This window comes from Geobacillus uzenensis (genome assembly GCF_002217665.1).
Lineage (GTDB): Bacteria > Bacillota > Bacilli > Bacillales > Anoxybacillaceae > Geobacillus > Geobacillus subterraneus.
On the sequence record NZ_NEWL01000002.1, the window covers coordinates 400715 to 624488 of the forward strand.

Consider the following 223774-nt stretch of genomic DNA (forward strand, 5'->3'; position numbering starts at 1 on the left):
ACGATATGAAGCAGGCGATGAAAAACAAGGAGAAAGAAAAGCTGTCCGTTCTCCGCATGCTGAAGGCGGCGCTGCAAAACGAAGCGATCAAGCTCGGCAAAAGCCCGCTGTCAGAAGACGAAGAGCTGACGGTTCTTTCTCGCGAACTGAAGCAGCGTAAAGACTCCCTCCAAGAATTTGAAAACGCTGGCCGTTCAGATCTTGTCGAAAAAACGAAAACCGAAATTAACATCGTTCAGTCGTATATGCCTCAACCGCTGACGGAGGACGAGCTGCGCGAACTGATCCAACAGACGATCAAGGAAGTCGGCGCTTCTTCGAAGGCGGATATGGGAAAAGTGATGGGTGCAATCATGCCGAAAGTGAAAGGAAAAGCGGACGGTTCGCTCGTCAATAAACTTGTCCAACAGCAGCTTTCATAAAACGCAATGGGCCTTGCCGGCAGGCGGGCCCGTTGTTTTTGAAAAGCGGTGCTAGAACCCCCTTTTGTCTCATACATATGAGATGAAAGGGGGTTCTTTTTAATGGTGAAAAAGTGGCGCCAGCAGATGAAGCGGTGGATGGCGGAAAAACTCGAGCTTCCCGCCGACATCATGATGGACCTTCCCCGCATTACGATGGTCGGACAAATACATATTTACATCGAAAACCACCGCGGGCTGCTCACGTTCAGCGATAAAGAGCTCCGCCTTTTGCTGCGGAACGGGCAGCTGCTCGTCCGCGGTGAACAGTTTATCATTAAAACGATTTTGCCGGAAGAAATTTTACTCGAAGGGAAAATTAGCCAAGTTGTTTATATAGAGGAGGAAAAAAAATGAAAAACGAATGGGTCGACACGCTCGCCGGCAGCGTGCGGGTCAAGGCGGAAGGAAAAGGGACGGAACGGCTGATCAACGCCTGTGTGCGCAACGGCATCGCCGTGTGGAACGTGAAAAAACATAGCCGGGATACCGCGACGTTTTTCATTAAGCTCAGCGATGTGAAACGGCTGCGCCATATCGCCCGGCAAAGCGAATGCAAGCTTTCGTTTGTCGGGAGGACCGGTCTGCCATTTTTTTGGCGCCGCGCGTGGCGAAACAGCGGATTTTGGCTCGGCCTGCTCGTTTTTATAGCCATTGTGTTTTTGCTGTCCAACATCGTTTGGAACATTGACATTGAAGGTGCGACCCCGGAGACAGAGCATCAAATGGCTCGCGAACTGAAACGAATGGGAGTCGAGCGCGGCGCATTCCAGTTCTTGCTTGATGACCCGGAAACGCTGCAAAAAAAGCTGACCGAACGCATTGATGACATTACGTGGGTCGGCGTCCAATGGGAAGGGACGTCGCTTCACTTCCGCGTCGTCGAAAAAGAGATTCCGGAGCCGAAACAGCCGGTGCCCCCGCGCCATTTAGTCGCCAAAAAAGAGGCGGTGGTGGCTGACTTATTCGTTGAAGAAGGACAACCGCTCGTTTCTGTCAACGATTACGTGCAAAAAGGCCAGCTGCTCGTTTCGGGCATTATCGGCGCCGAAGGGCGGACGAAATTTGTGCCGGCCACCGGGAAGGTGTTTGGCGAAACATGGTACAAGTCTACGGTTGTCCTGCCGCTTGAGACAACGTTTCACGTGTTGACCGGAAAATCCATTGAGCGCCATTCCATCGGGATCGGCCGCTTTTCCCTTCCGGTTTGGGGATGGAAGAAGCCGCCGTTTGCCCATACGGTCATTGAGAGAGAAAAACGGCCGTTCCGTTTTTGGAAATGGGACTTGCCGTTGTATTATGAGCGCGTCATCGTCCGCGAGGCGGAAGCCGTGAAGCGGAGCTATACGTGGGAAGAAGCGTTCGCGGAAGCGAAAAAGATCGCCCGCCGCGAACTGCGGGCTAAGCTGCCGGAGGAGGCGGCCATTCGCGGCGAAAAAGTTTTGCATCAGAGGAAAGAGAGTGGTAAAGTAAGGGTAGAATTGCATTACGAAGTCATCGAAAATATTGCCGTACCACAACCAATCGTTCAAGGAGATTGAGAATGTCAGAGCAGTTTGTTACGATCAGCCAACACGTGCGCAACCAGCAGGAAGCGGCGGCGCTCTTTGGCGTCCACGATGCCCATTTAAAGCGGATTGAAGAGGAGCTCGGCGTGTCGATTGTGACGCGCGGGGAGACGGTCAACGTCTCCGGCACGCCGCAGCAAGTCCAGCTTGTTGACGAGCTGTTGCGCCATTTGCTGATCGTCATCCGCAAAGGGGTGGCAATCAGTGAGCGCGACATCATCTATGCCGTCCAGCTGGCGAAAAAAGGGGCGCTTGACGGCCTCATCCAGCTGTACGAAGAAGAGATTACGAAAAATGCCAAAGGGAAGCCGATTCGCGTCAAAACGTTAGGCCAGCGCTATTATGTCGCGGCGATTGAGCAGCACGATTTGACGTTCGGCATCGGGCCGGCCGGAACCGGGAAAACGTACTTAGCCGTCGTCATGGCGGTCAAGGCGCTGAAAAGCGGCAACGTCAAGCGCATTATTCTCAGCCGTCCGGCTGTCGAAGCGGGGGAGAGCCTCGGATTTTTGCCCGGCGACTTGAAAGAGAAGGTCGACCCGTATTTGCGCCCGCTCTATGACGCGCTTCATGATGTATTGGGAGCGGAGTATACGCAGCGGTTGATCGAGCGCGGCACGATTGAAATCGCCCCGCTCGCCTACATGCGCGGCCGGACGCTCGAGGACGCGTTCGTCATTCTTGACGAAGCGCAAAATACGACTCCAGCGCAAATGAAGATGTTTTTAACCCGGCTCGGCTTTGGATCAAAAATGGTCATTACCGGTGACATCTCGCAAGTCGATTTGCCGAAAGGGGTCGAATCGGGGCTTTCAGCCGCCAAACGCATTTTGGCGCCCGTTAGCGGCATCGCCTTTGTGTTTTTGGAGCAGTCCGATGTTGTCCGCCATCCGCTCGTTGCGAAAATTATTGACGCCTATGATGAGGCTGGCTTATAGAAAAACTGAAGGCGCATCGTCTTTTCTTGAAAAGCGAGGGGAAAACCGGTGGGAAGGCTTCGTTTTTTTCTTGAGCGGACAAAAGATGTCCGCTTCGTCCGCTTTTGGCTGTTTTTGTTTCTGGCAGCGCTGTTGTTTACCGTCCTGTACTGGCAAGTGAAGCCGCGCCAATACGAACTGCGCCTGTTTGACGTCGCAAAGGAAACGATCCGTTCACCGGTGACGGTGGAGGATAAGGAGGCGACGGCGAGGCTGAAGGAGGAAGCAGCCGCCAAAGTGGCGGACGTTTACACGCTGAAAAAAGAATACGCCGAAAACCGAGTCGATCTTCTTTCCTCGCTGTTTGCCGCCATCGAGAGCGTGCAGAACGAGGCAGAGCCGGACCGCTCGCCGAGCAGAATGGCGGCTAAGCTCGAGGAGCGGCTGCCGCCGGAGTGGCTCGCCTATTTGTCTGCCGAAGAATGGCAGCGGTTGCTGAGCGCTGCTCCCGATGAGCTCAAGACGGCCAAAGAAGCTGCGCTGACGGCCGTGCACGCGGCCATGAACGAGCGCATTTCCCAAGCGGAGCTTGAACAGGCGCGCGCGAAGGCAGCCAAAGAACTCGAATACGCGGCGCTGTCGCCGCCGCTTCGTGAAGCGGTTGCCAAGCTTTGCCGCCGGGCGGTCATTCCGAACGTCGTTTATGACCGGACGGCGACCGAGGAAAAGCGGCGGCAGGCGATGGATGAAGTGAAACCGGTGAAAATTTTGCAAGGACAAGTGATCGTCGAAGAGGGGCAGTTCATCACGAGCGATATTTATCATCAGCTTGAGCTTGTCGGCCTGCTCGACGGCGGCCGCACGCCTTGGCCGGCGGCCGGGCTGTTTTTGTTCGTGCTGCTCTTGCTGTCGCCGCTCGTTTACTATTTCCGCGCCGAAACGACGAATGAAAAGCTGTCGCTTTACGCCGCCATTTTTACGTTCATGCTGGCGGTGATGGTGCTCATCCGTCTTCTGTCGTCCGGCGGCGCCGTCTCGACCGGCTACCTCGTTCCGGCGGCGTTCGGGCCGATGCTCGTCCGCGTGCTGCTCGGCGAGCGGCTGGCGATGATGACGGCGATCATCGGAGCCGTATGCGGCAGCCTGCTGTTCAATGAGGAAATCGGGGCGACCGGCGCGGTGTCAGTGTCGTTAGCCGTCTATCTGCTCGCGGGCGGACTGGCTGGGACGTTTTGCCTGCCTAAGGAGCTGGCGAAGGCAAAAATTTGGCGGGCCGGTGTGCTCGTCTCGGCCGTCAATATCGTTTCGCTCCTTTCGCTGCTGTTGTTGAAAAACGGCCGCTATTCGTTGCTTGAAATCAGTCTCTTTGTCGTCATGGCCATTGCTTCGGGCATTTTTTCCGCCATTTTGACGATCGGGCTGCTGCCGCTGTTTGAAACGACGTTCGGCATTTTGTCGCCGCTCCGGCTCATAGAATTGTCGAATCCGAACCATCCGCTGCTGCGGAAGCTGTTAACTGAAGCGCCGGGAACGTATCATCATAGCATCATGGTCGCCAATTTGGCCGAAGCGGCGTGCGAGGCGATCGGCGCGGACGGCTTGCTGGCGCGCGTCGCCTGTTATTACCATGATATCGGCAAGACGAAGCGGCCGCGTTATTTCATTGAAAACCAAATAGGCGGCAATCCGCATGATCATTTGTCGCCGCAATTGAGCAAAAATATCATTATCGCCCATGTCGCTGACGGCGTCGCCCTGCTTCGCAAGCACCGGCTGCCAAAGGAGATTGTCGACATCGCCGAACAGCACCACGGCACCACGCTGCTCAAGTATTTTTACCATAAGGCGCGCGAGCAAACGGAATTGGTTTCCGAAGCGGAGTTTCGTTACCCGGGCCCGAAGCCGCAGACGAAAGAAGCGGCGGTCATCAATATTGCTGACAGCGTCGAGGCGGCCGTTCGCTCGTTAGCCAACCCATCGCAGGAAAAAATTGAAAAGATCGTCCGGGCGATTATCGCTGACCGTCTGCAAGACAACCAGCTAAACGAGTGCGACATTACATTGAAAGAGCTGGAAGTGGTCGCCCGTTCGCTTTGCGAGACGTTAAACGGCGTCTTCCATTCGCGCATCGAATATCCGGAAGTACGAAAGGAAAAGGTGAAGCATGCATGACGATTCAAATCGACTTTATCGATGAGACGAACGAAATGACGGCCGAACAAATCGAGACGCTCGAGCGGTTGATTCGCGAAGCGGCGGCCATCGAGAACGTGCCCGAAGGGGCGGAAGTGAGCGTTTCGTTCGTTGACAACGAGCGCATCCGCGCGATGAACCGCGATTACCGAGGCAAAGACGCCCCAACGGACGTGCTGTCGTTCGCCCTTGAAGAGGAGGGGGAAGGCGAAATCGATATCATCGGCGTCGATGTGCCGCCGGTGCTCGGCGATATTGTCATCTCCGTCCCGAAGGCGAAGGAGCAAGCCGCAGAATACGGGCACTCGTTCATGCGCGAGCTCGGATTTTTGGCCGTGCACGGTTTTTTGCACTTGCTTGGCTATGACCACGAGACGGAAGAGGAGGAGCGTGTCATGTTCGCCAAGCAGGAGGAAATATTGGCGCGGCTCGGGTTGACGAGATAACTATGCGGGGCGTGCGGGAACGGGATCGTTTCGCTTGGGCTTGGTCGGGGATGAAGGCGGCGGTGAAGGAGGAAGCGCATTTACGTTTCCACCTGGCGGCCGCCGTTGTTGCCTTTACGGCCGGCGGCATCGTTGGGCTGTCGCGATGGGAATGGGCCGTGCTCTTGTTAACCGTCGGCGCGGTTATTACGCTCGAGCTTGTCAATACAGCCATTGAGCGCGCCGTTGACTTAGTGACAGACGAGTTTCATCCGCTGGCCAAGGCGGCGAAAGATATTGCCGCTGCCGCTGTGCTCGTGGCCGCCGGGCTTGCTGTCATCATCGGGGTGCTGCTGTTTTGGCCGCACCTTCGCTAAACGAACGAGAAAGAAAATTCTAATTTTTCTGTTACATTTTCGTTTCAGATGATGAAATTTGTGATGATTTTTTGTAAAATAAAAGAAAGCAGCGTTTGCTTTCAGGAAAGGAAGAGTCATTCGTGGAGATCGAGCAGCTTATTGCCGAAGCGAAAAAAGCGCGCGAACTCGCCTACGTGCCGTACTCAAAATTTAAAGTCGGCGCCGCGTTGTTGACGAAAAACGGCAGCGTGTACCGCGGCTGCAACATTGAGAACGCTGCCTACAGCATGTGCAATTGTGCGGAACGGACTGCGCTGTTTAAGGCGTATTCGGAAGGGGAGACGGAGTTTGCCGCCCTCGCGGTCATTGCTGACACCCCCCGTCCGGTGCCGCCGTGCGGCGCATGCCGCCAAGTGATCGCCGAACTTTGCCCCGGCGATATGAACGTCATTTTGGCCAACTTAAACGGCGATGTAAAAATCGTCACCGTTGGCGAATTACTGCCAGAAGCTTTTGCAGCGGAGGATATGCATGAATAAAGAAGGATACAAATCAGGATTTGTTGCCATTATCGGAAGACCGAACGTAGGAAAATCGACGTTTTTAAACCGCGTCATCGGGCAAAAAATCGCCATTATGAGCGACAAGCCGCAAACGACGCGCAATAAAATTCAAGGCGTTTATACGGACGATGACGCGCAAATCATTTTCATCGACACCCCCGGGGTGCATAAACCGAAGCATAAGCTCGGCGACTTTATGATGAAAGTGGCGCTCAATGCGCTTCGCGAAGTCGATTTGATTTTGTTTATGGTCAACGCTGAAGAAGGGTTTGGGCGCGGCGAAGCGTTTATTATCGAGCGGTTGAACGAGGTCAATACCCCGGTGTTTTTAGTGATCAATAAAATTGACCGCGTCCATCCGGATGAACTGCTGCCGCTCATTGACCGGTATAAGGACTTGTACCCGTTTGCGGAAATCGTGCCGATTTCAGCGCTTGAAGGGAACAATGTCGAGCGTCTGTTGGAGCAAATTAAACAGCGGTTGCCGGAAGGACCGCAATATTATCCGCCGGACCAGATTACCGACCATCCGGAGCAGTTTATTATTGCCGAGCTCATTCGCGAGAAAGCGCTTCACTTAACGCGCGAGGAAGTTCCACATTCGATCGCCGTCGCCGTGGAACGCATCGAGCGGCGCGAGGAGACGGGCACGGTATACGTTGGCGCTGTCATCGTCGTCGAGCGCGATTCCCAAAAAGGGATCATCATCGGCAAACAGGGCCGGATGTTGAAGGAAATCGGGCAGCGGGCGCGCGCTGACATTGAGGCGCTGCTTGGGTCAAGAGTGTTTTTGGAGCTGTGGGTGAAAGTGCAAAAAGATTGGCGCAACCGTCTCGCGCAGCTGCGCGACTTTGGTTTTCGCGAAGACGAGTATTGACGGCTAGAAAATTTTACGCGACATAAACCATTTTTGCCCGAGCCAACCTATAAGTAGACCACCAATACGCAATGCCTGCAGGCGGAAAGAGGTGTCACTCCATGCTTGAGTTTACGTGGAAGTTGTTTAGCCAAACAGGCAATATTGATACGTACCTTCTGTTTAAAGAGCTGGAGCGGGAACAACGGTTTGGCGGTGAAGAACAAAACGCCGAACAGGAAGAAATCGACCAGCCGATCTCGTAGTATCGTCGTTGGCTGAAGCGGTGGTGATTCGATGTTTGAGAAGTGCGAAGCGATCGTCATGCGGACGGTCGATTATGGCGAGACAAATAAGATTGTCACATTGTTTACACGAGAGTGGGGAAAGGTGGCTGCGATGGCACGAGGAGCGAAAAAGCCAAGCAGCCGCCTTTCTGCTGTTACGCAGCCGCTCGCCTACGGCCATTATTTGGTCCGCCGCAGCCGCGGCGTCGGCCTTCTTCACCAAGGGGAGCTGATTGACTCGATGCGGGCGCTGCGTGAAGATTTGTTTGCCGCCGCTTATGCGGCGTATATTGTTGAGCTCACCGATAAAAGCACGGAGGAGCAAAAGCGCAATCCGTACTTGTTCGAGCTGCTGCTGCAAACATTACAATATATGAGCGAAGGCCGCGATTTAGAGATTATGACGTTTATTTATGAAATGAAAATGCTTTCGGTGCTCGGCATTCCGCCTGTGCTCGACCGCTGTGCCCGCTGCGGGGCGACGGAAGGGCGCTTCTCATTTTCAGTCAAGGAAGCAGGCTTCCTTTGCCATCGCTGCGAGGCGGCTGATCCGCACCGGTTTTCGCTTTCGCCGGCCTCAGCTCGGCTGTTGCGCCTGTTTTACCATCTTGATCTCGCCCGGCTCGGAGCCATTTCGGTAAAAGAAGGGACAAAAGCGGAATTGAGGGCTGTATTGTCCAGCTACTATGATGAATATGCCGGTCTGTCGCTAAAGGCGAAGCGCTTTTTGGAGCAAATCGCCGAGCTGAAAGACAAGCTTGACCCGGGCGGCGAGCGTGAGACGTAATTTTCCTTGTAAACGCGGTATGTAGTATAATATGAACGAGAGTAATAGCGTATGGGACCTTTTTGGCAAGGTGGTGAGCGACGATCGAACTGAATAAACGCCAGGAGCAAATTTTGCAAATTGTGAAAGATTATGGACCGATCACTGGGGAGAGCATCGCTGAAAAGCTGAATTTGACGCGGGCGACGCTTCGGCCTGATCTAGCCATTTTGACGATGGCCGGCTACTTGGAAGCACGGCCGCGCGTCGGTTATTTTTATACGGGAAAAACGGGCACGCAGCTGTTTGCTGATAAAATTAAAAAAATGAAAGTCGAAGATTATCAATCGATCCCGGTCGTCGTCAACGAAAACGTCAGCGTCTACGATGCGATCGTTACGATGTTCTTGGAAGATGTGGGCACGCTGTTTGTCGTCGATGATGAGTCGCTTCTTGTGGGCGTTTTGTCGCGCAAAGATTTGTTGCGCGCGAGCATCGGCAAGCAAGAACTGACGGCGATTCCGGTCAATATTATTATGACAAGAATGCCGAACATCGCCGTTTGTTATAAAGACGATCCGCTCATTGACGTGGCTGAGCGGCTGATCGAAAAGCAAATCGACGCCATGCCGGTCGTGCGCAAAACGGAAAAAGGATATGAAGTGATCGGCCGCATTACGAAAACGAATATGACGAAAGCATTTGTTTCATTAGCGAAAGATGATGTATAAGCCAAAAAGGAGGAGACACATGAATCAGCGCCTCGTTTACGTCGTATCCGATTCGGGCGGGGAGACGGCCGAGCTCGTCGTTAAAGCGGCGGCCAGCCAGTTTTACGCCTCACCGGTTCAAGTGAAACGCGTCCCGTATGTAGAGGATAAAACAACGCTAGCCGAAGTCGTCGCATTGGCGAAAATGAACCAAGCCATTATCGCCTTTACGCTCGTCGTCCCGGAAATGCGGGAATTTTTGCTCGCTGAGGCGGCGCGCGAAGGGGTTGTCGCTTACGATATCATCGGTCCGCTCATTGAAAAGATGAGCGATTTGTTTCAGCTGAAGCCAAGGTATGAGCCGGGCCAAGTGCGTGTGCTTGACGAAGATTATTTCAAAAAAATCGAAGCGATTGAGTTTGCCGTGAAATACGATGATGGCCGCGACCCGCGCGGCATTTTGCGCGCCGACATTGTATTGATCGGCGTGTCGCGCACATCGAAAACGCCGCTGTCGCAATATTTGGCCCATAAGCGGCTGAAGGTGGCGAACGTGCCGATCGTTCCGGAAGTCGAGCCGCCCGAGCAGCTGTTCCAGGTCGGCCCAAGCAAATGTTTCGGATTGAAAATCAGTCCGGACAAGCTGCTGTCGATCCGCCGCGAGCGTCTGAAATCGCTCGGCTTGAATGATCAAGCCATCTATGCGAACATGGACCGCATTAAAGAGGAACTGGCGTATTTTGACGGAGTGGTGAAAAAGATCGGCTGCGACGTCATCGATGTAACGAATAAAGCTGTTGAAGAAACAGCAAGCATAATTATGAAAAAGTTAAAGCGGTAATGGTGTGTTGTCGTTTCCCTTTATCCGCACGGTTTCCTGATGGGAATCGTGCATTTTTTATGGCATATTGCTGCGGCTTATATTATAATAAAAAATTGCGAGAAAAATGCCCTATATAGGTTTAGAGCGGCCATAGGACGAGTAAACTATTTATAGCTGCTTGTCAAGGACAGTAAAAAAAAGTTTTTCGACAAAAAATGTCGAACGTCCGGAAGAAAAGAAGGATTTTTTGGAACGGTGTAGAATAATAGGGGGTGTAAAGACGTCCCTTCCTACAGGAACAGGTTTGCCCGCTGCAACAAAGCGCCGAGAAAAAAGTGAAATTTTCTTCTCGGTGCTGAAATATAATATATCGAGTGCGTCTTCGGACGGTGCCGCTGTCATTGGCTGCTGCATAGGCAGCGGGACGAGAGCGGACCGCGGGTGATTCGGCCGCCCCGCTTTTGATTTTGAAGGTAAGGGGGAAGGCGAAACGGAGAGGCTTGAAAAAATGAAAAAATTTGTCGAAATCAAAAGGAAAATGGGCTTGCTGCCGAGAATAAATAGGTGAAGAGAACACGCATTATGAAAGCCCACGGCCTCAGCCGCTGGGACGAAAGTATGGGGATGAAACAACCAAAAGCGTCCTTAAACCGGGCGCATAGGGCGTTAAGCACCGGACGGGTATTTGGTTATGGAAGTCTTGTGGAATAAGAGTCACTGTCCATATGAAGACATGCAAGAAGCTCTGTAGTACACAAGAACCCCATGGCTTTAGCCATCAGGAGGTTCAGGGGGTTGTTCATATGGGACATCGCATTCCCGAAGAAACGATTGAAGCGATTCGCCGCAGCATCGACATCGTTGGTGTGATCGGCGAATATGTTCAACTGAAAAAACAAGGCCGCAACTATTTTGGCTTATGCCCGTTTCACGGGGAAAAGACGCCATCGTTTTCCGTTTCCCCAGAAAAGCAAATTTTCCACTGCTTCGGCTGCGGGGCAGGGGGGAATGCCTTTACGTTTTTGATGGATATCGAGGGCATTCCGTTTGTGGAAGCGGCGAAACGTCTTGCGGCCAAAGCAGGCATCGACCTGTCCGCCTATCAGCTGAACATTCACGGGCATGACGACGGCAAAACCGGCGAGGCCAAAGCGATGACGGAAGCGCACGCCTTGCTGAAACGATTTTACCATTATTTGCTTGTTTATACAAAAGAAGGACAAGCGGCGCTTGATTTCTTGCAGGCGCGCGGATGGACAAAGGAAACGATCGACCGGTTTGAAATCGGTTATGCGCCGGATGCGCCCGATGCGGCGGCCAAGCTGCTCGAAAGCCATTCCTTTTCGCTTCCGATGATGGAAAAGGCGGGCTTAGTAACGAAAAAAGAAGACGGACGGTACGTCGACCGCTTCCGCAATCGCATCATGTTTCCGATTCATGATCACCGCGGTGAGACGGTCGGGTTTTCCGGCCGCCTGCTCGGCGACGGGCAGCCGAAATACGTTAACAGCCCGGAGACGCCGATTTTTCGGAAAGGAATGCTTTTATATCACTTTCATGAGGCACGGGTGCCGATCCGCAAGCGGCAAGAGGCGCTGCTCGTTGAAGGGTTTGCCGATGTGATTTCCGCCGTGCAGGCCGGCATTGATTACGCGGTGGCAACGATGGGCACGTCGCTGACTGAGGAGCAGGCGCGCATTTTGCGCCGCCATGCGGAAACGGTCACGATTTGTTATGACGGCGACAGCGCCGGAACGGAAGCCGCTTGGCGCGCTGCGGAACAACTGAGCGCGCTCGGATGCCGCGTCAAGGTGGCATCCATTCCGAACGGCCTTGACCCGGATGAATATATACGCGTTCACGGCAAGGAGCGGTTTGCCGGGGAAATCGCTGCCGCCCAGCCGCTCATGGCGTTTAAAATGACCCATTTGCGACGGGGGAAAAATTTGCAGCACGAAGGCGACCAGCTTCGTTATATCGAGGAAGTGCTCCGCGAAATCGGCAAACTGCCGAGTCCGGTCGAAAAAGATTATTACGTCCGCCAGCTCGCGGAGGAGTTTTCGTTGTCGCTCTCCGCGCTCAATGAGCAGCTGTCCCGCTGCGAGCGGGAAACGTCGATGCCGCGGAAAACGGCGGCCGGCGGAAAGGTTTCGCGGCCGACGCTGGCGAAAAAGCTGCTGCCGGCTTTCCACAATGCGGAGCGGCTGCTGCTTGCCCATATGATGCGGAGCCGCGATGTGGCGCTCATCGTTCAAGAGCGGGTCGGCGGACGATTTAACATCGAGGAGCATCGGGCGTTAGCCGCCTATATTTATGCCTTTTATGAAGAAGGGCATGAAGCCGACCTTGGCGCGCTCATGTTTCGGCTTCCCGGCGAACTGCAGCCGCTGGCGAGCGAACTGTCGTTGTTGCTGGTGGCCGATGAGGTTTCTGAACAAGAGCTCGGCGATTATATGAAGCATGTGTTGAATCACCCGAAATGGTTAATGCTAAAGGAAAAAGAGCAGGAAAAAACAGAAGCGGAGCGAAGAAAGGACTTTTTGACGGCCGCCCGCATCGCCAAAGAAATGATTGAGATGAAAAAAATGTTATCTTCTTCATAACATGGTGGTATGAGTTTTTAAAGGAGGTAATGAAATGGCTGAAAAACCAGCCCAATCAAAGCAAGCGGAAGCTGCTGGCGATACGCTTGAGCAAGTGAAAGAGCAGCTCGCCGAGCTCGGCAAAAAACGCGGCATCCTTACGTACGAGGAAATCGCCGAGCGGCTTTCCGGCTTTGATTTGGACTCCGACCAGATGGATGAATATTACGAATACCTCGCTGACCAAGGCATTGAAGTGATCAGCGAATCCGACATCGAGACCGACCCGGATATCGACGAGCTGGTGAAGGAGGAAGAGTTCGACCTAAACGACTTGTCCGTTCCTCCCGGCGTGAAAATCAATGACCCGGTGCGCATGTACTTAAAAGAAATCGGCCGCGTTCCGCTTTTGTCAGCGGAAGAGGAAATCGAGCTGGCCAAACGGATCGAACAAGGCGACGAAGAAGCGAAGCGCCGGTTGACAGAAGCGAACCTCCGTCTTGTTGTCAGCATCGCCAAACGGTATGTCGGCCGCGGCATGCTCTTCCTTGATTTGATCCAAGAAGGAAACATGGGCTTGATCAAAGCGGTTGAAAAATTTGACTACCGCAAAGGCTACAAATTCAGCACGTATGCGACATGGTGGATTCGCCAAGCCATCACAAGGGCGATCGCCGATCAGGCGCGGACGATCCGCATTCCGGTTCATATGGTCGAGACGATCAACAAACTGATCCGCGTCCAACGGCAGTTGCTCCAAGACCTCGGCCGCGAACCAACGCCGGAAGAAATCGCCGAGGAAATGGACTTAACGCCGGAGAAAGTGCGAGAAATTTTGAAAATCGCTCAAGAGCCGGTGTCGCTCGAGACGCCGATCGGCGAGGAGGACGACTCGCATCTTGGCGATTTCATCGAAGACCAAGAAGCGACATCGCCGTCGGAACACGCCGCTTACGAGCTGTTGAAAGAGCAGCTCGAAGATGTGCTTGATACGCTGACGGACCGCGAAGAAAACGTGCTCCGCCTTCGCTTTGGACTCGACGACGGCCGGACACGGACGCTAGAAGAGGTTGGGAAAGTGTTCGGCGTAACACGCGAACGCATTCGCCAAATCGAAGCCAAGGCGTTGCGCAAATTGCGCCATCCGAGCCGCAGCAAACGGCTGAAAGACTTTTTGGAATGACCGCTTTTTTCGTAGTTTACTTCCTCGGAAGTAAACTATTTTTTTCTCTTTTCTTTGACTGATGAAAGGTGATTGACGAATGAATCGGCGACGACGGGAAACGATTATCCGGGAAATTGAATATTGGAAGCGTTCGCGCCTTTTGCCGGAGCAATATTGCGATTTTTTGCTTGCCCTCTATACGGAGGGGGATGGCCGCCCGCGCAGCCGCCCGCATCCCGGTTTACTTGCTGCCGGTCTTTGTTTATTGTTGCCAGCCACCGCTCTTGCCATTTATTTTACTGAATTGTCATTCGTTTTGCAAACGCTCCTTTTGTCCCTTTTTTTGGCCGCGTGCCTCTTGCTCGTTTGGCGATGGCGGAAAGAGCGGCAGCTCCTTCATTTTCCGCTGATCGGCAGCGCGTGGCTGTTGCTTGTGGAGACGGTTGCTGTCAGCAGCCATTACTTCCCCGGCCAAACCGGTGCGCTCACAATGACCGTGCTGGCGAACTGTGCCATTTGGCTTGCCATTGGCCGCCTGTTTCGCCTCCGTTACTTTTTTCTTTCTGCCGTTGTCGGTGGGGCGCTTATGGCGGCGGTTGTTTGGTGGCGATGAAGCCGGTTGTTTTTGTTTTGGAAACTTAGGGCTTTTCCTTGTCCGCTATTTACAGTAAAATAAAATTGTTTGCATCGTTCTTTATCATACATAAGGGAGGTAAAAGAGATGAACCGCAATCCGCTCATCCCGTTTTTCATCATTATGGCATTCGGGATTGTGCTGACGTTCGTCTTGTCGTTTAAAGGGCTAGGCGATGCGAAAGAGATGGCCGAAGAAAAAAAAGGCGGCGAAAAAACGGAGCAGGCTGCTGAATTTAATCCGGAGCAGTTTTACCAACAAACGTGCATCAGCTGTCACGGACAAAATTATGAAGGCGGCATGGGTCCGGCATTAAAAGGAGTTGGCGAACGGTTATCGGCGGACCAAATCAAAGATGTCCTGCAAAACGGACGCGGCGGCATGCCGGGCGGGCTTGTACCAGCCGAAAACCTCGACGCGATGACGAAATGGCTGGCCGGCTTAAAATAATAACGATGATTGACGTCCCTTTGCCTTTGGCGAAGGGATGTTTTATCATCTCGAACTAGGAGAGAGCGTTCCATTTATGCCATCAAAGTGCACAAAATTGGAAAAAGAAAGGAGGGAAATGCGGGCCGCCTTCGCACAGCAGCTTGGAGAAGGTTGGCTGCGCCGTTGTCGGATTATGAACGAATTTCACCTATCAAAGCGGCTCGAAACGGTCGCTTCCTTCATCCCGAAAGGGGCGGTGCTCGCTGATATCGGTTCCGATCACGCCTATTTGCCTTGCTATGCCTGCCTGCGCGGCTATGCGGCCAAAGCCATCGCCGGTGAAGTGGCGGACGGGCCGCTCCGCTCAGCACGGCAGCAAGTGGAAAAGGCCGGACTTTCCCACCTCATTTCCGTGCGCAAAGGAGATGGGCTGGCTGTCATCGCTCCGGGGGAAGCGGATTGCATCACGATCGCCGGCATGGGCGGCTCCTTGATTGCCCGCATTTTAGGCGATGGAGAAGACAAGCTGGCGGGGGTAAGACGGCTCATTTTGCAGCCGAACATTGGCGCCGAGCTTGTCCGCCGCTGGCTCCTTGACCACGGATGGGAGCTGGTGGCCGAACGCATTTTGAAAGAGGATGGGCAAATTTACGAAGTGCTTGTCGCCGAGCGCGGCGACGCGCGGCGGCCGTATCGCCATTTGGAGGCAGAACTGCTTTTGGGGCCGTTTTTACGTCAAGAAAACAGTGAGGTGTTTCGCGAAAAATGGCAGCGTGAACTCCGGCATTGGAAGCGGATTATCGCCGATTTGGCAGAAAAGGGAGAAAGTGAAGCGGCGCAGGAGAAAAAGCGCGAACTGGAGAAAAAAGTTCAATTGGTAGAGGAGGCGTTGCCATGAGCCGCATTCCGTACGGCTATGAGGTCATTCAGCTTGTCGAGCAGCTCGCCCCGAAACCGTTGGCTATGGACGGGGACCCGATCGGCCTGCAAATCGGAACGTTGAACAAGCCGGTCAAAAAAGTGATGGTCGCCCTCGACGTGCTTGAAGACGTCGTCGCCGAAGCCATCGATCAACAAGCCGATTTAATTATCGCTCACCATCCGCCGCTGTACCGTCCGCTAAAGCGGTTGTCGACCGATGACGGGCACGGGCGGATGATTGCGGCATGCGTCAAGCACGACATTGCCGTCTACGCCGCTCATACGAACTTAGATGTCGCTTTTGGCGGCTTGAATGACTGGCTCGCCGAAGCGCTCGGCTTGAACGAAACGGCCGTGCTTGTGCCGACATACACGGAAGCGCTAAAAAAGCTTGTCGTCTATGTGCCAATAAGCCACGCGGAGGCGGTGCGGGCGGCTGTAGGGGATGCTGGCGCCGGTCATATCGGCCGTTACAGCCATTGCACATTCAACAGCCGCGGCATCGGAACGTTTTTGCCGGAAGAAGGGGCCCAGCCGTTTATCGGTGAGCAAGGGCGGCTTGAAGAAGTGGAGGAAGTGCGCATCGAAACGATCGTCCCGGCCTCGCTTGAGCGGCAAGTGGTCGAAGCGATGCTCGCGGCCCATCCATACGAGGAAGTGGCGTACGACATCTATCCGCTTGACAATGAAGGGCGACGCTTTGGACTCGGACGCATCGGCCGGCTGCCGCAGCCGGTGACGCTGCGCGCCTTCGCCGAACAAGTGAAAACAGCATTTTCTGTCCCAGCCGTGCGCGTCGTCGGCCGGCTCGAAGACCTTGTGCAAACCGTCGCTGTGCTTGGCGGAGACGGAAATAAGTTTGTCGCCGCCGCCGCATTGGCCGGAGCCGACGTGTATGTGACCGGGGATGTGTATTACCATACCGCCCATGACGCTCAAGCGCTCGGCCTTCATCTCATCGATCCCGGCCATAACGTCGAAAAAGTGATGAAACAAGGCGTCGCCCGCTATTTAACCGCCGAGCTCGCGAAGCGGCAGTGGGAGGCTGAGGTGGTCGCTTCAACCATCGATACCGATCCGTTTCAATTCGTATGAACAGCAAACGAAAAAGGCTGTCCTGCAAGCGGTTCAACCGCTTGTTCAGGATAGCCTTTGTTCATGGATGAACGGTTGTTATTCTTCTTTCTTCGTTTTCACCTTCGGCAAGATTTTTTGCAGCGGCACTTTCCGCTCCCGCTCCCACGTAGCCGGATCGTTCGGATCAAACTGCTCTAAAAAGTCGATCACTTCTTTCGTAATCGGCGTCGGAGTGGACGCGCCGGCCGTGACAGCCACCTTTTTGGCATTTTTAATCCAGTTGATATCAATTTCCGTTACATCGGCGATGCGGTATGCCTTCGTGCCGGCAATTTCTTCCGATACTTGGGCAAGGCGGTTCGAGTTGTTGCTGCGCGGATCGCCGACAACGATTGTCACGTCCGCTTCCTTCGCTTGCTCGGCCACCGCTTCCTGGCGAAGCTGGGTCGCGAGGCAAATTTCTTTATGCATTTCGACATGCGGGTATTTTTCTTTTACTTTCGCCATAATATCAGCCACATCCCATTGGCTCATCGTCGTTTGGTTTGTGACCATGAGGCGTTCGTTGGTGAGTGAAAGCCGCTCCACATCGTCTGGCGTTTCGACGAGATGGATGCGCTCCGGATGGATGCCGACCGCTCCTTCCGGTTCCGGATGCCCTTTTTTGCCGATATAGATAATATCGTAGCCATCAGCGAGTTTTTGCTCGATGAGACGGTGCGTTTTCGTCACGTCCGGACAGGTTGCATCGATCGTCACCAGCCCTTTTTCAAGCGCGCGTTTTTTCACTTCCGGCGACACGCCGTGGGCGGTGAAAATCACTGTGCCCCGATCAATTTTTTCCAAAATCTCAAGCCGATTTTCCCCATCGAGCGTAATAATGCCTTCTTCGGCAAACGCGTCCGTGACGTGTTTATTATGGACGATCATGCCGAGGATGTAAATCGGTCGCGGTAGCGTTGGGTCTAACGCTGCGTTGCGGGCGATGACCATCGCATCGACCACCCCGTAGCAATACCCTCGCGGGGTAATTTTAATCACTTCCATCGTTTTCCCTCCCTGCCGCCGACCGCGCGGCGGTTTTCACTTTCCATTATATCGGAGAGAAGGGGAGAAGACAAAGAATAACCGCCCTAAACGGCAGGCATTGCCGGGGCGGGAGAGAGGCTATATATACAGTTTCGGCGTTGATGGCCTCGGCGCGACCGGCGTCTGTTTTTCTTGCGGTGTTTCACGCTTCGCCTGTGGAACGGAGCGTTTTTTGGCCGCCTGCGCAGCCGGCTTTTGCTTCGTTTCTTTTGCCGGTGCGCTTTCTGTCGGTTTCGTTTCCCCCTCTTCTTCATCGGCCGGTTTCAGCTCGCGAAAAATGCGGATCATGGCCGGCAGGTTGCGAATGAGCGGGCCATATTGCTGCACCATAGGCATGACGTTTTGCGCGATGCCGAGCATTTTTTGCACGTTATTTAACATGCCGATGAATCCGCCGCTTGTGTTCGCTGTCGTGGCGGTGTTGGCTGCGGCGTTTTGCAGCAGCGGCAATCCCCACGAGGTCGGAGCGGCGGCCGGCGGCTGTCCGCGCGAAAATAAGCGGGCGAGCAGACCGCCGGCGCCGCCGGGGCGGGGAGCGCCAGCCGGCATGCGGGTGAACGGAGCGGGCGGCATCCCGGCAAACGGGGAAGGCATCATCGGGGGACGGCTGTATCTCATGGCAGTCGCCTCCTTTCTGTCGTACGGATGAACAATCGTCCTCCTTCATAAAATATGCGGGCAGGACGGGAAAGGTTTTTCCATCGCCATCGTCTTTAGTTGCGACGGGCCGCGAACATTCGCTATAATGATGAAGCGAACAAAGGGCGCAGATAGAAGGGAGTGGTGGTTGATGGCGAAGACGCAGTTTACCCGTTTTCCATTTCAGCCGTTTTTGATCGAGGCGATTCAAGCGCTTCGTTTTTATAAACCGACGGAAATTCAAGAGCGCATCATTCCGAGGGCGCTGCGCGGGGAGAGCATGGTCGGCCAGTCGCAGACCGGGACGGGAAAAACGCACGCCTATTTATTGCCGATCATCGAAAAGATCGACCCGGAGCGCGCGGAGGTGCAGGCGGTCATCACAGCGCCGACGCGTGAGTTGGCGACGCAAATTTACCATGAAACGTTAAAGATCACGAAATTTTGCCCGAAAGACCGGATGATCGTCGCCCGTTGTTTCATCGGCGGGACGGATAAGCAAAAGGCGCTCGAAAAGCTCCATGTGCAGCCGCATCTTGTCATCGGCACGCCCGGACGCATTAATGATTTTATCCGCGAGCAGGCGCTTACTGTGCACACGGCGCGCATCCTTGTCGTCGATGAAGCCGATTTGATGCTTGATATGGGCTTTATCACTGACGTCGACCAAATCGCGGCCCGGATGCCGAAAGAGCTGCAAATGCTCGTCTTTTCGGCGACGATTCCGGAAAAGCTGAAGCCGTTTTTGAAAAAATATATGGAAAATCCGACATTCGTCCAAGTCGAGCCGAAACAGGCGGCGAATGAAAACATTGAGCATGTGCTTATTCCACTGCGCGGGCGCGAAAAGGTCAAACTGCTTTACGATGTGCTTGTCAGCTACAATCCGTATTTAGCCATTGTGTTCGTGAATACGAGAAAAAGGGCTGATGAAGTCGCTGATCTGCTTGCTGAACAAGGATTGAAAGTCGGCGTGTTGCACGGCGATTTGACGCCGCGCGAGCGCAAAAAGATGATGAGCCAAATCCTTGATTTGGCGTTTCAATACGTCGTCGCCACCGACTTGGCCGCGCGTGGCATTGATATCGAAGGTGTCAGCCATGTCATCAACTACGAGCTGCCTGATGATTTGCAGTTTTACATTCACCGCGCCGGGCGGACAGCACGCGCCGGCTATAGCGGCATTGCGGCGACCATTTACGAGCCGGCCGACCAAGATGCGATTGCCCGATTGGAAAAAATGGGGGTTTCATTTGTTCATCGCGATCTCGTGCGCGGCGAATGGAAGGAGCTGCCGCCTTGGAACCGGCGGGGCAAGCGGGCCGGTGAGAAGGAAGATGAACTCGCGCCGCTTGTCGCCAAGCTGAAACAAGCGAAACAAGTCAAGCCGGGCTATAAGAAAAAGCTGCGCGCCGAGCTCGAGAGGAAGAAAAAGCGGCTGAGCCGCTTCAAAAAATCGTAGCTTTCGCTGCGAATGGAAGGAAAAGGGAGAGGAGAACATGTTAAAAATTGGTTCACACGTCTCGATGAGCGGCAAAAAAATGCTGCTTGCCGCCAGCGAGGAGGCGGCATCGTACGGGGCGAACACGTTTATGATTTACACCGGTGCGCCGCAAAACACAAGGCGCAAAGCCATCGAGGAGCTGAATATTGAAGCCGGGCGCGAGCATATGAAGGCGCACGGCATTGCGGACATCGTCGTTCACGCTCCGTACATTATCAATATCGGCAACACGACAAATCCCGATACGTTCGCGCTTGGTGTTGATTTTTTGCGCGCCGAAATTGAACGGACGGAAGCGATCGGGGCGAAGCAGCTTGTGCTGCACCCGGGCGCCCATGTCGGCGCCGGAGCGGAAGCCGGGCTTCGGCAAATCATCCGCGGACTGAACGAAGTATTGACGCGCGAACAGACGGTCGAAATCGCTCTTGAAACGATGGCCGGAAAAGGATCGGAATGCGGGCGCACGTTTGAAGAACTGGCGTATATTATCGATGGCGTCGCCTATAATGACAAGCTGTCCGTCTGCTTTGACACATGCCATACGCATGACGCCGGCTATGATATTGTCAACGATTTTGACGGCGTCCTTGCCGAATTTGACCGGATCATCGGTCTAGAACGGCTGAAAGTGCTGCATATCAACGACAGCAAAAATCCGCGCGGCAGCCGAAAAGACCGCCACGAAAACATCGGTTTCGGCCATATCGGATTTCATGCGCTGAACTACATCGTCCATCACCCGCAGCTGACAGACGTTCCAAAAATTTTAGAAACGCCGTATGTCGGGGAGGACAAAAATGATAAAAAACCGCCGTACAAGCATGAAATTGCTATGCTGCGGGCGCAGACATTCGATGATCAGCTGCTTGAAAAAATTGTTGCTGACGCGCAATGAAAAAGGGCGAAACGCCCTTTTTTACTTTTTTTTGTACAAATTTTAAAAACAGTTCGTTCGCCTTTTTGGCAATCTCCGGCGAAGTGATTTTAGCCAGCTCGCGCACCCATTTTTTCCGCTCTTTGGGGTCGAAGATGTTAATGTCATTCGTCCGGGCAAGATGAAGAATTTTTTTCGCCTGGCTGACCGTAATCGGCAAATCGTAATCTTGGCTGTATGCAACGAGTTGTTCCGGGGTGATCGTTTTTAACTTTTGTTTGACAATCTGTTGGTAAAAGTTCATGGCAGCCCCCTCCTTGTTTCTGTTCCATCATATGATGTGAACGGAAAAGGGGTGTATGGTATAATGGAAATGAAAGTAAAGAAGGAAAGGGTGGGATTTTGACGCCAAAGCAGCATAAAAAAGAACCGTTGAAGCGCGTGTTGTACCGGGTGTTGATGATCGCTATGGGGGCTTCCTTGGCGGCGTTTGCCATCGAGCGGCTGCTCGTTCCGAATAAAATGATCGATGGCGGCATTATCGGTGTATCCCTTATTTTGGATTATTTAATTCCAGACGAATGGCGGCTGCTCAACTTTGCCACGCTCGTCATCCTCTTAAACGCCCCGTTTATGTATTTTGGCTATAAGCACATCGGCAAAACGTTTATGCTGTCAACGATTTTAGGCGTTGTTATTCTCGGTGTCACCGAACGGATGTTTCACCATTTTTCCCCGCTGACGACCGAGCCGGTTTTGGCGACTGTCTTTGGCGGCTTGGCGCTCGGGCTTGGTGTCGGTCTTGTTATTCGCCATGGCGGGTCGCTGGATGGGACAGAAATTTTAGGCCTCTTACTGACAAAGAAAATTCCGTTTTCCGTCGGCGAGTTCGTCATGTTTGTCAACGTGTTTATTTTCGGCTGGGCAGCGTTTGTGCTTGGGGTCGAGCCGGCGATGTATTCGGTGATGACGTACTACATCGCCTCCAAGACGATCGATGCGGTGATTGAAGGGCTCGATGAGACGCGGGCGGCCTTTATTGTCACTGATTTTTATGAAGAAGTTTCTGATGCCATTTTGCACCGCCTCGGCCGCGGGACGACGAAGCTGCTTGGCAAAGGCGGCTATACGGACGAGCAAAAAGAAATCATTTATGCTGTCGTTACGCGTCTGGAAGTGACCAAGCTGAAATCGATCGTTAATGAAATCGACCCGAATGCGTTCATTACCATTATGGCGACGCATGAAGTGCGCGGGGCCCGTTTCAAATCGGCGATTCATTGAGGTTTACAAAATGGAAGGGATCGGCTATACTTGCATATGGGTATAAATCGTAACGATTCTGAATTAACAAGGGAGAACGGCCATGGAAAACAGGCTTGTCGTGCAAGTCGAGGATGTATCATTTCGCTATGAAAAAGAAGAAGTGCTCGAGCATGTCAATTTGGCGGTGCCAAAAGGAGCGTTTTTAGGGCTGGTTGGCCCGAATGGTTCCGGAAAGTCAACGCTCTTAAAATGCGTGCTCGGTTTGTTAAAACCGGACCGCGGCCGCATCTCGCTGTTTGGCGAGCCGATCGAGTCGTTCCGTGAATGGCATCGGATCGGCTTTGTGTCGCAAAAAGCGAACAGCTTTAACCGCGGGTTCCCGGCGACCGTCGAGGAAGTGGTGATGAGCGGATTGACGGCCAAACGCGGTTTGTTTCGCCTACTGACGAAAGAAGACCGCCGCGCGGTTGAGGCGGCGTTGGAGGCGGTCGGTTTGTGCGGCTTGGCGAAGCGCAATATCGGCGAGTTGTCCGGCGGCCAGCAGCAGCGGGTGTTTATCGCCCGCGCTTTGGCGAGCAAACCGGATCTGCTGATTTTAGACGAGCCGACCGTCGGCGTTGACGCCCGCCATGTGCATGAGTTTTATGAGCTGCTCGGTGATTTGAACCGCCGCGGCTTGACGCTTGTGCTCGTGACGCACGACATTGGGACGATCACGGATCGGGTAACCCATATCGCCTGCTTAAACAAGCGCCTCTATTTCCACGGAAACGTGAAAGAGTTCGAACGGCTTGGCGACGAGGAGATTTCACGGTTTTACGGCCATTCGCTTCACGTTCTCTCCCACCAACATTAACGGGCGGAACGTAAACGGTTGATTGTGGAGGAATGACATGTGTGGGAAGCCATTTGGCAATATGAATTTTTGCGCAATGCGTTTTTGGCCGGCATTTTGACCGGATTTGCCGCGCCGCTGCTTGGAGTGTTTATTGTTGTTCGGCGCCTGTCGCTCATCGCTGATGCGCTGAGCCATGTGACGCTTGCTGGCATTGCTGCCGGGCTGCTGCTCGGTTCAGCGGTGCCGGCCGCCGGATGGAATCCGCTTTACATCGGGATGGGCTTTTCCGTTGCCGGTTCGCTGCTCATTGAGAAGTTGCGCGCGGTTTACCGCCACTATGAAGAGCTCGCGATTCCGATTATTTTATCGGCCGGCATTGGTTTAAGTGTTATTTTGATTTCCATCGCTAATGGGTTTAACACCGATTTGTTTTCGTATTTGTTCGGCAGCGTCAGCGCCGTAAGCGGCGCCGACGTTTGGGCGGCGTTCGCCGTCGCTGTAATTGCTGCCGCCATCATTTTCGCATTTTACAAGGAGCTGTTTCTCCTTTCATTTGATGAGGAGTACGCCCGCGTCTCCGGCGTTCGCGCCAAGTTCATTCACTTTTTGTTTATTGTGCTCGTCGCCCTTGTCATCGCGGCATCCATGCGCATCGTCGGCGTGTTGCTCGTTTCTTCGCTAATGACGTTGCCGGTGGCGGCAAGCATTCGCATCGCCAAAAGTTTTAAACAGGCGATCGCATTTTCCATTTTCTTCGGGGAGCTGTCGGTCATCGCCGGGCTTTTGGCGGCGTATGAGCTCGATTGGGCGCCGGGCGGGACGATCGTCGTGCTGGCGGTCGCCATTTTGCTTCTCGTATTAGGATGGAAAAAATGGAAAAGGGGACGGTAATGATGAATATCGGCGAAGCGTTGCAGCTGATGAAAGAAAAGGGATTTAAATATACTGAAAAACGGAGACAAATGCTCGAGCTGTTTGCCGATCGCGATAAATATTTGACGGCGAAGGAAGTGCTCGAAGCGCTTCGCTCCGCGTATCCAGGCTTAAGCTTTGACACCGTATACCGCAATTTATCGCTCTTCGCTGCACTCGGCATTTTAGAGATGACCGAGCTGTCCGGGGAAAAGCATTTCCGCTTTGCCTGTGATGCCCGCCGCCATCACCACCATTTTATTTGCGTCCAGTGCGGGAAAACAAAGGAAATTGATGCTTGCCCGATGGACAGGCTCGGCCCAGAGCTCGACGGTTATGAAATTGCTGACCATAAATTTGAAATTTACGGCACATGTCTGCAATGTCAAAAACATCTCCCGGTATAAAGCGGGAGATGTTTTTATGACTGTAGACGCCGCTCCACTTCCCGTTTTGCTTCCAGCCAGCTTTTGACGCGAATGACGTTCTCGGGCAACGGTCCTTGGTTGTACGGCGTGTCGAATAAAATAACCGGGATATCGCATTCTTCGCCGATGGCGCAGGCGTTGTCGTATTTATCCTCAAAAAAAGCAGCAAGCTGGTAGCGGCGGACGGCGGCGATTTTATCATGTGATCCAGTCAGTTCGATATGATGGTAGTGAATGCCATGGCGCCGAAACCAGCGCTCGGTGAGCTCGTACAAATGGCGGCCGCGAGCGCTAATGTAAAACAACTCGTATTTGTCTTTCCAGCTGTCGATCACCTCAAGCGCATAGCGGGCAAGCGGAGCGCGCTCATAAATGGCGGCTTCGTTTTCTTCGAGCCAACGGTCCATTTCTTCTTCCGTTACCCCGTACAGCGGTGCCAAATTGTACTGTGTAATGTCGCCTAATGTGAGCGGTTTGCCAAATGCCTCGTTTAAGTATGGAATGAATGTGCTTGGACATGTGACGGTGCCGTCGATGTCAATACCGAGACGTTGCCGCTTCATCGCCGGATCCCCCCTTTTAGAAAATATTCACAATGATAAAATGGCGTCGGTTTCCCATACTAATAATGCTCCTTACTTTAGGAAAGCGAGGGAAGCATATGGCAGACAACCGCGAGCGCACGTATAACGAGAGTTACGTGCAATCGATCGGAAAAGAGGAACCAGAACGCAATTTCATGGAAGAAACAGCCGCGGAGGTCGCTGAGCCGATCCGCCGCCGCGAAGAGCGGGACGAAGAACGCGCAGGCGGCGCCGGGCTTGGTTGGCTCGCTTTGGCGTTGTCCATCATCGCCCTGTTTATTTGGCCGATTTTGTTAGGGGCAGCCGGCATTATTGTCGGTTTTATCGCGCGCCGGCGCGGAGCGGAAACGCTCGGGGCGTGGGCCATCGGGATCGGCGTCATCGCGATTCTCGTTCGCTTGTTTATTATGCCGTTTTACACGTAGAAAAAGCGAGGGTGTCCCCAAGCAGGGGACGCCCTTTTTCGTGCTGGTCTGTCGGCCGCGCTTCGATTACTCTAGACCGCCGCCTTTCAGAGCAGCTTCTTTTTCCTTTTGTTTTGCAAAATATTCTTCGGCCAGCTTGTCGACTTCTTTCTTCAGTTCTTCGACCATCTGCTCTTCCGGCACTTTGCGGACAATTTTGCCGTGGCGGAACAACAGACCCTCGCCGCGGGCGCCGGCGATGCCGATATCGGCTTCGCGCGCTTCGCCCGGTCCGTTGACGGCGCAGCCGAGCACGGCGACTTTGATCGGTGCCTTAATTTTGGCGATATAGTCCTCGATTTCATTGGCGATGCTGATCAAGTCGATCTCAATCCGTCCGCACGTCGGGCAGGAAATGAGCGTCGCTGCATTGGAGGCGAGCCCGAACGTTTTTAAAATTTCGCGCGCCACTTTCACCTCTTCAACCGGATCGGCGCTTAAGGAAACGCGGATCGTATTGCCGATGCCTTTGCTTAAAATGGCCCCGAGTCCGACCGCGCTTTTAATCGTGCCGGAAAAGAGCGTCCCGGCTTCGGTAATGCCGACGTGAAGCGGGTAGTCAAACGTGCGCGCCGCTTTTTCATACGCTTCAATGGCGAGACGGACATCGGACGCTTTTAACGAAACGATAATATCGTGAAAATCGAGCTCCTCCAAAATGCGGATATGGTACAAGGCGCTCTCGACCATGCCGTCGGCGGTCGGATATCCGTATTTCTCTAAAATGCGTTTCTCAAGCGACCCGGCGTTGACGCCGATGCGGATCGGCACGCCGCGTTCTTTCGCGGCTTTGACGACCGCTTCCACCTTCTCGCGGCGCCCGATATTGCCCGGGTTGATGCGGATTTTATCGACGCCGCCTTCAATCGCTTTTAACGCCAATTTATAGTCAAAGTGGATGTCGGCGACAAGCGGGATGTTGATTCGCTTCTTAATTTCCGATATGGCCTCAGCGGCCCGTTCGTCCGGACAGGCGACGCGGACGACTTGGCAGCCCGCCTCTTCAAGCCGGTGAATTTGGGCCACCGTCGCATCGACATCGTGCGTTTTTGTCGTTGTCATGCTTTGGATGACGACTTCGTTGCTGCCGCCGATCGTCAGCGGCCCGACGCGGACTGGCCGTGTTTTTGAACGATGGATGATTTCACTCACGGAAATTCGCTCCTTTAAAAACGAGTGCTTTTCTGCACTAAGTTTATCAATAGTGATGGGCATTGACAAGAAATTCGCCGCGCCTATTTTTCGTACACCGGAATTTTGTATGTTTTTCCAATTTGAAGGGCATCCGCTTTTGCTTCTGGATTTAGTTTTTCAAAGTCGCGAATCAATGTCTCAATGGAAACGGGAAGCGGCCCTTGCTGTTCGCGTTCGGCAATGGATAACAGTGTGTCGCCGGCTTTAATTTTGATGACCTTATAGGAGGGCATGCCTGTGTTCTCTCGAACAACCGGTGCCTTTGATGATCCCGGAAGCGTTCCGACGGTTACATCTTCGTACGCGATATAGCCGACAAGGAAGGCGACGAGCAACAAAAACCACTTTTTCATTGTACCCCTCATTGCGTTTTTTATGAAATGTATGCTTGTCCGCCCAAAATATGCGAACAATTCCATAAAACATAACAAACTATTTATATGTTCTTAATATTGGATTGACATAATGGGGATGGAGAGGGGGACAACCATGAGAAAGACATTTGGAAAGATCAGTCTGCAAAATCAGCTAATGATTCTGTTTATCGCTATTTTGATTGCCACAGTCGGAATAGTCGGCGTAATATCGTATATCAAAGCTAAACATGAAACGATGCTGGCAATTGAACACCGCCTTCAACGAGAAACCGATATGATGTATGAATTGGCTCAGCAGTTTTTGTTTATGTACGTAGGAGATCAGAACCGCTTTATGGAACGGGTGAATACAAGCGTCCGCAAGCAACAGGCAGAACTGATGCAGGACGGAATACCAGCCGAATTTTTTCTCGTTACTGAAACGGCCCATCCGTTCCACATCAATCGGCGTTCGCGTCTTATGTTTTCAGAAACGCTCATCGAACATATCAAAAAAGAAAAGAACGGCATTTCCTATACAGTTATAAATGGGAATGATTATACGCTTGTTTATCGAAGCATACAGGAGTTAAAAGGAGTTTACGTCATTGTGGTGCCTACCAGTTCATACATGAACGCCATCCACCAAATGGCTGTTTTCATTTTCACGGCAACGCTCATCGGTGCATGCGTTGCTTCGCTCCTGATTGTCGCGTTTGTACGCACGTTGACAGCACCGATCATCCGGCTTCAGGGAGCGATGAAAAAGGTAGCTAGTGGCGACTTGAGCCCTAGCCCGCTCATTGTTTCCCAAACGCGGGAAATCCAATCATTGGTTGGTAGTTTTCAACAGATGGTTCAAAACATGAGGGAGATGATGTATCACATATGCGTTACAACGGAACAGTTGGCGGATAAAGGGGAACAATTAAAAACAGTGTCTAAAAAAACGATGCAAAGCAACGAGAAATTGATGGAATCGATTGGAATTGTCAAGCGGGGAGCTGAAGAAACCGCTTCTTCCTCCGATTTAACGATTGCTTTTTTTCAACAAATGAAAGAAGACATTATGCAGGTCACGAAACAGATGGAAATGATCGAGGAAAGCTCGCACTATATGAATACAGCTGCCCTTGAGGGAGGGAGACAAACGAAACAAATGACTCAGTTGGTTCAGGAGCTTGAACAGGAATTTGCCAAAATGGCGGAAGCGGTAAGAGAGGTCGAGAATTACTCATCATCGGTCGTCACGGTCGTGCAAGTCATTCGTGAGATCGCTGAGCAAACGAAATGTCTTTCTTTGAACGCGACGATTGAGGCGGCAAGAGCGGGAGAGGCTGGAAAAGGGTTTGCTGTGGTGGCCAAGGAAGTGAGATCATTAGCAGAACAGTCCGGGAAAGCAGCTGAATCGGTTGCCAAAACAATGACGGAGATGGTGGAAGTGATTATAAAAGCTTCTAAGCAATGCACTGACGTTTCAGGGCGTTTTTCTGCCTACATACAGACATCGTATCGATCCAAAACCGCTCTTGATGAACTGCTAAACGAGATTGCTGTTGTTACAGAGAATATTGAAAAAATGAAGCGAAGCATGGCTGAGCTGGCCCAATCGATTCCGGCCATGGAGCAGGCGACGGTTTCGTTCGTATCAACGGCCCAACAAACGTTGGCAAGCGCCGAACAAATGCTGTATTCTTCTCGTACGCAAACAATGGAAATGAACACGATGCATGCGATCGGGTTCGAAATCATTGAGCTCGGCCAAACGCTGAGGAAACGTGTTGAACGGTTTGAAATGAGCGGATAAAAAAGCCACCAAGGCTTCTTGGCGGCTAGTCATTGCGTTGGACGGCTGCAGGGACTTCTTTGGCTGCTAAGAAAAGGACGGCGAGCGAAACGAACCAATGGATAAAGGTGCTATACGGCACGATCGTTTGGACTGTTTCCATTAAAGCAAAAAAGACCGTCGACAGCGTAATCGCATAAGCCGACATGATCCATGTATGACGGTAGCGAAGCTTTTTGTCTAACATGCCGGCAAACATGAGGCCAAAGAAAGCGAGTAAGCAAACGCTGACGAATTTCCCCGCGCAAGCGAGCACATATAAAACAAGCCCGAAAAGCGGAATAAGAACCGGGAGAAGCGACTGCAAGCTGGCAATAAACACGCGCACGTCCTCATCAGTGATGGTTACGTCTGGAAACGTGGCATAGCTGTAGTGCTGCGCCTGATAGCCGGCGACGAGCACAGCCTCATGTTTCAACAAGGCGATGGCATTCGGCAACCGTTCTACTTCCCGTCTCGTCACCTTACCCGTGCTGTCAAAAACGATCGTAAATCCACCTTGGTCAATATGAATCGGTTCAGCCGCTTCTGAGCGAAGCTCGCCGTTTTCAATCGAAAAGGGCGGGAGGTCGTTACGCAACAAAGCGCTTGTCGTGCGAATGCTCTCAGCTAGCGACGTTGAAGCATAGTAAAAAGTTGGGAGAACGGATAAAAGCGTCAGCAAAAACAAATAGCCAATTGTTTTTCCAATTCCTTGAAATCGAAAACGGGCGATGTCTTTGGGGGAATATAGGCTTTTCCATAGTTGGACGAATACATTCATCATGGCCACACCTTTCTTTTTCTCCATTTCCATTGTATATGCCGGAACAGGCGAATTCAACTGTGATCGTTTCCTGTTCATTGGTGGACAGGCAAATTCATTGAAACATTGTGGAAATTTTGGTAAGCTAATTTTACACGGACAGCTTTGCGTCCGCATTACATATTACGAACAAAAGGAGGAGATTTGTATGCCATTTGAACTGCCGGCATTGCCGTATGCGTACGATGCGCTCGAGCCGCATATCGACAAAGAAACGATGAACATCCACCACACGAAGCACCATAACACATACGTGACGAACTTAAATGCGGCGCTTGAAGGGCATGCTGATTTGCAAAACAAGTCGTTGGAAGAGTTGCTCAGCAATTTGGAAGTCCTTCCGGAAAGCATTCGCACCGCAGTGCGCAACAACGGCGGCGGCCATGCGAACCATTCGCTCTTCTGGACGATTTTATCGCCAAACGGCGGCGGCGAACCGACAGGTGAGCTGGCTGAAGCGATCAACCAAAAATTCGGCAGCTTTGCGGCGTTTAAAGACGAGTTTTCGAAAGCAGCCGCTGGCCGTTTCGGCTCCGGCTGGGCGTGGCTTGTCGTCAACAACGGCGAGCTGGAAATTACGAGCACGCCGAACCAAGACTCGCCAATCATGGAAGGCAAAACGCCGATCCTTGGCTTGGACGTTTGGGAGCATGCGTACTACTTGAAATACCAAAACCGCCGTCCGGAATACATTGCGGCGTTCTGGAACGTCGTCAACTGGGATGAAGTCGCGAAACGATACAGTGAAGCAAAAGCAAAATAAGTAAATCTATAACGAAAAAACGGGGCAAGTGATCCGCCCCGTTTTTTTTCATTGGCCGAAAGGTGCATAGCGGCAGCGGAAATGGCTACACTACCGGATAGATGAAAAGGGGAGTTTACGATGTCATTATTCGAAAAATTGACTGGCCAAGAACGGGTGGATCGCGATTTGCTGCTGCTTCTTTGCATCGGCGGGTTTTATGCGCTTGCTGTCTCGCTGTCCAATACGTTTGTCAACATTTATTTATGGAAACAGACCGGTGACTTTCGCGACTTGGCGCTGTATAATTTGGCGGTCGTCACCATGCAGCCGCTGACGTTTCTATTCGCCGGCCGGCTGGCGAAACAGATTGACCGCATTCTCATCCTGCGGCTCGGGGTGTCGTGTTTAGCCGTTTTTTTTGTCGCTGTTTTGTTCGTCGGTCCGCGAGCCCATCAATATTTGCTCGTTCTCGGCGCGCTGCTCGGCGTCGGCTACGGTTTTTACTGGCTCGCTTTTAACGTGCTGACATTTGAAATTACCGAACCGGAGACGCGCGACTTTTTTAACGGTTTTTTCGGAGTGCTCACATCGTCAGCCGGCATGATCGGACCGATTGTCGCCGGCTATATGATTTCGTCGCTCGCCGGCCTAAAAGGGTATACGCTCGTTTTCTCGCTGTCGCTTGGCTTGTTTCTTGTCGCCGTGCTGCTCAGCTTCTTTCTCAAGCGCCGTACAGCGGCGGGAAAATACTTATTTCTTCGCATTTTAAAGGAACGGAACCAAAATGAGAATTGGCGGTTGATTACGAACGCTCATTTTTTTCAAGGACTGCGTGAAGGGTCGTTTGTGTTTGTCATTTCGGTGTTGGTGTATGTCACCTCAAACAGTGAATGGGCGCTCGGCAAGTACGGGCTCGTCAATTCCTTTACATCGTTTGTCGCCTACTATGCCGTTTCCCGTCTGATGAGGCAGGAGTATCGGATGAAAGCCATTTTATTGGGCGGACTGTTGCTCTATGCGGCCATTTTTCTCATCGTCTTTCAGCCGTCTTACCCCCGTTTGATTGTTTATGCCGTCACGATCGCCGTCGCTTACCCGATTTTGCTCGTTCCGTACTCCTCATTAACGTTTGATGTAATCGGGAGAAGCTGGAAATCGGCAGAGGCGCGCGTGGAGTATATTGTCGTCCGCGAGCTGTTTTTAAACGCCGGGCGGATGGCATCGATTTTAGCCTTTTTGGCGGCGGTGACACTGTTTGGGGAAAAGATGGGCATTCGTATGCTCATGTTTGTATGCGGGGCTGGACATCTAGTGATTTACTGGTTCGTCCGCCGCATTCGTTTCACGGATGGACGCCCGGAGCGGGACCGGCCGGAGACGCTCTTGTTTCGGACGAAGCTGGCCGGTGAACGGGGCGGCCCATCGGTGTAAAAAGTTGTCCATGTTTTTCCCTAGCCTTGCCTGCTTTTTTCTTTTACAATAGGGGGAGGGAAAGGAGGAACGGGGGATGAAACGGAAGAAGCGGGCGCAAGTGCCGATCCGGTTAAACATTTTGTTTTTCTTTGTCTTTTTGTTGTTTTCAGTGCTTATTTTGCGCTTGGGCGTCGTGCAAATTGTGTACGGGGAGGACTATCGCCGCGAAGTGGAACGGACGCAGGATGAAGTGGTCAGCACGCCGGTGCCGCGCGGCAAAATTTTCGACCGGTTTGGCCAAGTGGTCGTCGACAATACACCACAAAAGGCGATTACGTATACGCGCTCAAAAACGACTCAACCAGAAGAAATATTGGAAGTGGCAAGGAAGCTCGCTCAATATATTGATATTCCGGATGCTGAAAAAAAAGTGACCGAGCGCGATATGAAAGACTATTGGATTTTGACGCGCCCGGACGAGGCGAAAAGGAAAGTGAGCGAACGAGAACGGAAAACGCTCGCTGATCAAGGCTTGACGCAAAAAGAAATTGACAAAAAAGTATATGAGTGGACGCTCGACCGCATTACAGAGAAGGACTTGGCGCAAATTTCGCCGGCAGAGCTTGAAGTGATTGCCATTAAGCGTGAGATGGAAAGCGGCTATGCGCTGACGCCGCAGACGGTGAAAAGCAAAGGGGTGACTGACCGCGAATATGCGGTCGTCAGCGAACACTTAAGCGAGTTGCCCGGTGTCAACACGACCGTTGATTGGGACCGGAAATACGTCTATGACAACACGTTCCGCTCTGTGCTCGGGAGCGTGACGGAAGAAGATGAGGGCGTCCCGCGCGAGCGGCTCGACCACTTTTTAGCCCGCGACTACAGCCGCAACGACCGCGTCGGCAAAAGTTATTTGGAGATGCAGTATGAAGAAGTGCTCCACGGCAAAAAGGCGAAAGTAAAAAACATCGTGGACAAATCAGGCAACGTCGTCTCGGTTGAGCAAGTGTATCCGGGCGAGCGCGGCAAAGACCTCGTGTTGACGATCGATGCCGAGCTGCAGCAACAAGTCGAGCAAATTATTGAGCAGGAGATTTTGGCCACGAAGCGCAAAGGCCGCTCCCCGCTCTTGGATCGGGCGTTCGTCGTCATGATGAATCCCAAAACGGGCGAAGTGTTGGCGATGGCCGGCAAACTTCTTCAAGACGGCAAATTTGTCGATTTTGCTATCGGCAACATCACATCAGCTTACGCGATGGGGTCGGCGGTAAAAGGCGCGACCGTTCTCACCGGCTTTCAAACGGGCGTGCTCTATCCGAATACGTATATTAAGGATGAGCCGCTTTATATCTACCGAACTCCTGAAAAAAAATCATGGAAAACGATGGGGACCATTAACGAGCTGACCGCTCTGAAACAATCGTCGAACGTCTATATGTTTAAAACGGCGATCGCCATCGGCGGCGGCGTGTATCGCCCGCATCAGCCGCTTGACATCAATCCGGCCGCGTTTACGACAATGCGCCATTATTTCAGCCAATTCGGATTGGGTGTGAAAACCGGCATCGACTTGCCGAACGAATTGGGCGGTTTTCAAGGGCAAAGCAAGCTGCCAGGATTTCTGCTTGACTTGGCGATCGGCCAGTACGATATGTATACGCCGATGCAGCTGGCGCAATACGTTTCGACGATCGCTAACGGTGGCTACCGGATGAAGCCGCTTTTGGTCAAAGAAATCCGCGAGCCGTCCGTTGACGGAAAAGAGCCTGGCCGGATCATTCGGCGGTTTGAGCCGGTTGTTTTAAACCGCGTCGATATGAAAACTGAGTATATTCAACGGGTGCAGGAAGGATTCCGCCGCGTCATGCAAGAGCCGGGGGGGACGGCGTATTCGTATTTCGCCAATGCCCCGTACAAGCCGGCCGGCAAAACAGGGACGGCCGAAGCGTTTTATGACGGACCGATCCAAAGCCGGCGCAACGATCCGACGTACAATTTGACGCTCGTCGGCTATGCGCCGTATAACGATCCGCAAGTATCGTTTGCGGTCGTCGTCCCGTGGGCGACGCAAGGGGAAAGTGATGGCATTAACAACCGCATCGGCCGCCGCATTTTAGATGCGTATTTTGAATTGAAAGTAAAGAGGGCCAATGGAGAGAAGGCGGCTTCAGAAACAAATGAGCAACAATAAACTGGGCTGATTCGACAGGCGGTTTCCCTGTTGAATCAGCCTTTTTATTGAATAAAACAAAGGTGAATAAGCGAATAATAAATACATCCAATTCGCTATTTAACTTGTGCGTGCGGTCAATTTCATTCCTATTTTTCATACAAAAGATAAAGATTTAATTAGGTACCATTTGTCCGAGCCGGACAGTAACGCGGTCGGAATGTTTACACAATCTTAACATTCCGTTTAAACCTCGTTAATAGCCGCCATTTATGATAGGACATGTAAGGAGAAAACGAAATGGGCAGGGGGAAAAACGATGAACAAGTGGAAACGGCTCATGTTATCCGGGGTGCTCAGCGGGGTGATGGTAATCGCTGCTGCCTGTGGCGGAGGCAACGGAGCAGAGGAAAATGACGCCAACGGTGAGTCCGCAGCGAACGAACTGTCGGGCGAAGTGATCATGGATGGCTCCTCGACCGTCTATCCGATTGCGGAGGCAGCCGCTGAAGAATACATGGCTGAACAGCCGAACGTGAAAGTGTCCGTCGGTATGTCGGGAACGGGCGGTGGATTTGAAAAGTTCACGAAAGGGGAAACGGATTTTTCGAACGCTTCCCGTCCGATCAAAGAGGAAGAGAAACAAGCGGCCGCTGCCAACGGCATTGAATTCCAAGAATTTCAACTCGCTTATGATGGCCTTTCTGTCGTTGTCAACAAAGAAAACGACTGGGTTGACTACTTGACGGTCGATGAGCTGAAAAAAATGTGGACGGAAGATGGCACGGTGAAAAAATGGTCGGACATCCGCCCAGGATGGCCGGATGAGGAAATTAAGTTTTTCTCGCCGGGTCATGATTCCGGGACGTATGACTACTTTGATGAAGTGATTTTGGAAGGAAAAGAACTGGTCAAAACGGCTCAACTTGCGGAAGACGACAATATTCTCGTTCGTGGGGTTGAAGGAGATCAATACGCGATCGGCTACTTCGGCTATGCGTATTACTTGGAAAATAAAGATAAGCTGAAAGTGGTTCCGATCGATGGTGGCAACGGTCCGGTCGAGCCGACGAACGAGACGATTGAAACAGGAAAATACACTCCGCTTTCGCGTCCGCTGTTTACGTATGTGAACGTCAAATCGCTGAAAGAAAAACCGCAAGTGTATGACTACATGGAATTCTTGATGGAAACAGCCGGGGACTTGGCGGAAGAAGTTGGTTACGTCCGCCTGCCGGAGGAAAAGTATAAAGAACAGCTTGAAACGTTGAAAGGATTGAAATAGGTTTCGTCAGGCCGGCGACAAGGGATGTCCGTCGGCCTAGACTTGTGACTGCGGCTGGAATATGTCGGAAAGGAGTTTTCGTTTTATGGGGATTCCAACGAAGAAAGAACAGCAGTTATCGGTGCGGGAGATGATTGCCGAAAACCAAACGCGGCAACATTGGCCGAAAAGGATGGAAAAGCTCGCGCCGAAGTTTCTCTTTACATTGGCGGCGCTCTCCGTGCTCGTAACGCTCGGCATTTTGTTTACTCTTCTTTTTGAGACGATCGAATTTTTCCGCCGTGTATCGATTGTTGAGTTTGTCACGAGCAAAGAGTGGCTTCCGTGGAATGAGGAGCATGGATCGTTCGGCGTCGCTCCGCTTGTGACCGGCACGCTGCTGACGACCGGTATCGCTATGCTTTTGGCTGTTCCGGTTGGACTCGCTTCGGCTATTTATTTGAGCGAGTATGCGTCGGAGCGGACGCGCCGAATCATCAAGCCGGCGCTCGAAGTGCTTGCCGGCATTCCGACGATCGTTTACGGATTTTTTGCGTTGACGATCGTGACGCCGTTATTGCAAAAGGTTATTCCGGATTTAGAGATTTTTAATGCGCTCAGCCCGGGGCTCGTGATGGGGATTATGATCATTCCGATGATCGCCTCGCTGTCAGAAGACGCGATGAGCGCGGTGCCGAACTCGATTCGCGAAGGCGCTCTTGCCCTTGGCGCCACAAAGCTTGAAGTGGCGCTTAAGGTCGTGCTTCCCGCCGCTGCTTCTGGAGTGATCGCTTCATTTATTTTAGGCATTTCCCGGGCGGTTGGTGAAACGATGATCGTCGCGGTGGCTGGCGGATCATCGCCGGAATTTACATTTGATGTGACGAAATCGATTCAAACATTAACTGCCTATATCGTCCAAGTGACAACGGGCGACGCCGGTTACGGGACGACGATTTACTACAGCATTTATGCTGTCGGGATGACGCTGTTTGTTTTTACATTGCTTATGAATATATTGGCGCAATACATTTCCCGCCGGTTTAGGGAGGAGTATTGAAAACGATGGAAAACAAAATGGACAAACCGCTCGTTTGGAAGCGAATGAAAGGAAGGCTGGCGCAAAACACCATCCTGCAAGCCATCTTCTTTTTTGCGACCGTTTTTGGACTGATTGCTCTTATGCTGTTATTATCCCGTGTTATTATGCAGGCGATCGGCTGGCTGGATGGCGACTTTTTAAACAGCTTTCCTTCGCGCCGGCCGGAAGAGGCTGGGATCAAATCCGGATTGGTCGGCTCCCTCTGGCTGATGGCAATCGTCGCACCGGTTTCGTTTGTTTTGGGGGTCGGGACGGCCATTTATTTGGAAGAATACGCGCGCAAAAACCGTTTCACCGCTTTTATTCAAACGAATATTTCCAATCTGGCCGGTGTACCGTCGATCGTGTTTGGCTTGCTCGGGTTGACGATTTTCGTCCGTGAGCTCGGGCTCGGGCGCAGCGTGCTTGCAGCTGGATTGACCATGAGCTTGCTCGTTCTTCCGGTGATCGTCGTCGCGGCCCAAGAAGCGATTCGTGCCGTTCCTCAGCAGTTGCGAGAAGCGTCGTATGCCATGGGGGCGACGAAATGGCAAACGGTTTGCCGGGTTGTGCTGCCGGCGGCGCTGCCGGGGATGTTAACGGGGGCGATCTTGGCGCTCTCCCGCGCCGTCGGGGAGACCGCTCCGCTCGTGGTGCTCGGCATTCCAACGTTTATCGCCTACTTGCCGAGCGGCGTGTTCGATACGTTTACCGTTATGCCGCTGCAAATTTATAACTGGACAGGACGGCCGCAGGAGGAGTTCCAACATGTGGCGGCCGCAGGAATTGTCGTTCTGCTCGTCTTTTTAATCGTGATGAATTCGGTCGCGGTGTTGATTCGTAATAAGTTTCAAAAGCGATTTTAACTTCATGACCGGACAATGAGCGAAAGGAGACCGATAAAATGATGGCAACCAAAACAAAAGAGGCAACGTCGACACTGGCTGTTAAGTCGTCGGCGGCGTCGGCAGCTGAGGACGGTGCAGCGAAAGGCGTCGTGTATGAGACAAACGATTTAAACTTATGGTACGGGGAGCACCATGCGTTAAAACATATTCATTTAACGATTTACGAAAATGAAGTGACAGCGATTATCGGACCGTCGGGATGCGGAAAATCGACTTATATTAAGACGTTGAACCGAATGGTCGAACTCGTGCCGAATGTCCGCATTGCCGGCCAGCTGGCCTACCGCGGGCGCAACATTTTTGATCCGTCCTATCCGGTTGAACAGCTGCGCACACAAGTCGGGATGGTATTCCAAAAGCCGAACCCGTTTCCGAAATCGATTTACGACAATATTGCTTACGGTCCCCGCATTCATGGCATCCGCAACAAAAAAGTGCTCGACGAAATTGTCGAAAAAAGTTTGCGCGGGGCGGCGCTTTGGGATGAGGTGAAAGACCGGCTTCGCGATCATGCTTACGGCTTATCCGGAGGGCAGCAGCAGCGCTTGTGCATTGCCCGCTGTTTAGCCATCGAGCCGGATGTCATCTTAATGGATGAGCCGACCTCGGCGCTCGACCCGATTTCGACGCTGAAAATTGAAGAGCTCATCCAAGAATTGAAAAAACAATACAGCATCATTATTGTGACCCATAACATGCAGCAGGCGGCGCGCATTTCGGACAAAACAGCGTTTTTCTTGAACGGGGAAGTGATTGAATACGCAGAGACGAACAAACTGTTTTCAAATCCTGCCGATCGGCGTACAGAAGATTACATTACGGGCCGTTTCGGATAAAAAACAAAGGAGGCGAGCAGGGGGATGCGTGAAACGTTTGCCGATGATTTGCGCTCGTTGCATAACAAGCTGATCGAAATGGGGCGATTAACAGAAGTTGCGCTCCAACAGGCGATTGAAGCATTTCAAACGCAAAACAAACATTTGGCGATGGCCGTCATTGACGGAGACGGCTCGATTGACAAGCTCGAAGAAGAAGTGAACGACTTTGCGTTGTGGCTCATTGCGAAACAGCAGCCGGTCGCGACCGACTTGCGCCGCATCATCGCCGCGATCAAAATCGCGGGCGATATCGAGCGGATCGCCGATTTTGCCGTTAATGTCGCCAAGGCGTGCATCCGCATCGGCGGCGAGCCGTTTGTTTTAGATATCCGACCGCTCGTGTTGATGCATCGTCTGGCCACGGATATGGTCTCAACGGCGATTGCCGCCTACGATCGGGAAGATGCGTCGTTGGCTGCACAAATTGCTGACATGGACCATCGAGTCGATGAGCAGTACGGGGAAATGATGAAATCGTTGCTTGAGGTCGAGAAAACGGACAAAGAGACGTTGGCGCAAATGAATGTGCTTGCCCTCGTCGCCCGATATATTGAGCGGACGGCGGATCATGCGACCAATATTGCCGAGCATCTCGTTTACCTTGTCAAAGGGAAGCATTACGACTTCAATGACTGACAGTATAAAACGAAGGAGGCGTCCTAGCGGGCCGCCTCCTTTTTGGCTGATTATGGGCTGGCAATGAGGCGGCTGATCGCCGCATAATCCATATCGCTGCGCACGTTGTAAGCGCCAGGACGGATCGAGCGCGTCAGCCCATGCTTTTGCAAATAGTCATTGAACGAGCGGGCGCTGTCGATGATGCGGGCGGCCTCAAGCTCTTTGGCGAACGCTTCCGGCGTGTCCCCTTTTTCAATCACAAGGCGGTACACATAAACGGTCTGCACGGATTGTTTAGGCGGCTGATCGGCCGGCGCTTTCGGTTGATTGCTTACGAGCTTGTCGTATTCGTCCTTCGCGACAGCGATGAGCCCGTGTTGTTTGAGAAACGCCTCGACGTCCGCCTCGGTCGGTGCAGCTGGAGGGGACGTGTAATATGCGGCGCCGATGAGCGATGTCGAAACAAGCAGGCCAAAGGCGAAAGAACGCATCGTCCGCTTCCTCATCGCTGCAATCTCCTTATGGCCCGCTCGACCTCGGGAACAGTCAAGCCGGTCTCTTGCGCGATTTCATCGAGCGGAAACCCTTGCTTATGTAAAAACAAGACGCGCCGATCCGTCGGCGACAATGCTCCGCCGCGGCGAGGGGAGGCCGGGCGCCGGCGCTCGGGGATGAGCAGCTCTTCCTCGATGACTTGCAGCCGCTTTTTCATTTGGTACGTTTCTTGAGCGAGTGAAACAGTCAACTGGTCAATTTGTTCTTCGAGCGGTTTTAATTCGTCTTTGGCAAAAAATGAGACGATCAGCAAAAGAATTGATAAGGCCGCCAAGGCGATCATTGCGTATTCTACCATCGTATCTCCCTCCTCTTTTCACTATATCATATCACTCCTTGTTTGTGGCCGGTGTTGTTGAAAAAGATGAAATTTAGAGGTGGAAATCACCACGAAAAAATGCTATCATAGAAAGGTCTGATTATATAAAGCACGTTTGGAGGGAAAAAAGATGCGCGTGAACATTACATTGGCATGCACAGAATGCGGCGAACGCAATTACATTTCGTCCAAAAATAAACGCAACAATCCAGAGCGTCTGGAACTGAAAAAATATTGCCCGCGGGATCGCAAAGTGACGTTGCACCGCGAAACGAAGTAAGCAGTAGGAAGATCATTCCTGCTGCTTTTATCTTTATACAGAAAAGGGGGAGAACGATGGATTGCAAACGGGAACTGCGCCGCCGGATGCTTGATCGTCTCCGGCAGCTCTCGGCGGCTGAGAAGCAGGCATACGACCGGCAAATTGCCGCTTATTTATACCGGTGGCCGCCATGGCAAGAGGCGCAAGTGATCGCCATTACGGTGGCCAGAGAGACAGAAGTGGATACGGTGCCGATCATTGAACAAGCTTGGCGGGAAGGAAAAACGGTCGGTGTGCCAAAATGCGACCCGCTGACGAAAACGATGACGTTCCGGCGCATTGCGTCGTTTGCTCAGCTCGAGAAGGCGTATGCTGGATTGCTCGAGCCGATCGAGGAACAAACCACGGCGATCGACCGTGATGAGCTTGACCTCATCCTCGTTCCGGGTGTATGTTTCACGAAAGCCGGCTACCGGATCGGTTATGGGGGTGGGTATTACGACCGGTATTTGCCGGGGGTGGCGGCGGTGACCGCGGCGCTCGCCTATTCGTTTCAAGTTGTTGAAGACATTCCGGTCGAGGGTCATGATGTCCCGGTGGAGTTTATAATTACTGACCAAGGGGTTATGCATTGTGGGCGATGAATGGTGGTATGCCGCTGCTTCCGCCCTTGCGGCCGGCGGCGGGTGGCTGTTGCGGTTGCTGACCGTCTCGGGGGCGGCGGCGGCCGTTGGCGTTGGCACGCTGGTCGGGTGCGGCTTTTCTTGGGGCGGATTATGGTTGCTTGGTCTCTTTTTTGCCAGCTCCAGCTTCTTTAGCCACGCCGGGAAGCGGAAAAAGGCGAAGATGGCTGGGAAATTGGCCAAAGGCGGGCGGCGCGATGCTGTCCAAGTGTTCGCCAACGGCGGGGTGCCGGCTGTTTTGGCGCTGTTGGCGCTGTTGCGTCCTGACCCGGTTTGGAATGAGCTGTTCGTTGTCGCTGTCGCAGCGGCGAACGCCGACACGTGGGCGTCGGAAATCGGCGCTTTGAGCCGGCGCCCGCCGCGGGCATGGCCGAGTTTTCGTCCGGTGGAAGCCGGCACGTCAGGAGCGGTGACGCCCCTTGGCACGGCTGCTTCCCTCGCTGGGGCGCTGTTCATCGCCGCTGCCGGCGCGCATTTCCTCCACGCTGCACCCTTTTTCACCATTGCGCTGTTTGGCTGGCTCGGCAGTTGGCTGGACACGTGGCTTGGCGCCGCTTGGCAGTCCGTTTATCGCTGTCCGGTATGTGGGGCAGCCACGGAACGGAAACGGCATTGCGGGCGGAAGACGATTCATGTGAAAGGATGGCGCTGGCTTGACAACGATGCGGTCAATGCCCTGTCGGTCGCCGGCGCGGTGCTCGCCGCCACGTTTGTGCTCGTACGCTGATGAGTGCGTTTCATAATTAGAGAGAAAAAGGGAAAAAGAATAACGAACAGCTCATATGATGAAGGGGGAACAACAATGAACAAATGGTCGTACTCGCTGTTGGCCGTTGCCGTCGGTTGGCTTGCTTACCGTTACCGTTATCGGGTGGCCGATTGGGCGTTGCGCGTTCCGCCGCTGCGAAGACAGCTGATCCGGTTTGCGCTCAACATTCCTGCGGTACGCGGCACGCTTGTTTCGCAAATGTTGCGTCCGTGAGGCAACGATGGAACGGTGGGAGGCCGTTTGGTTTGATTTGGACGAGACGCTCATTGACTATGAGCGGACGTTTTGCGCCGCCATCCGCCATTGTTTTCACCATTTTTTTTCGGCCGCTCCTGTTTCGTTTTCCGTTTGGTTTCCGATTTTTAAAGAGGCATGCGACCGGCATTGGGACGACTACGAAGCCGGAACGCTGACGCGGCGCGCTTATCGCCGGGTTCGCTTTCTCGATGCGGCGCGCGCCTGTCAAATCGAAGCGGACGAAGAGATGGCCGACCGGTTTCACGCCTATTTTGACGAGGCAGTGAGCCGATTTGCGGTTGCCTTGCCGGGCATGACCGATTTGCTTGGCCAGTTGCGTGCAGCCAATGTGCCGCTCGGCGTAATTACGAACGGCAGCGGCGCCATTCAGCGTGGCAAACTGGCCGCCTGCGGCCTGCATCGCTTTTTCCGCAGCGATGCCGTGGTCATTTCCGAAGAAGTTGGGTATAAAAAACCGGCGGCGGCGATTTTTCATTATGCTAGAAATAAGCGGCCATCCGAGCAGCTGGTATATGTCGGCGACTCGTGGAAGCTGGATGTAGAGGGCGCGCTTGGCGCCGGCTGGGAGGCCGTGTATTTTCGGCCGCGGCAACCGGCCCCCGTCGGCTCGTCTGTCCCGGTTTGCCGGACGGTCGGCGAGCTGGCCGTCCTGCTGCTCAATGGGCTTGGCCTCGTCGGAGAAAGGGAGAGGGGAACGTGATCGGAACGATGGATGTATTGTTTTGGCAGCTTGTTCATCTTTTGATTCGTGACGGCTACCGCATCGCGCGGATGTCCGAGCGCGGCGATGAAATATGGCTCGAATCGGGCCATTGGCGGAGCCCGACGCTTGTCCGCCTCGTACGTGCCGATTTTGACTGGAGCCGGTCGCTGCGGCTCGATATCGAGTATACATGGCAATTCATCCGGCAAATGAACGGGCGGAAAATCGGCAAAGGGGGTCGCGTCGTCAATGTATATGTGATGGCGTACCCGCCGGTCGACGATTGGGAATTTCTTATCGCCGAGCCGCTTCCGCTTTCCGGGGCGGCGGGTGGCGCGTTTCATACGCTCTTGATTCATAGCGGCAACACGGGCGAGATGCTGCCGCGGCTTGAGGAAATGACCGGCTCCCCGCTCCGCCCGGCGCCGCTCGTGGGGGAAGCCGATCCGTTTGCCGTCGCTGAACGTCTGAAACATGAGGTGCTGACAGAATGGCGCCGCCAGCGGGAGGAAGAGCGGCGCATTTTTGAGTATGGCAAGCCGGTGTTCACCCGGCTGTTGATCATCGTGCAAGTAGCCATGTTTCTCATTCTCGAATGGAGCGGCGGCAGCACGGACCCGAGCGTCTTAATCCGTTATGGCGCCAAGTTTAACCCGCTCATTGAAATGGGGGAATGGTGGCGCTTTTTGACACCGATGTTTTTGCATATCGGATTTTTGCATTTGCTGACTAACACGTTCGCTTTGTATTATTTAGGGTGGACGGTCGAGCGGCTGTACGGTTCGCTTCGATTTTTGCTCATTTACACAACAGCGGGCTTTTTTGGGACGTTGGCGAGTTTTTTGTTTACCCCGTCAATCTCTGCCGGGGCGTCTGGCGCCATTTTCGGATTGTTTGGGGCGCTCCTTTATTTCGGGACGGTATACCGGCACTTGTTTTTTCGCACGATGGGCATGAACGTGATCAGCTTAATTGTTGTCAACTTGCTGTTTGGCCTGCTTGTCCCCGGCATCGACAACGCCGGCCATATCGGCGGACTCATTGGCGGCTTTTTGGCGGCGGGCGCTGTCCATTTGCCGAAGCGCGCCGCTTGGCGGCGGCAGATGAAGGCGTTGGCCGCTGCGGCGCTGTTGGCCGCCGCCGGTTTATGGGCTGGCTTTCGCTAAGGAACTTGGATGAGCATCATTTTTTCGCCGTTTTTCGCCTCAAGCAAGATGAGGATTCGACGGTAATCTTTTTGAATCAAAATGAGCGGCATCGTGCTGCCGATCGGCGAGAGGATGGAACCATCCTCTTTTTTTATGCCGAGAACATACGATTTATAAAGCCCTTCCCATAGGCGGCCGATCATCGTTTGCGTTTTGGCCGTCGATAGGCCGGGCAGCGGCTGTTCTGTATAGGCGACCAATTCCGGCAAATAAAGGGCATAATAGTCGTTCTTAGACAAGGAAAAATATGCGAGCAACTCGTCCGCTTTATGACGCAAAAACTCGTTGGCCGCTTTGTTTAAGACGCGCTGCCATTCACGCTCGGCGTCCGTTTGCGGACGGCGGAACGACGTGAGTGGATAGTATGGCGAATGGATGACATACAAGTACGCGCTTGACATCGTCTGGCTGCTCGTAATGACTTCCCCTTTATGGAGTTCGCCATGATGGAACGTAATCGCCTGGAAAAACCGGCTGTCATGCATCATCACTGTCCTCTCCATCCGAATCTGATCGACATTCGTTTCCCATTTGGATAACACATCGATTAACCGGCCGTCGGCAAACAACAGCGAGACGTCCTGCCGCAAGTAAGCGCGACGGTTTAAAGTGGAGGCGGCTGACCAGCGCAGCGCATAGCGTTTGCGCTCTTTTTTGTCGACGAGCATAAGCGTCGTTTTCGCTTCAGTGAATGCCGCTTCGCGGTCGAGCGGAAAAAATTTGATCGTTTCCACGGTGCGATGGCGCTCCCACCACGAGAAGAGCGGAGCCGCGACGGCTATGGTGATGGCAAGCAGCGCGGCAACGATCATCCATCTTTTCATGACATCCTCCTGGATTGGACAAGGTTGTCACCAATATATGCATGGCAAGGAACATTTATGTATGAATTTCCTTTTGGTTGTCTATGATGGGGAGTATAAAGTGAACGACCTGCAGGGGGATGATGATGGACAAACGCGTGCCAAAACAGCCGGCCTCCCGCCGCCTTCATGACAATGCCAGTTACTTAGCTAGGCGGCTTGGGGTCGGCAAAAGCTTTGATGTCATTCGCCTTGACCTTGAGTATGGCGGCCGGGCCATGGCACTGTTTATGATCGATGGATTTGTCAAAGACGATATTTTGCATCATTTAATGAAATATTTATCCCGTCTTGAAGCGCATGAGCTCCAAGCTCACCCGCTCGAGAAGCTGTTAAAGACGCACCTTCCTTACGTGGAGATTGGGCAAACGGACGATCTCGAAGAAGCGGTCGCCGCTGTGCTTGCCGGGCCGACGGCGCTTGTCGTTGACGGGGTGGAACAGATCATTTTGATCGACGCCCGCACGTATCCAGTGCGCGGGCCGCAAGAACCGGATACCGAACGGGTCGTGCGCGGGGCGCGCGATGGCTTTGTCGAGACGTTCGTCTTTAATACCGCGCTCATCCGCCGCCGCGTTCGCGACCCGTCGCTGCGCATGGAGTATGTGCAGGTAGCGCGGCGTTCAAAAACGGACATTTGTATTTGCTACATCGAGGAAATTGCTGATCCGGAGCTCGTCCGCCGCGTCCGTCAGTCGATTGCCGCCATTGATACGGACGGACTCGTGATGGCGGAAAAAACGGTCGAGGAGTTTATTTCCGGTCGGCATTGGAACCCGTATCCGGTCGTCCGCTATACCGAACGTCCTGACACGGCGGCTGCTCATTTGTATGAGGGACATGTGCTTGTCATTGTTGACGGATCGCCAAGCGTCATTATTACTCCGGCGACGTTTTGGCATCACTTGCAGCATGCCGAAGAATACCGGAACAAGCCGATCGTCGGAGCGTATTTGCGGCTTGTCCGTTTTTTAGCTGTCTGGGCGTCGGTGTTTTTGCTGCCGCTTTGGTACTTGTTCATGACGGAGCCGGAGCTGTTGCCGGGACCACTCCAATTTTTAGGAAAGGCGAAATTAGGCGATATTCCGCTTTTTGCCCAGCTTCTTATGATTGAGGTTGGGATGGATATGCTGCGGATGGCCGCCATTCATACCCCATCTTCGCTGGCCACTGCGCTTGGCCTCGTCGCTGCGCTCATGATCGGCGGCATCGCTGTGGAAGTCGGTCTCTTTTCCAATGAGGTCATTTTGTATTTTTCTGTCGCGGCGATCGGCACGTTTGCCACGCCGAGCTATGAAATGAGTTTGGCGAATCGGCTCGTCCGCGTCGCCTTGCTCATTTTGTCGGGCTTGTTCGGCCTGTTCGGCTATGTGATCGGCATTGCCGTTTGGATCATTGGTTTGGCCCGGATGTCGTCGTTTGGCATTCCGTACTTATGGCCATTCATCCCGTTTTCCTACCGAGGGATGCGCGATGTGCTCATCCGTTCGCCGATGCCGCTGAAAAACCGGCGGCCGGCCATTCTCCATCCGCGCGATCCCGATCGCTAACGCAGGCGCTGCCTCCATCGGCGCCTGCGTTTTTTTGCCTTGACGGCCACCGCGGTTTGCCGCTACATTAGAAGAGGGAAAAGGAGCTTAGAGGACGATGAAGACAGTATATGATGTGCAACAGCTGCTCAAACGGTTTGGCACGATCATTTATGTCGGCGACCGGCTCGCTGATTTGGAGCTGATGGAAGAGGAAGTGAAAGAGCTGTACGAGTCTCAGCTGATCGATGTCAAACAGCTGCAAGCCGCGTTGTTCATTTTGCGGCATGAAGCGCAAATCGAGCGGGAAAAACGAATGGCAAAAGGATGAGGACGAAATGCAACAATGGTTGGCAGGCATTGATCTTGGCGGTACAACGATCAAAATGGCGTTTGTTACAACGAGCGGTGATATCGTGCACAAATGGGAAATTCCAACAAACATTTCGAATCACGGAGAGCATATCGTCGCTGATATCGCCCGGTCGCTCGATGAGACGCTCGCCGCGCTCGGCGAGACGAAAGAGCGGTTGCTCGCGATCGGCATCGGCGCCCCTGGACCGGTCGAAGAGGAAACTGGCATGCTGTATGAAGCCGTCAATTTAGGGTGGACGAATTATCCTTTGAAACAGCAATTGGAAGCAGCGACCGCGCTGCCGGTGGCCGTGGATAACGACGCCAATATCGCCGCGCTCGGTGAGATGTGGAAAGGAGCCGGGGGCGGTGCGCGCCATTTGCTGTTTGTGACGCTCGGCACCGGCGTCGGCGGCGGTGTGATCGCCAACGGCGCCATCGTGCGCGGGACGAACGGCGCCGGCGGGGAGATCGGTCATATGGCGATGATCGCCGATGGCGGCGCGCCGTGCAATTGCGGCAAAACCGGCTGCCTGGAAACGATCGCGTCGGCGACCGGCATCGTGCGGATCGCCAACGAAAAACTGATGGCTGATGAGCGGCCAAGCGCGCTGCGCGGTGGAGAAGTCACCGCCAAGGCTGTGTTTGACGCCGCCAAAGCGGGCGATGCGCTCGCGTTGGAAGTCGTTGATGAGGTGACGCGCTGCCTCGGTTTGGCGTTGGCGAACGCCGCCAATGTGACCAATCCGGAGAAAATCGTCATCGGCGGCGGCGTCTCGAAAGCAGGCGACATACTCGTTAAGCATGTCGCTGTCCATTTCCGCCGTTTCGCTTTTCCGCGCGTCGCCGCTGGGGCGGAGATCGCCTTGGCGACGCTCGGCAACGATGCGGGCGTCATCGGCGGCGCCTGGCTGGCCAAAGCGCTGGCCGGCGCCTAAACAACAACGGGGCTGACCCAAAAGTCCGCCAAAAAGCGGACTTTTGGAGTCAGCCCTCTCTGGTTTTTGTATATTTTACCAAACGGAACAAAATTCCGACTCTGTTCTCCCCCTCATTTACGCCACCAAGGACAATCGCCCTTCTTTCGGTGGTAGTGGTTTTGGTGACTCTATTCTACCAGAAAAAAGGGCGATTCTTCTATATTTGAGGCAAAAAAGTGGGGGCTGATCCCAAAACGCATTCGCGTTTTGGGTCAGCCCCGTTGTTTTCATTTTTTGGCGTCTGCTGACATATGTTGAAGATAGAAGGATGGGAAGGAGAGACGGCGCATGCGCATTCAAGCATGGCCAGGCGATACGCTGGAAAAGTATGGGCGGTGGTTTTGCGTACCGCCCGAGTTAATCGCAGACGCCAATCCGCACGTCGAAAAAGGGGGGCTGCGTCCGGGACAGACGGTCGCTATTCCGGGATACGAGATGATGGATACATGGGAAGCGCTCGCTCACTGTCTGTCGCTGCCGGTCGAGGCGCTGCGGCGGCTGCCGGGGGCGATGGCGGTCATCAACGGAACGGCGCCGCTGCCGAAGCGGATCACTTCCCCAGTTGTTCGCCGCGCTGAGCCATATGATTTTGCTGCTCTTGAAGAAGATATCGAAGCGCTCGTCTGTCGCTATCCGTTTGTGCGCCGACGGACGATCGGCCATAGCGTGCTCGGATTGCCGCTTGTTGAGCTGCAAATCGGCCGCGGACCCGTGCGCGTCCATATGAATGGATCGTTCCATGCCAACGAGTGGATCACAACCGCGGTGGTCATGGCGCTCATTGATGATTATTTGCGGGCGCTTGTCGATGATGCCGCGCTTGCCGGCCATCGGGTGCTTGAGTATTACCATAAAGTCACCCTTTCGATCGTGCCGATGGTCAATCCGGATGGCGTCAACCTTGTGCTGAACGGCCCGCCCGAAGAGGAGCCGCACCGGAGCGAAGCCGTCCGCATCAACGGCGGTTCGCTCGATTTTTCGCAATGGAAAGCAAACATCCGCGGCGTTGATTTAAACAATCAATTTCCGGCCCGCTGGGAAATTGAACAGGCACGCAAGCCGCCAAAAGCGCCGGCGCCGCGCGATTTCCCCGGCTTTGCTCCGCTTACTGAGCCGGAGGCGAAGGCGATGGCAGCGTTGGCGGAAGCAAGCGATTTTGCGATGGTTGTCGCATTTCATACGCAAGGAAAAGAAATCTACTGGGGATATGAAGGATTGGAGCCCCTAGAGGCGGAAGCAGCCGTCAGGGCGATGGCGGAAGCAAGCGGATACAAGGCTGTCCGCTACATTGACAGCCATGCCGGCTATCGAGATTGGTTCATTCAGACGTGGAAGCGGCGCGGCTATACGGTCGAGCTCGGCGAGGGCGTCAATCCGCTGCCGCTCTCGCAATTTGCGCAAATTTACCAAGAAGCCCTTGGCCTGTTTCTGGCCACGCTCAAAATGGCGTAAAAAAACGCAAGAGGCTCGGTTTGCCTCCTGCGTTTTTAATATGTACCGGTCGGAATCCCATGATGCAAAATCGTCATGATCGTAAACCAGCCGAATACGGCTGCAGTTCCAAGTCCGAACAAAAACCCGAGCACATTTTTCTCGCGCAACGTCCGAAGCATTCCATAAAGGGCAAGCAACGTCACGAGCGCAAAAATAATGACTGTACCCATCGTTTTCCCCCCTTATGAAACAGTATGTACAAACGAGTCCATTCTTTTTCATTGTAATCTTTTTTCTTCCGTTTGTCGAGGTCCATTCCCGTTTTATTTTTCCCTTTCATCGTGCGGGAAAAAACAGTAAAATAAAACTAAACATGCATTGGCCATGCTAAATAAAGGAGGAAACGGCTATGGAGTGGACACGCATTCCCGTCGGCCCGATTCAGGCGAACGCTTACCTTTTGTCGGCCGCAGACGGCGCATGCGTCATCGTTGACCCCGGAGCGGAAGGGGCAGCGCTCGTTCGTCGAATCGAAGAAAAACAGCTGACTCCGCTGGCGATTTTATTGACGCACGCCCATTTTGACCATATCGGCGGCATTCCGGATGTGCTCGCCCGCTGGAACATTCCGGTGTATTTGCATGAAAACGAAAAACAGTGGCTGCAAGATCCGGCGTTAAACGGCTCGCTTTATTTTGGCGGCCCCGTCGTTGTCCGCTGCGAACCGACATGCATCACAGGACGAACGACGCTGACGATCGGCCCGTTTATGTTTGACGTCCGGGAAACGCCAGGCCACTCGCCGGGCAGCGTCTCGTATTATTGCGAAGCGGCGCAAATGGTGTTTTCCGGTGATGCGCTGTTTGCCGGCAGCATCGGGCGCACCGATTTGCCAGGCGGCAATCACCAGCAGCTGCTAAATAGCATCCATGATGAGCTGCTCACGCTGCCCGAGGAGACGGTTGTCCTTTCTGGCCACGGGCCGGAGACGACGATCGGCACAGAAATGGATACAAACCCGTTTTTGCACGGGTTTTCATAAGAAAAGCGGCGCCTGGAGCCGACCGTTGTTCAAATCGTGAAAAAACAGGCAGACGCCCGTCTGCCTGTCAAACAGAAAACACCCTTCTTAGCCGCGCCAAGAAGGGTCTTTGGGGGATGTTCTATCCACAATCATGGGAGGGGATATAGTTAAGCTACTACTATAACGATATACGATTATTTTCACTATGTCAATAGTAAAAAACAAAAAACGGAGAAGGAATGAAAGATGGACCGACTGTACAAGGAGGTTGCCGCGGCGCCGGGCGGACGGGTGTCATATGCCGACTACATGCAAATGGCTCTTTATGATGAACGCTTCGGCTATTACATGCGTGAGCGGGAGAAAATAGGAAAGGAAGGCGATTTTTTCACGAACAGCTCTTTGGCAGCGGCGTTCGGAAAAGCGCTCGCCTCGTTTTGGATTCGGCTCGTGGAACGGGGAGGGCTGCCGCCGGCCGTTTGCGAATGGGGAGGCGGGGACGGGCGTCTAGCGCTGGCCGTATTGGAAGAATGGAAGAAAAAAAGCCCGCATACGTATCAAAAGTTGTCGTACATGATCATCGACCAAAGCCCGTTTCACCGCCGACGACAGCAAGAAACGCTGCGTCCGGTCGCGGAAAAAGTGAGGCAATATGACGGCATCCCCCGTTGGCTCGATGAGTGCGGGCCGTTTTCCGGCATCGTGTTTAGCAACGAGTTTTTTGACGCCTTTCCGGTTCACGTCATCACAAAAGAACATGGCGTTTTATACGAATGTTTCGTCGCCGCTCGCGGCGGCCGGCTCGTCGAAGAAAAAGCGCCGCTTCGAAATTCGGACATCATTCGTTATTTGGACGAGCGTAGGTTGGCTCTCACTGAAGGCCAGCGTCTCGAAGTGCCGCTGGCGATGAAACGGTTTTGGCTTGAGATCGGGCCGCTGTTCCGCCAGGCGGTGATGGTGACCATCGATTACGGCTGCACGGATGAACAGCTGGCTGCACCAGCGCGTCGGCACGGAAGTTTGCGCGGCTATTTCCGCCATCAGCTCATTGCTGACCCGCTCCTCCATCCGGGGGAGATGGACTTGACGTCTCATGTGCAATGGGATGCATTTCGTTTATACGCCCGGCAGGCCGGGTGGGAGGAAGTGGCATTCGTCCGCCAAGATCGGTTTTTGTTAGCGGCTGGCCTTTTACACGAATGGGCCGTTTCCGAGAGTGCGGAGTTGTTTTCGGCGGCGAGCCGGCAAAACCGGATGATCCGCGCGCTCATTGCTGATGACGGCATCAGTCGCTTTTTTGATGTGTCCATTCACCAAAAAGGAGCAAAGCTTTCTGCTGCCGACATGTGGGCGGCGCCGGAGTTTTTGCCGTAAAGAAAAACAGGCAGAGGAATCTGCCTGTTTTTATTCGCCCATGCCGGGCACCATCATAAACGTCGTCCAATACGTGAACGCGGCAAAGAAAATCGTTAAATACGCCCCGAAAATATAAATGTACATTCTCTCGGTCAGTTTTAAAAAGCCGAGGAACAGGAAAAACACCGTTTGGCCAAAGAAGATAAGCGATGTCGTATGCATATGGCCGAGGTAAAACATGACAGCGAAAATGCCGGTCCAAAAAGCGAGCACGCGGAACATGCGGTCCATTATGTATCCCTCCTTCTATGCAATCCATTTATCCTTACTTATTATAATGTACAATAGTTGGGAATGTAAATAACGCTTTCGGACAGGCTGTGAGAAAAAGATTGAGCGCCTGCCGCCAAAACGCCGCTCACGCATGAAAAAAGGAGGGAGAAGGGCCGCTGCTACGGGCGGATGGCGATGCGGTAGGCGCAACGGCGGCTGCCATCCATCATATTTTCTGTTTCAGCCATGTTCGCATCGGCAAACAGCGCTTCCACCATTCCTTCTAAAAAAGCATGGTGCATGCCGCAAACGGTGTCAGGCTGCTGTACGGCGATCTCCTTGAACGGACAGTTGAAAATGTCAAGGTAAAGCATTCCTTCGTCTTCTTCATAGTGAAATTGGGGAAGAAACCCGGCCGCCTCTGCCGCTTCCTCCATGATGCGGATTTTTTCCTCCAAGGTAAGCGCGCCCGTTGAACCGTTATGCGGCAAGCGGCTGGCAACGAGTTCATAGCCGAACTGTTTCCCTGTTTCACGCAGCGCTTCAAGCCCGGCCGGACCGAGTTTGGCCATCGTTTGAATGGCGATTTGAGCCAAAAGTTTGTAATCGCGGAACGGAAAGTACAGACCGACGACTTCGTCCGACAACCGGTACAACCGGCTCGGCCGTCCGCCTTTTCCGGTCTTTTGCGTATCCGATACGACCATGCGGACATCTTCCAGCTTTGTCAAGTGAAGACGGGCGACGTTCGGATGGATGTGAAACTTTTCAGCGATCTCTTGAACGGAAACTTCGCGGTGTATTTTAGCCATGTATTCGTAAATATGAAACCTTGTTGGGTCAGACAGCACGTTTGTAATTTTTAACGTTTGTTCCATTACGTTTCCCTCCTAAATAAATCATTGATAACGTTATTATAATGAAATGGGTTGGGGCGAAGAATGATTTTTGTCACTATTGGCAGCAAGTCGTTTAAAGTTCAAAAAATGTTCACGAAAAAAATTTTTTCGGCGGCGGCAGGAAAACGAGCAATGTCCGTCGAAATATAAAGCAACTTGTCGAAAGGAGGAATTTTGCGCTGGATGATATCGAACAAGTAGCGAACCGTCTCCTCGCTGAAGCGGTGCAGCGCCGCGCCTCTGATCTTCACCTCGTCCCGCGCCGCCATGATGCGGCCATTCGCCTCCGTCTTGACGGCACGCTCACCGATGTCGGCGCGCTCCCGAAAGAAACCGCTGAACGCGTCATCGTCCATTTCAAGTTTCTAGCCGGCATGGATATCGGCGAACGCCGCCGACCGCAAAGCGGCGCGATGGAAGTGAATGAGTCCGGGGAAACGGTGTATTTGCGCTTATCGACGCTGCCGACGCTTTACGATGAAAGCCTCGTCATCCGCCTTCTGCCGCAGCGCTTTTCGCTGCCGCTTCGCGAACTATCCTTATTTCCTCAATCCACCGCACGGTTGTTTTCCTTTATGCAGCAGCCGCAAGGGCTCGTACTGTTGACCGGACCGACCGGGTCGGGAAAGACGACGACATTGTATACGCTTCTTGACGTTTGCCAAGCGGAAAGACAACGCAACATCATCACGCTGGAAGATCCGATCGAAAAACGGAATGACCGGTTTTTGCAAGTGCAGATCAATGAAAAAGCGGGCATCACGTATGCGGCGAGCTTGAAAGCTGCTTTGCGCCATGACCCGGACGTGTTAATGGTCGGCGAGATCCGCGACCATGATACGGCGGCGATCGCCGTGCGATCGGCGTTAACAGGACATTTAGTCGTGTCGACCATGCATGCTGCCGATGCGGTCGGCGCGGTGTACCGGCTGCATGAGTTCGGGGTGCCGCCCGGCGATTTAGCGGAGACGTTGCTCGCCGTTTCGGCGCAGCGTCTCGTTGAACTGTGCTGTCCGCTATGCGGCGACGACTGCCATCCGGCGTGTCGCCAGCTTCGACGCAGACGGCGCGCTGCCGTCCATGAACTGCTTTACGGCCCGGCGCTTCTTGATGCCATCCGTTCACTGTCGGACGGAGACGGGCGACGGCTCCGCCGCCATATGACATTAGCCCGCCTCATCCGCAAAGGAATCGCGCTCGGTTATTTGCCGGTTCGCGCGCTGAGACTTGTCGGAGGGGAAGGACGATGAAGGGGAAAATGTGGCCGCTTGCTGAACAGGCGTTGTTTTTTGTCCGGCTTGGCCGGCTGCTCGAGCGCGGCTATCCGCTCGGACAAGCGCTCGAATTTTTAGCCATCCAAGCCCCAATGAAGCGCCGGCTGGAGCTTGAGCGCTGCCTGCGCCAGCTGCGGGCCGGTTTGCCGGTGTTTGCCGCCATCGAGGCGCTGCCGGTTGACCGTCTTGCTGTCAGCCTCCTCTTTTTTGCCGAACGGCATGGCGATTTGCCGCGCGGCATGGCGGAGGCGGGAGCGGCGCTCGCGCAAAAAGCGCACTTCGGTGAACAGCTGCGCCGCTTCGGCCGCTACCCGCTTTTTCTCTTTGTTTTGCTCATCGTCATGCTTCTGTTGATGGAACGGTGGCTGCTGCCGCAATTTGAGCGGACCGCCGCGGCGCTTTCGCCCGGGAATGAACAGACTTCCTTACTTATTGCGTTCATCGCTGATGCTCCGATGGCGTTGGCGGCCATCGCCGCCCTCGCCATCTTCTCCTGGTTGTTTTACGCCGTTTTCTTCCGCCGCTGGCCGGTTGACCGCCAGCTTCAGCTCGCCTTATCCATTCCATGGTGCGCTTCGTTTGTGAGGCTGCTCGTCACATATATCATGGCCCGCCAGCTCGGCCGCCTGCTGCAAGCGGGTTTGTCCGTCTATGAAGCGCTCGGTGTTTTCAGTGAGCCTTTCTCTTGGCCGTTTCTGCAAATGGAAGGCAAGCGAATTCGCGAGGGGTTGGTCAAAGGGATGGCGCTTGATCATCTCGTCAGCGCCGTCCGCTATTACGAGCCGGAGTTGCCGCTTGTCATCCGCCATGGCCAGTCGAACGGCGAACTGGGCAAAGAGCTCGAACATTACGGCGAGTTTTTGCTGCAAGTGATCGAAAAGCGGCTCGAAACGGCGCTGAAGCTTGTGCAGCCACTCTTGTTGTCGGCAGTCGGAGCGCTCATCGTCGGCATGTATTTAGCTATTTTGCTGCCGATGTTTTCGATGTTGAACGGGCTGTAGGCTGCCTAAGGGATAGGCGGCTAAGCTGAAGCCTAATACTGACTATACACTATAAAGGAGGAGTTCTCGTGAACGAAAAAGGGTTTACCCTCATTGAAATGCTCATTGTGCTAATGGTCATTTCCGTGCTGCTGTTAGTGGCGATTCCGAACATCACGAAGCATAACGGCATGATTAACACCAAAGGATGCGAGGCATTTTTGAACACAGTGCAGGCGCAAGTGAAGGCATATGAGATGGAGCATAACAAAATTCCAACCGTGCAGGAATTGCTTGATGGCCGCTATATTAAATCGGACAAATGTCCGAACGGTCACGCGATCGAAATCAATGAGAACGGCGATGTGAGTGAAGTTGGCTCGTAACGGCGGGTTTACGCTGCTTGAAATGCTTGTCGTTTTGTCAATCGCGCTTCTGTTGACAACGTTGGCTGTCCCGGCGCTCGGCGGGGTCGTGCACGAGCGTGAGGAGACGTATATGTTGGCGCTGCTGCGCGCCGATTTGTATGGCGCCCAGCAGCATGCCATTGCCAAGCGGAGGAAAGTGTCCGTGTTTTTCACCGAAGGGCGCGGCGAGTATCAGGCAGTTGACACACATAGCGGCCAACGGATCGTCGCCCGCACGCTCCCGGCGCCATGGCGGTTTCAGCTCGGCACGCTGCGCAACCCGCTCATCTTTACTGATAACGGCAATATCAAGCAAGGCGGGACCGTTTGGGTGAAAAGCAGCAAAGGCAGTTATAAAGTGACGTTTTTGCTTGGGAAAGGGCGGTTTTATGTGCAAAAAATGTAGCGGCGGATTTTTGCTCGTCGAGGCGCTGTTCGCCTTGGTATTGCTATGGACGGCGGCTGCTGTCCTCCTGCCCTTATATATGCAAATCGCCATGGAACGGAACAACCTTGCGCTCGAGGAAAAAGCGCGCCGGCTGTTAACCATCGCTTTATATGAAGAGCCGCTTGTCGGCGATACGGCGGTGGCGGATGGGCGAACGGTGTTTCATGTGCAGGCGCGCGATGAAGGGGGGCGGATGTGGAAAGTATGCGTGCGCTGGAACGACTACGTCGGCCGCGAGGTGGAACGGTGCGGGTACGGCAAGCGGTAGCAGGGAGAGAGTCGGGATTTACGCTTTTGGAAGCGCTGTTGGCGCTGGCGGCCGCGTTGACCGTTGCTGCGGTCATCCCGGCGCTGCTATCCGTCCGCCCGCTTGGTGCTGATGTGTCAGTTGATGGGTTTACGCACCTTGAGTGGCGCTTGTTTTTGCAGCAACTGCAAATCGAATTGCATGAAACGGAACGATGGTCGACGGACGGGGCGACGCTTTATTTGCAAAAATGGAATGGCGACAAGGTGAGCTTTTCGTTAGTAAAATCCAACATCATCCGCCAAGTGGACGGCACTGGCAACGAAACAGCACTTCGTCATGTGCGTGCTGTTTCATACAGTACGGGCATCCGTGGTCTGTTTGTGCAAGTGACAGCTACCGATGGAATAGTTTATGAAGCGTTTGTGGCGCGGGCGTTTTAGTGGGAGGATTTTTTACTGAATGGCTAGCGGCTCTTAGCAGCCGTTATACCTCCTTTCGCTCGCTTGGGCGACGAGCTGCATTGACTTTTGAGAGGAAAGGACGGAGGAACAAAGAAAGGAGTAGAAGGGGAGAGATGGGACGTCAGGACGGCGTCGTTTTTCCGCTTGTAGCGGTTGTTGCTTTGCTGCTCGCTTTTTCCGTCACGCACATCGTGCTTTTGTATGAAGTGGAACAACAGGCGGCGCATGCCGCTCGGCAGGCGGCCGAAGCCGATGAGCTCGTGCAGATGGCCGTGTTTGACGTGAAAGAACAAATCGCGTCGTCGGACCCGTCGACAGTGGTGCACGAAGGGGGATGGACGTACCCGCGCGGAACGGCCGCCTACCGTTGGGAAAAAGTAGGGGAAACGAGTGTCCGGGTCTCCCTATCTGTTCGCTCTTCGTCCGGGCTTAGAAGGAGCGCTGCGTTTACAGTGATGATTCCGTCACTCCATATCACCGAGTGGAGCGAACAAAACGATTAAAAAAGGAAAGGGACGGAAAAACTAAAAGAAAAAGGGGGGACTCTAATGGCGGTCAATGATTATGTCAAATTTGTCACCCAGCAGTTTGTCGCTTACACGGATATGCCGAAAGAGGAGCGGACGCGGCGGCGAAGTGAGCGGAAACAAGAGCAGCCCCCGCTCTCTTACCGCCTGTTCGGGCTGATGCCGCTTTCGCTCCGCCTGTTGTTGCGGCGTCGCCCGTGACGAACGCCCGCTGGCCTTGTCGGCCGGCGGGCGTTTTTGGCTTAAATGGAGCCGGTTTGCCCGCTTATGGAGCCGCTATGAGGAGCGCGGCATTAAATAGAACAGGCCGCCGTTAACGACGGAAACGGTGATGCGCGGCTTGTATTGCTTTTCAAGCGCTTCTTTCTCGCGATAATAGCACTCCGGCTTTTCTTCGGCGTCTTTATAAAATTCATCAAGCAGCGCCAAATCATCGGCCCAGCGCTGGTGCGCTTCGGCAGCCCATGTGTGGTCGTCGGCGGCGATGCGGTCGCGAATATATTGTTCAAGGCGGCTGATGCCGCTTCGCGGCTTAATGAGCGGGGAGATCGTGAAGCAGTAGTCCGGGATTTTCGGCGTCAGCCGCCGCTCGCGCAGCCGTTCATGAAACGATTCGATCATTGTTCCGCTGATGAGATGAATACCAAGTGAAACGATCTCATCTTTTTTTCGGTCGCATTCATACGAAATCACCACGTTCATGCCAAGCCATGGGTGAAGGGCGGCGTTTCCGCTCAAGGGGGCGTCTGGCTCCTCATACAGACGGATAAAGCTCCCTCGTTTTTGCGCCGAGCGGAACAGCTGGTGCAGCCGCGGCGCTCCGAAATGAAGCCGCTCGCCTTTTAGCTTGTCCGTCTGCTCGCTCGGGCGGGTGATCAGCGTCAGCTGCATTGGCTGCGGAACGCCGCCCGTCCGTTCGATGTAATGCCAATAAAACGGCCGATTCATCAGCTCTTTATCCATTTCTGCCGTCAGCTGGATCGTCATATAGTCGTCGTTTGCTTCCAAAAAGGTGCAGCCGTTCGCTGCAAAGTAACGCTCGACAAAACGGCGGATTTCATGTTGCTGCATGCCGTTCGCCTCCTTCTTTTCCGAGCTGTTCGGCCAGCTCGATCATCGCCATGATGTTTTCCATTTTAATTTTCATTTCCCCTTCGCTCCGCGAATGGACGAGGGCGTCTTCAAAGTAATGTTCAAGGTTGGCGAGGTTCATTTTCGCCAAGATGTCGTCCAATTCGCCGACGACCCGTTCAAATAAGCGGATTTTTTCGTACAGAAGCGTTAAAATATGTTCTTCAACCGTCTGCTTGACGGCGAAGTTGTAAATGTGGACGTCATCGGTCTGGCCGAGCCGGTGGACGCGGCCGATCCGCTGTTCGAGGCGCATCGGGTTCCACGGCAAGTCGTAGTTGATGACGTGGCGGCAAAACTGCAAGTTGATCCCTTCGCCGCCCGCTTCGGTGGCGATAAACACTTGCGCATGATGTTTAAACAGCTCTTGCATCCAGTCTTTCTTGCCGCGCCGGAAGCCGCCGCGAAACGGGACGGACGAAATGCCGTGCTGCTTTAAAAACCATTGCAAATACAGCTGCGTCGCCCGGTATTCGGTGAAAATAATCACTTTGTCATTGATCGAGCGGATGAGTTCGAGCGCTTTTTCCGCCTTTGAGTTCGTCGTGACGGCGTTGATTTTTTCAAGCACATGTTCAAGCGCTTCCGGAACCGCCCCTTCACATTTGTCAATCATATTTTTGACGGTCAAAAACAACGCTTCGCGGCTGCTGCATGCCTCACGAAGCAGCGTAATGAGGGAAAACGAACCGGCGAACGATTCATGGCGGAGCGCCTTTACCGCCTCGTACAGTTCGCGTTCCTCAGCGGTAAACTCGATCAGCACCGGCTCGACGTGGCGTTTTGACCATTCGATCGGCGTGTCAGCGCGGCGGTTGCGAATCATCACCTTGTTGACGAGCGCTTTTAAATGGTCGTTTGTTTGTACGGCCCGCGTTTTGCCGTACGTTTTCGCAAACTGTTCGGCGTTGCCTAAATGGCCGGGCTTCAGAAGCGAGATGAGATTGAAAATTTCTTCGATCCGGTTTTGGATCGGCGTCGCCGTCAGCAGCAAACAAAACTTCTTTTTTAAATGTTGCACAAACTCGTAGTTTTTCGTTTTGTTGTTTTTCAGCTTGTGCGCCTCATCGATGATGATCATATCATACGGCTGCTCGTAAATGATGTCGCGGTGCGGCGGTTTTTTCGCCGTATCGATCGATGAGACGACAATGTCGCATTGCTCCCAGACATAGCTCTTTTTTTGCTGAACGGCCGGGATGAAAAACTTTTCGTTCAGCTCTTTCACCCATTGCGAAACAAGGGAGGCGGGAACGAGAATAAGCGCTTTTTTGACGAGGCCGCGAATCATATATTCTTTAAGGACGAGCCCTGCTTCAATCGTTTTGCCAAGCCCGACTTCATCGGCCAAAATCGCCTTGCCGTTCATCTCCTCGACGACGCGGCGCGCCACTTCAAGCTGATGCGGCAGAATGGTTACATGCGGCAAATGTTTCGGCGCCTGCAAGCCGTGAAATTCCGGCACGCTTACATGCCGGGCGGCCTCTAACGCCAGTTCGTACATTTCCCAGCTTGCCCACGGGCCGTCTTTTTCGACGCGCTCAAGAAATTCCTCCTTCCACGTTTCATCCATTTTCATCTCGATGTCCATGGCCATCCCCTTCCCTTGTTGCGAATATTTATATTGATCGCAGATGATACGTTAAGCAGAAAAAGAACATTTTTGTAGTTAATTTCTATAAAAGTTCGTTCATTTCCTATTGCCCTTTTTGCGTAGTTAATGGTAGTATAAATTTAGAACATTCGCATGAATGGTGGATAAGGGCGTTTTTTAGTATGCCCGCTTTGGAAAAATTTATTGACCGGCGGATGACGGCAAGGGGAGAGACTACGGAATGTAGCGCCGAAGGAGCAAGCGGAAACGCGAATCTCTCAGGCAAAAAGACTCTTGCTTGACGCAGCTCTGGAGAGCGTCTGCCCATAGGCGGACCACCCAAGAGGAAACCGATCGGCCCGCGCGAACCGCTCACGGCTGCGCCGGCCTAAGGCCGACGGGAAACTTTCAGGTGCCAGGACAGAGCCCCACCTTTTATATAAAGGGTGGAGTCTGTCCTTTTTTGCGTCACAGATCAAAAGGAGGGAATCGGATGCTGAAGCGCACGCCGCTCTTTCCGGTATACGCCCGTCACGGCGCCAAGATGGTTGAATTTGGCGGCTGGGAAATGCCGGTGCAATTTTCGAGCATCAAAGAAGAGCACGAAGCTGTAAGGACGCGTGCCGGACTGTTTGATGTCTCCCATATGGGGGAAATCACCGTCCGCGGCCGCGGCAGTCTTGCGTTTTTGCAAAAGCTGATGACGAACGATGTTGCCAAGCTGCGGCCGGGACGGGCGCAATATACACTCATGTGCGATGAAAACGGCGGCACGGTTGATGACTTGTTGATTTACCAAAAAGGGGAAGACGACTATTTGCTTGTCGTCAACGCCGCAAATACAGAAAAAGATTTTGCGTGGCTAAGCGAGCACGCAGATGACGGCGTCAGGCTCGAGGATGTGTCGGCTGAAACGGCTCAACTTGCTTTGCAAGGACCGGCGGCCGAACGCGTGCTACAAAAATTGACCAATGTTGATTTGTCGGCGCTGCGTCCGTTTTCGTTCCAAGACGATGTGGAAGCGGCCGGCGTAAAGGCGCTCGTCTCGCGCACCGGCTATACCGGTGAGGACGGGTTTGAACTGTACTGCCAGGCGGAAGACGCCATCACCCTATGGGAGGCCATCTTGACAGCCGGGGCTGAGAACGGCGTTCTCCCGTGCGGGTTAGGGGCGCGCGACACGCTTCGGTTTGAAGCATGTTTGCCGCTTTACGGCCAAGAGCTGTCGGCAACGATCTCGCCGCTTGAAGCCGGGCTCGGCTTTGCCGTTAAAACGGAAAAAGAAACGCCGTTTATCGGCCAAGCCGTGCTGAAACGGCAAAAAGAAGCCGGCCCGCCGCGTCGGCTTGTCGGGATCGAGATGATCGATAAAGGCATTCCGCGCCACGGCTACCGCGTGTTTGCCGCCGGTGAAGAAGCCGGATTCGTCACGACCGGCACGCAGTCGCCGACGTTGAAAAAAAACATCGGGTTAGCTCTTGTCAAAGCGGAAGTGGCCGCGATCGGCCAAGAAGTAGAAGTGGATATCCGCGGCAAACGATTGAAAGCCACTATTGTACCGACCCCGTTTTACAAGCGGGCCAAGTCATAAGTAAGGGGGAAGGAAAACTGTGCTCCACCGTTATTTGCCGATGACGGAAGAAGACAAGCAAGAAATGTTGAAGACGATCGGTGTTGCCTCGATCGATGAGCTGTTCGCCGACATTCCGGAACAAGTCCGCTTCCGCGGCGAGCTGAATGTGAAACCGGCGAAATCGGAGCCGGAGCTGTGGAAAGAGTTAAGTGCGCTGGCGGACAAAAATGCCAATGCGAAACAACACGTTTCCTTTTTAGGCGCCGGAGTATACGACCATTATATTCCAGCCGTCGTCGACCACGTCTTGATGCGTTCCGAATTTTACACGGCGTATACGCCGTACCAGCCGGAAATTTCGCAAGGCGAGCTGCAGGCGATTTTCGAGTTCCAAACGATGGTGTGTGAGCTGACCGGCATGGACGTCGCCAACTCATCGATGTATGACGGCGGCACGTCGCTCGCAGAAGCAGTGTTGCTGAGCGCCGCCCATACGAAACGGAACAAAGTGCTCCTCTCTAGCGCCGTCCATCCGCAATATCGCGAAGTCGTGCGCACGTATGCAAAAGGACAGCAGCTTGAGGTGAAAGAAATTCCGTATAACGGCGGTGTTACTGATCTTGAGGCGCTCGCAGCCGAAATGGGAGACGATGTGGCGTGCGTCGTAATCCAATATCCGAACTTTTTCGGCCAAATCGAGCCGTTAAAAGCGATCGAGCCGCTCGTTCATGAAAAGAAAAGTTTATTCGTTGTCGCCAGCAACCCGCTCGCCCTCGGTGTGTTGACTCCGCCTGGGGCGTTTGGCGCCGACATCGTCGTCGGCGATATGCAGCCGTTTGGCATTCCGATGCAGTTTGGCGGCCCACATTGCGGCTATTTCGCCGTCAAAGCGCCGCTCATGCGAAAAATTCCGGGCCGTCTTGTCGGACAGACGACCGACGAGGACGGGCGCCGCGGATTTGTCTTGACGCTGCAGGCGCGCGAACAGCACATCCGCCGCGATAAAGCGACATCGAACATTTGCTCAAACCAAGCGTTAAACGCCTTGGCTGCTTCAGTGGCGCTCTCGGCGCTCGGCAAGCGGGGCGTGAAAGAGATGGCGGCGATGAACATGCAAAAGGCGCATTATGCGAAAAGCGAGCTCGAAAAACGCGGCTTGCTGTCGCCGTTTGCCGGTCCATTTTTCAACGAATTTGTCATCCGGCTCGGCCAGCCGGTCGATGATGTCAATGCCCGCTTGCTGAAAAAAGGGATCATCGGCGGCTACGACCTTGGCTTTGATTATCCGGAGCTCGTCAACCATATGCTTATTGCTGTCACGGAACTGCGGACGAAGGAAGAAATCGATCGGTTCGTAAACGAATTGGGGGATTGCCATGCATAACGATCAACCGCTTATTTTCGAACGGAGCAAGCCAGGACGAATTGCCTACAGCCTGCCGGCGCTTGATGTTCCGGCTGTTGATGTGAGCGAGCTTGTGCCGGCGGATTATTTCCGCACCGAGGAGCCGGAGCTGCCAGAAGTGTCGGAACTCGACTTAATGCGCCATTATACGGCGCTCTCGAAGAGAAACCACGGCGTCGATTCCGGGTTTTACCCGCTCGGGTCGTGCACGATGAAATACAATCCGAAAATCAATGAAAATGTCGCCCGTCTCGCCGGATTTGCCCACATCCATCCGCTGCAGCCGGAGGAAACGGTGCAAGGAGCGCTTGAGCTCATGTACGACTTGCAAGAGCACTTAAAAGAAATTACCGGGATGGATGCGGTTACGTTGCAACCGGCCGCCGGCGCTCACGGCGAGTGGACCGGGCTGATGATGATCCGCGCCTATCACGAAGCGAACGGCGACTTCGGACGGACGAAAGTGATCGTTCCCGACTCGGCGCACGGCACGAATCCAGCGTCGGCAACCGTTGCCGGTTTTGAAACAGTGACGGTCCGCTCGACCGCTGACGGACTTGTTGATTTAGAGGATTTAAAACGCGTCGTCGGCCCGGATACAGCGGCGCTCATGCTCACAAACCCGAACACGCTCGGGCTGTTTGAAGAGCAAATCGTCGAGATGGCACAAATCATCCATGAGGCGGGCGGCAAGCTGTACTATGACGGCGCGAACTTAAACGCCATTCTCGGCAAGGCGCGCCCGGGCGACATGGGCTTTGACGTCGTCCATTTGAACTTGCATAAAACGTTCACCGGCCCGCACGGCGGCGGAGGTCCAGGTTCCGGGCCGGTCGGGGTGAAAGCCGATCTCATCCCATTTTTGCCGAAGCCGGTCATTGCCAAAGGGGAAAACGGCTATTATCTCGATGATAACCGCCCGCAGTCGATCGGCCGCGTCAAGCCGTTTTACGGCAACTTCGGCATTAACGTCCGGGCGTACACGTACATCCGCTCGATGGGGCCGGACGGCTTAAAAGCGGTGAGCGAGTATGCCGTCTTAAACGCCAACTATATGATGCGCCGGCTTGCCGACTATTACGATTTGCCGTATGACCGCCATTGCAAGCACGAGTTTGTCCTCTCCGGCAGACGACAAAAGAAGCTCGGAGTCAGAACGCTCGATATCGCCAAGCGGCTGCTTGATTTCGGCTTCCATCCGCCGACGATTTACTTCCCGCTCATCATCGAAGAGTGCATGATGATCGAGCCGACCGAGACGGAATCGAAAGAAACGCTCGATGCGTTCATCGATGCGATGATTCAAATTGCCAAGGAAGCGGAAGAAAACCCGGAGATCGTCCAAGAAGCGCCGCATACGACCGTTGTCAAGCGGCTCGATGAAACGACCGCGGCGCGCAAGCCGATTTTGCGCTATCAAAAACCGAGAAACTGATCACTGATACCGACAAACGGCTCGTCCAACAATGGGCGGGCCGTTTCGTTTAGGCCGGCTGCGCCGCTATTGCAGCGTTGACAGAAAAGTTTAGTTAGTTTATCATATAAACTAATGGCAATGATCCATCAATAAGGGGGAGTGAGACATGCAATACCGGCAGTTAGGAAATACCGACCTTCGAGTGAGCGAACTCAGCTTCGGTACGTGGGCGATCGGCGGCTCGTGGGGGAAAGTCGACGATCAAGAATCGTTGCGCGCCCTCGCCTACGCCATCGAGCAGGGGGTTAACTTTTTTGATACGGCTGATGTGTACGGCAACGGCCATAGCGAAGAGCTGTTGGCGAAGGCGACAAAAGGGAAGGAAGACCGCATCTACATAGCGACGAAGTTTTGCCGCGCCGGCGATATCCATGACCCGGACAACTATTCCGAAGCGTCCGTGCGCGCATATTGTGAGGCAAGCTTGAAACGGCTCGGCCGCGAGGCGATCGATTTGTATCAAATTCATTGCCCGCCGTTTGCCATTTTAAAGCAAGGCGCCGTGTTTGAAGTGTTAGAGAAGTTAAAGCAGGAAGGAAAAATCCGCTATTACGGCGTCAGCGTCGAAACGATGGAAGAAGGGCTGTACGTCATCGAGCATTCGCAGGCAAGCGCGCTGCAAGTCATCTTCAACATTTTGCGGCAAAAGCCGCTCGAGCGCCTGCTTCCGGAGGCGAAACGGCGCGGCGTCGGCATTTTGGTCCGCCTCCCGCTCGCCAGCGGGCTGCTGACCGGCAAGTTCACGAAGCAAACGACGTTTGCTGAGGATGACCACCGCCGTTTCAACCGCAACGGTGAACAGTTTAATGTTGGGGAAACGTTCGGCGGTTTGGAGTTTGAAAAAGGGGTGGAGCTCGCCGACAAGCTGCGTTGGATTGCCGATGGGCGCGGCAGCATGGCGAAAGCGGCGCTCCGATGGGTCATTGATCATGAAGAAGTGACGTGCGCCATTCCGGGCTTTAAAACGGTGAAACAAGTCGAAGAAAACTTGGCGGCGCTGGCGGTGCCATCGTTCAGCGAAGAAGAAATGGCGCGGCTTCGCCAGTTTTATGAAACCGAAGTGCATCCGCACATTCGCGGGGCATACTAAACAAATAAGATAAAAAGGATGACTAGTCACGTGCGGACAGGAAACATTACTCTTGTCAAAAAAATGAATAAACAGCTTGTGTTGAAACTCATTCGCGACCAGCACCCGATTTCGCGCGCCGACATTGCGAAAACGACTGGCTTGAACAAAGCGACCGTTTCCGCCCTCGTCGACGAGCTGATCGCTGAACACTTCGTTCATGAAAGCGGCATCGGTGTTTCGACCGGCGGACGCCGGCCGCTCATGCTCCGCTTTAACGCCGATGCCGGCTCGCTCGTCGGCGTTGAGCTTGGCGTCAACTATTTATACGCCGTCTTGACGAACTTAAACGCCGAAATCATTTGGGAGCAGCGGCGTTCGTTCCGCCCGGAGGAGGGACAGGAGGCAATTGTCAGTGAAATGATCGAGTTGATTGAGGCGGCCATCCGCCGGGCGCCGGCGACGCCGTACGGCGTGATGGGAATCGGGATCGGCGTCCCCGGCGTCGTGCACACAGAAAGCGGGACAGTCATTTTCGCCCCGAACTTGCGCTGGGATGATGTCGCCCTCGCTTCGGCTTTGCAAAAACGGTGGCCGCAATATCCGGTCATCGTCGAAAACGAGGCGAAGCTGGCGGCACTTGGGGAAAAATGGTTCGGCGCCGGCAAGGAATTTGCCCATTTTGTTTATATTAGCGCCGGCATCGGCATCGGCGCCGGCGTCGTCTTGCATCATCAGCTGTATCGCGGGGTGAACGGGCTGGCGGGGGAAATCGGCCATCATACGATCGACTTAAACGGCGCTCGCTGCAACTGCGGCAACATCGGCTGCTGGGAAATGTACGCGTCGGAAAAATATATCAAGCGCCGTTTGGCGGAAGAGGGGCGTACAGAATGGCTTGACGACCGCTTTTCCATCGCGGCGATGGCGCTGGCGGCCGAAAACGATGCCCAGCTGGCGCGCATTTTGGAAGAAACGGGCCGCTATCTCGGCATCGGGCTGCTGCAGGTGATTTATGCGTACAACCCGGAGGCGGTCATTATCGGCGGCCCGCTTGCTCAGGCCGGTGATTTCGTGCTTGATGCAGCGCGCAAAGAGGTGAGGGAGCGCATTCTCGTCAAAAAAGAAAGCGAGCCGTATATGATTGCCTCGGAGCTGAAAGAAAAAAGCTGCGCCATCGGCGCGGCTGCGTCGGTGTTAGAAGCGGTCGTTCTGCCGCCGGAATTTGAGCCGGCGCTCTAGCCGATGCCAATGAAAAGAGGCGCCTGCTGTTTCTAGCAGAGCGCCCTTTTTTAATATCTAGGCATTTTTCTTTATTTTTCCTGTCCATTTTTTGAATCCGCCTTTTAAATGATACAAGTTGCGGTATCCTTTCCGGTAGAGCATTTGCGCGGCCCGCCCGCTGCGCAGCCCATTTTGGCAATATAAATAAATCGGCTGATCTTTGCGCAGTTCTTTCATGCGCATGCGCAGCTGGGTAAGCGGAATGTTGCGCGCCCCTAAAATATGTCCAGCCGCAAACTCGTCCGGTTCGCGGACATCGACTAATTGCGCTTTTCGGTAGCCGGCGCGGAACTCTTCTTCCGTCAATGCTTTGACAATTCGGCGTTGCCATAAATAGGTGATGACGGAATACACGATGATTGCGCCAAGAATGATGAGCAATGCTTCCACCCGTTAGGCCTCCTTTCCCTTCGTCCACTATTCCTATTATATAAAGTTGCCGCTTAGAAGCAAAGTATTTTCCTAATGGCATTTTTCTTCCCTTGGCAGGCGTTGTTTGCTAAACTAGTAAAGGCGGCAGAGAAGGCGGTTTAGCGTGACTTATGGACAAGCCGCCGCAACGCCCGATATGGCATGTTTGAAATCGTAGAGAAGGTGAAACGATGGCAAAAGAAGTATGGCGCTTTATCGATTCTGGCGACCGTTCACCGTCGTTTAATATGGCGCTTGATGAGGCGCTTTTGGATTGGCATAGCGCGGGGAAAATTCCGCCCACCGTCCGTTTTTACGGTTGGAATCCGCCCACATTGTCAATCGGCTATTTTCAAAAAGTGGAGAAAGAAATCGACTTAGAAGCCGTCAAGCGCCACGGCCTCGGCTTCGTCCGCCGTCCGACCGGAGGGCGCGGCGTCTTGCATGACAAAGAATTGACGTACAGCGTAATCGTTTCAGAATCGCATCCGGATATGCCGCAGACGGTCACAGAAGCGTACCGTGTCATTTCCCAAGGCATTTTAGAAGGTTTCCGTTTTCTTGGGCTTGACGCGTATTTTGCCGTGCCGAAAACGGAAGAAGAAAAAGCGGATTTGCGCAGCCCGCGTTCCGCCGTTTGCTTTGACGCGCCGTCGTGGTATGAGCTCGTTGTCGAAGGGCGGAAAGTGGCCGGCAGCGCGCAAACGCGGCAAAAGGGCGTCATTTTGCAGCACGGCTCGATTTTGCTTGACTTGGACGAAGAGCTGTTGTTCAGCTTGTTTAAATACCCGAACGAACGGGTAAAAGAGCGGCTTCAGCGCAATTTTAAAAACAAGGCGGTCGCGATCAACGAGCTGACGGAGCGGACGGTAACGATCGAGGAAGCGAAAGAGGCGTTTTACAAAGGGTTTGAAAAGGGCTTGGACATCGTGCTGGAGCCATATATACTGACGGCTGAAGAGTTGGCGTATGTCGAGGAATTGGCGCGGACAAAGTACGAAAGCGACGAATGGAACTTTAAGCGCTAGGCAGCAACATGGAAAATCGTTCATTTTTCGGCAAAAACGGCACCATTCATCCGGTTTTCTCCGCTTTTCGCCGTTTTTTGCCTTTTTTTCTGCTTGACAAAAACGAAATCATTTGTTCTCAATCACAATATATAGTATGATTTTCGCAAAAAATCATACTATATATTGTTTTTTTCTGATTGATATGGTAAGGTAGAGAAGACAGGACAACTTTGCCAAAACGTGAGAGATTATATAAAAGAGGAGAGATAGGAGAATGACGGTGGCGTCGTCTGAAAAAATGAAAATCAATATGGAAAAGCTAAACGAGGATATTCGCTTGTTTCCGCAAGTGCATCCGATTACGCCGGATATGCACATCACCCATAAAGGCGTGTCCCGTTTAGTGATGCTTGACCGGTATTCGTTTAAGGATACGGAAAAGCTGACGCTCACACCGGGCGATTTTGTCGTGTTGACGATCAAGGAGGACCCGAAATTTCCGGCCCGCGGGCTCGGCTTTATCGTCGACATCGACTGGGAGGCGAAAAAGGCCCATGTGTTGATCGAGGACGAGTACCGGCATGTGCTCGAAGGCGAAGAGGCAGAAACCGGCATTGTCTTCCGCTCGCTCGACATTATCGACAAGCCGCTGGAAATTTTTTATGAACAAATTGCGAAACGGAACGCGACTGGGCTTGCTGCTGTAGAGGAAACGGCGGAAAAGCGCAGCGAGTGGTTCCACAAGTTTTATGAGGAGCTCTCGAGCATGAATTTTGTCCCGGCCGGCCGCGTGTTGTACGGGGCGGGTTCGGGCAAGGAAGTGACGTATTTCAACTGCTATGTGATGCCGTTTGTGAAAGATTCGCGGGAAGGCATTTCCGAACACCGAAAGCAGGTAATGGAAATTATGAGCCGCGGCGGCGGGGTTGGCACGAACGGTTCGACATTGCGGCCGCGCCATACGCTCGCGCGCGGGGTAAACGGCAAATCGTCCGGGTCGGTTTCGTGGTTGGATGACATTGCCAAGCTGACCCACCTTGTCGAGCAAGGTGGCTCCCGCCGCGGCGCCCAAATGATCATGCTTGCCGACTGGCACCCGGACATTATCGAATTTATCGTCTCGAAAATGCAAAACCCGCGCATCTTGCGCTACCTGCTCGAGAATATGGAAGATGAGGGCATCAAAAAAGCAGCGCGCGACAAACTGAAATTCACGCCGCTCACCGACCGGGAACGGGCGATGTACGAAGCGATCGTCCGCTACAAAAACGAACCCGGCTACGGCGGCTTTACCGAAGAAATCATTAAAGACGCCGAAGAAAAACTGCGCACCGGCGGTACATATACCGTCCATAATCCTGACTTTTTAACCGGTGCGAACATTTCGGTCTGCCTGACAAAAGAGTTCATGGAGGCGGTCGAAAACGACGATGAGTATGCACTCCGCTTCCCGGATGTAGAAACCTATTCCGAAGAAGAAATGCGCATTTACAACGAAAAATGGCATGAAGTTGGCGATGTGCGCGAATGGGAAAAAATGGGCTACCGCGTCCGCGTCTACCGAAAAATCCGCGCTCGCGAGCTCTGGAAGCTGATTAACATTTGCGCGACGTACTCAGCCGAGCCGGGCATTTTCTTCATCGACAATGCGAACGAAATGACGAACGCCCGCGCGTACGGACAAAAAGTCGTTGCGACTAACCCATGCGGGGAACAACCTTTAGCGCCATATTCTGTCTGCAACCTCGCCGCCATTAACTTGGCAAACATGGTCGATAAAGAACGGAAAGTCGTCGACTATGAAAAACTGAAACGCACGGTTGAGATCGGTGTGCGGATGCAAGACAACGTCATTGATGCTACGCCGTATTTCCTTGAGGAAAACAAAAAGCAAGCGCTCGGTGAGCGCCGCATCGGCCTTGGCGTCATGGGGCTCGCGGACTTGCTTATTTATTGCGAAAAAGAGTATGGCTCTGAAGAAGGAAACGAACTCGTGGATGAACTGTTCCGCACGATCGCCACGACCGCCTACCGGGCATCGATTGAGCTGGCAAAAGAAAAAGGCAGCTTCCCGTTCCTTGTCGGTGAGACGGACGAAGAAACGCGCCGGCTGCGCGAAGCGTTCATCAATACCGGCTATATGAAACGGATGCCGGAAGACATTCGCCAAGCTATTTTACAATACGGCATTCGCAACTCCCACTTGCTGACGGTGGCGCCAACGGGATCGACCGGAACGATGGTCGGCGTCTCGACCGGGCTTGAGCCGTACTTCTCATTCGCATACTACCGGAGCGGCCGCCTCGGCAAGTTCATCGAAGTGAAGGCCGATATCGTCCAAGAATATTTAGACAAGCATCCGGAAGCCGATCCGAACCACTTGCCGCATTGGTTTGTGACAGCGATGGACTTGCCGCCGGAAGCGCATGCTGATGTGCAATGCATCATCCAGCGCTGGGTCGACTCGAGCTTGTCGAAAACGGTCAATGCGCCAAAAGGCTACACGGTCGAACAAGTGCAAAAAGTATATGAGCGGCTGTGGCGCTGCGGCGCGAAAGGCGGCACCGTCTATGTCGACGGCAGCCGCGATGCGCAAGTGTTGACGCTGAAAGCGGAAGAAAACACGGTTGAAGAGCAGCTGGAACTCATTCCGGAAGAAACGGAAGAACAGGCGAAGAAACGCACCGTCGTTCTTGTCGATACGATTCAAGATGTGCGCGCCACCGATGTGACGATCGGCTCGGAAATCGGCAACATTTGCCCGATCTGTCGGGAAGGGACGGTCGAAGAAATCGGCGGCTGCAATACGTGCACGAGCTGCGGTGCTCAGCTGAAATGCGGGCTGTAACCGGTTAGGGCCGGAAAACGCTGGTTTCCATTGGGAAACCGGCGTTTTTTTACATAAAACGGGGGAGGAAAAATATAGTGATAAAAGGGAGGAGAAACGAAAGGGGGAGTCGTGATGATTATTCATGTCGTCCAGCGCGGGGAAGCGCTTTGGCAGCTGGCCCGCCGCTACGGCGTCCCGCTCGAGCGGCTGATTGCCGCCAATGAGCTAGACGACCCAAACCGGCTCGCCATCGGGCAGGCGGTGGTCATTCCGGTGCCGTATCGCTATCATACCGTCCGTGCAGGGGAAACGTTATGGCAGATCGCCCGCGCGTATGGAGTGACGGTCGAAGCCATCGTGCAGGCGAACCGGATCGCCAACCCGGCGCTCATTTATCCCGGCGCGCTGTTGTTGATTCCGGCTCGCATTCATACGGTGCGCACCGGGGAAACGTTAGGGCAAATTGCTGCCGCTTATCAAGTCAGCGTCCAGCAAATCATCGAGTTCAATCCCATCGCTGATCCGAATGTCATCACTCCCGGACAGCGGCTCGTCATTCCGCCGGCCAAACCGCTCATCGAGGTGAACGCCTTCACGATCGACCAAGGGGAGAAAGGGGCGGAGCAAGTGCGCGAAGTCGGCCGCCATTTGACGTACGCCGCCCCGTTCGCCTATACGATCCGCGCTGATGGCGGACTGAATCCCATCAATGATGTGGCGATCATTCAGGCCGCTTTTGCCGCCCGTGTCGTGCCGATGATGACGATCACCAACTTTACGTATCAGGATCCGGGTTCAAGATTGGCGCAGACGATCTTGGCTGATGCCACGCTGCAAACACGATTGCTTGAGAACATCATTCAAGTGATGCGGGCGAAAGGATACCGGGCGCTGAATGTCGATTTTGAAAATGTCTACCCGTCCGACCGCGAGCGGTACAATGCGTTTTTGCGGCGGGCGGCGGCTCGGCTTCACGCGGAAGGATATTGGTTATCGACATCGCTCGCTCCCAAAATCAGCGCGGAACAAAAAGGATTGCTGTATGAAGCGCACGACTATCCAGCCCATGGGCGCATCGCCGATTTCGTCGTGCTTATGACGTACGAGTGGGGCTATCGGTTTGGGCCGCCGCAAGCCATTTCGCCGGTGAACCAAATTCGGCGCGTGCTTGATTATGCCGTGACCGTGATTCCGCGGGAGAAAATCATGATGGGATTTCAAATTTATGCCCGCGACTGGGTGCTGCCGCACGTGCCAGGGCAAGAGGCGGAAACGTTCAGCCCGAAAGAAGCCGTGGCGCGCGCCATTCGTTACGGAGCGTCGATCCAATACGATGCGGCGGCCGCCTCGCCGTTTTACCGCTACACGGACGAACAAGGCCGCCAACACGAAGTATGGTTTGAAGACGCCCGCAGCGCGTTGGCGAAATTTGACTTAGTGAAAGAATACGGATTGCGCGGGATCAGCTACTGGGTGCTCGGGTATCCGTATCCGGAAAACTGGGTGCTGTTGGAAGACAATTTCCGCACTCGGAAACGGGGATAAGCTGGACGGCTAGAGCGTATGCGCCGGTTATTGGGCATGCGCTTTTCTTTTGTATTTTGAAGTTTGAGCGGTTTTTCAGTGGGGAAATGGCGAGTCTTATTCGCATATATTTTTACCTGCTATATTTTTACCTGCGTATTCGATGACTACGTTTGCATCGTGTAAAACATGCGGTGATCGCTGGCTAGTGAAATAACGTCGCGGCTCTTCCCTATGGGCTTCACAGTGCAAACGAGGGAAGAAAAAAGCGTCCTAATTAGGACGCTTTTGTACCCACTCCTGCGTACTTCTTCTCTGTTTCGGCAACGATTACGGCGCAAGCGGCGTCACCGGTAATATTGACAGCAGTGCGAGCCATATCCAAAAGCCGGTCGATGCCGATGATCAATGCGATTCCTTCGACAGGAAGGTTGACGGAATTCAACACCATCGCCAACATCACTAATCCGACACCAGGTACACCGGCCGTTCCAATGCTCGCCAATACAGCCGTTAATACAACTGTTGCCAATTGCGAGATCGTGAGGTCGATACCGTAAGCTTGAGCGATAAATATAGTGGCGACCCCTTGCATAATGGCCGTGCCATCCATATTGATGGTTGCTCCTAATGGCTGCACGAAACTGCTAATATGTTTTGGCACCCCAAGTTTCGTTTGAGCGACATTCATCGAAATCGGCAGCGTTGCGTTGCTGCTTGATGTACTGAACGCCACGCCCATCGCTGGAGCGAACTGTTTAAAAAAGGAGAATGGATTGCGTTTAGCAAACAGGTAGAGCGATGAGCCGTATGTGAACAGCATGTGGATGATCAAACTGAAAAGAACGACGGACATGTACATTCCCATCGAGCGGATGGCGTCCGTTCCTTGGCTGCCGACGGCGGAGGCGATTAAGCCGAATGCACCGTACGGGGCAAACCGCATAATGACAGTGACCAAATACATCATCACTTCATTGCCTTGCTCGATGAGTTTGAACAAGCCAGCTGTTTTTTCTCGCAACATGGAAAGCGCAAACCCAACAAATATGGAAAAAGTGATAATTTGCAGCATGTTTCCTTCTGCAAATGCCTGAACGGGGTTTTTTGGAATAATGTTTAATAAAGTTTCTGACACAGGTGGTGCCTCTTTTGGTTCAAATTGAGCCTGACTGGTGTTAAAGTCGCCGACGCTCCCAGGTTTGGTTACTAACGCCAATGAAATGCCAATGGCAATGGCGATGGCTGTAGTGATGAGGAAATACGAAATGGTTTTTATTCCAATTCGCCCGAGTTTTTTTGGGTCTCCTAATCCGGCTGTCCCTAATACGATGGAAAAAAAGACAATGGGCACGACGATCATATTAATTAAATTTAAAAAGAGTTTCCCAAGCGGTGTAAAAACATAGGCGTTTACTGTATCGAATGGTTGAGGGAAGAAAAGGTTGAATATTAGTCCAACGATGGATCCAAGTATCAGTGCAATAATGATTTTTAACGATAGCTTCATACAATCCCTCCAATGTTTTTAACAAAATGTAATGTTATTGTATCTTACATTTCGTACCTTAACAAGGTAGAATTTTTTATTTAGATTAGAATCATGTTTAGCAAGCAGTTGATCCAGGTGCAACCGAAAAATGATGTCAACTGAAAGAAGCGTGCGATTTTCCTCCATCTTTGAACCATACTAACATCAAAATATGGACAGCTTGGAGGGAAACGAGTGAAACCGTTTGTGCCCAAACTTGTGTATTTCGAGCCGGAGGCGCTGTCGTACCCGCTCAAGTACAGTATTTTACGTAAAGTCCTCTTCATGGTATAATGGGATTGATTGCTATTTTTTGACCTGCCGGGAACGCTAGCGGTGTGTATGGGCTGGGGAAGGATGGCAGGCGAATGTGGCAGGAGGGGACATGCGTTGCCGACACCAAGCATGGAAGACTATATCGAACAAATTTATTTATTGATCGAAGAGAAGGGCTATGCCCGCGTCTCTGACATCGCTGAGGCGCTATCCGTTCATCCCTCCTCAGTGACGAAAATGGTGCAAAAGCTCGATAAGGATGAATATTTAGTGTATGAAAAATACCGCGGCCTCGTCCTGACGCCGAAAGGGAAGAAAATCGGCCAGCGGCTCGTTTACCGTCATGAGCTGCTTGAGCAGTTTCTCCGCTTGATCGGCGTCCACGAAGAAAACATTTACCGCGACGTGGAAGGGATTGAACATCATTTGAGCTGGAACGCCATTGACCGGATCGGCGATTTAGTGCAATATTTTCAAGAGGACGAACGCCGGGTGGAAGCGCTCCGCAATGTCCAAAAGCGCAATGAGCAAGGAGAGTAAGCCGCTGCTTGCTCTTTTTTGTTTTCCGTACTAAACGCCTCTCGTTCTTCTTACATATGTATAAACGGCGAGAAAGGAGAGGCAGCGGTGGACATTGACATCGTCTTTTCCGGCGGTGGGGTGAAAGGATTTGCCTTGCTTGGCGCGTACGAAGCCATTGAGGAAAAAGGGCTGCGCTGGAAGCGGCTTGCTGGGACGAGTGCGGGGTCGCTGCTGGCGGCGCTGCTCGCGGCAGGCTACAGCGCCCGCGAGGTTATGCACTTGCTTGAGGAGTTGGAATTTGAGCGGTTGTTGGATGAACGGGCGTCATGGATTCCTTTCCCGGTCTGGAAGTGGGTGCGCCTCTACTGGCACCTTGGCCTCTATCAAGGAAAAGCGCTTGAACGGTGGCTTGAGTCGGTGCTTGCTGCCCGCGGGGTGCGGACGTTTCAAGATGTGCCGGCCGGCAGTTTGTATATCGTCGCTTCCGACGTCACAAACGGGCGCATCGTCGTGCTGCCGGACGATTTGAACGCGTACGGCATTGACCCGAGCTCATTTTCGGTCGCCAAGGCGGTGCGGATGAGCGTTAGCATCCCGTACTTTTTCGAACCGGTTCGCCTCCGCGGGCAAAACGGCACGTCTCTCATCGTCGACGGGGGGGTGCTCAGCAACTTTCCGCTTTTTCTCTTTGATGAGGAAAAGAAAACGAAAAAGCGGCCGGTGCTCGGGATCCAGCTGAGCGCCAAGCCGGGCGAGCGGCCGAAACGAAAAATCACCAATGCGTTAGATTTGTATGAGGCGCTGTTTGCGGCGATGAAAGAGGCGCATGATGCCCGCTACATTTCGCGCCGCCATGAAAAAAACATTGTCTTTTTACCGGTGGAAAACGTGATGTCGACCGAGTTTTCCGTCGACCTCGAGGCGCGCCGGCGCCTCATCGATTACGGGCGCGAGCGGACGCGGCAGTTTTTGCGGCAATGGGCGTACTAGGCAGGGAGCGGCGAAGGCTGCAGCACTTGCGGTGCGAAAAAGCGAATAATGCGCGTCAAGGAGCGCCGCCTGCCTCACGCGGACGGCGGCAAACAAAAAAGAATCAAGCTAAAACGAAGCTCGATTCTTTTTTTTGCCTTTTTTTCCGTCAATCACGGTTAAATGCGGGGTCGCGGTCCGCTTTTTCAGCGGCCGTTTCAGTTTTGCCGGCTTTGGCTGCTTGCGCCCGGAGCGGGGATGGAGCTTTTTCGACTGCCGCACCGCTTTTAAGTACGACCACCGTTCTTTATCGGTGCGGCGTTGGTACACGAAACGGTAAAAGAGATAAATCGCGGCTACAAACAGCGCAACAAACAACAGCTGACGGAACAGCACCGTCGGATGGGCGAAAAGAGTATAGACAATGCCGAGCGTTCCAAGCAAGATCATGAGCCCGACGAGCGGGTGAATGGCCCTGCGCCGCAATGAATCCACCCCCTTGAATCAATTACTGCACTGCTTTTTTCGCTTCGGCTTCCGCTTCCAAATGAAGAAGCCGCTGAAATGAGGCGATGGCCACTTCCACTTGATCATCGTCCGGTTCTTTTGTCGTCAGCCGCTGCAGCCATAGCCCGGGGTAGCCGAGCCAGCGCAGCAGCGGAACATCCCTCAATTTATTTGTAAACTGCAATACTTCAAACGAAACGCCAAGCACGACCGGAATTAAAGCGAGCCGGTTAACCATCCGCAGCCAAAGCGGATCGGTCGGCACGAACAAATAAAGGAACAAGCCGACGATGACGGTAAATAAAATAAAGCTGCTGCCGCACCGATAGTGAAGGCGCGAGGCGCGCTGGACGTGCTCGACGGTCAGCGGCCAGCCTGCTTCATAAGCGTTGATCACTTTATGTTCCGCGCCGTGATATTGGAAAACGCGCTTCACAAGCGGCGTTAACGAAATAAAGTAAATATAGCCGAGCAATAGAGCCAGCTTAAAAACCCCTTCAAGCAAAATTTGCCCTATCCTCCCAGGAACGAGCGGTTTGAACGAGGCGGCGGCGAGCGCCGGGACGAGCGTAAAAATCGTTTTGGCGAACAAAAACGACAGCACACCGATGGCTGCGGCGCCGAGAATAAGCGTCAGTTTGGAGCTGCGCTCCTCATCCGCCTGCTCCTCCCCTGGAGCCACCTCATACCGTTCGCTCGCAAACTGTAAATGTTTTGCCCCGTTCGCGCTCGCTTCGATAATGGCGATGATGCCGCGGACAAACGGGATTTTCTTAAAGGCGGCCAGCGTCGGATTGGCGCGGCGCGGCAAGGAAAAGTATTCAATCGTTCCATCATTGCGGCGAACGGCGGTGACAGAGTGCGTTTTGCCGGCAAACATCACTCCTTCAACGACCGCCTGGCCGCCGTATAACGGTTTATCCATTGTTTTCATCAAGCAAACACCAACCTATTTTTATGTTTATTATTTTATTCTACAAGAAACGTTCGGAAACCTCTAGGTTGATGTTACTGTTATGATTTCCAAAAAATCCATTATTTACACGGAAGTAATCATTTTTTTCGCTTGATTCATGGGGTGGCCGGCTGTAGGTCATACTAACGGACAAGGAGGTGCAGCATGATGGCGGAACAAAAAGGAAAGCTCGAGCAGGAGAAAAGAGAGCGGCCCATGACGCTCTTGCAAAAAACGCTCATTATCGGGTTTGTCGGCGGGGTGTTTTGGAGCTTAATCGGCTATTTGGCGTACTTTTTCAACTTTAGCGAAATCAGTCCAAACATGGTTTTGATTCCTTGGGTGGCCGGCGACTGGAAATACGGAAAAACAGGCAACTATGTAGCCATCGCGTTGATCGGTGTCATTTCCATTGCGGCGGCGCTCCTTTACTACGCGTTGCTGCGGAACATTCGCGGCATGTGGGCGGGCATTTTATACGGTGCGGCGCTGTGGGCGGTTGTTTTCTATTTGTTCAATCCGTTGTTTCCGAATGTTCAGCCGGTCGCTGATTTAGAGCCGAATACAGTGATTACGACGCTTTGCCTATACATTTTATACGGCGTGTTCGCCGGCTATTCGATTTCCTTTGAGACGCAGGAAATGAACCGGCCATCCCAAAGCGCCGGGAAAGAGGCGGCGAAGGAAGGAAGCTGACGAAGCGTCCCTATGTTGTTTGAGCAAAGGGCGCGCCTCTCTGTCAAACCGACGTATAGCGAAACTTTCCTCTCTATGGTAAAATAAAGAAGGTTTTCACAAGGTTTGGTATTGCGTGATGGCTGGTGACAAGCGGCCGTATGAAACCGGCGCATCGTGCCGCCTTTGGCGCGGTCGCGGCCGAAAAGCCCCCTTCATGGCCAACCGACAGGCGGGGGCAAATTCCATGGGAAGAGGAGAATGAGGGATGGAAAAGCTGGAAAAACTTCGAACGCTTCTTGAGGAGCGGCATATTGATGGTCTTTTAGTGACAAACAGCTACAACCGCCGCTACATCACGGGGTTTACCGGCACGGCTGGCGTCGCGCTTGTCAGCCGCGAAGGGGCGGTGTTTATTACCGACTTCCGCTATGTCGAGCAAGCATCCAAACAAGTCGAGGGCTTTGAGATTGTGCAACATAGCGGGCCGATCGTTGAAGAAATCGCGAAACAAGTAAAGCGGCTTGGCATCGGCAAACTTGGATTTGAGCAGCAAGACGTCACGTACGCAGCATACAAAGCGTATGAGGAGGCGGTCAGCGCCGAGCTTGTGCCGACGTCGAACGTAGTGGAAACGTTGCGCTTGATTAAGTCGGAAGCAGAGATTAAGATATTAAAGGAAGCAGCAGAAATCGCCGATGCGGCATTTGCCCATATTTTGTCGTTCATCCGTCCGGGCGTCAAAGAAATCGAAGTGGCGAATGAGCTCGAGTTTTTTATGCGCAAGCAAGGAGCGTCTTCTTCTTCCTTTGATACGATCGTCGCGTCCGGCTACCGCTCGGCGCTGCCGCACGGGGTGGCGTCAGAGAAAACGATTGAGCGCGGTGAGCTTGTCACGCTTGATTTCGGGGCTTACTACAAAGGATATTGCTCCGATCTCACAAGGACGGTCGCCGTCGGCGACATCAGCGCCGAACTGAAAACGATGTATGATATCGTCCTTGAGGCGCAGCGGCGCGGCATGAGCGGTCTTAAGGCAGGCATGACCGGCAAAGAGGCGGATGCGTTAACGCGCGATTACATCCGTGAAAAAGGGTATGGCGATTATTTCGGCCATTCGACCGGCCATGGCATCGGCCTTGAGATTCACGAAGGGCCGGCGCTTTCGTTCCGTTCGGATGTCGTGCTTGAGCCAGGCATGGTCGTCACTGTCGAGCCGGGCATTTACATCCCGGGGCTTGGCGGGGTGCGCATTGAAGACGATGCGGTCATCACCGCTGACGGGAACGAGGCGCTCACTCATTCGCCAAAAGAACTAATCATTTTATAATGGATTGCGTGAGGAGGATTTCGGTCAATGATTTCAGTGAACGATTTTCGCACAGGGCTTACGATCGAGGTCGACGGCGAAATTTGGCGCGTCCTTGAGTTCCAGCATGTCAAGCCGGGCAAAGGGGCGGCGTTCGTCCGTTCGAAGCTGCGCAATTTGCGCACCGGCGCCATTCAAGAGCGGACGTTCCGCGCCGGTGAAAAAGTAAACCGGGCGCAAATTGATACGCGCAAAATGCAATATTTGTACGCCAACGGCGACCAGCACGTCTTTATGGATATGGAAACGTACGAACAAATCGAGCTGCCGGCGAAACAAATCGAGCATGAGTTGAAGTTTTTGAAAGAAAACATGGAAGTGTTTATCATGATGTATCAAGGCGAAACGATCGGCGTCGAGCTGCCGAACACCGTCGAATTGAAAGTCGTTGAAACAGAACCGGGCATCAAAGGCGACACAGCTTCCGGCGGTTCGAAACCGGCCAAGCTCGAAACCGGCCTTGTCGTTCAAGTGCCGTTTTTCGTCAATGAAGGCGACACGCTCATCATTAACACAGCTGATGGCACGTACGTTTCGCGGGCGTAAGCGGCTGAGAAGGGACAGCACCTCTCCGGAACTTTCCGGACGGGTGCTGTTTTTTATGCGTGAAATGGCTACCGCTTCGCTGTCCGTCCTCATTTTCACCGCCAAAAACTTCTTCTGAAACGGCTTGTTCCCGCATACGTTTGTACTAATCAATCCCATTTCAAAACAGGAGGGACACATGAAACATTGGCTGCGATCGATCGATCCATCCGTCTTGGCGATGGCCGGCATGCGGATGTTGTCGGCGCTCGTTGAACTCAGTGCGGCGCTGTTGATGCTGGCGTTCAACGACGTCAAAAAAGCGCTCGCCATTAACGCTGCGCTCGCTGTCGTCGGTCCGACCGTCATGATCGTGACGATGGCGATCGGACTGCTTTCGCTCGCGGACGAGCTTTCGTTTTCCCGGCTTGGGCTCGTCGTGCTTGGGGTGGCGATCATTTTGTTTGCCATTTACAAGTAAGGAATAAACGGCATATTCCGCCCATACATATGAACTAGTCCACAGGAAAAGGGGGAGGGCCATGGAAGCGGTATGGGGAATTTTGCCGAAAACGATCGCTGCAGCGGTGCAGCAGCTCCCTTCATGGCGTCACGGCATCGAAGAAATCCGCATCCGCGTTTCCCGTCCGCTTGAGGTGATCGCCAACGGAACGGCCCGCTTATTGCCGTATGAAGTGACGAAAGAAGATGGCGTACAGTTGCTGAATAAATTGAGCCGTTATTCGATTTATGCCGTCGAAGAGGAGCTCAAACGCGGGTTTATGACGATCGAAGGGGGACATCGCGTCGGGCTCGCCGGCAAGGTCGTCACGGAAGGCGGCAAGGTGAAGGCCATTCGCGATGTCGCCTCTTTTAATATCCGCATCGCCAAAGAGCAGGTCGGCATCGCCAATCCATTGATTCCGTACGTATATGAAGGGCGCTGGCGCCACACGATGATCATCGGTTCACCGCAAACCGGAAAAACGACGCTGCTGCGCGATGCAGCGCGCCTCATCAGCAGCGGAACAGAGCGCATCCCGGCGCAAAAGGTGGCGATCGTTGACGAGCGTTCGGAAATCGCCGGCTGTGTGAAAGGAATTCCGCAGTTTTCATTCGGTCCGCGCCTTGATGTGTTGGACGCGTGTCCGAAAGCGGAAGGGATGATGATGATGATCCGCTCGATGAGCCCGGATGTCATCATCGTCGATGAAATCGGGCGCGAAGAAGACAGCGAAGCGGTGCTCGAGGCGGCGAACGCCGGCGTCTCTGTATGGACGACCGTGCACGGCCGCAGCGTCAAAGACGTCTGGCAGCGGCCGACGCTCGGCCCGGTGATGGAACAAAAAGTATTTGAACGGTTTATTGAACTGACGAACATCCCTCGTCCCGGCGCGATCCGGCGCATTCTCGATGCCAGCGGGGCGGTGCTGTATGAACGGGCGGTGGTGAGCCGATGAAATGGCTCGGTGCCTTGTTGATTCTTGCCGCTTCGACATGGACGGGATTTGCCGCCGCCCGCATGTTGTATGAGCGGCCGCGCCAGCTCCGCCAGCTGAAAGCAGCGCTTAGGGCGCTCGAGGCGGAAGTGATGTACGGGCATACGCCGCTCGCTGAAGCGTCGGTGCATATCGCCCGGCAAACGGCTGCTCCGATGTGCGAGCTGTTTTTTCGGTTCGCCGAGGCGCTGCGCACCGAGGAGACGAGCGTGGTGGAGGCATGGGAAAAAAGCTTGCAAGCCCTATGGGGGAAAACGGCGCTAAAACAAGGAGAGTTGGAAGTGATGAAGCAATTTGGCGCCACGCTCGGCCAGTATGACCGGCTCACGCAGCAAAAACAAATCGCCTTGGCGCTCGCCCATCTGGAGCGGGAGGAAGCAGAAGCGCTCGACAACCAGGCGCGCTACGCCAAAATGGCGAAAAGTTTAGGCGTGTTGGCCGGGCTACTGCTCGTCATTTTACTCATGTAGACAGGAGGCAGGACGAATGGGCATCGATGTCGATATCATTTTAAAAATCGCCGGCGTCGGCATCGTCATCGCGTTTTTGCATACGGTGCTCGATCAGATGGGGCGGAAAGAATACGCCCAATGGGTGACACTGCTCGGCTTTATTTACATCTTGTTTATGGTCGCCTCGATTGTGAGCGATTTGTTTCAAAAAATTAAAGACGTCTTTTTGTTCCGCGGGTAGGGGGGATCGGCCATTGACATTTTGCAAATTGTCGGTCTCGGGTTGATTGCGACGTTTTTGGTGGTATTGCTGCAGGAGCAAAAATCGAACCTCGCTTTTTTATTGACCGTTTTTGTCGGTTGCACCATTTTTTTGCTGCTTGTCGACCAGATTAGTGAAATTTTGCTGATGCTGCGGGAAATGGCGGAAGGCGCCCATATCCAAATGGTGTACTTGGAAACGATGTTGAAAATTATCGGCATTGCCTACATTGCCGAGTTTGCCGCACAAATTTCCAAGGACGCCGGCCAAGGAGCGATCGCCGCCAAAATTGAGCTCGGCGGCAAAATCGTCATTTTGGCGCTTGCCGTTCCGATTTTGACCGCCATTATTGAAGCGGTCATTAGCCTGATTCCGGCAGCGCGATAAGGAGGGGACGAATTGAAGCGGACAGCGTTCCTCATTGCCGGGCTGCTGTTTCTCTTTTTTTGCCCGTTGGTCGTACAAGCCGCAAGTTACGAGCCGTCCGTCAGCGAGCAGCTCGCCCGGCTCGACGTGAGCGACATCCGCCGCTATTGGGAAACGATCGTCAACGAATACGGCGGCTTTTTGCCGGAAAGCGAAAAAGGACCGATCACCGATTTTTTAAGCGGCGATAAGCAATGGTCACCGGTCGAATGGCTGAAGGCGCTCGCCCGCTACTTGTTTTACGAACTGCAAGTAAACGGCAAGCTGCTCGGCACGCTCATTTTGCTTGCTGTGTTCAGCACCGTGCTGCAATCGTTGCAAAATGCGTTCGCCCAACAGGAAGTGAGCAAAATCGCCCACGCGGTCGTGTATATGGTGTTGTTGTTGATCGCCTTAAACAGCTTCCGCCTCGCAGCCAGCTATGCGCTTGAAGCGGTGCAGACGATGAGCCATTTCATCATCGCCCTCATCCCGCTGCTGCTCGCGCTGCTTGCTTCCTCCGGCGGGATCGTATCGGCGGCGTTTTTTCACCCGATCATTTTGTTTTTAATGAACACGACCGGCACGGTCATCGAATATGTCACATTGCCTCTTTTGTTGCTGGCGGCGCTGCTTTCCGTTGTCAGTACGCTCAGCGACCGGTACAAGGCGACCCAGCTCGCCGATTTGCTGAACAAAGTCGCGCTTGGTTTGCTCGGCATCATTTTAACGGTTTTTCTTGGCGTCATGTCAGTGCGCGGGACGACGGCGGCGGTGGCGGATGGCGTCGCTTTAAGAGCGGCGAAATTTGTCACCGGCAATTTCATCCCGGTCGTCGGCAAACTGTTTACCGATGCCGCCGATACGGTCGTCGCCGCCTCCATGTTGCTGAAAAACGCCGTTGGGCTAGTCGGGGTAGCGATTTTGTTAATGATTGCCCTCTTTCCAGCGGTGAAAATTTTCGCGATCGTCATCGTCTACAAACTATCGGCCGCCTTATTGCAGCCGCTTGGCGGCGGGCCGGTGCTTTCGTGCCTTAACATCATCAGCAAAAGCATCGCCTATGTGTTGGCGGCGCTGCTCATCGTATCGCTCATGTTTTTCCTCAGCCTAACGGTCATGGTCATGGCCGGGAACATTACGATGATGGTCCGCTAGGGGGAGACGGTATGCAGTTTGTCATTGAATGGGTTACGAACATCATTTTGTTTTTGCTGTTTGCCATTATCATCGACTTTTTGCTGCCGTCCGGGACGATGCAAAAATATGTCAAAATGGCCATCGGACTCATGCTGCTGCTTGTGATGCTCGGGCCGGTGCTCCGGCTCGCCTCGATTGACCCGGAACAGCTCGTCGCTTCGGCACTCGCCCGTTTTTCCGATGGCCAAACCGGCGATGAAGCGATAAAAAATCAAATCGAGCAGCAGAAAAAAGAAATACAAGCTTCGCAACGCGCATATATTTTAGAACAAATGGCTGTCCAGCTGGAAAACGACGCAAACGAGGAGTTGATGGGGAAGTATGGATTGAAGGCTGATGTCAATGTTTACGCCGATAACAAAGAAGGTTGGCGCATGCCGGATGACATCAAGACGATCGAAGTCGTACTTTCTAAACAACAGCCTGCCGGGGCGGTGGAGCCGGTCATCATCGATACGACGAAGCCGCCGGTTCCGCCTGAGGGCGATGCTTCGCTGGCCGAAGAGGTGCGCACCTTTCTCGCCGGCAAATGGGAAGTCGATGAAAATAAAATTGCCGTACAGTTTAAGGGGAGGGAATAGGGGGGATGCTCCAATTTATGAAACGGCTCTTTTCTTCGCCGTCAAAAGAAGGGGACGGGGAAGGAGCCCGAAAAAAAATGCCGTTTTCCTATGTTGTCGCACTGTTGTTGGCCGGCGTTGCGCTGATGGCGGTCAGCCACTTTACAAAAAGCGAGGAAGATGTTCCGGCAGCGCCTTCCGCCGGGCAGTCAGACGCTCCGTCCGAGCCGGCGTTTTTGTCAAGCAAAGAGACGAAAGAAAAAGTGATCGCCGCCTATGAGGAACGATACGAAAAAGAACTGAAAGCTGCGCTCGAAACGATCGAGGGGGTCGATGACGTCACTGTCGTCGTCAATCTCGATTCAACAGAGCTCAAATTGTTCGAGAAAAAGCGCTCCACCCAGCAACAAACAACAGAGGAGAGCGACAAGGAAGGCGGAAAACGGACGATTAAAAACGAGTCAACAAATGAAGAAGTGATCATTATTCGCAACGGCGACGAAGAAACGCCGCTTGTTGTCGCCACGAAAAAGCCGGACATCCGCGGCGTGCTTGTCGTCGCCAAAGGGGCAGACAATTTGCAAATTAAAAAATGGATTGTCGAGGCTGTGACGCGCGTGTTAAACGTCCCAAGCTATCGCGTCGCTGTCTTGCCGAAAAAATGACCGGGTAAGGGGAGGAGATCGGCATGTTGAAAAAACAAACCGTGTGGCTGTTGACGATGTTAAGTTTGGTGGTCGTGCTGTCGGTCTATTACGTGACGGCGCCGAAAGAAATGGGGGACAGCCCGGCGTTTACCACCAATGAGAAAACCGATAAAACAAAAGAACAGCCAAGCGTCGCCGTCGAAGAAGCGGGGGCGAAAGACAAGCCATCCACAGCCGGCGAAACAGGCGATGATTTGTTTATGGCGCTGCGCATGAAAATTGAAGATGAACGAAGCCGGCTGCGCGATGAGCTGAACGCTATTGTCGCCTCGGCGAATGCGACGGCGGAAGAGAAAAATGAGGCGTTGGATAAAATTGAACAGCTGCAAGCGCTGTCTGAAAAAGAAGCGACGTTGGAGACGCTCATTAAATCAAAAGGCGGCTATGAAGATGTGCTCGTGCGGGCCGATGACGACCAAGTGCGCGTGACGATTAGAGCGAAAGAAAGCTCGGCCAAATCGGCAAACGAAGTCATTCATATGGTGAAAAAAGAAATTCCGGACGCCGAATATGTGACCGTTGAGTTTCAGCCGGCCGGATGAACGCGCTGCTCTGTATGGGAGCAGCTTCTTTTTTGTATAAAAATCTTTTGTTTGTTCTGCGGTTGTGTGTATAATCGTTATGAGCACGTTTTATTACCGTCCGCTAAAAACGGGTTGCCTGACAATTGAAGAAAGGTGTGAGATCGATGAAAATTCAAGAAATCCGTGAATTGATTCGGTTGGTTGACCAATCCTCGATCGACGAATTTGTATACGAGCAAGGCGAAACGAAAGTACATATGAAAAAAGCTGCGGCGGCCGCTGTAGCCGCGCCGACGGTAGCCGTACAGGCGGCGCCTGCTGCACCGGCGGCTGCCGAACCGATGCCGGCGGCTCCTCCGGTCCAAACAGCCGCTCCGGAAGCGCCGGCGCCGGAAACGGAAAAACCGGCCGCTCCGGAAGTCAAGCAAGCGTCAGAAGGCAACTTGCACCAAATTACATCGCCGATGGTCGGCACGTTTTACGCCGCTCCGGCCCCGGACAAGCCGCCGTATGTGAAGCCGGGCGATCAAGTGAAAAAAGACACCGTCGTTTGCATTATTGAAGCGATGAAGCTGTTTAACGAAATCGAAGCGGAAGTCGATGGCGAAATTGTCGAGGTGCTCGTGCAAAACGGCCAGCTCGTCGAATACGGCCAGCCGCTATTTTTGGTCAAGCCTGAATAAGGGAGAGAACGGACAATGATCAAAAAAGTGTTAGTGGCAAACCGCGGGGAAATTGCCGTCCGCATTATCCGCGCTTGCCGCGAGCTCGGCATTGAGACGGTCGCCGTTTTTTCGCAAGCCGACCGCGACGCCTTGCACGTGCAGCTCGCGGATGAGGCGTACTGCATCGGGCCGACCGCTTCCAAAGACAGCTATTTAAATTTCACGAACATCATGAGCGTGGCCACGCTGACCGGCTGCGACGCCATCCATCCGGGCTACGGGTTTTTGGCCGAGAATGAGGCGTTTGCTGAGCTGTGCCGTGAATGCAATGTCACGTTTATCGGCCCGAGTCCGGAAGCGATTACAAAAATGGGCATTAAAGACATCGCCCGCGAGACGATGCGCGAAGCCGGCGTGCCGATCGTGCCCGGATCGCGCGGCATTATCGAAAGCCTCGATGAAGCGCGGGCCATCGCTGCAGAGATCGGCTACCCGGTCATCATTAAAGCGACGGCCGGCGGCGGCGGGAAAGGAATTCGCGTCGCCCGCAACGAGGAGGAGCTCGTCAAAGGCATCAACATCACCCAGCAGGAGGCGGCAACGGCGTTCGGCAATCCGGGCGTTTATATTGAAAAGTATATTGAAGATTTTCGCCATGTTGAAATTCAAGTGCTGGCCGATTCGTACGGCAATACGATCCATCTTGGCGAGCGCGACTGCTCGATTCAGCGCCGGCTGCAAAAACTTGTGGAAGAAGCGCCGTCGCCGGCGCTCGATGACGAGATGCGCCAAAAGATGGGCGAAGCAGCGGTCAAGGCGGCGAAAGCGGTCAACTATACCGGCGCTGGTACGGTTGAATTTATTTTCGACCATCGAAACAACGAGTTTTATTTCATGGAGATGAATACGCGCATTCAAGTTGAGCATCCAGTCACCGAGTTGATTACTGGCGTCGATTTAGTGAAAGAGCAAATCCGCATCGCGTCCGGCGAAAAGCTGTCGCTCACCCAAGAGGACGTCGCCTTTAACGGCTGGGCGATCGAATGCCGCATCAACGCAGAAAATCCGGCGAAAAACTTCATGCCATCGCCGGGGAAAATCGCCATGTACTTGCCGCCGGGCGGACCGGGTGTGCGCGTCGATTCGGCTGCCTACCCGGGCTACACGATTCCGCCGTATTACGACTCGATGATCGCCAAATTGATCGTCCACGCGCCGACGCGCGAAGAAGCGATCGCTCGCATGAGACGGGCGCTCGGCGAGTTTGTCATCGAAGGCATTCATACGACGATCCCGTTTCACATAAAATTAATGGAACATGAGAAATTTCAAAGCGGTGAGTTTAATACGAAGTTTTTGGAGTTATATGATATTATGAAGGCGGAATAGGAGGTGCCCTATGTCTGAGCATGTGTTTGACCCCGGCCAAGAGTATGCGGGCCTTGGCAAAGTCGAAATCGCGCCGGAGGTGATTGAAGTGATCGCCGGCATCGCGGCGAGCGAAGTCGACGGCATCGCGCAAATGCGCGGCAATTTCGCCGCCGGTGTCGCGGAACGGTTCGGCAAAAAGCATCATGGCAAAGGCGTCAAAGTCGACTTGCGCGACGACGGTGTCGCGATTGATCTTTACTGTCTCGTCCAATTCGGCGCGTCGATTCCGAACGTGGCGAAAAAAGTGCAAGAAAACGTGCGCCAAGCGCTTTGGAACATGACCGGCTTGGAAACGAGCGAAGTGAACGTCCACATCGTCGGCATCCAGTTTGAGACCGGAAAACCGGAGCAAGATGCGGTGGAGCAACGGTAACGCAACAAAAGGCAGCTGCTTTCGAAGCAGCCGCCTTTTGTTTTTTTCGCCAAAGTTTGTTATTGTAATGAACGAGGCCGTTGGCATGGCTAGCGGCAGCGAACCGGCATCGCTAATGATTTGTGGGAAAGGGCTGGCTTTTTCCGAAAAATATGATATGATTTCAGTATAAATGTTCGTGTTTAGGAAGGGGGAAGGTAATGAAGCGGCATGAAGCGCGAGAAAAGGCGTTGCAGGTGCTATTCCAAATCGATGTAGGTCACATTCCTCCTGATGAGGCGCTCGGCAATGTGGCAGGTAGCGGCGAAGTGGACCCGTTTTTGCGCCAGCTCGTATTCGGCGTCGTCGAGCACCAAGAGGAAATTGACGAGCTGTTGCGCGCAAATTTGGAAAAATGGACGCTCGAACGGGTCGCTAATGTTGACCGGGTCATTTTGCGCATGGCGACGTATGAAATGAAATATATCGATGAGGTGCCAGTGAGCGTCAGTATCGATGAGGCGGTTGAGCTGGCGAAAAAATTCGGCGATTGGAAATCCGGGAGCTTTGTCAACGGTGTGCTTTCAAAAGTGAAAGCGGCGTTGCAAAAATAACGCCGGCAAGCAGTGAAACGAAGCTTACGTTCACCTAGGCCCGGGCGAATTCGTATCGACCGATGAACGAGGAGAGGGGAGCAAGACACAATGACAGCACAAATCATTAGCGGAACGGAATTGGCAAAAACGATCCGCGCTGAATTAGCGAATGAAGCAGCAACGTTAAAGGCAAACGGCATCGAGCCGGGGCTGGCCGTCATCCTTGTCGGCGACGACCCTGCGTCGCACTCATATGTGAAAGGAAAACAAAAAGCGTGCGCCGAAGTCGGCATTCGTTCCCTCCTTTACACGTTTCCGGCTACGGTCAGCGAGGAAGAGCTGCTCGCTAAAATCCGCGAGCTGAACGCCGATCCGACAGTGCACGGCATTTTAGTGCAGCTGCCGCTGCCTAATCATATTCGCGAATGGTCGGTGATTGAAACGATCGCCCCAGAAAAAGATGTCGACGGGTTTCACCCGATCAACGTCGGAAAAATGATGATCGGCCAGCCGGCGTTCCTCCCGTGCACCCCGCACGGCGTGCTGGTGATGGTTAAGTCCGCTGGCATCGACATCGCCGGAAAGCACGTTGTTGTCGTCGGCCGCAGCAACATCGTCGGCAAGCCGGTCGGTCAGCTGTTTTTGCGTGAGCATGCGACCGTCACCTACGCCCACTCGAAAACGCCCGATTTGGCCGCCATCACCCGGCAAGCCGACATTTTAATCGTCGCCGTCGGCAAGGCGCGCCTCATCGGTCCGGAGCACGTCAAGCCGGGAGCGGCCGTCATTGATGTCGGCGTCAACCGGCTTGAGAGCGGCAAATTGTGCGGCGATGTCGATTTTGAGGCCGTAAAAGAAGCGGTCGGCTACATCACGCCGGTGCCGGGAGGGGTCGGGCCGATGACGATTACGATGCTGCTGCACAATACGATGGAAGCGGCTCGGCAGCTCGTCGCGAAGTGAGGGAGGTTTTCGTGGAAGTAAAATATGTGACCGTCGGGGCGCTGACCAAATACATTAAGCGCAAATTTGACGTCGACCCACATTTGCGCGATTTATGGATAAAGGGCGAGATTTCAAACTTCAAGCAGCATTCGCGCGGCCATATGTATTTTACGTTAAAAGACAGCCAGGCGCGCATTCAAGCTGTCATGTTCGCCGGCTACAACCAGCATTTGCCGTTCCGCCCCGAAGACGGGATGAATGTGCTCGTACGCGGGGAAATTTCCGTCTATGAACCGAACGGCAACTATCAACTGTATGTGAAAGAAATGCAGCCGGAAGGCGTCGGCCGCCTATATTTGGCGTACGAACAGCTGAAGCAGCGGCTTGAAGCGGAAGGGCTGTTTTCGCCGGCTTACAAAAAGCCGCTGCCGGCGTTTCCGCGCTGCGTCGGCGTCGTCACGTCGCCGACCGGGGCGGCGGTGCGCGATATTATGACGACGATTCGCCGCCGCTACCCGCTCGCCAAAGTCATTTTATTCCCGGCGCTCGTGCAAGGGGAAGGGGCAGCGCCGTCGATCGTGCGCGCCATTGAGCGGGCGAACGCTTTTACGGAAGTTGATGTGCTCATTGTCGGCCGCGGCGGCGGTTCGATTGAAGAATTGTGGGCGTTTAACGAGGAAATTGTTGCCCGTGCGATTTTTGCCTCCCGCGTGCCGGTCATTTCCGCCGTCGGCCATGAGACCGATTTTACGATCGCCGATTTTGTCGCGGATTTGCGGGCGCCGACGCCGACCGCGGCGGCCGAGCTGGCGGTGCCCCACATCGGGGAGCTGGCTGAGCGGCTTGCCGAGCGGAAATGGCGGCTCATCCGCGCCATGAAGGAGCGGCTTGCCGCCAGCCAAGAGCGGCTCGCCCGGCTGCAGGCGTCGTACGCATTCCGCTATCCGAAGCGGCTGTATGAACAAAAAGAACAGCAGCTCGACGCGCTGCTTGAGCGGCTCGCCCGCCAGCGCGAACGGCTGGTGGATCAAAAGCGCCAGCGGCTGCGCGAGCTGCATCTGAGACTATGGCGCCATCACCCGGAGACGAAGCTCGAGCGGATGAAAGAGCGGCAAAAAGCGGCTGCCGGCGCGCTTGAAAAAGCGATGCGCACCGCCTTAGAGCGCCATGCGTTCCGCTTTCGTTCCCATATCGCGCGGCTTGAGGCGCTCAGTCCGCTCCGTATCATGGAGCGCGGCTACAGCTTGGTGTACAATGAGCGGCAAGAGCTTGTGAAACAAGTCGGCCAGCTCCAGGTTGGCGAGCGCCTGTCCATCCGGGTTCAAGACGGACAAGTCGATTGTCAAGTGACGGGAGTGGAGGAAAAACCGACATGAGTGAAGAAAAAGAAATGACGTTTGAAGAGGCAATGAAACAGTTGGAAGCGATCGTTGAAAAGCTGGAAGAAGGAAACGTACCGCTTGAAGAGGCAATCGCCTTTTTCCAAGAAGGGATGAAACTGTCGAAGCTTTGCCATGATAAACTGCAGCATGTGGAAAAACAGCTCGAGTATATGTTGCGCGAAGACGGCGAACTTGTCCCTTTTTCGCCAGAGGAGGCATGACAGGTGGAGCAGCTTGAGATGGAACGGTTTTTAAACGAGCAAAAACGGGCTGTCGAGGCGGCGTTGTCCCACTACGTGGCGCAGCTTGACGGCCCGGAGACGCTGAAAAAAGCGATGGCCTATTCGCTTGAAGCCGGCGGCAAGCGCATCCGCCCGCTGCTGTTGCTGGCAACGATTCAGTCGCTCGGCCAACCTCCGGCGCTTGGCCTGCCGGTGGCTTGCGCTATTGAAATGATCCATACGTATTCGCTTATCCATGATGATTTGCCGAGCATGGACAATGATGATTTACGGCGCGGCAAGCCGACAAACCATAAAGTGTTCGGCGAGGCGATCGCCATTTTAGCCGGGGATGGGCTGTTGACGTACGCGTTTCAATTGATCGCCGAGATCGATGATGAACGCGTGCCCCTTGTCGTTCGGCTGCAGTTGATTGCAGAGCTGGCGAAAGCGGCCGGCCCAGAAGGCATGGTAGCCGGACAAGTGGCCGATATGGAAGGGGAAGGAAAACCATTGGCGCTCCCCGAACTGGAATACATCCACCGTCACAAAACCGGGAAAATGCTGCAATATAGCGTGCGTGCCGGCGCGCTGCTTGGCGGCGCCGACGCCCGGCAAAGGCGCGAGCTCGACGAATTTGCCGCCCATTTAGGACTCGCCTTTCAAATTCGTGATGATATTCTCGATGTGGAAGGGACGGAAGAAAAAATCGGCAAGCGGGTCGGCAGCGACCGCGAACATCACAAGGCTACTTACCCGGCGCTGTTGTCGCTTGCCGGCGCAAAAGAAAAACTGTCGTTCCATATCGATGCGGCGAAGCGCCATTTGCAGCAAGCCGGCGTTGACGACGCTGTGCTCGCCTATATTTGCGAACTTGTCGCTGCCCGCGACCATTAACCGGAAGGCGGCCGCCTTCGTTCCGTAGTTGTTTCGATTCGGAACTGGGGCGGTTTTTTTGTTTTCCGTTCAACGAGCAAAGACCATCGTCCTTTTCTCGTGTACTTGCCTTTCCTCTTATCTTTGTGATCCTCAACAAAACGGGCGCACACGCTCTCCTTTGCGGGAAAAGTCGATTTTTCGCGATGAATCATGTATAATAATACTTACCTGTACGATAGGAGAACCGGCTCGGAGAACGACCAAATGAAAGCGAGTGATCTTCGTTGGACTTAACGAAAATTGAACATCCGCGCGTGGTAAAAACGATGTCGATTCCCCAGTTGAAACAGTTAAGCGCCGACATTCGGCGATTTTTAATTGAGAAGCTGTCGAAAACGGGCGGACATATCGGCCCGAATTTAGGGGTCGTCGAACTGACGATCGCCCTCCATCGGGAGTTTGATAGCCCGAAAGACAAGCTCATTTGGGACGTCGGACATCAGTCGTACGTGCATAAAATTTTGACCGGGCGCGCCGCCGAGTTTGATACGCTTCGCCAATATAAAGGGCTGTCCGGGTTTCCGAAGCGGAGCGAAAGCGAGCATGACGTCTGGGAAACGGGCCATAGCTCGACATCGCTGTCGGCAGCGATGGGGATGGCGATCGCCCGCGATTTGAAAGGGACGGACGAGTACATTGTGCCGATCATCGGCGATGGGGCGTTAACTGGCGGGATGGCGCTTGAGGCGCTCAACCATATCGGCCATGAAAAAACGGATATGATCGTGATCTTAAACGATAATGAAATGTCGATCGCTCCGAACGTGGGGGCGTTGCACAACATTCTCGGCCGTCTGCGCACCGCCGGCAAATACCAATGGGTGAAAGACGAGCTCGAGCTGCTGCTCAAACGCATTCCGGCGGTCGGCGGCAAGCTGGCGGCAACGGCTGAGCGGCTGAAGGACAGCTTAAAGTATTTGCTCGTTTCCGGGGTGTTTTTTGAAGAGCTCGGGTTTACGTATTTAGGCCCGGTTGACGGCCATGATTTTGATGATTTATTCGAAAACTTGCGCTACGCGAAGAAGATGAAAGGCCCGGTTCTTGTGCACGTGATTACGAAAAAAGGAAAAGGCTACAGCCCGGCGGAGAACGACAAAGTCGGCACGTGGCACGGCACAGGGCCATACAAAATCGAAACCGGAACCTTTGTCAAAACGAAAGAAGCAGGACCGTCATGGAGCGCGTTAGTCAGTGAAACCGTTCGCCGGCTCGCCCGCACCGACCCGCGCATTGTCGCCATTACACCGGCGATGCCCGTCGGCTCGAAGCTGGAAGGGTTTGCAAGCGAATTTCCGGATCGGATGTTTGATGTCGGCATCGCCGAACAGCATGCGACGACGCTCGCGGCCGGGCTGGCAACGCAAGGAATGAAACCGTTTTTGGCCATTTACTCGACGTTTTTGCAGCGCGCCTATGACCAAGTCGTCCATGACGTATGCCGGCAAAACTTAAACGTCTTTTTCGCCATCGACCGCGCCGGACTTGTCGGTGCTGACGGCGAAACGCATCAAGGGGTGTTTGACATCGCCTTTTTGCGTCATGTGCCGAACCTTGTTTTGATGATGCCGAAGGACGAAAACGAAGGCCAGCATATGGTATACACGGCCATCCGCTATGACGGCGGGCCGATCGCCATGCGTTTCCCGCGCGGCAACGGGCTTGGCGTTCCGCTTGACGAGGAGCTAAAAGAAATTTCGATCGGCACATGGGAAGTGCTGCGCGACGGCAGCGATGCAGTGATTTTGACGTTTGGGACGACGATTTCGATGGCGCTTGAGGCGGCTGAACAGCTGGCGAGAGACGGCGTGTCGGTGAAAGTCGTCAACGCCCGTTTTCTGAAGCCGATGGATGAAGCGATGCTTCACGAACTGCTCGCGAGCCGTCTTCCGATCTTAACAATCGAAGAGGCGGTATTGCAAGGCGGTTTCGGCAGCGCCGTGCTTGAATTTGCCCATGACCATGGCTACCACCAGGCGGTCATTGAACGGATGGGCATTCCGGACCGCTTTATCGAGCACGGAAGCGTCAGCGAGCTGCTGCGCGAAATCGGGCTGACGGCCGCCCATGTCGCTGACCGCATTAAAACGATCATGCCAAGAAAACAGAAAAGGGCTTGAGACAGATGAAAGGAAAGAAAGAACGGCTCGATGTGCTGCTTGTCGAACGCGGGTTGGCGGAAACGCGGGAGAAGGCGAAGCGGGCAATCATGGCCGGACTCGTCTATTCCAACGATGTCCGGCTCGAGAAGCCCGGGGAAAAAGTGCCGGCTGATATCCCGCTTCAAGTGAAAGGCAACCCGCTTCCATATGTCAGCCGCGGCGGTTTGAAACTGGAAAAAGCGCTGCGCGAGTTTCACATTAGCGTCAAAGATAAAATTGTGCTTGATATCGGCGCGTCGACTGGCGGATTTACGGACTGCGCGCTGCAGCACGGGGCGAGGCTGTCGTACGCCGTTGACGTCGGCTACAACCAGCTCGCTTGGAAGCTGCGCCAAGACGAGCGTGTTGTGGTGATGGAGCGGACAAACTTCCGTTACGTGACGCCGGATTTGTTCGCGAAGGGGCTGCCGGAAGTGGCGGTCATTGACGTGTCGTTCATTTCGCTTCGGCTCATTTTGCCTGTCGTCAAGACGGTGATCGTGCCGGGCGGCGATGTGATTGCCCTTGTCAAGCCACAGTTTGAAGCCGGCAAGGAAAACGTCGGCAAAAAAGGGATCGTCCGCGATCCGGACGTCCACCGGGAAGTGCTTGAGTCGATCATTCAATTCGCCTGCGCCGAAGGGTTCGATGTCCTCCATTTATCTTATTCGCCGATCACCGGCGGCGACGGCAACATTGAGTTTTTGCTTCATGCCGTCTATCCCGGGGGAGATCGGGAAGGCGAAAACCGTCTTTCAGCGCCGATCGCGCGCATCGTGAACGAGGCGCACGATCGCTTGCGGAATGGGGAACGGGAACCAGATGCTGAATAATATCTTCCGCGGAAACGGACGGAACCCCACAGGCCGGAACGGCCAGAAAACCGGCATCTTTGAAAGCGAGGAGGTGGCCCGATTTGAACAAAGGACAAAGGCATATTAAAATTCGCGAAATCATTATGAACAACGACATCGAAACGCAAGACGAGCTCGTCGACCGGCTGAAAGAAGCCGGCTTTAACGTTACCCAAGCGACCGTCTCACGCGACATTAAAGAGATGCAGCTCGTCAAAGTGCCGATGGCCAACGGCCGCTACAAATACAGCCTTCCGTCCGACCAGCGCTTCAATCCGCTGCAGAAGCTGAAGCGGGCGCTTGTCGACGTGTTCATTAAGTTGGACGGAACCGGCAACTTGCTCGTGCTGCGGACGTTGCCGGGCAACGCCCACGCCATCGGTGTTTTGCTCGACAATTTGGATTGGAACGAAATCGTCGGCACGATTTGCGGCGATGATACGTGCCTGATTATTTGCCGAACGCCGAAAGACGCAAAAAAAGTGTCCAACCAGCTGCTGTCCATGCTCTAACCGAGGACCGGCCCGACGTTCCGCCCGTGCTAGGGAGAGGGAAAACGGGAACGGTCCTTAGTTGTCAATTCGAACGTATGTGCTATAATAAAGATTGCGATGGACAAGGCATGCGCCATTCGAACGTTCAAGGGGTGATGGAATGCTCGCCGAGCTGTCGATTAAAAATTTCGCGATTATTGAATCGTTATCGTTGTCCTTTGACAAAGGGCTGACAGTGTTAACCGGCGAAACAGGGGCGGGCAAATCGATCATCATCGACGCGATTCATCTGTTGATCGGCGGGCGCGGTTCCGCCGAATTTGTCCGTTTCGGCGCGGAAAAGGCGGAAATCGAAGGGCTGTTTTTGCTTGACGATGAGCGTCATCCATGTTGCCAAAAATGCGCCGAGGTCGGCATCGATGCGAGCGAAGGGATGGTCGTTTTGCGCCGCGACATTTTGGCTAACGGCAAAAGCGTCTGCCGCATTAACGGCAAGCTGGTGACGACCGCCGTACTGCGCGAAATTGGAGCGACGCTTGTCGATATTCACGGCCAGCATGAACATCAAGAGCTGATGGATCCGTCCCGCCACTTGCCGCTTCTTGATGAATTCGGCGGCGCGGAGGCGGCTGAAGCGCTCGCACGCTACCGCGCTGTGTATGAACAGCATGAAGCGCTGGCGAAAAAGTTGAAAAAGCTGAGTGAAAATGAGCAGCAAATGGCGCATCGGCTCGATCTATTGACATTTCAGTTGCGCGAAATCGAACAGGCGGCACTCGAGCCGGGAGAAGACGAGCGGCTGATGGAAGAAAAAGTACGCATTGTCAATTTTCAAAAGATATATGAAGCCATCCAGAAAAGCTATGGGGCGCTTGCCGGCGAAGGGCGCGGCCTTGACTCGATTCGAGAGGCGATGAGCCACCTCGATGATGTCGCTGCGATGGATGCTGCGCTGAAGGAAGCGCACGAAACAGTCGCCAACAGCTACTACTTGCTTGAAGAAGTGATGTACAAGCTGCGCGACCAGCTCGAGGAACTTGAATACGACCCGGCGCGGCTTGACGCCATCGAAAGCCGCCTCGCCGAAATTCAGCAGTTAAAACGGAAATACGGTGCAACGATCGCTGATATTTTGCAATATGCTGAGGCGATTGCTGAGGAAATCGAGACGATTGAAAACCGCGAGACGCATGTGCATGAACTTGAGCGGCAGCTTGCGGCGGTGACGGGCGATTTGCTGATTGAGGCGAAACGCGTAACCAACGTCCGGCAGACGTACGCTCGGGAGCTGATCGAGCGCATTCACCAAGAGTTGAAAGATTTGTACATGGAGAAAACGCAGTTCGACATCATTTTTGCGAAGCGTGAAGGACCGCTCGATGCCCCGTTAGTCGACGGCGTGCCAGTCAAGTTTCACGAAGATGGCATCGACGTCGTCGAGTTTTACATTTCGACGAACGTCGGTGAGCCGTTGAAGCCGCTCGCGAAAGTGGCTTCGGGCGGTGAATTGTCACGGATCATGCTGGCGTTGAAAACGATTTTTTCCAAACACCAAGGGGTGACGTCGATTATTTTCGACGAGGTGGATACGGGCGTCAGCGGCCGCGTCGCCCAAGCGATCGCCGAAAAAATTTACCGCATTGCCAGCGGTTCACAAGTGCTTTGCATTTCTCATCTGCCGCAAGTGGCCGCTATGGCGGACACCCATTTATTGATCGCCAAAGAAACGGACGGAACGCGGACGAAGACAGTGGTGAAAAAGTTGGATGAGGAAGAGAAGGTGAAAGAAATCGGACGGATGATTTCCGGCGTCGAAATGACGGAGCTGACAAAACAGCACGCCAAAGAGCTGTTGGAACTGGCGGCCAAAATGAAACAATAACAGTTCGTTCAACGCGATGCCGCTCCACCTGACGATGGGCGTTTCCCCCGCCAGGCCGTCTGATCCGACGGCAGGCGTTTCCTGTGCTGCCCGGATGCAAGGCTATCCATTCCGGGCAGCTTTTTTTATAAGTGCCGCGATTATATTTTCCCCTGTTCAGGCAAAATTAAAACTGTAACCGTTTTTGCATGGTGTAGGCGGGAGCGAGGAGAGTGAACGACATTGAATAAAGAAACGGCGCGAAAAATCGCAGGAGTGCTTCTCCTTGGCATATTGATGGCGATCGGTGTTTCTAAGCCGATGAAGGAATATTGGCAAATTCCAAAGCAGCTTGTATTGTTTGAGGGCGACGCGGTCAAGTTTGAAGCCGCCTCCCTTCCGGTGCAAGCGGCCGCTAATGACCGAAACGCTCCCGAAATGCTCCAAGTTGAGCGAAAAAACGGTTCACTGTCTGTGAAGGCGAAAGAGCATGGACATAAAACAATGGTGCTGCAGGTTGCGGGAATGCCGATTAAGCAAGTGGATGTCAAAGTATTGCCGACGCTGAAAGTCATTCCCGGCGGTCAATCGATCGGCGTGAAGCTCAACACGGTGGGCGTTCTCGTCGTTGGTTACCATCTCGTGGAAACAGACAATGGCAAAAAATCGCCGGGGGAAGCGGCCGGCATCCAAGTCGGCGATATCATTATCGGCATTAACGGCCAAAAAATTGAAAATATGAGCGATCTTTCCCCTTTCATTGAGGAAGCTGGCAAAACAGGAAAACCGCTTCATCTGCAAATTTTGCGCGACCAGCGCTCCATGACGACGAAGCTCATTCCGCTGAAAGACAAGCATGACGATGTGTACCGCATTGGCTTATACATCCGCGATTCCGCCGCTGGCATCGGGACGATGACTTTTTATGACCCGAAGTCGAAAAAATACGGTGCGCTCGGCCACGTCATTTCTGATATGGATACAAAAAAGCCGATTGTCGTCCAAAACGGGCAAATTATGCGTTCGACCGTCACGTCGATTGAAAAGGGGACGAGCGGCAATCCGGGCGAAAAACTGGCCCGCTTTTCCGACGGCGAGGAAGTGATCGGCACCATTACAAATAACAGCCCGTTTGGCATTTTCGGCAAGCTGACAAAACCGCTCCTAGACGGCCCGATTACGAAGCCGATTCCGGTCGCTTTGGCGAGCCAGGTGAAAGAGGGGCCGGCGAAAATGCTGACGGTGGTGGAAAACGACAAAGTCGAGCAATTTGATGTGGAAATTGTCAGCACCATTCCGCAAAAGTTCCCAGCGACAAAAGGGCTCGTCATTCGCGTTACCGACCCGCGCCTGCTGAAGAAAACGGGCGGCATTGTCCAAGGGATGAGCGGCAGCCCAATCGTTCAAGACGGAAAGCTTGTTGGCGCGGTGACGCATGTTTTCGTCAACGATCCGACGTCCGGCTATGGCGTCCATATCGAGTGGATGCTGCAAGAAGCAGGAATCGACTTATATGGCAAACAAAAGAAAGCGAGCTGATTCGGTCAGCTCGCTTTTTGGCTGCCGGCAAATTTTTTTCAAAAAAGGCGGCAAAATTTTTGCCGGTTTGGCATAGATATTTGGTGAAACATCCGTTAAAATGGAACATGTAAAGATTTTTCGACAAACACACATTTTTTGAAAGCGAATATTGTCTAACGAACACGATTTTTGTTATAATTTTTATTTTTCGCTAACTTGTGAAAAATAAAAGGATTTTTTGCCACTGCTGTCGAATGTACGTTAACGGAATGCTACATAGCAAGAAAAAGTGGGGGAGGACGATCATTTTGAGCATTAAAGTGTGCATTGCCGATGATAACCGCGAATTGGTGACATTGCTTGATGAATATATTTCGAGCCAGCCGGACATGGAAGTGATCGGCACGGCATATAACGGGCAAGACTGCTTGCACATGCTTGAAGAGAAGGAGCCGGACATTTTGCTTTTGGATATCATTATGCCGCATTTGGACGGGTTGGCCGTGCTTGAGAAAGTCCGCACCGGCTTTGAGCACCAGCCGAACGTCATTATGCTGACGGCGTTCGGTCAGGAAGATGTGACGAAAAAGGCGGTCGAACTCGGCGCCTCCTATTTCATTTTAAAACCGTTTGACATGGAAAATTTAGTCCATCATATTCGGCAAATTTACGGAAAAACTGCGCCGATCGCCAGAAAAGTCGCTCCGGCGTACCAGACGCGCGACAATAAGCCGAAAAACTTGGATGCAAGCATCACGAGCATTATTCATGAAATCGGCGTCCCGGCGCATATTAAAGGGTATTTGTATTTGCGCGAGGCGATCGCCATGGTATATCACGACATCGAATTGCTCGGTTCGATCACAAAAGTGCTGTATCCTGATATCGCTAAAAAATACAACACGACCGCCAGCCGCGTCGAGCGGGCCATCCGTCATGCGATTGAAGTCGCCTGGAGCCGAGGCAACCTTGAATCGATTTCCTCGCTGTTCGGCTACACGGTCAGCGTCTCGAAAGCGAAGCCGACGAATTCCGAATTTATCGCGATGGTAGCCGACAAGCTAAGATTGGAACATAAGGCGTCGTAACGATGAGAGAAAATCATGGCATGACGTCAGGTGTCCCATGGATGGGACACCTTTTCCTGTTGATGATGCACAATGCGGTTCAAGGCCGGCGATTCGCCTAGTGTGCCAAAGGCGTTTCGTTTTGCCTTCTCTTATTTGTATTTATACCAAGCGATCCAGCCCTTTTCTTGATGTTTGGCTACAAAGATGACTCCTTCCGACAAACTTGCACTAGGCAGCAATTTAGGGAAACGGAGTTTGACGACCCATGAATGTTGGGCGATTGGTTTGCCGCATAACGATTCGGCCATTTGAACATAAGGGGTTTTTGATTCAGCGAGCATCAGCGCTTTTTCCACTTCCCATTCACTGTACTCTTTCCCCGGATAAAGCGAAGGGATTATCGTTTTTAATGCGTGAAGAAGTTCCGGTTTGTCTGCCGAAGAAACGGGCGCGAGTTCCGAAGCATTGGGACACTGTTCGCCTGCATAGGAGTGCGTCGGATAGGCATAGAACAAGATTGAAACAAACGACAATATCAAAAAATAAACCATGAGAAGATGTTTTTTCATCTATCATCACCCCATGGTTTATATTCCCCAAATATGTAAAGAGCTGTAGATGAGCATTTTTCATTACAATAATCTCCATGTCCTTGGGTGAATGGGTTTTGAGCACATCTACTTTACTCAAGGAGTCGGGTTCATGTCTCCTTTTTTGTTTGGTTGTAAATTTATGTTAGCTAATTTGCTCATCTACAGTAAAGAGCATAACTGTTCCATCACGCTGCTCATCGGAAAAGAGTGGAAAAGTTTAAACACAACGGTGATGGCACTCGAGTTTTTCACATTGGGATGCCAAATGGTTAGGATGGGTCATGTTCTTTTTCCTTTTTCTCGAGTTCGAGCAGTTTTTGCATCAAAATGTGCGGGGGCATATGCATCACCCGTTCAATCGGGATTCCGAGCGCTTTAGCTAGTTTTTGCGCCGTTTCCAATGAAATTTTCAGCGGTTGCATCATGTTCACCTCATTTCATCATACATTAGTTTTAGTATAACGAATGATCGTCGGCGTCGGCTAGTCCTGTTGGCCGAACGGTCATTATACACGAAAGGGAGAAGACGAATGACACTGATTTTTGCCCATCGTGGCGCGGCCGGAACTCACCCGGAAAACACGATGGTGGCGTTTCGCGAAGCGGAAAGAGTAGGGGCTGACGGCATTGAATTGGATGTACAGCTCACCAAAGACGGTGAAATCGTCGTTATTCATGACGAGACAGTCGATCGGACGACCGACGGAAGTGGCTGGGTGCATGACATGACGTACCGCGATTTGCGCAAGTTGAACGCAGCGGCGAAATGGGGAGGCCGATACGGACATTGCCCAATTCCTCATTTGGAAGAAGTGCTCGCTTGGCTCGAACCGACAAAGCTTTTCATTAACATTGAGTTGAAAAATAACCGCATTCCCTATGAAATGCTCGAACAAAAAACGATCGCCCTTGTTCGCCGCTATGGGCTTGAGAAACGGACAATTTTTTCGTCGTTCAACCATAACAGCATGCGTTTCTGCCGAACGGTTGCCCCGGAGATCGAAACGGCGCTTCTCTATATGGAGCCGCTCCACGACCCGTGGACGTATGTCAAGGTGATGAAAGCAGACGGGTTGCATCCGTACTATCGGACAGTGACGGCTACATTTGTTGCGAATGCGCAACGTCGCGGGCTGGCTGTTCGGCCGTTTACGATCAATAAGCCGGAAGCGATGAAAACAATGTTTGCCTACGGGGTTGATGCCATTTTTACCGACCATCCTCGCCGGGCAAAGGAATGGAAAGAAAAAACGCCTTAACGAATTGACCGTTAAGGCGTTTTTCGTTTGCGTTGAAAGCGCGCCTGCACTTTGTTTCGTTTCCGGTCGCGGTGCAACAAAAATCCGCCGATAAACGCCAGACCGGCAACAAACAGTGCGAGCCCGCCGAGAAATTGCAGCCATAAGGCGGCAAACGGCGGATCCATCACGCCAAATAGCGCATCGCGCATCCATTTAATGCCGAGCGCTGCCGCCAAGCCGGGAACGACTAAAATGAACAGCGCAATCATTCGTCCCATCGCGATCGCGTTCCTTTCCAAAAAGAAGTGACTTCATCGACTATCATAGCGGTTATCGGCCATTTGTCAAGGAAGGAAAAAACGAGTATGATAAAAATGCCTGCAAAATTTGGCATGAAACAAAGCGTGGTGAACCATAATGAAAAAAGTGATCATAATCGGCGCCGATGCGCGGGGGACGTTGCTGCTCAAACTGCTTCACGAGGCGTCGGGGTTTGCCGTCATGGCAGTCATTGATGTCGATGACGACGCCCCAGGTCTGCAGCTGGCGCGAAAATGGGGCATCGCTGCTGCCAACGACTGGCGCCCATGGATGGACAAACCGCTTGATTTGATTATCGAAACGACCGGCAAGGCGGACGTCCTTAAAGAGATCCGCCAGCTGGCGCCTAAAGGGGCAAACATCGTCCCGAGTGCGGTCGCGAGAATGATGGCTGAGCTTGTAGAAGAGAAAGAAGCGTTGATCGCGGAACTGAAAAGCGAGGCGGCTCGGCGCGCGCTCATTTTTCACTCGTCCCACGATGGCATGATTGTCGTTGATGAATATGCTTACATTACCGATATGAATGAAAGCGCCGCAGAGCTGCTCGAGGTGGACAAGGACAAAGTCATCGGCGAGCATATTTTAGCCGTCTTGCCATCGAGCGGCTTGCCGCGCGTGCTGAAAACGAGGCAGACAGAGTTTCACCAAGAAGTGGAGTTGGCGAATGGGAAAAAGTTGATTACCACCCGCATCCCGATCATCGACGAGAGCGGCCAGTTGTTCGGAGCGCTTGCGGTATTTAAAGATATCACCGAACTTGTCGATTTGGCGGAAGAAATTACGGACTTAAAAGAAGTGCGCATGATGCTTGAAGCAATTATCTACTCATCAGAAGAAGCGATCTCGGTCGTGGATGAAAACGGGAACGGCATTTTGATCAACCCGGCGTATACCCGTCTCACCGGTCTGACGAAAGAGGAGGTGATCGGCAAGCCGGCGACCGCCGACATCGCCGAGGGGGAAAGCATGCATATGCAAGTGTTGAAAACGCGCCGCCCGGTGCGCGGCGCGCGCATGAAAGTCGGCCCGAAAAACCGCGATGTCATCGTCAATGTCGCTCCGATCATTGTGGACGGTGTATTAAAAGGGAGCGTCGGCGTCATTCACGACGTGTCGGAAATCCAACGGCTGACGGCGGAGCTCAACCGGGCGCGGCAAATTATTCGCACGCTCGAGGCGAAATATTCGTTTGCCGATATTATCGGTGAATCGGAAGAGATGAAAGTTGCGATTGAGCAAGCGAAACTAGCGGCGAAAACGCCGGCGACGATTTTGCTGCGCGGCGAATCAGGAACGGGAAAAGAACTGTTTGCCCACGCCATTCATAACGCCAGCGACCGGAAGTATAACAAGTTTATCCGCGTCAACTGTGCGGCCATTCCGGAAACATTATTAGAAAGCGAGCTATTCGGTTATGAAGAAGGGGCGTTTTCCGGCGCACGGCGCGGTGGCAAGCGCGGGTTGTTTGAAGAGGCGAACAACGGAAGCATTTTCCTTGACGAAATTGGCGAACTGTCAGCGAGCACGCAAGCGAAGCTGCTTCGCGTCCTGCAAGAGAGGGAGATCGTCCGCGTCGGCGGAACGAAACCGATCCCGATTAACGTCCGCGTCATTGCTGCAACGAATGTCAATCTGGAAAAAGCGATTGCCGACGGCACGTTTCGTGAAGACTTATATTACCGGCTCAACCGGATGCCCATTTACATCCCGCCGCTGCGCGCCCGCAAAGAAGACATTCCGGCCCTTTGCCGGCATTTGATCCAAAAGCTGAACCAAGATTACGGGCGCAACGTCGAAGGGGTGACAAACGAAGCAATGGCGCGGCTTTTCGCTTATGATTGGCCGGGGAACGTCCGCGAACTTGAAAACGTGCTCGGACGGGCGATGATTTTCATGAAATTTCATGAGGTGATGATCGACGTTACGCATTTGCCGCCGCTCGCCACCCCATCGCCGGCACCGGCACTCCGCATTGAAGCGGAGGAGCCGCTCCGCCCGCTTGATGAGATGGTCGGGGAGTATGAGGCGCGTTTGTTAGAGCGGGCGCTCCGCCGTTATCATGGCAATAAAACAGCGACTGCCCGGGCGCTCGGCATTTCAGTGCGCAACTTGTACTATAAATTGGAGAAATACGGGCTTGACAAAAAAAGCATGCAGTAATTTTCATATAGCGAAAAAGATTGCACAATCTTGCCCGTATCCAACGGCTGTTTTAAAGCGCTTTCATCATTTTATGGTTGGCACAGTTTTTGCGTATAAAAAGTGCCGCACGATTTGCAGAAAAGGTTGGTGCAGACGATGAAGCTAAAATCGCTAATCGAAGAGGCAAGCCAATGCCAGGGCCGGACGGTGGCAGTGGCGGCGGCGGAAGACGAAGAAGTCATCGAGGCAGTGGCGATGGCACTCAAACATCGCCTCGGACGGTTCGTGCTGTACGGGGATCGCGAGCGGGTCGGCCGATTGCTGAAAGAAAAGGGCTGCACGCGCTTTTCCGATGTTGAGATCGTTCATGCGAACTCGGTCGGGCAGGCAGCGGAGCTCGCCGTGCGCGCCGTTCACTTGAACGAGGCTGACGCGCTGATGAAAGGGCATGTGTCGACCGCGACGCTCTTAAAGGCGGTGCTCAATAAAGAGTACGGGCTGCGCGCCGGGAGAGTTCTTTCCCATGTCGCCGTCTTTGACGTGCCGGGGGCGGATCGGCCCATCATCGTGACGGATGCGGCGATGAACATCGCGCCCGATTTGGAACAAAAAGTGCAAATTGTGAATAACGCCGTCAGCGTGGCGCGGTCGATCGGCATTGAGCAGCCGAAAGTGGCGGCCTTGGCGGCAGTGGAAACAGTCAATCCGGCCATGCCGGCAACACTTGATGCCGCCGCGCTCGCCATAATGCAAAAGCGGGGCCAAATCAGCGGCTGCCTGCTTGATGGGCCGCTTGCCTTGGACAACGCCGTGTCCATGACGGCGGCGAAGCATAAGCGGATTGAGAGTGAAGTCGCCGGTTGCGCTGATATTTTGCTCGTTCCCGACATTGAATCCGGCAATATGTTGTACAAATCGCTCGTCTATTTTGCGAACGCTCGCGTTGGCGCGGTCATTGCCGGAGCGAAGGCGCCCATCGTTTTAACATCGCGCGCCGACTCGGCGGAAAGCAAATTGTATTCGCTCGCCCTTGCGATCTGTTCGGCAGCGAAATGAAAAGAAGGAGGCCATCGAAGATGGAACTGTTTAAATATATGGAAACGTATGATTACGAACAAGTGTTGTTTTGTCAAGACAAAGAATCGGGCTTAAAGGCGATCATCGCCATTCATGATACAACGCTCGGCCCGGCGTTGGGCGGCACGCGCATGTGGATGTACAATTCGGAAGAAGAAGCGCTCGAAGACGCGTTGCGCCTCGCCCGCGGCATGACGTATAAAAACGCGGCGGCTGGCCTCAACTTAGGCGGAGGCAAAACGGTCATCATCGGCGACCCGCGCAAAGATAAAAACGAGGCGATGTTCCGCGCCTTCGGCCGCTTCATCCAAGGATTGAACGGCCGCTATATCACGGCCGAGGACGTCGGGACGACGGTTGCTGATATGGATATCATTTACCAAGAGACCGACTATGTGACCGGCATTTCCCCGGAGTTCGGCTCGTCCGGCAACCCGTCGCCGATGACAGCCTACGGTGTCTACCGCGGGATGAAGGCGGCGGCGAAAGAAGCGTTCGGCAGCGACTCGCTCGAAGGAAAAGTCATCGCCGTCCAAGGCGTCGGCAATGTCGCTTACCATTTATGCCGCCATTTGCATGAAGAAGGAGCTAAGCTTGTAGTCACCGACATTAACAAAGAAGCGGTGGCCCGCGCGGTCGAGGAATTTGGCGCGAAAGCGGTCGACCCGAACGACATTTACGGCGTTGAGTGCGACATTTTTGCCCCGTGCGCGCTCGGCGGCATCATCAATGACCAGACGATCCCGCAGCTGAAAGCGAAAGTGATCGCCGGCTCGGCGAACAACCAGCTGCGCGAGGCGCGGCATGGCGATATCATTCACGAAATGGGCATCGTGTATGCCCCGGATTACGTAATCAACGCTGGCGGCGTCATCAATGTCGCTGATGAATTGTACGGCTACAACCGTGAACGGGCGATGAAAAAAGTCGAGCAAATTTACGATAACATTGAAAAAGTGTTTGCGATCGCCAAGCGCGACAACATTCCGACGTACGTTGCGGCCGATCGGATGGCGGAAGAGCGGATCGAAACGATGCGCAAGGCGCGCAGCCAATTTTTGCAAAACGGTCATCATATTTTAAGCCGCCGCCGCGGCCGTTAACGGCGGCCAGGGGCGGTCCTCCGCCCCGCTGGCGGCATACGGAGGGACGACAACGATGCAAGAGCAGAAGTTCCGTATTTTAACGATCAATCCAGGTTCGACCTCGACGAAAATTGGCGTGTTTGAAAATGAACGGCCACTGTTGGAAAAAACGATCCGCCATGATGCGGATGTGCTGCGGCAATACGCGACGATTATCGACCAATATGAATTTCGCAAACAGACGATTTTAGCCGCTTTAGATGAGGAAGGAATCAACTTATCGAAGCTAAGCGCCGTCTGCGGCCGCGGGGGGCTTCTCCGCCCGATCGAAGGCGGAACGTACCGGGTCAATGAGGCGATGCTTGACGATTTGCGCCGCGGCTACTCCGGCCAGCACGCCTCCAACCTCGGCGGCATTTTGGCGCATGAAATCGCTTCAGCGTTAAATATCCCGGCGTTTATTGTCGACCCGGTCGTCGTCGATGAGCTTGAGCCGATCGCTCGGATTAGCGGGTTTCCGCTGATCGAGCGGCGCAGCATTTTCCATGCGTTGAACCAAAAAGCGGTCGCGCGCCGCGTCGCTCGGCAGCTTGGCAAGCGGTATGACGAGTTGAATTTCATCGTCGCCCATATGGGCGGCGGCATTACCGTCGGCGCCCACAAGCGGGGGCGGGTCGTCGATGTCAATAACGGCCTTGACGGCGAAGGCCCGTTCAGCCCGGAGCGCGCCGGAACGGTGCCGGCCGGCGATTTGGTCGCTTTATGTTTTTCAGGTGAATACTACCGTGATGAGATCATGAACATGCTTGTCGGCCGCGGCGGTCTTGTCGGGCATCTTGGCACGAACGATGCGGTAAAAGTGGAAAAAATGATTGAAGCCGGGAACGAACAGGCGAAACTCGTGTATGAGGCGATGGCATACCAAGTGGCGAAAGAAATCGGCGCGGCAAGCGCCGTGCTTTCCGGCAAAGTCGACGCCATCATTTTAACCGGCGGCCTGGCGTACGGCAAATCGTTCGTCGAACAAATCACCCGCCGCGTCCAATGGATTGCCGATGTCATCGTCCACCCGGGCGAAAATGAACTGCAGGCGTTGGCGGAAGGCGCGCTTCGCGTCTTGCGCGGCGAGGAAGAGGAAAAAACATATCTAGGTGAAGCGGCTGCGCCGGTTTCAGTCCGGCGTTGATGCGGCAACGGACAGAAAGGGGAAGGCAAGATGGCAAAGGAATACGATGTCGTCATTCTTGGCGGCGGCACAGGCGGCTATGTGGCAGCCATTCGCGCGTCGCAGCTCGGCTTGAAAACGGCGGTCGTCGAAAAAGGGAAGCTCGGCGGCACGTGCCTGCACGCCGGCTGCATTCCATCGAAAGCGCTGCTCCGGAGCGCCGAAGTGTACGCGCAAACGAAACAAAGTGAGGCGTTTGGCGTCATTGCCGGCGACGTGCGCCTCGATTTCGCCAAAGTGCAGGCGCGCAAGGCGGCGATTGTTGAGCAGCTCCACAAAGGTGTGCAGCATCTGATGAAAAAAGGGAAAATCGATGTATACGCCGGCACCGGCCGCCTGCTCGGCCCATCCATTTTCTCGCCGCTCGCTGGGACGGTGTCGGTGGAAATGAACGACGGCAGCGAAAACGAAATGCTCGTCCCAAAATTTGTCGTCATCGCCACCGGTTCGCGGCCGCGCACATTGCCGGGGCTCGAGCCGGACGGGGAATTCGTGATGACATCAGACGAAGCGCTGCAAATGGAGACACTCCCGTCGTCCATCTTGATCGTCGGCGGCGGGGTGATCGGCATGGAATGGGCGTCGATGCTGAATGATTTTGGTGTTGACGTCACGGTGTTAGAATATGCGGACCGCATTTTGCCGACGGAAGATGAAGATGTGTCAAAAGAAATGGAAAAACTGCTCCGCCGCCGCGGCGTTACGATCATCACCGGGGCAAAAGTGCTGCCGGAAACATTGGAAAAAGGAAACGGAGTGACCATCCAGGCGGAACATAGCGGCGAGCGAAAAACGTTTGCGGCTGACAAGATGCTTGTTTCCGTTGGGCGTCAGGCAAACATTGAAGGAATCGGCCTGGAAAACACCGACATTGTCGTGGAGAAGGGGTATATTCAAACGAACGTGTTCGGCCAAACGAAAGAATCGCACATTTACGCGATCGGCGATGTCATCGGCGGCTTGCAGCTCGCCCATGTCGCCGCCCATGAAGGGATCGTCGCCATTGAACATTTAGCCGGGCACATCCCGGCGCCGATTGACTATACGATGGTGCCGCGCTGCATTTACACCCGTCCGGAAGCGGCGGCGGTCGGCTTAACCGAGCAAGAAGCGAAAGCGAAAGGCTATGACGTCAAAGTCGGCAAGTTTCCGTTTAAAGCGATCGGCAAGGCGCTGGTGTTCGGCGAAGCGGAAGGGTTTGTCAAATTCGTCGCCGACCGGAACACCGACGACTTGCTTGGCGTCCATATGGTCGGACCGCACGTGACCGATTTGATTTCCGAAGCCGGGCTCGCCCGCGTGCTCGACGCCGCCCCGTGGGAAGTGGCCCATGCGATCCATCCGCACCCGACGCTTTCAGAAGCCTTGGCGGAAGCGGCGCTGGCCGTCGATGGCCGGGCGATTCACTTTTAATCTCACCGCGTGAGAGTGAAAGATTGGCAACAAGCAGCTTACATGACAAGCTGCAATGCATTTTTCATTAAAGGAGGTTGTTCCGATGGCGCAAAATCGTCATCAAGCGCTCGGATTAAGCGATGACACTGTGTTGCAAATGTACGAAACGATGCTTCTCGCCCGCAAACTCGATGAGCGGATGTGGCTGTTAAACCGCGCCGGGAAAATTCCGTTCGTCATCTCGTGCCAAGGGCAGGAAGCGGCGCAAGTCGGCGCGGCGTTCGCTCTTGACCGGACGAAAGATTACGTCCTGCCGTACTATCGCGATATGGGCGTCGTGTTGACGTTCGGCATGACGCCGACGGAATTGATGCTGGCCGCGTTTGCCAAAGCGGAAGACCCGAACTCCGGCGGCCGGCAAATGCCAGGCCATTTCGGGCAAAAGAAAAACCGGATCGTCACCGGCTCCTCGCCTGTCACAACGCAAGTGCCGCACGCCGTCGGCTTTGCCTTGGCGGCGAAAATGGAAAAGAAAGATTTTGTCGCCTTCGTCACGTTCGGCGAAGGATCGTCGAACCAAGGCGATTTCCATGAAGGGGCGAACTTTGCCGGCGTTCATAAACTCCCGGTCATCTTTATGTGCGAAAACAACAAGTACGCCATTTCCGTGCCCATTTCCAAACAATTGGCGTGCGAAAACGTATCGGACCGTGCCGTTGGCTACGGCATGCCGGGCTATACGGTTGACGGCACCGATCCGCTCGAAGTGTACCGCGTCGTCAAGGAAGCGGCCGACCGCGCCCGCCGCGGCGAAGGGCCGACGCTCGTCGAAGCGGTGACATACCGCCTGACGTCGCACTCATCGGACGACGACCACCGCGTCTACCGGACGGAAGAAGAGCTTGCCGAAGCGCGCGCCAAAGACCCGATCGTCTCGTTTGCCAACTATTTAAAAGAAACGGGTATCTTAACGGATGCGTTGGAAGAAGACATTCAAGCGCGCGTGATGAAACAAGTAAACGAAGCGACCGACTACGCAGAAAAAGCGCCGTACGCCGAGCCGGAACATGCGCTTCGCTACGTGTATGCCGAGGAGTAAGGGGGAATGGACGATGCCTGTGATTTCGTATATTGATGCCGTGACGATGGCGATTCGTGAAGAAATGGAACGCGACCCGCGCGTGTTTGTATTAGGGGAAGACGTCGGCCGGAAAGGCGGGGTGTTCAAAGCGACGCAAGGATTGTACGAGCAGTTCGGCGAAGAGCGCGTTATCGACACGCCGCTCGCCGAATCGGCGATCGTCGGCGTTGGCATCGGTGCGGCGATGTACGGCCTGCGTCCGATTGCCGAAATTCAGTTTGCCGATTTTATCATGCCGGCGGTCAACCAAATTATTTCTGAAGCGGCGCGCATCCGCTACCGCTCGAACAACGACTGGAACTGCCCGATTGTCATCCGCGCCCCGTACGGCGGCGGGGTGCATGGCGCCCTGTACCACTCGCAGTCGGTGGAAGCGATTTTTGCCAATCAGCCGGGGCTGAAAATCGTCATGCCGTCGACGCCGTACGATGTGAAAGGGCTGCTCAAAGCGGCCATTCGCGACGAAGATCCGGTACTCTTTTTCGAGCATAAACGCGCCTACCGCCTCATTAAAGGGGAAGTGCCGGAGGATGATTATGTGCTGCCGATCGGCAAGGCGGACGTCAAGCGCGAAGGCGAGGACATCACCGTCATCACGTACGGGCTGTGCGTCCATTTCGCCTTGCAGACGGCCGAACGCGTCGCCCAAGACGGCATTTCCGTCCATTTGCTCGATTTGCGCACCGTCTATCCGCTCGATAAAGAAGCGATCATCGAAGCGGCGAGCAAAACCGGAAAAGTGCTGCTCATTACCGAAGACAACAAAGAAGGAAGCGTCATGAGCGAAGTCGCCGCCATTATTGCGGAACATTGCCTGTTTGACCTCGATGCGCCGATTATGCGCCTCGCTGGCCCGGACGTTCCGGCGATGCCGTACGCGCCGACGATGGAAAAGTTCTTTATGGTCAACCCGGAAAAAGTAGAAAAAGCGATGCGTGAACTGGCGGCGTTTTAACAGACGAACAAAAGGCGTCTCCGGCCCTTCGGCAGCGGGAAAGCGCGGGATGTCGGCCAAGGTGCATCCCGCTAAAATGGCCCGAAGCCAACCGTAGGCGGCTGGGGACGTCACGGCAAAGACATTGCAACAGAGATAGGAGGGTATCGATGTGGCCATCGAACAATTGACGATGCCTCAGCTCGGGGAGAGCGTCACCGAAGGCACGATCAGCAAATGGCTCGTTTCCCCGGGCGACAAAGTGAACAAATACGATCCGGTCGCCGAAGTGATCACCGATAAAGTGAGCGCGGAAATTCCGTCGTCGTTTGCCGGCGTCATTCGCGAATTGATCGCCAACGAAGGAGAAACGCTTCCGGTCGGCGCGCCGATTTGCACGATCGAAGTCGAAGGCGAAGTCGCCGCACCAAGCTCGGAAGCGAAGCCGGCGGAGGAAGCGCCGAAAGCGGAAGACAACGCGAAGCCAGCGGCGCCGAAAAAGGCCGGCCGGGCCAACAACGGCCGCTATTCGCCGGCCGTGCTCCGCTTGGCGCAAGAACACGGCATTGATCTCGAACAAGTCGAAGGCACCGGCCTTGGCGGGCGGGTGACGCGCAAAGATTTGCTGAAGCTGATTGAGTCCGGCCAAATTCCGAAAGCGGGAGCGGCACCGGCGGCGGAACAAGCGGCGCCAAAAGCCGAGCCGCGAGCGGAACAGCCGACTCCGGCCGCCGCAACCGTTCAACCGTCTGCCGCGGCCGCACAAACCGCACCAGTGACAGCGCCGCCGAAGCCAGCGCCGCCAACGATCGAAGCGGGAGCGGGCGACATCGAAATTCCGGTCACCCCGGTGCGCAAAGCGATCGCCGCCAACATGCTCCGCAGCAAACACGAAGCGCCGCACGCGTGGACGATGGTCGAAGTCGACGTCACCGACCTTGTCGCCTACCGCGATGCCATCAAAGACGAGTTCAAGCGGCGTGAAGGCTTCAATTTGACGTATTTCGCCTTCTTCGTCAAAGCGGTCGCCCAAGCGCTGAAAGAATTCCCGCAGCTGAACTCTGTTTGGGCCGGCGATAAAATCATTCAGCGCAAAGACATCAACATCTCGATCGCCGTCGCGACCGATGACGCTTTGTTCGTTCCGGTCATCAAGCACGCCGACGAAAAAACGATCAAAGGCATCGCCCGCGAAATCGCCGAACTGGCGGCGAAAACGCGCGCCGGCAAACTTCGTCCGGAAGACATGCAAGGCGGTACGTTCACCGTCAACAACACCGGCGCGTTCGGCTCCGTGCAGTCGATGGGCATTATCAACTACCCGCAAGCGGCCATTTTGCAAGTGGAAACGATCGTCAAACGTCCGGTCGTGAAAAACGGCATGATCGCCATCCGCGACATGGTCAACTTATGCTTGTCGCTTGACCACCGCGTCTTGGACGGCCTCATTTGCGGCCGCTTCCTCGCCCGCGTCAAAGCGATTTTGGAAAACATGAACAAAGACAACACGCCGATTTATTAACGCTTCCCCCATCGCCATCGGTTGGCGGTGGGGGTTTTTGCATGGCGTGATTTCAAACTTCTTTCACAAATGTGAGGTATAATGAGGGCAGAAACGAACGTGCGGAGGAGAAAAACGAGATGAAACGAGCGAGCGTGTGGATGCTGTTAGGTTGCTTCTTTCTGCTAAGCGGCTGTGCCCATCCGTCGTTTCCCCCGGTGGCTGATTCGCTTTCCGTTGTCATCAGCCTCGATGTCAAAGGGGAAACGGTCACCTTTTTGAACGCGAAAAATGGCGGCAAGATCGCCCGTTGGAACATCAACGAACCGTTTCAAGGCGGGGCGTTGAGCGCGGACGGCCGGACGCTGCTTTTGTACGGGCGGGATCTTGACGGCGTTTACCGGTACGACCTCGCGACCGGGAAGCCGCTGGCTGAGTGGAAAACGGGGAGCGGCATTGTGAGTGCTGCTCCATCCCCGGATGGCCGCACGTGGTTTTTTGGCGACAGCGAACATCACGCGGTGCGCGTTGTGAGCCGGGACGGGGAAGAGATCGCCCGCCTTTCGGTCGGACGCTCTCCGATGACACTGCTTGTCAATCGCGCTGGAACGAGGTTGTATGTGATCGATTTTCAAGACGAACGGGCGAGGGTCATCGATGTGGACCGCCGCCGCGTCATCCGTTCGTTTGCCGTGCCGAAGTTTGCCTTAGGCGGAGTGGTGCGCGAGAAGCAAGGGGAGCTGTGGGTCGGCGGGCACGGCAGCGGAAGCCGTGTGGAAACGAATATTCATGTTTACTCGCTGCAAGACGGCCGCTTGCTTCGGACGATCGCCGCGCCGGTCATGCCGGTCGATTTTGTTGAAACAGATCGCGGCGTGTTTGTGCTAAGCCATGGCTCGAATACGGTTTATCGGGTTTTGCCAAGCGGGAAGCGGCTTGACTCTGTCTCTGTCGGCGCCAACCCGTTTGCCATGGAAGCGGCAGGAGGCCGTTTGTATATCGCGAGCTATGACAGCGATGAAATGATCGTGGTCGATGAAGGGACGCTGCGGCCGCTCGCCCGCTGGAAGACGGGCGACGGCCCGCTGCAGCTGCTCATTCGGGAGGGACGAACATGAGCGAACGAACCGTTTTGATCGTCGATGATGAAGAAGAAATGCGTCTGTTGGTCAGCATGTATTTAGAAAACGCCGGCTTTCGCTGCTTGGAAGCGGAAGACGGGGAGGAGGCGCTGGCGCTGCTTTCCCAACATTCGGTCGATGCCGTGCTATTGGACGTCATGATGCCCAAACAGGACGGATTCGCCGTCTGCGCCCGCATCCGCGAGCAGTCGGACGTGCCGGTGTTGTTTTTGACTGCGCTCGGCGAAGAATGGGATAAAGTGAAAGGATTCAAGCTAGGCGGCGACGATTACATCGTCAAACCGTTCAGCCCGGGAGAGCTCATCGCCCGCCTCGAGGCGGTGCTGCGCCGGGTGCAGCGCGGGCGCGAGAACGATGGGCGGTTGCAGTTTGGCGACCTCGTTATCAACGAAAAAGGACGAACCGTGACCGTTGGCGGCGAACCAGTGAAACTGACGTTGAAAGAGTTTGAGCTGTTGCTGTTTTTGGCGAAACACCGCGGGCAAGCGTTCAGCCGCGACGACTTGCTCGTCCATGTGTGGGGGTATGATTACACCGGAAACGCCCGCACCGTTGACACTCATGTGAAAACATTGCGCATGAAGATGAAAGACGCCGGCCGCCACATTCAAACCGTCTGGGGCATCGGCTACAAATTTGAGGGATGAGAAATGAAACGGCTCCGCTTAGGACAAAAAGTATGGCTGGCGATCGGCGCCGCGGTCGTGGTGACGCTGGCGTTTTCCTTTGGCCTTCTCAATTATTTTTACCGAACGGTGTACATGAAAGAAGTCGAGCGGACGTTGATCGCGGAAGGGACGAACCTCGCCCGCGACTATCGGGGCGGGGCGATCGCTCGGGAATTCCGCCAGCAAATCGAATGGTATGACGAAAAATCGACGGCCACCATCCTATTGATCGACAACCCGCGCGAACTGAGCGCCTGCTTTCCGTTTCCGGTCCACTATGACGCGTTAGTCAGCGGCCGCGACCGGGAAACGCTGCTAGCCGGGAAGCCGGTTGTCAAAACCGGCTACGAAAAGCGGTTTGGCCGCCGCGTGATGGCGGTCGCCGTTCCGCTTCTTGATGACAAGCGGCTTATGGGAGCGATTTATTTGTATATGCCGCTCGCCGACGTCCAAGCAGCAACCAAACGGGCAGCCGCCGCGTTTTGGCCGTTGGCCGCCGTATTCGCCGCCGCGCTTTTGGTTGTCGGCCGACGGATGGTGCGGCAACTGGTCGAACCGTTGCAGGCGATGGAACGGGCTGCTGAGCGCATGGCGGAAGGGCGCTACGAAGCGGGCATCCCCGTGCGGAGTGATGATGAAATCGGCCGCCTGGCGAAGGCGTTCAACCAAATGGCCGACGCCATTGCCAAAGAAGACGAGCAAAAGCGCGAGTTTTTAGCGAACGTTTCGCATGAATTGCGCACGCCGCTCAGCTATATGAAAGGGTACAGCGAAGCGCTCCTGGCTGGCCTTGCGAAAACGAAAGAAGAAGAAAAGGCGTACCTTCGCCTCATCCACCGCGAAACGGAACGGATGGAGCGGCTTGTTGGCGACTTGCTCGATTTGGCGCGCCTTGAAGGGCAAAGCGTGCCGCTCGAGCGCGCGCCGGTGGCGTTCGCCCAAGTGATCGAAGATGTCATCGCCATGTACGAACCGATCGCCGCGCAAAAGCGGATCAAACTGTCATGCGATTTGGACTATGACGTCATCGTCAACGGCGACGCCGATCGGCTCGAACAAGTCATGCGCAACTTGCTTGACAACGCCATCCGCTACACTCCGGAAGGCGGCGCGGTGACGGTGCGGCTTTCCCGCCCGTCGGAAGCAGAAGGAGAACTCGTGATCGAAGACACGGGAAAAGGCATCCCGAAAGACCAGCTCCCGCTTCTCGGCCAGCGCTTTTTCCGCGTCGACCGCGCCCGCACTCGCAAAGAAGGCGGCACCGGCTTAGGGCTGGCCATCGTCAAGCAAATCGTCGCCCTTCATGGCGGCGCCATTCAGTTCGACAGCGACCTTGGCCGCGGGACGACGGTATCTGTCCGCCTGCCGCTCGTTAGGGAAGGGGAAGAAACATACGTTCAAGACAAAGGAACGGATGGTGTATCATCAATATAAAAATTCGGAGGCAGGTGGAGGAAATGGGTTCAAGGGAAAAGGAACAGGCCCCGATGACCTACAAAGAGTATGCGACATGGCCGGAAGGAAAACGGTGTGAGGTGTTGGACGGGAATATCATCAGCATGGCGCCGTCGCCAACACCGGAACACCAATCGATTTCGCTCCAGCTTTCGGTCGAATTCGGGATGTATTTCAGAGGAAAGGATTGTCGCGTGTTGGCCGCCCCGATCGACGTGTACCTTTTTGAAGATCATCGCAAGGGATGGATGGATGAAAACGTCCGAAATTGGGTATGTCCCGATCTTGTGGTCATCTGTGACAAAAACAAAATTCAAAAAAACCGCATTGTCGGTGCTCCAGATTTGGTCATCGAGATCTTGTCTCCCGCTACGGCCAAAATCGACCGGATGGACAAACGGATCGCGTACGAGCGGGCTGGGGTGAAGGAATATTGGATCGTTGACCCGGCGAATCAAGTCGTGGAAGTGTATTTGCGTGAGAAAACAGGGAAGTTCGAACTTCGCGGAGTGTACAGCCGCGATGACACCGTTCCCGTTCATGGATGGGAGGATTTGTTCATCGATTTGCGAAACATTTTCCAATGAACAAACGGGTTGACCTTTCCGCTAGGCGGTGATGTTGCCTAGAAGGCTAGTGAAAAACCGCTGTCGCACACCAATCGGCGGCATTTTCATTCAAAAAAGAAAGCTGGTTCTGCAAAGTTTCTCTAATTGAGAAATGGATGGAATCAGTAGCATTTTGCACGAAATCACCAGTCTCCTAGAAGGCCGGTGAAAAACGGCTGAGTTCCTTCATCAATGGGAGAACACGTGAAAGGCAGGACCGATGCACCAAGGTTTTTCTAGTTGAGAAATGACATTGCAAAGCTGGATCCAAGATTAAATCACCAGCCTTCTAGGTTTCACCAGCCGATGTCGCATTCATTGGACGGCTTAACGCAACGAACGCGGAACAAACGCTGCTTGATTTTGATAGCGCTAATCGTCGCATTCATTCGACGGCCTAGCGCAACGAACGCGGCATTGCCGGTTGATGGGGAACGTTCAGGGAACGACTCTTCGGTTGAATCATGTAGTCGGAAACAAAAGCGCACCGTCGCGGTTTGGTGCGCAGCTCTCCTTTGCCAACAGCCAGAAACAAGGTGTTTTGTTCATTGCCCAAACGCGGTCGATGTACTACAATAAACATAGAACCCGTTTTTTCCCACCAAAGCGCGGCTTCATTCGGTTGGCGTGAGGCGCCATCGGGTGCGGCTCGTTTTCAGGCGAAAAAACGAAAGCGGTTTCTTTTTGGCAGAAAGACGCAAAGGGGGATGGGGAATGAGCGATGTCGCGAAGATGAAGGAAGCGGCGTTTCCGGCTCCGCCGATGGAGGAGTGGGAGCAAGAAGCGGAACGGTCGCTGAAAGGCAAGCCGCTCGAGCGGTTGGTGACGATGACGTACGAAAACATAGCGGTGAAACCGCTTTATACGCGCCGCGATGTAGAGGCGCTCGGCCCGCTGGAGCAGTATCCGGGCTTTGGTCATTACGTGCGCGGGGCGCGGCCGGAAGGGTATCGGGGCGAGCCGTGGAAGGTGAGCCAAGAGATTTCGGCGGCAAGCCCGTCCGACTGGAACGAGGCGGTGAAGCATGACTTAGCGCGGGGACAGACGGAAATCCATTTCGCTCTCGGGCGGCTGCCGTTTGCCGTCGAGTCGGTGGAGGATGTGGCCGCGATGTTGGATGGCGTGCCGCTTCACCGCTACTCGCTCCGTGTGGACGCCGGGGCGCGGTCGCTTCCGTTTTTGGCGCTTTTGGCCGCTTATTTCAAGGAACGAGGCGTCTTGCTCTCGAGCGTGCGCGGCGCCATTGGCATGGATCCGCTCGGCGCCTGGGCGGAACAGGGGACGCTCCCGTGTTCGCTTGAGCGGCTGGCTGATGAAATGGCGGAAGTGACGAAGTGGGCGATGGAACAAATGCCGGCCGTTCGCACGATTTTCGTGCGCGGCGAGCCGTACCATAACGGCGGGGCGAACGCCGTGCAGGAGCTCGCGTTTTCGTTGGCGTCGGCCGTCGAGTACATCCGCGCCGGGCTGGATCGGGGCTTGACGATTGATGACATCGCGACAAGGATGCAAGTGTCGCTGGCGGTCGGAGCCGACTTTTTCATGGAAATCGCCAAGCTGCGGGCGGCGCGGCGGTTGTTTGCGCAAGTGATCGAAGCGTTTGGCGGCAGCGAATCATCACGGCGCATCGAACTGCATGTGCGCACGTCGCCCTTTACAAAAACGGTGTACGACCCGTATGTGAACATGCTTCGCGCCGGAGCGGAAGCGTTTGCGGCCGTTGTCGGCGGCGCCGATGGCGTGCACGTGTCGCCGTTTGACGAAGCGATCGGGCTCGCTGATGCGTTTTCGCGGCGCATCGCCCGCAACACGCAGCTCATTTTGCTTGAAGAGGCGCATCTCTCTCAAGTCATCGATCCGGCGGGCGGCTCGTATTATGTGGAGACATTGACGGCGAACCTTGCCGAAGCAGCGTGGAAGCTGTTTCAGCAAGTCGAGGAAAAAGGCGGCATGAAACAAGCGCTTCAGGACGGCTTCGTGCAGTCGGAAGTGGGGGCGGTTGCCAAGCGGCGGCTCGAGCGCGTCAAACAGCGGAAAGAAAAAATCGTCGGCACGAACGTGTACGCCAATTTGGAGGAAACGCCGATCGAAAAGCCGAAGCAAACCGCAGTGAACATGGTGCTGCCGTTGGATGAACAGCGGGCGGCCGACATTCGCCGCACGCTTGTCGGCGGAAAGTGGATGGAAACGATGATTCGTGCGGCCCGCCGTCGAGCAACCGCTCGGGAAATGGCCGCGGCGCTGGTCGATGGGAACGAGGTGGCGGCCATCGCGCCGATTCACACACGGCGTTTGGCTGAGCCGTTTGAACGGCTGCGGAAGGCGGCCGAGGAGCATGCGGAGCGCACGGGAAGCCGGCTTTCCGTTCACTTGATCAATCTCGGGCCGCTTGTCCGCCATCAGGCGCGCGCCGATTTCATCGCCGGGCTGTTTGCGGCCGGCGGGGTGGCGGCTGAGCGAAGCGATGGCTTTGCCTCGGTCGAGGAAGCGATCGAATGGGTGCGGAACACGAATGGGACGCATTATATCGTGTGCGGCGCGGATGACGACTACCCGGGGTTCGTTCCGGCGTTGGCCGAGGCGTTCAAGCAAGCCAAGCCGAACGCGAAGCTGTATGTCGCCGGAAAACCGCCGGAAGAGCTCGAGAACACGTACGCGGATGCGGGCGTGGACGGGGCGATCCATCTCGGTTCGAACGCGTACGATGTGATCGTGGCGTTTTTCACGGAAAGAGGGGTGGCGTTGGATGGCGAAGGACGTTGATTTTACCAAGATGACGCTTTCCGCGGCAGCGGCTGATGTGGAGGAGAAACAGTGGAGAGACGCGGTGGAGCGGCGCGTGCAAGCGTCGATCGGTGAGCTGTTGTTTCAGACGAACGAACACATTGCCGTGAAGCCGCTTTATACAAAAAATGACATCGATGGGCTCGATTTTCTCGATTACTTGCCCGGGCTGCCGCCGTACTTGCGCGGGCCGTACCCGACGATGTATGTCGTGCGGCCGTGGACGATCCGCCAATACGCCGGTTTTTCGACGGCGGAGGAAAGCAACGCGTTTTACCGGCGCAACTTGGCGATGGGGCAAAAAGGGCTGTCGGTCGCCTTTGACTTGGCGACGCACCGCGGCTATGACTCCGACCATCCGCGCGTCGTCGGTGACGTCGGCAAAGCAGGGGTCGCCATCGATTCGGTGCTCGATATGAAAATTTTGTTTGACGGCATTCCGCTCGACCAAATGTCGGTGTCGATGACGATGAACGGGGCGGTGCTCCCGATCATGGCGTTTTACATCGTCACCGCCGAAGAGCAAGGGGTGACGCAAGACAAATTGTCGGGCACGATCCAAAACGATATTTTGAAAGAATATATGGTGCGCAACACGTACATTTACCCGCCGGAGATGTCGATGCGCATCATCGCCGACATTTTCGCTTATACGGCCAAATACATGCCGAAATTCAACAGCATCAGCATTTCCGGCTACCATATGCAAGAAGCCGGGGCGCCGGCTGATTTGGAGCTGGCGTATACGCTCGCGGACGGGCTTGAGTACGTGCGCACCGGCTTGAAAGCGGGCATTGACATCGATTCGTTCGCCCCGAGGCTGTCGTTTTTCTGGGCGATCGGCATGAACTACTTTATGGAAGTGGCGAAAATGCGGGCGGCGCGTCTCATGTGGGCGAAAATGATGAAAACGTTCAACCCGAAAAATCCGAAATCGCTCGCATTACGGACCCATTCGCAAACGTCAGGCTGGAGCTTGACCGAGCAAGATCCGTTCAACAACGTCGTGCGCACGCTCATTGAAGCGCACGCGGCGGCGATGGGGCATACGCAGTCGCTCCATACGAACGCGCTCGATGAGGCGATTGCCTTGCCGACCGATTTTTCGGCGCGCATCGCCCGCAATACGCAGCTGTACTTGCAGGAAGAAACGGGCATTTGCCGCACGATCGATCCGTGGGCCGGTTCGTATTACGTCGAGACGTTGACGAACGAACTGATGAAGCGGGCGTGGGCGCATATTGAAGAAATCGAAAGCTTAGGCGGGATGGCAAAAGCGATCGAAACCGGCATTCCGAAAATGCGCATCGAAGAAGCGGCGGCCCGCCGCCAAGCGCGCATCGATTCAGGGGCGGAAACGATCATCGGCGTGAACAAATACCGTCCGGAAAAAGAAGAGCCGATTGACATTTTGGAAGTGGACAACACCGCTGTGCGAAAGCGGCAAATTGAGCGGCTGAACGAGCTGAAGGCGACCCGCGACAACGAGCAGGTCGAAGCGGCGCTAGAGGCGATTACGAAAGCGGCGGAAACGGGCGAAGGGAACTTGCTTGAGCTCGCCGTCCAGGCCGCGCGCGTCCGGGCCACCCTTGGGGAAATTTCGTACGCCATTGAAAAAGTGGCGAAGCGCCATCGCGCCGCCATCCGCTCGATCAGCGGCGTCTACAGTTCGGAATACAAAAACGAAGCGCAGCTCGAACGGGTGAAGCGACGGGTGGAGCAATTCGCCGAACTCGAAGGGCGCCGTCCGCGCATCTTGATTGCGAAAATGGGGCAGGACGGCCATGACCGCGGGGCGAAAGTGATCGCGACCGCGTTTGCCGATTTAGGGTTTGACGTCGATATCGGCCCGCTCTTCCAGACGCCGGAAGAAACGGCGCGCCAGGCGGTCGAAAACGACGTGCACGCCGTCGGCATCAGCTCGCTCGCCGGCGGCCATAAGACGCTCGTGCCGCAGCTTGTGTCCGAGCTCGAAAAACTCGGCCGCGACGATATTTTAGTCATCGTCGGCGGCGTCATCCCGCCGCAAGATTACGCGTTCCTGTATGAACACGGCGCCGCCGCCGTCTTTGGGCCAGGCACGGTCATCCCGGAAGCGGCGGACAAAGTGCTCGATGAAATTTACGCCCGGCTCGGCTATGAGGACGTGAGCGAATGAACGGCGAAGAGAAACGATGGGAACAGACAAGCGCCCAGAGCGCGGCTTCAGATGGGCCGCCGCGCCGCCCGGAATGGGCGGACGGCGAGAGCGCGTCATCCTACGTGCACGCCGAACGCCCGCCGGCGCCAAAGCGGATCGTGAGGCGGAAAGAGCGGTCGGTGGACGAGTACGTCCAAGGGGTGCTCGCCGGCGACCGCACGATGTTGGCGCAGGCGATTACGTTGGTTGAAAGCAATGCGGCTCGTCATATCGATCTTGCTCAGCACGTGCTTCATGCCCTCCTTCCGCACGTCGGCCGCTCGATCCGCATCGGCATCACCGGGGTGCCGGGGGCGGGGAAAAGCACGTTCATTGAAGCGTTCGGGACGTTTTTGTGCGAACAAGGGCACCGGGTCGCCGTCTTGGCCGTCGACCCGACGAGCTCGTTGACCGGCGGCAGCATCCTCGGCGACAAAACGCGGATGGAGACGCTCGCCCGACATCCGCTTGCGTTCATCCGTCCGTCGCCATCGGGCGGGGCGCTTGGCGGCGTGCACCGGAAAACGCGCGAGACGATGATGCTGTGCGAAGCGGCCGGCTATGACATCATCCTCGTCGAGACGGTCGGCGTCGGGCAAAGCGAGTTTGTCGTCCGCGGGATGGTCGACTTTTTCCTCCTGCTGGCGTTAACCGGCGCCGGCGACGAGCTGCAAGGGATGAAGCGCGGCATCATGGAGCTTGTGGACGCCATCGTCATCAACAAGGCGGACGGTGATAATAAAGAAAAAGCGAAAGCGGCGCAAAAAGAATACAACCAGTTTCTCCATTACCTTCGCCCGGCCACGCCTGGCTGGGAGACGAAAGCGTACACGTGCTCGGCGCTGCTGGGCGAAGGAATCGCCGACATGTGGCGCGTCATCCAAACGTTCGTCGAGACGACGAAGCGATCCGGCGTCTTTTTCGATCGCCGCCGCCAGCAACAAAAAGACTGGATGCACGCCATGATCAAAGAATATATTGAAACGCGCTTTTTCGCCGACCCGGTCGTGAAAGAAAAGCTCCCGATGCTCGAAAACAGCGTCATTTCCGGCGCCAAGCCGGTCACCGCCGCCGTCAAAGAGCTGATCGAGGCGTATGAGCGGAAGCGAGACAGTGAACTATGATATGATAAAGGGAAAGCGAAGGAGGTGTCATGATGTTCCAATTTCAATTTCCACTGTACAATGATTTTGTAGAACAATCCCGCCGTGAAGCAGTCGAAGCCGGATTTGAAGAGCTGCGCACGCCGGAAGACGTCGACGCCGCGTTTCGCCGTCCGGGCACAACGCTTGTTCTCATCAACTCCGTGTGCGGCTGCGCCGGCGGCATCGCTCGCCCGGCAGCGGCCCACGCCGTTCACTACGACAAGCGTCCGGATCATTTAGTGACCGTCTTTGCCGGCCAAGACAAAGAAGCAACGGCCCGCGCGCGCGAATACTTTGTCGGCGAGCCGCCGTCCTCGCCGTCGTTCGCTCTGCTAAAAGACGGGAAATTGTGCGCCATGCTCCACCGCCACGACATCGAAGGGCACGAGCCGGTGGCGGTCGTGCAAAAGCTGCAGGCGCTGTTTGACGAATATTGTGAGGAAGTGTGAATACAAACCCCCGAAGCCAAAAAAGGCGTCGGGGGTTTTTCATCGTCATGATTGTTTGTGATCATGTATATGAAGACTTGGATAAAGGCAAATAGCAATGCATATGGTATAATAACTTTAAAATGGGGTTTTTTTGTGATCAATTTTTTAAAAACTAGAAAAAAGGATCATTATTATGGGATTATGTGATGTTAGCGATTGGACAAAAGATGAAGAGCGGCAAGCCTCTGGTACAAGAGAGAAGTTCTGGTTGATCCATCCAGATAATACCCATCGGTATTTATTTAAAATTCCTAAGGGAAATACCGGAGAAGCGTGGGCGGAGGTTGTCGCATCAAAAATTGGTCAAAGGATAGGGTTAAATATGATGGAGGCCGATTTAGCCGTTTACGATGGAATAGTAGGGGTTTTGTCAAGAAATTTTGTTTTTGATGATGCAGAGTTTTATGAAGGCGGTGATTTATTCTTTACAATTGCGGAAGACTTTGATCGCTACAATCTAAAACATTATCATTTTCTTAATATAATAAAGGTGTTGTCTGAATTTCACCTTGAAAAAGAGTTTGTCCAAATTCCTATATTTGACGCATTAATTGCAAATCAAGATCGTCACTGTGATAACTGGGGGGTTATTGTTCACCACAATGGTTACAAGCTTGCACCTATATATGATAATGGAGCGTCGCTAGGGTATCAATTGAAGGAAGAACGCATTCTAAAAATGTTTCAAGATCAAAGAATGTTTGATGCTTTTACAAATCGGAGCTTCTCTTTAATCGGACTTCCGCACAAAAGGAAGCCTAAATATAAAGAATTACTAAGTTTCATTTATGAATTATATCCAAAGGAAGTGAAGAGGGAAATTGAGCGTATTAGTCAAATAAATATACAAGAAATCATAACTGTTTTCGATGGCATTTCAGACAACATCATGAGTAAAATTTACAAAGAATGGGTATCAAAATTACTACAGCAGCGAAAGGAATGGCTTTTAAATTGGTATATGGAGGTGAGATAAGGTGGTGCGCCCTTTTGTACTATGGTTAATTTGGCAAAATGAATGTACTCGTCAGCGATATCATGTTGGAAATTTAGTGCATGATGGAACAAAGTATGTATTTTATTACGAACACAGCAGGAAAAGAAGAGGATTATTCGAGGCGCTGGAAAACGGTTATAAGCCCCATTTAGCCTTTCGGGATATGGAAAGAAAATATGTTTCAGACAGATTATTTGGACCGTTTGAGCGACGTTTGCCTGACCGACGTCGCCCGGATTTTTTGGAAATTTTGCGCACATATGGTTTGCCACATGATTGTACAGATATGGATTTGTTACGAGCAACGGGTGGTAAACTTGCGACAGATTCTTATGAATTTGTAGCACCAATTTATGTATTGGGAAATCATTTCGATTTTGATTTTTATGTCGCCGGTTGGAGGTATTACGAGGGAGATCAAGTGATTCAAGATCTTAAAGTGGGAGATAAAGTGCATTTTCGGTTAGAGCCGGAGAATAGGCGGGATGCTAAAGCGGTAGAAGTGTTAACAGATAAGGGGTGTAAGCTAGGATATATTCCTGCTTTCTATAGCGAGTTCATGTTTAACCTTATTCAAAACAACGGATGTTATACGGCGAGAATTGAATCAATTCATGTTAAAGCTTTTCCTCAGCGTAAAGTAAATATAAATGTCTACGGCGTACTTCCCATGTCTTGTCAGACGCAAGGTCTTGATATGTTGCATCAAGTAGCGTTACAAGTGACTTAGGTTGTTCTCGCTGTTTTTGAAATGGTTTTTTCAGAATGAATACATCCACAAAATCGAAGCGAGGCTGAAATATATCAAAAAAGAAATAATCGACCGTGACCGATGGAATGAGCCTGACCGTGTTTGAACGGCTGATGGCGTATTTCGCCGGTGAAGAGGACATTCAAAAAGCCGTTTTGTTCGGCTCGCGGGCGCGCGGCACGGCCGCCGCAACTCCGCCATTGATTTGTGCATTGATTATACCGGCAAACAAAAGGGGAAAATCAACGAGGAGATTGACGAGATCGTCGGCGTTTACTCATGCCCCGCACTGTTTTCGCCGCGTTGACGAAGCGATTGGTCGGGCAATCGAGTGCGGGCAGAAGACGATGGATGGAACGGCTGTTCACTGTACTTTTTTTTGTCTAGATCGGTTTGTCCCGCCTGAGCGGACAGCCGTCTTTTTTTGCCCTTCCGCGGCGGTGGGGCAGGGGCTTGGCGATTGAGGGCGCGTGAGCTGAGGTGGCTCGTTTTTCCTTGCATCGAAAGCGCCGTCATCGGTACAATGAAGTCGGCAAACATTGGCAAAGGAGACGGCGCGATGAAAATCGGCTATCGGACGTTGAAAACGGCGGTCGGGGCGGCGCTGGCGATCGCCATCGCTCAGTTGATCGGCCTTCACAACTTCGCTTCTGCCGGCATTATCGTCATTTTGTGCGTTCAAGTGACGAAAAAGCGGTCGCTGGAGACCGCGCGAGCCCGTTTGGCGGCGTGCGTTGTCGCGATCGGGTTTGCGGCGTTGTTTTTTGCCGTCTTCGGCTACCATCCGTGGACGATCGGGCTGCTGCTGTTAGTGTTTATTCCGGTGACGGTTCGGCTGAAAGTCAACGAAGGCATTGCGACCAGTTCGGTGATCATTTTGCATTTGTATGCGGCCAAGGAGATCACATGGGAATGGGTCGTCAATGAGCTGCTGTTGGTCGCTGTCGGCATCGGGGTGGCGCTCATCGTCAACATGTACATGCCGAGCGCCGAGAAGCAGCTTAAAGAGTACCAGCGCATTGTCGAGGATTTGTTTCGCATCATTTTAAAAGAAATCGTGCGCTATTTGCGCACGAATGAGCTCGATTGGGATGGGAAGGAGCTGCCGCTGGCGGCGACGATACTTGAGCAGGCGAAAACGCTCGCGATGCGCCACGCCGACAACCAGCTATGGCGGAACGAAGACGAGTACGTCCGCTACTTCCGGATGCGCGAGCGGCAGCTGGAAATCATCGAGCATATGCTTCCGCTTGTGACGTCGCTGACGTACACGGTTGAGCAGCGGATGATGATCGCTGATTTTATCGACGAACTAAGCGATGCCATTCACCCGGGAAATACAGCCGATCGGTTTTTGCGGCGTCTTTCGGCGATGCGCGAGGAATTTAAGGAAATGCCGCTGCCAACGACGCGCGAACAGTTTGAAGAGCGGGCGGCGCTGTTTCATTTGGTGCGCGAATTGGAGCAATATTTAATCATTAAAAGTGGGTTCCAGCCCGGAAATGAACCAGACAAAAGGCGTCGTTTGTTGCCGCTTGGCTGAACGAAGCGATGTGCATACCCCCGTCTTTGTCGGCGCACACTAAAGCTAAACGTCAGCAAATGGTGGGGGGCTTGATACTTGATATGCGTAAATCGTTAGCACTCTGCCTGCTGCTTAGTGTGCTGTTGGTTGCGCCGTTTCAGACGGCGGCGGAGATAAAGCCGCTTGTGATTGTGAACAAAGCGATCAACAAACTTGCGCTCGTCCGCGACGGTCGCATTGAGGCCGTTTATCCGGTGGCGACGGGGGTGAATGCCGAACTGACGCCGGAAGGGCTGTTTACCGTGACGGTGAAGGCGGAAAATCCGTACTATCGGAAAAAAGACATTCCGGGCGGAGCGCCGAACAATCCGCTTGGCACGAGATGGATCGGTTTTGATGCGCGCGGGACGGACGGGCGCATTTACGGCGTTCATGGGACAAACAACCCAGCGTCGATCGGCGGCTACGTTTCGCAAGGGTGCGTGCGCATGCACAACCGCGATGTCGAGCATTTGTACGAACGGGTACCGATCGGCGCCCGCGTGCTCATTCTCCGCAGCAACGAGTCGTTTTCCGCCATTGCCAAGCGCTACGGCGTCCTCCAATGAAGAAACGCAAGCTTTCTGTTTCGAAGCTTGCGTTTTTTCGCTAAAGAGAGGTTAAAACCACATGCTGATGCCGGCAAGGAGCGTCGTCAGCAGCATGCAAATGAGCATTAAGTAAACGACGAATTTTTGCGTTTTGCGCGACAACGGTTTTTCCTCCTTCCGCCCGCCGTTCTGTTTTTATTGTAACCGTACGCAGCGGAGCGGACAAGAAAAAACAAAAAGAAGGATTTTTTGTCGAAACGGCGAATATACATAACGGTTCCGATTATTTCGCAGCAAAGGGGACGAAACGATGCACGTAAAAAAAGTCGATCATATCGGCATTGCCGTCCGCTCGATCGAGAAAGCGCTTCCGTTTTATACGGATGTGCTCGGGCTGCCGTTTCTCGGCATCGAAGAAGTCGGGTCGGAGCAGGTGAAAGTGGCGTTTTTGCAAGCGGGAGAAGCGAAAATTGAACTGCTTGAGCCGCTGTCGCCGGAGAGCGCGGTCGCGACATTCATCGAAAAGCGCGGCGAAGGGATCCACCATGTAGCACTTGGCGTCGATGACATCACCGAACGCATCCGCGAGTTGAAGGAGCACGGCATCCGTATGATTCAAGAAACGCCAAAACGCGGCGCCGGCGGGGCATGGGTGGCGTTCATGCATCCGAAATCGACCGGCGGCGTGTTGTATGAACTTTGCGAACGGCCGAAAACGGAGGGACATCAATGAGCGACATGTACGATAAAATCAATGAATTATATGACCGCCGACGTGAGATTGAACTGGGCGGCGGCGACGAGAAAATCGAACAGCAGCACGCGAAAGGGAAGCTGACCGCGCGCGAGCGGATTGACTTGCTTTTGGACGAAGGAACGTTTGTCGAACTGAATCCGTTCATCGAGCATCGCTGCACCGACTTTGGTCTCGGCGAAAAAAAAGGGCCGGGCGATGGGGTGGTCACCGGCTACGGGAAAATCAACGGCCGCACGGTGTTTGTGTTTTCGCAAGATTTCACCGTTTTCGGCGGCGCCCTTGGGGAAATGCACGCGAAAAAAATTACGAACATCATGGATTTGGCGGCGAAAACCGGGGCGCCGATCATCGGTTTGAATGATTCGGGCGGCGCCCGCATTCAAGAAGGGGTCTTGTCGCTGGACGGGTACGGGCACATTTTTTACCGCAACGCCATTTACTCCGGCGTCATTCCGCAAATTTCCGTCATCATGGGGCCGTGCGCCGGCGGGGCCGTCTATTCGCCGGCTATCACCGATTTTGTGTTCATGGTCGAAAAAACGAGCCAAATGTTCATCACTGGCCCGAAAGTGATTGAAGCGGTGACCGGGGAGAAAATCAGCGCCGAAGATTTAGGCGGCGCCCGCGTGCACAACACGATCAGCGGCAACGCCCATTTTGCGGCGGCGAATGAGAAGGAGGCGCTCGCCGAGGTGCGGCGGCTGCTTGGCTATTTGCCGTCAAACAATCACGAAAAGCCGCCGTTTGGCCCGATTCCGGACGGGGACGACTACCGGCCCGATTTGGCCGACGTCGTGCCGATTGACGCCGTTCGCCCGTACGATGTGCGCCATGTGATCGCCCACGTCGTCGATGACGGTTCGTTTCTGGAAGTGCAAAAAGATTTTGCGAAAAACATCGTGGTCGGTTTTGCCCGCATCAAAGGTGAAGTGGTGGGGCTTGTGTGCAACCAGCCGAAGTTTATGGCTGGCGGCCTTGACATCGATTCGTCCGACAAAGCGGCGCGGTTCATCCGCTTTTGCGATTCGTTCAACATCCCGATCATTACGTTTGAGGACGTCACCGGCTTTTTCCCGGGCGTCAAGCAGGAGCACGGCGGCATCATCCGCCATGGGGCGAAAATTTTGTACGCCTACTCGGAAGCAACGGTGCCGAAAATTACGGTCATTTTGCGGAAAGCGTACGGCGGCGCGTACGTCGCCTTAAACAGCAAATCGATCGGCGCCGATGTCGTCTATGCGTGGCCGAACGCCGAAGTGGCCGTCATGGGGCCTCAAGGGGCGGCGAACATTATTTTCGCCAGTGAAATCGAAAACAGCCCGAACCCGGAAGCGACGCGGGCGCAAAAGATTGAAGAATACCGGGAAACCTTCGCCAACCCGTACGTCGCCGCCAAATACGGGATGATCGATGACGTCATCGACCCGCGCGACACGAGAATCAAGCTCATCCAGGCGCTCGAGATGCTTCGCCATAAGCATGAAGAGCGGCCGAAGAAAAAGCATGGCAACATTCCGCTGTAAAAACGGGGTCAAGGGGCCCCGTTTTGTTGCTTGGCCTCCATTTTCGCATACGGATTGGCGTCCATCAGGCTCATTCCGCTGCTGCGCCTTCCCATTGCTCACGGATTTTTTTCGTCTGTCGAACCCGGGAGCTCGCGCCCGCGCATTGCGAACGCGGCTGTCAGCGCTGTGCGTGCCGATCGTTCCGGCGTCCGGTTTGGCGTTGAGTGGAAACTTCCGGTATACTTGAAGTGGAATCTATACATAGGAGGAAGAAACGGATGGTGAATGAACAGCGTCTTGTCGACGAATTTTTGGAACTTGTGCAAATCGATTCGGAAACGAAGCATGAAGGTGAGATCGCCAAGGTGCTGAAACAAAAGTTTGAAGCGCTCGGCCTTGAGGTCATCGAAGACGATGCCGCCGCGAAAACAGGGCATGGCGCCGGCAACTTGATTTGCACGCTCGCGGCGACGAAAGACGGGATCGACCCGATTTACTTCACGTCGCATATGGATACGGTCGTGCCGGGCAAAGGAGTGAAGCCGTCGATTCGCGATGGGTATGTCGTCACCGACGGGACGACGATTTTAGGGGCGGACGACAAGGCGGGCTTGGCGGCCATGTTGGAAGCGATTCGCGTGTTGAAAGAACAAAACATCCCGCATGGCGTAATCCAGTTTATCATCACCGTCGGCGAAGAGTCGGGGCTTGTCGGGGCGAAGGCGCTTGACCCGTCGCTCATTCAAGCGAAATACGGCTATGCCTTGGACAGCGACGGCAAAGTCGGCAACATCGTCGTCGCCGCCCCGACGCAGGCGAAGCTGAAAGTCGTTGTGCACGGCAAAACCGCCCATGCCGGCGTGGCGCCGGAAAAAGGAGTGTCTGCCATTACGATTGCGGCGAAGGCGATCGCGAAAATGCCGCTCGGCCGCATCGACGAGGAGACGACAGCGAACATCGGCCGCTTTGAGGGCGGCACGCAAACGAACATCGTCTGCGACCGCGTTGATATTTTAGCGGAAGCCCGTTCCCTCGTTCCGGAAAAAATGGAAGCGCAAGTGGCGAAAATGAAAGAGGCGTTTGAAACGGTTGCCGCGGAAATGGGGGGGCGCGCCGATGTCGAAGTGGAAGTGATGTACCCGGGCTTTAAGTTCAGCGACGGCGACCATGTCGTCGAGGTCGCCAAACGGGCGGCGGCGAACATCGGACGGCCGTGCAAGCTGGAGAAAAGCGGCGGCGGCAGCGATGCCAACGTCATTGCCGGTTTCGGTATTCCGACCGTCAATCTTGCTGTCGGCTATGAAGAGATTCATACAACGAACGAACGGATGCCGATTGAAGAGCTGGTGAAACTGACGGAAATGGTCGTCGCCATTGTCGAAGAAGTGGCCAATGCCGAGTGAGCATCCCGCAAACGGGTGCTCTTTTCTTTTGGCTGCCGTAAACATTCAGCGCCAAATGCCGATAAATAAAGTAGAAACGTGTTGAGATGGGGGCAACCTATTTCGACTTTTTCAGAAAGGGAGGAGCCGGGGAATGGATAAATATGTGGTCTTTCGCGTCGAGCGCGAACAGTACGCCATTTCGATTGCCTATGTCGTCTCGATTGAAAAAGTGACGGCGCCAACGGCAGTGCCGCACATGCCGGACTATATGGCTGGCGTCGTGCGCATTCGCGGCGAGCTTGTGCCGGTGTTGGACATGCGGAAGCTGCTGTACGGCCGCGCCATTGAGGAAACGGATCAGACGCGCCTCATTGTCGCGGCGGTGGACGGTTTGTCCGTCGCCTTTATCGTCGACGAGGCGAAGGAGATCGCCGATATCGGACAGGAAGGCATTCAACCACTTCAGTTGATGTCCTCTGAGCGGACGCCATATTTAGTTGGAATGGCGACGTTGCCTGATCGATTGTTGACCGTGCTCGATCCGCGCGTGTTGTTCAACCATTTGGAGGAGGCGGAAGAGATTCGAGAGCAAGTGGCTGCTGTCCAGCCCGATGAAGCGGTATAGGTGTTTGCCTATACCGTTTTGTTTTCCGCGCATATCCTAACCATGGAAGCAAGCTGACACACCAAGGAGGAGGGGTTTCCATGGTTCGACCGTTCGGCCCATATATGGGCGGCTTTTACCCGCCGTACGTCGGCGGCTACGGCTACCACCCGTACGGCTATCACCATCATCATCATTGGCACGGGGGATATGACGGCTACCACCACTTCCCGTATGGCATGCATTACGGCTATTATCCGTTTTCGCCGTACGGCTTCCCGCATTACGGAGGTTATTAAGCACAGAGGGGCGCCAAGCCCCTTCTTTTGCATGAAAATGGCAGGAGGCGTTTACCGATCATTCATAAATCGGTTTAGAAAAACTTGCAGGCAAGCGGCCCATTATGATATGTTGTTTGGTGAACAAACAAAAATAGAAAGGAACGTTGGCAATGGCGAAACAGCAAATCGGCGTCATCGGACTGGCGGTCATGGGGAAAAACTTGGCGCTCAACATCGAAAGCAGAGGCTATTCGGTGGCGGTGTACAACCGTTCGCACGAAAAAACGGATGAATTTTTAGAAGAAGCGAAAGGAAAAAACGTTGTCGGTACATACAGCATTGAGGAGTTCGTCAACGCCTTGGAAAAACCGCGGAAAATTTTGCTGATGGTGAAAGCGGGAGCGCCGACGGACGCGACGATCGAACAGCTGAAGCCGCATCTGGAAAAAGGCGATATTTTAATCGACGGCGGCAACACGTATTTTAAGGATACGCAGCGCCGCAACAAAGAGCTCGCTGAACTCGGCATCCACTTTATCGGCACGGGTGTGTCCGGCGGTGAGGAAGGGGCGCTGAAAGGCCCATCGATCATGCCGGGGGGACAAAAAGAAGCGCATGAGCTCGTGCGCCCAATTTTTGAAGCCATCGCCGCCAAAGTTGACGGCGAGCCGTGCACGACGTACATCGGTCCGGACGGCGCCGGCCATTACGTGAAAATGGTGCATAACGGCATCGAATACGGCGACATGCAGCTGATCGCCGAAGCGTACTTCCTGCTCAAACACGTGCTCGGCATGGATGCCAATGAACTGCATGAAGTGTTCGCTGACTGGAACAAAGGCGAGCTGAACAGCTACTTAATCGAAATCACCGCTGACATTTTCACAAAAATCGATGAAGAGACGGGCAAGCCGTTGGTTGATGTCATTTTGGACAAGGCCGGGCAAAAAGGGACGGGCAAATGGACGAGCCAAAACGCGCTCGATTTAGGCGTGCCGCTGCCGATCATCACCGAATCGGTATTCGCCCGCTTCATCTCGGCGATGAAAGACGAGCGCGTGAAAGCAAGCAAAGTGCTGGCAGGCCCAGCGGTGAAGCCGTTTGAAGGCGACCGCGCCCACTTCATCGAAGCGGTGCGCCGCGCGCTTTATATGAGCAAAATTTGCTCATACGCCCAAGGGTTTGCGCAAATGAAAGCCGCATCTGACGAATACGACTGGAATTTGCGCTACGGCGACATCGCCATGATTTTCCGCGGCGGCTGCATCATCCGCGCGCAATTTTTGCAAAAAATTAAAGAGGCGTACGACCGCGATCCGGCGCTGCCGAACTTGCTCTTGGATCCGTACTTCAAAAACATCGTCGAACGCTATCAAGATGCGCTCCGCGAAATCGTCGCCACCGCAGCGATGCGCGGCATTCCGGTGCCAGGATTCGCCAGCGCCCTCGCGTACTATGACAGCTACCGCACCGCGGTGCTGCCGGCCAACTTGATCCAAGCGCAGCGCGACTACTTCGGCGCCCACACGTACGAACGCGTCGATAAGGAAGGCATTTTCCATACGGAATGGTTGAAGTAAGCAAAAAACCCTTAGAGCCGCATAAGGTTCTAAGGGTTTTTGGCGCTTGGTGAAACTTCGTCTCAACCGTTTCCATCGCATGGAAGTCGCCCGACATTATCGCCCGGCGGACCTTTCCGTTCACGCTAGGCATCTGATTACGCGCGGCGATAAATGGCATCGCCGACAATAATCGTGATTAAAGAGATCAGCATCGTCAATTTGACCGCTTTGTAGTCTAAAAAGCGCAGCACTTGTTCTTCAAACATGTAGATGAAAAAGAATATGACCATCAGCACGGCGAGAAATAAGGCAAATCGTTTTTTTCGATTCATGAAGAGAAGTTCTCCCGCTATTTCCCTTTAATATATTTACAATGAATTTTTATTAAAAAATTTTCAAAAAACAAGAGCCTTTATTCCCACTTTTCAACCTGTAGATAAGCGAATTCGATACATTGACAACCAAACAAAAAAGAGACATGAACCGGACTCCATGGGTGGAGTCGATGCCCTCTCACCTGCCGACATGGAGGTCCATGCCTCATGGATCGATGAGCACATGATCAAGGAAGGGAGACAACCTGATCCTTTTCTCCCTGGTCCTTAGAGAGAATGTGATAAAATATTAGGTAAAAATAAGTTGCGAAGGAAAGGGGGCAACTATCATGAATAACAGGACAAGAGAGGAACCTGCAGTGTCTTTTCCGGAATTTCTCGAAGAGCTACGTCAAGAGTTACGTGTTCAGCAAAATGGGGGAACTAGTTATCGAAAACAAACGGCACAATTATCATTACAAGTTGCCGAGAAAGCAGGATGTATAGATCCGTTTTTTTTACAGAGAAAGTGCCAAGCGGACAGTTTCTCAATTGCTTTCTAACCTCGATCTTTTTCGTATCGAAGACGTTGATGTTTTGACCGATCTTGCCCCTTTTCCTGTCTTGTTCTGACAAAAGGTAACTGTGTCATCATGGCGCCTGAACATAAGGCGCACGATTATTGTTTGTTTACACGTGGAGGGATTTGTCATGCCATCACAACGCAAATCGATCATTCCCGACGGCTTTTTATGGGGCGGGGCGGTGACGTCGTTCCAGACGGAAGGGGCGTGGAACGAAGGCGGCAAAGGGCTGTCGATCGTCGATGCGCGCCCGATTCCGGAAGGCCATTCCGATTGGAAAGTGGCGGTCGACTTTTACCATCGCTACAAAGAAGACATCGCTTTGTTCAAGGAGCTCGGTTTTACCGCCTACCGGACGAGCATCGCCTGGACGCGCATTTTTCCGGACGGGGAAGGGGAGCCGAATGAAGCGGGCTTGGCGTTTTATGATGCCGTGTTTGACGAGCTGAAAGCGAACGGCATCGAACCGGTTATTACGCTGTACCATTTTGATTTGCCGCTGGCGTTGGCGAAGAAATACAACGGTTTTGCCTCGCGGAAGGTCGTCGATTTGTTTGAACGGTACGCACGCACCGTGTTTGCGCGCTACCGCGGAAAAGTAAACTATTGGCTGACGTTCAACGAACAAAACTTAGTGCTCGAACAACCGCATTTATGGGGGGCGATCTGCCCGGATGATGAAGACCCGGAAGCGTTTGCCTACCGCGTCTGCCATCACGTCTTTCTCGCCCACGCCAAGGCGGTGAAGGCGCTGCGCGAGATCGCTCCCGAGGCGAAGATCGGCGGAATGGCGACGTATTTGACAACGTATCCGGCAACATGCCGACCGGAAGACGCTTTGGCGAACGTGCAGGCGAAAGAGCTGTTCATTGATTTCTTCTTTGATGTGTTCGCCCGCGGCGTTTATCCGCGTTATGTGACGAGGCGGCTAGAGAAAAAGGGGATCCGCTTGCCGCTTGAGGCAGGCGATGAGGAATTGCTGCGCACGCAGACGGTCGACTTTTTGTCATTCAGCTACTATCAAAGCCAAATCGTCCGCCATCAGGAACAGGATGAGCGGATCATCAAAGGTCTTGCGCCGAACCCCCACTTGCCGAAGACGAAATGGGGCTGGGCGATCGATCCGATCGGTTTGCGGATTGCCTTAAAAGACGTGTACGCCCGTTACGAAATGCCGATTTTCATCACCGAAAACGGCATCGGGCTTGAAGAGGAGCTGAATGAGGACGGCATGATCGAAGATGATGAGCGGATCGACTATATGCGCCGCCATATCGAACAAATGAAGCTGGCGATCGAAGAAGGGGTCGAGGTGATCGGCTATTTAATGTGGGGGGCAACCGACTTGTTAAGCTCGCAAGGCGAGATGCGCAAGCGCTACGGCGTCATTTTCGTCAATCGCGATGATCAAAACTTGCGCGATTTGAAGCGCTATAAGAAAAAAAGTTTTTATTGGTTCCAGCGCGTCATTCGCACGAACGGGGAAGAGCTGTAAAAAGAGGCGGGGAAGCCCCCGCCTTTTTACCAGTCTTTAGGGCGGCCGTGGCGAATGTGCAACCGTTTAAAATGTTTGTCCCAAGTCACAACATCTTCTGGGGGATTCGCTTTTGCATGAGCGGCGATATACGCGTCAATGAAATCTACCTTTTTCTCGCCATAATCTCGAAGCGCCTGTTGCACAACATCTTTTTCCTCTGTTTCGATCCCGATCCCGTTGGTAAACTTTAATAAGGCGGCGGAAATGTCGGACGGCGATGCTTGATAGACGGAGGCCAGCACCCAGCAACATTCTGCGACGACGAGTGGATTCAGGCGCAAAATCAATTCCCCTGCTTCTACTTTCTGCAACATGTCCCCAACTTCTTCCGCAAGCTCTTGGGGATGGCCGGTCATGATTCGAATCACGACATTTGTGTCAATCCACAGCTTGCGAGCCACTTAGTTTTCCTCCCCGTCTTTCAATTCTTTTGCTCCCATCGTACGATATACTTCATTTCGGATTTCCTCAACGGGGCGGAACGGCTGATTGGTTTTGAGAATGCCGATTAATTGTGACAAGCGATATTTCTTCGTGACTTCCACTTTTATTTCTCCATCTTGGTTGACAATAAACGTCAGATCATCGCCTTCGGTGAGGCCCAATGTTTTCCGGATTTCAGCAGGAATGACCACTTGCCCTCGGCTGGACAGCTTGCTTGTCGCTTTCATGACGACCGGCGATGGTTGATCCGAAACATTCATTTTCTCCATTGGTGCGTTTCGCTCCTTCCTAAACCCTTTTCATACTTACTTTTATTATACGTCTTATTTGTATGCTTAATCAATCATTGAAAATCATATTATTTTTGGTGTAGTAAGAAATTGTGAGGGGGACAACAACAATGATGAGAATGAATGTTGAACGCTCTTCTACCTACGCTCATGCGTGGAAGAGGGGGCTTCTCGATTTGGAATAATCAAACAGCCGGTCCCATCAAGGGGCCGGCTGTTTTTACGGCTCGCGGTCAAACAGCAAGACGCGCGCCGGGGCGGCATCGGTGCCGACGAGTTTGAGCGGGGCGGCGACCATGAAGTACGAGCCTGGCGGGACGTCTTTTAAGCGCAGCCCTTCGATGACGATGACGCCGGCCGAAAACAGTGTTTTATGGGTCGGGTGGCCTTCTTGCGCCCGTTCGATGCCGAGCGCGTCGATGCCGACGCCGCGGATTGGTTTGGCGGCCAAATAGCGGGCCGCGTCTTCGGCGACGAAAATAAACTCGAAATTGAACGCATCCTCAAACGAATTTTTCGTTTTGAACAAAACGAAGTCGCCTTCCTGAATGTCCAGATGGGCGATGTCGTCTTTCGTGATTCGGTCGTTGACATGCGTCAAATCAAACAGTTTGCACGGGCCGACGAGGCGGTCAAGCGGAATCGTTTCAAATGTCGCGCCGCCTTCAACCATATGAAGAGGGGCGTCAATGTGCGTGCCGGTGTGCACGTCCATGTCAATGCGCGATTCCGTTACATAGCCGTTCGTCACCGTTGTGCGCTTCGGCTGTTTTTCCGGTTTGTTTTTGTAAACCGGCATCCCTTCGTAAATCGGGGCGGTGACATCGTACATGTTCATTGTTTTTTCGCTCCTTTTCGCTTAAGAATAGAGGGGGGCCGATTCGGCCCCGCAAGTAATTGGCTATCAAGTGTCAGGCAGTGGAAAAAGGAAATCGATGGTTGGCGCCGACTCGTTTATTACGGTTTCGGATGCTCAATCGGCCACCAATGGAAGCCGTCTTTTTTAAGCAGTTCGTCGGCCGCCGCCGGGCCCATCGAGCCGGCTTCGTAGTTCGGGAAGTCGGCGGCTTTTGTGTTCGCCCAAACATCGGAAATCACATCGACAAACTGCCATGACGCCGCCACTTCATCCCAGTGGGTGAAGTTCGTCGCATCGCCGCGCATGCAGTCATACAGCAGCTTTTCATACGCTTCCGGCGTGTTGATGCCATCGATGCAGTTGTTGCAATAATCGAGTTGAAACGGGGCCGTCGTTGTCGTCGATTCCCCGGTTTTTTTGCCGTTTAAATGAAGGGTGATGCCTTCATCGGGCTGAATGTGGATGACGAGCAAGTTCGGGGCGATCGTCTCATTCGTCCGGTAATATAAGTTCATCGGCACGTCTTTAAACTGGACGACGATTTTCGTCGATTTTTCCGCCATTCGTTTGCCGGTGCGGATGTAAAACGGCACGCCGGCCCAGCGGAAGTTGTCGATCAGGAGTTTCCCAGCGACGAACGTTTCGGTATTCGAATCCGGGTCGACGTTCGGCTCCTCGCGGTACGCCGGCACATCTTTCCCGCGGATCATCCCACGCCCATATTGGCCGCGCACGAAGTATTGATCGACTTCGTTGTGCGCAATCGGACGCAGCGCGCGCAACACTTTCACTTTTTCATGACGGATGTCATCGGTCGTAAGCCGAATCGGCGGCTCCATGGCCAACAAGGCGACCATTTGCAGCATATGGTTTTGCACCATGTCGCGCAGCGCCCCCGAATGGTCGTAATAGCGGCCGCGGTCCTCAACACCGAGCGTTTCACTTGAGGTAATTTGAATGTTCGAAATAAAGCGGTTGTTCCAAAGCGGCTCGAAAATGGCGTTCGAGAAGCGGATCACTTCGATGTTTTGCACCATTTCTTTGCCAAGGTAATGGTCGATCCGGTAAATTTCCCGCTCGGAAAAAACGCGGCGGATTTCTCTGTTCAGCTTTTGGGCGCTCGCTAAGTCATGGCCGAACGGCTTTTCAATGACAAGCCGTTTAAAGCCGCGCGTATCGGTCAGCCGCTCCGACTGCAGGCGCGATGTCACCGTGCCGAAAAATTCCGGCGCCATCGCCAAATAAAAGATGCGGTTCCCCTCTGTTTGATATGTCTCATCGAGCTGTTCAAGCAGCGCTTTTAAGCGCTGATAGGACTCAGCTTCCGTCACATCAAACGGGTGATAATAAAAATGGGAGGCGAACTTGCCGTCTGCAAGCTCTTGGTTGAGCGCTGTTTCGACGGAGTCGCGCACGTAATGGCGGAACTCATCGGCCGATAACGGGCGGCGCGCGACGCCGACGACGGCAAACCGCTCGTTCAAATGCCCTTTTTCATACAGGCGGTAAAGGGACGGAAACAGCTTCCGTTTTGCCAAATCTCCCGTCGCCCCAAAAATGACGATGATCGATTTCGGGTTCATGTTGTCCACCGTATGTACCTCGCTTTAGCCAAATTTGTCTCTTCAACTAAATCATTGTAGAGATTTGCCGGCCGGAACGCAAACATTTTACCGCTTTTTGGCGCAAAAGAAAGTTGAAAAGCACTCGGCAACATTGTACGCTAACAACAGGCAATGATGACCGAGACAAGGAGTGAATGAGCTTGGAATTGCTGTTTTTAGGCACCGGCGCCGGCGTGCCGGCAAAAGAGCGCAACGTGTCGTCCGTCGCTTTGCAGCTGCTCGAAGAACGGGGGGCGACATGGCTGTTTGACTGTGGCGAAGCGACGCAGCACCAAATTTTGCATACGGCCATTCGCCCGCGCCGCATCGAGCATATTTTCATTACCCATTTGCATGGCGATCATTTATTCGGATTGCCCGGCCTGCTTGGCAGCCGCTCGTTTCAAAGCGGCGAGACGCCGCTGACCGTCTTCGGCCCAAAAGGCGTCCGCCTATTTGTTGAAACGGCGCTTACCGTCAGCGGGACAAGGCTTCGATATGAACTGAACATCGTTGAGATCGACGAAGGCGTCATTTTTGATGATGAGCGGTTTTCCGTCATCGCCAAGCGGCTTGACCACGGCATGCCGTCATATGGCTTTCGCGTCGTGGAAAAAGATTTGCCCGGTCCGCTGTTAGTCGATCGTCTGAAAGCGCTTGGCGTCCGCCCCGGCCCGATTTATCAACAAATTAAGCAAGGGAAAACGGTCGTACTCGAGGACGGCACCGTGCTTGACGGGCGCGAGTTTGTCGGGCCGCCGCAAAAGGGGCGGATCGTCGCCGTTTTAGGTGACACCCGTTTTTGCGAGGCGGCGATTGAGCTGGCGCGTGAGGCCGATGTCGTCATCCATGAGGCGACGTTCGCCGCGGCAGAGCAGCGGCTTGCCCGCGATTATTTCCATTCGACAACAACCGACGCGGCTGAAGTGGCGAAACGAGCCGGGGCGAAGCGGCTCATTTTAACCCACATCAGCTCGCGCTATCAGGGCGAAGCGGCGCTCCAATTATTGGACGAGGCGCGCCGCGTGTTTCCGAACACCGAGCTTGCCGCCGATTTCGCTTCGTTTTCGGTTCCGCGTTAAAACCGCCAGCCGCGCTCGTATTGCACCGGCGCTTCGATTTTTACGCCAAGCTCTTTCGCGGCAGCGTACGGCCAATACGGGTTGCGCAGCAGCTCCCGCGCCAAAAAGACAAGATCGGCCCGGCCGTTATGCAGCACTTCTTCGGCTTGCCAGCCGGAGGTGATCAAGCCGACAGCGCCGGTCGGGATGTCCGCTTCGCGGCGAATGAGTTCGGCAAACGGCACTTGGTAGCCGGGGTAGGCGTCAATGTGCGCCGGCACAACGGCGCCGGAGCTGACATCGACAAGGTCAACCCCTTGTTCTTTCATCCGTTTGGCGTACGGGACATAGTCTTTTGCTGTCAACCCGTCCGGATGGTAGTCGGACGCCGAAATGCGGACGAACAGCGGGCCGTCCCACACTTCGCGAACCGCGCTGATCACCTCGCCCAAAAAGCGGTACCGGTTTTCCGGCGCGCCGCCGTATTCATCTTGACGATGGTTAGAGAGCGGCGATAAAAACTCATTAATGAGGTAGCCGTGGGCCGCGTGGATTTCGATGACGTCAAAGCCGGCTTGTTTTGCCCGCCGCGCACCGTCTTGGAACGCCTGCACCGTCTCTTCGATATCGGCTTTCGTCATTTCTTTCGGCATCGGCGACGACTCATTGAACGGAATGGCGGACGGAGCGATGATTTCTCCCGGCACTTGCGACTTTCTCCCGGCGTGGGCGAGCTGGATGCCGATCGCAGCTCCATGCTCTTTCACGAGCCCAGCGAGTTCGCGAAGCCCATCGATATGATCATCGCTCCAAATGCCCAAGTCTTGTTCGGAAATGCGGCCTTGCGGCGTGACGCCGGTCGCCTCGACAATGATGAGACCAACTTGGCCGACGGCGCGCGCCGGGTAGTGGATTTTATGCCATGTGCGCACCGTGCCGTCTTTCGTCTCGCACGAGTACATGCACATCGGCGACATAACGATCCGGTTTTTCAGCGTCAGCCCGCGGATGGTATACGGCGAAAACAATACCGTGTTCATGGCAAACAGCTCCTTTCCATGCCAATGAATGGTTCATGACTGAATGATAACATGCTGTTTGCCAAAAACAAAATGAAACGGACTGCCGCCTTGTGCGGCCCGGTGCAAGCGGCTGCGGCGTTTGGCGGTGCGCTTTCACAGCCGGTTATGATTCGGCGATCGCAGCGAGCAGGGCGCTGCCGAGCTCTTCGGAGCGGACGGTCGCCCGGCGGATGCAGGCGGCGACAGCCTCTTGAAATCGGTATTGCTCAAGTACTTTAATGCCGGCTTCGGTCGTGCCGCCCGGGCTTGTGACTTCGCGGCGCAGGACGGACGGGTGCTTGTCGGACGCTTTTAACATTTCCGCTGCGCCGATGATCGTCTGCAAAATGAGCGTTTTCGCCACATCGCGCTCAAGGCCGATGTCGGCGGCCGCCTTTTCCATCGCCTCGACCAAGTAATAGACGTATGCCGGGCCGCTTCCCGACAGGCCGGTGACCGCATGCAAATCGCGCTCCGGCACGATAGTGACAATGCCGACCGTTTCAAACAGCTGCTTCGCCGTTTCAAGATGCTGCTTCGAAGCGAAACGTCCGCCGGCGATCGCTGTCGCCGATAAGCCGACGGCTGCGGAGGTGTTTGGCATGGCGCGCACAACGGCGATATCGCGTCCGGCGAGCCGTTCGATCGTCTCGGTTGTAACGCCGGCAAGCAACGACAAAATGAGCTGGTTCGGGCGAATGGCCGGTGCAATCGTCGCCATCGCTTCGGCGACATCTTTCGGTTTCATGGCCAAAATAACGATGTCTGCCTGTTCGGCAGCGCGGCGTGCGTCTTGGGCGGCGCGAACGCCGTACGTGCGCTCAAGCTCTTCAAGCCGGGCGCGGTTTTGGCGGTTTGTCACGACGATTTGCGCCGGATGGCAAAACGTTTTCGTCATGCCGGCGATGAGCGCTTCCGCCATCGAGCCGGCGCCGATGAAGGCAATGGACCGTGCTGTTGTCATCGCATTCACTCCTTTTTCTTGTTATGGGGCAAAAGAAAAAGGTTTCCCGTCCTGCAAAAGGACGGAAAACCTTCGTTTCCGCGGTACCACCTTTTTTGGCTCGTTTGGCCTCAGCCGAACGAACCCGACTCTGCCCCGATAACGCCGGGGAGGCGTTTAGGTTGGCCTAACAGCTCCTAGGGTAGGTTCAACCGCAAAGAGGGCAGCGAAGCCTTCCAGCCGCGGGCTTCGCTCTCTGGCTGCCGTTTCCGGTTTACTGGCCCTGTTCATCGCCGTTTTTGCCGTATCGTGATTTTATTTGTCATTATGCCGCGGGACAAGTGTGATTGTCAAGAGAGGAGCACGAATTTTTTTGCAATTTCAAGCGCACGGAAGAAAAAGGCATGACAAATGGATGAAATCGTTGTAAACTGTAAAATACAATATAATGAATGACCATTCATTTCGCTCCAACGGTTTGAACGGGATGGTTGATGAACTTAAGGGAAAGAAGGGAATGGGATGAACAAGGAACGAGTGCATCGGATCACGGTGCCGACGCCGTTTCCGGTCGGGGATGTGCATATGTATGTGATCGCCGGCGATCGGCTGACGTTGGTCGATGCCGGAGTGAAAACAGAGGAAGCATGGCAGCAGTGTATACAACGTCTTGGCGAGATCGGTTATCGGCCGGAAGATATCGAACAAATCGTCATTACCCATCATCATCCGGATCACGTCGGTTTGCTTGATTATTTTCCGCATGCGCCGATCATCGGTCATCCGAAAGCCGATCCGTTTTTGCGCCGCGACCGCTCGTTTATGGACAAGTACGTTCGATTTTTTGAGGAATTTTTTTCCGAATGTGGCGTCGACCGCCGCTTGTTCAGCCAGTTGTCTAAAGAAGGAAGATCGCTTCGTTACGCGAGCCGGAGAGCGATCGATATCGCCGTCACGGAAGGGGATGCAGTGCCGGGATTACCGCGCTGGCGCGTCATCGAAACGCCGGGGCATGCGCAAAGCCATATTGCGCTTTATCGCGAGGACGACGGGCTGTTGATCGGCGGCGACCATTTGCTTTTGCACATCTCCCCGAACCCGATGATGGAACCGCCGGCTGAAGGGGAAACCGAGCGGCCGAAACCGCTGCTGCAATATAACGAATCGCTCGAAAAAATGTTGCAGTATGACATCGCCCGCTCGTTAAACGGCCATGGCGACGATGCGACTGACATTCCGGCGCTCGTTCGTGAGCGGCTGGCCAAGCAGCGCCAGCGCGCCGAGCGGGTGCTCGACATGGTGAAAGAACGCCCTCATACGGTGTTTGCCGTGTGCCAAAAGCTGTTTCCGACCGCGTACGAACAAGAGCTGATGCTGACGATGTCCGAGACGATCGGCCAACTGGACTATTTGGAAGCGAATGGGTACGTGAGGAAAAAGCAGGAAGACGGTCATTACATTTATGAAGCGGCGGGGGTGTCGGTGTGCGGTTAAAGGGGTGCCGTGTCGCCATTACCGGGGCATCTGGCGGCATCGGCGAGCAAATCGCTTACGAAGCGGCGCGGCAAGGGGCAATGCCGGTGCTGTTGGCGCGCAGTGAAGAAAAACTGAAAGAAATCAGCGTGCGGATTGAGGCACAGACCGGCATTCGCCCCCGGTATGCGCGGCTAGATGTCGGCGATCGGGAAATGGTTGAGACCGTTTTTTCCCGGTTGATTGCGGAGTTGGAAACGGTTGATGTGTTGGTCAATAACGCAGGGTTTGGCGTCTTTCGCTATGTCGAGGACATCGACTTGGCGGAAATGGAACGAATGTTTGCCGTCAATGTCTTCGGCTTGATTGCTTGCACGAAGGCGGTGTATTCTCATATGAAAGAACGGGGGAGCGGCCACATTATCAACATCGCCTCGCAAGCCGGCAAAATCGCGACGCCAAAGTCCGGCGTCTACTCGGCGACAAAACATGCGGTCATCGGATTTACCGACAGTTTGCGCCTCGAGGCGAGCCGGTTTGGCGTGTTTGTCACCGCTGTCAATCCCGGTCCGGTTGAAACCCGATTCTTTGATCTAGCGGATGAAGCGGGCGACTATGTGCGCAACGTCTCGCGCTGGATGCTTCGGCCGGAGGCGGTGGCCAAGCGCGTCGTAGCGGCGATGATGACCCCAACGCGCGAAGTGAACATGCCGGGCTGGATGGATATGGGCAGCCGGTTGTACCGGCTCGCCCCGGGGCTTGTGGAAAAAGTGGCGAAACGAGCGTTTTTCCAAAAGTAAACGGCTGGCCTTAGTGCAGGGCCAGCCGTTTCATTTCCATGAAAATCCTGTGCCGGTGAGCGGTGATTTTCATCCTCGGGTCGCGGGCAACACGCTGCCTATGGACCTTTTCGGTGAAAGAGATATCAATCAAGCGCTCGTAATAAACCGGTAAACGGCATCATGGACGAGCTCATACATGTCGGCGTCTCGATGCTTTTCTTTGGCGGCGGCGATATGGGCGCAAAGGTCGCGCCATTCGTCCTTGCCAAGCGGCATCATCTCATCGTCGTAGCCATAGTGGCGCAAGCAGTTGCGCACTTGTTTTTGCAGCCATCGTTCATCCATCGGTTCCACCGTCCGTTGTGAAACTTGGGCAAGGTTTTGATGTGGGCAGGGACGCCGCTTGTCACTGTTCATCCGTTTCCGGGGACGGAGCGCGGACGACCGACTGAAAACGGCCTTTATGCGAGCCGTCGCAAAACGGCTTGTTGTTCGACAGCCCACAGCGGCAGAGGGAAAACGTTTGCTTCGTTACAAATGGCTTTCCTTCGCCGTCCAAAAGCTCCACATCGCCAGTGACGCGGAGCGAACCGTTGTCGTTGACTTTGATTTGCACTTTTGCCATCGAGTTTTCCTCCCTTTCGTTTTGACAGTCTTGCGTGCCAACAGGTAGAATAATAAAGAAACAAACGGAAAAAGGAGCAACGATGAGCGTGAACATCACGTTTACTGACGCAGCAAAAGAAAAGCTTACCCCTATTGTAGCCCAATCGGGGCGGCAGTTAAAGCTCAAATATGACACCGACGGCTGCGGCTGTTTAGTCGACGGCGTGCCGGCGCTATGGCTCGTTGACGAGGCCGATGAGGACGACCTTGTCGTTGAGACAAACTTCGTTCCGGTGCTTTTAGAGCGGTCGCGGCTCATCTTTTTTGATGAGACGATGACGATCGATGTCAAGCCGGGTACGGCCGCCTTTCAGCTAAAAAGCCCCGGGCAAATGTTAAACGGGCATATGCCGCTTGTGAAGGTGGGATCGGACGATGAACGGTAAACTTCGGCAGCTTGCGGAGACGGCGAAGCAAAAAACTTGGGTGTCATTCACCCATGAAAACGACCCGTACAGCTTGCTGCATTGGTCGGTCGCCGGTCCGTACCAAGACAAAAAGGACGTGTGGCTTTTGCAAAATGAGATGACGTTTGAAACGAAAGAGTTTGCGACGCTTGATGACGCGATCACCTGGCTCGGCGAGCATATGCCGCACATTACCGAGGTGCTGTAAAAACCGTAACCGGGCCGGTTACGGTTTTTCTATTATCTTCCTTATTGCGGGCTGTTTTGCCGCTTTGTCGGATGGATCGCTTTTTCCAGCTCTTCTTTGGCGATTACCGGTTTGACCGTATCGGCGGACGGTTTTCCTTTTTGAGCGCGGTTTTTAGCCATCGGTCATCTCTCCTTTTCCATATCGTTTAGTTGTATCGTTTGACAAATAAGCGGCTGTTATGCAAGGAGGTAAAAATGGTGAAAACATATGCGGGGCGGAAAAAAGAGCGAGAGCAGTCGACGGTGACGCTCGCTGACCGGCTTGGCGCCGACATCGAAGCGAAGCTGCTTGCGAAAAAGCGGGCGCTTGCCGAGGAACAACAGCGGCGCCGGGCGGCAGAAGAAGCGCGGCGCCGCGAGGAAGCGCGCCGGCGCGACGAGCGGAAGTCGTTTGCCGAGCTGCTCGAAGAAAGTGAGCTTGACTGGCGCAAGTTTAAATAAAGGGGGAAACGATGGATGAGGCAAAAAACTGCGGCGGCGAGTACAGCGACTTCTTCGTTATTCATGACAGCCGCGGTCGTCGCCTTGGCTGCCAATTTGCGCGCACCGATCACCACGGTCGGCCCGCTTGTGCCTGAACTGCAGCGGGAGCTCGGCCTTTCCTATGCCGCCGCCGGAGCGCTGACGACGATTCCGCTGTTGGCGTTTGCTTTACTGGCGCCATCGGCCGCTCTGTTTGCCCGCCGGATCGGGATGGAGCGGACGCTATTTTATTCGCTCGTCGTCTTGCTTGTTGGTGAACTCATCCGCCCGCTCGCAGGCAGCTCTTGGCTGTTTATCGGCACAGCGCTGATCGGTGCGGCGATCGCTGTCAACAACGTCCTTATGCCGGCGCTTGTCAAAGACGCGTTTCCTGGGCGGGTCGGCTTAATGATGGGGGTCTATACGGTGACGATGAACGTCAGCGCCGCTTTTGCTTCCGGTCTTGCTGTTCCGCTCGCTGATGAGTGGGGGATCGGCTGGGAAGGAGCGTTTCGCTTTTGGGCGTTGCTTGCTCTCATCGCCATTGTCATTTGGTTGCCGCAAATCCAGCGCCGGAAATCCGCTGCTGCTCCATCAGGAAGTCGGCGCTCGTCATTTTGGCGTTCATGGCTCGCCTGGCAAGTGACGCTGTTTATGGGGCTGCAATCATTTTTCTTTTATTGCGTCATTACATGGCTGCCAGAGCTTGGGCAAGGAAAAGGAATGGCAGCCGATACAGCCGGCTGGCTGTTGTTTTTCTTTCAGTTCGCCCAGCTACCGATGATGTTCTTGTCTCCGCTGTTGGCTGAGCGGATGAAAGATCAGAAAGTGTTGATCGCCTCATCAGTGCTGTTGAAAGTGGCGGGGACGGCCGCTTTATTGGTCGGTCGAGGATGGTGGCTATGGGCGGGGGCGTTCTTTGCCGGTGTCGGTGCCGGCATGTCGTTTTCCCTCGCCATGATGCTGTTTACGCTGCGGACGCGCCGCCCGCTCGAGGCCGCTCAGCTTTCTGCTATGGCTCAGTCTGTCGGCTATTTGCTGTCGGCGGCCGGCCCGCCGCTGTTTGGCGCGTTGTATGATGCAGCCGGTCATTTCATCCCTCCCCTCGTTTTATTGCTAATCGTTTGCGCGGCCATGATGGTGTTTGGCTTGGGGGCAGCAAGGGACAAGTATGTAGATGATGAGGTTGCCTGACGAGAAGGGAAAAAATGATGAAAAAAGAGCCCGCAAGCGGCCATGTTGGCGCTGTGGGCCCTTTTCTTTACCGGTGCATTTCATAGATCGAGCGCTTCGTCACTCGTTTTAACCATTCGTATTCGTCAGCGTCAAGCGGCGGCGCGGATGCGGCGGCGATGTTTTCCTCAAGCTGCTCGAGCCGGCTCGCCCCCGGAATGGCGGCGGCGACGATGGGATCATACAGACAAAACTGAAGGGCGGTTGCGGTCATGGAACGGTGGCTGCCCGTTTTCTCTTTCAGCTTCGGGATGAGTGTTTGCAGTTCGCTGTACGAGTAATCGAGATAGCCGTGTTCTTTCACCGCCGCCTGCGCCGCTTCGATTGGGCGGTCGGTAAGCAAGCCTTTAGCGACCGGGCCGCGGGCGATGACGCTGATGTTATGTTCGCGCAAGAGCGGGAACCACTCTTCCGGGCGGCGGTCAAGCAGGCTGTATTGCATCATGACGCTGACGATGTTCGAACGTTTCACATATTCGCGAATGACGTTCGGGCGGATCGAGGAAATGCCGTACCAGCGGATGACGCCTTCTTGTTTTAACTCCTCAAACGCTGCAATCGTCTCGTCGATCGGATCGTCGATCGTGCCGCCGTGGAGCTGGTATAAATCAATGTAGTCCGTTTGCAGGCGGCGCAGGCTGTCTTTGACCGCTTGTTTGATATGTGATTTGGACGGATCCCAATCCCAGCCGCTTCCGTCTGCGCGCCAACGGTTGCCGACTTTGGTCGCGATGATCACTTGATCGCGTTTTCCTTTCACGGCTTTGCCGACAAATTCCTCGTTCAAGCCGCGGTCGTATAAATCCGCTGTATCCAAGTAGTTGATGCCGCGCTCCAGCGCTTCGTGAATGAGGCGGATCGCCTCGCGTTCGTCGGTACCAAGCGACATGCAGCCGAGCCCGATTTCGCTCACATACAAATCCGATGTGCCGATGCGTCGTTTGTTCATTGCATTCCGCTCCCTTCCTGCATCTTCATTGTACAACAGGGGCGAAAAAATGGCCAAGTATGTAGTACAATGGAAAAGAATTGATCAAACGATAGGGGAGAAGAACAATGGATCAGTTGTACGAAAAAACCGTCCGCCGGGAAAAACTGTTCAGCGGCCGCATCATCGAACTGTATGTTGAAGACGTGGAGCTGCCAAACGGGAAAACAAGCCAGCGCGAGGTGATTAAACATCCGGGGGCGGTGGCAGTATTGCCGCTCTTGCCCGATGGAAAGATCGTCCTTGTCCGCCAGTATCGAAAAGCGCTCGAGCGCGCATTGGTTGAAATTCCGGCGGGCAAGCTAGAACATGGGGAAGAGCCGCTCGCTTCCGCGCGCCGCGAACTCGAAGAAGAGACCGGCTACCGTGCCCAATCGATGCGCCATCTCATTTCGTTTTATACATCGCCCGGATTTGCCGATGAGCTCATCCATTTGTACGTCGCTGAAGGGCTCGAACAAGTCGAAGATGGCGCCGGTTTGGATGAAGATGAATTTGTCGAACTGTTGGAAGTGACGTTAGAGGAGGCGTTGGATATGCTTGAACGACGCGATATTTACGATGCGAAAACGGCGTACGCCTTGCAATATTTGCAGCTGCGCCGCGCGCTCGGGGAACGGCATGCTTAACGAAAAAACCGATGGCGGCCTCGGCCGCTATTACGCTGATCTACATATTCATATCGGCCGCACCGCCTCCGGCCGCCCGGTGAAAATTACGGGGGCGCGGACGTTGACGCTCGCCAACATTTTGCATGAAGCGGCGCACGTGAAAGGAATTGATTTGGTCGGCGTCATTGACAGTCATGTGCCGGAAGTGCTCGATGAGCTCGAACGAGCAATGGACGGACACGGATGGCGGGAACATCACGGGGGCGGCATTGACGCCGGGAACGTGACCTTGCTGTTAGGCAGCGAAATCGAAGTGTACGACGACCGTTGCCACGGACCGATCCACGTCCTCGTTTTTTTGCCGACCGTTCAAGCGATGCGCGCCTTTTCCACTTGGCTTGGCGAACGGGTGAAAAACGTATCGCTCAGTTCGCAGCGCATTTACGCTTCAGGACGCGAGCTGCAAGCGACGGTGAAGGAACAGGGCGGCTGGTTTATTCCGGCGCATGCGTTCACCCCGTTTAAAAGTTTGTACGGAAAAGGGGTCGAACGGAGCTTAACGGAAGTGTTCGACCCCGATCAAATTGACGCTGTCGAGCTGGGATTGAGCGCTGATACGGCGATGGCTGACCAAATCGCCGAGCTGCACCGTTATCCGTATTTGACGAACTCTGATGCCCACTCATTGCGAAAAATCGCCCGCGAATATGAACAAGTGCGGCTGGCCGCCCCGACGTTTGCCGAGCTGGAAAAAGCGTTTCGGGGCGAGGACGGGCGCGCGATCGTCGCCAATTACGGCTTGAATCCAAAGCTTGGCAAATACCACCGGACGGTGTGCGAACGCTGCCTGACGCCGGTCCCGCCTGAGGCCGAGCGCTGTCCGGCGTGCGGCCACCATCGCTTCATTAAAGGGGTATCAGACCGGCTCGAGGAGTTGAAAACGGCGGAGCACGGACCGAAGCGGCCGCCTTACATATATCAAGTGCCGCTTGAATTTATCCCCGGGCTCGGCCCGAAGGTGTACGAAAAGCTGCTCGGCCGTTTCGGTACGGAAATGCGCGTGCTGCATGAGGCGGCGGAGGAAGAGCTCGCCGATACGGTCGGGGAAAAGCTCGCCCGGCTGATCGTGCTCGCCCGCAGCGGCGCGCTCGCCATCGAAGCCGGCGGCGGCGGGAAATACGGAAAAGTGCAGGAGAAATGAGCGCGGAGAAAACGCCGCGGGGAAGACCCTGCTCGACAAACGAGCGGCCGTTTGCCGTGCGCAGGCGGAGCGATGGTGATGAAAAGCGGGATTGCCAGCGGGCAATCCCGCTTTTTTGAAAAACAGTCATATACGAAGCGGATGGACATACAATCTACTAAGAGACAAATGGGAGGACGAAGCACGATGAGAACCCATCCGTTGAAATCGGCCATCGCCATTCACTTGCGCGAACACGCCTCACTATACGTGTTTGTGATCGTCCTGTTTTTAATGGGCGTTATTTTCGGCGCTATTGTCGTCAACAGCCTCGGCTTCAGCCAAAAGCAAGACTTGTACTATTACTTGACGCAATTTTTTGGACAAGTATCGAAAGACAATTTGGCGAGCGCCCATGATATGTTCCGTCAAAGCTATATGCATAACGTCAAATACATCGCCCTCATGTGGGTGCTCGGCATTTCCGTCATCGGACTGCCGGTCATTTTGGTTTTACTGTTTTTAAAAGGCATTGTCGTCGGCTTCACCGTCGGCTTTTTGGTCAACCAAATGAGCTGGCAAGGATTTGTATTGTCGTTTGTATCCGTCATGCCGCAAAACTTGATCGTCATTCCGCTCATGCTCGTGATGGGCGTGATGTCGATATCGTTTTCCTTGCGGATGGTGCGCAATCAGTTTATGAAACGGCCGCACGAGCCAGTGTTCCCGATGGTGATGCGCTATGCCGCGGCGATGGCCGCGGCCGCCTTCGGGCTGCTTGTCTCTTCGGCGGTGGAAGCGTACCTTTCGCCGGTATTGATGAAGCAGACGGTCAAATGGGTGATCAACTTAATAACAATTATTATATAATAATCATTATTGTTCTCTTGTAATAGTTATTTTACTTTGATACTTCCCTCGTACATTTGTTATAATGGGAGGTGAATGGCGAGGGAGGAATGAAAACATGGAAGATCGTTTGGAACGGATTAAGAAGCAGCTGCACTCGGCTGGCTATAAGCTGACGCCGCAGCGGGAAGCGACGGTAAGGGTCCTGCTCGAACATGAAGAGGATCATTTAAGCGCCGAAGACGTCTACCTCCTCGTAAAAGAAAAATCCCCAGAGATCGGCTTGGCGACTGTTTATCGGACGCTTGAGCTGCTAACCGAGCTGAAAATTGTCGATAAAATCAATTTCGGGGACGGGGTATCACGTTATGACCTCCGCAAGGAAGGGGCGGCGCATTTCCATCACCATCTTGTTTGCCTCGAATGCGGCTCGGTGGCGGAAATTCAGGAAGATTTGCTTGAGGACGTCGAAGCCATTGTCGAACGGGAATGGAAGTTTAAAATTAAAGACCACCGCTTGACGTTTCATGGCATTTGCCACCGCTGCCAGCAAAAACATGAAGAAAAATAAAACCTTTTCCAGTGGGAAAGGTTTTTTTGCGTATAAATAGGGAAACAAATGGCATATCCTCATACTAGCAAGTGGGCAAGCAGCCGATGGGGAGGGTGCCATGAAAACGGTTTGGCAAATGGTGAAAGTATTTCTTTTGTTTACGGGATGCACCATTTTATTTTATTATAGTCTTGTATGGTTTCATCGCGAGTACGAATATTATCACCGATACGATGAACCGGGAGGATCGGCGGTGAAAGTATCGACGACCGAAAGCGCGCCTCCGGACTGGCTCAACCGGCTATTATTTTTTTATCGCGACGGGGAGTAGAGAACATTGGAACATGAATTAAAGGATTTTCTGCACTATTTGACGGTAGAGCGGAACTTGGCGCACAATACGATCATTTCGTATGAGCGGGATTTAAAGAAATATGTCCGCTACTTGCGCCACGTCGAGCAGCTTGAGGCGCTGGGCGAAGTCGGACGCCTGCATATTCTCCATTTTTTAAAGTTTTTAAGCGAGCAAGGGCAGTCAGCGAGGACGATTGCCCGCTATTTGGCGTCGATCCGTTCGTTCCACCAGTTTTTGCTGCGGGAGAAAATGGCGGCGCAAGACCCGACCGTCCATATCGAAACGCCGCAGTTTGAGCGAACGCTGCCCAAAGTGCTGTCCGTAGAAGAAATCGAAGCGCTTATGGCGGCGCCGCAGACGAATACGCCGTTCGGTTTGCGCGACAAGGCGATGCTGGAGCTGCTGTATGCGACCGGCATGCGCGTCAGCGAGTTGGTGCAACTCAACCTCGGCGACGTGCATTTGACGATGGGGTTTGTCCGCTGTTACGGGAAAGGGCGGAAAGAGCGGATCGTGCCGATCGGCCGGATGGCCATTGAAGCGCTTACCCGCTATTTGGAGCACGGGCGCCCGCAGCTTGTGAACCCGCACAAGCGGGCGACGGAGGCGCTGTTTTTGAACCATTACGGCCAGCGCTTAACAAGGCAAGGGTTTTGGAAAATTTTAAAACGGCTTGCCAAAGAAGCGGGCATTGAAAAAGAGCTGACGCCTCATACGCTCCGACACTCGTTTGCGACTCATCTGCTTGAGAATGGGGCTGACTTGCGCGCCGTTCAGGAGCTGCTTGGGCATGCTGACATTTCAACGACACAAATGTATACACACGTGACGAAAACGCGCCTCAAGGACGTGTATAAACAGTATCATCCGCGCGCCTAGCCACGGCGGTCGCTGTACGCTAGGCGCGCTCCTATGGATCTAGTTGTCAGACTTCTGACCAATGTAATGAAGGCGTGTTTTGCCGGAAATAGGGGAACGATAGGAAAGAGACACGATTTTTATTGGAAGCGGGAGGAATGAATGTGAAAGCACCATACCGGCGCGTATTTTTAATTGTGCTCGATTCGGTCGGCATTGGCGAAGCGCCTGATGCCGAGAAATATAACGACAAAGGGGCGGACACGCTCGGCCATATCGCCGAACATCGCGGCGGCTTGCACATGCCGAATATGGCCAAGCTTGGCCTGAGTCATATCCGCGAGATTCAAGGGGTGCCGAAAGTTGACCATCCGCTCGCCTACTATACCAAAATGAAAGAGGCATCTGCCGGCAAAGACACGATGACCGGCCATTGGGAGCTGATGGGTCTTCGCATCGACAAGCCGTTTCGCGTTTTTCCGGATGGGTTTCCGGACGAACTCATTGCCGAACTCGAGCGGCGCACCGGGCGGAAAGTGATCGGCAACAAGCCGGCGAGCGGGACGGCGATCATCGAAGAACTCGGTGAGGAGCATATGAAAACGGGGGCGATCATCGTCTATACATCAGCCGACTCCGTCTTGCAAATCGCCGCCCACGAACAGGTCGTGCCGCTTGACGAGCTGTACCGCATTTGCGAAATCGCCCGCGAGCTGACGCGCGATGAGCCGTACATGGTCGGGCGCGTCATCGCTCGTCCGTTCATCGGGACGCCGGGCCGCTTTGAACGGACGCCGAATCGGCACGACTATGCGCTCAAGCCGTTCGGCCGCACGGTGATGAACGAACTGAAAGACGCGGGGTATGATGTCATCGCCATCGGGAAAATTGCCGATATTTACGACAATGAAGGGGTGACACAGTCGCTGCGGACAGCGTCGAATATGGACGGCATGGATAAGCTCGTCGACACGCTCGGCATGGATTTTACCGGGCTCAGTTTTGTCAATCTCGTTGACTTTGACGCCAAATACGGCCATCGCCGCGACCCGCAAGGATACGGCGATGCGCTCGAAGAGTTTGACGCCCGGCTTAACGATGTGCTGCCGCGGCTGACGGCGGATGATTTGCTCATCATCACGGCCGATCACGGCAACGATCCGGTGCACCACGGGACGGACCATACACGCGAATATGTGCCGCTTTTGGTGTACAGCCCGCGCTTTCAAGGCGGAAAGCCGCTCCCGATCCGCGAAACGTTCGCCGATGTCGGGGCGACGATCGCCGATAATTTTCACGTCCGTATGCCGCCTTATGGAACAAGTTTTTTAGCGGAATTGGCACAATTGTAACCGCCGCCATGGCATGATGAGAACAGGATGTGAGGGGGAACAAGGAATGGATCGACAAGCGATTGAAAAAGCAGCTGATGTTTTGCGCCAGCGTATGCCGGCACCGCCCGCCATCGGCTTGATTCTCGGTTCGGGACTCGGCGTGCTCGCCGACGAAATCGAGGAGGCGGTTCGCATTCCATATGAGGAAATTCCTGGATTTCCGGTATCAACGGTCGAAGGGCACGCCGGCCGGCTCGTGTGCGGCCGGCTTGAAGGGGCGTCGGTCGTCGCGATGCAAGGACGGTTTCATTATTATGAAGGATACTCGCTTCGCGAAGTGACGTTCCCCGTCCGGGTGATGAAGGCGCTCGGCGTCCGCGAACTGATCGTAACGAACGCCGCCGGCGGTGTGAACGAGCAGTTCCGCCCCGGCGATTTGATGATGATCTCCGACCATATCAATTTGCTTGGCACAAATCCGCTCATCGGCCCGAACGACCCGGAGCTTGGTCCGCGCTTCCCGGACATGACCGAAGCGTACAGCCGGCGCCTGCGCCAGCTCGCCAAAGACGCGGCGGCAAGGCTCGGCATTCGTTTGCACGAAGGGGTGTATGTCGCCAACATCGGCCCGTCGTACGAAACGCCGGCAGAAATTCGTATGATCCGTGTGCTCGGCGGCGATGCGGTTGGCATGTCCACCGTCCCGGAAGTGATTGTCGCCCGCCATGCCGGCATGGAGGTGCTCGGCATTTCGTGCATTTCCAACTTAGCGGCTGGCATGACTGATGCTCCTCTCCATCATGACGAAGTCGTCGAAACAGCCGAGCGGGTGAAAGCCGACTTTTTGCGGCTCATTAAAGCGGTTGTCGCCGAGCTGGCGAAATAAGAAGAAAAGGTGATCGGGATGAGAATGGTCGATTTGATTGCCAAAAAGCGCGATGGGCAGGCGCTGACGAACGAAGAAATTGAATGGATCATCCGCGGCTATACGAACGGGGATATTCCCGACTATCAAATGAGCGCGTTGGCGATGGCCATTTATTTTCGCGGCATGACCGATGAAGAGACAGCGGCGTTGACGATGGCGATCGTGCACTCCGGCGAGGTCATCGATTTGTCAGGCATTCGCGGCGTGAAAGTCGACAAACATTCAACAGGCGGCGTTGGTGATACGACAACGCTCGTGTTAGGCCCGCTTGTCGCCTCCGTCGGCGTGCCGGTGGCGAAAATGTCCGGGCGCGGTCTCGGCCATACGGGCGGCACGATCGACAAGCTCGAGTCCGTGCCCGGATTTCATGTGGAAATGAGCAAAGACGAATTTCTCCGGCTCGTCAATGACAATAAGATCGCCATTATCGGCCAAACCGGCGACTTGACGCCGGCGGACAAGAAGTTGTACGCGCTCCGCGATGTGACCGCGACTGTCAACAGCATTCCGCTGATCGCTTCCTCGATCATGAGCAAAAAAATCGCCGCCGGGGCTGACGCCATCGTCTTGGATGTAAAAACGGGCGCCGGGGCGTTTATGAAAGAACTCGACAGGGCGCGCGAACTGGCCCGGGCGATGGTCGATATCGGCAAGCGTGTTGGGCGGCAGACGATGGCTGTCATTTCCGATATGAGCCAGCCGCTCGGTTATGCGGTTGGCAACGCCCTGGAAGTGAAAGAGGCGATCGCTACGCTGAAAGGGAACGGGCCGCGTGATTTGACGGAGCTTTGTTTGACGCTTGGCAGCCATATGGTTTACTTGGCAAGGAAGGCGCCGTCGCTCGATGAGGCGCGCCGCCTGCTTGAAGAGGCGATCCGCGATGGGGCCGCCATCGCGGCGTTCAAAACGTTTTTGGCGGCCCAAGGCGGCGATCCGTCGGTCGTCGACGATCCGGGCAAGCTGCCGCAAGCGGCGTATACGTTTGCCGTTGCCGCTAGCGAGGACGGTTATGTTGCCGAGATCGTTGCGGATGAAGTCGGCACCGCCGCCATGTGGCTCGGCGCTGGTCGGGCGAAAAAAGAGGACGCCATCGACTTGGCGGTCGGCGTCGTGCTCCATAAGAAAGTGGGCGATCGTGTGCAGAAAGGGGAAGCGCTCGCCACGATCCACAGCAATCGGCCGGACGTGCGCAACGTCGAAGAAAAGCTTGCCGCCGCCATTCGGCTCTCGCCGCAGCCGGTCGCTCCGCCGCCGCTCATTTACGAGACGATCGTGTAAAAAAAGGTCGTTGCGATGTACAAGAAAAGACGCCGTCGCTCATGGAAAAACGCTCGAAACGTTTGTTTCGGGCGTTTTTTATTTTAGCCCGTTTGTATAAAAATATCTCTGTTGGAAAAAATGTCATGTATAAAGAATGGAGGTTTGGGAGATGAAAACGATAGTCATCCGTCTGCTTTTATTGCCGCTGCTTCTTTTCCTTCCCCTTTCCGTGTATGCTGAGGAGAAAGAACCGAAGGGGGCAAAGGCTGAATTGGCTGACGAGGCGAAGTCGGCCATCCTAATTGAACGCGACACCGGCAAGATCCTATATGAAAAGAATCCCCATGAAAAACTGCCGCCGGCGAGCATGACAAAAATTATGACGATGTTGCTGATCATGGAGGCGATCGACGAAGGAAAGCTCTCCTACGATGAGAAAGTGCGGGCAAGCGAGTATGCCGCTTCGATGGGCGGATCGCAAATTTTTCTTGAGCCAGGCGAGGAAATGACGGTCGATGAACTGCTGCGGGCGATCGCCATCGGTTCGGCCAATGACGCTTCTGTCGCCATGGCCGAGCGGATTGCCGGGTCGGAAGAAGCGTTTGTGGAGATGATGAACGAAAAAGCGAAAGAACTAGGCTTAAAGGATACAAATTTCGTCAATACGACCGGTCTGCCGGCTGAGGAACATTACAGCAGCGCCTATGACATGGCGATGATGGCGCGTGAACTATTGAAATATGAGGACATTACAAACTATACGAGCAAATACGAAGACTATTTGCGCGAAAATACGGATAAAAAGTTTTGGCTTGTGAACACCAACCGGCTTGTCAAGTTTTATCCGGGTGTTGACGGGCTGAAAACCGGCTTTACGAGCGAAGCGGGATATTGTTTGACGGCGACAGCGAAAAAGAACGGCATGCGCGTCATTGCCGTCGTTTTTGGAGCGCCGACGCCGAAATCGCGCAACGCGCAAATTACAAAAATGCTCGATTACGCGTTTCACCAATATCAAGCCCATCCGGTGTATAAGCGCAACGAAACAGTCGCCCGCGTCGATGTCAGCAAAGGGAAGCAAACGTCGGTCGCAGCCGTGACGTCGGAGCCGGTGTCGGTGCTGACGAAAAAAGGACAGTCGATCGAGCAAATCGAAAAAGTGATTAAAGTGAAAGATCGCGTGAAAGCGCCGATTCGAAAAGGCGATGAGCTTGGCGTCCTTATTTTGAAGCAGGATGGAAAAGAGATTTTGCGCAGCCCGATCGTCGCCAAACAAACGGTGGCAGAGGCTAGTTTTTGGGATTTGTTCAAGCGTGTGTTCGGCCGTTTCGTTCAGGCGGGGTAATGTCAATTTTTGCTGCCTTTCCACTCTCTTTGGCGAACGGCCACTAGTTTTGTCGGGCGGCAGGATTTCCGGCGGGCGGCAGCGAAACTTCTCCGTATCCTGAAATGGACAAGGAGGAACACGCTGTGAGTCTCGCGATCAACCTGGAAGTGAAGCAAGACGTGCTCATCGTTCGCCTCTCTGGAGAGCTTGACCACCATACAGCGGAGGAATTGCGCGAGCAAGTGACGGACGTGCTCGAAAACCGGACAGTCCGCCATATTGTGCTTAATTTAGGACAGTTGACATTTATGGACAGTTCCGGTCTCGGCGTCATTTTAGGGCGCTATAAGCAAATTAAAAACGTCGGCGGGCAAATGGTCGTTTGCGCTGTGTCGCCGACGGTCAAGCGCCTGTTTGACATGTCGGGGCTGTTTAAAATCATCCGCTTTGAAGCGGATGAACAATTTGCTTTGCAGGCATTGGGGGTGGCGTAAATGCGCAATGAAATGCACCTCCAATTTTCCGCCCGCAGTGAAAACGAGTCGTTTGCCCGCGTGACGGTGGCGGCGTTTGTCGCCCAGCTCGACCCGACGATGGATGAGCTGACGGAAATCAAAACAGTCGTCTCGGAGGCGGTGACAAACGCCATCATTCACGGCTACAACAATGATCCGAACGGCATCGTCTCCATTTCCGTCATCATCGAAGACGGTGTCATCCATTTGACGGTGAGAGATGAAGGGGTCGGCATCGCCAACATCGATGAAGCGCGCCAGCCGCTGTTTACGACAAAGCCGGAGCTCGAACGGTCAGGCATGGGCTTTACGATTATGGAAAACTTCATGGATGAAGTCGTTGTCGAGTCGGAAGTGAACAAAGGGACGACCGTTTATTTGAAAAAGCATATTGCCAAAAGCAAAGCGTTATGTAACTGAGGGAGACATGCCTATGGATGTCGATGTCAAGCAAGATCAGTCGCCAATCAAAGACCAGGAGATGAAGGAGCTGATCCGCCGCAGCCAGGAAGGCGACCAAGAAGCACGCGATGAAATTATCGAAAAAAATATGCGCCTCGTCTGGTCGGTCGTCCAGCGTTTCTTAAATCGCGGCTACGAACCGGACGACTTGTTCCAAATCGGCTGCATCGGCCTGTTAAAATCGGTCGACAAGTTTGACTTATCGTATGACGTCAAGTTTTCGACGTACGCCGTACCGATGATCATCGGGGAGATCCAGCGATTTCTCCGCGATGACGGTACGGTGAAAGTCAGCCGTTCACTGAAAGAGATGGGCAATAAAATCCGCAAAGCGAAAGACGAGCTGTCAAAAACGCGCGGGCGGGCGCCGACGGTCACCGAAATTGCCGACTATTTGGGCATTTCACCGGAAGAGGTCGTTCTCGCCCAAGAGGCAGTCCGCTCGCCGGCGTCGATCCATGAAACGGTGTACGAAAACGACGGCGATCCGATCACGCTGCTCGATCAAATCGCCGATGCCGACGAGGCGTCATGGTTTGACAAAATCGCCTTAAAAAAAGCGATCGAAGAGCTCGACGAGCGCGAAAGGCTCATCGTCTATTTGCGCTATTACAAAGACCAAACCCAGTCCGAAGTGGCATCAAGACTCGGCATCTCTCAAGTGCAAGTATCCCGGCTGGAAAAGAAAATATTGCAGCACATAAAGGAAAAAATGGACGGGTAGTCCATTTTTTCCGCATTGGGCGGGAAAAAGGGGACGGGTAGTCCATTTTTTCCGCATCATGCAACAACTGAAAAAATTTCCGTCAAAAGAATGGGGATTGTTCGGCCCATTCTTTTCTATTTTTATGAAATTGATGGTGAATGCCGACAAGCTGCATGATCCTTTTTTCAGCCAAACAAACTAAAGAAAAACAAAATGGGGATAAAGGTGTGGGACAGATGGCAAACACCGTGTTCATTAAGCCGCGCCATCGCGTGCAAGTAAAGCCGGAGGCGCTCGTCACGTTGGGGCAGGTGGCGCAAATCGCCGCGATGGATGGCCGGCTCATTCGGCGGCTGAAGGCGATTCCGCTTTATCGCATTCAACCGAGCGACAAAAATATCGTCATTATCGATATGATGCACATCGTCCGGGCTGTGCTCGATGTCGACGAGTCGCTCGATGTGCAGATGGTTGGCCCGTCGCAGACGATCGTCGAAGTTGTGTATGAAAAACGGCGGTTTTCGACGGCTTCTTTTATTCTTGTTTGGCTTCTTTTGTTCGTCGGTTCGGCGATGGCCATCATGAACTTTCACGAAGATGTAAGCATGCAGCAAGTGCATCGCCATCTGTATGAAATGATGACCGGCCAATCGGTCGACAAGCCGCTGCTTTTGCAAATTCCGTATTCGCTCGGGCTTGGCATCGGGATGGTGTTATTTTTCAACCATTGGTTCCGCAAGCGGATTAATGAAGAGCCCAGCCCTCTTGAAGTCGAAATGTTCAACTACCAGCAGGCCATTGACCAGTACGTGATTTTGCATGAAAACAAAGAAAGCATGAGACATCTTGACGACGCTTGAGATTTTGCTGGTAGTGTTCGTCGGCTTCGCTGGAGGGCTGGCGGTCGGAACCGGATTTGTCGCTTTTTTAGTCGTGCTTGGCGTCATTCCGCGGTTGACGCAGCTGACGAAAACGGTGAAATGCATCCACGCGTACGAGTGGAGTGCCGTCGCCGGCGCCATCGTCGGCGGATGGATGAGTTTGCGCCATTCTGTCTGGCACTTGTCGAAATATTGGCTGGCGCCGATCGGATTGTTGCATGGCATCTTTATTGGGATGCTCGCTGCGGCGCTGACGGAAGTATTGAACGTTTGGCCGATTTTAGCGAAACGCATCGGTGTTGACGATAAAATTGTCATTTTATTGATGGCGATCGCCTTCGGCAAAGTAGCAGGCTCATTGTTCCATTGGCTTTATTTTGCCGATTACTTTCACTGAAAAAGGGGGACGAAAACGTGGGATTAAAAGCCGATTATCTCCGTGAGGTGAAGGCGTTTCAGCCTTCCCCCCCATACGCCGCCAACGCGGCCAAGGCGTTTTTTGCCGGCGGGGCGCTTTGCGCGCTGGCCCAATGGCTTGCTGAGTGGCATGGCCGCCTGTTTGCCGCTTCGCCGTTTGCCGCTCAATTATGGGCGGTGACGGTGATGGCCGGATTGGCGATCGCGCTGACAGCCGTCGGTAGATATGACGATTTCAGCCAGTTCGCTGGTGCGGGGGCGACGATGCTCATGACGGGGCTGGCCAACGCCCTGGCCAGCGCGGCGATCGAGCACCGGAGCGAAGGATGGACGGCGGGAGTGGCCGGGCAGATGTTGAAAGCCGGGGGGGCAACCATCATTTACGGCGTGATCGTTGCTTACGTGCTCGGCCTCTTTTGGCCATAACGAAAAGAGGGAAGGACATGAAGCGTGTCGGGAAGCAGACGTGGGTGTTTGATGAGGAGATTTACATCAGGGCCGCTGCCACCGCTGTCGGTCCGCTCGAGGCCGATGGGCCGCTTGGCCGCTATTTTGACATTTCCTATCGCGACTTATATTGCGGCGAAGAGACGTGGGAGCTGGCCGAGCGGCGGTTGATGAGCGAGGCGGTTGCCCGCTGTCTGCAAAAGGCCGGCATCTCTGCCCGCGATGTGGATTTGTTTTTAGCCGGCGATTTATTGAACCAAAATGCGACGTCCAACTATGTCGCGCGCGGGCTGCCGATTCCGTTTTTATGCCTGTTCGGCGCCTGCTCGACGTCGATGCAGACGCTGGCGGCAGCGGCCGCTTTGGTCGGCGGCGGGCTCGCCGATACGGCGCTTGTGGCGACGAGCAGCCATAACGCGACCGCAGAGCGGCAATTTCGTTATCCGACCGAACTTGGGGTGCAAAAGCCGAAAACGGCAACCTTTACCGTCACGGGAGCCGGCGCTGCGCTCGTCGGCCGCACCCCGGGGCGATGGCGCATCCGGGCGGCGACGATCGGCAAAGTGATCGACGCCGGGGTGACGAATCCGCTCGATATGGGGGCGGCGATGGCTCCGGCAGCGGCGGATACGATCGAGCGGCATTTCCGCGATTTAGGTGCATCGCCGCGCGATTATGACTTGATTGTCACCGGCGACCTATCACGCGTCGGCAGTGTGATCGTCCGCGAGCTGCTGGCTGAATCCGGCTATGATATAAGCGACGTCTATAACGACTGCGGATTGATGATTTACCGCCCGGATCAAAAGGTGTTTGCCGGCGGCAGCGGCTGCGCCTGTTCGGCGGTCGTTACGTACGGCTATTTGCTCAACGAGCTTGACCGCGGCACGTTTCGCCGGCTGTTTGTCGTCGCCACCGGGGCGCTTCTTAGCCAAACGATGGTCCAGCAAAAACAATCGATTCCGGCCGTCGCCCACGGCGTCGTCATTGAAGCGGCCAAACGTGAGCCGGGTTCGCTGCCATAAAAAGGCTTTCGTGCCTGAGCAAGGGGGAATGCAATGATGGAATACGTCCGTGCCTTTTTGGCCGGCGGGCTGCTATGCGCCCTCGCCCAGCTTGCCATCGACCGCGGCAAATGGACGCCGGCCGGCGTCGCCAGCGCGCTTGTCATCTTGGGCGTCCTCCTTGGGTTTAGCGGCGTATACGACCGGTTTGCCGCTTGGGCTGGCGCAGGGGCGACGATGCCGCTGAGCGGATTTGGCTATTTTTTGGCGAAAGGCGTGATTGTCGAACCGCGGCCGGACGGCCTAGTCGAGACCGGAGCGGCAGTGTTTCGCTTTGCCGGTGCTCTATTCGCCTTTATCGTGGCTGGCTCGTTTTTCGCTGCGCTCATTTGCAAACCGAAAGGGTAGAGATCATGAAAAAACGACGGGTGATTCTAGTGACCGATGGGGACGAATTCGCGTGCCGGGCGATCGAGCGGGTGGCCGCCGATCTTGGCGGCCGCTGCATCTCCCGTTCGCAAGGCAATCCGACGAAACTAAGCGGCGAACAGCTTGTGGAGCTTATTTTGCAAACGCCGCATGACCCGGTGTTTGTCATGTTTGACGATTGCGGCGCCATCGGGGAGGGATCGGGCGAAGAGGCGCTCCGTTACGTAGCAACGCATGAGCAAATTGAAGTGCTCGGAGCGCTGGCGGTTGCTTCCAATACGCACCAGCACGAATGGACAAAAGTGCACGTCAGCATCGACCGTGACGGCTTGATTACAGAATACGGAGTCGATAAAGAAGGCGTCCGCGATCTCGACGTCGGACGGATTAACGGCGACACCGTCTACTGTCTTGACCGGCTCAACATACCCCTTGTCGTCGGCATCGGCGACATCGGCAAAATGGGATACCGCGACCATGCGAAAAACGGGGCGCCCATTACGCGCAAGGCGGTCGAGTTGATTCTTGAAAGGAGTGATGGCCATGCCGGAAAAAGGGAAAAAGGAAACAGTGCCGATCGCGGAGAAACTCGTTGACAACGCCAAGTTTTTACAAAAACGAATCGGCGTCGGCACAAGCTTTGATTTAGGTGTGCGGAAAGTTCACGTGCTAAACCGGGAAGTACATATTTATTACTGCAACGGTTTATGCGACACCCAATATATTATCGAATTGTTAAAACAAATCGTGCGCGTCAATGACGATGAGCGCCAAGTCGCCCAAGCGCGGCAAATTATTGAGAACCGGCTCGTCCACCAGCAAGTGAGTCCGGTGACAAGCCTTGACGAGGCAGTCGATAAGCTGCTGTCCGGGTTGATCATCGTCTTGATCGAAGGCGAATCAACCGGGTTTGCCGTCGACGTCCGCAGCTACCCGGGCCGGCAGCCGCAAGAACCGGATACGGAAAAAGTCGTGCGCGGCGCCCGCGACGGGTATGTTGAAAACATTATCGTCAATACGGCGTTGACCCGGCGCCGCATCCGTGATGAACGGCTGCGTCTTGAAATTTTGCAAGTCGGGGAACGATCGAAAACCGATATATGCATCGCCTATATTAAAGATGTCGCCGACCCGGGGCTTGTCGAGCTTGTCAAAAAGGAGTTGAAACAAATTAATGTTGACGGGCTGACGATGGGTGACAAAACAGTGGAGGAGTTTTTAGTCAAGCAAGGGTATAACCCGTACCCGCTCGTCCGCTACACGGAGCGGCCGGACGTTGCGGCGACGCATTTGCTTGAAGGGCATGTGCTCATTATGGTCGACACGTCGCCAAGCGTCATTATTACGCCAACGACGTTCTTCCACCATGTCCAGCACGCAGAAGAGTACCGGCAGTCGCCGGGGGTCGGAACGTTCGTCCGCTGGGTGCGGTTTTTAGGCATTTTGTCGTCGCTGTTTTTGCTGCCGCTTTGGGTGCTGTTTGTGCTCGAGCCGTCGCTCTTGCCGGAATCGTGGGCGTTTATCGGGCCGAACAAACAGACGAACATTCCGATTGTCATGCAAATTTTGCTCGCCGACTTCGGGATTGAGTTTCTGCGGATGGCAGCGATTCATACGCCGACGCCGCTGTCGACGGCCATGGGCTTAATCGCTGCTGTTTTGATCGGGCAAATCGCCATCGATGTCGGGTTGTTTGTACCGGAAGTCATTTTGTACGTCGCGGTGGCGGCGATTGGCTCATTTGCGACACCGAGCTATGAGCTCAGTATAGCCAATAAGATTTCCCGCTTGGCGCTTGTCATATTGGTCGCCTTATTTAAAGTGCCAGGGCTCGTGATCGGCACGACCGTTTATTTGCTTTGGTTAGCGAGCATCCGCTCGCTGAACACGCCGTACTTATGGCCATTTATTCCCTTTGATCCGGCGGCATTTATGCAAATTGTCGTCCGCCGTTCGGCCGCTGGAGCGAAAGTGCGCCCGAGCATCGTCCATCCGCAAGACCGGCAAAAGCAGCCATCGTGACGCGAATCGCTCCCGTTTTCCTTTTCAACGTTTAACGTCATTCTCGAAAGAAGTCTCCCTCCTCAAGGAATGTGCAGGGCGGACGCCCAATGAGCAGGAAGGAAAGAAATGTCGGTGGGCCATCGCCAACAAATTGGATCGTTGATGGTTCGAACGGACACCTTCGGAACGAAGGGAAGCGTAAATAGTTCTTGTGAGTGGCTTACCGTTCAACGAACACGCACAAGTTACTTGAAGCCCCCACCCCTAAGCGAAGCGCAGGCGGTGGGCAGCTCATGCGGCCGTTTCCGTTGGCATATGTTGACGGCCGCTTTTCTCGTGATGGCGCTATTGCAACTTGTATATAATTATGATAAGTTATATTTGATGTTCCGCACCTTAGAAAGTGCGGGATGGGCGGGCCGCCCGCTCCGTTCGGACGCGCCCGGGTGCATGGCTGTATAGAGCGGCCCGTTGCGTGGCAGAACCGATCGCTCTGCGGCTTTGTTCTTTCAAGGCAGTTGCCGATCGCGAACTGTCTTTTTGCTTTTTTGCGCCATTTTGATGAGGAATGAGGGATTTTCATGTTTTTTCATGGGACGAGCCGCGTCAATGAAAAAGGGCATTTGGAAATCGGCGGCGTCGACACGGTCGAGTTGGCCGAGATGTACGGCACGCCGCTTTATATTTATGACGTTGCGTTGATCCGCGCGCGGGCGCGCGCGTTTAAAGAAGCGTTCCGCCGCCATGGCGTGCGGGCGCAAGTGGCTTACGCGAGCAAGGCGTTTTCTTCGATTGCCATAGTGCAGCTCGCCGCTGAGGAAGGGCTGTCGCTTGACGTCGTGTCGGGCGGGGAGCTGTATACGGCGATCGCTGCCGGATTTCCGTCGGAGCGCATCCATTTCCATGGCAACAATAAAAGCCGGGACGAGCTGGAGATGGCGCTCAAACATGGCGTCGGCTGCATCGTCGCTGACAACTTTTACGAGCTCGAGCTCATTGAACAACTGGCCGTTCCTTCCGGCCGGGCGGTCCCGGTGTTGCTCCGCGTCACGCCGGGCGTCGAGGCGCATACGCACGATTATATTTTAACGGGTCAGGAAGACTCAAAGTTTGGCTTTGACTTAAACAACGGCCAGGCGGATGAGGCGTTCCGCCGTGTGATGGGATCGCCGGCGTTTCAGCTGCTTGGCGTTCACTGCCATATCGGTTCGCAAATTTTTGAAACGGCCGGTTTTGTGCTTGCTGCACAAAAAGTGTTCACAAAGATGGCGGAATGGAACAAGGAGCACGGGTTTGTCCCTTCGGTCATCAACCTTGGCGGCGGCTTTGGCATCCGCTATACGGAGGAGGACGATCCTATTCCGGTGTCAGCGTACGTCGATTGCATCGTCGAGGAAGTGAAAAAGCAGGCTGAAGCGCATCGGCTTCCGCTGCCGGAAATTTGGATCGAGCCGGGCCGTTCGCTCGTCGGCGATGCGGGGACGACGATTTATACGATCGGCTCTCGCAAAGACGTGCCGAATGTCCGCACATATATCGCGGTCGACGGTGGAATGAGCGACAACATTCGTCCAGCGCTGTACGGGGCGAAATACGAAGCGGTGATCGCCAACCGGGTGCTAGGCGAGCGAACAGAAACCGTGTCAATCGCCGGGAAGTGCTGCGAGTCGGGCGATATGCTCATTTGGGATCTCGCGCTGCCCGAGGCGAAGCCAGGCGATTATTTGGCCGTCTTTTGCACCGGCGCCTACGGCTATTCGATGGCGAACAACTACAACCGTCTGCCGCGCCCGGCAGTTGTCTTTGTCGAAAATGGCGACGCCCAGCTCGTTGTCAAACGGGAAACATATGAAGATTTAATCCAGCACGATTTGCCGTTCAAGGCGAAGGTGAGAAAATAAAAAAGCCCGCGTGAAGCGGGCTTTTTTATTGGCTCGAGGAGAACGCTGATTTGATGGCATTCCAAATCTCTTTTAGAATGTCAACAACATGTTGGATGAACGTTTTTCCTTCTTCCGACTGCAAAAATGCCGACAGTTGTTCTTTTGCTTTGCTGAGCTGGTCATTGACTTGATCCCAGTTGATATCCACGTTTTGCATTTTGTGGAAGAGGGAAATGAGGCTGTTGATTTCGTTTTCGCTTAGCGTAATGCCAAGGTCGTTGGCGATTCGTTCAATCAAGGCGCGCAAATCGGCGTCCGTTTGCGGCGGATTGTTGGCGATTTCTTCTTTGATTTTCGCCAGCAAGGCGACCGCCTTGTCCGGACCGATCGAGTCGGCCAGCTTCGCCGTTTGCACCATTTCTTCGTTCGCCACTTTTTTCACAGCATCCGGAATGGCTTGGTCAGAGGAAATTTCGTACGCCTTCATTAGCCCGGTCAGCGCGGCGGTGCCCGACACCGGGAACGGGGCGGTGACGTAAATGTCGGCGTCTTTCACCCCGGCGGTAATTAAGGCGTTCGTATACATTTCTTTCGTCACCCATGTGATGTTATGCGTCTCGACATTCAGTCCGGAGCCCGGTTCGCCGATCGTAATCATCGACGATGAGATGGCGCGCGTACCGATTTGCGCTTTCGGGATGAGCCCATCCAAATATTTATGCTCTTCAGCGTTTGAGACGGTAACCGTCTGTGCCCCGTCCGGCGCTTTCATTTCTTCGAGCACTTTTTGCTTTTGCTCGTCTGTCAAGTTTTCCCCGAGCGTTACAATGACGTCGCCCGGTGCGGCATCGGCCGTCGCCATGGCCGGAAATGCCAGCAGCATGACCGCCAGCAGCGATGAAGCGATCGTTCGTTTCACGCAGCTCCCCCCTGTTCATAAAAAGTGCACTATCATTATACCGTACGCCCGCCTGTTTTTCTATCGAAACGGCGTTCCGCCTTCGCCGCCAGACGGCGCACAAGGAGAAAGTGAATCCGCAAAATAAGGAACAAAAGCGGGTACAAAGCCGCTGAGTAGGAAAGCTTCCAGCCGCGGTAGTACAGCAGCCCCGTCCGCAGCGCGGCAATTTCATAGAGAACGGAAAAGAGCGACCACCCGCCGATATAGGCGGCTTGCTTCCAAACCGGCTGCCGCAGCGGGTAAACGTTTAAAAACAGAAGATTGACGATGGCGTAAACAAAAGTCATAAACAAATATGCCAGCCCGTCAACCCCGGGATAAAAATAGCCGTATAAATGGTATTTGAGATCGAGAAATAAATCGGCAGAGAGGCCGAGACAGATGGCAAACAGCGAGGTCGTGTACATTTCAAGCACTGAAAGCTGTTTTGGCATGATGATAAACAAAACGAGAAATACAATCACGGTTACCGCCATCAACAACATCACCGGAAGCCCCCCTTGATCGTTCAACCCCGCCTATTATTATCACTAGTATGCCCATTTGTGCTTCATATCAATATATTATATTAAAAAAACATTGGATGTGTGGGTGAACAGGCATTTTTGCTTTCTTTCCGTTGGACAATCATGGTATGATAAAGACGGTTCAAGCGTGACAAAGGAGATGAAGCGTGATGGCGAAAAAAGGTTATATTTTGATGGAAAATGGCGGGAAAATTGAATTTGAACTGTTTCCGAATGAGGCGCCGGTGACGGTGGCTAACTTTGAAAAATTAGCGAACGAAGGATTTTATAACGGGCTGACGTTCCACCGTGTCATCCCCGGGTTTGTCAGCCAAGGCGGCTGCCCGCGCGGCAACGGTACGGGCGATGCCGGCTATACGATTCCGTGCGAGACGGACAACAATCCGCACCGGCATGTCACCGGGGCGATTTCGATGGCGCACCGCGGCCGCGATACCGGCAGCTGCCAGTTTTTCATCGTCCATGAACCACAGCCGCACCTAGATGGGGTGCATACCGTCTTTGGCCAAGTAACGTCCGGGATGGACATCGTCAAGGCGATGAAAAACGGCGATGTGATGAAGGAAGTGAAAGTGGTTGACGAACCGTAAGCAGCGGACGGAAGATGACGAGCGGACAAGCCGAAACAATTGGCGGTTGTTTTTCTTCCTGCTGGCGGTCAGCTTGTTATGGGGAGCAGCATATTGGCTTTGGATCGCCAAGTGATGATGCAAGGCTGCCAATGTGGTATAATAGAACATAATCATATCGCTATGCATCCTTCGGGGCAGGGTGAAATTCCCGACCGGCGGTGATGAGGCCGATGCCTCTCAGCCCGCGAGCCGTATAGGCACGATCCGGTGCGATTCCGGAGCCGACAGTATAGTCTGGATGGGAGAAGGATGAGAATGTGCGCACGGCTGTTTTAAGCCGAGCGGTGCCGGCAGAGGAGGCGTCTGCCGTCCGGCCCGCATGGCAACAGCCTCCGTTTCCGTACGGCAAACACAACCTTGATTAACGAACGAATGTTCTTGTTTGCTGTTATGCGCATCATGGATCATTCTCTCACGTCTCAAAGCCCCGGAGCGTCTCCGGGGTTTTTTATTTTATAGAGGAAAGGTGGGTATGGTGTACAACGATGAATATTACATGCGGTTGGCGCTTGATGTAGCTAAGGCTGGGATTGGTCAAACGTCCCCCAATCCTGCTGTCGGCGCTGTCGTCGTGAACGGCGGCATGATTGTCGGACTCGGCGCCCACTTAAAGGCGGGGGAGCCGCACGCCGAGGTGCATGCGATTCGCATGGCCGGCGAAAAGGCGCGCGGGGCCACAGTATATGTGACGCTTGAGCCGTGCAGCCATTACGGCAAAACGCCGCCATGCGCCGATTTGCTCATCGAAGCCGGCGTCCGCCGCGTCGTCGTGGCGACGACCGACCCGAATCCGCTTGTCGCCGGAAAAGGAATTGACAAGCTGCGCCGGGCGGGCATTGACGTGGATGTCGGAATATTAAAAGAAGAAGCGGATGAGTTAAACCGCATGTTTTTCCATTATATTGTGACGAAAACGCCATTTGTGACGATCAAGTATGCGTGCAGCCTCGACGGCAAAATTGCGACGGCGACAGGGGAAAGCAAATGGATCACATCGAACGCGGCGCGTGAGGATGTCCATCGTCTCCGCGCCCAGCATGACGCCATTTTAGTCGGCGTCAACACCGTGATGGCCGACAACCCGAAGCTCACCGTTCGCATCGGGGAACAGCGGAAAAACCCGCTGCGGATCATTTTGGATACAAACTTGCATACGCCGCTTGATGCCCATGTTGTTGCCGACAAGGAAGCGGAAACGTGGATCATCACCGGCAACGGCGTCGGCCGGGAAAAGATGAAGGCGTATGAGCGGCTTGGGGTGCGCATCGTGCCGATGGCGAGCGCGCGCGTTGATGTGGGCGATGTGCTCCGCCTGCTTGGCGAGCAGCGCGTCACGTCATTGTTTGTCGAGGGCGGCTCGCGGGTTCATGACAGCTTTCTTCGCACTGGGGCGGTCAATGAAGTCGTCGCCTATATGGCTCCGAAACTCATCGGCGGCCGCGAAGCGCCAACGCCCATCGGCGGTTTTGGCTTCTCGCGTCTCGCCGAGGCGATGGAGCTTGACATCCGGCGGGTGGAAACGGTCGGTCCGGATATCAAAATCGTCGCTGTACCGAAAAGAAGGGGGAGAGCATGATGTTTACCGGTATTATTGAAGAAATCGGCGCGATTGAACAAATGAGGCAAACGGGCGACGCCATTGTGATGACGATTGGCGCCAGGCGGGTGCTTGAAGACGTCCAGCTCGGCGATAGCATCGCCGTCAACGGCGTCTGCCTGACCGTCACTTCATTTACGGATCGGCAGTTTACGGTTGATGTCATGCCGGAGACAGTGAAGGCAACAGCGTTGTGCACATTAAAGCCGGGGGCGAAGGTGAACCTAGAGCGGGCGATGGCGGCCGGCGGTCGGTTTGGTGGCCATTTCGTTACCGGACATGTCGATGGCGTCGGACGCATCGTCCGGCAATGGCCGAAGGCGAACGCCGTCTATTATGAAATCGAAGTCCCGCCCTCACTGCGTTCATATATGATTGAGAAAGGGTCGGTGGCCGTCGATGGGACGAGCCTGACGATTTTCGGCTTGAGCGAGCGCACGTTTACCATTTCGCTCATTCCGCATACGCGGGAGGCGACGATTTTAGGCGAAAAACGGCCCGGCGACCTCGTCAATATTGAGTGCGATATGATCGGCAAATACGTCGCCGCCTTTCTCGCAGCGAAAGAAACGCCGCCTTCCGGATTGACGATTGGGTTTTTGGAGCAGCACGGCTATAAATGAGTGGGAAAAGGGGGTAAATGACCATGTTTGATGCGATCGAAGCGGCGCTTGCCGCGCTGAAAAACGGTGAAGTGATCATCGTTTGCGATGACGAAGACCGGGAGAATGAAGGGGATTTTGTCGCGCTGGCCGAAAAAGCGACGCCGGACGTCATTAATTTTATGATTACGCACGGCCGCGGGCTCGTCTGCGTCCCGATTACGGAAGAATTGGCGGCGCGTCTCGGGCTTGAGCCGATGGTCACTCATAATACCGATGCACACGGCACGGCGTTTACGGTAAGCGTCGACTACAAAACGACGACGACCGGGATCAGTGCTTACGAGCGGGCGGCGACGATCCAGGCGCTGCTTGATCCGGACGTAAAGGCGAGCGATTTCAAACGGCCAGGGCATATTTTTCCGTTAATAGCAAAAAAAGGAGGAGTCCTGCGGCGCGCCGGCCATACGGAGGCGGCGGTCGATTTGGCCCGCTTATGCGGAGCGAAGCCGGCCGGCGTCATCTGCGAGATTATTAAAGAAGACGGGACGATGGCGCGCGTTCCTGATTTGCGGGATATTGCCGATCAGTTCGGACTAAAAATGATTACGATTAAAGATTTAATCGCGTACCGAAGCCAGCGGGAAAAACTAGTGAAACGCGAAGTGGAAATTTCACTGCCGACCGAGTTCGGCGAGTTTCGCGCCATCGGCTATACGAATGTTTTAGATGGAAAAGAGCACGTCGCCCTCGTGAAAGGCGAGATCGTTCCGGACAAAGCGACGCTCGTGCGCGTCCATTCGGAATGTTTAACCGGCGATGTGTTCGGTTCGTATCGGTGCGATTGCGGCCCGCAGCTGCATGCGGCACTGCGGCAAATTGAAGCGGAAGGGAGCGGGGTGCTGCTTTACATGCGCCAGGAAGGGCGCGGCATTGGCCTCATGAACAAGCTGCGCGCCTACAAGCTGCAGGAGCAAGGGTATGATACCGTCGAGGCGAACGAGAAGCTCGGCTTTCCGGCCGATTTGCGCGACTATGGCATCGGGGCGCAAATTTTAAAAGATCTCGGCGTGACGAAAATGCGCCTGCTGACGAACAATCCGCGCAAAATCGCCGGCTTAAAAGGGCACGGACTCGAAGTCGTCGAACGCGTTCCGCTTCAAATGCCGCCGAAAAAGGAAAACGAAAAGTATTTGCGCACGAAATATGAAAAATTAGGGCATATGCTTCATTTTTGATGAAAGGGGAACGAACCATGAACGTCATCGAAGGAAATTTCGTCGGCACCGGGCTGAAAATCGGCATCGTCGTCGCCCGCTTTAACGAATTCATCACCGGCAAGCTGTTGTCCGGGGCCATTGACGGCTTGACGCGGCATGGCGTCAGCGACAGCGACATCACGGTCGCGTGGGTGCCGGGCGCGTTTGAAATTCCGCTTGTGGCGAAAAAAATGGCCGAATCGAAGCAATTTGACGCTGTCATTACGCTTGGCGCCGTCATCCGCGGCGCGACGAGCCATTTTGACTACGTGTGCAGCGAGGCGGCCAAAGGCGTCTCCCACGCGGCGCTTGCAAGCGGCGTTCCGGTCATTTTCGGCGTTTTGACAACCGATACGATCGAGCAGGCGATCGAGCGGGCCGGCACAAAAGCGGGCAATAAAGGATGGGAGGCTGCTGTTTCCGCGATCGAAATGGCGAATGTCTTGCGGACGCTTGCGTAATTTGCGTAAAAAGGCATGAAATGGTTCACAATATCGGTGAGAATGTTTATAATACGTATAGAGAAAATGACAAACACTTTTCCTTTTCGGAAAAGCGCTTGTCGATAATGAGGGATTTTTATGTTGATCCGTTACCGAAAAAACTATGAGAAAATTGCCATGGGACTGCTGTCGTTTATGCCGACGGAAAAAGACTTGAAACGGCTGCAGCAGACGATCAAACAATATGAAACGAACAGCGATTGGCAACTGTTTTTATGGAAAGAAGGGGATGACATCGTCGGCATTATCGGTGTCCTGCTGCGCGCTCCCGATGTTGTGCAAATCCAACACATCAGCGTCAACCCGTCACACCGCCACCAAGGGATCGGGAAACAGATGGTCAAGGCGTTAAAAGAGGCGTACCCTGACCGCCGGCTGTGCGCCAATGAGTGGACTGCCTCGTTTTTCGATAAATGCCAAACGTGCTAGCTGAATAAAAACTCGGCGCGGCGCCGCGCTTTTGCGGGCGGCGGAGGGGGGAGCTTATTTCCCCTCCGCTTTGGCCCGCTTTTTTTGTTCGCGGGCGGCGATGATGTCGGTGCGGTCGCGCCGCCGGTGTTTGTCGATCACGTCCATATTGGCGGTGTCGCTTGCCTGCCCCCAAACGAGCTGCCGCTCGGCACAGGCGGCCTGACATTGCTCATAGAGCGAGCGGTCAGCAATCGGCAGTTCGATGCTTTCATACGGTTCGCCATGGGCGATGCGCCTGGCTGTATCATCGAGCAGGGCGGCGAGCGCCCGATCATCGAGGCCGAGTCGGCGAATCATCCCGCGCGCACCCTCAAGCAGCACCCGCGCCCGTTTCACAAGGCGCAGCGCCCCAGAGGTGTTGCCGCGCCGATAATGGTAGAAGGCGACCGCGATTTGGATCAGCACAAGCCATTCCATTGTTCGGCCGTCTCGTTTCCACTGTTCCTCTAAAATTTCATGGCATTCAAAATAGTCGCGGTCGCCATGGAAATGGACTAAATAATCAATATACGCCTTCGGATACATCAGCCATCGTTCCTTTCGCAAAGGCCTGACTAGCTTGAAAGCGGCCCCGCCGGCGGGGTGAAGTTGACGCCGCCTTGTTCCCTGCCTGACGGCAGCGGCTGGCATGCCGAAGGGAAAGCTTCCTTCTTCATTATACGCCGCCGCGGCCCCAAGGGCAAAAAAGCGGCCGCTTTCCGTTCGCTTCATCGTTTGATTATGGTACAATAAATGTACCGCAACCGAGGACGGGACGCACGGACGATGGCTGTGGAAAAAATGGTGGGATGGATGTGCAATTGCCGTACAGTGTCAAAATTGAAGCGTTTGAAGGGCCGCTTGATTTGCTTTTGCATTTAATCAATCGCTATGAGATTGATATTTACAATATTCCGGTAGCGCAAATTACGGAACAGTATATGGCGTACATTCACGCCATGCAAGAGCTCGAGTTGGATATCGCCAGCGAATATTTAGTGATGGCGGCCACACTGCTGGCGATCAAAAGCAAAATGCTGCTGCCGGCGCCGGAGGAAGAGGCCGACGGCGACATCGAGTTTGTCGAGGCGGACGATCCGCGCGAAGAGCTGATGCAGCGGCTGCTCGAATACAAAAAGTTTAAAGAAGCGGCGCGAGAGCTGAAACAGCGCGAAGAAGAGCGGGCGCTTTTATTTACAAAGCCGCCAAGCGACTTGAGCGCGTATGCCGATGAAAAAAAGGCGGCAGTGCCGCTTGACGTCAACGTATACGATATGCTGGGCGCCTTGTCGAAACTGCTGCGCCGCAAAAAGCTGCAAAAACCGGTGCGGACGAAGATCACCCGGCAAGACATTTCCGTCGAAAAGCGGATGGCGGAAATTTTGCATGAGTTGAGACAAACAAACAGGCGGAAACACTTTTATGAGCTGTTTCCGGCTTATGACCGTTCGTCTATCGTCGTCACTTTTTTAGCCATTTTGGAATTGATGAAGCAAAATAAAATTATCATTGAACAAGAGCGGAATTTCAGTGATTTGTTTATTGCGGCCAAACACCCGGCCGTTTAGGGCGCACCGGTTTGGCTGCGGCGGTTCGCGGCAGCGGGCCGCTTTCCTTTTGCGGCGCCGCCGATTGGGTAAATAGCGCAAACAATGTTCTGCTGGCATAGTGGACAGGCGGTGCGCGCCGCCCGCGTAGAACGGCTGCCGTCTTGGCGGCCAACGGAAACGGACAGAAAGGGGGACTGTTGCGCCAGCTAGGAACGCTTGGCGCGGCGAAGCGCGATGGAACAACAGGAAACGGTAAAAAAAGACGGTGCCGGCGCGGGGCGCCCGGCGAAGGCGATCGTTGAAGCGCTGCTGTTTGCTGCCGGCGACGAGGGGCTGTCGCTCGCCCAAATCGCCGCTGTGCTCGATGTCGACGAATCGGAGGCGAAAGCGGTCGTTGCGGCGCTGCGGGAAGACTACAGCCGGGAGGAGCGCGGCATTCAGCTCATAGAGCTGGCTGGCGTGTTTTTGCTGGCGACGAAAAAAGAGCACGCCCCGTATTTAAAAAAGCTCGTTGAGGCGCCAGGGGCGTCGTCGCTGTCGCAGGCGGCGCTTGAGACGCTGGCCATCATCGCCTACCGCCAGCCGATTACACGCGCTGAGATTGAGGAAATTCGCGGCGTGAAAAGCGACAAGCCGCTCCAGACACTAATGGCCCGGGCGCTCATCAAAGAGGTTGGGCGCGCCGAAGGAACCGGGCGCCCGATTTTGTATGGCACAACAGCGGAATTTCTTGACTATTTTGGGCTGAAAACGCTCGAGGAGCTGCCGCCGCTGCCTGAATGGGCGGATGATGGCGAGCTCGAGCGGGAGGCAGATTTATTTTTTGAAAAATTGGCGGAAAATTTGAGCGACGAAAAGCCGTAATATGGTAAACTAAAGAAAAAACGGCTGATCGGGAAGGGGGGCGCTCATGAACGTTTGCCGCTTGTACGGCGAAGAGCTGCAAAAATCGCAGTCGAATACGTTTGAAGACTATTTTAACCGCTCAGAAGTCACCTATCGTGACGGCGGTGAAGAGCGGACGCTGTCCGTGTTGTATTTGCGCCATTTTGAGGCGACGCTGCTTGATGTGCTGCCATACGAAGGCGATCCGCTGTTTACGGTTGCCGGACGCGACATTCATTTACGCGACATCGTCGCCCTCGTCTGTTTATGGCAAAATCCGGCCTATCGGCAGCGCCGGCGCGTCTATATTCATGACGAGGATGAGCTGCGCCGCTATTTTGCCGCCGTTGATGGCCAAACGTTGCAGGCGTTGGTGAGCGAATGGGCGGCCACTGGCGCTTGCCGCCTGCCGCTGCCATCGTAACAGAAGACGGGTGCGGGGCATAGTTTTTTACACTTCGACAGAACGCGGCCGCCGGGCGTTGTTTGCCAGTCGCCGGGCGCGATCAGTGATTTTGCGGAAAAGCGGTTCCTTCGGGCGAACCGCTTTTTCTCATGCCGGCTATTCCGTCCGCGGCTTGGTCGGGTCGCACGCCGGTGGCTTCACCTCGCCGGTAGTCTCGGCCAGCTTTTGCAAATAGTAACATTCTTCGCGCGCCATATGGTCGGCCATGAGCGGCGACAGCACACCAAGCACTTCATTGTTTAATTCCATCTCCTCGAGTTCGTGCAAAAAGCTTTGGAAAATGGCCATTTCCAGCTCGATTTGACGGTGGAAGCGGGAAAGCGCCGGAAACTGATGAACGTTAGCCCGCAAGTAGCCGGCCATCTCAATGGCTTTCAGATAAAAGGCTTCCCATTCCTTCGTGAACGTATGGCTTTGCTGCTTCAGCTGCTTTTCCGTATGGTCGAGCCGGTCGTGAATGGCCCCGGCATGGCCGGCGGCGTCAAGCAGCCAAAGCAAATCGTGATGAAGCGGATGAACGCGCGGCGGCCGCTTTCCTTGGGCATAGCAGTCAGCGAGGCGCAACCATTCATCAAGTTCGTTCACCATATGGTTCAAAAACGTCGGCGGCAATGAAAAGCGAAACGACTCGGTTACATGGCGCCGCAGCAAGTGGAGTTTGAACGCCCGCAGCCGTTCACCCGCTTCTTTTCCGCGGATGATAAGCGCGGACCACGCCGCGGCGGCTTCCGGCCGGCGCGCTTCGGCGAGCAAGTCGTCAAACAGGCGCTGCAGCTGTTTCGCTTCATTGATTTCTGCCCGCTCGCTTTCGGCGAGCGCTTCAACAATAAACCGGCAATGGTCGCCAAGAATTTGCATCCAAAAACGGAGTTCAAAAAGCGCTTCTTGCTCAATCGGTTGGCTCATTCGTTTTTTCGCAGAGCGCGTCGCACAGGGGAATGCGACGATTCTGCTTTTCCCTCCTTGCTATGTTTTGCCTATGTTGATCATCTCGCTCCTATATGTATGTGCGGTTAGGAATTTGGGTGAATGCGGACAAGAACGATTTTCCCAGGCCGGCATACGATATGGCGAAAAAAGCAGGAGGAGGTTTTTACCAAATGGACGACCAAACGTTATTCGCCCGGTATGCGGCTGAGGTGAACGAATGGGGAGAACAGGTCAAGCAGGTGCTGGCGCTGCGCGGGGCAAGCACTGATGGCGCTTCGGCGCTGCTGAAGTTTATCGCCGAACATGACGGAGCGTGGACGGAAGAGGCAATCCGCGAACTCACGCGCCTTGTGGATGACGTGTACGCCGCTGCGCTTCGCCATTATGCCATCGAAGCGGCTGAGTGGGGGAGACAAATGGAGCACGCCCTATCCGCGCGCGGAGCGGCGGATGACATCGGCCTTTCTTCTTTGTTGGCGCGCATTGAAGAACACGACGGCGAGTGGACGGAGGAGGAGATTGGTCAACTGCAACGCCTTGTTGACGATGTGTATGTTCGAGCCGTTCGCCTTGTCGAACCAGTAGCCGGCGGACAGGAGGAAAACTCGCCGCGGCGGGAAGAAGCAGCCGTTTTGCTTGAGCAGGAAGGCGGCGGAGAACCAAGCGTCGAGGAGATCGTCACACACGGGGGAGATACCGAACAAGAGCCGGCCGCGGCGGCGGAACGGGCGGAGCCGATTGCATCCTCATCGGCGGATTCCGCTGATGGCGGGCAGTTGCACAAGGAAAAGACGATTGACGAAGAGCAGCGGCAAGAGGAAGGCGAGGCCGATGGTGAACGGCAGCGGCCGATCCCGCCTGGCAAGCATGTGCTGCCGCCGCTGCCGTACAGCTACAATGCGCTTGAGCCTCATATTTCCGAAGAAATTATGCGTCTCCACCATACGAAGCATCATCAAAGCTACGTCGACGGCCTGAACAAGGCGGAGCGCATGATGGCTGAGGCGCGCCGTACGAACAATTTTGAACTGTTGAAACATTGGGAGCGGGAGGCGGCATTCAACGGTTCCGGCCACTATTTGCACACCATTTTTTGGTATAACATGCACCCGGAAGGCGGCGGCGAGCCGCGCGGGGAGCTACGGGCGCAAATAGAACGCGACTTCGGCAGCTTTGCCGCATTCCGGCGCCACTTCACCGAAGCGGCGAAAAGCGCCGAAGGGGTTGGCTGGGCGCTGCTCGTTTGGGCGCCGCGGGCGCATCGGCTCGAAATTTTGCAGGCGGAAAAACACCAGCTCATGACGCAATGGGATACGATTCCGCTTCTTGTGCTGGATGTATGGGAGCATGCGTACTACTTGCAATATAAAAACGATCGGGCGGCGTATATCGAACATTGGTGGAACGTCGTCAATTGGCGCAACGTTGAAGCGCGCTTCAATGAAGCGCGGAAGCTGCGCTGGCAGCCATTTTAAACAGGCGGGGGGACCCCCGCCTGTTTTTTTGAGGGGTAAAAGCCGGCTCCTTGTCTAGGAGGGCGTTTTTGCCGAAAACGCGATGCGGTTTGCTCTAGGTGTTGCACGTGTAGTCCCATCCTTCATCTGGCGGAAGCCTGCGAACGCTTCTACGGCCATATTTTTTCATCATATTTGTCCGAGCGGCGCATACACTTGTACAAAGCATGGTTCCCATGCCCAGCCTGTTTCCGTTGCGGAGTTTCCTCTGCTGCGCTCATTTCAGCCTAATTGGAAAGGAGGAACAGGCGATTCCTCCCTGTTTGCCGAAGGAGGGGGATCCTCGCCGATATCGGATGAAGAGGTGGAAGCGGCTCGTTTGGCTCATTGCGCTCATTGCGGGGATCACATTCTGTGTTCCGGGGCAGCTGCACGCCATGGACGGGGTGAGCGCGAAAAGCGCGATTTTAATAGAGCAACATTCCGGGCGGATTTTGTTTGCAAAAGACGCCTATACAAAACGGCGTATCGCCAGCATTACGAAAATTATGACCGCCATTTTGGCGATTGAGTCCGGGAAGCTTGATGATACAGTGACGGTCAGCGCCCGCGCCGTCCGGACGGAAGGGTCGTCAATTTACTTGCGCCAAGGGGAGAAAATGAAGCTGCGCGATCTCGTGTACGGACTGATGCTTCGTTCCGGCAATGACGCCGCGGTCGCCATCGCTGAACACGTCGGCGGCAGTGTCGAGGGGTTTGTGTTTTTAATGAACGAAAAGGCGGCTGAAATTGGGATGCGCGATACGGAATTTGCCAATCCGCACGGGTTGGATGATGCGGAAAACCATTATTCGACCGCTTACGACATGGCGCTGTTGATGCAATATGCGATGAAAAATGAAGAGTTTCGCCGCATTTCCGGAACAAAAGTATACCGCGCTCCTGCCCCGCCTGGTGAAGACGGGGCGCGTGTATGGCGGAATAAAAATAAGCTGCTAACAAGCCTTTACGAATATTGCACCGGCGGCAAAACCGGCTATACGAAGCGGGCGCACCGCACGCTTGTGACAACGGCGTCGAAAGATGGGGTCGATTTGATCGCGGTGACGTTGGACGCTCCGGACGACTGGAACGATCATATCGCCATGTATGAGTACGGGTTTTCCAACTACCATATCGCAAAAGTCCGCGGCGAGCGGGTCGTGAAGAAAATTTCCGACCCGTTTTACAGGGGGCGGCTGCGGGCAGCCCGCGATTTGCAATATCCGGTGACCGAACAGGAGACGGGAGAGCTGCGGGTGAAAGTATATTTGTTGAAGCCGCGCGCTGAATGGAAGGAAACCCCAAGCCGCGCGCCGACCGTAGTTGGAAAAGCGGTGCTTTATTTGAACAAACAGGCGGTTGATGAAGTGCCGATTTTTTATGAGCCGGAGAAAGGCAAAAGCAGCCGGGGGTTCTTTTGGCAAGTATTTCGGTTTTTAGGTGTGAGAGGCGATGGTTAACCTCATTTGGGTGATGATGGCGGTCATCGGCATCGCCTTTGCTGCGGCCAACGGCACGATGGAGGAAGTGAACAAGGCGGTGTTCGAAAGCGCCAAAGAAGCGGTGACGATCAGCATCGGCATGATCAGCATTTTAGTATTTTGGCTTGGATTGATGGCGATCGCTGAGCGGGCTGGCTTGCTTCATAAAGTCGCGCGCCTGTTCATGCCCATTGTGCGCCGCCTGTTCCCGGAAGTGCCGCCCGGCCATCCGGCGCTCGGCTACATCGTCTCGAATATGGTCGCCAATATGTTCGGCCTTGGCAATGCAGCGACGCCGATGGGCATTAAAGCGATGGAGCAGCTGAAGCGGCTCAACGGCGACAGCGACGAGGCGAGCCGGTCGATGGTGACGTTTTTAGCCATTAATACGTCAAGCATTACCCTCATTCCGGCGACGGTCATCTCGATTCGGATGACGTACGGTTCGGCGTCGCCAGGCGAAATTATCGGCACGACAGTCGTCGCCTCGACGGTTTCGACGATCGGGGCGGTATTGATTGACCGGTATTATTATTGGAAACGGATGCGGAAAGGCAGGAAGCCATGATGGCCATCGTCCAGCTTCTTTCAGTTTGGCTCATTCCGGGGCTCATCGCCTTGATTTTGCTCTATGGCACGGTGAAAAAAGTGCCGACGTACGAGGCGTTTGTCGAAGGCGGCAAAGAAGGGATCGAAATTGCGTTTTCGCTCATTCCATATTTAGTCGGCATGTTAGTATCAGTCGCCATTTTTCGTGCATCCGGGGCGCTTGAGGCGCTGATGGCGACGATCAAGCCGCTCGCTGCGGCCATCGGGCTGCCGGCCGAAGTCGTTCCGCTCGCCGCGATTCGCACGATTTCCGGCACGGCTGCGCTCGGCATGACGACCGATTTAATTGCCACATACGGCCCCGACTCGTTTATCGGACGCCTCGCTTCCACAATCCAAGGCAGCACCGAGACGACGCTTTATGTGCTCACCGTCTATTTTGGCGCCGTCGGCGTCAAAAAAATGGGCGACGCGTTAAAAGTCGGCGTTTTGGCGGACATTCTTAGCTTTATCGTCTCCTTTTTCATCGTCTTGCTTGTATTCGGGCGCTGACCGCGTCCTTTTTTTGTTTTCCCGCCATCCGGCGGGTTTTTGTTTGAGAGACGCTTGCCGATCCGTTGAGCGTTCCCGGCCTGTGCTCGCGCTTGGAAATGGGGGGATGTCCGGCTCGAGATGATAAAAATAAAAGCGGCATGCTTGTATCTGTCTAACGGAAAGGGTAAGATGATGAAAGAGGTGAGAAGCAAATGGAACGGTTGCAAAAAGTGATTGCCCGCGCCGGCATCGCATCAAGGCGCAAGGCGGAAGAAATGATTTTGCAAGGGCGGGTGAAAGTCAATGGCCGCGTCGTCACCGAACTCGGCGTCAAAGTCGGACCGAGCGACGATGTGGAAGTCGACGGCATCCCGGTCGAGCGCGAGGAGCCGGTCTATTATTTGCTCTATAAGCCGCGCGGCGTCATCTCGAGCGTCAAAGATGAGAAAGGGCGCAAAGTGGTGACCGACTTTTTTAAGGATCTCCACCAGCGCATTTACCCGGTCGGGCGGCTTGACTACGATACGTCCGGCCTGCTCTTGTTGACGAATGACGGCGATTTTGCCAATTTGCTGATGCATCCGCGCTATGAGATCGAGAAGGTGTACGTCGCTAAAGTGAAAGGCATCCCGACGCGCGAGCAGCTGAAACAGCTCGAGAAAGGGGTGCTGTTGGAAGACGGCATGACGGCGCCAGCAAAAGTGAAACTGCTCTCAGCTGATCGGAAAAAGCGGACGGCGATTGTCGAAATCCGCATTCATGAAGGGCGCAATCGGCAAGTGCGCCGCATGTTTGAGGCGATCGGCTGCGAGGTGCTGAAGCTGAAGCGGGAGCGGTACGCGTTTCTCGATTTGAAAGGGCTGCGCCCCGGCGAATACCGCGAGCTGACGCCGCATGAAGTGAAGCTGCTGCGCGCGATCGCCCAATCCGGGGGAAGAAAATGACGAAGATTGTCACATAACGTTCATATCCTTGCGCATAAACGAGCGAGGGACTTTGCTATAATGGAAAATGGGAGATTATGAACTGCCACGTCGGCCCCTGCGGCATCGGCCGCAGGGGGAAGAGAAACTGAAGGGGGTTGAGCGATGAAAAAACAACAGCGCTTAGTGATGAGGACAGCGATTTTGCTCGTGCTGCTGGCTGCGCTCGGCTATACGATTTACGCCAATTTTTTCACCGAGAAAAAGGCGGTCGCTGTCGGCTCCACAGCGCCCGATTTTGTGCTCGCTGACTTAAAAGGGCGTGAACACCGTCTCTCAGACTATCGCGGCAAAGGCGTTTTTTTGAACTTTTGGGGAACGTGGTGCAAGCCGTGCGAGCGGGAGATGCCGTATATGAACGAGCTGTACCCGGTTTACAAAAAACAAGGGGTTGAAATTTTGGCTGTCAATGTCGGTGAACCGAAGTTGAGCGTTGAAAAGTTCGCGGAACGGTTCGGCCTGACATTTCCGATTGTGATCGACCGTCAAGATCAAGTGTTGAACGCCTATAACGTCGGGCCGCTGCCAACCACGTTTTTGATTGACAAAAACGGCGAAGTGAAGAAAATCATCACCGGCGCGATGACAAAAGCAGACATTCAGCGCCATTTGGAAAGCATCAAACCGTAAGGAGTTTTGCGCCATGGAACACGTCAAATGCGAATGCGGCCATGTCAATCCGCACGGCACGGCGTTTTGTGAGTCGTGCGGCAAGCCGCTTGCCGATTTGGGAGAAAAACTGATTTTGGACATGCGCTACGAAGGAAGCGCGCGCCGGTCACAAACGTACAACCGAACGATCGTCGACCAAATTTGGGCGTTTTTCTCGTCGGTCAAAGTCGGGGTGGCGCTCATCGTCATCACGCTCATCGCTTCGGCCGTCGGTACGATTTTTCCGCAAGAAATGTATATCCCGCCGAACGTGAATCCGGCTGAATACTACGAAGAGCAGTACGGTTGGGCAGGGAAGCTGTATTATGAGCTCGGCTTTAACAACTTGTACGGCTCATGGTGGTACATTTTGCTCATCGCCTTAATCGGCGTTTCGCTTGTCATTTGCAGCTTGGACCGGGTCGTTCCACTTTACCGCGCCTTGAAGCGGCAAGGGGTGAAGCGCCATCCGCGCTTTTTAGAGCGGCAGCGGCTGTTTGGCGTTTCGCGCGTCGGCGATATGGACAAGGCGGTCGCTCTGCTGAAAGAGCGGCTCGCCAAGCAACGATACCGCATCCGCGAAGAAGGCGGCCATCTGCTCGCCGAAAAAGGGCGCTTTTCCCGCTGGGGACCGTATGTGAACCATGTTGGCCTGATCATCTTCTTAATCGGGGCCATGCTTCGCTCGGTGCCGGGCATGTACATTGATGAGGTGATGTGGATTCGCGAAGGGGAAACGAAAGAAATCCCAGGGACTGACGGCCAGTACTTTTTAAAAAGTGAAAAGTTTATTTTTGACACGTACAAAAAAGGCGAAGACAATGAAGTGTTTAATGCCGCCATCGACCGTGTCGGCGATGGCATGATTGCGGAAAACTATCAGACAAATGTCGTCTTGTATAAGCGCGTCGACCCGACAGTCGCCGGCGCCAAACCGAAGCTCGAAAAGGTGAAAGAATATTCGATTCGCGTCAACGAACCGCTGAAATTCAACCATTACGCACTCTATCAAGTCGATTTCCGGCTGAACGAGCCGAAAACGATGTCGTTCCAACTGGCGGATAAACAGTCGGGAAAAACGTTCGGCACGGTAGCGATCGACTTGTACGATCCAAAAGAAACGTACGACCTCGGACGGGGGTATCGCGTCGAGCTATTAAGCTATTTTCCTGACTTTGAGTTTGACGAAGACGGCAACCCGTCGACAAAATCGCGCGTGCCGAACAATCCGGCGTTCGTCTTTAAAATGTATGCGCCGGATCGACCGGAAGGGGAAGTCAGTTTCGTCGCCATCCAACAAACGATCGAACCGTTTGGCGACAACAAATATAAAATGGCGTTTGCGGGGCTTGAGACGCGCAACGTCTCTGGCTTGACCGTCCGCCGCGATTTCACGCTTTGGATTTTAGGGGTGGGCGGCGCGATTTTCATGATCGGGCTCATCCAAGGAATGTATTGGAATCACCGCCGTATTTGGGTGCAGCGGGTGAACGGCGAATTATGGATCGCCGCACATACGAATAAAAACTGGTTCGGCTTGAAAAACGAGCTGCGCCGCCTGCTTGACGGCACCGGCTTAACGATGCCGGCCGATCGGCTCGAGGAAGAGAAAAAAGCCGGACAAGGAGGACAAGCGCATGGCACAGCTTAGCAGCACATTGCTATATATTTCGTTCGTTTTCTATTTGATTGGCACGTTTCTTTTCGGCGGCGCCATTCGCGACAAACGGAAGGAGCGGCAAGGAAAAGACCGCTGGTCGCAGCTTGGCATTGCCGTGACGATCATCGGTTTTCTCACCCAGGTCGGGTATTTCATCACGCGCTGGATCGCTGCCGGGCATGCTCCGGTGAGCAATTTGTTCGAGTTTATAACGTTTTTCGGCATGATGCTTGTCGCTGCTTTTATCATTGTTTATTTCATTTACCGGTTGAGCGTGCTCGGCCTGTTTGCGCTGCCGGTCGCGTTGCTCCTTATCGCCTATGCGAGCATGTTTCCGCGGGAAATTTCGCCGCTCATTCCCGCCTTGCAAAGCGATTGGCTGCACATCCACGTCACGACTGCGGCGGCCGGGGAGGCGATTTTGGCCATCAGCTTTGTCGCCGGACTCATTTATTTGATCCGTGTCGTCGACCAGTCGAAACCGTCGAAGCGCACGTTTTGGCTCGAAGCCGTCATGTTTTGCTTAGTAACCACGCTCGGTTTCGTCATCGTTTCGACAGCGTTCGGGCTTTCTGGGTATGAGGCGAAATTTTCGTGGATTGACAAGAACGATCAACCAGCGGAAGTCGAGTACCATATGCCGGCGCTCGTCGGGCCGCATGAGGGCGAGCTCGCCAAAGACAGCGCCGGCCGCATGAAGCCGCTTGTTGAGATGCCGGCGATCATTAACGCGAAAAAGTTGAATACCGTCATTTGGTCGTTGATGGCGGGGGCGGTCTTGTACATCGCGCTTCGCCTCGCATTGCGCAAACGCATCGCAGCGGCGCTGCAGCCGCTTGTGAAAAACGTCAATTTGGATTTAACCGATGAAATTTGCTATCGAGCTGTAGCGATCGGATTCCCGGTGTTTACGCTCGGGGCGCTCATTTTTGCCATGATTTGGGCGCAAATTGCTTGGACGCGTTTTTGGGGCTGGGATCCGAAAGAAGTATGGGCGCTCATCACCTGGCTGTTTTACGCCGCCTTTTTGCACCTTCGTTTGTCAAAAGGCTGGCATGGTGAAAAGTCGGCATGGCTCGCCGTCATCGGCTTTGCCATTATTATGTTTAACTTAGTGGCGGTCAACCTCGTCATCGCGGGGCTGCACTCATATGCCGGGACATGATCGCAAGGCAAACGGATGCCCTATTGGCGGGCATCCGTTTTTTCAGTAAACTAGAAAGTGGAGACTGTTTCCATCTTGTAAGGGAGGGTATTTGGCATGGAAAAACAAGAAAAGCCGATCCGCATTTTAGTGGTCGATGATGAAGAACGCATCCGTCGACTCTTGAAAATGTACTTGGAACGGGAAAACTATGCGATCGACGAAGCCGGCGATGGCAATGAAGCGCTTGAGAAAGCGCTGGCGAACGACTACGACGTCATTTTGCTCGATTTAATGCTGCCGGGCAAAGATGGAATTGAGGTGTGCAAAGAAATTCGCGAGCAAAAAGCGACGCCGATTATGATGCTGACGGCGAAAGGCGAAGAATCAAACCGCGTTCAAGGGTTTGAAGTCGGCACCGATGATTATATCGTCAAGCCGTTCAGTCCGCGCGAAGTCGTGCTGCGCGTAAAAGCGCTGTTGCGCCGCGCAGCGAATGCCGCCTACGCGCCGGTGGAGACGACGGCGAAAGACGTGCTTGTGTTTCCGCATTTGACGATTGACAACGATGCCCACCGGGTGACGGTCGACGGCAAGGAAGTCAGCTTAACGCCGAAAGAATATGAGCTGCTTCTCTTTCTGGCCCGCTCGCCCGACAAAGTGTTCGACCGCGAACAGCTGTTGAAGGAAGTATGGCATTACGAATTTTTCGGCGACTTGCGCACGGTCGACACCCACATTAAACGGTTGCGCGAAAAGTTGAATAAAGCGTCGCCGCAGGCGGGAAAAATGATCGTCACCGTCTGGGGCGTCGGCTACAAGTTTGAGGCAGTGAGCGACTGATGTGGCTGTTTCGCAGTGTCGTCGGGAAGCTATGGTTTACGATTTTGCTGCTCGTTTCGTGCGTGCTGTTTATTTTAAGCATTTTGCTTATTAAATTTTTGGAAGATTATTATGTGCAGGAAGCGGAAAACGACTTGACCCGCCTGGCGACAAAAGTGGCCGAGGTGATGCACGATTACCGCGATGAGCAGCTTGCCCGCTCGATCGCTTGGACGCTTGTGGACAATCGAACGAAAGCCGTCATCGTCGCCGATGAGTCGCACTATTGGTATTCGCCTGGCGATGCTGGTTTGGATAATATGCCACTGTCGTCGATCCGCCAAGATCGGGACTTGCGGCGTGTGCTGACAGATGGGAAAACGGTGAAAAAGCGTTTGTATATGCTGGAGCGGCATCCAAAAGAAAAGCTGCCCCGTGATATGATCATTGTCGGCGTGCCGATGTCGATGCCGGATGGCAGCCGAGGAGCTGTGTTTATCTATCAGTCGCTCGAGGCGATCGCCGACGCGACGGAGCGGACGAAAGAGTTAATTTTTCTCGCCGCGTTTATCGCCATTGTCATGACGACGTTTTTTGCCTTTTTCTTGTCGACGCGCATCACCGCTCCGCTCCGGAAAATGCGCCAAGCCGCGTTCGAAATGGCGCGGGGCCATTTCGATATGAAAGTGCCGATTTTAACGAACGATGAGATCGGTGGGCTGGCGATGGCGTTCAACCAAATGGGACGGCGTCTGCAGTTTAACATCAACGCCTTAAACCAGGAAAAAGAACAGCTCGCCAGCATTTTAAGCAGCATGGCCGACGGCGTGATTACGTTTAGCCGCGACGGGGAAATTTTAATTACGAACCCGCCGGCGGAGCGGTTTTTGCAGGCGTGGTATTTCGAGCAAGGAAACGACGCGGAAACGATAGCGCCGCTGCCGCCGCAGGTAAAAGAACTGTTCGCCCGCGTCGTCCGCGAGGAAAAGGAGCAATCGACCGAGGTGACGATGCAAGGGCGGACATGGGTCATTTTAATGACGCCATTATACGGAAAAACGATGGTGCGCGGCGCGGTCGCCGTTTTGCGCGACATGACCGAAGAGCGGCGGCTTGATAAGCTGCGCAAAGATTTCATTGCCAACGTCTCGCACGAGCTGCGCACGCCGATCGCCATGCTGCAAGGCTACAGCGAGGCGATCATCGACGACATCGCCGCCAGTGAGGAAGAGAAGAAAGAGATGGCGAAAGTCATTTACGACGAGTCGCTGCGCATGGGCCGCCTTGTTAACGATTTGTTGGACCTCGCCCGCATGGAGGCGGGCCATATCGAGCTGCAATATGAGCGGGTCGAGCTTGTCCCTTACGTGGAGCGGGTGATCCGCAAGTTTTACGGGCTGGCGAAAGAAAAGCAAATCGAGCTGACGGCCGAGTTTCGCGACGAGAACATCGAAATCGCAATCGATCCAGACCGGATCGAACAGGTGTTAACGAACTTGATCGATAACGCCATTCGCCATACGGAGGCGGGCGGCACGGTCCGTCTGATTATCGAGCGAAGCGGCGACGGCGTAACGATTCACGTCCAAGACTCCGGTTCCGGCATTCCGGAGGAAGATTTGCCGTTTGTGTTTGAACGGTTTTACAAAGCCGATAAAGCGCGGACGCGCGGCCGCTCAGGCACCGGACTCGGCTTGGCTATCGCTAAAAACATCGTTGAAGCGCATAAAGGGCTCATTACCGTTCATAGCAAACGGAACGAAGGAACGACATTTTCGTTTTATTTGCCGGCCCGCGAACCGAAAAGGGCGTAGCGCCGTTCAGGGGGGGCGGATGGACGCCTCTTTTTTTTTTTGATACTTCTCATTTTTAGTGGTCTAGACAACTAGAACATATGATGTTATGATCATCATAGAAAGAGAGGGATGGCTATGAAACGGCGGCTGTTAAAAAACGCTGTCGTGTATGCGGAAACAAGGAAAATGGACCAAGGATATGTGTTGATCGAAGGAGAGAAAGTGGCTGATATCGGTCCGATGTCACGATGTCCAACCGATATTGAGGCGGAAGTGATCGAGCTTTCTTCACGATTTTCCGTCATACCAGGATTAATTGATGTTCACATTCACGGAGCAGCCGGGGCGGATGTGATGGATGCGACGCCGTCAGCGCTCCATGCGATGGCTAACGCCTTGCCGGCGGAAGGAACAACAAGCTTCCTGGCGACGACAATGACGGCGCCAAGCGAACAAATCGAAGCGGCGCTTATGAACGTAGCGCGCTATATGGAGCAGGCGAACGGCCCGGGGGCGGCTGAAGTGCTCGGCGTTCATTTGGAAGGGCCGTTTTTGTCGCCAAAGCGCGCCGGGGCGCAGCACCCGCGTCATCTCGCCGACCCGGACGTTTCGCTGTTTCGGCGTTGGCAAGAAGCTGCCCGTGGCCATATCCGCCTTGTGACGCTCGCCCCGGAGCGGGACGGGGGGCTTGATCTTGTCGCTTATTTAAAGAAAACGGGGGTCGTCGCCTCGATCGGCCATTCCGACGCCGTTTACGACGAGGTGAAAGCGGCGGTCCATGCAGGGGTGACGCATGCGACCCACCTGTTCAATGGGATGCGCGGCATCCATCACCGTGAACCGGGTGTCGCCGGTGCGGTGCTTATGTTTGAAGAAGTGATGTGCGAGCTGATCGCCGACGGGTTGCACGTTGCGCCGCCGATGGTTCGCTTCGCTTACCGGAATAAAGGAAGCGAGGGGCTTATCTTAATCACCGACGCCATGCGGGCGAAATGTCTCGGCGATGGGAAGTATGATCTCGGCGGCCAAGAGGTGGAAGTCTGCGGCGGGGAGGCGCGGCTTGCCGACGGCACGTTGGCGGGAAGTGTGTTAAAGCTTGCTGATGCCCTTCGCCGTGTGATCGACTGCACCGGCTGCACCCTCGAAGAAGTGATCCGCATGGCGAGTTGGAATCCGGCGAAACAACTCTGCGTCCTTGACCGGAAAGGGAGTCTGCGGCCGGGCAAAGACGCCGATGTCGTCGTGCTTGACGAACAATACGAGGTAGCGATGACGTTTTGTCGCGGCGCGCTCGCTTACCGGAAACAAAGGAAAACACAAGGGGCAGGGAGGGACGGCCATGAAGCTCATTGAGGCTGCGGATTATGCGGACATGAGCCGCCAGGCGGCGAGAATGATTATCGAACAAGTCAAGGAAAAACCGACGGCGGTTCTCGGGTTAGCAACCGGTTCGACGGTGCTTGGCGTGTACCGTGAACTTGCTGCCGATCATCGGCAGCACGGAACATCGTACCGGCTCGTGCGCACGGTGAATTTAGATGAGTATGTCGGGCTCGGCCCAGATCATCCGAACAGCTATCGCCATTATATGAATCACCACTTGTTTGCCCAATTGGACATCCCGCTTCACGAGACGCACGTGCCGGACGGCTTGGCCGCTGATTTAGGTGAGGAGTGCCGGCGCTATGAGCAGCTGATTGATGCGCTAGGCGGCATTGATTTACAGCTCTTAGGCATCGGCCGCAACGGCCATATCGGCTTTAACGAGCCGGGGACGCCGTTTTCGTCGACGACCCATGTCGTTGAACTGGCCGCCTCGACGCGCGAAGCGAACGCCCGCTTTTTCCCGTCGCTGGATGACGTGCCGCATTACGCCATTACGATGGGGATCGCGACCATTTTGCGGAGCCGCCGCATCGTGCTGTTGGCATCAGGGGAGGAAAAAGCTGCGGCGCTCGCTCGGCTGTTCGAAGGCATCGTTTCGCCCGAGCTGCCGGCTTCGGCGCTTCACCTCCATCCGGACGTGACGATCATCGCCGACCAAAAGGCGCTGTCACTCATTCCGAAGGAACAACGGCAGGTGGATGTTCCATGATTGATAAACAATCCCCTGTACCAATCTACTACCAGCTCGAGCAGTATATGAAGGAGAAAATTGAAAAAGGGGAGTGGCAGCCGGGGGAGATGATCCCGTCGGAGCGCGAGTTGGCGGAAACGTATCATATTAGCCGGATGACCGTTCGCCAGGCGGTCAACAATTTGGTCAACGACGGCTACCTCATTCGCCGGCGCGGAAAAGGGACGTTTGTCGCGGCGGAAAAAATCGAGCAGCCGTTGAAAGGACTGACGAGCTTTTCCGAAGATATGCGGGCGCGCGGCATGGAGCCGGACACCATCGTTCTTGGCTTTGAAACGGTGCCGGCTTCCGGGAAACTGGCTGAATGGCTCGCTGTTAAGGAAGGGGACGCTCTTTACGAAATTCGCCGCCTCCGTTTAGCCGACGGTTCGCCGATGGCGCTGGAGACGCTCTACATTCCCGTCCATCTTGTTCTCGGGCTGACGCGTGATGTTGTAAGCGGTTCCGTCTATGAATTTATCGAAAAAGAAAAAGGGATGATCATCGGTTCTGCTGTTCAAACACTGGAAGCATCTGTCGCCCGCAAGCTGGAAGCCGAGCATTTGCAGGTGAAAGAAGGGGCGCCGGTGCTGCTGCTTGAGCGCCGCACATACCTTGATGACGGCCGGCCGCTCGAAGTCGTCAAATCGGTGTACCGCGGTGATCGGTACAAATTCATTGTTGAAATGGAACGGCGAAAATAAAAAGGGAGGAATGAATGGTTATGTTAGGATTTTTGCAGCGTCTCGGAAAAGCGTTAATGCTGCCGATTGCTGTTTTGCCGGCGGCTGGATTGTTGCTTCGGCTCGGCCAGCCTGATTTATCTTAATTAGGCGAGAAGACTCCCACTTCAACGAAGCGAAGCGGAGTAAGTGGGAGATGAATCGCCTTAACTATATTTTGCTGAAAATAGGATAGATTCAGTAAAATATAGTATCATATAGTTAGATGGGAGGTGAAAACATGTATTTTTGTATCAAACAACAGCTAAATGGTTTGACCAAAGAAGAATACTTGACTCTTCGAGAACTGTGCCATATTGCCAAGAACATGTACAACGTCGGATTGTACAATGTCAGACAATACTATTTTGAACACAAGGAATTTCTTAATTATGAGAAAAACGATCATCTTGCAAAAACTAACGAAAACTATAAGCTGTTAAACAGCAACATGGCACAGCAAATTTTAAAAAAGGTCAATGAAGCCTTTAAATCTTTCTTTGGTTTGATCAGTCTTGCCAAACAAGGAAAATATGACTACACGCAATAATAAAGTGAATGATTATATCAACAAGACTTGCCGTTACATCATTAACTACTGTATTGAAAATCAAATTGGCAAACTTGTCATTGGCTATGCGGAAACATTACAACGCAATATTAATCTAGAAGGCCGGTGAATTAATGGGGCATAGACTTCCCACATGTCGAATTTTGGAGGCCATTCTCCCCGCCGTTTGGCGCCAAAGGATGGGAAGACGAGCAGGACTTCCTGCTCCCAATTCCGGTTGTAAAGCTGTAGACCTGAGTGTCTTATGCTCTAGCGGCGAAGTGGACACGCCTCAAAGAATAAGGATTGCTTGAAGCAGTCAAACTTCTTTGGAAGCCCCCACTTCAAATTTTCGCTAGAAAATTAAATGGGGGTAGTTCACGGCCGGCTTCTTCCCGATCATGATGTTTGGCCTGCCCGCGGCAGCGCTGGCGATGATCGCGGCGGCGAAAAAAGAGCGTCGCAAAGCGGTCGCCGGCGCGCTCCTTGGCGTGGCGTTGACGTCGTTTTTAACCGGGATTACGGAGCCAATTGAGTTTCTATTCATGTTTTTATCGCCATTGCTCTACGTTGTCCATGCCGTGTTGACCGGCTTGTCGCTCGCAGTGGCGACAATGCTTGACATCCACCACGGGTTTACGTTCTCGGCCGGGGCGATTGACTTTTTCTTAAACTACGGCATTACCCGTGGTGCTAGATAAAATCAGACGAGCATAAAAATAGTCCTTGTATGAAAATCTCCTTTTAAAATGAAAGTGCTCACCTAACATTAGAAAGGAGAAATCCCATACAAGAGCGTCTTCATTTTACAACGGATCAAGCGGAAATTCAAAAGCAATATACGGCGATCTTGTTCTTGGTATCAGCGCAACTGTCTGGCGGCTCTAAATGTATTGTAGCGCTGAAATCGTCATTTGTTAAAGCAAGGAAATGGGTCATAATCGCCATTCATATTCTTGGAAAGTTGTTTTGTTTTACTTCGGAACGAGCAGGGTATCAGTATGTCATTGGAAACTTATTCACTAGGGAGATGTTCCCTGAACGCTCTCGATATAACTGTTGTTGTCGGTTGCTCCGTTTTTCCGTTAAATAGAGTTTTTCTAATAGATCCGTCACCAACTAGCGAGGCACGGACAACATCATGCCTATGCTGTTGTGGAGATCTTGTCCCTCTTGCGCTGTGTCATCACGTGAGGCGTTAATGTTCAACTAGCACCACGGATTTTCCTTATTTTTTTCAAGATGGCAGTATAGATGGGGCAGCTGCTTTTTTTCTGCAGGAGAGGGCTAGGATCATTCCGCGATGTAGGAGGAGAGCTTGATGGATAAACACCAACAAGCCATTATCACCGTTTCAGCCTATATTACGAATGACACGGGAGAGGTTTTACTTGTTAAAAGCTATGACCGCTCCGATACGTGGGAAATGCCGGGCGGACAAGTTGAACCAGGCGAGCCGCTCGATCGGGCCGTTCATCGCGAGGTGTATGAAGAGACTGGCGTTGACATCCGTCTCATCGGGGTCAGCGGCGTGTATTACAATGAAACTAAAAATATCATAAACATTGTATTTAAAGCGACATATGTGAAAGGAAACGTTTCTCCCCAGCCTGAGGAAATTCAAAAGGCGAAGTTTGTGTTGATCGATGAGTCGAATATTGATGAATATGTGACATGGCCGCATTTGAAATCGCGGGTGCTCGATGCGATGAAAAGGGAATGCTCTGTTCCGTATGAAACATGGGTTATGAATCCATCTCGATTGTCTGCAAGAGTGGGAAGGTGACGACTTCCCTCCAACCTGCTGTAAATTCATAGTTGTCAAATGCTAAACGCTGCATTATTATAAAAATGTCCATATCCGACAAATTCATCAACTCGCAGCAAGGTGCCGAAACGGCTTAATAGGGAATCCGGTGGGAATCCGGAGCTGTCCCCGCAACTGTCAATGCGGACGAAATGAAATCGCCACTGTACGGACAGATGGCTTGCGCTGTTTTCCGTACGGGAAGGCTTCAGAGTAGGATGAAGCATGAGCCAGTAGACCTGCCTTGCTTGCCGCAGTTTCCGAATCTTCGGGGGGTGAGACGCGGAAACAGTCGTACAGGGCATTGTTGTGCCCATTGGCGGTCTGTTTCGCGCTCATTCCCAGATTTAGGCGGAATGGGCGTTTTTTATTGTACATACATCACTGAAGGGGGAATGACGGATGAAACGTTGGACATGGCCGGCGGTGGTGGCGGTGTTCTTCCTTTTGGCCGCCGTGCTCGTCGGCTGCGGCGGGGCGAATGGCAGCACCGAGCCTGCGAAAAAAGAAGAACCGAAAACGGAACAAACGGCGTTTCCGGTGACGGTGAAAGACGGGCTTGGGGAAGAGGTGACGATCAAAGCAGAACCGCAAAAAATCGTCTCGCTCATTCCAAGCAATACGGAAATCGCCTACGCGTTGGGACTTGGCGAGAAAATCGTCGGCGTCAGCGATTTTGACAATTATCCAGAGGATGTGAAAACGAAAACGAAAATCGGCGGCATGGAATTTAACGTCGAGAAAATTATTTCTCTGAAGCCGGATCTTGTTCTCGCTCACGCATCAAGCGCCCATAACTCGAAGGACGGCCTGCAGCAATTGAAAGACGCCGGCATCACCGTGCTCGTTGTCCATAACGCCGCGTCGTTTAACGATGTGTATGCGTCGATTGAACTCATCGGCAAGGCGACCGGAACGGCGGACAAAGCGGAGCAAGTCATCAATGACATGAAGGCGAAACTGGCGGAGGTGAAGGAAAAAGCCAAACAAATTCCGGCTGACAAGCAGGCGAATGTCTGGATTGAAGTGTCGCCGCCGCCGCAACTGTATACGACCGGCAAAGGAACGTTTATGGACGAGATGCTAAAGGTAATTTCTGCTAAAAATGTTGCCGGCAGCTTAGAAGGCTGGCCGATGGTGACCGAGGAACAAGCGGTCGCATACAAGCCGGATGTCATCATCACGACATACGGCGGGGCGAAACAAGTGCTTGAGCGCGCCGCTTGGAAGGACGTGCTGGCCGTGAAAAACAAGCGGGTGTATGATGTCAACACCGACCTAGTGAGCCGGCCGGGTCCGCGTCTTGTCGAAGGGGTCGAGGAACTTGCCAAAGCCATTTACCCGGATGTGTTTAAGTAAAACGTGGATATATATCGTGGCCGCTGCTGCGGCTGTCTTTTCACTGCTCGTGGGGATATCGACCGGGTCGCTGTCGATTCCCTTTTCTTCTATTATCGGCATTCTCGCCGCCGAATGGTTCGGGATGCCGCTTCCAGCCGGCATTCCGGCGGATTGGGTGCCGATTGTGATGGCGATTCGCCTGCCGCGCGTGGTGCTTGCCTTTTTGGTCGGGGCTTCCTTGGCGCTGGCCGGAGCGGCGTTTCAAGGATTGTTGAAAAACGCGCTCGCCGACCCGTATACGCTCGGCGTCTCGTCCGGCGCGTCCGTCGGGGCGGTGCTCGTTATTTTTCTCGGCTGGCAATGGCCGCTGCTCGGCACGTTTACGCTGCCGATCGTGAGCGTTTTATGCGGCATGGCGACACTTGCCGCTGTCTTGACGTTCACCCGCATGGTTGAACGACGAATGTCGGTCGAGACGATCATTTTAGCCGGCATTATTTTCGGCGCCTTTTTCAGCGCCTTCATTTCGCTCATGATCGCCTTGACGGGCGAGGAGCTGCGGCAAATCATCTCCTGGCTGATGGGGAGCGTGGCGATGCGCGGATGGAAGTATAGCGGGCTATTGTTGCCGTTTTTTCTCGTTGGTGCGGCAACGCTTATCGCCAACGGCCGCGAACTGAACGCGTTCGCGTTCGGCGAGGCGGCGGCGCTTCACGTCGGCGTCGATGTGACACGCCGCAAAATCATCATTTTAACGGCGGCCGCGCTGCTCACCGGCGCGGCAGTGTCGGTGTCGGGAACGATCGGCTTTGTCGGGCTTGTCGTTCCACACATGGTCCGGCTTGTGTGCGGGCCGAACTATCGGGTGCTTTTGCCGCTGTCGCTCTTGTACGGCGGAGCGTTTCTTGTGCTTGCCGATGTGGCGGCACGGACGATCATTGAGCCGCGCGAGCTGCCGATCGGCGTCATTACATCGCTCATCGGCGCCCCGCTGTTTGCCGCCCTATTTTTCCGAAAAACGAAACGAAAGATGGGATGACCATGCTCGACGTGCGTGCCGTATCGCATCGGTACGGACAGAAACAAGTGCTTGACGGCGTGACGTTTTCCGTTGAAAAAGGGGAGCTGTTCGGCATTTTGGGGCCGAACGGGAGCGGGAAGACGACACTGCTCAAATTGATCAGCAAAGAGCTTCCGCTTGCAAGCGGCGAGATTGCCATAAGCGGTCGGCCGCTTTCCGAGCTGTCGGCCAAGCAATGGGCGCGGTTGGCCGCCGTTTTGCCGCAAACGGCGGAAACGGCGCACGGCTATATGGTGAGAGAAACGGTGGCGCTCGGCCGCTACGCCCATCAGCATGGCTTGTTTCCGACGTGGACGGCAGAGGATGAAACCGCCGTTCAAGAGGCGCTTGCCGCTGTCGGTTTGGCCGGCAAAATCGATGTGCCGCTCGAGCGGTTAAGCGGCGGCGAGCGGCAGCGGGCTTATTTGGCTCGGGCGCTTGCCCAAGAGCCGCAGCTGCTCTTGTTGGATGAGCCGACCAACCATATGGATATAAGCGGGCAAGTTCGTCTTCTTGACCAGCTCGCCCAAGCCGCGCGCGCACGCGGCTTGACGGTGGTCGCTGTCTTTCACGACATGAGCGTTGCCAGCCTGTATTGCGATCGAGTGCTCGTTTTAAAAGAAGGAAAAACAGCCGCGCTCGGCGCGCCGGCGGACGTCATGACGCCGGAGCTGCTGAATGACGTGTTTGCCGCCCCGGTCGTGCGCCAAGCACACCCGGCGGCAGCGAAGCCGATGTTTTCGTTTGTGCCGCAACATCAACGCGAGAAAGCGCCGTCCATCGGCGGGATGCGCCCGTCTTTTCTCGATGACGCTGTCGTTCTCGCCGCTCGCACCCCCCTGCGCGTGTTATCCTCAGCGCTTGTCGGTGGCGGGTTTCAATGGGCGACCCATTTCGTCAACCGCCATGTCGGCTTGGACTACGATTGCCGCGATGCGGAAGGAGACATGCGGCGTTATTTGGAACAGCACGGATTTCCCGTTGCCCGGACGATCGGCATGATGACCGCCGTCGATGTGCGCGATGCCGTCTGGCGTCAGAAAGATGGGGAAGCGTTTTCGGTTGCGGTCATGGTGACGGCCGGCGTCGGCAATGCGGTTGACGCCGCCCGGGCGTGGCAGCATCAGCCGATTGTGGCGAAGCCGGGGACGATCAATATGGTCGTCGTCATCGACGGGACGCTGACTGAGGCGGCGTTCGTTCAGGCGGTGATGACAGCGACGGAGGCGAAGACGAAAGCGCTGGCCGACCGCTCGGTGTACGACCCGGAAACGGGAACGGCCGCCACCGGAACGTCGACTGATTCGCTCGCAGTGGCGGCGACGCAAACCGGACGGACGTTCGCTTATGCCGGGACGGCGACCGAGCTTGGCCGCGCGCTCGGCCGGCTTGTGTATGAGGCGACGGCCGAGGCGCTCGACCGCTATGAGTGGCGGAGGGGAAAACGATGACCCATCTGGCGGCGTTGACGTTGGCATTGTTTCTTGATGCGCTGTTTGGCGACCCGCGCTGGCTGCCGCATCCGGTGCGCGGGATGGGAGCGCTCATCGCCTATTTTGATCGGCGTTGGAATCAAGGAGGCGGCCGCCGGGCTAAAGGAGTGGCGGCCGTGGCCGCCGTGCTGGCTGTCGTCTATGGATTGTCTGCGCTCATCGTTCATATCGGCTACGCCTTATCAGTATACATTGGCGCAGCGGTCGAAGCAGTGCTGATTTTTACAGCCATTGCGACAAAAAGCCTTGCTGAGGCGGCTGAGGATGTGCGCCGGCCGCTTGAAGCGGGCGATCTTCCGGAGGCGCGCCGCGCGCTGTCGATGATCGTTGGCCGCGATACCGAACGGCTCGATGAAGCCGGCATCACCCGCGCCTGCGTGGAGACGGTGGCGGAAAACACGAGCGACGGCATTACCGCCCCGCTCTTTTACGCAGCCATTGGCGGCGCCCCGCTCGCCTTATTGTATCGGGCGGTGAACACGTGCGATTCGATGATCGGCTACAAAAACGAGAAGTATCGCGAATTTGGCTGGGCGGCCGCCCGGCTCGACGATGTGCTGAACTATATTCCGGCGCGGCTGACGGCACTCGTAATGGTTTTTGCCTACGGCGGCCGCCGCCTCCGCCGCTCTTTGGCCGTGTTATTTCGCGACGCCCGGCGCCATCCGAGCCCCAACAGCGGCTGGCTTGAGGCTGCGATGGCTGGATTGCTCGGTGTTCAGCTGGGCGGGACAAACACATACGGCGGCATCGTCTCCGAGCGGCCGACGCTCGGAGACCCGGACGTCTCGCTTCGCTCTGTTCATATTCGCCGAGCGGTCGGCATCATGGCCGGGACGGTGCTCGCTTTTACGCTGCTGCTATGGATCGGGGGGATGATCATTGCATTGGCCGGCGCATGGGGCGAATCCACACGCGCTTTATAAGCGGTGCGGACTTACGCCTCCAGCTGAGTACATTGATTTCAGCGTCAATACGAACCCGTACCGGCTGCCGCCTTCCGCCTGGCCGAACAGCAAAGAGTGGATCCGCTGGGCTAGTGAGTATCCTGACTTAGAAGCGGAAGCGCTCGTGGCGCTGATCGCCAGGCAGGAAGGGATTGAGCGTGGGCAAGTGCTCATGACGAATGGAGCGGCTGAGGCGATTTATTTGTTGGCGGCCTTGTTTGCCGGCCGGCGGGTCGGCGTGTTGGAGCCGACGTTTTCTGAGTATCGGCGCGCCTGCCTCGCCTACGGTTGCGAGGTAGCGGCGTTTATGGCCGCGGAAGAACGCGGCTTCTCCTATGATATGGAAGAGGCGGCAGCGTGGGCGGCGGGGCGGGACATCGTGTTTTTATGCCATCCGAACAATCCGACCGGGACGGCGGTGCCGGAGCATGCACTTCGGTCGTTTATTGATGCGGCCGGCCAAGCCGGTACGTATATCGTTGTCGATGAAGCGTTTTATCCGTTTTGGTGCGGCGGGTTTACCGCCGTGCGCTGGCTGGACCGCCACCCGCGTCTCATTGTGCTCCGATCATTGACGAAAATCCATCATTTAGCAGGGGTGCGCCTCGGCTATGTCGTTGCCAATGAGGAGATCGTTGCCGCGTTAAAAACGCGGCAACCGCCATGGAGCGCAAGCCAAGTCGCCCAGCAGCTGGCAATCCGCTTTTTGCAAATGGAGCCGTTTGTAGAGTGGACAAAAGAGCGGCTGGCTGCCGAGCGGGAGCGGGTGTTTCGTATGCTTCCTGCCGGACGGTATGACGTCTCGCCGTCGGTCGTCAACTTTTACTTGCTTCGTCCGCGGTCAGGGCGGACGGAGGCGCTGCTCTTCCATTTATTAAAGAAAGGGATTGTACCCCGGCATACGATGAATTTCCCAGGGCTTGACGGCCGCTACGTGCGGCTGGCGGTCAAAACACAGACCGAAAACGACCGGCTTCTCGAAGCCTTGATGGGGTGGGATGGATGATCGTGTTTGTGAGCGGTGCGGTGCGCAGCGGCAAAAGCGAAGCGGCGGAAGCGTGCGCTAGGTGTCTCGCCCACGGCGGCCGGCTCCATTATCTCGCTACTGCACGGGCGGCGGATGCAGAAATGGCGGCGCGCATCCGCCGCCATCAAGAGCGGCGCACTGCCAGCGGAACGCATTGGACGGTGTGGGAAGCGCCGGCACGCCTCGGCCGACTTGCCCGGTCGCTTCATCCTTCCGACGTTGCGCTCATCGATTGCTTAACCGTGTGGCTGGCGAACGAGCTGTTTAGCGGCGACAGCTGGCGAACGGAGGAGACGTCATTCGCCATCGCCCGCCGGCTGCTCGATGACGTGCGGCGCTTAGCGGATGCCTGCCGAGCCGTTGTCATCGTTTCAAACGAGCTGTTTTCCGGCGGCGTACCGGCTGATCCTGGCACGTTTCACTATATGAAAACGCTCGGGTGGCTTCATCAACAGCTGGTCGCGGAAGCGGCAGCCGCCGCAGTCGTTGAATGCGGCCTCGTTCGGGTGAGAAAAGGGCGGTGGCCGCAATGAAGCAGATGTGGAACGGTTGGCTGTTGGCGCTGCAGCTGTTTACCGTCATTCCGATTCGGCGCTCTATTGAATGGAATGCCCTTCATGTCCGTTGGCTTGTGCGCTTCATGCCGCTTGCGGGGGCGGCGATCGGGGCGCTGGCTGCGGGAGCATATGCTTTATGTTTTCTATTTTCGTTCGGCTCGCCGGCTTTTCTGGCGCTTCTCATTCTTTGGCTTGGCATTTGGATGGCCGGCGGGCTGCACGCCGACGGTTGGATGGATGTGAGCGACGCCTTTTTCTCGTATCGCGACGCCAAACGGCGGCAGGAGATTATGTCCGATTCGCGCGTCGGCGCCTTTGCCGTCTTGTCGCTCGTCTGTTTATTGTCGTTTCGTTGGCTGTTTTTGTATGAGGCGATTGCGGCGGGGATTCCGCCGATGTTGTTTGTTGCCGTGCCGCTGTTGTCGCGGACAGGGGCCGCCTGGTTGCTTTGCGTCGGCAAGCTGGTGAAACCGACAGGAATGGCGGCATCGGTGCGCGAATATAGTTCATGGCGCGATGCCGTCTGGTCGCTTGTGCTCGCATTCTTCTCCCTTTCGCTTCTTTCGTCGATCGGGGGCGTCCCCGTATGGATCAGTGCTGCGCTCGTTATGGCAATGGCGCTTTTGGCGCTAGCGACCAGGCCATGGGCGGAAAAACAGTTCGGCGGCGTCACCGGTGATGTGCTCGGAGCGCTCATTGAAGGAGGGGAGACGCTGTTATGGGGCGTCGTTTGGCTATTACACTCATCCGTCATGGGATGACAGAGTTGAACCGCCAACGGGCGTATATCGGCTGGACGGATGCGCCGCTGGCTGCCGCTGAGCGCGTTCGGCTCCGCCACCTAAAGCCAAAGCTGCCTATGGCGGTTGACCGGGTTGTTTCAAGCGATCTTTGCCGCTGCCAGGAGACGGCGGTTTTGTTGTTCGGCGGCCGCCCGGCGGACTGGTGGACAAGCGGGTGGCGCGAGCTGTCGTTTGGCGTTTGGGAAGGAAAAACGTTTGCCGAATTGGCTGAAGAACCGGCGTACCGCCAATGGCTTGAGGCGCCGTTTTCCATAGCGCCGCCCGGCGGGGAAAGCTATGCCGGTTTTCAGGCGCGCATCACACAGGCGCTCGCGGAGACGATCGCTTTGGCTGAGCGAAGCGGCGCCCGCCATATCGCCGTCATCACCCACGGCGGCCCAATTCGCTTCATGCTCGAGCAATATGCGCCGGTTTCGCGTCCGTTTTGGGAATGGGATGTGCCGTTTGCCGGCGGGTATACGCTCGATTCCACGCTCGAGCGCTGGAAAGGGGGAGAGCGATGCATTTCGTTGTCGGCGGTGCGTTTCAAGGAAAACGAAAATGGGTGCGGGAACGGTACGGAATAAGCGATGGTGTTCATATGGTATGGCATGACGGCTATCAAGAGCCATACGGGCTGCCGGACGGCATCAAGACGGCGAAAACAGTCGTCTTTGATGGGCTCGAAGCCGCCATTCGCCGCTTCCCGGATGCCGAAGAATGGGAGCGATTTTTCTGCGCTTGGAAGCAATGGGAAGACGAAGTGGCCGGCCGCACGGTTGTCTGGGTCGGGACAGACGTAACGCAAGGCGTCGTTCCGACCGCTCGAGAGGATCGGCGTTGGCGCGACGCGGTCGGGATATGCTATCAGCGGCTGGCCGCCATATGCTGCCGCGTCGACCGAATTTGGTGCGGGCTGGCAGAACGATTAAAATAAGGGGGAGAGGACGCATGAAGCTGTACACGCGAACGGGAGATCAAGGAAAAACGAGTTTAGTCGGCGGGCGCGTCGATAAAGATCATTTGCGCGTCGAGGCGTACGGAACGATTGATGAGGCGAATTCGTTCATCGGCTGGGCGCTTGCCTTATTGGTGGATGATGCGCGTTTTCACGATCTTTGCGGTGAGCTGCAAAAAATCCAGCACGAGCTGTTTGACTGCGGCGGGGATTTGGCCATCGTCAACGGCAAGCTGCCGTATAAAGCGACCGAGGAGATGGTCGCGTTTTTAGAACAGCGCATTGACGCGTACGTGCAAGAGGCGCCGCCGCTGCAGAAGTTCATTTTGCCGGGCGGTTCAAAGGCGGCGGCTGCGCTTCATATGGCGCGCACGGTGACAAGGCGGGCGGAACGGTGCATCGTTTCCTTGCAAAAAGCGGAACCGATCAATGATGTTGTGCTCAAATATATGAACCGCTTGTCGGATTATTTGTTCGCCGCCGCCCGGGTCGTGAATGCACGCTTAGGAGTGGGCGACGTCGAGTATGAGCGGAGCGCCATTGTGTTCCGCGACAAGGAGGAAGGGCAATGAACCGCCGCTTTGCCTGGCTGGCTGTTTGCCTGGCCCTTTCTGTCATCGGATCGTTCATCAAGCTGCCGACGTTTGTCGGCAGCATCGCTTTAGACAGCGCGCCGGCGCTTGTTGCCGCCGCTGTTCTCGGCCCGCGCGCCGGAGCAACAGTCGCCGGGCTTGGCCACTTCGTTTCCGCCTACGTCGGCGGCTGGCCGCTCGGCCCGTTCCATTGGATTGTCGCTTGTGAAATGGCGGGGCTTAGCGCCTTGTTTGCCGCACTGTATGGGCGGGGCTGGCGCTTCAGCGGAGCCGCTGCCTTTTTTGTCGGCAATGTGTTCTTGGCGCCGCTGCCGCTTGTCATTTCGTTCGGCTGGCCGTTCGTTGTGGCAATCATTCCGCCGCTGTCGGCGGCTGCGGCCGTCAATGTGTTGATCGCCATGACGGTGATGCCGTCTGTCGTCCGCTTGGCGGCGAAAGCGGGGGTGAGGGCGCCGCATGCGTGATGTGCTCTTTCTCCCGTTTGACGATGGCGTTGAACTAGCGATCGCCGCCGACGGTTCAGCGGCGGTCGGGGAAAAACCGGGCGACGCTGTTTTTGCTCCGGCCGAGACAACGGCCTATTTTGCCGCCCGCGTCGCCTTGATGGAGTTAGCGGGGGTTGGGGCGGAAGCGAAGGCGGTTGTGCTGCAAAACTTTATCGCCGATGAATATTGGGAAGTGCTTTGCCGCGGCATCAAGCGGGCGGGCGACGAGCTGGGGCTTAATCTTCCGATTACGGGCAGCAGTGAATCGAATTTTGCCACCGTGCAGTCAGCGCTTGGGGTGACGGCGATCGGAACGGTGGCGAGCGGACAAAAGAGAATCGGCATCACGCCGGAGGCGGCCCAGTTTGCCGTGGTCGGCCGCCCGCTCGTCGGCCCAGCCGTGTTGGCGCACCCGGAATGGATTGCGCCGCTTTCACTCGTTGCCGAGCTTCTGGCCTCCCCGTATGTTTACGAGTTGATTCCTATCGGCTCAAAAGGTATTTATTATGAATGGACGCAGCTGTTGGCCGCCAACGGTCGCCGGTGGCGCGCCTGCGCATGCCCGCTGCCGCTTTTTGCTTCCGGCGGTCCGGCGACCTCTTTGCTTATCAGTTATGATCCAGCCGGGGAGCAAGTATTAAGAAGGATGGCTGGCCGTCTCTTTTTTCCGCTGTTTGCCGAGCCGTAACCGCCTGTTGTTTTTGGCTAAAAAAACAGTTTCCTTTTCGCTTTTTACCCGTTATCATGAAGATAATGGGATTTTTTTGGCTGCGGTCCGCGGAAAGAATAGGGGGAGAGGGACGATGGACCCCGTCTTTGAACAGTTGTATGAAAAGTATCACGACGATTTGTTTAATTTTTTGTTTTACATGGTGCGGAATCGAGAGCATGCCGAAGATTTAGTCCAAGAAGTATACGTGAAAGTGCTGCGTTCGTATAAGCGGTTTAAAGGGCAATGCAGCGAAAAAACGTGGCTGCTGTCCATTGCGCGCCATGTGGCGATCGATTTTTTCCGCCGGCAAAAGCATCGGCGCAAATGGGCCGGTCCGCCGGAATGGAGCGAGGAGTCGATCGGCGCCGATGAACCGATGCCGGAGGAGGTCGCCATTCAAAAGGAGGAAATTCAGCTCATGTATCGCTGTTTGGCGCGCTGTACGGTCGATCAGCAGCTTGTGCTCGTCCTTCGGTTCATCCAGTCGCTGTCGATCGCGGAAACGGCGGCGGCGCTCGGCTGGACGGAGAGCAAAGTGAAAACGACGCAACACCGTGCGTTAAAGGCGCTGAAGCAATATATGGAGGAAGAGGCAAAACGGGAGGGGTGGCAACATGAAAAAGCTCAACTGGAATGAGCGGTGCATCCAGCACGGCCTTGAACAGCTGCCCGTCGTCAAAGACCGCCGCGCGAAAGAGGATGTTTACGAGCGGCTAGAGCGCGCGCGGCGGGCGGCGCGTTGGAAGCGGCGCTGGCTTCCGGCGGTCGCGTCGGCAGTGGTGCTTGCTGCAGCTGCGGTTGCCGGCCCCCGCCTAATCACTCCGGAACGGGCGGACAAACAGGAAGCCACTTTATCTGCCGCAAAGATGCCGCGGGAAAAGGACGCTTCATTCCGCTCCGAAGCAAGCCCAGAAGTGATGATGGCGGCTGATGTGGCGCCGCCCGTGGCGAATGAAGCAGCCGCCGCAGCGGTCATCGCCTTGCCTGACCCGAAAATCGGCATGGTGGTGCCGGTGACCGTCCCGCTTTTCGGCCGTTTTGCCCCGAAAGAACAGGTGGCGGCCGCGCTCGATGAGCTTGACCGCTCTCCGCTGTGGGGCTCAGCCCAATGGCTTGACGGCGTAACGATGGCGCCGGAAGCGGGCGACGGGCGCGTCTGGACGGTGCACGTTCCGGCCCGTCATCGCATATTTGCCGCCAACCGTGAGGAGCAGCGGCTGTTTTTAGTGGCGGTGGTGGAAACCGTGCGGCAAATGGGCGGGCGGTATATCCGCTTTTTCACCGGAGCGGAAGAAGGCCTTGAGCTGTCGGCGTCCGGGCAGCTGAAAACGACAAAAGTAAATCGGCAAAAACGAATTTATTATATGAACCGCCTCTCTTCGTTCGGCCATGCGGTGCTGGTTTCGGCCCCGAGCGACGCCCGCTCGTTTCCCGAGGCGGTGGAGCGGATGAAAAAGCCGGGCGGCCGCGGATTTGAGCCGGCCATTCCGCCGGAAGTGGAGATCGACCGAGTCGACGTCAACGGGCGCCATGCCGCCGTCTCGCTTCGCTTTTCCGCCTTGGTGGACATAGCGGATGAGACGCGCATGGCAGAAGCGATTTTGTTGACGGCAAAAGAGTTCGGCTTGCGAGAGGTGACGTTGGCGGCCAATGGCCGCTCGGCCATCGGCCCGTATCCGCTTGGGGAGCGGATCAAGGTGCCGGCCGGTCCGAACGCGGAACTGTTGACAGCAGGCAGGCGATAGCGGCCGGTGCCGCCTCCTGGCTACTTTCCGACGATGTCATTTTGTTACAGTTTTGTTAATGTCGTCGCAGTGTTGTTCTATCGATGATCGTTTTGACATAAGACATATATGGCACGAAGAAGGGAAGGAGGGATGAGAATGGATGATGTCATGAGACGGATTTTAGCGGTCGCCGGTGTGGCGGTATGCGTCGGGCTGTTGTTTCTTGTCGGCGCTAACGGATGATTGGATGAATATTCGCAAAACGGTTGTCCTCTTTCGCGGTGATGCGTTATAATGAGAAAAACATCAGGAGAGGAGAACGGCAGATGTTGACCGACTACCATAACCATCTCGAGCGGGGGACGCTGACGCTTGGTTATTTGCGCCAATTTACGGATGAGGCGGCGAAAAAAGGGATTGAGCATTTTGGCATTTCTGAACACGCCTATCATTTTTACCAAACGAAGAACATTTTGTCCAACCCGTGGGTGGAAGCGCGCCGCTGCTACGATATGGACGATTACGTCCGGCTGTTCCACGAAGCGTGGGATGCCGGCATCGATGTGAAAATGTCGATCGAAATGGACTATACGCCAGGCAAGCATGAGGAGATGGCGGCGTTCATCCGCGCGTACGATTTTGACTATGTCATCGGCTCCATTCATTGGGTTGACGATTTCGGCATCGACTTAGTCGAATATCGCCGCGAGTGGGAGCGACGTGATTTGTACGATACATACCGCAAATATTTTGATCAAGTCGTGACGCTTGCCGAATCGGACTTATTTGACATTATCGGCCACCTCGATTTGGTGAAAATTTTTAAATATGTTCCAGAAGATGAAGAGTTTTTGCTTGAACAATACGACCGGGCGACAACGGCGCTCGCCAATTCGAAAACGTGCGTCGAAATCAGCACGGCCGGACTGCGCAAGCCGGTCGGCGAGCTGTACCCGGACCCGCGCCTGCTGAAAATGTGCTATGAAAAGGGCATTCCGATCGTCTTTTCCTCCGACGCGCACGTGCCGGAACATGTCGGCGCCGACTTTGACAAGGCGATCGAACTCGCCCGCAGCGTCGGCTACACCGAGCTGATGACGTTCTCGAAAGGAGAACGGAAAGCGGTGCCGCTCGGTTGAACGGAATGAGATAACGAACGAAAACCATGCAGGTTTCCGATCGGCGAAGCCTGCATAGTTTTTAGGGCCAAGCGGACTAAACCGCGGCCTGCCTATGCAAGGGAGGCACCCATTTTTCACCGGTTAATGCTGCGAACGAACAAAAAACGCAGGCTTCCGATTTTGAAGCCTGCGTTTTTTATGACTACGCCTCAAGCCGTTTGACGGTCTCAATATCATCAATTTGCGCCAGTGCGTTTAACACCGCATCATCCACCGGTTTGTCAAGCGAGAGGATCATCATCGCTTTCCCCCCCGCCTCCTGCCGCCCGACTTGCATCGTGGCGATGTTGACATCGTGCGCCCCCAACACGTTCCCGACTTTGCCGATCATTCCCGGCCGGTCTTGGTGCTGAATGTACAACAGATGTCCTTCCGGGGCGAAGTCGATGGCGACGCCGTTGAAGTGGACGATGCGGTCGCCGTAGTTCGGCACGTGCGTTCCTTTGATCGTGAACGTTTTGTTCTCGCCATGGACAGTGAGGGAAATGCAGTTTGCATATCCGTGCGTTTCATCGGAAAATTTTTCCCCGTACGTAATGCCGCGTTCTTTAGCGACCATGGCGGCGTTCACCTCGTTGACCGTAGAGGCGACGCGCGGCCGCAGGAAGCCGGCGAGCAAGCTGCGCGTAATGTACGTCGTTTCCAAATCAGCGACCGTGCCGGCATAGGTGACGGACAGCTCTTGCACCGGGATGTTCATAAACTGCGACGCGATCAAGCCAAGCTTCCGGCCTAAATGATAGAATGATTGAATTTTTTCATAGACGTCTTTTGACAAGGCCGGCAAGTTGATCGACGACGTGACCGGCTGCCCTTCGAAAAAGTGGAGCAACTCTTCAGCGACTTGAGTGGCGACGTTCAATTGCGCCTCAACCGTCGATGCCCCTAAGTGCGGCGTCGTGATGACATTGTCAAACGCCAAAAGTGGGTGATCGCCCGGCGGTTCTTGTTCAAAGACGTCAAGGGCAACGCCAGCGACATGGCCGCTTTCTAAAAATGGGATGAGCGCCTGTTCGTCGATGATGCCGCCGCGGGCACAGTTGACTAAATAGACCCCTTTTTTCGTTTTCGCCAAGTTTTCCGTGCCAAGGAGCCCCCGCGTTTCTTTTGTCAGCGGCGTATGGACGGTGATGATGTCGGCGGAAGCCAGCACTTCATCGAGCGAATGGATGGAGACGCCGAGTTTTTCGGCCCGCTCTTTCGTTAAAAACGGGTCATACACGTGCACGGTCATGCCAAACGCGCGCGCCCGTTTGGCGACTTCCGATCCGATGCGGCCGAAGCCGATCACGCCGAGTTTTTTGCCGAACAGCTCGTTGCCGACAAACGCTGAGCGGTTCCATTCCCGCGATTTGACGGAAATGTGCGCCTGCGGAATGCGGCGGACAAGCGCTGCCATCATCGCGAATGTATGTTCAGCAGCGGAAATCGTATTGCCGTTTGGCGCATTAATAACGACGATCCCGCGTTTTGTCGCCGCGTCGACATCAATGTTGTCAACGCCGACACCGGCGCGGCCGACAATTTTCAACTTCGTCATTTTCTCCAATAATTCTTCTGTCACTTTCGTCGCGCTGCGTACGAGCAAGGCGTCAAACGTGTGTAATTCGTCTTCAACTTCGCCAACCTTTTTTTGCACGATGTCAATGTTTGCTGATGTGCGCAGCGGCGTCAAGCCTTCTTCACTAATGGCGTCGGAAACGAGTACGCGAAACACAGTCGGTGCCCCTTTCTTTTTCGAAGATGTTAAATTTCTGATAATTTAACATACTAAAACGGTTTCTGTCAATGGGATCTGAAGAAGTTATACAAATGAAAACGTTTTTTTATAAAGGAATGTTCGGATTTAGAAAAAGAAAAACGCCCATATCAAAAGATATGAGCGAGATAGTTCGGAAATAAACGGGGATTCGCCGTCTCCGTCCTGTTTGGCGTCTAGTGCGGATTACTCACTTTTTTTCTCATTGTAGCGGGCGATGCACTCGTCGATCAGCTTCGCGGCGGCTTCCGGCCCTTCCCATGTGCCGATTTCCGTCCGTTTGCCTTGCAAATCTTTATAGCGTTCAAAGAAGTGGGCGATTTCTTTCAGTTTATGCTGCGGCAAGTCTTCGATTGAGCGAACTTCATCAAAACGAGGATCTTCAACCGGTACGCCGATGAGTTTCGCATCCTCTTCGCCGCTGTCGATCATGTTTAAAAAGCCGATGACGCGCGTATCAATGACGCAGCCCGGGAACGTTGGGTTCGTCGTAATGACTAAAATGTCGAGCGGGTCGCCATCAAGCGCCAGTGTGTTTTGCAAGTAGCCGTATTCCGCCGGGTAAAACATCGGCGAGTACAAGACGCGGTCGAGCTTGAAAATGCCCCGCTCTTTGTCGAACTCGTATTTGTTTTGGCTGCCGGTCGGAATTTCGATAAACGCTTCGACAATTTTATTTTCGAATGCCATAACCCGTTCCTCCTTTTTTGCTCGTTATGTATGCACGAAAACTTGTCCGCCGGTCGGCGGCGGACAAGACAATCTTATTTTAGCATGTTCGCCCAAGATGCGCTACTTATGGAATGGCATTTTTCGCGCCGTTGCTAAAAAACCCTCTTGCCAATCGGCAAGAGGGGGGATTTCAGTCGAATTTATTCGGATCGCCGTCAAACGGCTCATCAGCGACTTTGATCGACTCAGTCGGACAGCCTTCAAACGCGTCCATCATATCGTCAATTAAAATATCCGGCACTTCGACGATTCCTTGGTTGTCATCAAGGGTGACGTAGGCGATGCCGTCTTCGTCGTAGTCGTAAATGTCCGGAGCTGCTGCGCCGCATGCGCCGCAGGCAATACATGTTTCTTTATCGACGATCGTATACTTTGGCATAAAGATCTAACCTCCCCAAGTTTATTGGAAACGGACGGGCCATCTCCGTGTTGCCTGCTCGGAAATGAACTTTCACTTTTATAATAAGACCGTTCGTCCCGCATTTCAATAAAAAAATTGCTCCCCTGTATTTTTACACATATGCATGTCGTTTATTTTCGTTACCTAAAAGACCGATGATTTCAGAGGAGAGACTGCTCTCACACAGTTTTTTTCAAATTGAGAAATCTTGCGGCGACGCAACTTTATTCCTTTCCATTTCTCGCAAATCGAGCAAATCCGCTGTTTTTCACCATCCCTCTAGGTAGGGGAACGATGATTTCGCAGCCGATATGGGGCAAAGGAGGTGTTTTTTCAAATAAGAGCCCTCACTACGTTTAAGAACTGATGGAGAAAGAAACCGGCCAGTGTTCGCCAGCCGTTTCGATGCCAAATTGCCTATTTTTCATGCCGACCAACTGGGCGATTTTTGTTACAATAGAGGCGAGGGAGGAACAAGTGATGCGGCATGGTTATGCCTCGTTTTTGCTTGCCCACTGCTTGCGCCGCTTCAACGGCGAACGGACGCTGGCAGCGGTATACCATTTATTTTCTGGGAAAAAGTCGGCGCAAACGTTGCAAGACAGCAAATGGTTTCGGCTCGAGCCGTTTTTTGGCACGTGGAAAGATGTGACGGTGGCCGAGCTTGACACGGCTGCACAGGTGCTCGCCGAACAGCGGTTGGCCGCGCCCGGGGACAACCGAACGTACAGGTTGACAGAGGCCGGGGAGCGCTGGCTTGACGGACAGGAAATGCTGCTTCCCCGCCATTTGAACGGCTGGCGTTATCATGAGATCGATCAGCTGTTTTGGCAGCGCCTCTCTCTCGTTGGCCAAACGTTATCCAACCTCGTTTACGGGCAGCGCTTTGCACCGATTTGCCGCGATGAGCGAACGCTCCTATGGGTGAAGCAATATGTGCTCGCCAACGGCTCACGACAAGCGCTCGCTGCCGCGTTTTATAACGAGTTCATCCGGCTGCTTCGGGCTGTCTCCGAGGAGGAAGCGACGGTGTTTACATTGCGGCTCACAAGCGCTGCGCGCATCGGCTGGACGGCGGAGCAAATCGCCGCCTATTTGCAAACGGATGCGCTTTATGTGCAGTTTCAATTTCGCAACGTTCTTCATTATATGATGGCGGAGGCCGAAGCCGGACGCGCTCCGCTGATGGCGGAGATGATGGCTGGGCTCGTGCCGGTGCAGCTGACGCAATCGGCGCAAAAAACGTACGAATGGCTGAAGAAAGGAAAAACGATCGAAGAAATCGCCGCCCTTCGCCGTCTAAAGCGGAGCACGATTGAGGATCATATTGTCGAAATCGCCGCCAACGTGCCCGGCTTTTCGATCGCTCCGTTTGTGGCGGACGAGAAGGCGGCTTCGATTCAAGCGGCGGCGCGGGCGCTCGGAACGCGCAAGTTAAAGCATATTCGCGACACGCTCGGCGGCGCGGCGAGTTATTTTGAAATTCGCCTCGTGTTAGCAAAGGAAGTGGGACGTTGGATGAATTAATAAAAATCTTGCATGCGCGGTTTGGACATGCCTCATTCCGCCCAGGGCAGCGGGAAGTGGTCGAAGACGTGCTCGCCGGACGCGACGTGTTGGCGATGTTGCCGACCGGAAGCGGCAAGTCGCTTTGCTACCAGCTGCCGGTGTATTTGCTCCCCGGAAGCGTGCTTATCGTTTCGCCGCTTGTCTCGCTCATGGAAGATCAAGTCGAACAGCTGCGCCGACGCGGGGAAAAGCGGGTGATTGCTTTCCATAGCTTGCTCGATGCGGAAGAAAAATGGCAGGCGCTCGCCTCGCTGCCCGATTTTCGTTTCATTTACGCTTCGCCGGAAATGCTGCAATCGGCTAAATTTTTGGCGGCGCTCGGGCGCGCGCGCATTTCCTTATTTGTTGTTGATGAAGCGCATTGCATTTCCCAATGGGGGTATGATTTCCGCCCCGACTTTTTAAAACTCGGGGCGGTCCGGCGCGCGCTCGGTTCTCCGCCGTGCCTGGCGCTGACGGCGACGGCGCCGCCGGAGGTGCGCGATGATATCGTCCGCACGCTCGGGATGGAGCGCGCCCGCCTTCATATTTATTCTGTTGATCGCCCGAACATCGCCTTAAAGGTCGAGCATTGCTTATCGGCTGAAGAAAAAGCAGCGCGCTTAGTTGAATATGCGGGGCGGCTTGAAGGGCCGGGAATCGTTTACTTTTCAAGCCGTCAATGGGCGGAAGAAATGGCCCGCCGCCTTGAGGGAAGCGGGGCGGGGCGGGTGGCGTACTACCATGCCGGCATGGATGGGGAGCAGCGGCTGCTCGTGCAGCAGCAATTTTTATACGGCCAGCTCGATATCGTTTGCTGTACGAGCGCGTTTGGCATGGGCGTGAACAAAGAAAACGTCCGGTTCGTGCTCCATTTTCATATGCCGGCTCAGCTCGAGGCGTATGTGCAGGAAATCGGGCGCGCCGGACGCGACGGGGCGCCGAGTCTAGCCGTGCTGTTTTACGCTGATGGCGACCGGGCCATCGCCCAGGCGGTGGCCGAAGCCGAGCTTCCCGATCCGCACGAGCTGCGCGAATGGTGCCGGCGGCTGCCAGAAGACGCCGCTGCCGATCAATGGAAGGCTGCCATCGAAGCGAGCGGATTTACGGACATACAAAAACGGCTTGTGGCGTACTGTTTAGAATGGGGACAAACAGCGGCGTCCGAACGGATCACGGCTGAGGCGAAGGAGCAACTGTATGAAAGAATGGCCGCGGCCATGGAGGCGCGGCGGCGCTGGAAGCGAAAAAAGCTGCAGGAAATGGATGACTGGGTGCACACCTCTTCCTGCCGGCGTGCGGCGATCGTCCGCGCGTTCGGGGAGGAGCTGACGGACAAGCCGGATGTGTGCTGCGATGGTTGCGGGCTGCGGCTTGATGCCTATATGCGCGCCGCCCGCCATCCGGCTGCGGCGCCGATCGGCCACTGGCGCGAAGAGCTATGGCGGATGTTTTTCAGCGGGGGGCGGCAAGATGAGGCGGCAAAGTGAACAAATTCAACATATGACGGACCGCGAAGTGCTTTTTCATCTTTATTTGACGCAAGGGCTGCTGCTTGCCGTTGCCGGCGTCGCCTCGCTATTTTTGTTCGATTGGGCCGAGTGGCGTCGGCTTTGGCGGCTCGATCTGTCCGATGTGCTGTTATACGGGGTGGGCGCGGCGGCGCTCGTGTTGGCGGCTGATTTTTTGGCGATGCGCTATTTGCCGGAAGACTGGCATGATGACGGCGGGGTGAATGAAAAAATTTTCCGCGGTCGCTCCATTTTGCATCTCTTTTTTTTATGCGGGCTGATTGCCGTCACCGAAGAATGGCTGTTTCGCGGCATCGTGCAGACACATTGGGGGCTTTGGGCCGCGAGTGCGATTTTCGCCGTGCTGCACGTCCGGTATTTGGAAAAGTGGTTTTTATTCCTCATGGTCATCGTGCTTAGTTTGTTTCTAGGCGTGCTGTACGAACGGACTGGCAGCTTATGGGTGACGGTCACCGCCCATTTTTTGATCGATTTTGTGCTTGCTTTACATATTCGTCTAGGCGGAGAGACAGAGGAGGAAGGGAAGTGAAGCGATGGAAGGAGCATCGGGACGCCTGGCGCGGAAACAACGGTTGGCGTCGGGCGCCAATGCGCCGTCGTCACGCCTAAAAAGACGACGGCAAAAAGAAGAGCAAAAGCGAAAATACATCCCGGCCCGCCTGCTGGCGTTTTTGTTTTTGGCGCTGCCGGCGGCGGTACTGGCTATCCACCACGTCCGGTCGGAGTCGGGAACGGTTACAGTCGTCCGCCATGAGGAAAACAGCAGCCGCGAGACTGTGCGTATCATTCAGGTCGACGACGTCAAGGCAGCTAGTGAAACAGCGAAACGGGAGCGGCCGGCGGACCGAAAGGCGGTTGATGAAACGGACGACAAGATCATCACCCACGTTGTCGCGGCGAACGAAACGCTATACAGCATCGCCATGAAATATTACGGCACGTCAAGCGCTATGGAGCTTATCAAAAAGGAAAACGGCTTGGCAACGAGCCGGCTTGAGCCGGGGCAAACGCTGCGCATCCCGCTTCATGAAGAACGTTGAGTCCGTCTGGCCTCGCCGCCAAAAAACTGGCGGCCGGTGTTTTTCCCTTTGTTCTAACGCCGCTTAACGCGGCATATGATGGACAATAGAAAAGGACAAGGGGGAGAGCACGATGGCCTATTTTCCGAGCGAATTTTCCCTCGATGAAGTGACAAAAGAAATGTTGCTTGCGGTTATTGAAAAAAAGAAAAAATGGGAGCGGCTCGAAAAGCGGACGACCGTTTTGCAAGCCGCCTCATTTGTCGGCTTGGCGGCTTTCCTTCTTTATGTGATTGCCAACGCGGCGGTCGTGGCGACGTGGAGCGGGCGGTTTGCCTGGTTTTTTGCCGCGCCTGTCCACATTCTTATCCTGCTTCTTTTGTGCACCGTTTATTGGGCCGCTGTCTATTACAAAGGAAAAAGTGAAAAGGCGGAAGATGATTTTCACGCCCTCCGTTGCGAAATTATTCAAAAAAGCATCGATTTATGGAAAGACGAAGAGCAGTGGAACGGGCGTCACCGGCTGTTTGAGTGGCTGAAGCGGGAATACGACATTAACCTATATTATGAGCATAGCTGAATGGGTTTTCCATTCCGTAGCGTTCGCGTAAGCGGCCTGTCTATGCTTCCAGATGGACGCCTCAGGCGGCTTGTTGCAGCCGTGCGCGGGGAAACTTTTGTGCTTCCTTCCGTTTTGAAGGAAAGATCGAATCCGCAGTCATGGTTATCCCCCGCTTTTCTTCTGCTTTGCAAAGCGGGGGATGTGTTTAGATGAAAATTAAAAGACTTTTTTATGGTTGCGCTCTTCTTTTAAAATCTCGACCGCTTCGCGGAACCGCTGCGCGTGAACGATTTCCCGCTCGCGCAAAAAGCGGAGCCCGTCGTTTAAGTCCGGATCGTCGCTCATGTTGATGATCCATTGATACGTGGCGCGCGCCTTCTCTTCAGCGGCGATGTCTTCGTACAAGTCAGTGATCGGATCGCCTTTCGCCTGAATGTACGTCGCCGTAAACGGATTGCCGGCGGCGTTATGGTAAAAGAGGGCGCGCTCATGGTCGACGTAATGCGGCTCAAGCCCGACTTCTTTCAGCTGTTCCGGCGTCGCGTCTTTCGTTAGTTTGTATACCATGGTGGCGATCATTTCGAGATGGGCGAGCTCTTCTGTGCCGATGTCGTTTAGCAATCCGATCACTTTCGATGGCAGCGTATAGCGTTGGTTTAAGTAACGGAGCGCCGCGGCGAGCTCCCCGTCCGCTCCCCCGTACTGTTCGATCAAATATTTTGCCAGCCTCGGGTTGCACGTGCTGACGCGGACCGGGTATTGCAATTTTTTTTCATAAATCCACATGATCCGTTCCTCCTTGCGCTCGTGATGGATCAGCTACACTTGCCAAGGCCATGGCGTGTCGTCCCAGTTCCACGGATAGTTGGAATAGCTATGGCCAAACTGCTCGAGCGGGCCGTAGGCGGCTTCAAACTGCTTTTTCAGCTGCTTCCGCTTTTGGGCGAGTTGGTTAAATTGTTGAATCGCCTGGTAATCGGTTGGATGAGTGTCTAAATAAAGCGTGAGCTCAACGAGGGCAAAGTCGACAGCCTGCAGCTCTTCGAGCTGCTCATAATACTCCTTTGGCATTTGTTTCATGAGCCATCACCTTTTGTTTTCGTTTCGTAAGGGCTGTAATAGGGGTCGTAAAACACTTGCCAAAGCGTTCCTTTCATTAATGCTTCGCGAAGCGGAAATTGCGGCAAGTTTGGCGGTTGGAATCCGACGTACAAGTTCGGCGCGGTGACGTACGTTTTGACACGGATCGGCGGGCACGGGTCAAACGGACTAATATACGGTTCGTACTGTTTTCGTGTCGTAAACATCAAACCCCCCCTTTTTTGGCAAAGTTCAGTCTATATGTATGATAGAGCGGTATCGTTCATGCCTGTTTGCCACGACGAATGATAGGAATAAAATTAAGGAGGAAAACATGGGCCGCCTATCGATGACAGCCATGGCCGCTGTTTTGTGCACTTACTTGTTTTTTCGCTGGCTGCCGCCGCTTGAACCGTTTTCCTTTGCGCAGTTTTTGACGGGGCTGCTGTTTTCCCCGCTTCGGACATGGCTTGCGTTCGCTTGTTTTTTGCTTGGCGCTGCTGCCAATGGGGCGCTTATCCGTACGGCGATCATCGGGAGCGGGCGTCTGCTGTCCGGACGGCGGTTCCGTGTTGGTGAATGGTTGATGAGCATGGCGGCGCTCAGCCATTTTTATTGGGCGTTTCAGTTTCATTGGCAAACAGCGGCGCTTTTTTTCGTTTTTTCCTTCTGTTATGGTATGATGACGATGAGAGAACGCCGGCTGAAAGAAGGCGGCCGGCTTTAGCAGGAGGAAGTATGGTCATCGGGGGAATGATCACGAGCGTTCTGTTTTTGCTTGGCTATATGTGGAAAGAAGCGCACAGCAATCGGGTTCGTCACGTGACGTTGTCGTTTCCTCATTTTCCCATTCACTGGCCGCCGCTTACCATTTTTTTTATTTCTGATATTCATCGGCGGATCGTTTCGTCACGCATGCTTGAGAACGTGAAAGGAAAGGCTGATCTCGTCGTGATTGGCGGAGATTTGGCCGAAAGAGGGGTACCCGAAGCGCGCGTCCGCGAAAATGTACGCCGGTTGCAAGCGGTCGCTCCCGTTTATTTCGTCTGGGGAAACAATGATGACGAAGTCGATTACGATCTTCAATCATTGCTCGAGGAAGAGCGCGTCCATGTGCTCAAAAACAAAGCGAAAGTATGGGAGCACGGCGGTGTGCCGGTCGCGCTCATCGGCGTCGGCGATGTAAGCCGGAAGGAGGCGGATATCGATCGAGCGCTCGAATGTGCTCCACCCCAATCATTTCGGATTTTAGCTTGTCATAATCCGGCGATCATCGGCCGCCTGAGAGATGAACAGCGCATTTCGCTCGTGTTGAGCGGCCATACACATGGCGGGCAAATCCGGTTGTTTTCGCTTGGATTGTATGAGAAAGGAGGGCTCAAATGGCACGGAAACACTGCGTTGTTTACGAGTAATGGCTACGGGACGACCGGGGTGCCGCTTCGCCTCGGAGCGCCGGCAGAGACTCATCTCATCACGATTGTGCCCGGAAAAACGACAACCGAGAAAAAATGCTTGTCTAAAACCGGAGAAACGATGTAAACTCATTAATAATAACAAATGAACCAATTGCGAGTTGCAACATACAATAACGGTAAGAGATGGCTCTGTAGGTAAGGAGGGGTGCCGATGCGTCTTGAGCGCTTGACCCACAACAAAATTAAAATCTTCCTGACATTCGATGATTTGCTTGATCGCGGATTGACAAAAGACGATTTATGGAAAGACACGTTTAAAGTCCATCAGTTGTTCCGCGATATGATTGAGGAAGCAAGCGAAGAGCTCGGCTTCGAAGTGAACGGATCGATCGCGGTCGAAGTGTACTCTTTACCGGCACAGGGCATGGTCGTTATCGTCACGAACGAAGGCGACTACGACGACATCGAAGAAGAATTTGCCGATGATTACATTGAAATGCAAGTAACGCTCGATGAGAGTGATGACATATTTTACGAATTCCAAACGTTCGAAGATGTCATTCAGCTCGCCCATCGTTTGTGTGCGGTCGGATGCCTTGATGGCACACTCTATTCGTACCAAGGCCGCTTTTACTTGCATGTTGCCGAAGAACCACCGATTCCGCTCGACAACTTCGTCGCCTTGCTGGCCGAGTTCGGCAACCCGGCTACGATAACGATACACCGTGTGCAAGAATATGGAAAACGATTAATGGAACGCCGCGCCATTGAGCAACTCGTTCATTATTTCCGGGCCGACTAAGCATAACTAGACTCCTTTATATGGACAAGGAGTCTATTTTTTCGGGTGAAACGCCGCCTGGAGCGTTCGGCCCGTTTCACCATTTTTCCTTTGCAGACGCCAAGAGAAGGTGTATACTATGACATGGAAGGCGACAAACTATTATAGCGAGCTTATAGGAGGTTTACGTATGGCAGCCGATAAGCATACGGAAGACAAGGAACAACAATACGACGTGCTGGCGTCGACGCAAATTGTTATACATAGAGCATTGGAAAAGCTCGGCTACCCGGAAGAAGTGTACGAGCTCTTGAAAGAGCCGATCCGCGTGCTGACCGTCCGCATTCCGGTGCGCATGGACGACGGATCGGTGAAAATTTTTACCGGCTATCGGGCGCAGCATAACGATGCAGTCGGCCCGACGAAGGGCGGCGTGCGCTTTCATCCTGATGTCACCGAGCGTGAGGTGAAAGCGCTGTCGATCTGGATGAGCTTAAAATGCGGCATCGTCGATTTGCCGTATGGCGGCGGCAAAGGCGGCATCGTCTGCGACCCGCGCACGATGTCGTTCCGCGAGCTTGAGCGGTTAAGCCGCGGGTATGTACGCGCCATCAGCCAAATCGTCGGACCGTCCAAAGACATCCCGGCGCCTGACGTGTTTACGAACTCGCAAATTATGGCATGGATGATGGATGAGTACAGCCGCATCCGCGAATTCGATTCGCCGGGCTTTATTACCGGAAAGCCGCTTGTGCTCGGCGGTTCGCACGGCCGGGAAACAGCGACGGCCAAAGGGGTGACGATTTGCATCCGCGAGGCGGCGAAAAAACGCGGTTTGTCGCTTGAAGGAGCGCGCGTCGTCGTTCAAGGATTCGGCAACGCCGGCAGCTATTTGGCGAAGTTTATGCATGACGCCGGGGCGAAAGTCGTCGGCATTTCCGACGTATACGGCGCGCTGTACGACCCGAACGGGCTCGATATCGATTATTTGCTCGAGCGGCGCGACAGCTTCGGTACGGTGACGAAGCTGTTTAAAAACACGATTTCGAATAAAGAGCTGCTTGAGCTCGATTGCGACATTTTAGTGCCGGCGGCCATCGAAAACCAGATTACGGCCGAAAACGCCCCGCGCATTAAGGCGGGCATCGTTGTCGAGGCGGCGAACGGCCCGACGACGCTCGAGGCGACAGAAATTTTGACACAACGCGGCATTTTGCTTGTCCCGGATGTGCTCGCCAGCGCCGGCGGCGTGACGGTGTCGTATTTCGAATGGGTGCAAAACAACCAAGGCTATTATTGGACGGAAGAAGAAGTTGAACAGCGGCTTGAGAAAGTGATGGTCAAGGCGTTTAACAATGTCTATGACATGGCGCAAACGCGCCGCGTTGACATGCGCCTTGCCGCCTACATGGTCGGCGTCCGTAAAATGGCGGAAGCGTGCCGATTCCGCGGCTGGGTGTGAACGCGGCGAGCGCTGACGTTTGCAAGCTTTCGCGAAATCCCCTATCATAAGATAGGGGATTTTTTGCTTCGTGCGAGGTGACAAAAACATGAGGGAAGAAACCATCATCATCGTCGGCGGCGGACCATGTGGACTGGCGGCGGCGATCGCTTTACAGGATGCCGGGTTTTCGCCGCTTGTGATCGAAAAAGGAAACATCGTCCATGCGATTTATCGCTTCCCGACGCATCAAACGTTTTTCAGCACGAGCGATCGGCTCGAAATCGGCGGTGTGCCGTTTATTACAGAAAATCGGAAGCCGACGAGGAGCCAGGCGCTCGCCTATTACCGCGAAGTCGTCGTCCGTAAACAAGTGCGCGTCAATACGTTTGAAGAAGTGAAAACGATCAAGCGGCAACAAGACGGGGCGTTTTTGGTTGAAACGTCAAAAGACACGTATCGTGCCCAATACGTCGTGGTTGCCACCGGGTATTACGACCATCCCAACGATATGAACGTGCCGGGGGAAGAGCTGCCGAAAGTGATGCATTATTTTAAAGAAGCGCACCCGTACTTCAACACCGACTGCGTTGTCATCGGCGGGAAAAATTCGAGCGTCGACGCGGCGATGGAGCTTGTCAAAGCCGGGGCGCGCGTCACGGTGCTATACCGCGGCGGCGGGTATTCAAAAAGCATCAAACCATGGATTTTGCCGGAGTTTGATGCATTGGTGCGCAAAGGCGTCATCCGCATGGAATTTCACGCCCATGTGAAAGAAATTACGGAAGATGCCGTCGTTTACGAAGTAAACGGGGAAACGAAAACGATCAAAAACGATTTTGTGTTCGCGATGACCGGCTATCATCCTGACCATCGCTTTTTAACGAGCATCGGCGTTCACGTTGATCCGGAAAGCGGCCGGCCGCATTATGACCCGGACACGATGGAGACGAATGTGCCAGGGGTGTTTATCGCCGGGGTGATCGCCGCTGGCAATGATGCCAATGAAATTTTTATCGAAAACGGCCGTTTTCACGGAGATCATATCGCTGCCTGCATCGCCGAACGCGAGCGGGAAGCATCGGCCCGGAAGCCGTTGTAACCCCCGTCTAGGCGCGGCAAAATCAGATGGGCATCATGTTTGAAATCGAAAAGCGAAGGTGACGGATGTGACGAAACGGAAGGTAGTGCTGCTGACGACCGGCGGCACGATCGCCAGCAAACGGAATGAACGGTCCGGCCGCTTGAACGCCGGGGCGTTAAGCGGCGAAGAGCTCGCTGCGATGTGCCATTTGCCGGAAGAGATCGAAGTCAAAGTTGAGAGCGTGTTCCAGCTGCCGAGCATGCATTTGACGTTCGCGCATTGGATGGAGTTAAAAAAGCGGATTGAGGCGCATTTTGCCGACCCGTCTGTTGATGGCATCGTCGTCACCCATGGGACCGATGCGCTTGAGGAGACGGCGTACTTTCTTGATTTGACGGTGAATGACCCGCGCGCAATCGTCGTCACCGGCTCGCAGCGGGCGCCGGCCGATTTAGGAAGCGATGTGTATATCAACATCCGCCATGCCATTTACGCTGCGTGCGCGGAGCCGTTGCGCGGAGCGGGGACGGTCGTCGTGTTCAACGAGCGCATTTTTGCCGCGAAATACGTGAAAAAAGAGCACGCCTCGAACATTCAAGGGTTTAATGCGTTTGGCTTCGGCTATTTAGGCATTATTGACAACGATGAAGTGCATGTGTACCAAAAGCCGATCCGGCGTGAATATTACGAACTCGTGCGCCCGCTTCCGCCCGTCGACATTGTGAAATGTTATTTGGAAGCGGACGGAAAGTTTATTAAAGCGGCCCGTGAAAGCGGCGTTGCCGGCATTGTGCTCGAAGGAGTCGGCCGCGGACAAGTGGCGCCGAACATGGTCAGTGAAATCGTCAAGGCCATCGAAGCCGGCATAAAAGTCGTCGTGACGACGAGCGCCGAGGAAGGAGCGGTGTACACGACGTACGATTATTTAGGGAGCGCCTATGATTTGCATAAAAAAGGCGTGATTCTCGGCAGCGACTACGATGCGAAAAAAGCGCGCATCAAACTCGCCGTCGCCCTTGCTTCCGGCGCGGCCCTCGACGGCTTGTTTGCCTATTAGGCGAGGAGCTGTCCGGCAATTTCTCTTTTTCGCTTCCTAGTTTCGTGGTACGATAGAGGTAAAACGACAGAGAAACGGGGATCGGTATGTTTTCGCTCATTTCTGCCGGCGTCGCCCCCGGGGTGGCGCTGCTCAGCTATTTTTACTTAAAGGACGAGTATGAGGCTGAACCGCTGTCCTTTGTGTTGCGCATGTTTTTTTTCGGCGTCCTCCTCGTTTTTCCGATCATGTTCATTCAATACGTGTTAGCGGAGGAAAACATCATTTCATCGCCGGCGGCTGAAGCGTTCCTATCTGCGGCGCTGCTTGAAGAGTTTGTCAAATGGTTTATCATCTATTTTTTTGTGTACGACCACGATGAATTTGATGAGCCGTACGACGGCATTGTGTACAGCGCCAGCGTCTCGCTGGGCTTTGCGACGCTCGAAAACATTTTATACTTGCTGGCCAACGGGGTGGAGACAGCCGTCGCCCGGGCGCTGTTGCCGGTGTCAAGCCATGCGCTGTTTGCCGTCATTATGGGGTTTTATTTCGGCAAGGCGAAATTTGCCGGCCGAAAGCGCCGCTATTATTTATGGGCGTCGTTTTTGCTGCCGTTTTTTCTCCACGGCATCTATGACTGGATTTTGCTGGCCAACAAGCAATGGGGCTATTACATGGGGCCGTTTATGCTCGCTTTATGGTGGGTGGCGCTGCGCAAAGTGAAGCAAGCAAAAGGGTACGCCCGCTGTCAAGTGACGCCGTCAGCGAAAGCGGTCGTTCGAAAAGTAGAACTTCCTTAAAAAGGTGCGATTGTGGCTGCTGCAAGGCGTTGAAACGCGAAAAGGGGCATCCGAAAGCCGAACACGCGGCTTTCCGGACGGCCCTTTTTTCTTTTTTCTGCATAAAGAGGGAAAACAGGAGGAAAATAAGGATAAAAACGGCGATGGTCGACGGGAGGTTTGCATATGGTAAGGAAACTCATCATGTTCACCTTAATCGGCGCGTGGATATGCCTGCATCCAGCAAGCCATGCTGCCGCCTTTTCCCCGCAAGTGATCCAGCGGGGGGCGGTTGGGGATGATGTCATTGAACTGCAGGCGCGGCTGCAATATCTCGGTTTTTACAACGGCAAAATTGACGGCGTATTCGGTTGGCGCACGTATTGGGCGCTGCGCAATTTCCAATACGAATACGGCCTGCCAGTCGATGGGCTGGCCGGGGCAGAAACGAAGCAAAAGTTAGTGAACGCCTCGAAATACTACGAGGAGTTTGTCAAAAGACAAATCCGCCAAGGGAATGATTTCACCCATTACGGCGGCATTCCGCTCAGCCAGCAAGTGAAAAAGCGCGGCGGAGGAGGAGGGGGAACGGCGAAAACGACGGCGTCGAACGTGCCAAAAGGGTTTTCGCAAAACGATATTCAGCTGATGGCGAACGCAGTGTATGGTGAAGCGCGCGGCGAACCGTACATCGGACAGGTGGCCGTGGCCGCCGTCATTTTAAACCGGCTCGAACATCCGTCGTTCCCGGATACGGTCGCTGGAGTTATTTTTCAACCGGGTGCGTTCACCGCGGTCGCTGACGGACAAATTTGGCTGACGCCAAACGAAACAGCGCGAAAGGCGGTGCTTGATGCCATCAACGGCTGGGATCCGAGCGGCGGGGCCATTTACTATTTCAACCCGGCGACGGCGACGAGCGCTTGGATTTGGAGCCGGCCGCAAATTAAGCGGATCGGGCAGCATATTTTCTGCAAATAAAAGGAGGGAGACGGAATGGTGCGAAACATATTGCTCGCGGCGCTCGCGCTCGCTGTCATCGGCACCGGCTATTGGGGCTACCGCGAGCACTTGGAAAAAAACGCGATTTTAATCCAAGCGGAAAACAACTACCAGCGCGCGTTCCACGATTTGGCCTACCAAATCGACTTGCTTCATGACAAGCTCGGCGCCACGCTGGCGATGAACTCGCATGCGTCATTGTCGCCGGCGCTGGCTGAAGTGTGGAAAATTGCGTCCGAAGCCCACTCGGACGTCGGACAGCTGCCGCTGTCGCTCTTGCCGTTTAACAAGACGCAAGAGTTTTTATCGCAAATCGGCGAGTTCAGCTATCGAACGGCGGTGCGCGATTTAGAAGAGGAACCGTTGACAAAGGAAGAGTACAAGACGCTGCAGGCGCTGTACAAAAATGCCGGAGCGATTCGCCAAGAGCTGCGCAATGTGCAACATTTAGTGCTTGAAAACAACTTGCGCTGGATGGATGTTGAGCTGGCGCTGGCAACGAACGACCAAAAAGGCGACAACATTATTATTGACGGCTTTAAAGCGGTCGAAAAAAATATCGATACGTTCTCGAGTTCGTCGGAGTTCGGCCCGTCGTTCATCGGCCTTGCCAATGAAGAAAAAGGGTTTGTCCGCGCGCAAGGCCAATCGATTACCAAGGCGGAAGCGAAACGAATTGCCCGCGATTTCCTCGGTCTAAAGGGGACGGAGGAGATCAAGGTGACGGAAAGCGGCAAAGGAGCGGACGACCGCTTTTACAGTTTGACGATTCACGATCCGAAAACAAAGGGCGACATTTATATGGACATTACGAAAAAGGGCGGCTACCCGATTTGGGCGCTCAACAGCCGGCCTGTCGGCAAGCCGAAGATCAGCTTGCATGAAGCGGCCAGCCGCGGGATGGCATTTTTAAAACGGCATCAATTTACCGGGTTTGAGCTGTACGACAGCACGCAATACGATAATGTCGCCGTGCTTACGTTTGTCAAAAGTGAAAACGGCGTTCGCATTTACCCAGAAGCCATCCAAATGAAAGTGGCGCTCGATAACGGCCGTGTCGTCGGTTTTACGGCGCGCGATTATTTGTCATCGTCAGTCCCGCGCCCGCTGCCAAAACCGAAACTCACCGTCGAAGCAGCGAAGAAAAAGGTCAATCCGCAGTTGAAAGTAATGGAGCAGCGTCAGGCCATCATTATGAACGACTTGCAAAAACCGGTGCTTTGTTACGAGTTTTTAGGAACGCTTGGCGACGAGACGTACCAGCTGTTTATTAACGCGTCGACCGGCCTCGAGGAAAAAGTGGAAAGGCTCGAAAGTGTCGAGCCGAACTACGGGTGAGAGGAAAGGAGGGAAAGCCAAGGATAGGGCTTTTCCTCCTTTTTCATTCCCACCGGTCTGGAGCGTGGGTTGTATGGTATAATAGCCGTGTGAAACGATACGGGCCAGCGGCAAGCATAGATGATTCGCCAGCTGGCCGAAAAGGGGAAAAGCAAGATGATGATGAAGATCGGGGATCGGGTTCGCCTCGAGCCGCTCGACGGTTCGACGCGGCAATACCGAAGCAAAACGCTCGCCATCGTTGACGGGGCGATCCATATTAGTTATCCTGTCGACGAACAGAGCGGAAAAACCGTGTATTTGTTAAACGGCATGCAATTTAAGGCGAGCTTTGTCGGCCAGGACGGGGGATTATACATGTTTGATACGGAAGTGAAAGGGAAAGTGCGCGACCCGTTGCCGATGGTCGTCTTGGCTTATCCGGGCGACGAAGATGTCATACGCATCCAGCGCCGCCGATATGTGCGGGTGAAGGCAAACGTCGATGCGGCTGTCCATCCGCTTGACGGTGGATTCGCTCCGTTTGTGACGATGACGGTCGATATGAGCGCCGGCGGAGCTGCGCTTCTCATCCCGCCGGCATGCGCTTCGCTTCTTCACCCCGGCATGGCGGTTGAGCTTTGGCTTGTGCTAACCATGCGCTCCGGTGAATATTACTATATGAAAACGAAAGCGACGATCGTCCGCATGACTACTGATGAGCGCGGCATTGCGAAAATGTCGGTTGAATTCACCGACCTCCTTCCCCAAGACCGCGCCCGGCTCATCCGCTACAGTTTCGAGCGGCAGCTTGACGAAAAGAAAAGGGAAAACGAAGAGAATAAATGAGCGGGGCGTGTGGAATACTGCTAGAAAAAACGGAAGGCAGGATGTTTGTGCCATGAAGCGGATCGAGCAGCTGTTATGGAAGCTCGTTGTGATCCAAGCGATTTGTTTGCTGATCGCTCAATGGCTCGTGTTGTATACGCCGGTGGCGTTTTATATCGGCAAAGTGTACGAGTATGAAGGGGTAGCCAAGCCGGAAAAAACAGAAACGATTGAGACGGCCGTCGACCGTTGACGGCAAATATGGTACAATGAACATGAGAACATGCAGGGTTTTCCTGCATTTTTCTTTGTGCAGCCATTACATGATTCGATGAAGCAGGAGGAGTTATGGAACGACGAATTAACATCGCGATCGATGGACCTGCGGCAGCAGGGAAAAGCACGGTCGCCAAACTCATTGCCAACCGCCTTTCGTATGTATACATCGATACCGGTGCGATGTACCGCGCGTTAACGCACCGGGCGCTTCAATGCGGCGTCGACATCCATGATGAACAGGCGCTGTTGTCATTGCTCCGTGATACATCGATTGAACTGAAGCCGTCGCCGCACGGGCAATTGGTGTTTGTCAACGGCGAGGACGTCACCGATATCATTCGCGGAGAGGCGGTGACAAATGCGGTATCGTTCGTCGCGAAACACCCGCTTGTGCGCGCGGAGATGGTCGCCCGCCAGCGCGCCCTGGCCGAAGGGGGAGGCGTTGTAA

The 223774-nt window shown here is 54.3% G+C and carries 249 protein-coding genes, 4 pseudogenes and 3 riboswitches (2 of these 256 cut by a window edge); of the genes and pseudogenes, 210 read left to right on the forward strand and 43 right to left on the reverse strand.

Going from position 1 to position 223774, the window contains the following annotated elements; all coding sequences use genetic code 11:
- From B9L21_RS03485 to B9L21_RS03575, 19 genes are all read left to right on the forward strand, one after another.
- Window positions 1–422: the 3' portion of a GatB/YqeY domain-containing protein gene (locus B9L21_RS03485; protein ID WP_063165232.1), read on the forward strand. The gene continues 25 nt to the left of window position 1, outside the view; 422 of the gene's 447 nt are visible here — the last part of the coding sequence; its start codon lies off the left edge, out of view; the stop codon is at window positions 420–422.
- A 102-nt stretch (window positions 423–524) separates the two neighbouring features.
- On the forward strand, window positions 525–818 hold the full coding sequence (yqfC, locus tag B9L21_RS03490) for a sporulation protein YqfC (RefSeq protein ID WP_063165233.1): 294 nt from the start codon (window positions 525–527) through the stop codon (window positions 816–818).
- Entirely contained in the window at window positions 815–2002 is a 1188-nt protein-coding gene (gene yqfD / locus B9L21_RS03495) for a sporulation protein YqfD (protein WP_063165234.1), read from the forward strand. Before yqfC ends, yqfD begins: the two co-directional genes overlap by 4 nt.
- A gap of 2 nt (window positions 2003–2004) precedes the next feature.
- Window positions 2005–2967 (forward strand): PhoH family protein, encoded by a 963-nt coding sequence (locus tag B9L21_RS03500; protein ID WP_063165235.1) that lies wholly within the window; start codon window positions 2005–2007, stop codon window positions 2965–2967.
- A 48-nt stretch (window positions 2968–3015) separates the two neighbouring features.
- Window positions 3016–5118 (forward strand): HD family phosphohydrolase, encoded by a 2103-nt coding sequence (locus tag B9L21_RS03505; RefSeq protein WP_063165236.1) that lies wholly within the window; start codon window positions 3016–3018, stop codon window positions 5116–5118.
- Window positions 5115–5585: an rRNA maturation RNase YbeY gene (gene ybeY / locus B9L21_RS03510; RefSeq protein ID WP_063165237.1), complete on the forward strand. Its 471-nt coding sequence runs from the start codon at window positions 5115–5117 to the stop codon at window positions 5583–5585. The genes B9L21_RS03505 and ybeY overlap by 4 nt, the downstream gene beginning before the upstream one ends.
- 2 nt (window positions 5586–5587) lie before the next feature.
- Window positions 5588–5941 carry a diacylglycerol kinase family protein gene (locus B9L21_RS03515; protein WP_063165238.1) on the forward strand — a complete coding sequence of 118 codons (354 nt, stop codon included), beginning with the start codon at window positions 5588–5590 and terminating at the stop codon, window positions 5939–5941.
- Window positions 5942–6063: 122 nt separating this feature from the next.
- Window positions 6064–6462 (forward strand): cytidine deaminase, encoded by a 399-nt coding sequence (locus B9L21_RS03520; protein ID WP_063165239.1) that lies wholly within the window; start codon window positions 6064–6066, stop codon window positions 6460–6462.
- Window positions 6455–7363: a GTPase Era gene (era, locus tag B9L21_RS03525; protein WP_063165240.1), complete on the forward strand. Its 909-nt coding sequence runs from the start codon at window positions 6455–6457 to the stop codon at window positions 7361–7363. Before B9L21_RS03520 ends, era begins: the two co-directional genes overlap by 8 nt.
- Before the next feature lie 101 nt (window positions 7364–7464).
- Window positions 7465–7608 carry a YqzL family protein gene (locus tag B9L21_RS03530; RefSeq protein WP_020960618.1) on the forward strand — a complete coding sequence of 48 codons (144 nt, stop codon included), beginning with the start codon at window positions 7465–7467 and terminating at the stop codon, window positions 7606–7608.
- Between the two features lie 31 nt (window positions 7609–7639).
- Window positions 7640–8416 carry a DNA repair protein RecO gene (recO, locus tag B9L21_RS03535; protein ID WP_063165241.1) on the forward strand — a complete coding sequence of 259 codons (777 nt, stop codon included), beginning with the start codon at window positions 7640–7642 and terminating at the stop codon, window positions 8414–8416.
- Window positions 8417–8499: 83 nt separating this feature from the next.
- A complete protein-coding gene (locus B9L21_RS03540) occupies window positions 8500–9126 on the forward strand; it encodes a helix-turn-helix transcriptional regulator (protein ID WP_264150840.1) in 627 nt (208 codons plus the stop codon).
- 19 nt (window positions 9127–9145) lie between these two features.
- Window positions 9146–9946 (forward strand): pyruvate, water dikinase regulatory protein, encoded by an 801-nt coding sequence (locus B9L21_RS03545; RefSeq protein ID WP_063165243.1) that lies wholly within the window; start codon window positions 9146–9148, stop codon window positions 9944–9946.
- Between the two features lie 785 nt (window positions 9947–10731).
- Entirely contained in the window at window positions 10732–12531 is a 1800-nt protein-coding gene (gene dnaG / locus B9L21_RS03550) for a DNA primase (protein WP_063165244.1), read from the forward strand.
- 34 nt (window positions 12532–12565) lie between these two features.
- Window positions 12566–13693: an RNA polymerase sigma factor RpoD gene (rpoD, locus tag B9L21_RS03555; protein ID WP_063165245.1), complete on the forward strand. Its 1128-nt coding sequence runs from the start codon at window positions 12566–12568 to the stop codon at window positions 13691–13693.
- A 79-nt stretch (window positions 13694–13772) separates the two neighbouring features.
- Window positions 13773–14288, forward strand: coding sequence for a hypothetical protein (locus B9L21_RS03560; RefSeq protein WP_063165246.1), 516 nt, complete (start codon window positions 13773–13775; stop codon window positions 14286–14288).
- A gap of 108 nt (window positions 14289–14396) precedes the next feature.
- Window positions 14397–14759, forward strand: a complete 363-nt coding sequence (cccA, locus tag B9L21_RS03565) for a cytochrome c550 (protein ID WP_063165247.1) — start codon at window positions 14397–14399, stop codon at window positions 14757–14759.
- A 175-nt stretch (window positions 14760–14934) separates the two neighbouring features.
- A complete protein-coding gene (locus tag B9L21_RS03570; RefSeq protein ID WP_063167299.1) occupies window positions 14935–15639 on the forward strand; it encodes a tRNA (adenine(22)-N(1))-methyltransferase in 705 nt (234 codons plus the stop codon).
- Window positions 15636–16757 (forward strand): Nif3-like dinuclear metal center hexameric protein, encoded by a 1122-nt coding sequence (locus B9L21_RS03575; RefSeq protein WP_063165248.1) that lies wholly within the window; start codon window positions 15636–15638, stop codon window positions 16755–16757. Before B9L21_RS03570 ends, B9L21_RS03575 begins: the two co-directional genes overlap by 4 nt.
- Window positions 16758–16835: 78 nt before the next feature.
- On the opposite strand, the gene B9L21_RS03580 is transcribed toward B9L21_RS03575, so the two are convergent.
- Window positions 16836–17786, reverse strand: coding sequence for a 4-hydroxy-3-methylbut-2-enyl diphosphate reductase (locus B9L21_RS03580; protein ID WP_063165249.1), 951 nt, complete (start codon window positions 17784–17786; stop codon window positions 16836–16838).
- 120 nt (window positions 17787–17906) lie between these two features.
- Complete coding sequence (gene vrrA / locus B9L21_RS03585; RefSeq protein ID WP_063165250.1) at window positions 17907–18446, reverse strand: VrrA/YqfQ family protein; 540 nt, start codon at window positions 18444–18446, stop codon at window positions 17907–17909.
- A 172-nt stretch (window positions 18447–18618) separates the two neighbouring features.
- Here vrrA and B9L21_RS03590 point away from each other — a divergent pair, with 172 nt between their 5' ends.
- Both B9L21_RS03590 and B9L21_RS03595 read left to right on the forward strand, forming a co-directional pair.
- Window positions 18619–19929 carry a DEAD/DEAH box helicase gene (locus tag B9L21_RS03590; protein WP_063165251.1) on the forward strand — a complete coding sequence of 437 codons (1311 nt, stop codon included), beginning with the start codon at window positions 18619–18621 and terminating at the stop codon, window positions 19927–19929.
- Window positions 19930–19966: 37 nt separating this feature from the next.
- Window positions 19967–20866: a deoxyribonuclease IV gene (locus B9L21_RS03595; RefSeq protein ID WP_063165252.1), complete on the forward strand. Its 900-nt coding sequence runs from the start codon at window positions 19967–19969 to the stop codon at window positions 20864–20866.
- Window positions 20867–20891: 25 nt separating this feature from the next.
- Here the strand turns inward: B9L21_RS03595 and B9L21_RS03600 are convergent.
- Window positions 20892–21149: pseudogene (locus B9L21_RS03600) on the reverse strand (DUF2624 domain-containing protein); the annotation flags it as partial.
- Window positions 21150–21247: 98 nt separating this feature from the next.
- On the opposite strand from B9L21_RS03600, the gene B9L21_RS03605 reads away from it, so the two are divergent.
- The 4 genes from B9L21_RS03605 (at window position 21248) to B9L21_RS03620 (ending at window position 24268) form a co-directional block, all read left to right on the forward strand.
- Complete coding sequence (locus tag B9L21_RS03605) at window positions 21248–22129, forward strand: YitT family protein (protein ID WP_082816523.1); 882 nt, start codon at window positions 21248–21250, stop codon at window positions 22127–22129.
- Window positions 22130–22211: 82 nt separating this feature from the next.
- Entirely contained in the window at window positions 22212–22967 is a 756-nt protein-coding gene (locus B9L21_RS03610; RefSeq protein ID WP_063165254.1) for a metal ABC transporter ATP-binding protein, read from the forward strand.
- Window positions 22968–23006: 39 nt separating this feature from the next.
- Window positions 23007–23840, forward strand: coding sequence for a metal ABC transporter permease (locus B9L21_RS03615; RefSeq protein WP_063165255.1), 834 nt, complete (start codon window positions 23007–23009; stop codon window positions 23838–23840).
- A gap of 2 nt (window positions 23841–23842) precedes the next feature.
- Entirely contained in the window at window positions 23843–24268 is a 426-nt protein-coding gene (locus B9L21_RS03620; protein ID WP_063165256.1) for a Fur family transcriptional regulator, read from the forward strand.
- Window positions 24269–24282: 14 nt separating this feature from the next.
- Here the strand turns inward: B9L21_RS03620 and B9L21_RS03625 are convergent, their stop codons facing one another.
- Window positions 24283–24852, reverse strand: coding sequence for a hypothetical protein (locus B9L21_RS03625; protein ID WP_063165257.1), 570 nt, complete (start codon window positions 24850–24852; stop codon window positions 24283–24285).
- Window positions 24853–24950: 98 nt separating this feature from the next.
- Between B9L21_RS03625 and B9L21_RS03630 the strand changes: the two genes are divergently transcribed.
- The gene (locus B9L21_RS03630) at window positions 24951–25298 is read left to right on the forward strand and encodes a hypothetical protein (protein WP_063165258.1); all 348 of its coding nucleotides are present in this window, start codon (window positions 24951–24953) and stop codon (window positions 25296–25298) included.
- A 66-nt stretch (window positions 25299–25364) separates the two neighbouring features.
- On the opposite strand, the gene ispG is transcribed toward B9L21_RS03630, so the two are convergent.
- Both ispG and B9L21_RS03640 read right to left on the reverse strand, forming a co-directional pair.
- On the reverse strand, window positions 25365–26489 hold the full coding sequence (gene ispG / locus B9L21_RS03635) for a flavodoxin-dependent (E)-4-hydroxy-3-methylbut-2-enyl-diphosphate synthase (protein WP_063165259.1): 1125 nt from the start codon (window positions 26487–26489) through the stop codon (window positions 25365–25367).
- An 83-nt stretch (window positions 26490–26572) separates the two neighbouring features.
- The gene (locus tag B9L21_RS03640; protein ID WP_063165260.1) at window positions 26573–26884 is read right to left on the reverse strand and encodes a LysM peptidoglycan-binding domain-containing protein; all 312 of its coding nucleotides are present in this window, start codon (window positions 26882–26884) and stop codon (window positions 26573–26575) included.
- A 136-nt stretch (window positions 26885–27020) separates the two neighbouring features.
- Here B9L21_RS03640 and B9L21_RS03645 point away from each other — a divergent pair, with 136 nt between their 5' ends.
- On the forward strand, window positions 27021–28694 hold the full coding sequence (locus B9L21_RS03645; protein WP_063165261.1) for a methyl-accepting chemotaxis protein: 1674 nt from the start codon (window positions 27021–27023) through the stop codon (window positions 28692–28694).
- 25 nt (window positions 28695–28719) lie between these two features.
- On the opposite strand, the gene B9L21_RS03650 is transcribed toward B9L21_RS03645, so the two are convergent.
- Window positions 28720–29496: a DUF1189 domain-containing protein gene (locus B9L21_RS03650; RefSeq protein ID WP_063167301.1), complete on the reverse strand. Its 777-nt coding sequence runs from the start codon at window positions 29494–29496 to the stop codon at window positions 28720–28722.
- Between the two features lie 190 nt (window positions 29497–29686).
- Between B9L21_RS03650 and sodA the strand changes: the two genes are divergently transcribed.
- The 8 genes from sodA (at window position 29687) to phoU (ending at window position 38633) form a co-directional block, all read left to right on the forward strand.
- Complete coding sequence (sodA, locus tag B9L21_RS03655; protein WP_063165262.1) at window positions 29687–30301, forward strand: superoxide dismutase SodA; 615 nt, start codon at window positions 29687–29689, stop codon at window positions 30299–30301.
- 120 nt (window positions 30302–30421) lie between these two features.
- Complete coding sequence (locus B9L21_RS03660) at window positions 30422–31714, forward strand: MFS transporter (RefSeq protein ID WP_063165263.1); 1293 nt, start codon at window positions 30422–30424, stop codon at window positions 31712–31714.
- 76 nt (window positions 31715–31790) lie between these two features.
- Window positions 31791–33887 (forward strand): peptidoglycan D,D-transpeptidase FtsI family protein, encoded by a 2097-nt coding sequence (locus B9L21_RS03665; protein ID WP_063165264.1) that lies wholly within the window; start codon window positions 31791–31793, stop codon window positions 33885–33887.
- A 298-nt stretch (window positions 33888–34185) separates the two neighbouring features.
- Entirely contained in the window at window positions 34186–35151 is a 966-nt protein-coding gene (locus tag B9L21_RS03670) for a PstS family phosphate ABC transporter substrate-binding protein (protein ID WP_063165265.1), read from the forward strand.
- An 85-nt stretch (window positions 35152–35236) separates the two neighbouring features.
- Complete coding sequence (gene pstC, locus B9L21_RS03675; RefSeq protein ID WP_063165266.1) at window positions 35237–36190, forward strand: phosphate ABC transporter permease subunit PstC; 954 nt, start codon at window positions 35237–35239, stop codon at window positions 36188–36190.
- A 5-nt stretch (window positions 36191–36195) separates the two neighbouring features.
- Complete coding sequence (pstA, locus tag B9L21_RS03680) at window positions 36196–37077, forward strand: phosphate ABC transporter permease PstA (RefSeq protein ID WP_063167302.1); 882 nt, start codon at window positions 36196–36198, stop codon at window positions 37075–37077.
- 38 nt (window positions 37078–37115) lie between these two features.
- Window positions 37116–37955: a phosphate ABC transporter ATP-binding protein PstB gene (pstB, locus tag B9L21_RS03685; protein ID WP_063165267.1), complete on the forward strand. Its 840-nt coding sequence runs from the start codon at window positions 37116–37118 to the stop codon at window positions 37953–37955.
- 24 nt (window positions 37956–37979) lie between these two features.
- Window positions 37980–38633: a phosphate signaling complex protein PhoU gene (phoU, locus tag B9L21_RS03690; protein ID WP_063165268.1), complete on the forward strand. Its 654-nt coding sequence runs from the start codon at window positions 37980–37982 to the stop codon at window positions 38631–38633.
- A gap of 50 nt (window positions 38634–38683) precedes the next feature.
- Here the strand turns inward: phoU and B9L21_RS03695 are convergent, their stop codons facing one another.
- Both B9L21_RS03695 and B9L21_RS03700 read right to left on the reverse strand, forming a co-directional pair.
- The gene (locus B9L21_RS03695) at window positions 38684–39121 is read right to left on the reverse strand and encodes an aminodeoxychorismate lyase (RefSeq protein WP_063165269.1); all 438 of its coding nucleotides are present in this window, start codon (window positions 39119–39121) and stop codon (window positions 38684–38686) included.
- Complete coding sequence (locus tag B9L21_RS03700; RefSeq protein ID WP_063165270.1) at window positions 39118–39468, reverse strand: sigma factor-like helix-turn-helix DNA-binding protein; 351 nt, start codon at window positions 39466–39468, stop codon at window positions 39118–39120. The genes B9L21_RS03695 and B9L21_RS03700 overlap by 4 nt, the downstream gene beginning before the upstream one ends.
- A gap of 151 nt (window positions 39469–39619) precedes the next feature.
- Between B9L21_RS03700 and rpmG the strand changes: the two genes are divergently transcribed.
- From rpmG to B9L21_RS03730, 6 genes are all read left to right on the forward strand, one after another.
- The gene (rpmG, locus tag B9L21_RS03705) at window positions 39620–39769 is read left to right on the forward strand and encodes a 50S ribosomal protein L33 (RefSeq protein WP_008879868.1); all 150 of its coding nucleotides are present in this window, start codon (window positions 39620–39622) and stop codon (window positions 39767–39769) included.
- Window positions 39770–39825: 56 nt separating this feature from the next.
- A complete protein-coding gene (locus tag B9L21_RS03710; protein ID WP_063165271.1) occupies window positions 39826–40395 on the forward strand; it encodes a 5-formyltetrahydrofolate cyclo-ligase in 570 nt (189 codons plus the stop codon).
- The gene (locus B9L21_RS03715) at window positions 40385–41161 is read left to right on the forward strand and encodes a DUF92 domain-containing protein (protein ID WP_063165272.1); all 777 of its coding nucleotides are present in this window, start codon (window positions 40385–40387) and stop codon (window positions 41159–41161) included. The genes B9L21_RS03710 and B9L21_RS03715 overlap by 11 nt, the downstream gene beginning before the upstream one ends.
- Window positions 41162–41236: 75 nt before the next feature.
- Window positions 41237–41416: a hypothetical protein gene (locus B9L21_RS03720; RefSeq protein ID WP_063165273.1), complete on the forward strand. Its 180-nt coding sequence runs from the start codon at window positions 41237–41239 to the stop codon at window positions 41414–41416.
- A gap of 7 nt (window positions 41417–41423) precedes the next feature.
- A complete protein-coding gene (locus B9L21_RS03725; RefSeq protein WP_063165274.1) occupies window positions 41424–42161 on the forward strand; it encodes an HAD family hydrolase in 738 nt (245 codons plus the stop codon).
- 8 nt (window positions 42162–42169) lie between these two features.
- On the forward strand, window positions 42170–43330 hold the full coding sequence (locus tag B9L21_RS03730; RefSeq protein WP_063167303.1) for a rhomboid family intramembrane serine protease: 1161 nt from the start codon (window positions 42170–42172) through the stop codon (window positions 43328–43330).
- On the opposite strand, the gene B9L21_RS03735 is transcribed toward B9L21_RS03730, so the two are convergent.
- Complete coding sequence (locus tag B9L21_RS03735) at window positions 43327–44196, reverse strand: hypothetical protein (protein ID WP_063165275.1); 870 nt, start codon at window positions 44194–44196, stop codon at window positions 43327–43329. The two genes, B9L21_RS03730 and B9L21_RS03735, sit on opposite strands and share 4 nt — an antisense overlap.
- Window positions 44197–44321: 125 nt before the next feature.
- Here B9L21_RS03735 and B9L21_RS03740 point away from each other — a divergent pair, with 125 nt between their 5' ends.
- The 4 genes from B9L21_RS03740 to B9L21_RS03755 all read left to right on the forward strand — a co-directional run bounded on the left by B9L21_RS03740 (window position 44322) and on the right by B9L21_RS03755 (window position 48550).
- A complete protein-coding gene (locus B9L21_RS03740; protein WP_063165276.1) occupies window positions 44322–45785 on the forward strand; it encodes a spore germination protein in 1464 nt (487 codons plus the stop codon).
- A 97-nt stretch (window positions 45786–45882) separates the two neighbouring features.
- Window positions 45883–46095 (forward strand): YqgQ family protein, encoded by a 213-nt coding sequence (locus B9L21_RS03745; RefSeq protein WP_063165277.1) that lies wholly within the window; start codon window positions 45883–45885, stop codon window positions 46093–46095.
- 7 nt (window positions 46096–46102) lie between these two features.
- Window positions 46103–47056: an ROK family glucokinase gene (locus tag B9L21_RS03750; protein ID WP_063165278.1), complete on the forward strand. Its 954-nt coding sequence runs from the start codon at window positions 46103–46105 to the stop codon at window positions 47054–47056.
- Between the two features lie 330 nt (window positions 47057–47386).
- Entirely contained in the window at window positions 47387–48550 is a 1164-nt protein-coding gene (locus B9L21_RS03755) for a M14 family metallopeptidase (protein ID WP_063165279.1), read from the forward strand.
- 35 nt (window positions 48551–48585) lie between these two features.
- Here B9L21_RS03755 and B9L21_RS03760 read toward each other — a convergent pair whose 3' ends face one another.
- Window positions 48586–48762 (reverse strand): DUF2759 domain-containing protein, encoded by a 177-nt coding sequence (locus B9L21_RS03760; RefSeq protein ID WP_082816524.1) that lies wholly within the window; start codon window positions 48760–48762, stop codon window positions 48586–48588.
- 179 nt (window positions 48763–48941) lie between these two features.
- On the opposite strand from B9L21_RS03760, the gene B9L21_RS03765 reads away from it, so the two are divergent.
- The gene (locus tag B9L21_RS03765) at window positions 48942–49574 is read left to right on the forward strand and encodes an MBL fold metallo-hydrolase (RefSeq protein WP_063165280.1); all 633 of its coding nucleotides are present in this window, start codon (window positions 48942–48944) and stop codon (window positions 49572–49574) included.
- 228 nt (window positions 49575–49802) lie between these two features.
- Window positions 49803–50930 (forward strand): class I SAM-dependent methyltransferase, encoded by a 1128-nt coding sequence (locus B9L21_RS03770; RefSeq protein WP_063165281.1) that lies wholly within the window; start codon window positions 49803–49805, stop codon window positions 50928–50930.
- Between the two features lie 30 nt (window positions 50931–50960).
- Here B9L21_RS03770 and B9L21_RS03775 read toward each other — a convergent pair whose 3' ends face one another.
- Together B9L21_RS03775 and B9L21_RS03780 are read right to left on the reverse strand one after the other, a co-directional pair.
- Complete coding sequence (locus B9L21_RS03775) at window positions 50961–51203, reverse strand: DUF2626 family protein (protein ID WP_008879854.1); 243 nt, start codon at window positions 51201–51203, stop codon at window positions 50961–50963.
- A gap of 161 nt (window positions 51204–51364) precedes the next feature.
- Window positions 51365–52063, reverse strand: a complete 699-nt coding sequence (locus tag B9L21_RS03780) for a helix-turn-helix transcriptional regulator (RefSeq protein WP_063165282.1) — start codon at window positions 52061–52063, stop codon at window positions 51365–51367.
- A gap of 200 nt (window positions 52064–52263) precedes the next feature.
- On the opposite strand from B9L21_RS03780, the gene comGA reads away from it, so the two are divergent.
- The 8 genes from comGA (at window position 52264) to B9L21_RS03820 (ending at window position 56632) form a co-directional block, all read left to right on the forward strand.
- Window positions 52264–53334: a competence type IV pilus ATPase ComGA gene (gene comGA, locus B9L21_RS03785; RefSeq protein ID WP_063165283.1), complete on the forward strand. Its 1071-nt coding sequence runs from the start codon at window positions 52264–52266 to the stop codon at window positions 53332–53334.
- Window positions 53331–54359 (forward strand): competence type IV pilus assembly protein ComGB, encoded by a 1029-nt coding sequence (comGB, locus tag B9L21_RS03790; RefSeq protein WP_063165284.1) that lies wholly within the window; start codon window positions 53331–53333, stop codon window positions 54357–54359. The genes comGA and comGB overlap by 4 nt, the downstream gene beginning before the upstream one ends.
- 68 nt (window positions 54360–54427) lie before the next feature.
- On the forward strand, window positions 54428–54724 hold the full coding sequence (gene comGC, locus B9L21_RS03795) for a competence type IV pilus major pilin ComGC (protein WP_082816525.1): 297 nt from the start codon (window positions 54428–54430) through the stop codon (window positions 54722–54724).
- On the forward strand, window positions 54708–55151 hold the full coding sequence (gene comGD / locus B9L21_RS03800) for a competence type IV pilus minor pilin ComGD (protein ID WP_225995614.1): 444 nt from the start codon (window positions 54708–54710) through the stop codon (window positions 55149–55151). The genes comGC and comGD overlap by 17 nt, the downstream gene beginning before the upstream one ends.
- A complete protein-coding gene (locus tag B9L21_RS03805) occupies window positions 55135–55461 on the forward strand; it encodes a hypothetical protein (RefSeq protein WP_063165285.1) in 327 nt (108 codons plus the stop codon). The genes comGD and B9L21_RS03805 overlap by 17 nt, the downstream gene beginning before the upstream one ends.
- A complete protein-coding gene (comGF, locus tag B9L21_RS03810) occupies window positions 55440–55883 on the forward strand; it encodes a competence type IV pilus minor pilin ComGF (protein WP_008879847.1) in 444 nt (147 codons plus the stop codon). Before B9L21_RS03805 ends, comGF begins: the two co-directional genes overlap by 22 nt.
- 134 nt (window positions 55884–56017) lie before the next feature.
- The gene (gene comGG / locus B9L21_RS03815) at window positions 56018–56407 is read left to right on the forward strand and encodes a competence type IV pilus minor pilin ComGG (protein WP_063165286.1); all 390 of its coding nucleotides are present in this window, start codon (window positions 56018–56020) and stop codon (window positions 56405–56407) included.
- 45 nt (window positions 56408–56452) lie between these two features.
- The gene (locus tag B9L21_RS03820) at window positions 56453–56632 is read left to right on the forward strand and encodes a YqzE family protein (RefSeq protein WP_063165287.1); all 180 of its coding nucleotides are present in this window, start codon (window positions 56453–56455) and stop codon (window positions 56630–56632) included.
- A 75-nt stretch (window positions 56633–56707) separates the two neighbouring features.
- Here B9L21_RS03820 and B9L21_RS03825 read toward each other — a convergent pair whose 3' ends face one another.
- Window positions 56708–57502, reverse strand: a complete 795-nt coding sequence (locus B9L21_RS03825) for a YqhG family protein (protein ID WP_063165288.1) — start codon at window positions 57500–57502, stop codon at window positions 56708–56710.
- Entirely contained in the window at window positions 57489–59153 is a 1665-nt protein-coding gene (locus tag B9L21_RS03830) for a DEAD/DEAH box helicase (RefSeq protein WP_063165289.1), read from the reverse strand. The genes B9L21_RS03825 and B9L21_RS03830 overlap by 14 nt, the downstream gene beginning before the upstream one ends.
- Before the next feature lie 218 nt (window positions 59154–59371).
- Window positions 59372–59460, forward strand: a riboswitch (glycine riboswitch).
- Between the two features lie 189 nt (window positions 59461–59649).
- On the opposite strand from B9L21_RS03830, the gene gcvT reads away from it, so the two are divergent.
- From gcvT to B9L21_RS03855, 5 genes are all read left to right on the forward strand, one after another.
- Window positions 59650–60747 (forward strand): glycine cleavage system aminomethyltransferase GcvT, encoded by a 1098-nt coding sequence (gene gcvT, locus B9L21_RS03835; RefSeq protein WP_063165290.1) that lies wholly within the window; start codon window positions 59650–59652, stop codon window positions 60745–60747.
- 19 nt (window positions 60748–60766) lie between these two features.
- Window positions 60767–62113, forward strand: coding sequence for an aminomethyl-transferring glycine dehydrogenase subunit GcvPA (gene gcvPA, locus B9L21_RS03840; RefSeq protein ID WP_063165291.1), 1347 nt, complete (start codon window positions 60767–60769; stop codon window positions 62111–62113).
- Window positions 62106–63569: an aminomethyl-transferring glycine dehydrogenase subunit GcvPB gene (gcvPB, locus tag B9L21_RS03845; RefSeq protein WP_063165292.1), complete on the forward strand. Its 1464-nt coding sequence runs from the start codon at window positions 62106–62108 to the stop codon at window positions 63567–63569. The genes gcvPA and gcvPB overlap by 8 nt, the downstream gene beginning before the upstream one ends.
- Window positions 63570–63717: 148 nt before the next feature.
- On the forward strand, window positions 63718–64701 hold the full coding sequence (locus tag B9L21_RS03850) for an aldo/keto reductase (protein WP_063165293.1): 984 nt from the start codon (window positions 63718–63720) through the stop codon (window positions 64699–64701).
- 30 nt (window positions 64702–64731) lie between these two features.
- On the forward strand, window positions 64732–65922 hold the full coding sequence (locus B9L21_RS03855; RefSeq protein ID WP_063857356.1) for an ROK family transcriptional regulator: 1191 nt from the start codon (window positions 64732–64734) through the stop codon (window positions 65920–65922).
- A gap of 57 nt (window positions 65923–65979) precedes the next feature.
- Here B9L21_RS03855 and B9L21_RS03860 read toward each other — a convergent pair whose 3' ends face one another.
- The gene (locus B9L21_RS03860) at window positions 65980–66354 is read right to left on the reverse strand and encodes a rhodanese-like domain-containing protein (protein ID WP_063165295.1); all 375 of its coding nucleotides are present in this window, start codon (window positions 66352–66354) and stop codon (window positions 65980–65982) included.
- A 212-nt stretch (window positions 66355–66566) separates the two neighbouring features.
- Here B9L21_RS03860 and B9L21_RS03865 point away from each other — a divergent pair, with 212 nt between their 5' ends.
- The 3 genes from B9L21_RS03865 (at window position 66567) to B9L21_RS03875 (ending at window position 71760) form a co-directional block, all read left to right on the forward strand.
- Window positions 66567–67403, forward strand: a complete 837-nt coding sequence (locus tag B9L21_RS03865) for a biotin/lipoate A/B protein ligase family protein (protein ID WP_063165296.1) — start codon at window positions 66567–66569, stop codon at window positions 67401–67403.
- 256 nt (window positions 67404–67659) lie between these two features.
- The gene (locus tag B9L21_RS03870) at window positions 67660–70233 is read left to right on the forward strand and encodes a vitamin B12-dependent ribonucleotide reductase (RefSeq protein WP_063165297.1); all 2574 of its coding nucleotides are present in this window, start codon (window positions 67660–67662) and stop codon (window positions 70231–70233) included.
- 114 nt (window positions 70234–70347) lie between these two features.
- The gene (locus tag B9L21_RS03875) at window positions 70348–71760 is read left to right on the forward strand and encodes a LysM peptidoglycan-binding domain-containing protein (RefSeq protein ID WP_063165298.1); all 1413 of its coding nucleotides are present in this window, start codon (window positions 70348–70350) and stop codon (window positions 71758–71760) included.
- 256 nt (window positions 71761–72016) lie between these two features.
- Here the strand turns inward: B9L21_RS03875 and B9L21_RS03880 are convergent, their stop codons facing one another.
- Entirely contained in the window at window positions 72017–73249 is a 1233-nt protein-coding gene (locus B9L21_RS03880; RefSeq protein ID WP_063165299.1) for a dicarboxylate/amino acid:cation symporter, read from the reverse strand.
- 411 nt (window positions 73250–73660) lie between these two features.
- Between B9L21_RS03880 and mntR the strand changes: the two genes are divergently transcribed.
- Together mntR and B9L21_RS03890 are read left to right on the forward strand one after the other, a co-directional pair.
- A complete protein-coding gene (gene mntR, locus B9L21_RS03885; RefSeq protein WP_063165300.1) occupies window positions 73661–74086 on the forward strand; it encodes a transcriptional regulator MntR in 426 nt (141 codons plus the stop codon).
- A gap of 87 nt (window positions 74087–74173) precedes the next feature.
- A complete protein-coding gene (locus B9L21_RS03890) occupies window positions 74174–75058 on the forward strand; it encodes a patatin-like phospholipase family protein (protein ID WP_063165301.1) in 885 nt (294 codons plus the stop codon).
- Between the two features lie 108 nt (window positions 75059–75166).
- Here B9L21_RS03890 and B9L21_RS03895 read toward each other — a convergent pair whose 3' ends face one another.
- Together B9L21_RS03895 and B9L21_RS03900 are read right to left on the reverse strand one after the other, a co-directional pair.
- Complete coding sequence (locus B9L21_RS03895) at window positions 75167–75523, reverse strand: SA1362 family protein (RefSeq protein ID WP_063165302.1); 357 nt, start codon at window positions 75521–75523, stop codon at window positions 75167–75169.
- 22 nt (window positions 75524–75545) lie between these two features.
- A complete protein-coding gene (locus B9L21_RS03900; RefSeq protein WP_172796437.1) occupies window positions 75546–76469 on the reverse strand; it encodes a DUF1385 domain-containing protein in 924 nt (307 codons plus the stop codon).
- Between the two features lie 195 nt (window positions 76470–76664).
- Between B9L21_RS03900 and B9L21_RS03905 the strand changes: the two genes are divergently transcribed.
- The 26 genes from B9L21_RS03905 to spo0A all read left to right on the forward strand — a co-directional run bounded on the left by B9L21_RS03905 (window position 76665) and on the right by spo0A (window position 99164).
- Window positions 76665–77195: a YqhR family membrane protein gene (locus B9L21_RS03905; RefSeq protein WP_089134979.1), complete on the forward strand. Its 531-nt coding sequence runs from the start codon at window positions 76665–76667 to the stop codon at window positions 77193–77195.
- Window positions 77196–77442: 247 nt separating this feature from the next.
- Window positions 77443–78504 (forward strand): M24 family metallopeptidase, encoded by a 1062-nt coding sequence (locus B9L21_RS03910; RefSeq protein WP_063165305.1) that lies wholly within the window; start codon window positions 77443–77445, stop codon window positions 78502–78504.
- Window positions 78505–78531: 27 nt separating this feature from the next.
- Entirely contained in the window at window positions 78532–79089 is a 558-nt protein-coding gene (efp, locus tag B9L21_RS03915; RefSeq protein ID WP_011231892.1) for an elongation factor P, read from the forward strand.
- A 178-nt stretch (window positions 79090–79267) separates the two neighbouring features.
- A complete protein-coding gene (locus tag B9L21_RS03920) occupies window positions 79268–79549 on the forward strand; it encodes a YqhV family protein (RefSeq protein WP_063165306.1) in 282 nt (93 codons plus the stop codon).
- Window positions 79550–79610: 61 nt separating this feature from the next.
- A complete protein-coding gene (gene spoIIIAA, locus B9L21_RS03925; RefSeq protein WP_063165307.1) occupies window positions 79611–80528 on the forward strand; it encodes a stage III sporulation protein AA in 918 nt (305 codons plus the stop codon).
- Window positions 80525–81037 carry a stage III sporulation protein SpoIIIAB gene (gene spoIIIAB, locus B9L21_RS03930; protein WP_063165308.1) on the forward strand — a complete coding sequence of 171 codons (513 nt, stop codon included), beginning with the start codon at window positions 80525–80527 and terminating at the stop codon, window positions 81035–81037. Before spoIIIAA ends, spoIIIAB begins: the two co-directional genes overlap by 4 nt.
- A gap of 16 nt (window positions 81038–81053) precedes the next feature.
- Window positions 81054–81260 carry a stage III sporulation protein AC gene (gene spoIIIAC / locus B9L21_RS03935; protein ID WP_020960538.1) on the forward strand — a complete coding sequence of 69 codons (207 nt, stop codon included), beginning with the start codon at window positions 81054–81056 and terminating at the stop codon, window positions 81258–81260.
- A 21-nt stretch (window positions 81261–81281) separates the two neighbouring features.
- Entirely contained in the window at window positions 81282–81668 is a 387-nt protein-coding gene (gene spoIIIAD, locus B9L21_RS03940; RefSeq protein ID WP_063165309.1) for a stage III sporulation protein AD, read from the forward strand.
- Between the two features lie 12 nt (window positions 81669–81680).
- On the forward strand, window positions 81681–82844 hold the full coding sequence (gene spoIIIAE / locus B9L21_RS03945; protein ID WP_063165310.1) for a stage III sporulation protein AE: 1164 nt from the start codon (window positions 81681–81683) through the stop codon (window positions 82842–82844).
- Between the two features lie 11 nt (window positions 82845–82855).
- The gene (gene spoIIIAF / locus B9L21_RS03950; RefSeq protein WP_063165311.1) at window positions 82856–83467 is read left to right on the forward strand and encodes a stage III sporulation protein AF; all 612 of its coding nucleotides are present in this window, start codon (window positions 82856–82858) and stop codon (window positions 83465–83467) included.
- 5 nt (window positions 83468–83472) lie between these two features.
- Entirely contained in the window at window positions 83473–84111 is a 639-nt protein-coding gene (gene spoIIIAG / locus B9L21_RS03955; protein ID WP_063165312.1) for a stage III sporulation protein AG, read from the forward strand.
- 23 nt (window positions 84112–84134) lie between these two features.
- On the forward strand, window positions 84135–84695 hold the full coding sequence (locus B9L21_RS03960) for a SpoIIIAH-like family protein (RefSeq protein ID WP_063165313.1): 561 nt from the start codon (window positions 84135–84137) through the stop codon (window positions 84693–84695).
- Between the two features lie 146 nt (window positions 84696–84841).
- Window positions 84842–85360, forward strand: coding sequence for an acetyl-CoA carboxylase biotin carboxyl carrier protein (gene accB, locus B9L21_RS03965; RefSeq protein ID WP_063165314.1), 519 nt, complete (start codon window positions 84842–84844; stop codon window positions 85358–85360).
- 15 nt (window positions 85361–85375) lie between these two features.
- Complete coding sequence (gene accC, locus B9L21_RS03970) at window positions 85376–86731, forward strand: acetyl-CoA carboxylase biotin carboxylase subunit (protein WP_063165315.1); 1356 nt, start codon at window positions 85376–85378, stop codon at window positions 86729–86731.
- Window positions 86732–86741: 10 nt separating this feature from the next.
- The gene (locus B9L21_RS03975) at window positions 86742–87146 is read left to right on the forward strand and encodes an Asp23/Gls24 family envelope stress response protein (RefSeq protein WP_063165316.1); all 405 of its coding nucleotides are present in this window, start codon (window positions 86742–86744) and stop codon (window positions 87144–87146) included.
- A gap of 200 nt (window positions 87147–87346) precedes the next feature.
- A complete protein-coding gene (gene nusB, locus B9L21_RS03980; RefSeq protein WP_063165318.1) occupies window positions 87347–87739 on the forward strand; it encodes a transcription antitermination factor NusB in 393 nt (130 codons plus the stop codon).
- A gap of 90 nt (window positions 87740–87829) precedes the next feature.
- Window positions 87830–88684, forward strand: coding sequence for a bifunctional methylenetetrahydrofolate dehydrogenase/methenyltetrahydrofolate cyclohydrolase FolD (gene folD / locus B9L21_RS03985; protein WP_063165319.1), 855 nt, complete (start codon window positions 87830–87832; stop codon window positions 88682–88684).
- 11 nt (window positions 88685–88695) lie between these two features.
- Window positions 88696–90042 carry an exodeoxyribonuclease VII large subunit gene (gene xseA, locus B9L21_RS03990; RefSeq protein WP_063165320.1) on the forward strand — a complete coding sequence of 449 codons (1347 nt, stop codon included), beginning with the start codon at window positions 88696–88698 and terminating at the stop codon, window positions 90040–90042.
- Window positions 90039–90269, forward strand: a complete 231-nt coding sequence (locus tag B9L21_RS03995; RefSeq protein WP_063165321.1) for an exodeoxyribonuclease VII small subunit — start codon at window positions 90039–90041, stop codon at window positions 90267–90269. The genes xseA and B9L21_RS03995 overlap by 4 nt, the downstream gene beginning before the upstream one ends.
- 3 nt (window positions 90270–90272) lie before the next feature.
- A complete protein-coding gene (locus B9L21_RS04000) occupies window positions 90273–91166 on the forward strand; it encodes a polyprenyl synthetase family protein (RefSeq protein ID WP_063165322.1) in 894 nt (297 codons plus the stop codon).
- Window positions 91167–91432: 266 nt separating this feature from the next.
- Window positions 91433–93325, forward strand: coding sequence for a 1-deoxy-D-xylulose-5-phosphate synthase (gene dxs, locus B9L21_RS04005; RefSeq protein WP_063165323.1), 1893 nt, complete (start codon window positions 91433–91435; stop codon window positions 93323–93325).
- A 5-nt stretch (window positions 93326–93330) separates the two neighbouring features.
- Window positions 93331–94179: a TlyA family RNA methyltransferase gene (locus tag B9L21_RS04010; RefSeq protein ID WP_063165324.1), complete on the forward strand. Its 849-nt coding sequence runs from the start codon at window positions 93331–93333 to the stop codon at window positions 94177–94179.
- A gap of 83 nt (window positions 94180–94262) precedes the next feature.
- The gene (ahrC, locus tag B9L21_RS04015) at window positions 94263–94712 is read left to right on the forward strand and encodes a transcriptional regulator AhrC/ArgR (RefSeq protein WP_020960521.1); all 450 of its coding nucleotides are present in this window, start codon (window positions 94263–94265) and stop codon (window positions 94710–94712) included.
- 142 nt (window positions 94713–94854) lie between these two features.
- Window positions 94855–96576: a DNA repair protein RecN gene (recN, locus tag B9L21_RS04020; RefSeq protein WP_063165325.1), complete on the forward strand. Its 1722-nt coding sequence runs from the start codon at window positions 94855–94857 to the stop codon at window positions 96574–96576.
- 222 nt (window positions 96577–96798) lie between these two features.
- On the forward strand, window positions 96799–98094 hold the full coding sequence (spoIVB, locus tag B9L21_RS04025; protein ID WP_063165326.1) for a SpoIVB peptidase: 1296 nt from the start codon (window positions 96799–96801) through the stop codon (window positions 98092–98094).
- Between the two features lie 251 nt (window positions 98095–98345).
- A complete protein-coding gene (gene spo0A / locus B9L21_RS04035) occupies window positions 98346–99164 on the forward strand; it encodes a sporulation transcription factor Spo0A (protein ID WP_063167306.1) in 819 nt (272 codons plus the stop codon).
- Window positions 99165–99295: 131 nt separating this feature from the next.
- On the opposite strand, the gene B9L21_RS04040 is transcribed toward spo0A, so the two are convergent.
- Complete coding sequence (locus B9L21_RS04040; protein ID WP_063165327.1) at window positions 99296–99715, reverse strand: hypothetical protein; 420 nt, start codon at window positions 99713–99715, stop codon at window positions 99296–99298.
- A gap of 293 nt (window positions 99716–100008) precedes the next feature.
- The gene (locus B9L21_RS04045) at window positions 100009–100161 is read right to left on the reverse strand and encodes a YycC family protein (protein ID WP_081432649.1); all 153 of its coding nucleotides are present in this window, start codon (window positions 100159–100161) and stop codon (window positions 100009–100011) included.
- Between the two features lie 108 nt (window positions 100162–100269).
- Between B9L21_RS04045 and B9L21_RS04050 the strand changes: the two genes are divergently transcribed.
- Window positions 100270–100998 carry a glycerophosphodiester phosphodiesterase gene (locus tag B9L21_RS04050; protein ID WP_063165328.1) on the forward strand — a complete coding sequence of 243 codons (729 nt, stop codon included), beginning with the start codon at window positions 100270–100272 and terminating at the stop codon, window positions 100996–100998.
- Window positions 100999–101009: 11 nt separating this feature from the next.
- Here the strand turns inward: B9L21_RS04050 and B9L21_RS04055 are convergent, their stop codons facing one another.
- Window positions 101010–101258: a DUF2627 domain-containing protein gene (locus B9L21_RS04055; RefSeq protein WP_063165329.1), complete on the reverse strand. Its 249-nt coding sequence runs from the start codon at window positions 101256–101258 to the stop codon at window positions 101010–101012.
- A 139-nt stretch (window positions 101259–101397) separates the two neighbouring features.
- Here B9L21_RS04055 and B9L21_RS04060 point away from each other — a divergent pair, with 139 nt between their 5' ends.
- The 21 genes from B9L21_RS04060 (at window position 101398) to B9L21_RS04165 (ending at window position 126154) form a co-directional block, all read left to right on the forward strand.
- The gene (locus B9L21_RS04060) at window positions 101398–103461 is read left to right on the forward strand and encodes a sigma 54-interacting transcriptional regulator (protein WP_063165330.1); all 2064 of its coding nucleotides are present in this window, start codon (window positions 101398–101400) and stop codon (window positions 103459–103461) included.
- Between the two features lie 138 nt (window positions 103462–103599).
- Window positions 103600–104499, forward strand: coding sequence for a phosphate butyryltransferase (gene yqiS, locus B9L21_RS04065; RefSeq protein WP_063165331.1), 900 nt, complete (start codon window positions 103600–103602; stop codon window positions 104497–104499).
- 20 nt (window positions 104500–104519) lie between these two features.
- The gene (locus B9L21_RS04070) at window positions 104520–105623 is read left to right on the forward strand and encodes a leucine dehydrogenase (protein WP_063165332.1); all 1104 of its coding nucleotides are present in this window, start codon (window positions 104520–104522) and stop codon (window positions 105621–105623) included.
- A 55-nt stretch (window positions 105624–105678) separates the two neighbouring features.
- Window positions 105679–106791, forward strand: a complete 1113-nt coding sequence (gene buk, locus B9L21_RS04075) for a butyrate kinase (protein ID WP_063165333.1) — start codon at window positions 105679–105681, stop codon at window positions 106789–106791.
- A gap of 30 nt (window positions 106792–106821) precedes the next feature.
- Window positions 106822–108243 (forward strand): dihydrolipoyl dehydrogenase, encoded by a 1422-nt coding sequence (gene lpdA / locus B9L21_RS04080; RefSeq protein WP_063165334.1) that lies wholly within the window; start codon window positions 106822–106824, stop codon window positions 108241–108243.
- Window positions 108244–108328: 85 nt separating this feature from the next.
- Window positions 108329–109324, forward strand: a complete 996-nt coding sequence (locus tag B9L21_RS04085; RefSeq protein WP_063165335.1) for a thiamine pyrophosphate-dependent dehydrogenase E1 component subunit alpha — start codon at window positions 108329–108331, stop codon at window positions 109322–109324.
- Window positions 109325–109337: 13 nt separating this feature from the next.
- Window positions 109338–110321: an alpha-ketoacid dehydrogenase subunit beta gene (locus tag B9L21_RS04090; protein WP_063165336.1), complete on the forward strand. Its 984-nt coding sequence runs from the start codon at window positions 109338–109340 to the stop codon at window positions 110319–110321.
- Between the two features lie 151 nt (window positions 110322–110472).
- The gene (locus B9L21_RS04095) at window positions 110473–111822 is read left to right on the forward strand and encodes a dihydrolipoamide acetyltransferase family protein (RefSeq protein WP_063165337.1); all 1350 of its coding nucleotides are present in this window, start codon (window positions 110473–110475) and stop codon (window positions 111820–111822) included.
- Window positions 111823–111941: 119 nt separating this feature from the next.
- Window positions 111942–112919 carry a hypothetical protein gene (locus B9L21_RS04100; RefSeq protein WP_063165338.1) on the forward strand — a complete coding sequence of 326 codons (978 nt, stop codon included), beginning with the start codon at window positions 111942–111944 and terminating at the stop codon, window positions 112917–112919.
- On the forward strand, window positions 112916–113590 hold the full coding sequence (locus B9L21_RS04105; RefSeq protein ID WP_063165339.1) for a response regulator transcription factor: 675 nt from the start codon (window positions 112916–112918) through the stop codon (window positions 113588–113590). Before B9L21_RS04100 ends, B9L21_RS04105 begins: the two co-directional genes overlap by 4 nt.
- Before the next feature lie 3 nt (window positions 113591–113593).
- Window positions 113594–115045 carry a sensor histidine kinase gene (locus B9L21_RS04110; protein WP_063165340.1) on the forward strand — a complete coding sequence of 484 codons (1452 nt, stop codon included), beginning with the start codon at window positions 113594–113596 and terminating at the stop codon, window positions 115043–115045.
- A 23-nt stretch (window positions 115046–115068) separates the two neighbouring features.
- Complete coding sequence (locus tag B9L21_RS04115; protein ID WP_063165341.1) at window positions 115069–115653, forward strand: Uma2 family endonuclease; 585 nt, start codon at window positions 115069–115071, stop codon at window positions 115651–115653.
- A gap of 735 nt (window positions 115654–116388) precedes the next feature.
- Window positions 116389–118437: a methylmalonyl-CoA mutase family protein gene (locus B9L21_RS04120; RefSeq protein ID WP_063165342.1), complete on the forward strand. Its 2049-nt coding sequence runs from the start codon at window positions 116389–116391 to the stop codon at window positions 118435–118437.
- Window positions 118421–120616 (forward strand): methylmalonyl-CoA mutase, encoded by a 2196-nt coding sequence (scpA, locus tag B9L21_RS04125; protein WP_063165343.1) that lies wholly within the window; start codon window positions 118421–118423, stop codon window positions 120614–120616. The genes B9L21_RS04120 and scpA overlap by 17 nt, the downstream gene beginning before the upstream one ends.
- Entirely contained in the window at window positions 120613–121761 is a 1149-nt protein-coding gene (gene meaB / locus B9L21_RS04130) for a methylmalonyl Co-A mutase-associated GTPase MeaB (protein ID WP_063165344.1), read from the forward strand. Before scpA ends, meaB begins: the two co-directional genes overlap by 4 nt.
- 32 nt (window positions 121762–121793) lie before the next feature.
- Window positions 121794–122231: a BrxA/BrxB family bacilliredoxin gene (locus B9L21_RS04135; protein WP_063165345.1), complete on the forward strand. Its 438-nt coding sequence runs from the start codon at window positions 121794–121796 to the stop codon at window positions 122229–122231.
- Window positions 122232–122406: 175 nt separating this feature from the next.
- The gene (locus B9L21_RS04140; protein ID WP_063165346.1) at window positions 122407–123249 is read left to right on the forward strand and encodes a HipA domain-containing protein; all 843 of its coding nucleotides are present in this window, start codon (window positions 122407–122409) and stop codon (window positions 123247–123249) included.
- 4 nt (window positions 123250–123253) lie between these two features.
- Complete coding sequence (locus tag B9L21_RS04145; protein ID WP_063167307.1) at window positions 123254–124000, forward strand: HIRAN domain-containing protein; 747 nt, start codon at window positions 123254–123256, stop codon at window positions 123998–124000.
- Window positions 124001–124095: 95 nt separating this feature from the next.
- Entirely contained in the window at window positions 124096–124485 is a 390-nt protein-coding gene (locus tag B9L21_RS17870) for a nucleotidyltransferase domain-containing protein (protein WP_225995615.1), read from the forward strand.
- A 95-nt stretch (window positions 124486–124580) separates the two neighbouring features.
- Window positions 124581–125564 (forward strand): aromatic acid exporter family protein, encoded by a 984-nt coding sequence (locus B9L21_RS04160; protein WP_063167308.1) that lies wholly within the window; start codon window positions 124581–124583, stop codon window positions 125562–125564.
- A gap of 83 nt (window positions 125565–125647) precedes the next feature.
- On the forward strand, window positions 125648–126154 hold the full coding sequence (locus B9L21_RS04165; RefSeq protein WP_063165347.1) for a L,D-transpeptidase: 507 nt from the start codon (window positions 125648–125650) through the stop codon (window positions 126152–126154).
- A 51-nt stretch (window positions 126155–126205) separates the two neighbouring features.
- On the opposite strand, the gene prli42 is transcribed toward B9L21_RS04165, so the two are convergent.
- A complete protein-coding gene (prli42, locus tag B9L21_RS17545; protein ID WP_012820630.1) occupies window positions 126206–126298 on the reverse strand; it encodes a stressosome-associated protein Prli42 in 93 nt (30 codons plus the stop codon).
- A 148-nt stretch (window positions 126299–126446) separates the two neighbouring features.
- Here prli42 and mce point away from each other — a divergent pair, with 148 nt between their 5' ends.
- From mce to gndA, 6 genes are all read left to right on the forward strand, one after another.
- On the forward strand, window positions 126447–126869 hold the full coding sequence (gene mce / locus B9L21_RS04170; RefSeq protein WP_063165348.1) for a methylmalonyl-CoA epimerase: 423 nt from the start codon (window positions 126447–126449) through the stop codon (window positions 126867–126869).
- Entirely contained in the window at window positions 126866–128416 is a 1551-nt protein-coding gene (locus tag B9L21_RS04175) for an acyl-CoA carboxylase subunit beta (RefSeq protein ID WP_063165349.1), read from the forward strand. Before mce ends, B9L21_RS04175 begins: the two co-directional genes overlap by 4 nt.
- 260 nt (window positions 128417–128676) lie before the next feature.
- Complete coding sequence (locus B9L21_RS04185) at window positions 128677–129801, forward strand: tripeptidase T (RefSeq protein ID WP_063165351.1); 1125 nt, start codon at window positions 128677–128679, stop codon at window positions 129799–129801.
- 133 nt (window positions 129802–129934) lie between these two features.
- Window positions 129935–130408: a chemotaxis protein CheW gene (locus B9L21_RS04190; RefSeq protein ID WP_063165352.1), complete on the forward strand. Its 474-nt coding sequence runs from the start codon at window positions 129935–129937 to the stop codon at window positions 130406–130408.
- Between the two features lie 80 nt (window positions 130409–130488).
- On the forward strand, window positions 130489–130686 hold the full coding sequence (locus B9L21_RS04195) for a hypothetical protein (protein ID WP_063165353.1): 198 nt from the start codon (window positions 130489–130491) through the stop codon (window positions 130684–130686).
- A 152-nt stretch (window positions 130687–130838) separates the two neighbouring features.
- The gene (gene gndA / locus B9L21_RS04200; RefSeq protein WP_063165354.1) at window positions 130839–132248 is read left to right on the forward strand and encodes an NADP-dependent phosphogluconate dehydrogenase; all 1410 of its coding nucleotides are present in this window, start codon (window positions 130839–130841) and stop codon (window positions 132246–132248) included.
- Window positions 132249–132385: 137 nt separating this feature from the next.
- On the opposite strand, the gene B9L21_RS17550 is transcribed toward gndA, so the two are convergent.
- Complete coding sequence (locus B9L21_RS17550) at window positions 132386–132562, reverse strand: hypothetical protein (protein ID WP_168157872.1); 177 nt, start codon at window positions 132560–132562, stop codon at window positions 132386–132388.
- A gap of 332 nt (window positions 132563–132894) precedes the next feature.
- Here B9L21_RS17550 and B9L21_RS04205 point away from each other — a divergent pair, with 332 nt between their 5' ends.
- Both B9L21_RS04205 and B9L21_RS04210 read left to right on the forward strand, forming a co-directional pair.
- A complete protein-coding gene (locus B9L21_RS04205; RefSeq protein WP_063165355.1) occupies window positions 132895–133107 on the forward strand; it encodes a hypothetical protein in 213 nt (70 codons plus the stop codon).
- Between the two features lie 148 nt (window positions 133108–133255).
- Complete coding sequence (locus B9L21_RS04210; RefSeq protein ID WP_063165356.1) at window positions 133256–134623, forward strand: glycoside hydrolase family 1 protein; 1368 nt, start codon at window positions 133256–133258, stop codon at window positions 134621–134623.
- 26 nt (window positions 134624–134649) lie between these two features.
- Here B9L21_RS04210 and B9L21_RS04215 read toward each other — a convergent pair whose 3' ends face one another.
- The 4 genes from B9L21_RS04215 to zwf form a co-directional block, all read right to left on the reverse strand.
- Window positions 134650–135066, reverse strand: a complete 417-nt coding sequence (locus B9L21_RS04215; RefSeq protein ID WP_033009041.1) for a PIN domain-containing protein — start codon at window positions 135064–135066, stop codon at window positions 134650–134652.
- Window positions 135067–135378 (reverse strand): AbrB/MazE/SpoVT family DNA-binding domain-containing protein, encoded by a 312-nt coding sequence (locus B9L21_RS04220; RefSeq protein WP_033009042.1) that lies wholly within the window; start codon window positions 135376–135378, stop codon window positions 135067–135069.
- A gap of 241 nt (window positions 135379–135619) precedes the next feature.
- Entirely contained in the window at window positions 135620–136237 is a 618-nt protein-coding gene (locus B9L21_RS04225) for a cyclase family protein (RefSeq protein ID WP_063165357.1), read from the reverse strand.
- A 119-nt stretch (window positions 136238–136356) separates the two neighbouring features.
- Complete coding sequence (gene zwf, locus B9L21_RS04230) at window positions 136357–137850, reverse strand: glucose-6-phosphate dehydrogenase (RefSeq protein ID WP_063165358.1); 1494 nt, start codon at window positions 137848–137850, stop codon at window positions 136357–136359.
- Between the two features lie 173 nt (window positions 137851–138023).
- Between zwf and rnz the strand changes: the two genes are divergently transcribed.
- Window positions 138024–138944 carry a ribonuclease Z gene (gene rnz / locus B9L21_RS04235; RefSeq protein ID WP_063165359.1) on the forward strand — a complete coding sequence of 307 codons (921 nt, stop codon included), beginning with the start codon at window positions 138024–138026 and terminating at the stop codon, window positions 138942–138944.
- On the opposite strand, the gene namA is transcribed toward rnz, so the two are convergent.
- A complete protein-coding gene (gene namA / locus B9L21_RS04240) occupies window positions 138941–139963 on the reverse strand; it encodes an NADPH dehydrogenase NamA (RefSeq protein WP_063165360.1) in 1023 nt (340 codons plus the stop codon). The two genes, rnz and namA, sit on opposite strands and share 4 nt — an antisense overlap.
- 145 nt (window positions 139964–140108) lie before the next feature.
- On the reverse strand, window positions 140109–140948 hold the full coding sequence (proI, locus tag B9L21_RS04245; protein ID WP_063165361.1) for a pyrroline-5-carboxylate reductase ProI: 840 nt from the start codon (window positions 140946–140948) through the stop codon (window positions 140109–140111).
- A gap of 501 nt (window positions 140949–141449) precedes the next feature.
- Between proI and B9L21_RS04250 the strand changes: the two genes are divergently transcribed.
- On the forward strand, window positions 141450–142421 hold the full coding sequence (locus tag B9L21_RS04250) for an MBL fold metallo-hydrolase (RefSeq protein WP_063165362.1): 972 nt from the start codon (window positions 141450–141452) through the stop codon (window positions 142419–142421).
- Window positions 142412–143200 (forward strand): SDR family NAD(P)-dependent oxidoreductase, encoded by a 789-nt coding sequence (locus tag B9L21_RS04255; RefSeq protein ID WP_063165363.1) that lies wholly within the window; start codon window positions 142412–142414, stop codon window positions 143198–143200. The genes B9L21_RS04250 and B9L21_RS04255 overlap by 10 nt, the downstream gene beginning before the upstream one ends.
- Window positions 143201–143329: 129 nt before the next feature.
- Here B9L21_RS04255 and B9L21_RS04260 read toward each other — a convergent pair whose 3' ends face one another.
- Both B9L21_RS04260 and B9L21_RS04265 read right to left on the reverse strand, forming a co-directional pair.
- Window positions 143330–143527, reverse strand: a complete 198-nt coding sequence (locus B9L21_RS04260; RefSeq protein WP_063165364.1) for a YqzH family protein — start codon at window positions 143525–143527, stop codon at window positions 143330–143332.
- 61 nt (window positions 143528–143588) lie between these two features.
- A complete protein-coding gene (locus tag B9L21_RS04265; RefSeq protein WP_020960444.1) occupies window positions 143589–143807 on the reverse strand; it encodes a CDGSH iron-sulfur domain-containing protein in 219 nt (72 codons plus the stop codon).
- Window positions 143808–143889: 82 nt separating this feature from the next.
- On the opposite strand from B9L21_RS04265, the gene B9L21_RS04270 reads away from it, so the two are divergent.
- From B9L21_RS04270 to B9L21_RS04285, 4 genes are all read left to right on the forward strand, one after another.
- Window positions 143890–144234, forward strand: coding sequence for an iron-sulfur cluster biosynthesis family protein (locus tag B9L21_RS04270; protein WP_063165365.1), 345 nt, complete (start codon window positions 143890–143892; stop codon window positions 144232–144234).
- Window positions 144224–144463: a YqkC family protein gene (locus tag B9L21_RS04275; protein WP_063165366.1), complete on the forward strand. Its 240-nt coding sequence runs from the start codon at window positions 144224–144226 to the stop codon at window positions 144461–144463. Before B9L21_RS04270 ends, B9L21_RS04275 begins: the two co-directional genes overlap by 11 nt.
- Window positions 144464–144699: 236 nt before the next feature.
- Window positions 144700–144945 carry a YqkE family protein gene (locus B9L21_RS04280; protein ID WP_063165367.1) on the forward strand — a complete coding sequence of 82 codons (246 nt, stop codon included), beginning with the start codon at window positions 144700–144702 and terminating at the stop codon, window positions 144943–144945.
- Between the two features lie 15 nt (window positions 144946–144960).
- Entirely contained in the window at window positions 144961–146160 is a 1200-nt protein-coding gene (locus B9L21_RS04285) for a CynX/NimT family MFS transporter (RefSeq protein ID WP_063165368.1), read from the forward strand.
- 67 nt (window positions 146161–146227) lie between these two features.
- Here B9L21_RS04285 and B9L21_RS04290 read toward each other — a convergent pair whose 3' ends face one another.
- The gene (locus B9L21_RS04290; RefSeq protein ID WP_063165369.1) at window positions 146228–147148 is read right to left on the reverse strand and encodes an aldo/keto reductase; all 921 of its coding nucleotides are present in this window, start codon (window positions 147146–147148) and stop codon (window positions 146228–146230) included.
- 107 nt (window positions 147149–147255) lie between these two features.
- On the opposite strand from B9L21_RS04290, the gene B9L21_RS04295 reads away from it, so the two are divergent.
- From B9L21_RS04295 to lysA, 21 genes are all read left to right on the forward strand, one after another.
- On the forward strand, window positions 147256–147816 hold the full coding sequence (locus B9L21_RS04295) for an NUDIX domain-containing protein (RefSeq protein WP_063165370.1): 561 nt from the start codon (window positions 147256–147258) through the stop codon (window positions 147814–147816).
- Complete coding sequence (locus B9L21_RS04300; protein ID WP_063165371.1) at window positions 147809–148999, forward strand: TIGR00375 family protein; 1191 nt, start codon at window positions 147809–147811, stop codon at window positions 148997–148999. Before B9L21_RS04295 ends, B9L21_RS04300 begins: the two co-directional genes overlap by 8 nt.
- Window positions 149000–149185: 186 nt before the next feature.
- Window positions 149186–149848, forward strand: a complete 663-nt coding sequence (gene spoIIM, locus B9L21_RS04305) for a stage II sporulation protein M (RefSeq protein ID WP_063165372.1) — start codon at window positions 149186–149188, stop codon at window positions 149846–149848.
- Window positions 149849–149945: 97 nt separating this feature from the next.
- On the forward strand, window positions 149946–150398 hold the full coding sequence (locus tag B9L21_RS04310) for a Fur family transcriptional regulator (RefSeq protein WP_063165373.1): 453 nt from the start codon (window positions 149946–149948) through the stop codon (window positions 150396–150398).
- Window positions 150399–150498: 100 nt separating this feature from the next.
- Complete coding sequence (locus B9L21_RS04315; protein WP_063165374.1) at window positions 150499–150711, forward strand: YqzK family protein; 213 nt, start codon at window positions 150499–150501, stop codon at window positions 150709–150711.
- Window positions 150712–150717: 6 nt separating this feature from the next.
- Window positions 150718–151614 (forward strand): site-specific tyrosine recombinase XerD, encoded by an 897-nt coding sequence (gene xerD, locus B9L21_RS04320; protein WP_063165375.1) that lies wholly within the window; start codon window positions 150718–150720, stop codon window positions 151612–151614.
- 137 nt (window positions 151615–151751) lie between these two features.
- A complete protein-coding gene (gene deoB / locus B9L21_RS04325) occupies window positions 151752–152945 on the forward strand; it encodes a phosphopentomutase (RefSeq protein ID WP_063165376.1) in 1194 nt (397 codons plus the stop codon).
- A 46-nt stretch (window positions 152946–152991) separates the two neighbouring features.
- Window positions 152992–153813, forward strand: coding sequence for a purine-nucleoside phosphorylase (locus B9L21_RS04330; protein ID WP_063165377.1), 822 nt, complete (start codon window positions 152992–152994; stop codon window positions 153811–153813).
- Window positions 153814–153831: 18 nt separating this feature from the next.
- Complete coding sequence (locus B9L21_RS04335; RefSeq protein WP_063165378.1) at window positions 153832–155133, forward strand: pyrimidine-nucleoside phosphorylase; 1302 nt, start codon at window positions 153832–153834, stop codon at window positions 155131–155133.
- A gap of 151 nt (window positions 155134–155284) precedes the next feature.
- The gene (locus tag B9L21_RS04340) at window positions 155285–156460 is read left to right on the forward strand and encodes a D-alanyl-D-alanine carboxypeptidase family protein (RefSeq protein WP_063165379.1); all 1176 of its coding nucleotides are present in this window, start codon (window positions 155285–155287) and stop codon (window positions 156458–156460) included.
- 125 nt (window positions 156461–156585) lie between these two features.
- Window positions 156586–156936 carry an anti-sigma F factor antagonist gene (gene spoIIAA / locus B9L21_RS04345; protein WP_063165380.1) on the forward strand — a complete coding sequence of 117 codons (351 nt, stop codon included), beginning with the start codon at window positions 156586–156588 and terminating at the stop codon, window positions 156934–156936.
- Entirely contained in the window at window positions 156937–157377 is a 441-nt protein-coding gene (spoIIAB, locus tag B9L21_RS04350) for an anti-sigma F factor (RefSeq protein WP_063165381.1), read from the forward strand.
- A 13-nt stretch (window positions 157378–157390) separates the two neighbouring features.
- Window positions 157391–158143: an RNA polymerase sporulation sigma factor SigF gene (sigF, locus tag B9L21_RS04355; protein ID WP_063165382.1), complete on the forward strand. Its 753-nt coding sequence runs from the start codon at window positions 157391–157393 to the stop codon at window positions 158141–158143.
- Window positions 158144–158361: 218 nt separating this feature from the next.
- A complete protein-coding gene (locus B9L21_RS04360; RefSeq protein WP_063165383.1) occupies window positions 158362–158985 on the forward strand; it encodes a stage V sporulation protein AA in 624 nt (207 codons plus the stop codon).
- Window positions 158972–159403: a stage V sporulation protein AB gene (locus B9L21_RS04365; protein ID WP_063165384.1), complete on the forward strand. Its 432-nt coding sequence runs from the start codon at window positions 158972–158974 to the stop codon at window positions 159401–159403. Before B9L21_RS04360 ends, B9L21_RS04365 begins: the two co-directional genes overlap by 14 nt.
- A gap of 17 nt (window positions 159404–159420) precedes the next feature.
- Window positions 159421–159849: a SpoVA/SpoVAEb family sporulation membrane protein gene (locus tag B9L21_RS04370; RefSeq protein ID WP_063165385.1), complete on the forward strand. Its 429-nt coding sequence runs from the start codon at window positions 159421–159423 to the stop codon at window positions 159847–159849.
- A gap of 17 nt (window positions 159850–159866) precedes the next feature.
- The gene (gene spoVAD / locus B9L21_RS04375) at window positions 159867–160895 is read left to right on the forward strand and encodes a stage V sporulation protein AD (protein ID WP_063165386.1); all 1029 of its coding nucleotides are present in this window, start codon (window positions 159867–159869) and stop codon (window positions 160893–160895) included.
- Between the two features lie 36 nt (window positions 160896–160931).
- Window positions 160932–161282, forward strand: a complete 351-nt coding sequence (locus tag B9L21_RS04380; RefSeq protein ID WP_063165387.1) for a SpoVA/SpoVAEb family sporulation membrane protein — start codon at window positions 160932–160934, stop codon at window positions 161280–161282.
- A gap of 5 nt (window positions 161283–161287) precedes the next feature.
- Entirely contained in the window at window positions 161288–161899 is a 612-nt protein-coding gene (locus B9L21_RS04385; RefSeq protein ID WP_063165388.1) for a stage V sporulation protein AE, read from the forward strand.
- Window positions 161847–163325: a spore germination protein gene (locus tag B9L21_RS04390; RefSeq protein ID WP_063165389.1), complete on the forward strand. Its 1479-nt coding sequence runs from the start codon at window positions 161847–161849 to the stop codon at window positions 163323–163325. The genes B9L21_RS04385 and B9L21_RS04390 overlap by 53 nt, the downstream gene beginning before the upstream one ends.
- A gap of 563 nt (window positions 163326–163888) precedes the next feature.
- A complete protein-coding gene (gene lysA / locus B9L21_RS04395; RefSeq protein ID WP_063165391.1) occupies window positions 163889–165208 on the forward strand; it encodes a diaminopimelate decarboxylase in 1320 nt (439 codons plus the stop codon).
- Window positions 165209–165233: 25 nt separating this feature from the next.
- Here lysA and B9L21_RS04400 read toward each other — a convergent pair whose 3' ends face one another.
- Entirely contained in the window at window positions 165234–166109 is an 876-nt protein-coding gene (locus tag B9L21_RS04400) for a DUF1002 domain-containing protein (RefSeq protein WP_063165392.1), read from the reverse strand.
- 35 nt (window positions 166110–166144) lie between these two features.
- The gene (locus B9L21_RS04405; RefSeq protein WP_063165393.1) at window positions 166145–166636 is read right to left on the reverse strand and encodes a CBO0543 family protein; all 492 of its coding nucleotides are present in this window, start codon (window positions 166634–166636) and stop codon (window positions 166145–166147) included.
- 191 nt (window positions 166637–166827) lie between these two features.
- On the opposite strand from B9L21_RS04405, the gene B9L21_RS04410 reads away from it, so the two are divergent.
- The 7 genes from B9L21_RS04410 (at window position 166828) to B9L21_RS04435 (ending at window position 171700) form a co-directional block, all read left to right on the forward strand.
- Window positions 166828–167268: a peptidylprolyl isomerase gene (locus tag B9L21_RS04410; protein ID WP_063165394.1), complete on the forward strand. Its 441-nt coding sequence runs from the start codon at window positions 166828–166830 to the stop codon at window positions 167266–167268.
- Window positions 167255–167383 carry a hypothetical protein gene (locus B9L21_RS18030; RefSeq protein WP_257722316.1) on the forward strand — a complete coding sequence of 43 codons (129 nt, stop codon included), beginning with the start codon at window positions 167255–167257 and terminating at the stop codon, window positions 167381–167383. The genes B9L21_RS04410 and B9L21_RS18030 overlap by 14 nt, the downstream gene beginning before the upstream one ends.
- A gap of 48 nt (window positions 167384–167431) precedes the next feature.
- A riboswitch (FMN riboswitch) is annotated at window positions 167432–167564 on the forward strand.
- Window positions 167565–167785: 221 nt separating this feature from the next.
- Complete coding sequence (ribD, locus tag B9L21_RS04415) at window positions 167786–168886, forward strand: bifunctional diaminohydroxyphosphoribosylaminopyrimidine deaminase/5-amino-6-(5-phosphoribosylamino)uracil reductase RibD (RefSeq protein WP_063167309.1); 1101 nt, start codon at window positions 167786–167788, stop codon at window positions 168884–168886.
- The gene (gene ribE, locus B9L21_RS04420; protein ID WP_063165395.1) at window positions 168886–169530 is read left to right on the forward strand and encodes a riboflavin synthase; all 645 of its coding nucleotides are present in this window, start codon (window positions 168886–168888) and stop codon (window positions 169528–169530) included. The genes ribD and ribE (B9L21_RS04420) overlap by 1 nt, the downstream gene beginning before the upstream one ends.
- Window positions 169531–169553: 23 nt before the next feature.
- The gene (locus B9L21_RS04425; RefSeq protein ID WP_063165396.1) at window positions 169554–170747 is read left to right on the forward strand and encodes a bifunctional 3,4-dihydroxy-2-butanone-4-phosphate synthase/GTP cyclohydrolase II; all 1194 of its coding nucleotides are present in this window, start codon (window positions 169554–169556) and stop codon (window positions 170745–170747) included.
- Window positions 170748–170764: 17 nt separating this feature from the next.
- Window positions 170765–171229 (forward strand): 6,7-dimethyl-8-ribityllumazine synthase, encoded by a 465-nt coding sequence (gene ribE / locus B9L21_RS04430; protein ID WP_063165397.1) that lies wholly within the window; start codon window positions 170765–170767, stop codon window positions 171227–171229.
- Window positions 171230–171349: 120 nt separating this feature from the next.
- Window positions 171350–171700, forward strand: coding sequence for a GNAT family N-acetyltransferase (locus tag B9L21_RS04435; protein WP_063165398.1), 351 nt, complete (start codon window positions 171350–171352; stop codon window positions 171698–171700).
- A gap of 54 nt (window positions 171701–171754) precedes the next feature.
- Here B9L21_RS04435 and B9L21_RS04440 read toward each other — a convergent pair whose 3' ends face one another.
- Window positions 171755–172471: a DUF309 domain-containing protein gene (locus B9L21_RS04440; RefSeq protein ID WP_225995616.1), complete on the reverse strand. Its 717-nt coding sequence runs from the start codon at window positions 172469–172471 to the stop codon at window positions 171755–171757.
- Between the two features lie 59 nt (window positions 172472–172530).
- Between B9L21_RS04440 and B9L21_RS04445 the strand changes: the two genes are divergently transcribed.
- The 3 genes from B9L21_RS04445 (at window position 172531) to B9L21_RS04455 (ending at window position 174580) form a co-directional block, all read left to right on the forward strand.
- A complete protein-coding gene (locus tag B9L21_RS04445) occupies window positions 172531–173289 on the forward strand; it encodes a segregation/condensation protein A (protein WP_063165399.1) in 759 nt (252 codons plus the stop codon).
- Between the two features lie 216 nt (window positions 173290–173505).
- Entirely contained in the window at window positions 173506–174135 is a 630-nt protein-coding gene (scpB, locus tag B9L21_RS04450; RefSeq protein ID WP_063167311.1) for an SMC-Scp complex subunit ScpB, read from the forward strand.
- Between the two features lie 46 nt (window positions 174136–174181).
- Window positions 174182–174580 (forward strand): hypothetical protein, encoded by a 399-nt coding sequence (locus tag B9L21_RS04455; RefSeq protein WP_063165400.1) that lies wholly within the window; start codon window positions 174182–174184, stop codon window positions 174578–174580.
- Between the two features lie 138 nt (window positions 174581–174718).
- Here the strand turns inward: B9L21_RS04455 and B9L21_RS04460 are convergent, their stop codons facing one another.
- Window positions 174719–175528: a DUF2935 domain-containing protein gene (locus B9L21_RS04460; protein WP_063165401.1), complete on the reverse strand. Its 810-nt coding sequence runs from the start codon at window positions 175526–175528 to the stop codon at window positions 174719–174721.
- 194 nt (window positions 175529–175722) lie between these two features.
- On the opposite strand from B9L21_RS04460, the gene B9L21_RS04465 reads away from it, so the two are divergent.
- The 34 genes and pseudogenes from B9L21_RS04465 to B9L21_RS04620 all read left to right on the forward strand — a co-directional run bounded on the left by B9L21_RS04465 (window position 175723) and on the right by B9L21_RS04620 (window position 204684).
- Window positions 175723–177027: a superoxide dismutase gene (locus B9L21_RS04465; RefSeq protein WP_063165402.1), complete on the forward strand. Its 1305-nt coding sequence runs from the start codon at window positions 175723–175725 to the stop codon at window positions 177025–177027.
- A 335-nt stretch (window positions 177028–177362) separates the two neighbouring features.
- The gene (locus tag B9L21_RS04470) at window positions 177363–178508 is read left to right on the forward strand and encodes a D-alanyl-D-alanine carboxypeptidase family protein (protein WP_063165403.1); all 1146 of its coding nucleotides are present in this window, start codon (window positions 177363–177365) and stop codon (window positions 178506–178508) included.
- Window positions 178501–179097, forward strand: coding sequence for a nucleoside recognition domain-containing protein (locus tag B9L21_RS04475; RefSeq protein WP_063165404.1), 597 nt, complete (start codon window positions 178501–178503; stop codon window positions 179095–179097). The genes B9L21_RS04470 and B9L21_RS04475 overlap by 8 nt, the downstream gene beginning before the upstream one ends.
- Entirely contained in the window at window positions 179097–179630 is a 534-nt protein-coding gene (locus B9L21_RS04480) for a spore maturation protein (protein ID WP_063165405.1), read from the forward strand. Before B9L21_RS04475 ends, B9L21_RS04480 begins: the two co-directional genes overlap by 1 nt.
- A 194-nt stretch (window positions 179631–179824) precedes the next feature.
- The gene (rluB, locus tag B9L21_RS04485; protein ID WP_063165406.1) at window positions 179825–180556 is read left to right on the forward strand and encodes a 23S rRNA pseudouridine(2605) synthase RluB; all 732 of its coding nucleotides are present in this window, start codon (window positions 179825–179827) and stop codon (window positions 180554–180556) included.
- A 144-nt stretch (window positions 180557–180700) separates the two neighbouring features.
- The gene (resA, locus tag B9L21_RS04490) at window positions 180701–181225 is read left to right on the forward strand and encodes a thiol-disulfide oxidoreductase ResA (RefSeq protein WP_063165407.1); all 525 of its coding nucleotides are present in this window, start codon (window positions 180701–180703) and stop codon (window positions 181223–181225) included.
- Window positions 181226–181238: 13 nt separating this feature from the next.
- Window positions 181239–182897: a cytochrome c biogenesis protein ResB gene (locus B9L21_RS04495; RefSeq protein ID WP_063165408.1), complete on the forward strand. Its 1659-nt coding sequence runs from the start codon at window positions 181239–181241 to the stop codon at window positions 182895–182897.
- Window positions 182884–184071 carry a c-type cytochrome biogenesis protein CcsB gene (gene ccsB / locus B9L21_RS04500; RefSeq protein ID WP_063165409.1) on the forward strand — a complete coding sequence of 396 codons (1188 nt, stop codon included), beginning with the start codon at window positions 182884–182886 and terminating at the stop codon, window positions 184069–184071. Before B9L21_RS04495 ends, ccsB begins: the two co-directional genes overlap by 14 nt.
- A gap of 96 nt (window positions 184072–184167) precedes the next feature.
- On the forward strand, window positions 184168–184893 hold the full coding sequence (locus B9L21_RS04505; RefSeq protein WP_063165410.1) for a response regulator transcription factor: 726 nt from the start codon (window positions 184168–184170) through the stop codon (window positions 184891–184893).
- On the forward strand, window positions 184893–186686 hold the full coding sequence (locus B9L21_RS04510; protein ID WP_063165411.1) for an ATP-binding protein: 1794 nt from the start codon (window positions 184893–184895) through the stop codon (window positions 186684–186686). The genes B9L21_RS04505 and B9L21_RS04510 overlap by 1 nt, the downstream gene beginning before the upstream one ends.
- A 117-nt stretch (window positions 186687–186803) precedes the next feature.
- Window positions 186804–188021: an N-acetylglucosamine-6-phosphate deacetylase gene (gene nagA, locus B9L21_RS04515; protein ID WP_063165412.1), complete on the forward strand. Its 1218-nt coding sequence runs from the start codon at window positions 186804–186806 to the stop codon at window positions 188019–188021.
- The gene (gene nagB, locus B9L21_RS04520; RefSeq protein ID WP_063165413.1) at window positions 188008–188763 is read left to right on the forward strand and encodes a glucosamine-6-phosphate deaminase; all 756 of its coding nucleotides are present in this window, start codon (window positions 188008–188010) and stop codon (window positions 188761–188763) included. The genes nagA and nagB overlap by 14 nt, the downstream gene beginning before the upstream one ends.
- Entirely contained in the window at window positions 188760–189488 is a 729-nt protein-coding gene (locus B9L21_RS04525) for a GntR family transcriptional regulator (protein WP_063165414.1), read from the forward strand. Before nagB ends, B9L21_RS04525 begins: the two co-directional genes overlap by 4 nt.
- A gap of 20 nt (window positions 189489–189508) precedes the next feature.
- Window positions 189509–189607: pseudogene (locus B9L21_RS04530) on the forward strand (PTS N-acetylglucosamine EIICBA subunit); the annotation flags it as partial.
- Window positions 189608–189747: 140 nt separating this feature from the next.
- The gene (locus tag B9L21_RS04535; protein ID WP_413229265.1) at window positions 189748–190056 is read left to right on the forward strand and encodes a hypothetical protein; all 309 of its coding nucleotides are present in this window, start codon (window positions 189748–189750) and stop codon (window positions 190054–190056) included.
- Complete coding sequence (locus B9L21_RS18245; protein WP_413229266.1) at window positions 190040–190186, forward strand: transposase; 147 nt, start codon at window positions 190040–190042, stop codon at window positions 190184–190186. Before B9L21_RS04535 ends, B9L21_RS18245 begins: the two co-directional genes overlap by 17 nt.
- A gap of 247 nt (window positions 190187–190433) precedes the next feature.
- A pseudogene (locus tag B9L21_RS04540) lies at window positions 190434–190739 on the forward strand (PTS transporter subunit EIIC); the annotation flags it as partial.
- Window positions 190740–190843: 104 nt separating this feature from the next.
- A pseudogene (locus B9L21_RS18250) lies at window positions 190844–191252 on the forward strand (IS982 family transposase); the annotation flags it as partial.
- 122 nt (window positions 191253–191374) lie between these two features.
- Window positions 191375–191842: an NUDIX hydrolase gene (locus B9L21_RS04545; protein ID WP_369769992.1), complete on the forward strand. Its 468-nt coding sequence runs from the start codon at window positions 191375–191377 to the stop codon at window positions 191840–191842.
- Between the two features lie 83 nt (window positions 191843–191925).
- A riboswitch (cobalamin riboswitch) is annotated at window positions 191926–192125 on the forward strand.
- 140 nt (window positions 192126–192265) lie between these two features.
- Window positions 192266–193222: an ABC transporter substrate-binding protein gene (locus B9L21_RS04550; protein WP_063165417.1), complete on the forward strand. Its 957-nt coding sequence runs from the start codon at window positions 192266–192268 to the stop codon at window positions 193220–193222.
- Window positions 193209–194243 (forward strand): FecCD family ABC transporter permease, encoded by a 1035-nt coding sequence (locus B9L21_RS04555; protein ID WP_089134980.1) that lies wholly within the window; start codon window positions 193209–193211, stop codon window positions 194241–194243. Before B9L21_RS04550 ends, B9L21_RS04555 begins: the two co-directional genes overlap by 14 nt.
- Complete coding sequence (locus B9L21_RS04560; RefSeq protein WP_063165419.1) at window positions 194240–195715, forward strand: adenosylcobinamide amidohydrolase; 1476 nt, start codon at window positions 194240–194242, stop codon at window positions 195713–195715. The genes B9L21_RS04555 and B9L21_RS04560 overlap by 4 nt, the downstream gene beginning before the upstream one ends.
- Entirely contained in the window at window positions 195712–196683 is a 972-nt protein-coding gene (cbiB, locus tag B9L21_RS04565) for an adenosylcobinamide-phosphate synthase CbiB (RefSeq protein WP_063165420.1), read from the forward strand. The genes B9L21_RS04560 and cbiB overlap by 4 nt, the downstream gene beginning before the upstream one ends.
- Window positions 196640–197710 (forward strand): threonine-phosphate decarboxylase CobD, encoded by a 1071-nt coding sequence (cobD, locus tag B9L21_RS04570; protein ID WP_063165421.1) that lies wholly within the window; start codon window positions 196640–196642, stop codon window positions 197708–197710. The genes cbiB and cobD overlap by 44 nt, the downstream gene beginning before the upstream one ends.
- On the forward strand, window positions 197707–198264 hold the full coding sequence (locus tag B9L21_RS04575; RefSeq protein WP_063165422.1) for a bifunctional adenosylcobinamide kinase/adenosylcobinamide-phosphate guanylyltransferase: 558 nt from the start codon (window positions 197707–197709) through the stop codon (window positions 198262–198264). The genes cobD and B9L21_RS04575 overlap by 4 nt, the downstream gene beginning before the upstream one ends.
- Complete coding sequence (locus B9L21_RS04580; protein WP_063165423.1) at window positions 198261–199049, forward strand: adenosylcobinamide-GDP ribazoletransferase; 789 nt, start codon at window positions 198261–198263, stop codon at window positions 199047–199049. The genes B9L21_RS04575 and B9L21_RS04580 overlap by 4 nt, the downstream gene beginning before the upstream one ends.
- Entirely contained in the window at window positions 199007–199657 is a 651-nt protein-coding gene (locus B9L21_RS04585; RefSeq protein ID WP_063165424.1) for a histidine phosphatase family protein, read from the forward strand. The genes B9L21_RS04580 and B9L21_RS04585 overlap by 43 nt, the downstream gene beginning before the upstream one ends.
- On the forward strand, window positions 199591–200007 hold the full coding sequence (locus tag B9L21_RS04590) for a bifunctional adenosylcobinamide kinase/adenosylcobinamide-phosphate guanylyltransferase (protein ID WP_063165425.1): 417 nt from the start codon (window positions 199591–199593) through the stop codon (window positions 200005–200007). Before B9L21_RS04585 ends, B9L21_RS04590 begins: the two co-directional genes overlap by 67 nt.
- A gap of 14 nt (window positions 200008–200021) precedes the next feature.
- Window positions 200022–200600, forward strand: a complete 579-nt coding sequence (locus B9L21_RS04595; protein WP_063165426.1) for a cob(I)yrinic acid a,c-diamide adenosyltransferase — start codon at window positions 200022–200024, stop codon at window positions 200598–200600.
- A complete protein-coding gene (locus B9L21_RS04600) occupies window positions 200597–201085 on the forward strand; it encodes an ECF transporter S component (RefSeq protein ID WP_063165427.1) in 489 nt (162 codons plus the stop codon). Before B9L21_RS04595 ends, B9L21_RS04600 begins: the two co-directional genes overlap by 4 nt.
- A complete protein-coding gene (locus B9L21_RS04605) occupies window positions 201078–201794 on the forward strand; it encodes a hypothetical protein (protein ID WP_063165428.1) in 717 nt (238 codons plus the stop codon). The genes B9L21_RS04600 and B9L21_RS04605 overlap by 8 nt, the downstream gene beginning before the upstream one ends.
- A gap of 115 nt (window positions 201795–201909) precedes the next feature.
- Window positions 201910–202455: an RNA polymerase sigma factor SigX gene (gene sigX, locus B9L21_RS04610; protein WP_063165429.1), complete on the forward strand. Its 546-nt coding sequence runs from the start codon at window positions 201910–201912 to the stop codon at window positions 202453–202455.
- Window positions 202433–203563, forward strand: coding sequence for a GerMN domain-containing protein (locus tag B9L21_RS04615; RefSeq protein WP_063165430.1), 1131 nt, complete (start codon window positions 202433–202435; stop codon window positions 203561–203563). Before sigX ends, B9L21_RS04615 begins: the two co-directional genes overlap by 23 nt.
- A gap of 308 nt (window positions 203564–203871) precedes the next feature.
- Window positions 203872–204684 (forward strand): histidinol-phosphatase, encoded by an 813-nt coding sequence (locus B9L21_RS04620; RefSeq protein ID WP_063165431.1) that lies wholly within the window; start codon window positions 203872–203874, stop codon window positions 204682–204684.
- A 184-nt stretch (window positions 204685–204868) separates the two neighbouring features.
- Here the strand turns inward: B9L21_RS04620 and serA are convergent, their stop codons facing one another.
- From serA to B9L21_RS04635, 3 genes are all read right to left on the reverse strand, one after another.
- Window positions 204869–206443, reverse strand: coding sequence for a phosphoglycerate dehydrogenase (gene serA / locus B9L21_RS04625; protein WP_063165432.1), 1575 nt, complete (start codon window positions 206441–206443; stop codon window positions 204869–204871).
- Window positions 206444–206671: 228 nt separating this feature from the next.
- Window positions 206672–207175, reverse strand: a complete 504-nt coding sequence (locus tag B9L21_RS04630; protein ID WP_063165433.1) for an inorganic diphosphatase — start codon at window positions 207173–207175, stop codon at window positions 206672–206674.
- Between the two features lie 172 nt (window positions 207176–207347).
- A complete protein-coding gene (locus B9L21_RS04635; RefSeq protein WP_008879661.1) occupies window positions 207348–207596 on the reverse strand; it encodes a ferredoxin in 249 nt (82 codons plus the stop codon).
- 501 nt (window positions 207597–208097) lie between these two features.
- Here B9L21_RS04635 and B9L21_RS04640 point away from each other — a divergent pair.
- From B9L21_RS04640 to B9L21_RS04660, 5 genes are all read left to right on the forward strand, one after another.
- Window positions 208098–209144, forward strand: coding sequence for a helix-turn-helix domain-containing protein (locus B9L21_RS04640; RefSeq protein WP_063165434.1), 1047 nt, complete (start codon window positions 208098–208100; stop codon window positions 209142–209144).
- Window positions 209132–210655 carry a RecQ family ATP-dependent DNA helicase gene (locus B9L21_RS04645; RefSeq protein WP_063165435.1) on the forward strand — a complete coding sequence of 508 codons (1524 nt, stop codon included), beginning with the start codon at window positions 209132–209134 and terminating at the stop codon, window positions 210653–210655. Before B9L21_RS04640 ends, B9L21_RS04645 begins: the two co-directional genes overlap by 13 nt.
- On the forward strand, window positions 210639–211226 hold the full coding sequence (locus tag B9L21_RS04650; protein WP_063165436.1) for a CPBP family intramembrane glutamic endopeptidase: 588 nt from the start codon (window positions 210639–210641) through the stop codon (window positions 211224–211226). The genes B9L21_RS04645 and B9L21_RS04650 overlap by 17 nt, the downstream gene beginning before the upstream one ends.
- A gap of 4 nt (window positions 211227–211230) precedes the next feature.
- On the forward strand, window positions 211231–211737 hold the full coding sequence (locus B9L21_RS04655) for a LysM peptidoglycan-binding domain-containing protein (protein WP_063165437.1): 507 nt from the start codon (window positions 211231–211233) through the stop codon (window positions 211735–211737).
- Window positions 211738–211849: 112 nt separating this feature from the next.
- Entirely contained in the window at window positions 211850–212296 is a 447-nt protein-coding gene (locus tag B9L21_RS04660) for a YpbF family protein (RefSeq protein ID WP_063165438.1), read from the forward strand.
- Between the two features lie 198 nt (window positions 212297–212494).
- Here the strand turns inward: B9L21_RS04660 and B9L21_RS04665 are convergent, their stop codons facing one another.
- The 3 genes from B9L21_RS04665 to B9L21_RS04675 are packed head-to-tail and all read right to left on the reverse strand — an operon-like array spanning window position 212495 to window position 213585.
- Window positions 212495–213064 carry a manganese catalase family protein gene (locus B9L21_RS04665; RefSeq protein WP_063165439.1) on the reverse strand — a complete coding sequence of 190 codons (570 nt, stop codon included), beginning with the start codon at window positions 213062–213064 and terminating at the stop codon, window positions 212495–212497.
- 33 nt (window positions 213065–213097) lie between these two features.
- Entirely contained in the window at window positions 213098–213358 is a 261-nt protein-coding gene (locus tag B9L21_RS04670) for a spore coat protein CotJB (protein WP_012820739.1), read from the reverse strand.
- Window positions 213355–213585 carry a spore coat associated protein CotJA gene (locus tag B9L21_RS04675; protein ID WP_012820740.1) on the reverse strand — a complete coding sequence of 77 codons (231 nt, stop codon included), beginning with the start codon at window positions 213583–213585 and terminating at the stop codon, window positions 213355–213357. Before B9L21_RS04675 ends, B9L21_RS04670 begins: the two co-directional genes overlap by 4 nt.
- Before the next feature lie 107 nt (window positions 213586–213692).
- On the opposite strand from B9L21_RS04675, the gene B9L21_RS04680 reads away from it, so the two are divergent.
- The 12 genes from B9L21_RS04680 to cmk form a co-directional block, all read left to right on the forward strand.
- Window positions 213693–214085: a hypothetical protein gene (locus B9L21_RS04680; RefSeq protein ID WP_063165440.1), complete on the forward strand. Its 393-nt coding sequence runs from the start codon at window positions 213693–213695 to the stop codon at window positions 214083–214085.
- Window positions 214086–214096: 11 nt separating this feature from the next.
- Window positions 214097–214900, forward strand: coding sequence for a metallophosphoesterase (locus B9L21_RS04685; RefSeq protein WP_063165441.1), 804 nt, complete (start codon window positions 214097–214099; stop codon window positions 214898–214900).
- An 87-nt stretch (window positions 214901–214987) separates the two neighbouring features.
- On the forward strand, window positions 214988–215578 hold the full coding sequence (locus B9L21_RS04690; RefSeq protein WP_063165442.1) for a genetic competence negative regulator: 591 nt from the start codon (window positions 214988–214990) through the stop codon (window positions 215576–215578).
- Window positions 215579–215747: 169 nt separating this feature from the next.
- Complete coding sequence (locus B9L21_RS04695; protein ID WP_063165443.1) at window positions 215748–217019, forward strand: Glu/Leu/Phe/Val family dehydrogenase; 1272 nt, start codon at window positions 215748–215750, stop codon at window positions 217017–217019.
- A gap of 88 nt (window positions 217020–217107) precedes the next feature.
- The gene (locus B9L21_RS04700; protein ID WP_063165444.1) at window positions 217108–218100 is read left to right on the forward strand and encodes a YpdA family putative bacillithiol disulfide reductase; all 993 of its coding nucleotides are present in this window, start codon (window positions 217108–217110) and stop codon (window positions 218098–218100) included.
- 67 nt (window positions 218101–218167) lie between these two features.
- A complete protein-coding gene (locus B9L21_RS04705; RefSeq protein ID WP_063165445.1) occupies window positions 218168–219139 on the forward strand; it encodes an asparaginase in 972 nt (323 codons plus the stop codon).
- Between the two features lie 86 nt (window positions 219140–219225).
- A complete protein-coding gene (gene prsW, locus B9L21_RS04710) occupies window positions 219226–219921 on the forward strand; it encodes a glutamic-type intramembrane protease PrsW (RefSeq protein WP_063165446.1) in 696 nt (231 codons plus the stop codon).
- Between the two features lie 165 nt (window positions 219922–220086).
- On the forward strand, window positions 220087–220881 hold the full coding sequence (sleB, locus tag B9L21_RS04715) for a spore cortex-lytic enzyme (RefSeq protein WP_063165447.1): 795 nt from the start codon (window positions 220087–220089) through the stop codon (window positions 220879–220881).
- A gap of 15 nt (window positions 220882–220896) precedes the next feature.
- Window positions 220897–222240 (forward strand): germination protein YpeB, encoded by a 1344-nt coding sequence (gene ypeB, locus B9L21_RS04720; RefSeq protein WP_063165448.1) that lies wholly within the window; start codon window positions 220897–220899, stop codon window positions 222238–222240.
- A gap of 159 nt (window positions 222241–222399) precedes the next feature.
- Window positions 222400–223068: a flagellar brake protein gene (locus B9L21_RS04725; RefSeq protein WP_063857293.1), complete on the forward strand. Its 669-nt coding sequence runs from the start codon at window positions 222400–222402 to the stop codon at window positions 223066–223068.
- Window positions 223069–223120: 52 nt separating this feature from the next.
- Complete coding sequence (locus B9L21_RS04730; protein ID WP_063165449.1) at window positions 223121–223300, forward strand: YpfB family protein; 180 nt, start codon at window positions 223121–223123, stop codon at window positions 223298–223300.
- Between the two features lie 95 nt (window positions 223301–223395).
- Window positions 223396–223774 carry the 5' portion of a (d)CMP kinase gene (cmk, locus tag B9L21_RS04735; protein ID WP_063165450.1) on the forward strand. Its footprint extends 296 nt past the window's final position, so only the first 379 of its 675 coding nucleotides appear in the window; its start codon is at window positions 223396–223398; its stop codon lies beyond the right edge, outside the window.

Excerpts from the sequence above, each read along its gene's own strand:
- gcvT (WP_063165290.1), top strand. The coding sequence starts at position 59,650 with ATGCTGAAGCGCACGCCGCTCTTTCCGGTATACGCCCGTCACGGCGCC.
- spoIIM (WP_063165372.1), top strand. The coding sequence starts at position 149,186 with ATGAGAACCCATCCGTTGAAATCGGCCATCGCCATTCACTTGCGCGAA.
- ccsB (WP_063165409.1), top strand. The coding sequence starts at position 182,884 with ATGGCACAGCTTAGCAGCACATTGCTATATATTTCGTTCGTTTTCTAT.
- B9L21_RS04725 (WP_063857293.1), top strand. The coding sequence starts at position 222,400 with ATGATGAAGATCGGGGATCGGGTTCGCCTCGAGCCGCTCGACGGTTCG.
- B9L21_RS04730 (WP_063165449.1), top strand. The coding sequence starts at position 223,121 with ATGAAGCGGATCGAGCAGCTGTTATGGAAGCTCGTTGTGATCCAAGCG.
- buk (WP_063165333.1), top strand. The coding sequence starts at position 105,679 with ATGCAAGAGCAGAAGTTCCGTATTTTAACGATCAATCCAGGTTCGACC.
- B9L21_RS03645 (WP_063165261.1), top strand. The coding sequence starts at position 27,021 with ATGAGAAAGACATTTGGAAAGATCAGTCTGCAAAATCAGCTAATGATT.
- B9L21_RS03870 (WP_063165297.1), top strand. The coding sequence starts at position 67,660 with ATGACGGTGGCGTCGTCTGAAAAAATGAAAATCAATATGGAAAAGCTA.
- B9L21_RS04085 (WP_063165335.1), top strand. The coding sequence starts at position 108,329 with ATGGCGCAAAATCGTCATCAAGCGCTCGGATTAAGCGATGACACTGTG.
- B9L21_RS03775 (WP_008879854.1), bottom strand. The coding sequence starts at position 51,203 with ATGGACCGCATGTTCCGCGTGCTCGCTTTTTGGACCGGCATTTTCGCT.
- scpB (WP_063167311.1), top strand. The coding sequence starts at position 173,506 with ATGGAACAACAGGAAACGGTAAAAAAAGACGGTGCCGGCGCGGGGCGC.
- B9L21_RS04110 (WP_063165340.1), top strand. The coding sequence starts at position 113,594 with ATGAAACGGCTCCGCTTAGGACAAAAAGTATGGCTGGCGATCGGCGCC.
- ribE (WP_063165397.1), top strand. The coding sequence starts at position 170,765 with ATGAACGTCATCGAAGGAAATTTCGTCGGCACCGGGCTGAAAATCGGC.
- B9L21_RS03805 (WP_063165285.1), top strand. The coding sequence starts at position 55,135 with ATGTGCAAAAAATGTAGCGGCGGATTTTTGCTCGTCGAGGCGCTGTTC.
- B9L21_RS04190 (WP_063165352.1), top strand. The coding sequence starts at position 129,935 with ATGGATAAATATGTGGTCTTTCGCGTCGAGCGCGAACAGTACGCCATT.
- B9L21_RS03530 (WP_020960618.1), top strand. The coding sequence starts at position 7,465 with ATGCTTGAGTTTACGTGGAAGTTGTTTAGCCAAACAGGCAATATTGAT.
- yqfD (WP_063165234.1), top strand. The coding sequence starts at position 815 with ATGAAAAACGAATGGGTCGACACGCTCGCCGGCAGCGTGCGGGTCAAG.
- B9L21_RS04160 (WP_063167308.1), top strand. The coding sequence starts at position 124,581 with ATGAAAATCGGCTATCGGACGTTGAAAACGGCGGTCGGGGCGGCGCTG.
- B9L21_RS04105 (WP_063165339.1), top strand. The coding sequence starts at position 112,916 with ATGAGCGAACGAACCGTTTTGATCGTCGATGATGAAGAAGAAATGCGT.
- spo0A (WP_063167306.1), top strand. The coding sequence starts at position 98,346 with ATGCTACATAGCAAGAAAAAGTGGGGGAGGACGATCATTTTGAGCATT.
- B9L21_RS04330 (WP_063165377.1), top strand. The coding sequence starts at position 152,992 with ATGGATCGACAAGCGATTGAAAAAGCAGCTGATGTTTTGCGCCAGCGT.
- B9L21_RS04010 (WP_063165324.1), top strand. The coding sequence starts at position 93,331 with ATGAAAGGAAAGAAAGAACGGCTCGATGTGCTGCTTGTCGAACGCGGG.
- B9L21_RS04045 (WP_081432649.1), bottom strand. The coding sequence starts at position 100,161 with ATGCAACCGCTGAAAATTTCATTGGAAACGGCGCAAAAACTAGCTAAA.
- B9L21_RS04250 (WP_063165362.1), top strand. The coding sequence starts at position 141,450 with ATGAACAAGGAACGAGTGCATCGGATCACGGTGCCGACGCCGTTTCCG.
- B9L21_RS03610 (WP_063165254.1), top strand. The coding sequence starts at position 22,212 with ATGGAAAACAGGCTTGTCGTGCAAGTCGAGGATGTATCATTTCGCTAT.
- B9L21_RS04620 (WP_063165431.1), top strand. The coding sequence starts at position 203,872 with ATGTTGACCGACTACCATAACCATCTCGAGCGGGGGACGCTGACGCTT.
- B9L21_RS04405 (WP_063165393.1), bottom strand. The coding sequence starts at position 166,636 with ATGTTGTTGATGGCGGTAACCGTGATTGTATTTCTCGTTTTGTTTATC.
- B9L21_RS04335 (WP_063165378.1), top strand. The coding sequence starts at position 153,832 with ATGAGAATGGTCGATTTGATTGCCAAAAAGCGCGATGGGCAGGCGCTG.
- recN (WP_063165325.1), top strand. The coding sequence starts at position 94,855 with ATGCTCGCCGAGCTGTCGATTAAAAATTTCGCGATTATTGAATCGTTA.
- B9L21_RS04220 (WP_033009042.1), bottom strand. The coding sequence starts at position 135,378 with ATGGAGAAAATGAATGTTTCGGATCAACCATCGCCGGTCGTCATGAAA.
- B9L21_RS04380 (WP_063165387.1), top strand. The coding sequence starts at position 160,932 with ATGGAATACGTCCGTGCCTTTTTGGCCGGCGGGCTGCTATGCGCCCTC.
- B9L21_RS04390 (WP_063165389.1), top strand. The coding sequence starts at position 161,847 with ATGCCGGAAAAAGGGAAAAAGGAAACAGTGCCGATCGCGGAGAAACTC.
- accC (WP_063165315.1), top strand. The coding sequence starts at position 85,376 with ATGATCAAAAAAGTGTTAGTGGCAAACCGCGGGGAAATTGCCGTCCGC.
- B9L21_RS03745 (WP_063165277.1), top strand. The coding sequence starts at position 45,883 with ATGAAGACAGTATATGATGTGCAACAGCTGCTCAAACGGTTTGGCACG.
- B9L21_RS03850 (WP_063165293.1), top strand. The coding sequence starts at position 63,718 with ATGCAATACCGGCAGTTAGGAAATACCGACCTTCGAGTGAGCGAACTC.
- B9L21_RS04290 (WP_063165369.1), bottom strand. The coding sequence starts at position 147,148 with ATGAACAAACGACGCATCGGCACATCGGATTTGTATGTGAGCGAAATC.
- B9L21_RS03725 (WP_063165274.1), top strand. The coding sequence starts at position 41,424 with ATGGAACGGTGGGAGGCCGTTTGGTTTGATTTGGACGAGACGCTCATT.
- rpoD (WP_063165245.1), top strand. The coding sequence starts at position 12,566 with ATGGCTGAAAAACCAGCCCAATCAAAGCAAGCGGAAGCTGCTGGCGAT.
- B9L21_RS04225 (WP_063165357.1), bottom strand. The coding sequence starts at position 136,237 with ATGAACATGTACGATGTCACCGCCCCGATTTACGAAGGGATGCCGGTT.
- B9L21_RS03695 (WP_063165269.1), bottom strand. The coding sequence starts at position 39,121 with ATGAGGAAGCGGACGATGCGTTCTTTCGCCTTTGGCCTGCTTGTTTCG.
- B9L21_RS04260 (WP_063165364.1), bottom strand. The coding sequence starts at position 143,527 with ATGGATGAACGATGGCTGCAAAAACAAGTGCGCAACTGCTTGCGCCAC.
- vrrA (WP_063165250.1), bottom strand. The coding sequence starts at position 18,446 with ATGAGATACAGCCGTCCCCCGATGATGCCTTCCCCGTTTGCCGGGATG.
- resA (WP_063165407.1), top strand. The coding sequence starts at position 180,701 with ATGAAAAAACAACAGCGCTTAGTGATGAGGACAGCGATTTTGCTCGTG.
- B9L21_RS03620 (WP_063165256.1), top strand. The coding sequence starts at position 23,843 with ATGAATATCGGCGAAGCGTTGCAGCTGATGAAAGAAAAGGGATTTAAA.
- recO (WP_063165241.1), top strand. The coding sequence starts at position 7,640 with ATGTTTGAGAAGTGCGAAGCGATCGTCATGCGGACGGTCGATTATGGC.
- B9L21_RS04590 (WP_063165425.1), top strand. The coding sequence starts at position 199,591 with ATGCATTTCGTTGTCGGCGGTGCGTTTCAAGGAAAACGAAAATGGGTG.
- B9L21_RS04275 (WP_063165366.1), top strand. The coding sequence starts at position 144,224 with ATGAACGGTAAACTTCGGCAGCTTGCGGAGACGGCGAAGCAAAAAACT.
- comGB (WP_063165284.1), top strand. The coding sequence starts at position 53,331 with ATGAAGGGGAAAATGTGGCCGCTTGCTGAACAGGCGTTGTTTTTTGTC.
- B9L21_RS04675 (WP_012820740.1), bottom strand. The coding sequence starts at position 213,585 with ATGTTTACGACACGAAAACAGTACGAACCGTATATTAGTCCGTTTGAC.
- pstB (WP_063165267.1), top strand. The coding sequence starts at position 37,116 with ATGATGGCAACCAAAACAAAAGAGGCAACGTCGACACTGGCTGTTAAG.
- B9L21_RS04535 (WP_413229265.1), top strand. The coding sequence starts at position 189,748 with ATGTATTTTTGTATCAAACAACAGCTAAATGGTTTGACCAAAGAAGAA.
- B9L21_RS04640 (WP_063165434.1), top strand. The coding sequence starts at position 208,098 with ATGCGGCATGGTTATGCCTCGTTTTTGCTTGCCCACTGCTTGCGCCGC.
- B9L21_RS04270 (WP_063165365.1), top strand. The coding sequence starts at position 143,890 with ATGAGCGTGAACATCACGTTTACTGACGCAGCAAAAGAAAAGCTTACC.
- B9L21_RS03905 (WP_089134979.1), top strand. The coding sequence starts at position 76,665 with ATGATGGCGGAACAAAAAGGAAAGCTCGAGCAGGAGAAAAGAGAGCGG.
- B9L21_RS03575 (WP_063165248.1), top strand. The coding sequence starts at position 15,636 with ATGAGCCGCATTCCGTACGGCTATGAGGTCATTCAGCTTGTCGAGCAG.
- B9L21_RS03590 (WP_063165251.1), top strand. The coding sequence starts at position 18,619 with ATGGCGAAGACGCAGTTTACCCGTTTTCCATTTCAGCCGTTTTTGATC.
- B9L21_RS03580 (WP_063165249.1), bottom strand. The coding sequence starts at position 17,786 with ATGGAAGTGATTAAAATTACCCCGCGAGGGTATTGCTACGGGGTGGTC.
- B9L21_RS04120 (WP_063165342.1), top strand. The coding sequence starts at position 116,389 with ATGAGCGATGTCGCGAAGATGAAGGAAGCGGCGTTTCCGGCTCCGCCG.
- B9L21_RS03500 (WP_063165235.1), top strand. The coding sequence starts at position 2,005 with ATGTCAGAGCAGTTTGTTACGATCAGCCAACACGTGCGCAACCAGCAG.
- spoIIIAB (WP_063165308.1), top strand. The coding sequence starts at position 80,525 with ATGAAATGGCTCGGTGCCTTGTTGATTCTTGCCGCTTCGACATGGACG.
- B9L21_RS04175 (WP_063165349.1), top strand. The coding sequence starts at position 126,866 with ATGAGCGACATGTACGATAAAATCAATGAATTATATGACCGCCGACGT.
- B9L21_RS04690 (WP_063165442.1), top strand. The coding sequence starts at position 214,988 with ATGCGTCTTGAGCGCTTGACCCACAACAAAATTAAAATCTTCCTGACA.
- B9L21_RS04340 (WP_063165379.1), top strand. The coding sequence starts at position 155,285 with ATGAAAACGATAGTCATCCGTCTGCTTTTATTGCCGCTGCTTCTTTTC.
- B9L21_RS04070 (WP_063165332.1), top strand. The coding sequence starts at position 104,520 with ATGGAACTGTTTAAATATATGGAAACGTATGATTACGAACAAGTGTTG.
- B9L21_RS04605 (WP_063165428.1), top strand. The coding sequence starts at position 201,078 with ATGCGTGATGTGCTCTTTCTCCCGTTTGACGATGGCGTTGAACTAGCG.
- B9L21_RS04100 (WP_063165338.1), top strand. The coding sequence starts at position 111,942 with ATGAAACGAGCGAGCGTGTGGATGCTGTTAGGTTGCTTCTTTCTGCTA.
- B9L21_RS04560 (WP_063165419.1), top strand. The coding sequence starts at position 194,240 with ATGACCATGCTCGACGTGCGTGCCGTATCGCATCGGTACGGACAGAAA.
- B9L21_RS04695 (WP_063165443.1), top strand. The coding sequence starts at position 215,748 with ATGGCAGCCGATAAGCATACGGAAGACAAGGAACAACAATACGACGTG.
- B9L21_RS04685 (WP_063165441.1), top strand. The coding sequence starts at position 214,097 with ATGGTCATCGGGGGAATGATCACGAGCGTTCTGTTTTTGCTTGGCTAT.
- B9L21_RS04455 (WP_063165400.1), top strand. The coding sequence starts at position 174,182 with ATGAACGTTTGCCGCTTGTACGGCGAAGAGCTGCAAAAATCGCAGTCG.
- B9L21_RS03760 (WP_082816524.1), bottom strand. The coding sequence starts at position 48,762 with ATGGGTACAGTCATTATTTTTGCGCTCGTGACGTTGCTTGCCCTTTAT.
- B9L21_RS03995 (WP_063165321.1), top strand. The coding sequence starts at position 90,039 with ATGAGTGAAGAAAAAGAAATGACGTTTGAAGAGGCAATGAAACAGTTG.
- B9L21_RS04525 (WP_063165414.1), top strand. The coding sequence starts at position 188,760 with ATGATTGATAAACAATCCCCTGTACCAATCTACTACCAGCTCGAGCAG.
- B9L21_RS04195 (WP_063165353.1), top strand. The coding sequence starts at position 130,489 with ATGGTTCGACCGTTCGGCCCATATATGGGCGGCTTTTACCCGCCGTAC.
- B9L21_RS04600 (WP_063165427.1), top strand. The coding sequence starts at position 200,597 with ATGAACCGCCGCTTTGCCTGGCTGGCTGTTTGCCTGGCCCTTTCTGTC.
- phoU (WP_063165268.1), top strand. The coding sequence starts at position 37,980 with ATGCGTGAAACGTTTGCCGATGATTTGCGCTCGTTGCATAACAAGCTG.
- B9L21_RS04495 (WP_063165408.1), top strand. The coding sequence starts at position 181,239 with ATGGAACACGTCAAATGCGAATGCGGCCATGTCAATCCGCACGGCACG.
- B9L21_RS04470 (WP_063165403.1), top strand. The coding sequence starts at position 177,363 with ATGAAGAGGTGGAAGCGGCTCGTTTGGCTCATTGCGCTCATTGCGGGG.
- B9L21_RS03595 (WP_063165252.1), top strand. The coding sequence starts at position 19,967 with ATGTTAAAAATTGGTTCACACGTCTCGATGAGCGGCAAAAAAATGCTG.
- B9L21_RS03750 (WP_063165278.1), top strand. The coding sequence starts at position 46,103 with ATGCAACAATGGTTGGCAGGCATTGATCTTGGCGGTACAACGATCAAA.
- B9L21_RS03875 (WP_063165298.1), top strand. The coding sequence starts at position 70,348 with ATGATTATTCATGTCGTCCAGCGCGGGGAAGCGCTTTGGCAGCTGGCC.
- yqfC (WP_063165233.1), top strand. The coding sequence starts at position 525 with ATGGTGAAAAAGTGGCGCCAGCAGATGAAGCGGTGGATGGCGGAAAAA.
- B9L21_RS04465 (WP_063165402.1), top strand. The coding sequence starts at position 175,723 with ATGGACGACCAAACGTTATTCGCCCGGTATGCGGCTGAGGTGAACGAA.
- B9L21_RS04315 (WP_063165374.1), top strand. The coding sequence starts at position 150,499 with ATGAAAACGGTTTGGCAAATGGTGAAAGTATTTCTTTTGTTTACGGGA.
- B9L21_RS03755 (WP_063165279.1), top strand. The coding sequence starts at position 47,387 with ATGCGCATTCAAGCATGGCCAGGCGATACGCTGGAAAAGTATGGGCGG.
- ypeB (WP_063165448.1), top strand. The coding sequence starts at position 220,897 with ATGGTGCGAAACATATTGCTCGCGGCGCTCGCGCTCGCTGTCATCGGC.
- B9L21_RS03630 (WP_063165258.1), top strand. The coding sequence starts at position 24,951 with ATGGCAGACAACCGCGAGCGCACGTATAACGAGAGTTACGTGCAATCG.
- B9L21_RS04635 (WP_008879661.1), bottom strand. The coding sequence starts at position 207,596 with ATGCCAAAGTATACGATCGTCGATAAAGAAACATGTATTGCCTGCGGC.
- era (WP_063165240.1), top strand. The coding sequence starts at position 6,455 with ATGAATAAAGAAGGATACAAATCAGGATTTGTTGCCATTATCGGAAGA.
- B9L21_RS03920 (WP_063165306.1), top strand. The coding sequence starts at position 79,268 with ATGAAACATTGGCTGCGATCGATCGATCCATCCGTCTTGGCGATGGCC.
- B9L21_RS04425 (WP_063165396.1), top strand. The coding sequence starts at position 169,554 with ATGTTTGATGCGATCGAAGCGGCGCTTGCCGCGCTGAAAAACGGTGAA.
- B9L21_RS04280 (WP_063165367.1), top strand. The coding sequence starts at position 144,700 with ATGGTGAAAACATATGCGGGGCGGAAAAAAGAGCGAGAGCAGTCGACG.
- scpA (WP_063165343.1), top strand. The coding sequence starts at position 118,421 with ATGGCGAAGGACGTTGATTTTACCAAGATGACGCTTTCCGCGGCAGCG.
- B9L21_RS04585 (WP_063165424.1), top strand. The coding sequence starts at position 199,007 with ATGGGGCGTCGTTTGGCTATTACACTCATCCGTCATGGGATGACAGAG.
- B9L21_RS04665 (WP_063165439.1), bottom strand. The coding sequence starts at position 213,064 with ATGTGGATTTATGAAAAAAAATTGCAATACCCGGTCCGCGTCAGCACG.
- B9L21_RS04660 (WP_063165438.1), top strand. The coding sequence starts at position 211,850 with ATGGCCTATTTTCCGAGCGAATTTTCCCTCGATGAAGTGACAAAAGAA.
- B9L21_RS04575 (WP_063165422.1), top strand. The coding sequence starts at position 197,707 with ATGATCGTGTTTGTGAGCGGTGCGGTGCGCAGCGGCAAAAGCGAAGCG.
- spoIIIAC (WP_020960538.1), top strand. The coding sequence starts at position 81,054 with ATGGGCATCGATGTCGATATCATTTTAAAAATCGCCGGCGTCGGCATC.
- spoIIIAG (WP_063165312.1), top strand. The coding sequence starts at position 83,473 with ATGCTCCAATTTATGAAACGGCTCTTTTCTTCGCCGTCAAAAGAAGGG.
- rpmG (WP_008879868.1), top strand. The coding sequence starts at position 39,620 with ATGCGCGTGAACATTACATTGGCATGCACAGAATGCGGCGAACGCAAT.
- B9L21_RS04555 (WP_089134980.1), top strand. The coding sequence starts at position 193,209 with ATGTGTTTAAGTAAAACGTGGATATATATCGTGGCCGCTGCTGCGGCT.
- prsW (WP_063165446.1), top strand. The coding sequence starts at position 219,226 with ATGTTTTCGCTCATTTCTGCCGGCGTCGCCCCCGGGGTGGCGCTGCTC.
- B9L21_RS04595 (WP_063165426.1), top strand. The coding sequence starts at position 200,022 with ATGAAGCTGTACACGCGAACGGGAGATCAAGGAAAAACGAGTTTAGTC.
- spoIIIAF (WP_063165311.1), top strand. The coding sequence starts at position 82,856 with ATGCAGTTTGTCATTGAATGGGTTACGAACATCATTTTGTTTTTGCTG.
- meaB (WP_063165344.1), top strand. The coding sequence starts at position 120,613 with ATGAACGGCGAAGAGAAACGATGGGAACAGACAAGCGCCCAGAGCGCG.
- B9L21_RS04670 (WP_012820739.1), bottom strand. The coding sequence starts at position 213,358 with ATGAAACAAATGCCAAAGGAGTATTATGAGCAGCTCGAAGAGCTGCAG.
- B9L21_RS04185 (WP_063165351.1), top strand. The coding sequence starts at position 128,677 with ATGGTGAATGAACAGCGTCTTGTCGACGAATTTTTGGAACTTGTGCAA.
- B9L21_RS04135 (WP_063165345.1), top strand. The coding sequence starts at position 121,794 with ATGTTCCAATTTCAATTTCCACTGTACAATGATTTTGTAGAACAATCC.
- rluB (WP_063165406.1), top strand. The coding sequence starts at position 179,825 with ATGGAACGGTTGCAAAAAGTGATTGCCCGCGCCGGCATCGCATCAAGG.
- B9L21_RS03765 (WP_063165280.1), top strand. The coding sequence starts at position 48,942 with ATGGAGTGGACACGCATTCCCGTCGGCCCGATTCAGGCGAACGCTTAC.
- B9L21_RS04510 (WP_063165411.1), top strand. The coding sequence starts at position 184,893 with ATGTGGCTGTTTCGCAGTGTCGTCGGGAAGCTATGGTTTACGATTTTG.
- B9L21_RS04615 (WP_063165430.1), top strand. The coding sequence starts at position 202,433 with ATGAAAAAGCTCAACTGGAATGAGCGGTGCATCCAGCACGGCCTTGAA.
- B9L21_RS04550 (WP_063165417.1), top strand. The coding sequence starts at position 192,266 with ATGAAACGTTGGACATGGCCGGCGGTGGTGGCGGTGTTCTTCCTTTTG.
- B9L21_RS03625 (WP_063165257.1), bottom strand. The coding sequence starts at position 24,852 with ATGAAGCGGCAACGTCTCGGTATTGACATCGACGGCACCGTCACATGT.
- B9L21_RS04445 (WP_063165399.1), top strand. The coding sequence starts at position 172,531 with ATGGATGTGCAATTGCCGTACAGTGTCAAAATTGAAGCGTTTGAAGGG.
- B9L21_RS03820 (WP_063165287.1), top strand. The coding sequence starts at position 56,453 with ATGGCGGTCAATGATTATGTCAAATTTGTCACCCAGCAGTTTGTCGCT.
- B9L21_RS03660 (WP_063165263.1), top strand. The coding sequence starts at position 30,422 with ATGTCATTATTCGAAAAATTGACTGGCCAAGAACGGGTGGATCGCGAT.
- B9L21_RS03830 (WP_063165289.1), bottom strand. The coding sequence starts at position 59,153 with ATGGACATCGAGATGAAAATGGATGAAACGTGGAAGGAGGAATTTCTT.
- B9L21_RS04090 (WP_063165336.1), top strand. The coding sequence starts at position 109,338 with ATGCCTGTGATTTCGTATATTGATGCCGTGACGATGGCGATTCGTGAA.
- B9L21_RS03910 (WP_063165305.1), top strand. The coding sequence starts at position 77,443 with ATGGAAAAGCTGGAAAAACTTCGAACGCTTCTTGAGGAGCGGCATATT.
- accB (WP_063165314.1), top strand. The coding sequence starts at position 84,842 with ATGAAAATTCAAGAAATCCGTGAATTGATTCGGTTGGTTGACCAATCC.
- spoVAD (WP_063165386.1), top strand. The coding sequence starts at position 159,867 with ATGAAGCGTGTCGGGAAGCAGACGTGGGTGTTTGATGAGGAGATTTAC.
- B9L21_RS04700 (WP_063165444.1), top strand. The coding sequence starts at position 217,108 with ATGAGGGAAGAAACCATCATCATCGTCGGCGGCGGACCATGTGGACTG.
- B9L21_RS03545 (WP_063165243.1), top strand. The coding sequence starts at position 9,146 with ATGAATCAGCGCCTCGTTTACGTCGTATCCGATTCGGGCGGGGAGACG.
- B9L21_RS03570 (WP_063167299.1), top strand. The coding sequence starts at position 14,935 with ATGAACGAATTTCACCTATCAAAGCGGCTCGAAACGGTCGCTTCCTTC.
- B9L21_RS03960 (WP_063165313.1), top strand. The coding sequence starts at position 84,135 with ATGTTGAAAAAACAAACCGTGTGGCTGTTGACGATGTTAAGTTTGGTG.
- efp (WP_011231892.1), top strand. The coding sequence starts at position 78,532 with ATGATTTCAGTGAACGATTTTCGCACAGGGCTTACGATCGAGGTCGAC.
- B9L21_RS04310 (WP_063165373.1), top strand. The coding sequence starts at position 149,946 with ATGGAAGATCGTTTGGAACGGATTAAGAAGCAGCTGCACTCGGCTGGC.
- B9L21_RS04460 (WP_063165401.1), bottom strand. The coding sequence starts at position 175,528 with ATGAGCCAACCGATTGAGCAAGAAGCGCTTTTTGAACTCCGTTTTTGG.
- B9L21_RS03710 (WP_063165271.1), top strand. The coding sequence starts at position 39,826 with ATGGATTGCAAACGGGAACTGCGCCGCCGGATGCTTGATCGTCTCCGG.
- B9L21_RS04650 (WP_063165436.1), top strand. The coding sequence starts at position 210,639 with ATGAGGCGGCAAAGTGAACAAATTCAACATATGACGGACCGCGAAGTG.
- B9L21_RS04480 (WP_063165405.1), top strand. The coding sequence starts at position 179,097 with ATGGCCATCGTCCAGCTTCTTTCAGTTTGGCTCATTCCGGGGCTCATC.
- B9L21_RS04410 (WP_063165394.1), top strand. The coding sequence starts at position 166,828 with ATGGCGAAAAAAGGTTATATTTTGATGGAAAATGGCGGGAAAATTGAA.
- sigF (WP_063165382.1), top strand. The coding sequence starts at position 157,391 with ATGGATGTCGATGTCAAGCAAGATCAGTCGCCAATCAAAGACCAGGAG.
- yqiS (WP_063165331.1), top strand. The coding sequence starts at position 103,600 with ATGAAGCTAAAATCGCTAATCGAAGAGGCAAGCCAATGCCAGGGCCGG.
- sleB (WP_063165447.1), top strand. The coding sequence starts at position 220,087 with ATGGTAAGGAAACTCATCATGTTCACCTTAATCGGCGCGTGGATATGC.
- B9L21_RS04435 (WP_063165398.1), top strand. The coding sequence starts at position 171,350 with ATGTTGATCCGTTACCGAAAAAACTATGAGAAAATTGCCATGGGACTG.
- B9L21_RS03670 (WP_063165265.1), top strand. The coding sequence starts at position 34,186 with ATGAACAAGTGGAAACGGCTCATGTTATCCGGGGTGCTCAGCGGGGTG.
- B9L21_RS04300 (WP_063165371.1), top strand. The coding sequence starts at position 147,809 with ATGCTTAACGAAAAAACCGATGGCGGCCTCGGCCGCTATTACGCTGAT.
- B9L21_RS03740 (WP_063165276.1), top strand. The coding sequence starts at position 44,322 with ATGGACAAACGCGTGCCAAAACAGCCGGCCTCCCGCCGCCTTCATGAC.
- B9L21_RS03700 (WP_063165270.1), bottom strand. The coding sequence starts at position 39,468 with ATGGTAGAATACGCAATGATCGCCTTGGCGGCCTTATCAATTCTTTTG.
- gndA (WP_063165354.1), top strand. The coding sequence starts at position 130,839 with ATGGCGAAACAGCAAATCGGCGTCATCGGACTGGCGGTCATGGGGAAA.
- lpdA (WP_063165334.1), top strand. The coding sequence starts at position 106,822 with ATGGCAAAGGAATACGATGTCGTCATTCTTGGCGGCGGCACAGGCGGC.
- namA (WP_063165360.1), bottom strand. The coding sequence starts at position 139,963 with ATGAACACGGTATTGTTTTCGCCGTATACCATCCGCGGGCTGACGCTG.
- B9L21_RS03770 (WP_063165281.1), top strand. The coding sequence starts at position 49,803 with ATGGACCGACTGTACAAGGAGGTTGCCGCGGCGCCGGGCGGACGGGTG.
- B9L21_RS03900 (WP_172796437.1), bottom strand. The coding sequence starts at position 76,469 with ATGGATAAACCGTTATACGGCGGCCAGGCGGTCGTTGAAGGAGTGATG.
- pstC (WP_063165266.1), top strand. The coding sequence starts at position 35,237 with ATGGGGATTCCAACGAAGAAAGAACAGCAGTTATCGGTGCGGGAGATG.
- cbiB (WP_063165420.1), top strand. The coding sequence starts at position 195,712 with ATGACCCATCTGGCGGCGTTGACGTTGGCATTGTTTCTTGATGCGCTG.
- B9L21_RS04210 (WP_063165356.1), top strand. The coding sequence starts at position 133,256 with ATGCCATCACAACGCAAATCGATCATTCCCGACGGCTTTTTATGGGGC.
- ybeY (WP_063165237.1), top strand. The coding sequence starts at position 5,115 with ATGACGATTCAAATCGACTTTATCGATGAGACGAACGAAATGACGGCC.
- B9L21_RS03650 (WP_063167301.1), bottom strand. The coding sequence starts at position 29,496 with ATGAATGTATTCGTCCAACTATGGAAAAGCCTATATTCCCCCAAAGAC.
- B9L21_RS03720 (WP_063165273.1), top strand. The coding sequence starts at position 41,237 with ATGAACAAATGGTCGTACTCGCTGTTGGCCGTTGCCGTCGGTTGGCTT.
- B9L21_RS03730 (WP_063167303.1), top strand. The coding sequence starts at position 42,170 with ATGGATGTATTGTTTTGGCAGCTTGTTCATCTTTTGATTCGTGACGGC.
- B9L21_RS03865 (WP_063165296.1), top strand. The coding sequence starts at position 66,567 with ATGGCAAAAGAAGTATGGCGCTTTATCGATTCTGGCGACCGTTCACCG.
- lysA (WP_063165391.1), top strand. The coding sequence starts at position 163,889 with ATGTTTTTTCATGGGACGAGCCGCGTCAATGAAAAAGGGCATTTGGAA.
- ribE (WP_063165395.1), top strand. The coding sequence starts at position 168,886 with ATGTTTACCGGTATTATTGAAGAAATCGGCGCGATTGAACAAATGAGG.
- B9L21_RS04060 (WP_063165330.1), top strand. The coding sequence starts at position 101,398 with ATGAAAAAAGTGATCATAATCGGCGCCGATGCGCGGGGGACGTTGCTG.
- B9L21_RS04295 (WP_063165370.1), top strand. The coding sequence starts at position 147,256 with ATGGATCAGTTGTACGAAAAAACCGTCCGCCGGGAAAAACTGTTCAGC.
- nagA (WP_063165412.1), top strand. The coding sequence starts at position 186,804 with ATGAAACGGCGGCTGTTAAAAAACGCTGTCGTGTATGCGGAAACAAGG.
- B9L21_RS04140 (WP_063165346.1), top strand. The coding sequence starts at position 122,407 with ATGGGATTATGTGATGTTAGCGATTGGACAAAAGATGAAGAGCGGCAA.
- spoIIAB (WP_063165381.1), top strand. The coding sequence starts at position 156,937 with ATGCGCAATGAAATGCACCTCCAATTTTCCGCCCGCAGTGAAAACGAG.
- nusB (WP_063165318.1), top strand. The coding sequence starts at position 87,347 with ATGAAGCGGCATGAAGCGCGAGAAAAGGCGTTGCAGGTGCTATTCCAA.
- B9L21_RS03640 (WP_063165260.1), bottom strand. The coding sequence starts at position 26,884 with ATGAAAAAGTGGTTTTTGTTGCTCGTCGCCTTCCTTGTCGGCTATATC.
- cccA (WP_063165247.1), top strand. The coding sequence starts at position 14,397 with ATGAACCGCAATCCGCTCATCCCGTTTTTCATCATTATGGCATTCGGG.
- gcvPB (WP_063165292.1), top strand. The coding sequence starts at position 62,106 with ATGCATAACGATCAACCGCTTATTTTCGAACGGAGCAAGCCAGGACGA.
- deoB (WP_063165376.1), top strand. The coding sequence starts at position 151,752 with ATGAATGTGAAAGCACCATACCGGCGCGTATTTTTAATTGTGCTCGAT.
- B9L21_RS04265 (WP_020960444.1), bottom strand. The coding sequence starts at position 143,807 with ATGGCAAAAGTGCAAATCAAAGTCAACGACAACGGTTCGCTCCGCGTC.
- spoIIIAA (WP_063165307.1), top strand. The coding sequence starts at position 79,611 with ATGGAAGCGGTATGGGGAATTTTGCCGAAAACGATCGCTGCAGCGGTG.
- nagB (WP_063165413.1), top strand. The coding sequence starts at position 188,008 with ATGAAGCTCATTGAGGCTGCGGATTATGCGGACATGAGCCGCCAGGCG.
- B9L21_RS04630 (WP_063165433.1), bottom strand. The coding sequence starts at position 207,175 with ATGGCATTCGAAAATAAAATTGTCGAAGCGTTTATCGAAATTCCGACC.
- B9L21_RS04205 (WP_063165355.1), top strand. The coding sequence starts at position 132,895 with ATGAATAACAGGACAAGAGAGGAACCTGCAGTGTCTTTTCCGGAATTT.
- folD (WP_063165319.1), top strand. The coding sequence starts at position 87,830 with ATGACAGCACAAATCATTAGCGGAACGGAATTGGCAAAAACGATCCGC.
- B9L21_RS04505 (WP_063165410.1), top strand. The coding sequence starts at position 184,168 with ATGGAAAAACAAGAAAAGCCGATCCGCATTTTAGTGGTCGATGATGAA.
- B9L21_RS04040 (WP_063165327.1), bottom strand. The coding sequence starts at position 99,715 with ATGAAAAAACATCTTCTCATGGTTTATTTTTTGATATTGTCGTTTGTT.
- sigX (WP_063165429.1), top strand. The coding sequence starts at position 201,910 with ATGGACCCCGTCTTTGAACAGTTGTATGAAAAGTATCACGACGATTTG.
- B9L21_RS04475 (WP_063165404.1), top strand. The coding sequence starts at position 178,501 with ATGGTTAACCTCATTTGGGTGATGATGGCGGTCATCGGCATCGCCTTT.
- B9L21_RS04285 (WP_063165368.1), top strand. The coding sequence starts at position 144,961 with ATGAGGCAAAAAACTGCGGCGGCGAGTACAGCGACTTCTTCGTTATTC.
- B9L21_RS04655 (WP_063165437.1), top strand. The coding sequence starts at position 211,231 with ATGGAAGGAGCATCGGGACGCCTGGCGCGGAAACAACGGTTGGCGTCG.
- B9L21_RS04385 (WP_063165388.1), top strand. The coding sequence starts at position 161,288 with ATGAAAAAACGACGGGTGATTCTAGTGACCGATGGGGACGAATTCGCG.
- dnaG (WP_063165244.1), top strand. The coding sequence starts at position 10,732 with ATGGGACATCGCATTCCCGAAGAAACGATTGAAGCGATTCGCCGCAGC.
- sodA (WP_063165262.1), top strand. The coding sequence starts at position 29,687 with ATGCCATTTGAACTGCCGGCATTGCCGTATGCGTACGATGCGCTCGAG.
- pstA (WP_063167302.1), top strand. The coding sequence starts at position 36,196 with ATGGAAAACAAAATGGACAAACCGCTCGTTTGGAAGCGAATGAAAGGA.
- B9L21_RS04165 (WP_063165347.1), top strand. The coding sequence starts at position 125,648 with ATGCGTAAATCGTTAGCACTCTGCCTGCTGCTTAGTGTGCTGTTGGTT.
- B9L21_RS03735 (WP_063165275.1), bottom strand. The coding sequence starts at position 44,196 with ATGAAAAGATGGATGATCGTTGCCGCGCTGCTTGCCATCACCATAGCC.
- B9L21_RS03825 (WP_063165288.1), bottom strand. The coding sequence starts at position 57,502 with ATGCAGCAACATGAAATCCGCCGTTTTGTCGAGCGTTACTTTGCAGCG.
- B9L21_RS03665 (WP_063165264.1), top strand. The coding sequence starts at position 31,791 with ATGAAACGGAAGAAGCGGGCGCAAGTGCCGATCCGGTTAAACATTTTG.
- B9L21_RS04055 (WP_063165329.1), bottom strand. The coding sequence starts at position 101,258 with ATGGGACGAATGATTGCGCTGTTCATTTTAGTCGTTCCCGGCTTGGCG.
- B9L21_RS03780 (WP_063165282.1), bottom strand. The coding sequence starts at position 52,063 with ATGGAACAAACGTTAAAAATTACAAACGTGCTGTCTGACCCAACAAGG.
- B9L21_RS04050 (WP_063165328.1), top strand. The coding sequence starts at position 100,270 with ATGACACTGATTTTTGCCCATCGTGGCGCGGCCGGAACTCACCCGGAA.
- proI (WP_063165361.1), bottom strand. The coding sequence starts at position 140,948 with ATGACAACAGCACGGTCCATTGCCTTCATCGGCGCCGGCTCGATGGCG.
- B9L21_RS04115 (WP_063165341.1), top strand. The coding sequence starts at position 115,069 with ATGGGTTCAAGGGAAAAGGAACAGGCCCCGATGACCTACAAAGAGTAT.
- B9L21_RS03880 (WP_063165299.1), bottom strand. The coding sequence starts at position 73,249 with ATGAAGCTATCGTTAAAAATCATTATTGCACTGATACTTGGATCCATC.
- B9L21_RS03975 (WP_063165316.1), top strand. The coding sequence starts at position 86,742 with ATGTCTGAGCATGTGTTTGACCCCGGCCAAGAGTATGCGGGCCTTGGC.
- B9L21_RS17550 (WP_168157872.1), bottom strand. The coding sequence starts at position 132,562 with ATGAATCGAAAAAAACGATTTGCCTTATTTCTCGCCGTGCTGATGGTC.
- B9L21_RS04680 (WP_063165440.1), top strand. The coding sequence starts at position 213,693 with ATGGGCCGCCTATCGATGACAGCCATGGCCGCTGTTTTGTGCACTTAC.
- B9L21_RS03560 (WP_063165246.1), top strand. The coding sequence starts at position 13,773 with ATGAATCGGCGACGACGGGAAACGATTATCCGGGAAATTGAATATTGG.
- mce (WP_063165348.1), top strand. The coding sequence starts at position 126,447 with ATGCACGTAAAAAAAGTCGATCATATCGGCATTGCCGTCCGCTCGATC.
- B9L21_RS04360 (WP_063165383.1), top strand. The coding sequence starts at position 158,362 with ATGGCAAACACCGTGTTCATTAAGCCGCGCCATCGCGTGCAAGTAAAG.
- B9L21_RS04580 (WP_063165423.1), top strand. The coding sequence starts at position 198,261 with ATGAAGCAGATGTGGAACGGTTGGCTGTTGGCGCTGCAGCTGTTTACC.
- comGG (WP_063165286.1), top strand. The coding sequence starts at position 56,018 with ATGGGACGTCAGGACGGCGTCGTTTTTCCGCTTGTAGCGGTTGTTGCT.
- B9L21_RS18245 (WP_413229266.1), top strand. The coding sequence starts at position 190,040 with ATGACTACACGCAATAATAAAGTGAATGATTATATCAACAAGACTTGC.
- B9L21_RS03515 (WP_063165238.1), top strand. The coding sequence starts at position 5,588 with ATGCGGGGCGTGCGGGAACGGGATCGTTTCGCTTGGGCTTGGTCGGGG.